General features: G+C 66.6%; 202 protein-coding genes, 4 tRNA genes and 2 riboswitches (2 of these 208 cut by a window edge). Of the genes, 105 read left to right on the top strand and 101 right to left on the bottom strand.

What is annotated here, in order from left to right; all coding sequences use genetic code 11:
* From CQW49_RS13630 to CQW49_RS13615, 3 genes are all read left to right on the top strand, one after another.
* Positions 1-1028, top strand: partial view of a sensor histidine kinase gene (locus CQW49_RS13630; RefSeq protein ID WP_003613620.1) — the 3' portion only. Its footprint begins 340 nt before the window's first position; the window shows 1028 of its 1368 coding nt (coding positions 341-1368); its start codon lies beyond the left edge, outside the window; it ends in the stop codon at positions 1026-1028.
* Positions 1029-1442: 414 nt separating this feature from the next.
* Positions 1443-12266 (top strand): non-ribosomal peptide synthetase, encoded by a 10824-nt coding sequence (locus CQW49_RS13625; RefSeq protein ID WP_081735699.1) that lies wholly within the window; start codon positions 1443-1445, stop codon positions 12264-12266.
* Positions 12267-12585: 319 nt separating this feature from the next.
* Positions 12586-13821: a TCR/Tet family MFS transporter gene (locus CQW49_RS13615; protein WP_003615235.1), complete on the top strand. Its 1236-nt coding sequence runs from the start codon at positions 12586-12588 to the stop codon at positions 13819-13821.
* Positions 13822-14040: 219 nt separating this feature from the next.
* Here CQW49_RS13615 and CQW49_RS13610 read toward each other — a convergent pair whose 3' ends face one another.
* Both CQW49_RS13610 and CQW49_RS13605 read right to left on the bottom strand, forming a co-directional pair.
* Complete coding sequence (locus CQW49_RS13610; protein WP_003615237.1) at positions 14041-15417, bottom strand: sensor histidine kinase; 1377 nt, start codon at positions 15415-15417, stop codon at positions 14041-14043.
* Positions 15414-16106: a response regulator transcription factor gene (locus CQW49_RS13605; RefSeq protein WP_003615238.1), complete on the bottom strand. Its 693-nt coding sequence runs from the start codon at positions 16104-16106 to the stop codon at positions 15414-15416. Before CQW49_RS13605 ends, CQW49_RS13610 begins: the two co-directional genes overlap by 4 nt.
* 246 nt (positions 16107-16352) lie before the next feature.
* Here CQW49_RS13605 and CQW49_RS13600 point away from each other — a divergent pair, with 246 nt between their 5' ends.
* Together CQW49_RS13600 and CQW49_RS13595 are read left to right on the top strand one after the other, a co-directional pair.
* Positions 16353-16766 (top strand): hypothetical protein, encoded by a 414-nt coding sequence (locus tag CQW49_RS13600; protein WP_003615241.1) that lies wholly within the window; start codon positions 16353-16355, stop codon positions 16764-16766.
* Between the two features lie 77 nt (positions 16767-16843).
* The gene (locus CQW49_RS13595; protein WP_003615243.1) at positions 16844-19081 is read left to right on the top strand and encodes a TonB-dependent siderophore receptor; all 2238 of its coding nucleotides are present in this window, start codon (positions 16844-16846) and stop codon (positions 19079-19081) included.
* Between the two features lie 45 nt (positions 19082-19126).
* Here the strand turns inward: CQW49_RS13595 and CQW49_RS13590 are convergent, their stop codons facing one another.
* The 4 genes from CQW49_RS13590 to CQW49_RS13575 are packed head-to-tail and all read right to left on the bottom strand — an operon-like array spanning position 19127 to position 22865.
* The gene (locus CQW49_RS13590) at positions 19127-19816 is read right to left on the bottom strand and encodes a hypothetical protein (protein ID WP_003615245.1); all 690 of its coding nucleotides are present in this window, start codon (positions 19814-19816) and stop codon (positions 19127-19129) included.
* Positions 19817-19853: 37 nt separating this feature from the next.
* Complete coding sequence (locus tag CQW49_RS13585) at positions 19854-21287, bottom strand: cryptochrome/photolyase family protein (protein ID WP_003615246.1); 1434 nt, start codon at positions 21285-21287, stop codon at positions 19854-19856.
* 16 nt (positions 21288-21303) lie between these two features.
* Entirely contained in the window at positions 21304-22122 is an 819-nt protein-coding gene (locus CQW49_RS13580) for an ABC transporter permease (RefSeq protein WP_003615248.1), read from the bottom strand.
* Positions 22119-22865 (bottom strand): ABC transporter ATP-binding protein, encoded by a 747-nt coding sequence (locus CQW49_RS13575; RefSeq protein WP_003615250.1) that lies wholly within the window; start codon positions 22863-22865, stop codon positions 22119-22121. The genes CQW49_RS13580 and CQW49_RS13575 overlap by 4 nt, the downstream gene beginning before the upstream one ends.
* Positions 22866-23016: 151 nt before the next feature.
* Between CQW49_RS13575 and CQW49_RS13570 the strand changes: the two genes are divergently transcribed.
* Positions 23017-23805: a uracil-DNA glycosylase gene (locus CQW49_RS13570; protein ID WP_024749702.1), complete on the top strand. Its 789-nt coding sequence runs from the start codon at positions 23017-23019 to the stop codon at positions 23803-23805.
* 3 nt (positions 23806-23808) lie between these two features.
* On the opposite strand, the gene hemH is transcribed toward CQW49_RS13570, so the two are convergent.
* The 4 genes from hemH to CQW49_RS13555 all read right to left on the bottom strand — a co-directional run bounded on the left by hemH (position 23809) and on the right by CQW49_RS13555 (position 26534).
* Complete coding sequence (hemH, locus tag CQW49_RS13565) at positions 23809-24795, bottom strand: ferrochelatase (protein ID WP_003608940.1); 987 nt, start codon at positions 24793-24795, stop codon at positions 23809-23811.
* Positions 24792-25604, bottom strand: coding sequence for a 3-methyl-2-oxobutanoate hydroxymethyltransferase (gene panB / locus CQW49_RS13560; protein ID WP_003608942.1), 813 nt, complete (start codon positions 25602-25604; stop codon positions 24792-24794). The genes hemH and panB overlap by 4 nt, the downstream gene beginning before the upstream one ends.
* A gap of 34 nt (positions 25605-25638) precedes the next feature.
* On the bottom strand, positions 25639-25764 hold the full coding sequence (locus tag CQW49_RS26090) for a hypothetical protein (protein WP_274541221.1): 126 nt from the start codon (positions 25762-25764) through the stop codon (positions 25639-25641).
* 197 nt (positions 25765-25961) lie between these two features.
* Entirely contained in the window at positions 25962-26534 is a 573-nt protein-coding gene (locus CQW49_RS13555; protein ID WP_003608944.1) for a L,D-transpeptidase, read from the bottom strand.
* A 157-nt stretch (positions 26535-26691) separates the two neighbouring features.
* On the opposite strand from CQW49_RS13555, the gene CQW49_RS13550 reads away from it, so the two are divergent.
* From CQW49_RS13550 to CQW49_RS13540, 3 genes are all read left to right on the top strand, one after another.
* Positions 26692-27915 (top strand): alpha/beta hydrolase family protein, encoded by a 1224-nt coding sequence (locus tag CQW49_RS13550; RefSeq protein ID WP_003608946.1) that lies wholly within the window; start codon positions 26692-26694, stop codon positions 27913-27915.
* Between the two features lie 152 nt (positions 27916-28067).
* The gene (locus CQW49_RS13545) at positions 28068-28343 is read left to right on the top strand and encodes a type II toxin-antitoxin system TacA family antitoxin (RefSeq protein ID WP_003608948.1); all 276 of its coding nucleotides are present in this window, start codon (positions 28068-28070) and stop codon (positions 28341-28343) included.
* Positions 28340-28864 (top strand): GNAT family N-acetyltransferase, encoded by a 525-nt coding sequence (locus CQW49_RS13540; RefSeq protein WP_003608950.1) that lies wholly within the window; start codon positions 28340-28342, stop codon positions 28862-28864. The genes CQW49_RS13545 and CQW49_RS13540 overlap by 4 nt, the downstream gene beginning before the upstream one ends.
* Before the next feature lie 702 nt (positions 28865-29566).
* On the opposite strand, the gene CQW49_RS13535 is transcribed toward CQW49_RS13540, so the two are convergent.
* Positions 29567-30052 carry a hypothetical protein gene (locus CQW49_RS13535; RefSeq protein ID WP_155931266.1) on the bottom strand — a complete coding sequence of 162 codons (486 nt, stop codon included), beginning with the start codon at positions 30050-30052 and terminating at the stop codon, positions 29567-29569.
* A 516-nt stretch (positions 30053-30568) separates the two neighbouring features.
* Between CQW49_RS13535 and mch the strand changes: the two genes are divergently transcribed.
* From mch to fae (CQW49_RS13510), 5 genes are all read left to right on the top strand, one after another.
* Positions 30569-31546 (top strand): methenyltetrahydromethanopterin cyclohydrolase, encoded by a 978-nt coding sequence (gene mch, locus CQW49_RS13530; RefSeq protein WP_003608953.1) that lies wholly within the window; start codon positions 30569-30571, stop codon positions 31544-31546.
* Complete coding sequence (locus CQW49_RS13525; protein ID WP_003608955.1) at positions 31500-32465, top strand: RimK family alpha-L-glutamate ligase; 966 nt, start codon at positions 31500-31502, stop codon at positions 32463-32465. Before mch ends, CQW49_RS13525 begins: the two co-directional genes overlap by 47 nt.
* On the top strand, positions 32458-33321 hold the full coding sequence (locus CQW49_RS13520) for a triphosphoribosyl-dephospho-CoA synthase (RefSeq protein WP_003608957.1): 864 nt from the start codon (positions 32458-32460) through the stop codon (positions 33319-33321). The genes CQW49_RS13525 and CQW49_RS13520 overlap by 8 nt, the downstream gene beginning before the upstream one ends.
* A 138-nt stretch (positions 33322-33459) precedes the next feature.
* Complete coding sequence (fae, locus tag CQW49_RS13515; RefSeq protein WP_003608959.1) at positions 33460-33966, top strand: formaldehyde-activating enzyme; 507 nt, start codon at positions 33460-33462, stop codon at positions 33964-33966.
* A gap of 257 nt (positions 33967-34223) precedes the next feature.
* The gene (gene fae / locus CQW49_RS13510; protein WP_003608961.1) at positions 34224-34787 is read left to right on the top strand and encodes a formaldehyde-activating enzyme; all 564 of its coding nucleotides are present in this window, start codon (positions 34224-34226) and stop codon (positions 34785-34787) included.
* 63 nt (positions 34788-34850) lie between these two features.
* Here fae (CQW49_RS13510) and CQW49_RS13505 read toward each other — a convergent pair whose 3' ends face one another.
* A complete protein-coding gene (locus CQW49_RS13505) occupies positions 34851-35540 on the bottom strand; it encodes a HisA/HisF-related TIM barrel protein (RefSeq protein ID WP_024749706.1) in 690 nt (229 codons plus the stop codon).
* Between the two features lie 199 nt (positions 35541-35739).
* Between CQW49_RS13505 and CQW49_RS13500 the strand changes: the two genes are divergently transcribed.
* The 3 genes from CQW49_RS13500 to CQW49_RS13490 all read left to right on the top strand — a co-directional run bounded on the left by CQW49_RS13500 (position 35740) and on the right by CQW49_RS13490 (position 38988).
* A complete protein-coding gene (locus CQW49_RS13500) occupies positions 35740-36609 on the top strand; it encodes a right-handed parallel beta-helix repeat-containing protein (RefSeq protein ID WP_003608966.1) in 870 nt (289 codons plus the stop codon).
* A 130-nt stretch (positions 36610-36739) separates the two neighbouring features.
* Positions 36740-37498, top strand: a complete 759-nt coding sequence (locus CQW49_RS13495) for an ATP-binding cassette domain-containing protein (protein ID WP_003608968.1) — start codon at positions 36740-36742, stop codon at positions 37496-37498.
* 65 nt (positions 37499-37563) lie between these two features.
* Positions 37564-38988: an ABC transporter permease/substrate-binding protein gene (locus CQW49_RS13490; RefSeq protein WP_244441305.1), complete on the top strand. Its 1425-nt coding sequence runs from the start codon at positions 37564-37566 to the stop codon at positions 38986-38988.
* Between the two features lie 90 nt (positions 38989-39078).
* On the opposite strand, the gene era is transcribed toward CQW49_RS13490, so the two are convergent.
* From era to rpoZ, 7 genes are all read right to left on the bottom strand, one after another.
* Positions 39079-40017 (bottom strand): GTPase Era, encoded by a 939-nt coding sequence (era, locus tag CQW49_RS13485; RefSeq protein WP_003608971.1) that lies wholly within the window; start codon positions 40015-40017, stop codon positions 39079-39081.
* Positions 40017-40718: a ribonuclease III gene (gene rnc / locus CQW49_RS13480; RefSeq protein WP_003608973.1), complete on the bottom strand. Its 702-nt coding sequence runs from the start codon at positions 40716-40718 to the stop codon at positions 40017-40019. The genes era and rnc overlap by 1 nt, the downstream gene beginning before the upstream one ends.
* Before the next feature lie 12 nt (positions 40719-40730).
* Positions 40731-41522, bottom strand: coding sequence for a signal peptidase I (lepB, locus tag CQW49_RS13475; RefSeq protein ID WP_003608975.1), 792 nt, complete (start codon positions 41520-41522; stop codon positions 40731-40733).
* Between the two features lie 88 nt (positions 41523-41610).
* Entirely contained in the window at positions 41611-42006 is a 396-nt protein-coding gene (acpS, locus tag CQW49_RS13470; protein WP_003608977.1) for a holo-ACP synthase, read from the bottom strand.
* Positions 42003-42752 carry a pyridoxine 5'-phosphate synthase gene (locus CQW49_RS13465; protein ID WP_003608979.1) on the bottom strand — a complete coding sequence of 250 codons (750 nt, stop codon included), beginning with the start codon at positions 42750-42752 and terminating at the stop codon, positions 42003-42005. Before CQW49_RS13465 ends, acpS begins: the two co-directional genes overlap by 4 nt.
* Positions 42753-42761: 9 nt before the next feature.
* Positions 42762-44975 carry a RelA/SpoT family protein gene (locus tag CQW49_RS13460; protein WP_003608981.1) on the bottom strand — a complete coding sequence of 738 codons (2214 nt, stop codon included), beginning with the start codon at positions 44973-44975 and terminating at the stop codon, positions 42762-42764.
* A gap of 197 nt (positions 44976-45172) precedes the next feature.
* Complete coding sequence (rpoZ, locus tag CQW49_RS13455) at positions 45173-45559, bottom strand: DNA-directed RNA polymerase subunit omega (RefSeq protein ID WP_003608983.1); 387 nt, start codon at positions 45557-45559, stop codon at positions 45173-45175.
* A gap of 424 nt (positions 45560-45983) precedes the next feature.
* On the opposite strand from rpoZ, the gene CQW49_RS13450 reads away from it, so the two are divergent.
* On the top strand, positions 45984-46592 hold the full coding sequence (locus tag CQW49_RS13450; protein ID WP_003608985.1) for a LabA-like NYN domain-containing protein: 609 nt from the start codon (positions 45984-45986) through the stop codon (positions 46590-46592).
* On the top strand, positions 46582-47274 hold the full coding sequence (locus CQW49_RS13445; RefSeq protein WP_040566449.1) for a uracil-DNA glycosylase: 693 nt from the start codon (positions 46582-46584) through the stop codon (positions 47272-47274). The genes CQW49_RS13450 and CQW49_RS13445 overlap by 11 nt, the downstream gene beginning before the upstream one ends.
* A 38-nt stretch (positions 47275-47312) precedes the next feature.
* Here CQW49_RS13445 and smpB read toward each other — a convergent pair whose 3' ends face one another.
* A complete protein-coding gene (smpB, locus tag CQW49_RS13440) occupies positions 47313-47789 on the bottom strand; it encodes an SsrA-binding protein SmpB (protein ID WP_003608989.1) in 477 nt (158 codons plus the stop codon).
* A gap of 19 nt (positions 47790-47808) precedes the next feature.
* Positions 47809-48699 (bottom strand): 4-hydroxy-tetrahydrodipicolinate synthase, encoded by an 891-nt coding sequence (gene dapA, locus CQW49_RS13435; protein ID WP_003608991.1) that lies wholly within the window; start codon positions 48697-48699, stop codon positions 47809-47811.
* 406 nt (positions 48700-49105) lie between these two features.
* On the opposite strand from dapA, the gene CQW49_RS13430 reads away from it, so the two are divergent.
* A complete protein-coding gene (locus tag CQW49_RS13430; RefSeq protein WP_003608995.1) occupies positions 49106-51277 on the top strand; it encodes a lytic transglycosylase domain-containing protein in 2172 nt (723 codons plus the stop codon).
* Between the two features lie 78 nt (positions 51278-51355).
* On the opposite strand, the gene CQW49_RS13425 is transcribed toward CQW49_RS13430, so the two are convergent.
* From CQW49_RS13425 to CQW49_RS13405, 5 genes are all read right to left on the bottom strand, one after another.
* Positions 51356-51760, bottom strand: a complete 405-nt coding sequence (locus CQW49_RS13425; protein WP_003608998.1) for a type II toxin-antitoxin system VapC family toxin — start codon at positions 51758-51760, stop codon at positions 51356-51358.
* Entirely contained in the window at positions 51757-52023 is a 267-nt protein-coding gene (locus CQW49_RS13420) for a hypothetical protein (RefSeq protein WP_003609000.1), read from the bottom strand. The genes CQW49_RS13425 and CQW49_RS13420 overlap by 4 nt, the downstream gene beginning before the upstream one ends.
* A gap of 63 nt (positions 52024-52086) precedes the next feature.
* Positions 52087-53709, bottom strand: a complete 1623-nt coding sequence (locus CQW49_RS13415; protein WP_003609003.1) for an ABC-F family ATP-binding cassette domain-containing protein — start codon at positions 53707-53709, stop codon at positions 52087-52089.
* 125 nt (positions 53710-53834) lie between these two features.
* Positions 53835-54374 (bottom strand): hypothetical protein, encoded by a 540-nt coding sequence (locus tag CQW49_RS13410; protein WP_003609006.1) that lies wholly within the window; start codon positions 54372-54374, stop codon positions 53835-53837.
* 174 nt (positions 54375-54548) lie between these two features.
* A complete protein-coding gene (locus CQW49_RS13405) occupies positions 54549-54737 on the bottom strand; it encodes a hypothetical protein (RefSeq protein WP_003609008.1) in 189 nt (62 codons plus the stop codon).
* 146 nt (positions 54738-54883) lie between these two features.
* Positions 54884-54970: riboswitch (glycine riboswitch) on the top strand.
* Between the two features lie 4 nt (positions 54971-54974).
* Positions 54975-55068, top strand: a riboswitch (glycine riboswitch).
* 44 nt (positions 55069-55112) lie between these two features.
* On the opposite strand from CQW49_RS13405, the gene gcvT reads away from it, so the two are divergent.
* The 4 genes from gcvT to gcvPB all read left to right on the top strand — a co-directional run bounded on the left by gcvT (position 55113) and on the right by gcvPB (position 59578).
* Positions 55113-56261 (top strand): glycine cleavage system aminomethyltransferase GcvT, encoded by a 1149-nt coding sequence (gene gcvT / locus CQW49_RS13400; protein ID WP_003609010.1) that lies wholly within the window; start codon positions 55113-55115, stop codon positions 56259-56261.
* On the top strand, positions 56258-56632 hold the full coding sequence (gene gcvH / locus CQW49_RS13395; RefSeq protein WP_003609011.1) for a glycine cleavage system protein GcvH: 375 nt from the start codon (positions 56258-56260) through the stop codon (positions 56630-56632). The genes gcvT and gcvH overlap by 4 nt, the downstream gene beginning before the upstream one ends.
* Positions 56633-56732: 100 nt before the next feature.
* A complete protein-coding gene (gene gcvPA, locus CQW49_RS13390) occupies positions 56733-58067 on the top strand; it encodes an aminomethyl-transferring glycine dehydrogenase subunit GcvPA (RefSeq protein WP_003609014.1) in 1335 nt (444 codons plus the stop codon).
* The gene (gcvPB, locus tag CQW49_RS13385; RefSeq protein ID WP_003609016.1) at positions 58067-59578 is read left to right on the top strand and encodes an aminomethyl-transferring glycine dehydrogenase subunit GcvPB; all 1512 of its coding nucleotides are present in this window, start codon (positions 58067-58069) and stop codon (positions 59576-59578) included. Before gcvPA ends, gcvPB begins: the two co-directional genes overlap by 1 nt.
* A gap of 136 nt (positions 59579-59714) precedes the next feature.
* On the opposite strand, the gene CQW49_RS13380 is transcribed toward gcvPB, so the two are convergent.
* Positions 59715-60905 carry a PQQ-dependent sugar dehydrogenase gene (locus CQW49_RS13380; protein WP_003609018.1) on the bottom strand — a complete coding sequence of 397 codons (1191 nt, stop codon included), beginning with the start codon at positions 60903-60905 and terminating at the stop codon, positions 59715-59717.
* Positions 60906-61109: 204 nt separating this feature from the next.
* Here CQW49_RS13380 and CQW49_RS13375 point away from each other — a divergent pair, with 204 nt between their 5' ends.
* Both CQW49_RS13375 and CQW49_RS13370 read left to right on the top strand, forming a co-directional pair.
* Positions 61110-61736 carry a TetR/AcrR family transcriptional regulator gene (locus tag CQW49_RS13375; RefSeq protein ID WP_003609020.1) on the top strand — a complete coding sequence of 209 codons (627 nt, stop codon included), beginning with the start codon at positions 61110-61112 and terminating at the stop codon, positions 61734-61736.
* Positions 61737-61869: 133 nt separating this feature from the next.
* Positions 61870-63006 (top strand): methyltransferase, encoded by a 1137-nt coding sequence (locus tag CQW49_RS13370; RefSeq protein ID WP_003609021.1) that lies wholly within the window; start codon positions 61870-61872, stop codon positions 63004-63006.
* A 154-nt stretch (positions 63007-63160) separates the two neighbouring features.
* Here the strand turns inward: CQW49_RS13370 and CQW49_RS13365 are convergent, their stop codons facing one another.
* Positions 63161-64342 carry a glycosyltransferase family 2 protein gene (locus tag CQW49_RS13365; RefSeq protein WP_003609022.1) on the bottom strand — a complete coding sequence of 394 codons (1182 nt, stop codon included), beginning with the start codon at positions 64340-64342 and terminating at the stop codon, positions 63161-63163.
* Positions 64343-64489: 147 nt separating this feature from the next.
* On the bottom strand, positions 64490-65521 hold the full coding sequence (locus tag CQW49_RS13360) for a radical SAM family protein (RefSeq protein ID WP_065083581.1): 1032 nt from the start codon (positions 65519-65521) through the stop codon (positions 64490-64492).
* Positions 65522-65866: 345 nt separating this feature from the next.
* Between CQW49_RS13360 and CQW49_RS13355 the strand changes: the two genes are divergently transcribed.
* Positions 65867-66595, top strand: coding sequence for a S1 family peptidase (locus tag CQW49_RS13355; RefSeq protein ID WP_003609024.1), 729 nt, complete (start codon positions 65867-65869; stop codon positions 66593-66595).
* Here the strand turns inward: CQW49_RS13355 and CQW49_RS13350 are convergent.
* The 5 genes from CQW49_RS13350 to CQW49_RS13330 form a co-directional block, all read right to left on the bottom strand.
* Complete coding sequence (locus tag CQW49_RS13350) at positions 66546-67025, bottom strand: iron-sulfur cluster assembly scaffold protein (RefSeq protein ID WP_003609025.1); 480 nt, start codon at positions 67023-67025, stop codon at positions 66546-66548. The two genes, CQW49_RS13355 and CQW49_RS13350, sit on opposite strands and share 50 nt — an antisense overlap.
* Complete coding sequence (locus CQW49_RS13345) at positions 67022-67429, bottom strand: DUF1641 domain-containing protein (protein WP_003609026.1); 408 nt, start codon at positions 67427-67429, stop codon at positions 67022-67024. The genes CQW49_RS13350 and CQW49_RS13345 overlap by 4 nt, the downstream gene beginning before the upstream one ends.
* 24 nt (positions 67430-67453) lie before the next feature.
* Positions 67454-68644, bottom strand: a complete 1191-nt coding sequence (locus tag CQW49_RS13340; protein ID WP_003609027.1) for an NAD(P)/FAD-dependent oxidoreductase — start codon at positions 68642-68644, stop codon at positions 67454-67456.
* A 127-nt stretch (positions 68645-68771) separates the two neighbouring features.
* Complete coding sequence (locus CQW49_RS13335) at positions 68772-69365, bottom strand: TetR/AcrR family transcriptional regulator (protein WP_003609028.1); 594 nt, start codon at positions 69363-69365, stop codon at positions 68772-68774.
* Positions 69366-69421: 56 nt separating this feature from the next.
* The gene (locus CQW49_RS13330; RefSeq protein ID WP_244441306.1) at positions 69422-70681 is read right to left on the bottom strand and encodes an RCC1 domain-containing protein; all 1260 of its coding nucleotides are present in this window, start codon (positions 70679-70681) and stop codon (positions 69422-69424) included.
* Positions 70682-71055: 374 nt separating this feature from the next.
* Between CQW49_RS13330 and leuD the strand changes: the two genes are divergently transcribed.
* The 5 genes from leuD to ptsN all read left to right on the top strand — a co-directional run bounded on the left by leuD (position 71056) and on the right by ptsN (position 76193).
* The gene (leuD, locus tag CQW49_RS13325) at positions 71056-71661 is read left to right on the top strand and encodes a 3-isopropylmalate dehydratase small subunit (RefSeq protein WP_003609031.1); all 606 of its coding nucleotides are present in this window, start codon (positions 71056-71058) and stop codon (positions 71659-71661) included.
* A gap of 234 nt (positions 71662-71895) precedes the next feature.
* On the top strand, positions 71896-72768 hold the full coding sequence (gene lptB, locus CQW49_RS13320) for an LPS export ABC transporter ATP-binding protein (protein WP_420845621.1): 873 nt from the start codon (positions 71896-71898) through the stop codon (positions 72766-72768).
* A 165-nt stretch (positions 72769-72933) separates the two neighbouring features.
* Positions 72934-74520: an RNA polymerase factor sigma-54 gene (gene rpoN, locus CQW49_RS13315; RefSeq protein ID WP_003609036.1), complete on the top strand. Its 1587-nt coding sequence runs from the start codon at positions 72934-72936 to the stop codon at positions 74518-74520.
* A 376-nt stretch (positions 74521-74896) separates the two neighbouring features.
* Entirely contained in the window at positions 74897-75475 is a 579-nt protein-coding gene (gene hpf, locus CQW49_RS13310; RefSeq protein ID WP_003609038.1) for a ribosome hibernation-promoting factor, HPF/YfiA family, read from the top strand.
* 253 nt (positions 75476-75728) lie between these two features.
* Positions 75729-76193: a PTS IIA-like nitrogen regulatory protein PtsN gene (gene ptsN / locus CQW49_RS13305; RefSeq protein ID WP_003609039.1), complete on the top strand. Its 465-nt coding sequence runs from the start codon at positions 75729-75731 to the stop codon at positions 76191-76193.
* A gap of 57 nt (positions 76194-76250) precedes the next feature.
* Here the strand turns inward: ptsN and CQW49_RS13300 are convergent, their stop codons facing one another.
* Both CQW49_RS13300 and CQW49_RS13295 read right to left on the bottom strand, forming a co-directional pair.
* The gene (locus tag CQW49_RS13300; RefSeq protein WP_040567183.1) at positions 76251-76520 is read right to left on the bottom strand and encodes a con-10 family general stress protein; all 270 of its coding nucleotides are present in this window, start codon (positions 76518-76520) and stop codon (positions 76251-76253) included.
* Positions 76521-76683: 163 nt separating this feature from the next.
* Positions 76684-77499 carry a response regulator gene (locus CQW49_RS13295; RefSeq protein ID WP_003609042.1) on the bottom strand — a complete coding sequence of 272 codons (816 nt, stop codon included), beginning with the start codon at positions 77497-77499 and terminating at the stop codon, positions 76684-76686.
* 188 nt (positions 77500-77687) lie between these two features.
* On the opposite strand from CQW49_RS13295, the gene CQW49_RS13290 reads away from it, so the two are divergent.
* The 3 genes from CQW49_RS13290 (at position 77688) to fumC (ending at position 80086) form a co-directional block, all read left to right on the top strand.
* Positions 77688-78047 carry a NepR family anti-sigma factor gene (locus tag CQW49_RS13290; protein WP_003609044.1) on the top strand — a complete coding sequence of 120 codons (360 nt, stop codon included), beginning with the start codon at positions 77688-77690 and terminating at the stop codon, positions 78045-78047.
* A complete protein-coding gene (locus tag CQW49_RS13285; RefSeq protein WP_003609046.1) occupies positions 78047-78625 on the top strand; it encodes a sigma-70 family RNA polymerase sigma factor in 579 nt (192 codons plus the stop codon). The genes CQW49_RS13290 and CQW49_RS13285 overlap by 1 nt, the downstream gene beginning before the upstream one ends.
* A gap of 63 nt (positions 78626-78688) precedes the next feature.
* Complete coding sequence (gene fumC / locus CQW49_RS13280) at positions 78689-80086, top strand: class II fumarate hydratase (protein ID WP_003609048.1); 1398 nt, start codon at positions 78689-78691, stop codon at positions 80084-80086.
* Positions 80087-80162: 76 nt separating this feature from the next.
* Here fumC and CQW49_RS13275 read toward each other — a convergent pair whose 3' ends face one another.
* Positions 80163-82424, bottom strand: a complete 2262-nt coding sequence (locus CQW49_RS13275) for a transglycosylase domain-containing protein (protein WP_003609050.1) — start codon at positions 82422-82424, stop codon at positions 80163-80165.
* Between the two features lie 65 nt (positions 82425-82489).
* Here CQW49_RS13275 and CQW49_RS13270 point away from each other — a divergent pair, with 65 nt between their 5' ends.
* Both CQW49_RS13270 and CQW49_RS13265 read left to right on the top strand, forming a co-directional pair.
* Positions 82490-83434 carry a metallophosphoesterase gene (locus CQW49_RS13270; protein WP_003609052.1) on the top strand — a complete coding sequence of 315 codons (945 nt, stop codon included), beginning with the start codon at positions 82490-82492 and terminating at the stop codon, positions 83432-83434.
* An 83-nt stretch (positions 83435-83517) separates the two neighbouring features.
* Positions 83518-83593, top strand: a tRNA-Lys gene (locus CQW49_RS13265).
* A gap of 295 nt (positions 83594-83888) precedes the next feature.
* Here the strand turns inward: CQW49_RS13265 and CQW49_RS24640 are convergent.
* Positions 83889-84056, bottom strand: coding sequence for a hypothetical protein (locus tag CQW49_RS24640; RefSeq protein WP_003609053.1), 168 nt, complete (start codon positions 84054-84056; stop codon positions 83889-83891).
* Between CQW49_RS24640 and CQW49_RS24635 the strand changes: the two genes are divergently transcribed.
* Entirely contained in the window at positions 84055-84540 is a 486-nt protein-coding gene (locus CQW49_RS24635) for a hypothetical protein (RefSeq protein WP_155931268.1), read from the top strand. The two genes, CQW49_RS24640 and CQW49_RS24635, sit on opposite strands and share 2 nt — an antisense overlap.
* 48 nt (positions 84541-84588) lie before the next feature.
* A complete protein-coding gene (locus CQW49_RS24630) occupies positions 84589-84996 on the top strand; it encodes a hypothetical protein (protein WP_003609055.1) in 408 nt (135 codons plus the stop codon).
* A gap of 203 nt (positions 84997-85199) precedes the next feature.
* Here the strand turns inward: CQW49_RS24630 and CQW49_RS24625 are convergent, their stop codons facing one another.
* From CQW49_RS24625 to CQW49_RS26085, 10 genes are all read right to left on the bottom strand, one after another.
* The gene (locus CQW49_RS24625; RefSeq protein WP_003609057.1) at positions 85200-85397 is read right to left on the bottom strand and encodes a hypothetical protein; all 198 of its coding nucleotides are present in this window, start codon (positions 85395-85397) and stop codon (positions 85200-85202) included.
* Positions 85394-85558: a hypothetical protein gene (locus CQW49_RS24620; RefSeq protein WP_003609059.1), complete on the bottom strand. Its 165-nt coding sequence runs from the start codon at positions 85556-85558 to the stop codon at positions 85394-85396. Before CQW49_RS24620 ends, CQW49_RS24625 begins: the two co-directional genes overlap by 4 nt.
* Entirely contained in the window at positions 85555-85998 is a 444-nt protein-coding gene (locus CQW49_RS13250) for a DUF5681 domain-containing protein (RefSeq protein ID WP_003609061.1), read from the bottom strand. The genes CQW49_RS24620 and CQW49_RS13250 overlap by 4 nt, the downstream gene beginning before the upstream one ends.
* Positions 85995-86357 carry a hypothetical protein gene (locus CQW49_RS13245; protein WP_003609062.1) on the bottom strand — a complete coding sequence of 121 codons (363 nt, stop codon included), beginning with the start codon at positions 86355-86357 and terminating at the stop codon, positions 85995-85997. The genes CQW49_RS13250 and CQW49_RS13245 overlap by 4 nt, the downstream gene beginning before the upstream one ends.
* Positions 86358-86359: 2 nt before the next feature.
* On the bottom strand, positions 86360-88486 hold the full coding sequence (locus CQW49_RS13240; protein ID WP_244441307.1) for a DUF3987 domain-containing protein: 2127 nt from the start codon (positions 88484-88486) through the stop codon (positions 86360-86362).
* Positions 88487-88766: 280 nt separating this feature from the next.
* The gene (locus CQW49_RS13235; RefSeq protein ID WP_003609066.1) at positions 88767-89369 is read right to left on the bottom strand and encodes a hypothetical protein; all 603 of its coding nucleotides are present in this window, start codon (positions 89367-89369) and stop codon (positions 88767-88769) included.
* Positions 89366-89578, bottom strand: a complete 213-nt coding sequence (locus tag CQW49_RS24615) for a hypothetical protein (RefSeq protein WP_155931269.1) — start codon at positions 89576-89578, stop codon at positions 89366-89368. The genes CQW49_RS13235 and CQW49_RS24615 overlap by 4 nt, the downstream gene beginning before the upstream one ends.
* Positions 89579-89582: 4 nt before the next feature.
* Positions 89583-89852: a helix-turn-helix domain-containing protein gene (locus tag CQW49_RS13230; protein ID WP_003609067.1), complete on the bottom strand. Its 270-nt coding sequence runs from the start codon at positions 89850-89852 to the stop codon at positions 89583-89585.
* 256 nt (positions 89853-90108) lie between these two features.
* The gene (locus CQW49_RS13225; protein ID WP_003609069.1) at positions 90109-91401 is read right to left on the bottom strand and encodes a site-specific integrase; all 1293 of its coding nucleotides are present in this window, start codon (positions 91399-91401) and stop codon (positions 90109-90111) included.
* A gap of 653 nt (positions 91402-92054) precedes the next feature.
* A complete protein-coding gene (locus tag CQW49_RS26085) occupies positions 92055-92690 on the bottom strand; it encodes a TetR/AcrR family transcriptional regulator (protein WP_274541220.1) in 636 nt (211 codons plus the stop codon).
* A gap of 180 nt (positions 92691-92870) precedes the next feature.
* Here CQW49_RS26085 and CQW49_RS13210 point away from each other — a divergent pair, with 180 nt between their 5' ends.
* Both CQW49_RS13210 and CQW49_RS13205 read left to right on the top strand, forming a co-directional pair.
* Complete coding sequence (locus tag CQW49_RS13210) at positions 92871-93167, top strand: hypothetical protein (protein ID WP_003609075.1); 297 nt, start codon at positions 92871-92873, stop codon at positions 93165-93167.
* A gap of 23 nt (positions 93168-93190) precedes the next feature.
* Positions 93191-94435, top strand: coding sequence for a M24 family metallopeptidase (locus CQW49_RS13205; protein WP_003609077.1), 1245 nt, complete (start codon positions 93191-93193; stop codon positions 94433-94435).
* Between the two features lie 334 nt (positions 94436-94769).
* Here the strand turns inward: CQW49_RS13205 and CQW49_RS13200 are convergent.
* Positions 94770-94859: transfer RNA gene (locus tag CQW49_RS13200), tRNA-Ser, on the bottom strand.
* Between the two features lie 192 nt (positions 94860-95051).
* Here CQW49_RS13200 and CQW49_RS13195 point away from each other — a divergent pair.
* Both CQW49_RS13195 and msrA read left to right on the top strand, forming a co-directional pair.
* The gene (locus tag CQW49_RS13195; protein ID WP_003609078.1) at positions 95052-95360 is read left to right on the top strand and encodes a hypothetical protein; all 309 of its coding nucleotides are present in this window, start codon (positions 95052-95054) and stop codon (positions 95358-95360) included.
* 30 nt (positions 95361-95390) lie between these two features.
* Positions 95391-96017 (top strand): peptide-methionine (S)-S-oxide reductase MsrA, encoded by a 627-nt coding sequence (msrA, locus tag CQW49_RS13190; RefSeq protein WP_051418712.1) that lies wholly within the window; start codon positions 95391-95393, stop codon positions 96015-96017.
* 52 nt (positions 96018-96069) lie between these two features.
* Here msrA and mepA read toward each other — a convergent pair whose 3' ends face one another.
* The gene (gene mepA / locus CQW49_RS13185; protein WP_244441308.1) at positions 96070-96957 is read right to left on the bottom strand and encodes a penicillin-insensitive murein endopeptidase; all 888 of its coding nucleotides are present in this window, start codon (positions 96955-96957) and stop codon (positions 96070-96072) included.
* Positions 96958-97301: 344 nt separating this feature from the next.
* On the opposite strand from mepA, the gene CQW49_RS13180 reads away from it, so the two are divergent.
* Complete coding sequence (locus tag CQW49_RS13180) at positions 97302-97919, top strand: L,D-transpeptidase (protein WP_003609083.1); 618 nt, start codon at positions 97302-97304, stop codon at positions 97917-97919.
* On the opposite strand, the gene CQW49_RS13175 is transcribed toward CQW49_RS13180, so the two are convergent.
* From CQW49_RS13175 to CQW49_RS13160, 4 genes are all read right to left on the bottom strand, one after another.
* Entirely contained in the window at positions 97913-98794 is an 882-nt protein-coding gene (locus CQW49_RS13175) for a LysR substrate-binding domain-containing protein (protein ID WP_003609085.1), read from the bottom strand. The genes CQW49_RS13180 and CQW49_RS13175 overlap by 7 nt on opposite strands.
* A 201-nt stretch (positions 98795-98995) precedes the next feature.
* Positions 98996-101722, bottom strand: coding sequence for an aconitate hydratase AcnA (gene acnA / locus CQW49_RS13170; RefSeq protein WP_003609088.1), 2727 nt, complete (start codon positions 101720-101722; stop codon positions 98996-98998).
* A 227-nt stretch (positions 101723-101949) separates the two neighbouring features.
* Positions 101950-103518, bottom strand: coding sequence for a 2-isopropylmalate synthase (locus CQW49_RS13165; protein ID WP_003609089.1), 1569 nt, complete (start codon positions 103516-103518; stop codon positions 101950-101952).
* Between the two features lie 303 nt (positions 103519-103821).
* Positions 103822-104337, bottom strand: a complete 516-nt coding sequence (locus CQW49_RS13160; protein WP_003609091.1) for a hypothetical protein — start codon at positions 104335-104337, stop codon at positions 103822-103824.
* Between the two features lie 237 nt (positions 104338-104574).
* On the opposite strand from CQW49_RS13160, the gene CQW49_RS24610 reads away from it, so the two are divergent.
* From CQW49_RS24610 to CQW49_RS13135, 5 genes are all read left to right on the top strand, one after another.
* Complete coding sequence (locus CQW49_RS24610; protein WP_003609093.1) at positions 104575-105036, top strand: AraC family transcriptional regulator; 462 nt, start codon at positions 104575-104577, stop codon at positions 105034-105036.
* A gap of 65 nt (positions 105037-105101) precedes the next feature.
* Positions 105102-106115, top strand: a complete 1014-nt coding sequence (locus tag CQW49_RS13150) for a WD40 repeat domain-containing protein (RefSeq protein ID WP_003609095.1) — start codon at positions 105102-105104, stop codon at positions 106113-106115.
* Positions 106116-106134: 19 nt separating this feature from the next.
* Positions 106135-106941, top strand: coding sequence for a bifunctional hydroxymethylpyrimidine kinase/phosphomethylpyrimidine kinase (thiD, locus tag CQW49_RS13145; protein ID WP_003609097.1), 807 nt, complete (start codon positions 106135-106137; stop codon positions 106939-106941).
* A gap of 114 nt (positions 106942-107055) precedes the next feature.
* A complete protein-coding gene (lspA, locus tag CQW49_RS13140; RefSeq protein WP_003609099.1) occupies positions 107056-107583 on the top strand; it encodes a signal peptidase II in 528 nt (175 codons plus the stop codon).
* A 573-nt stretch (positions 107584-108156) separates the two neighbouring features.
* Entirely contained in the window at positions 108157-111105 is a 2949-nt protein-coding gene (locus tag CQW49_RS13135; RefSeq protein ID WP_003609100.1) for an Rne/Rng family ribonuclease, read from the top strand.
* A gap of 35 nt (positions 111106-111140) precedes the next feature.
* On the opposite strand, the gene CQW49_RS13130 is transcribed toward CQW49_RS13135, so the two are convergent.
* Positions 111141-111596 carry a VOC family protein gene (locus CQW49_RS13130; RefSeq protein ID WP_003609102.1) on the bottom strand — a complete coding sequence of 152 codons (456 nt, stop codon included), beginning with the start codon at positions 111594-111596 and terminating at the stop codon, positions 111141-111143.
* Between the two features lie 77 nt (positions 111597-111673).
* Positions 111674-112693: a patatin-like phospholipase family protein gene (locus tag CQW49_RS13125; protein WP_024749716.1), complete on the bottom strand. Its 1020-nt coding sequence runs from the start codon at positions 112691-112693 to the stop codon at positions 111674-111676.
* A 195-nt stretch (positions 112694-112888) separates the two neighbouring features.
* Here CQW49_RS13125 and CQW49_RS13120 point away from each other — a divergent pair, with 195 nt between their 5' ends.
* The 4 genes from CQW49_RS13120 to CQW49_RS13105 all read left to right on the top strand — a co-directional run bounded on the left by CQW49_RS13120 (position 112889) and on the right by CQW49_RS13105 (position 116186).
* On the top strand, positions 112889-113032 hold the full coding sequence (locus tag CQW49_RS13120; protein ID WP_003609106.1) for an aa3-type cytochrome c oxidase subunit IV: 144 nt from the start codon (positions 112889-112891) through the stop codon (positions 113030-113032).
* 102 nt (positions 113033-113134) lie between these two features.
* Entirely contained in the window at positions 113135-114271 is a 1137-nt protein-coding gene (locus CQW49_RS13115; protein ID WP_003609108.1) for a Re/Si-specific NAD(P)(+) transhydrogenase subunit alpha, read from the top strand.
* Between the two features lie 61 nt (positions 114272-114332).
* The gene (locus CQW49_RS13110) at positions 114333-114782 is read left to right on the top strand and encodes an NAD(P) transhydrogenase subunit alpha part 2 (protein ID WP_003609110.1); all 450 of its coding nucleotides are present in this window, start codon (positions 114333-114335) and stop codon (positions 114780-114782) included.
* A 6-nt stretch (positions 114783-114788) separates the two neighbouring features.
* On the top strand, positions 114789-116186 hold the full coding sequence (locus tag CQW49_RS13105; protein ID WP_003609114.1) for an NAD(P)(+) transhydrogenase (Re/Si-specific) subunit beta: 1398 nt from the start codon (positions 114789-114791) through the stop codon (positions 116184-116186).
* A 152-nt stretch (positions 116187-116338) separates the two neighbouring features.
* Here CQW49_RS13105 and CQW49_RS13100 read toward each other — a convergent pair whose 3' ends face one another.
* Complete coding sequence (locus tag CQW49_RS13100) at positions 116339-116896, bottom strand: GcrA family cell cycle regulator (protein ID WP_003609116.1); 558 nt, start codon at positions 116894-116896, stop codon at positions 116339-116341.
* Positions 116897-117362: 466 nt separating this feature from the next.
* Here CQW49_RS13100 and CQW49_RS13095 point away from each other — a divergent pair, with 466 nt between their 5' ends.
* Genes CQW49_RS13095 through CQW49_RS13085 form a run of 3 tightly spaced genes read left to right on the top strand, consistent with a single transcriptional unit; the run spans position 117363 to position 120459 of the window.
* On the top strand, positions 117363-118559 hold the full coding sequence (locus CQW49_RS13095) for an aspartate aminotransferase family protein (protein ID WP_003609117.1): 1197 nt from the start codon (positions 117363-117365) through the stop codon (positions 118557-118559).
* Entirely contained in the window at positions 118556-119506 is a 951-nt protein-coding gene (gene argF, locus CQW49_RS13090; RefSeq protein ID WP_003609119.1) for an ornithine carbamoyltransferase, read from the top strand. The genes CQW49_RS13095 and argF overlap by 4 nt, the downstream gene beginning before the upstream one ends.
* Positions 119503-120459, top strand: coding sequence for an Hsp33 family molecular chaperone (locus tag CQW49_RS13085; RefSeq protein ID WP_003609121.1), 957 nt, complete (start codon positions 119503-119505; stop codon positions 120457-120459). Before argF ends, CQW49_RS13085 begins: the two co-directional genes overlap by 4 nt.
* Positions 120460-120696: 237 nt before the next feature.
* Here CQW49_RS13085 and hisS read toward each other — a convergent pair whose 3' ends face one another.
* Together hisS and CQW49_RS13075 are read right to left on the bottom strand one after the other, a co-directional pair.
* Positions 120697-122190, bottom strand: coding sequence for a histidine--tRNA ligase (gene hisS, locus CQW49_RS13080; RefSeq protein WP_003609123.1), 1494 nt, complete (start codon positions 122188-122190; stop codon positions 120697-120699).
* A 28-nt stretch (positions 122191-122218) separates the two neighbouring features.
* Positions 122219-122638, bottom strand: coding sequence for a GIY-YIG nuclease family protein (locus tag CQW49_RS13075; RefSeq protein ID WP_003609125.1), 420 nt, complete (start codon positions 122636-122638; stop codon positions 122219-122221).
* Between the two features lie 315 nt (positions 122639-122953).
* Between CQW49_RS13075 and CQW49_RS13070 the strand changes: the two genes are divergently transcribed.
* The 5 genes from CQW49_RS13070 (at position 122954) to typA (ending at position 128668) form a co-directional block, all read left to right on the top strand.
* Positions 122954-124258: a TIGR03808 family TAT-translocated repetitive protein gene (locus tag CQW49_RS13070; RefSeq protein WP_003609127.1), complete on the top strand. Its 1305-nt coding sequence runs from the start codon at positions 122954-122956 to the stop codon at positions 124256-124258.
* 52 nt (positions 124259-124310) lie between these two features.
* Positions 124311-125111: a DUF1217 domain-containing protein gene (locus CQW49_RS13065; protein ID WP_003609129.1), complete on the top strand. Its 801-nt coding sequence runs from the start codon at positions 124311-124313 to the stop codon at positions 125109-125111.
* Between the two features lie 101 nt (positions 125112-125212).
* Positions 125213-126448, top strand: a complete 1236-nt coding sequence (locus CQW49_RS13060) for a radical SAM protein (RefSeq protein ID WP_003609132.1) — start codon at positions 125213-125215, stop codon at positions 126446-126448.
* 119 nt (positions 126449-126567) lie between these two features.
* A tRNA-Leu gene (locus tag CQW49_RS13055) sits at positions 126568-126652 on the top strand.
* Positions 126653-126847: 195 nt separating this feature from the next.
* A complete protein-coding gene (gene typA, locus CQW49_RS13050; RefSeq protein WP_003609134.1) occupies positions 126848-128668 on the top strand; it encodes a translational GTPase TypA in 1821 nt (606 codons plus the stop codon).
* A gap of 188 nt (positions 128669-128856) precedes the next feature.
* Here the strand turns inward: typA and CQW49_RS13045 are convergent, their stop codons facing one another.
* Genes CQW49_RS13045 through CQW49_RS13035 form a run of 3 tightly spaced genes read right to left on the bottom strand, consistent with a single transcriptional unit; the run spans position 128857 to position 132346 of the window.
* On the bottom strand, positions 128857-129180 hold the full coding sequence (locus CQW49_RS13045; protein ID WP_003609135.1) for a hypothetical protein: 324 nt from the start codon (positions 129178-129180) through the stop codon (positions 128857-128859).
* A complete protein-coding gene (ctaD, locus tag CQW49_RS13040) occupies positions 129177-131660 on the bottom strand; it encodes a cytochrome c oxidase subunit I (RefSeq protein ID WP_003609138.1) in 2484 nt (827 codons plus the stop codon). Before ctaD ends, CQW49_RS13045 begins: the two co-directional genes overlap by 4 nt.
* Positions 131657-132346, bottom strand: a complete 690-nt coding sequence (locus tag CQW49_RS13035) for a cytochrome c oxidase subunit II (RefSeq protein WP_040567199.1) — start codon at positions 132344-132346, stop codon at positions 131657-131659. Before CQW49_RS13035 ends, ctaD begins: the two co-directional genes overlap by 4 nt.
* Between CQW49_RS13035 and CQW49_RS13030 the strand changes: the two genes are divergently transcribed.
* The gene (locus tag CQW49_RS13030) at positions 132338-132853 is read left to right on the top strand and encodes a DUF2231 domain-containing protein (RefSeq protein ID WP_003609142.1); all 516 of its coding nucleotides are present in this window, start codon (positions 132338-132340) and stop codon (positions 132851-132853) included. The two genes, CQW49_RS13035 and CQW49_RS13030, sit on opposite strands and share 9 nt — an antisense overlap.
* On the opposite strand, the gene CQW49_RS13025 is transcribed toward CQW49_RS13030, so the two are convergent.
* From CQW49_RS13025 to otsB, 5 genes are all read right to left on the bottom strand, one after another.
* Complete coding sequence (locus CQW49_RS13025) at positions 132823-133332, bottom strand: CopD family protein (RefSeq protein WP_003609143.1); 510 nt, start codon at positions 133330-133332, stop codon at positions 132823-132825. The two genes, CQW49_RS13030 and CQW49_RS13025, sit on opposite strands and share 31 nt — an antisense overlap.
* A complete protein-coding gene (locus CQW49_RS13020) occupies positions 133329-134027 on the bottom strand; it encodes a cytochrome c oxidase assembly protein (RefSeq protein ID WP_003609145.1) in 699 nt (232 codons plus the stop codon). The genes CQW49_RS13025 and CQW49_RS13020 overlap by 4 nt, the downstream gene beginning before the upstream one ends.
* Before the next feature lie 69 nt (positions 134028-134096).
* The gene (locus tag CQW49_RS13015) at positions 134097-135485 is read right to left on the bottom strand and encodes an alpha,alpha-trehalose-phosphate synthase (UDP-forming) (RefSeq protein WP_003609146.1); all 1389 of its coding nucleotides are present in this window, start codon (positions 135483-135485) and stop codon (positions 134097-134099) included.
* Complete coding sequence (locus CQW49_RS13010) at positions 135482-137281, bottom strand: glycoside hydrolase family 15 protein (RefSeq protein WP_003609147.1); 1800 nt, start codon at positions 137279-137281, stop codon at positions 135482-135484. The genes CQW49_RS13015 and CQW49_RS13010 overlap by 4 nt, the downstream gene beginning before the upstream one ends.
* Positions 137278-138030 (bottom strand): trehalose-phosphatase, encoded by a 753-nt coding sequence (gene otsB, locus CQW49_RS13005; protein ID WP_003609148.1) that lies wholly within the window; start codon positions 138028-138030, stop codon positions 137278-137280. Before otsB ends, CQW49_RS13010 begins: the two co-directional genes overlap by 4 nt.
* A gap of 151 nt (positions 138031-138181) precedes the next feature.
* Here otsB and CQW49_RS13000 point away from each other — a divergent pair, with 151 nt between their 5' ends.
* From CQW49_RS13000 to CQW49_RS12960, 9 genes are all read left to right on the top strand, one after another.
* Positions 138182-141175, top strand: a complete 2994-nt coding sequence (locus CQW49_RS13000; RefSeq protein WP_003609149.1) for an L-glutamate gamma-semialdehyde dehydrogenase — start codon at positions 138182-138184, stop codon at positions 141173-141175.
* 98 nt (positions 141176-141273) lie between these two features.
* Complete coding sequence (locus CQW49_RS12995) at positions 141274-142446, top strand: isovaleryl-CoA dehydrogenase (RefSeq protein WP_003609150.1); 1173 nt, start codon at positions 141274-141276, stop codon at positions 142444-142446.
* 31 nt (positions 142447-142477) lie between these two features.
* Positions 142478-144085 carry a carboxyl transferase domain-containing protein gene (locus CQW49_RS12990; protein ID WP_003609151.1) on the top strand — a complete coding sequence of 536 codons (1608 nt, stop codon included), beginning with the start codon at positions 142478-142480 and terminating at the stop codon, positions 144083-144085.
* Positions 144086-144091: 6 nt separating this feature from the next.
* Entirely contained in the window at positions 144092-144913 is an 822-nt protein-coding gene (locus CQW49_RS12985) for an enoyl-CoA hydratase-related protein (protein ID WP_003609152.1), read from the top strand.
* Positions 144903-146891: an acetyl/propionyl/methylcrotonyl-CoA carboxylase subunit alpha gene (locus tag CQW49_RS12980; protein WP_003609153.1), complete on the top strand. Its 1989-nt coding sequence runs from the start codon at positions 144903-144905 to the stop codon at positions 146889-146891. The genes CQW49_RS12985 and CQW49_RS12980 overlap by 11 nt, the downstream gene beginning before the upstream one ends.
* A complete protein-coding gene (locus CQW49_RS12975) occupies positions 146888-147811 on the top strand; it encodes a hydroxymethylglutaryl-CoA lyase (RefSeq protein ID WP_003609154.1) in 924 nt (307 codons plus the stop codon). The genes CQW49_RS12980 and CQW49_RS12975 overlap by 4 nt, the downstream gene beginning before the upstream one ends.
* A complete protein-coding gene (locus CQW49_RS12970) occupies positions 147808-148857 on the top strand; it encodes an enoyl-CoA hydratase/isomerase family protein (protein ID WP_003609156.1) in 1050 nt (349 codons plus the stop codon). The genes CQW49_RS12975 and CQW49_RS12970 overlap by 4 nt, the downstream gene beginning before the upstream one ends.
* Positions 148854-150044 carry an acetyl-CoA C-acyltransferase gene (locus tag CQW49_RS12965; protein ID WP_003609159.1) on the top strand — a complete coding sequence of 397 codons (1191 nt, stop codon included), beginning with the start codon at positions 148854-148856 and terminating at the stop codon, positions 150042-150044. Before CQW49_RS12970 ends, CQW49_RS12965 begins: the two co-directional genes overlap by 4 nt.
* Before the next feature lie 66 nt (positions 150045-150110).
* A complete protein-coding gene (locus tag CQW49_RS12960) occupies positions 150111-151712 on the top strand; it encodes a cyclic peptide export ABC transporter (RefSeq protein WP_003609160.1) in 1602 nt (533 codons plus the stop codon).
* Positions 151713-151963: 251 nt separating this feature from the next.
* Here the strand turns inward: CQW49_RS12960 and CQW49_RS12955 are convergent, their stop codons facing one another.
* The 4 genes from CQW49_RS12955 to pdxH all read right to left on the bottom strand — a co-directional run bounded on the left by CQW49_RS12955 (position 151964) and on the right by pdxH (position 153984).
* The gene (locus CQW49_RS12955; protein WP_244593382.1) at positions 151964-152377 is read right to left on the bottom strand and encodes a hypothetical protein; all 414 of its coding nucleotides are present in this window, start codon (positions 152375-152377) and stop codon (positions 151964-151966) included.
* 86 nt (positions 152378-152463) lie between these two features.
* A complete protein-coding gene (locus CQW49_RS12950) occupies positions 152464-152721 on the bottom strand; it encodes a hypothetical protein (protein ID WP_003609164.1) in 258 nt (85 codons plus the stop codon).
* Positions 152722-152808: 87 nt separating this feature from the next.
* On the bottom strand, positions 152809-153360 hold the full coding sequence (locus tag CQW49_RS12945) for a TIGR02301 family protein (RefSeq protein WP_003609165.1): 552 nt from the start codon (positions 153358-153360) through the stop codon (positions 152809-152811).
* A gap of 15 nt (positions 153361-153375) precedes the next feature.
* Positions 153376-153984: a pyridoxamine 5'-phosphate oxidase gene (gene pdxH / locus CQW49_RS12940; RefSeq protein WP_003609167.1), complete on the bottom strand. Its 609-nt coding sequence runs from the start codon at positions 153982-153984 to the stop codon at positions 153376-153378.
* Positions 153985-154132: 148 nt separating this feature from the next.
* Between pdxH and CQW49_RS12935 the strand changes: the two genes are divergently transcribed.
* Positions 154133-154546 carry an RT0821/Lpp0805 family surface protein gene (locus CQW49_RS12935; protein ID WP_244441309.1) on the top strand — a complete coding sequence of 138 codons (414 nt, stop codon included), beginning with the start codon at positions 154133-154135 and terminating at the stop codon, positions 154544-154546.
* A gap of 127 nt (positions 154547-154673) precedes the next feature.
* The gene (locus CQW49_RS12930; RefSeq protein WP_003609169.1) at positions 154674-155615 is read left to right on the top strand and encodes a DnaJ C-terminal domain-containing protein; all 942 of its coding nucleotides are present in this window, start codon (positions 154674-154676) and stop codon (positions 155613-155615) included.
* 63 nt (positions 155616-155678) lie between these two features.
* On the opposite strand, the gene CQW49_RS12925 is transcribed toward CQW49_RS12930, so the two are convergent.
* From CQW49_RS12925 to CQW49_RS12910, 4 genes are all read right to left on the bottom strand, one after another.
* Entirely contained in the window at positions 155679-156656 is a 978-nt protein-coding gene (locus CQW49_RS12925; RefSeq protein ID WP_003609170.1) for an endonuclease/exonuclease/phosphatase family protein, read from the bottom strand.
* Between the two features lie 60 nt (positions 156657-156716).
* Positions 156717-157238, bottom strand: a complete 522-nt coding sequence (locus CQW49_RS12920; protein WP_003609172.1) for an Hsp20/alpha crystallin family protein — start codon at positions 157236-157238, stop codon at positions 156717-156719.
* 230 nt (positions 157239-157468) lie between these two features.
* Complete coding sequence (locus CQW49_RS12915; RefSeq protein ID WP_024749719.1) at positions 157469-163264, bottom strand: alpha-2-macroglobulin; 5796 nt, start codon at positions 163262-163264, stop codon at positions 157469-157471.
* A 146-nt stretch (positions 163265-163410) separates the two neighbouring features.
* Positions 163411-168483, bottom strand: a complete 5073-nt coding sequence (locus tag CQW49_RS12910; protein ID WP_024749720.1) for a hypothetical protein — start codon at positions 168481-168483, stop codon at positions 163411-163413.
* Between the two features lie 295 nt (positions 168484-168778).
* On the opposite strand from CQW49_RS12910, the gene CQW49_RS12905 reads away from it, so the two are divergent.
* Positions 168779-169117 (top strand): SH3 domain-containing protein, encoded by a 339-nt coding sequence (locus CQW49_RS12905; RefSeq protein WP_003609194.1) that lies wholly within the window; start codon positions 168779-168781, stop codon positions 169115-169117.
* A 133-nt stretch (positions 169118-169250) separates the two neighbouring features.
* The gene (locus tag CQW49_RS12900; protein ID WP_003609196.1) at positions 169251-169658 is read left to right on the top strand and encodes a hypothetical protein; all 408 of its coding nucleotides are present in this window, start codon (positions 169251-169253) and stop codon (positions 169656-169658) included.
* Between the two features lie 19 nt (positions 169659-169677).
* Here CQW49_RS12900 and CQW49_RS12895 read toward each other — a convergent pair whose 3' ends face one another.
* Positions 169678-170355 carry a hypothetical protein gene (locus CQW49_RS12895; RefSeq protein ID WP_003609198.1) on the bottom strand — a complete coding sequence of 226 codons (678 nt, stop codon included), beginning with the start codon at positions 170353-170355 and terminating at the stop codon, positions 169678-169680.
* 194 nt (positions 170356-170549) lie between these two features.
* Here CQW49_RS12895 and CQW49_RS24605 point away from each other — a divergent pair, with 194 nt between their 5' ends.
* A complete protein-coding gene (locus CQW49_RS24605; RefSeq protein WP_003609200.1) occupies positions 170550-170711 on the top strand; it encodes a hypothetical protein in 162 nt (53 codons plus the stop codon).
* 91 nt (positions 170712-170802) lie between these two features.
* On the opposite strand, the gene CQW49_RS12890 is transcribed toward CQW49_RS24605, so the two are convergent.
* From CQW49_RS12890 to CQW49_RS12880, 3 genes are read right to left on the bottom strand one after another with little or no spacing between them, the layout of a single operon-like run.
* The gene (locus CQW49_RS12890) at positions 170803-171279 is read right to left on the bottom strand and encodes a MaoC family dehydratase (protein WP_003609203.1); all 477 of its coding nucleotides are present in this window, start codon (positions 171277-171279) and stop codon (positions 170803-170805) included.
* A 55-nt stretch (positions 171280-171334) separates the two neighbouring features.
* On the bottom strand, positions 171335-172243 hold the full coding sequence (locus CQW49_RS12885) for a TIGR01459 family HAD-type hydrolase (protein WP_003609205.1): 909 nt from the start codon (positions 172241-172243) through the stop codon (positions 171335-171337).
* Positions 172244-172258: 15 nt separating this feature from the next.
* A complete protein-coding gene (locus tag CQW49_RS12880) occupies positions 172259-172978 on the bottom strand; it encodes a carbonic anhydrase (RefSeq protein WP_003609207.1) in 720 nt (239 codons plus the stop codon).
* A 98-nt stretch (positions 172979-173076) separates the two neighbouring features.
* Between CQW49_RS12880 and CQW49_RS12875 the strand changes: the two genes are divergently transcribed.
* The 3 genes from CQW49_RS12875 (at position 173077) to CQW49_RS12865 (ending at position 176925) form a co-directional block, all read left to right on the top strand.
* Positions 173077-173940, top strand: coding sequence for an HpcH/HpaI aldolase/citrate lyase family protein (locus CQW49_RS12875; protein WP_003609208.1), 864 nt, complete (start codon positions 173077-173079; stop codon positions 173938-173940).
* 115 nt (positions 173941-174055) lie between these two features.
* Positions 174056-175510, top strand: a complete 1455-nt coding sequence (locus tag CQW49_RS12870) for a COG4223 family protein (RefSeq protein WP_003609211.1) — start codon at positions 174056-174058, stop codon at positions 175508-175510.
* A gap of 14 nt (positions 175511-175524) precedes the next feature.
* Complete coding sequence (locus CQW49_RS12865; RefSeq protein WP_003609214.1) at positions 175525-176925, top strand: heme biosynthesis protein HemY; 1401 nt, start codon at positions 175525-175527, stop codon at positions 176923-176925.
* A gap of 331 nt (positions 176926-177256) precedes the next feature.
* Here CQW49_RS12865 and CQW49_RS12860 read toward each other — a convergent pair whose 3' ends face one another.
* The 3 genes from CQW49_RS12860 to CQW49_RS12850 are packed head-to-tail and all read right to left on the bottom strand — an operon-like array spanning position 177257 to position 179648.
* Positions 177257-177856 (bottom strand): Smr/MutS family protein, encoded by a 600-nt coding sequence (locus tag CQW49_RS12860; RefSeq protein WP_003609215.1) that lies wholly within the window; start codon positions 177854-177856, stop codon positions 177257-177259.
* Entirely contained in the window at positions 177853-178950 is a 1098-nt protein-coding gene (gene mltA / locus CQW49_RS12855; protein ID WP_003609217.1) for a murein transglycosylase A, read from the bottom strand. The genes CQW49_RS12860 and mltA overlap by 4 nt, the downstream gene beginning before the upstream one ends.
* An 8-nt stretch (positions 178951-178958) precedes the next feature.
* Positions 178959-179648, bottom strand: a complete 690-nt coding sequence (locus tag CQW49_RS12850; protein ID WP_003609218.1) for a Tim44/TimA family putative adaptor protein — start codon at positions 179646-179648, stop codon at positions 178959-178961.
* A gap of 225 nt (positions 179649-179873) precedes the next feature.
* Between CQW49_RS12850 and CQW49_RS12845 the strand changes: the two genes are divergently transcribed.
* The gene (locus CQW49_RS12845; protein ID WP_003609220.1) at positions 179874-180347 is read left to right on the top strand and encodes an FxsA family protein; all 474 of its coding nucleotides are present in this window, start codon (positions 179874-179876) and stop codon (positions 180345-180347) included.
* Positions 180348-180491: 144 nt separating this feature from the next.
* Complete coding sequence (secB, locus tag CQW49_RS12840; protein ID WP_003609223.1) at positions 180492-180986, top strand: protein-export chaperone SecB; 495 nt, start codon at positions 180492-180494, stop codon at positions 180984-180986.
* Positions 180987-181005: 19 nt separating this feature from the next.
* Here secB and dnaQ read toward each other — a convergent pair whose 3' ends face one another.
* The 3 genes from dnaQ to CQW49_RS12825 are packed head-to-tail and all read right to left on the bottom strand — an operon-like array spanning position 181006 to position 183014.
* On the bottom strand, positions 181006-181734 hold the full coding sequence (gene dnaQ / locus CQW49_RS12835; protein ID WP_003609224.1) for a DNA polymerase III subunit epsilon: 729 nt from the start codon (positions 181732-181734) through the stop codon (positions 181006-181008).
* A gap of 22 nt (positions 181735-181756) precedes the next feature.
* Positions 181757-182356, bottom strand: a complete 600-nt coding sequence (gene coaE / locus CQW49_RS12830; protein WP_003609225.1) for a dephospho-CoA kinase — start codon at positions 182354-182356, stop codon at positions 181757-181759.
* Between the two features lie 25 nt (positions 182357-182381).
* Complete coding sequence (locus tag CQW49_RS12825; protein ID WP_003609226.1) at positions 182382-183014, bottom strand: Maf family protein; 633 nt, start codon at positions 183012-183014, stop codon at positions 182382-182384.
* Between the two features lie 461 nt (positions 183015-183475).
* On the opposite strand from CQW49_RS12825, the gene hemE reads away from it, so the two are divergent.
* The 8 genes from hemE to CQW49_RS12785 all read left to right on the top strand — a co-directional run bounded on the left by hemE (position 183476) and on the right by CQW49_RS12785 (position 192239).
* On the top strand, positions 183476-184510 hold the full coding sequence (hemE, locus tag CQW49_RS12820; RefSeq protein WP_003609227.1) for a uroporphyrinogen decarboxylase: 1035 nt from the start codon (positions 183476-183478) through the stop codon (positions 184508-184510).
* Between the two features lie 4 nt (positions 184511-184514).
* Positions 184515-184934, top strand: coding sequence for a protoporphyrinogen oxidase HemJ (hemJ, locus tag CQW49_RS12815; RefSeq protein WP_003609228.1), 420 nt, complete (start codon positions 184515-184517; stop codon positions 184932-184934).
* A gap of 259 nt (positions 184935-185193) precedes the next feature.
* Positions 185194-186462, top strand: coding sequence for a transcription termination factor Rho (rho, locus tag CQW49_RS12810; protein WP_003609229.1), 1269 nt, complete (start codon positions 185194-185196; stop codon positions 186460-186462).
* A 92-nt stretch (positions 186463-186554) separates the two neighbouring features.
* The gene (gene mnmE, locus CQW49_RS12805; protein ID WP_003609231.1) at positions 186555-187862 is read left to right on the top strand and encodes a tRNA uridine-5-carboxymethylaminomethyl(34) synthesis GTPase MnmE; all 1308 of its coding nucleotides are present in this window, start codon (positions 186555-186557) and stop codon (positions 187860-187862) included.
* 144 nt (positions 187863-188006) lie between these two features.
* Positions 188007-189854: a tRNA uridine-5-carboxymethylaminomethyl(34) synthesis enzyme MnmG gene (gene mnmG / locus CQW49_RS12800; RefSeq protein ID WP_003609233.1), complete on the top strand. Its 1848-nt coding sequence runs from the start codon at positions 188007-188009 to the stop codon at positions 189852-189854.
* Entirely contained in the window at positions 189851-190516 is a 666-nt protein-coding gene (gene rsmG, locus CQW49_RS12795; protein WP_003609235.1) for a 16S rRNA (guanine(527)-N(7))-methyltransferase RsmG, read from the top strand. Before mnmG ends, rsmG begins: the two co-directional genes overlap by 4 nt.
* A gap of 34 nt (positions 190517-190550) precedes the next feature.
* Positions 190551-191336, top strand: coding sequence for a ParA family protein (locus CQW49_RS12790; RefSeq protein ID WP_040566455.1), 786 nt, complete (start codon positions 190551-190553; stop codon positions 191334-191336).
* A 33-nt stretch (positions 191337-191369) separates the two neighbouring features.
* Complete coding sequence (locus tag CQW49_RS12785) at positions 191370-192239, top strand: ParB/RepB/Spo0J family partition protein (RefSeq protein WP_099831791.1); 870 nt, start codon at positions 191370-191372, stop codon at positions 192237-192239.
* 236 nt (positions 192240-192475) lie between these two features.
* Here CQW49_RS12785 and CQW49_RS12780 read toward each other — a convergent pair whose 3' ends face one another.
* Positions 192476-193192, bottom strand: a complete 717-nt coding sequence (locus CQW49_RS12780) for an MgtC/SapB family protein (RefSeq protein WP_003609240.1) — start codon at positions 193190-193192, stop codon at positions 192476-192478.
* 154 nt (positions 193193-193346) lie between these two features.
* Between CQW49_RS12780 and CQW49_RS12775 the strand changes: the two genes are divergently transcribed.
* The 3 genes from CQW49_RS12775 (at position 193347) to CQW49_RS12765 (ending at position 197578) form a co-directional block, all read left to right on the top strand.
* The gene (locus CQW49_RS12775; protein ID WP_003609243.1) at positions 193347-193787 is read left to right on the top strand and encodes a four-helix bundle copper-binding protein; all 441 of its coding nucleotides are present in this window, start codon (positions 193347-193349) and stop codon (positions 193785-193787) included.
* Positions 193788-193963: 176 nt separating this feature from the next.
* Positions 193964-194521 carry a hypothetical protein gene (locus CQW49_RS12770; protein WP_003609246.1) on the top strand — a complete coding sequence of 186 codons (558 nt, stop codon included), beginning with the start codon at positions 193964-193966 and terminating at the stop codon, positions 194519-194521.
* A gap of 114 nt (positions 194522-194635) precedes the next feature.
* A complete protein-coding gene (locus CQW49_RS12765) occupies positions 194636-197578 on the top strand; it encodes a bifunctional [glutamine synthetase] adenylyltransferase/[glutamine synthetase]-adenylyl-L-tyrosine phosphorylase (RefSeq protein WP_003609248.1) in 2943 nt (980 codons plus the stop codon).
* A gap of 14 nt (positions 197579-197592) precedes the next feature.
* Here the strand turns inward: CQW49_RS12765 and CQW49_RS12760 are convergent, their stop codons facing one another.
* Positions 197593-198894, bottom strand: a complete 1302-nt coding sequence (locus tag CQW49_RS12760) for an MFS transporter (protein WP_003609250.1) — start codon at positions 198892-198894, stop codon at positions 197593-197595.
* A 291-nt stretch (positions 198895-199185) separates the two neighbouring features.
* Here CQW49_RS12760 and CQW49_RS12755 point away from each other — a divergent pair, with 291 nt between their 5' ends.
* Together CQW49_RS12755 and argJ are read left to right on the top strand one after the other, a co-directional pair.
* Positions 199186-200070: a peptidylprolyl isomerase gene (locus tag CQW49_RS12755; RefSeq protein WP_003609252.1), complete on the top strand. Its 885-nt coding sequence runs from the start codon at positions 199186-199188 to the stop codon at positions 200068-200070.
* 106 nt (positions 200071-200176) lie between these two features.
* Positions 200177-201424 carry a bifunctional glutamate N-acetyltransferase/amino-acid acetyltransferase ArgJ gene (argJ, locus tag CQW49_RS12750; RefSeq protein WP_003609254.1) on the top strand — a complete coding sequence of 416 codons (1248 nt, stop codon included), beginning with the start codon at positions 200177-200179 and terminating at the stop codon, positions 201422-201424.
* 120 nt (positions 201425-201544) lie between these two features.
* Here argJ and obgE read toward each other — a convergent pair whose 3' ends face one another.
* The 9 genes from obgE to hemP form a co-directional block, all read right to left on the bottom strand.
* Positions 201545-202606 (bottom strand): GTPase ObgE, encoded by a 1062-nt coding sequence (obgE, locus tag CQW49_RS12745; protein ID WP_003609256.1) that lies wholly within the window; start codon positions 202604-202606, stop codon positions 201545-201547.
* A 10-nt stretch (positions 202607-202616) separates the two neighbouring features.
* The gene (locus CQW49_RS12740) at positions 202617-203219 is read right to left on the bottom strand and encodes a GNAT family N-acetyltransferase (RefSeq protein WP_003609258.1); all 603 of its coding nucleotides are present in this window, start codon (positions 203217-203219) and stop codon (positions 202617-202619) included.
* Positions 203220-203391: 172 nt separating this feature from the next.
* On the bottom strand, positions 203392-203661 hold the full coding sequence (gene rpmA / locus CQW49_RS12735) for a 50S ribosomal protein L27 (protein WP_003609259.1): 270 nt from the start codon (positions 203659-203661) through the stop codon (positions 203392-203394).
* A gap of 133 nt (positions 203662-203794) precedes the next feature.
* Complete coding sequence (gene rplU / locus CQW49_RS12730; RefSeq protein WP_003609261.1) at positions 203795-204112, bottom strand: 50S ribosomal protein L21; 318 nt, start codon at positions 204110-204112, stop codon at positions 203795-203797.
* A 277-nt stretch (positions 204113-204389) separates the two neighbouring features.
* Positions 204390-204926, bottom strand: a complete 537-nt coding sequence (locus tag CQW49_RS12725) for a DUF4142 domain-containing protein (protein ID WP_003609263.1) — start codon at positions 204924-204926, stop codon at positions 204390-204392.
* A 99-nt stretch (positions 204927-205025) separates the two neighbouring features.
* Complete coding sequence (locus CQW49_RS12720) at positions 205026-205874, bottom strand: heme ABC transporter ATP-binding protein (protein ID WP_003609266.1); 849 nt, start codon at positions 205872-205874, stop codon at positions 205026-205028.
* Positions 205871-206968: a FecCD family ABC transporter permease gene (locus tag CQW49_RS12715; RefSeq protein ID WP_003609268.1), complete on the bottom strand. Its 1098-nt coding sequence runs from the start codon at positions 206966-206968 to the stop codon at positions 205871-205873. The genes CQW49_RS12720 and CQW49_RS12715 overlap by 4 nt, the downstream gene beginning before the upstream one ends.
* A complete protein-coding gene (locus CQW49_RS12710) occupies positions 206965-207852 on the bottom strand; it encodes a heme/hemin ABC transporter substrate-binding protein (protein ID WP_003609269.1) in 888 nt (295 codons plus the stop codon). Before CQW49_RS12710 ends, CQW49_RS12715 begins: the two co-directional genes overlap by 4 nt.
* 7 nt (positions 207853-207859) lie before the next feature.
* Positions 207860-208036: a hemin uptake protein HemP gene (hemP, locus tag CQW49_RS12705; RefSeq protein ID WP_003609270.1), complete on the bottom strand. Its 177-nt coding sequence runs from the start codon at positions 208034-208036 to the stop codon at positions 207860-207862.
* 360 nt (positions 208037-208396) lie between these two features.
* Here hemP and CQW49_RS12700 point away from each other — a divergent pair, with 360 nt between their 5' ends.
* From CQW49_RS12700 to CQW49_RS12685, 4 genes are all read left to right on the top strand, one after another.
* Positions 208397-210391 carry a TonB-dependent hemoglobin/transferrin/lactoferrin family receptor gene (locus CQW49_RS12700; RefSeq protein WP_244441310.1) on the top strand — a complete coding sequence of 665 codons (1995 nt, stop codon included), beginning with the start codon at positions 208397-208399 and terminating at the stop codon, positions 210389-210391.
* Between the two features lie 25 nt (positions 210392-210416).
* On the top strand, positions 210417-211262 hold the full coding sequence (locus CQW49_RS12695) for an energy transducer TonB (RefSeq protein ID WP_003609276.1): 846 nt from the start codon (positions 210417-210419) through the stop codon (positions 211260-211262).
* A 40-nt stretch (positions 211263-211302) separates the two neighbouring features.
* The gene (hmuQ, locus tag CQW49_RS12690; RefSeq protein WP_003609277.1) at positions 211303-211641 is read left to right on the top strand and encodes a heme-degrading protein HmuQ; all 339 of its coding nucleotides are present in this window, start codon (positions 211303-211305) and stop codon (positions 211639-211641) included.
* A 179-nt stretch (positions 211642-211820) separates the two neighbouring features.
* The gene (locus CQW49_RS12685) at positions 211821-213014 is read left to right on the top strand and encodes a GGDEF domain-containing protein (protein WP_003609279.1); all 1194 of its coding nucleotides are present in this window, start codon (positions 211821-211823) and stop codon (positions 213012-213014) included.
* A gap of 41 nt (positions 213015-213055) precedes the next feature.
* On the opposite strand, the gene CQW49_RS12680 is transcribed toward CQW49_RS12685, so the two are convergent.
* Entirely contained in the window at positions 213056-213412 is a 357-nt protein-coding gene (locus tag CQW49_RS12680; protein WP_003609281.1) for an ArsR/SmtB family transcription factor, read from the bottom strand.
* Positions 213413-213493: 81 nt separating this feature from the next.
* Between CQW49_RS12680 and CQW49_RS12675 the strand changes: the two genes are divergently transcribed.
* The 4 genes from CQW49_RS12675 (at position 213494) to CQW49_RS12660 (ending at position 221125) form a co-directional block, all read left to right on the top strand.
* Positions 213494-214243 (top strand): glucose 1-dehydrogenase, encoded by a 750-nt coding sequence (locus tag CQW49_RS12675; RefSeq protein ID WP_003609283.1) that lies wholly within the window; start codon positions 213494-213496, stop codon positions 214241-214243.
* Positions 214244-214426: 183 nt separating this feature from the next.
* Complete coding sequence (locus CQW49_RS12670; RefSeq protein ID WP_003609284.1) at positions 214427-217723, top strand: transglutaminase family protein; 3297 nt, start codon at positions 214427-214429, stop codon at positions 217721-217723.
* A complete protein-coding gene (locus tag CQW49_RS12665) occupies positions 217713-220229 on the top strand; it encodes a circularly permuted type 2 ATP-grasp protein (protein WP_003609286.1) in 2517 nt (838 codons plus the stop codon). The genes CQW49_RS12670 and CQW49_RS12665 overlap by 11 nt, the downstream gene beginning before the upstream one ends.
* Entirely contained in the window at positions 220226-221125 is a 900-nt protein-coding gene (locus CQW49_RS12660; RefSeq protein ID WP_003609288.1) for a transglutaminase family protein, read from the top strand. Before CQW49_RS12665 ends, CQW49_RS12660 begins: the two co-directional genes overlap by 4 nt.
* 139 nt (positions 221126-221264) lie before the next feature.
* Here CQW49_RS12660 and CQW49_RS12655 read toward each other — a convergent pair whose 3' ends face one another.
* Positions 221265-221618, bottom strand: a complete 354-nt coding sequence (locus CQW49_RS12655) for a hypothetical protein (protein WP_003609290.1) — start codon at positions 221616-221618, stop codon at positions 221265-221267.
* Positions 221619-221888: 270 nt separating this feature from the next.
* On the opposite strand from CQW49_RS12655, the gene CQW49_RS12650 reads away from it, so the two are divergent.
* Positions 221889-222479: an RNA polymerase sigma factor gene (locus CQW49_RS12650; RefSeq protein ID WP_003609293.1), complete on the top strand. Its 591-nt coding sequence runs from the start codon at positions 221889-221891 to the stop codon at positions 222477-222479.
* Between the two features lie 139 nt (positions 222480-222618).
* On the top strand, positions 222619-223596 hold the full coding sequence (locus tag CQW49_RS12645; protein ID WP_003609295.1) for a bifunctional riboflavin kinase/FAD synthetase: 978 nt from the start codon (positions 222619-222621) through the stop codon (positions 223594-223596).
* A gap of 6 nt (positions 223597-223602) precedes the next feature.
* Here the strand turns inward: CQW49_RS12645 and CQW49_RS12640 are convergent, their stop codons facing one another.
* The 3 genes from CQW49_RS12640 to CQW49_RS12630 form a co-directional block, all read right to left on the bottom strand.
* Complete coding sequence (locus tag CQW49_RS12640) at positions 223603-223890, bottom strand: hypothetical protein (RefSeq protein WP_003609297.1); 288 nt, start codon at positions 223888-223890, stop codon at positions 223603-223605.
* Between the two features lie 194 nt (positions 223891-224084).
* Positions 224085-224159 (bottom strand) — tRNA-Thr (locus tag CQW49_RS12635).
* 81 nt (positions 224160-224240) lie between these two features.
* Positions 224241-224600, bottom strand: coding sequence for an Hpt domain-containing protein (locus tag CQW49_RS12630; RefSeq protein WP_003609298.1), 360 nt, complete (start codon positions 224598-224600; stop codon positions 224241-224243).
* 392 nt (positions 224601-224992) lie between these two features.
* Here CQW49_RS12630 and CQW49_RS12625 point away from each other — a divergent pair, with 392 nt between their 5' ends.
* On the top strand, positions 224993-226932 hold the 5' end (the start) of the coding sequence (locus CQW49_RS12625) for an apolipoprotein A-IV repeat region-like domain-containing protein (RefSeq protein WP_244441311.1). The gene runs 5674 nt beyond the window's last position; the window shows 1940 of its 7614 coding nt (coding positions 1-1940); it begins with the start codon at positions 224993-224995; its stop codon lies beyond the right edge, outside the window.

Raw genomic sequence — 226932 nt, 5'->3', positions numbered from 1 at the left:
ATTTCGCGATCGACTCGCCGGCCGGCGTCGAAACACGCGGTCGCTTCGACATCAGGCGAACGCCGCTCGGACAAATGTATATCGCCGTCAGCGACGCGAAGTTCGAGTGGGCGCATGACCTCTATGTGCTTTTCGTGGAGGATATCACCTGGACCGCCATTTTCTTCGTGACCTCCTTCCTCTCCTCGGCGATCGTCGGCTGGATCGTCGTTCACAGCGGCCTCGCGCCGATACATCGCGCGGTCCTCGAAGCGGAACGCATCGATATCGACTCGCTCGGCGCCGGCATAAGAACCGCCGGCGTCCCGGTCGAGATCAGGCCGCTCATCGACGCGATCAACCGCGCATTGGCCCGTCTCGATGCGAGCGCTGCGCGAATGCGGCGCTACACCGCGAACGCCGCTCATGAATTGCGAACGCCGATAGCCATCTTGCGAGCGCGGCTGCAAAGTCCGGACGAGCCGACCTTCAAGAGCGATCTCGAGCGAGACACATGTCAGCTGCAGGCCATCGTCGAGCAGATGCTCATCGCCGCGAGATTGAACGAAAACCAAGCCCCGTTCCATGAAAAGATCGATCTCGTAGAAGCCGTTCGCAATGTCGTGGCCGCTCATATGCCCGTCGTGATCCGATGTGGGCGACATGTCGAGGTGGAGGTCGTCGGTACGGTCCCGAGCCTGCGCGGAAACGCCTATGCGCTCGAATGCATCATCACGAATCTCATCGACAACGCGATGCGGGCCGAGCCGGAAGGAGGAACCATTCTCGTTCGCGTCGAGGAGGGTCCGGAGATCGCGGTGATCGACCACGGAGAGGGCGTCGCGGAAAGCGATCGCGAAATGATCTTCGAGCCATTTTGGCATAAGAGCGAAACGGGCGCGGGCCTCGGTCTCGCCATCGCGAGGGAGCTCGTGGAGAAGCACGGAGGCCGCATCTGGGTCGAGGAAACTCCAAGCGGCGGCGCCACATTCAAGCTGTCATTCAAGAACGCGAGAAGAGACGATGCGCCGCCAGCCAGCGAGCGTTAGAGCGCTCTCGTTCGATCGAACCAGAATTCGCTGCAATTAAAAATCGCTAGAGCGCGATCGGTGATTGCCGGAGGTCTCGCGCCGGACGAGGCGACAGCGGACGGATGAAGGCTTTCAATTTTTCCTGGCGCGAATTTCGTCGACGGCTCGTCTCACGTTGAACAGAACCAATTTCGCATCAGCCGACACGAAACCTACGAAAGGTCACGCCATGGCGGAAAGAGCGCGCACGCCGCGCGCCGGCGACTCCGCTCATCCGCCGCTCCGGCTTTTTTTATCGACCGAATTCTGATCGATCGAATGCCTCCATTCGATCGGGAAGCGCTTCGGGCCGCGTCCCGAAACGACATCGAGAAAGCTCGCCGACCGCAGCGGACTCTATTCCGATTCACCCGCATATGAGGTCTTGGACCTATGAGACTCTCCGAACTCCTGCGCGAGCTGAAAAGCCGGAACATCCACCTATATGTGGAAGAAGCACAACTCCGCTGCGAGGCTCCACGGGGCGCGTTGAGTGAAGATCTACGCGCTGCGATCGCGCGGCACAGGGAAGAAATATTCAGCATCCTTTCGCCACAGAATCGAATTTCTCGGAATATCGAGCGGGTCGCGCGAGATCGGCGCCACCCTTTATCCTTCGCCCAGCAGCGTTTGTGGTTCGTCCATCAACTCGATCCGGGCGGAAGCGATTACAACATCCCTGCCGCCATCCGCCTGAAAGGCGATCTCGATATTGAAGCGCTCCACCGCAGCCTGATTGAAATTGTCAGACGGCATGAGATATTACGCACCACATATCGGATGGATAAGAATACGCCCGTCCAATATATTTCCGATAACCCCTATATTCCGATGCATATCGAGGATCTACGCTCTCAGCCGACGACGAATTGCTTCGATATCGTTCGTCAACGCGCATTCGCGCAAGCTCGACAGCCATTCGATCTCGCGAACGGCCCTGTCATTCGCGTTCAGCTGCTGATACTCCCGTCTGTGGACGCGACCGCGGATCATGTCCTGATCATTGTTTTCCATCATATCGTGACCGACGACTGGTCGTCGGCCCTATTCTTCAACGAGCTCGCGACCATTTATCCTGCGTTCGCGAGCGGAAGACCGTCTCCCCTGCCAGAACCCGAGCTCCAATATGTCGATTTTGCCGTTGCTCAACGCAAATGGCTCGACGGAGATACGCTCGAGAGACATTTAGCCTATTGGCGTGAAAAGCTCGCTGGCGGCTCTCCCTCGATCGATCTCCCAACGCGACGCGATGGCGACGCCGGATTGCAGAAGACCGGTGGCGAGGTCCATTTCGAGATCGCTGAAAAGGTCAAACGCCAATTAACTCGGTTGAGCGAGCAGAGTAGTTATACGCGTTTTGTCATATTCATGTCTGCGTTCTACGTATTTCTGTTCCGCTACACACACCAGACCGACATCTGCGTCGGGGCGCCGATCGCCAACCGCAACCTGCGAGAAGTGGAAGATATCCAGGGATTCTTCGTCAACACGCTCGTATTGCGCGCAAAATTGAGCGGCGATCAGCGATTCTCCGCATTGCTCGAGCAGGTGCAAACCCTTGCTCTGGAGGCGCAGACACATCAAGATCTACCCTTCGAGCGGCTCGTCGAGGCGCTGGGCCCACAAATTCGCACATTCGGGATCAATCCGCTTTTCCGAGTGGCGTTCGTATTTCACAATATCGGTTTTGAAGACCCCAAAATACCGGGATTCGATGTTGAAATAGTACAGGGCGTCAGACGAAACGCCGTCTTCGATCTCGTCTTGCACATTGCCGAAAACGAAAAGGGGCTGAGAGGCTGGTTCGAATACGATATGGGTTTGTTCGAGGACGCAACTGTCGAACGGATGGCGCGGCACTTTCAGAATCTTCTGGAGAGCGCCTCGAGCAAAAGCGACTCGCGGATATCAGAGCTCTCTCTTTTGGACGAGACGGAGCGCCATCGGCTTCTTGTCGACTGGAACGACACAGCCGCCGCCTATCCGCAGGACCGCTGCATTCATCAGCTGTTCGAGGCGCAGGCGAGCGAGACGCCCGACGCTGTCGCGGTGGCGTTCGAGGAGCAAAGCCTGACCTATGCCCAATTGAACGCCAGAGCCAATCGGCTGGCGCATCATCTGCGTCGTCTCGGAGTGGGCCCCGAGACGCTGGTCGGCCTCTGCGTCGAGCGCTCGCTCGAGATGATCGTCGGGCCGCTCGGCATAATGAAGGCCGGCGGCGCCTATCTGCCGCTCGATCCCGATTATCCGCTCGAGCGCCTCGCCTATATGCTCGCCGACGCGCGGCCGCTGGCGATCCTCACGCAAGAGCGGCTGCGCCAGCGTCTGCCGGACGATGTCGAGACGCTGAGCCTCGACGCCGACTGGCCGTCCATCGCCGAAAGCCGCGCGGACAATCCCGACAATCTCGCGCATCCCCAAAACCTCGCCTATGTCATCTACACCTCGGGATCGACAGGCAAGCCGAAGGGCGTCGGGGTCACGCACCAAAATGTTCGCCGGCTCTTTGCAGCCGCCGAAGAGGCGTTTGATTTTTCCTGCGATGATGTCTGGACGCTGTTCCACTCGTTTGCGTTCGACTTTTCTGTCTGGGAGATATGGGGCGCGCTCCTCTATGGCGGAAGGCTGATCATCCCGTCTTACTGGGTGACACGATCGCCGGAAGCATTTTATGACCTATTGTGCTCACAGTCCGTCACGGTTCTGAATCAGACGCCTTCGAGCTTCTATCAACTATCGATTGTCGATGCGGCCCGCAAAGGAAGCGAATTAGAGCGCTTTCCGATCGAACGGAATCGTTCGATCGATCAGAATTCGCTCAAACGAAAGAATTCTAGAGGGCTATCCGATCCAATCGGATCGGATAGCCCTCTATCCTCGTTGAGGCTCGTTATTTTCGGTGGGGAAGCTCTGGAAACCGGGCGGCTGAAGGAGTGGTTCAGCCGACATGGCGATAAACAGCCTCAACTCGTCAACATGTATGGCATCACGGAAACCACGGTGCATGTCACATTAGGGCCGCTGCAGCGCGACAGCGCAGGCGGAGTCGGGCGTCCTCTCGACGATCTCCAAGCGCTCATACTCGACCGGAGCTCGAGTCTTCTGCCCATCGGGGTTTCCGGAGAGCTCTACATCGGCGGGGCGGGGCTCGCGCGAGGTTATCTGGGCCGAGCGGATCTCACGGCGGAAAGATTCGTCCCCAATCCGTTCGGAGAGCCTGGGGAGCGTCTTTATCGCACCGGCGATCTGGCGCGTTATAGGGCGGACGGAAACATCGAGTATCTCGGCCGCGCCGATCATCAGGTGAAAATCCGGGGCTTCCGGATCGAGCTCGGCGAGATCGAGGCGGCGCTGGGGCGTCTGGAGACAGTGCGCGAAGCGGCAGCGCTGGCGCGGGAAGACGCGCCGGGCGATAAGCGCATCGTCGCTTATGTCGTCTGCGAGGATGGGGCGGAAGCGAATGTCGCGCAGCTGCGCGCCTCGCTCGCGAGCGATCTGCCCGACTATATGATCCCCTCGGCTTTCGTTTTCCTCGATAGCTTGCCGCTGACGCAAAATGGCAAGATCGACCGCAAGGCCTTGCCCGAGCCCGATCTCGACGCGCAGGCCGCGCGCGCCTATGTCGCGCCGCGAACGCCGGTCGAGGAAACGCTCTGTCTGATCTGGGCCGAAGCGCTCGGCGTCGAGCGCGTCGGCGTCGACGATAATTTCTTCGAGCTCGGCGGCCATTCGCTGCTGGCGATGACGCTGATCGAGACGATGCGTCGCAGTGATTTGCAAACCGATGTGCGGTCGCTGTTTTCTCATCCGACTCCGGCGAGTCTGGCCGCTGTCATCGGACATGAGAGCGCGATCGTCGTTCCGCCCAATCTCATTCCCCCGGGCTGCGACGCGATCACGCCCGAGATGCTGCCGCTGGCGCGACTGACGCAGGCGGAGATCGACAGGGTCGTGGCCGCGGTTCCGGGCGGCGCGACGAATGTGCAGGACATTTATCCACTGGCGCCGCTGCAGGAGGGCATTCTCTTCCATCACCTCATGGCGCAAAAAGGCGACCCCTACGTGCTCCTCGTCCTGCTCGCGTTCGACACGAAGACGCGGCTCGAAGGATTCTGCCGGGCGCTGCAATCCGCGATCGCCCGGCACGATATTCTGCGCACGGCGGTGATGTGGGAAGGCTTGGCGGAGCCGGTTCAGGTGGTGCTGCGCGAGGCTTTGCTGATTGCGGAGGAAGTCCCGCTCGATCCGGCGGGCGATAGCGCTCGACAGCTGCTCGAGCGCTTCGATCCGCGGCGGTTCCGGCTCGACGTCCGGCAGGCGCCGATGATCCGGCTGTTCTGGGCCTTCGACCCGCAAAGCGACCGCTGCATTGCGGCGTTTTTTATCCATCACTTGATCGATGACGCAACGTCTCTCCGACTTCTCGGCGAAGAGATTCTCGCACAATTGTCCGGCATCGGCGATCGACCGAGGTCGCCGCCCTATCGCAATTTTGTCGCGCAAGCGCGTCTTGGCGTGAGCCCAGCGGAACATGAGGCGTTTTTCACGGAAATGCTCGGCGACGTGACGGAGCCGACGGCGCCCTTCGGCCTATCGGATGTGCAAGGCGACGGCTCTAACGTCGAGGAAGCGCGGCTCGATGTCGATGCGGCGCTGGCGCGGCGCACGCGCGCGGCGGCGCGTTCGCTCGGGCTGAGCGTCGCGAGCCTGTGGCATCTGGCGTTTGCGCAAGCGCTCGCGCGCGTGTCGGGACGCATCGACGTGGTGTTCGGCACGGTGCTGTTCGGCCGCATGCATGGCGGCGTCGGCGCGGACCGCGCCATCGGCTTGTTCATCAACACGCTGCCGATCCGCGTGCGGGTCGGACGGCAGAGCGTCGCGGATAGCGCGCGCCTCGTGCATGATCGTCTGACGCGGCTGCTGCGGCACGAACATGCTCCCCTGGCGCTGGCGCAACGTTGCAGCGGCATCGCAGCGACGATCCCCTTGTTCTCGGCCTTGCTGAACTATCGCCACAGCGCGCCGGAGACCGAATCGGCGGCGGCCTTCGAAGGCGTGACCGAACTCCACGCGCAGGAACGCACCAACTATCCCTTGACGCTCTCGATCGACGACTTCGGAAATGGTTTCCGTCTGGAAGCGCAGACGCGACATCCGCTCGATCCGAAGATCATCTGCGGTTACTTACAGACCGCGCTCGAAGGCCTCGTCACGGCTCTCGAAACGGCGCCCGGGACGCCGGTTCTGACCATCGATGTGCTGAGCGAAGCGGAGCGCCATCGGCTTCTCGTCGACTGGAACGACACAGCCGCCGCCTATCCGCAGGACCGCTGCATTCATCAGCTGTTCGAGGCGCAGGCGAGCGAGACGCCCGACGCTGTCGCGGTGGCGTTCGAGGAGCAAAGCCTGACCTATGCCCAATTGAACGCCAGAGCCAATCGGCTGGCGCATCATCTGCGTCGTCTCGGAGTAGGCCCCGAGACGCTGGTCGGCCTCTGCGTCGAGCGCTCGCTCGAGATGATCGTCGGGCTGCTCGGCATAATGAAGGCCGGCGGCGCCTATCTGCCGCTCGACCCCGATTATCCGGCAGATCGGCTTGCTTTCATGCTCGCCGACGCGCGGCCGCTCTTGATCCTGACGCAAGAGCGTCTGCGCCAGCGCCTGCCGAAGGACGCCGCGACGCTGAGCCTGGATGTAGAGGCCGACTGGCCGTCCATCGCCGAAAGCCGCGAGGACAATCCCGAGAATCTCGCGCACCCCCAAAACCTCGCCTATGTCATCTACACCTCCGGATCGACAGGCAAGCCAAAAGGCGTCGGGGTCGCGCATGACGGTCTCGTCAATCGCATCGACTGGATGCAGAAGCATTATCGCCTGACCGATGACGACGTCGTGCTACAGAAGACGCCATTCAGCTTCGACGTATCGGTATGGGAGTTTTTCTGGCCTCTTCTGACCGGCGCCCGTCTCGTCCTCGCCGCGCCGGGCGATCATCGTGAGCCGGGCCGCTTGGCGAAGCTCATCGAAAGCCGCGCGGTCACGACCCTGCATTTCGTGCCGACCATGTTGACGGCGTTCTTGAACGCTGTCGAAGGGAAGCGGATGCGCTCGCTTCGCCGAGTGATCTGCAGCGGCGAAGAGCTTTCCGATAGCGCCGTCTCGAAGTTCCATGAGATGGCGTATCGTGAAAATATGGCGTCCTGTGAGCTTCACAACCTCTATGGCCCAACCGAAGCCTCTATCGACGTCACGGCCTATTGCTGCGTCGATGACGGCGGCATCGACAGGGTTCCGATCGGCCGCCCGATCGCGAACACGAAAATCTATCTTCTCGACAAGGCTCTCCAGCCGGTTCCGATAGGGGTTTCGGGCGAGCTCTACATTGGCGGGGTCGGCCTGGCGCGAGGCTATCTGAACCGCCCCGACCTCACGGCGGAAAGATTTGTTCCAAGCCCGTTCGGGGCTCCCGGGGAACGTCTCTATCGGACGGGCGATCTCGCGCGCTATCGTCGGGATGGGAACATCCAATATCTCGGCCGCGCCGATCATCAGGTGAAGATCCGCGGGTTTCGCATCGAGCTCGGCGAGATCGAGGCGGCGCTGGGGCGTCTGGAGACAGTGCGCGAAGCGGCAGCGCTGGCGCGGGAGGACGAGTCGGGCGATAAGCGCATCGTCGCTTATGTCGTCTGCGAGGATGGGGCGGAAGCGAATGTCGCGCAGCTGCGCGCCTCGCTGGCGAAGGATCTGCCCGACTATATGATCCCCTCGGCTTTCGTTTTCCTCGACAGCTTGCCGCTGACGCAAAATGGCAAGATCGACCGCAAGGCCTTGCCCGCCCCCGACGCGGCGGCCAGCGCCGCGCGCGCCTATGTCGCGCCGCGAACGCCGGTCGAGGAAACGCTCTGTCTGATCTGGACCGAAGCGCTCGGCGTCGAGCGCGTCGGCGTCGACGATAATTTCTTCGAGCTCGGCGGCCATTCTCTTCTGGCGATGACGCTGATCGAGACGATGCGTCGCAGTGATTTGCGAACCGATGTGCGGTCGCTGTTTTCTCATCCGACTCCGGCGAGTCTGGCCGCTGTGGTCGGACATGAAAACGCGATCGTCGTTCCGCCCAATCTCATTCCGCCGGGCTGCGACGCGATCACGCCCGAGATGCTGCCGCTGGCGCGACTGACGCAGGCGGAGATCGACAGGGTCGTGGCCGCGGTTCCGGGCGGCGCAACGAATGTGCAGGACATTTATCCATTGGCGCCGCTGCAGGAAGGCATTCTCTTCCATCACCTCATGGCGCAAAAAGGCGATCCTTATATACTCCCGGTCCTTCTCGCGTTCGACACGAAGACGCGGCTCGAAGGGTTCTGTCGGGCGCTGCAATCCGCGATCGCCCGGCACGACATTCTGCGCACGGCGGTGATGTGGGAAGGCTTGGCGGAGCCGGTTCAGGTGGTGCTGCGCGAGGCTTCGCTGATTGCGGAGGAAGTCCCGCTCGATCCGGCGGGCGATAGCGCTCGACAGCTGCTCGAGCGCTTTGATCCGCGTCGGTTCCGGCTCGACGTCCGGCAGGCGCCGATGATCCGGCTGTTCTGGGCCTTCGACCCGCAAAGCGACCGCTGGACGCTGATGCTGTTGGCGCATCACCTCATTTTTGATCATTCGACTCTGGAAGTCTTGCTGGAGGAAGCGGCGGTCCGGCTTTCCGGGCGATGCGACGCCTGGCCTTCGCCAATCCCCTATCGCAATTTTGTCGCGCAAGCGCGTCTCGGCGTGAGCCGGGCGGAGCATGAAGCGTTTTTCACGGAAATGCTCGGCGACGTGACGGAGCCGACGGCGCCCTTCGGCCTATCGGATGTGCAAGGCGACGGCTCTAACGTCGAGGAAGCGCGGCTCGATGTCGATGCGGCGCTGGCGCGGCGCACGCGCGCGGCGGCGCGTTCGCTCGGGCTGAGCGTCGCGAGCCTGTGGCATCTGGCGTTTGCGCAAGCGCTCGCGCGCGTGTCGGGACGCATCGACGTGGTGTTCGGCACGGTGCTGTTCGGCCGCATGCATGGCGGCGTCGGCGCGGACCGCGCTATCGGCTTGTTCATCAACACGCTGCCGATCCGCGTGCGGGTCGGACAGCAGAGCGTCGCGGACAGCGCGCGCCTCGTGCATGATCGTCTGACGCGGCTGCTGCGGCACGAACATGCTCCCCTGGCGCTGGCGCAACGTTGCAGCGGCATCGCAGCGACGATCCCCTTGTTCTCGGCCTTGCTGAACTATCGCCACAGCGCGCCGGAGACCGAATCGGCGGCGGCCTTCGAAGGCGTGACCGAACTCCACGCGCAGGAACGCACCAACTATCCCTTGACGCTCTCGATCGACGACTTCGGAAATGGTTTCCGTCTGGAAGCGCAGACGCGACATCCGCTCGATCCGAAGATCATCTGCGGTTACTTACAGACCGCGCTCGAAGGCCTCGTCACGGCTCTCGAAACGGCGCCCGGGACGCCGGTTCTGACCATCGATGTGCTGAGCGAAGCGGAGCGCCATCGGCTTCTCGTCGACTGGAACGACACAGCCGCCGCCTATCCGCAGGACCGCTGCATTCATCAGCTGTTCGAGGCGCAGGCGAGCGAGACGCCCGACGCTGTCGCGGTGGCGTTCGAGGAGCAAAGCCTGACCTATGCCCAATTGAACGCCAGAGCCAATCGGCTGGCGCATCATCTGCGTCGTCTCGGAGTAGGCCCCGAGACGCTGGTCGGCCTCTGCGTCGAGCGCTCGCTCGAGATGATCGTCGGGCTGCTCGGCATAATGAAGGCCGGCGGCGCCTATCTGCCGCTCGACCCCGATTATCCGCTCGAGCGCCTCGCCTATATGCTCGCCGACGCGCGGCCGCTGGCGATCCTCACGCAAGAGCGGCTGCGCCAGCGTCTGCCGGACGATGTCGAGACGCTGAGCCTCGACGCCGACTGGCCGTCCATCGCCGAAAGCCGCGAGCACAATCCCGAGAATCTCGCGCATCCCCAAAACCTCGCCTATGTCATCTACACCTCGGGATCGACAGGCAAGCCGAAGGGCGTCGGGGTCACGCACCAAAATGTTCGCCGGCTCTTTGCAGCCGCCGAAGAGGCGTTTGATTTTTCCTGCGATGATGTCTGGACGCTGTTCCACTCGTTTGCGTTCGACTTTTCTGTCTGGGAGATATGGGGCGCGCTCCTCTATGGCGGAAGACTTATTATCGTACCCTATTGGGTTTCGCGATCTCCCGAGGCGTTCTACGAGCTTTTACGCGCGCAATCCGTCACGGTTCTCAATCAAACGCCATCCAACTTCTACAATCTCGACTCTGTCGATTCGATTCACCTCGCCGGGTTGTCGTCGCTGAAGCTGGTCATTTTTGGCGGCGAAGCCCTCGAAGTCGAGAGGTTGAAGGGGTGGTTCGAACGGCACGGCCACACGCGGCCTCGACTCTGCAACATGTACGGCATCACCGAAACCACTGTGCATGTGACACGGCAATTGATTCGCCCTGATGAAACAGAGGGCGTCGGGCGTCCTCTCAGGGATCTGCAAGTCTATATTCGGGGCTCAAATCTACATCTTTTGCCGATTGGCATGTCGGGCGAGCTCTACATTGGCGGGGCCGGCCTCGCGCGCGGCTATCTGAACCGCCCCGACCTCACGGCGGAGAGATTTGTTCCAAGCCCGTTCGGGGCTCCCGGAGAGCGCCTCTATCGGACGGGCGATCTGGCGCGCTATCATCGGGACGGGAACATCCAATATCTCGGCCGCGCCGATCATCAGGTGAAGATCCGCGGGTTTCGCATCGAGCTCGGCGAGATCGAGGCGGCGCTGGGGCGTCTGGAGACAGTGCGAGAAGCGGCAGCGCTGGCGCGGGAAGACGAGCCGGGCGACAAGCGCATCATCGCTTATGTCGTCTGCGAGGATGGGGCGGAAGCGAATGTCGCGCAGCTGCGCGCCTCGCTGGCGAAGGATCTGCCCGACTATATGATCCCTTCGGCTTTCGTTTTCCTCGATAGCTTGCCGCTGACGCAAAATGGCAAGATCGACCGCAAGGCCTTGCCCGAGCCCGATCTCGACGCGCAGGCCGCGCGCGCCTATGTCCTGCCGCGCACAGCGACGGAATGGCTGCTCCTGAAGGAGTTCAAGGATATTCTTTGTCGGCGGTCGATCGGAATCGACGACAACTTTTTCGAGCTCGGCGGACATTCGCTGACCGCCATAAAGCTGATCGATAGGATTCGGCGCGAGATCCGTGGAGACTTGCCGACCATGGCGATATTTCAGGCCCCGACGGCGAGGCGGCTCGCTGAAATGATCTCCGGCTCTCGAGAGGACGATCGATCTCTTATCGTTCCGCTGTGCAGGGGCGGAGAAAATCCACCGATCTATTGCATTCACCCTGCAGGAGGATCGCCCATTCGCTATTCTGCATTCGCAGATTCGCTCCAGGGAGCAGCGCCGGTTTATGGCGTTCAATCGCGCCGGATCTTCGATGATCGACACATCGACGCGTCGGTCGAGGAAATGGCGGAATGCTACATCGGTCAGATCCGCGAGCATCAGCCTCATGGTCCCTATTTTCTGTTGGGCTGGAGCAGCGCGGGCGTGACGGCTGCCGCGATGGCGGAAAAGCTGGAGGCGATCGGCGAAGATGTCGCTTTCATAGGGATTATCGATTCGATGCTCGACGTCGAGAGCATCGGCGCCGATGTCGATCCTTCCGACCGCCCATCGATCGCGTTGGAAAGCTTTCGAGAGCTCGCGTTGCTGGAAGGCAAGAATCCGAACGATCTCTTAACAGATGACGATCGTAAGCATTTGCAGGACATTTCGGCTCGACTAACGGCCGAGGAGCAGGTCCGATATGCTGCGATCTGGGGCCAGGACCGTGGCTTTTGGCAGGGCGTGTCGAATGAGCTGATCGATTTCCTACATGCGGACAGCAAGAACGCGATCCGGATGGTTCGCGAGCATCACATAAAAAAAATCCACGCGCCCATTCACTATTGGGCCGCGCGTCAATCGCTCACCGCGAACGCCGCGCCGAGATCCGATTGGTCTCGCGTCACGCGGGGTGGTCTGACGTTCCAGATCGTCGACGGAGATCATGACAGCATTGTCGTCGATCCGATCGTGCATGAGCAGATCAAGGACGTATTGACTGCTGTTTGGCTCGAAGGCGCCGAGCGAAAATCGGCGCGGAGCCGATGACCTCATGCGCGGGGGCCGGCCGGCGTCCACGGGACATCAGCGATCACTGCTGCACAGCCGCCGTGATTCACCAAAAAAGGACGCGAAAGCCTTGTCCGCTCCGATCGGAAACGGCTCTCGCGGCTGCTTGTGGTCGCGCGGAGTCTTGGAGGTCGGTCGATATCGAGAGCATGGTCCAAGGCGTGGAGCCGCGCGCGAGGGCGGCGAAAGAGCGGCCGCCGCGGCCCGCCAGGCCCGTCTTCTGTCTCGTTTTCTTGCACAAGGGCGTCGATTTGCGCTATTGGCGAAGCCACGAGAGCTTCAGGATCAACGCGCCCCCATGTCATCTTTGTTCAAGCGTCCGGGCAAGGCGGCCTTCGCCTTCGTCCTCGTCACAGTCGCGCTCGACATGCTCGCCCTCGGCGTCATGGTGCCGGTGCTTCCAAAGCTCATCGTCGAGTTCGAGGGCGGCGACCTGCAGCGCGCCGCCTCGATCGCCGGCGTCTTCAGCTTCGCCTGGGCGTTCATGCAATTCCTGTTTCAGCCCGTCCTCGGCGCGCTGTCCGATCGTTTCGGCCGGCGGCCGGTGGTGCTGCTCTCCAATCTCGGGATGGGGCTCGACTATATCTTCATGGCGCTCGCCCCGTCGCTGCCTTTCCTGTTCGCCGGCCGGCTGATCTCGGGCGTCACCGCGGCGAGCCTGTCGACGGCGACCGCCTATATCGCCGACGTCACGCCGGCGGAGCAGCGCGCCGGCCGCTTCGGCCTCATCGGCGCCGCCTTCGGCGTCGGCTTCATTCTGGGTCCGGCGATCGGCGGCCTGCTCGGAGCGCATGATCTGCGCTATCCCTTCTGGGTCGCGGCCGGCCTCAGCCTGCTCAACGCCGCCTATGGCTATTTCATCCTGCCGGAATCGCTCGCGCCGGAAAGCCGCACCGCCACCGTGCTGTGGCGCAGCGCCAATGTGATCGGCTCGCTCGATTTCCTGCGCCGGGATCGCGCTCTCGCTCTGCTCGCCGTGGCGATCTTCCTCTCCTTTCTCGCCCATGAATCGCTGCCGAGCCTGTTCGTGCTCTACACGCAATATCGCTATCATTGGGATGCGGCGACGACGGGATGGGCGCTGGCCATTGTCGGCGTGTCTCAGACGATCGTGTCCGGCGGCCTGGTGCGGCCGGCGGTGAAGCGTTTCGGCGAGAGCGCGACTCTGGTCGCCGCGCTCGGCTTCGGCGCGGCCGGCTTCGCGGTCTACGGCCTCGCGCCCACCGGCGGGATCTTCATGGCGGCGCCGCCGCTGATCGCGCTCTGGGCCATGGCCAATCCCTCCTTCCAGGGAATCGCGACACGGGTCGCCGGCGCCTCGGAACAGGGCCGGCTGCAGGGCGCGCTGGCGAGCCTGCGCGGCGTCTCCGGCATGGTCGGCCCGCTGTTCTTCTCCCAGATTCTGGCGGCATCCATCGCAGCGGACGCCTTTTCGGGAGCCGGCTATCTGATCGCGGCGCTCCTGCTCGGCGCGAGCCTCGTCATCGCGCAGCGGGCCCTGCGCGGCCGCTCCCCGGAAGGCGCAAAGGCGTGAGGTGGGAATAGCATTCATTCGACTGCGTCACCACGATGTGAGCAGCTGTCTCTGCGTGAGCCGACGGAAGTCGGGCCGTCATTGCGAGCGGAGCGAAGCAATCCAGAGCCGCAGGGCGGCCCCTTTGTTGTTACGTCGCTTCGCTCCTCATAAGACGCCGCCCAATCGTTGCGGCTACTCGTGACGCATCGGCGCACGAAAAGCGAACGCGAAATAGCCTCAGCGCGCCGACAACGCGACCGGAAACCAAATTTTGAACGTCGCTCCGCCGCCCGGCGTCGTCTCCACGAGGATACGGCCGTGATGCGCCTCCATCAGCTCTCTCGCGATGGACAAGCCGAGCCCGGTGCCGGGCGTCGCCTCGCTCTTGCGCCAGAACGGCTCGAAGATCAGCTCGCGATCGCTCTCGGCGACGCCGGCGCCGTGATCGATCACCTCTATGCCTGCGTCCGCGAGAACGCGTGCGATGACGGTTCCGCCGGCGGGCTCGGCGCGCAACGCATTGTCGATGAGATTGGCGACGATCGATTCGATGGCGCGCCGGTTGCCGCGCACGATGACGGGCGCGCCGCTTTCCTCGAAATCTATGAAGCGGTCGACGTCCATGGCGAGCGGCAGCATATTGGTGACCACCTCGCGCGTCGTCGCGCAAAGATCGACGTCCTCGTCCAGCGAAACCTGGCCTTCGGCGATCCGCGCCGCCATCAGCATCTGCTCGACGATGGAGCGCAATTGGCTGGCGTCGACGAGCAGCTCGTTGTTGAGCGCGGTCTCGCGCGCATTCTCGAGCCGCGCGCGCATGATGGCGAGCGGCGTGCGCAATTCATGCGCGGCGTTGGCGGTGAAGCGCCGCTGCCGCGCGACGCCCGCCGCGAGCCGGCTGAGCGCCTCGTTGACGGCGTCGACGAGCGGCGTGATCTCGATCGGAACATTATTGGTCGCGAGGCGCTGGTCGAGCGAGTTCATGTCGATTCGCGCGGCCTCTTCCATCGTGGCGCGCAGCGGCTGCAAGCCGCGCCTCACGGCGATGAAGGCGGCCAGGACCGATGTCGCCATAGCGGCGCCGACATAACTCCAATACCATTCGAAATTGGCGATCGACTGCAGCAGCGCGTCGATCGGGCGCACCTGCAGGCAATAATGCGCGATATGCATCTTGCCGTAGCGCGTCCAGCTCGTCGCCATGAAGCCGAGCGCCGGCGAGCGCGGATCGCCCGGTAGAACGAAATGCGCATGCTCGGAGCTGATGTCGATGATCTTCGCGAGCGTCGCGACGAGCTCTGGAGACGAGCCCGGAATCGGCGCTCCAGTGACGAAATCGAACACGGCGTATTTGAAGCGAGGGTTTCGGCGCGCCTCCTCGGCGAGCCCCGGCGCCGGGTCGATCCTGACGATGTCGTCGGAACCGCGCACCAGAGATGATTGGATCAGCATTTCCGCGCGCGCGCTGGCCAGCTCGTCGTAGGAGATCGCGTATTGGCCAATGTCGAGCAATCCGAGCAGGATCGGAACGCCCCAGCCGATGAGATAGGCGAGGAGCTGCGAAAGAACCAAATAGCCGACGGTGCGACGAACGAGGGACGGCGCGGTCGTCACACGTCGTCCTCGGCGCTGCGCGCCTCCTTGATGCGATAGCCGAGCGCGCGCGCCGAACGGATTTCCACGCCGGCGTCTAGCTCGGCGAGACGGGCGCGCAGCCGCGAGACCAGCGAGGTCAACGCATGTTCCTGCACCTCCATGCCGCGCCCGTAGAGATGCGCATAGAGCGTCTCGCGCGAGACGATGCGATTGGCGCTGCGCACCAGCGCCTCGAGCAACAGCAGCTCCTGGCGCGCCAGCACCACATCCTCGCCGCGCACCGTGACGACGCGCTGATCGAGATCGAAGGACAACCCCCCGATCCTCACCGGGCGCAAGGCGGTCTGCCCGCGACCGCGCAGCTGCACGCGGATGCGCGCGATCAATTCGTCGAGGTTGAACGGCTTGGTCAGATAATCGTCGGCGCCGGCCTCCAGCGCGTCGATGCGCTCGTCGACGGCGTCGAGCGCCGTCAGCATCATGATGCGAATCTGCGGCTGCTTCTCGCGAATGCGCGGAATGATCGAGATGGCGTCGCCGTCCGGCAGGCGCCGATCGAGCAGGGCGACCGAATAGACGCAGTCGTCGAGCGCCAGCATCGCGCCCTCGATCGCGCCGACCGTGTCGACGCCATAGCCGGCGCGCTCGATCTTCGACGCCACCTCCTTCGCCAGAGGCGCATGATCCTCGACCAGCAAAATGCGCATGGGCGCCGCTCCCTGCTCCGTTCCCCCGGACTCGGCCGGGCGCGCGCTCTTCTCACGAAGCCCGGGCCCTTGGCCAGCCCCGGCTCGACCTGTGGCTATTCTGCAACATACGGAGCTTCTGTGGGCTTTTTTGATTGCTTATGAGGTTTTCACGACTTTCGCCACGTAGCGTCCTCTTTGTCGGCACAGGCCTTCCACATGAGGCGTGCGGGCGTTCGACGATGGCGTTGAGGTCACGGAACACTCATGACGATCGCGCGCAGCTCCCATTTCCGACGCTCCGGCGTGTGGCGGGCCTCGCTCGTCCTCGCCCTCGTCGCGATTCTGGCTCTGCTGCCGTCGCTGCTCTCCACCGCCGCAGCCCGCGTCTTCGCCGACCCCGGCGCGCATGTCGGCGAGGCGCTCGCGGGCTGCCGTGTCGCGAGCCTCGACAAGCTTCCGCTCCACGGGGGCGGGGATCATTCCGACGCCTGCCGCTTCTGCCTCGGCTCGCCCTGCGCCGGGCAGGCTTTGGTCCCGAATGGCGGGGTGTCCGTCACCTTCACCTGCATCGCGCATGGGCGCGCCATCGACCCGGCGCGCGCAGTTCCTGTCGCGATCGAAGCGACCAGCGGCTGGGGCAGTTCCTGGACCGCACAAGCTCCTCCCGCGTTCGACTGACATCGAAACGATCGCCGCCTCGAGCGGCCCGCTTCTCGTCCCGAACGCTGCGGCAGACGCCGCCTCAGGAGATATTCATGCGACCCTTCGACCTGCCGCGAGGCGCCTCCGCCTGCGCGCTGATGATCTCGCTTTGTTCCGCTCATGCCTCGGCGCAGGAGGCTCTGCCCGCCATCGACGTCGCCGGCTCCGGCGCCCCGTCCAGCGGCAAGCAGAGCCTCAGCGGCTCGCCCGCGGACACGGAAACCGGCTATCGCCGCACCACCGCCTTCGGCGCCACCAAGACCAACACGCCGCTCTTGAACACGCCTGTCGCCGTGCAGATTGTCCCGCGCGAGGTGATCGTCGACAAGCAAGTCCTCGACACGATGGAGGCGGTCAAGAACGTCTCCGGCGTGCAGGCGTCGACCGGGACCTTCTACGATCAATATCTGATCCGCGGCTTCACCAGCGGGTATGGCATGACCTGGCGCAATGGGCTGAAGCTCGAAGGACTCATCGGCGGCGAGGAGATCGCCTTCACCGAGCGCGTCGAGATCGTCAAAGGCCCCGGCTCGGTCCTCTATGGGCGCATCGAGCCCGGCGGCTTCGTCAATGTGGTCACGAAGCGTCCACAAGAAGAATTCAAGGCGGAGCTCAACCAGCAAGTCGGCAATTGGGGGCTCGCCCGCACCACCGTCGACATCACCGGCGCCGTGGACAAAGAGAAGACGGCGCTGTTCCGATTGATGGGCGCCTATGACCGTTCCGACTCCTTCACCGATTTCGATCATCGCGACAATGGCGCGGCGGCGCTGTTCCTCACCTTCCGCCCGACGGAGCAATTCGAGTTCAACGCGCAGTTCGAGCATTATCAGAAGAAGCAGACGACGCCGGACGGATCCGGCACGATCCCCGTCAATATCGTCCCCGGGATCGTCAATTATCCGATCAATCTGCCGCGCCACTTCTCGGTCAGCGATCCGGCGCTCTGGGGCAATTTCCCCTATGTCGTCCATCGCACGCTCTATGGCTACGACTGGACATATAAATTCGACGAGGATTGGAAGCTGCGCAATCGCTTCCATTATGTGGACCACGAGGAAAACCAGACCGGCCTCGCCAATTGGGGCGGGTGGGACGGCTCCACCGGCGACATCACGCGGACCTTCGTTCATAATCCGCTGAAGCGCAGCATGCTCTCGACCAATCTCGATCTGACCGGCGAGATCATCACCGGCCCGCTCCGCCACAAGACCCTGGTCGGCCTCGACTGGTATAAATATCAGGACGATTGGGTCGGGGATTACGGCTTCACCCTGCCGACGGCGCCGCTCAACATCTATTCGCCGGTTTATGGCAATCTCACCGGCATCCTGCACCAGCTCGCCGATTCCGCGCGCAGCAATGTTCTGTGGCGCACTCGCCGGCAGGATTTCGGCGTCTATGCGCAGGATCAGATCTCATTGTTCGACGATCGCCTGCAAATCCTGCTCGGCGGCCGCTGGGATAAGGCCTCCGCGGCCGTGGCGAGCGTCTATGGCGGCGACTGGGAAAGCTGCTTTCCGAGCTGCACGGGCTATCCGCTCAACACTTATTCCGACAAGCCGAAACTCTCGCCGCGCGCCGCCGTGCTCTACAGACTGACCGACAATATTTCTGTGTTCGGCGGCTATGTGCGTTCGTTCGGCGCCAACAACGGCGCTTCGGCGAGCGGCCAAGTCTACGCGCCGGAAGAGGCCTATCAATGGGAGGCGGGCGCGAAATCCGTCTGGCTCGACGGCGATGTGACAGCGAGCGTCACTTTGTTCGACCTCACCAAGAAGAACATATTGAAGGCGGATCCGCTCAATCCGGGCCTCAGCCTGCCGGTCGGCGTCGTCAACAGCCGCGGCGTCGAGCTCGACATCGCCGGCAAGGTCACCGAAAATCTGAGCGTCATCGGCAGCTACACCTTCGACGTCGCCAAGATCGTCGACGACAACAACAACGGTTTCGCCGGCCATCGCTTCAACAGCGTCGCGCCGCATGTCGGCAATATCTGGGCGAAATGGGATACAGCGCCGAACCAGCCGGAGGGCTGGGAGCTCGGCTTCGGCGCCTATGCCTCCGACGAGCGCTGGGGCGCCGACGACAATACATGGAAGATGCCCGCCTATGTGAAGTTCGACTCGATGGCGGCTTGGCGCACGCTGATCGAGGACCACAAGGTGACCTTCCGCTTCAATGTGAAGAACCTCTCCGACACCAAATATTTCGAGCGCAGCGACGGCTGGATGTTCGCCTATTACGGCGCGCCGCGCACCTTCATCGGCTCGGTGAACTTCCAGTTCTGACGAGCTGCGCCGACCGAGGCGACAAGCCTCGGTCGGCGCAGCCTTTCAGAGCCGCGTCCAGCTTCTCGCGGTGCCCAGCATCGCCGCATTGAACGTGCTGCCGGTCAGGATGATCGTCACCGCGAGCGTCAGCAGAGCGATCAGATCGAACAGAAGATCGTTCGAATTATTGCCGAGCACCGCGAGCATGCCGAGCACGATGGCGGTCAAGCCGCCGAGCGCCTGAAGATTGGCGGAGCCGCAGGCCAATTCGCCCGCCATCGCCTCTCTGGCGCTGCGGTTGCCCGTCTTCGCGGCCATTCGGCTCAGCGCATGCATGCGCCGGGCGGAGGCGGCGGCGAGCAGCAGAGCGGCGCCGAAGGCGATCACCGCGGCCGGAGCGAGCACGCCCGAATCGACCCCGAGCAGCGCCAGCACGCCGAGCACGGCGCCGGCCGCGCCCGCGAGAAAGATTCCGGTGAAGGCGCCGCCGCCGTCGCCGGCCAAGTTCTCCTTGCCGCCCTCCTCGCTCGGGTCGATCATCTGCTGCGCATAGCGCGCGCGCAGCGACGCGCTGTGGATCAGCAGCGCCGCGCCGAAGACGATCGTCGCGATCACCGCCATCAGCGGCGGATTGACCCCGGCGAGGCCGCAGATGGTGAGCACCAATGTGGCGACGCCGCCGATCGCGTCCGCGGCGCCGCCATAGGCGTAGCCGCTATCTATCGAGGCGGTTTCTCTGATCGTCAGTGACATGGGAATCTCCTCGGGCTTTGAAACCTTCGCTCGGGAACTAGTCGCGCCGCGCGCGGCGACAAGAGTCGAAAGCGTCGAGCGCGCGCCGGCGCGCCGCCGCAAGGTCGATGATCGCAAGCGGATAGGTCTCGCCGAGCCGAACGCCCGCCTCGCGCAGCTTTTGCTCCGGCGCGGTCCAGGGGCGATGAATATAATGCGCGTCGAGCCGCGCCAGCTCCGGGACGAAGCGGCGCACGAAGGCGCCGTCCGCATCATATTTCTCGCCCTGCAGCACGGGATTGAAGATGCGGAAATAGGGCGCAGCGTCGGCGCCGCAGCCCGCCGCCCATTGCCAGTTGAAGGCGTTGCTCGAAAGATCGGCGTCGACCAGAGTGTCGAAGAACCAGCGCTCGCCTTCGCGCCAGTCCAGCAGCAGATGCTTGACCAGAAAGGAGGCGACGATCATGCGCAGGCGATTATGCATCCAGCCGGTCAGCCACAGCTGGCGCATGCCGGCGTCGACGAATGGATAGCCGGTCGCTCCGCGCGCCCAGGCGCGAAAGAGCGTTCCGTCGTCCTGCGCCCAGGGAAAGCGCGCGAAATCCGGATCGAGCGGCGCCTCGGGCAGGCTCGGATGATCGAGAAGAATGTGATGGCAGAATTCGCGCCAGCCGAGCTCGCGCAGAAAGGCGGCGATGTCGGCGCGCGGCGCATCGGCCCCCTCGATCGCGCGCCAGACTTGCCGCGGGCCGATCTCGCCCCAATGGAGATGCGGCGAGAGCCGCGAGACATTGTCCTTCGCCGGAAAATCGCGCGCCGCCGCATAATCACGGACCCCGTCTTCCACGAAGGCGTCGAGCCGCGCTCTCGCGCCGCTCTCGCCCGGCCGCCAGGCGTCGCGCAGGCCGCCGGCCCAATCCGGCTCGCGCGGCGTCAATCCCCAATCCTCGAGCCGCTCGCTCCTCGGCGCCGGCGCCGCGCGCAGCCGTGTCGGCGCCGGCTTCGGCGCGCCCGGCGCGACGATCGCCTGCGCGGCGCGCCAGAATGGCGCGAAGACGCGAAAGGCGCGGCCCTGCGCCGATCGGATCTCTCCGGGCTCGAACAGCAGCGCGCCGGAAAAGCTCTGCGCCTCGACGCCGCTTGCGCGCAGCATCGTCTCGATCTCGCCGTCGCGCCGCAGCGCCGCGGGCTCATAGACGCGGCTCCAGAACACCGCGCGCGCCCCCGTTTCTGGCACGAGGCGCGTGAGGCTCGCGGCCGACGGCCCGCGCCGCAGCGTCAGCGACAGGCCGCGCTCGCGCAGATCATGAGTGAGCGAGACGAGGCTGTGATGCAGCCACCAGCGCGCGGCGCCGCCGAGCGGGGGATCATCGTCCTCGTCCAGAATGAACAGAGCGACGAGCGGCGCGCCCGTCGTGGCCGCCGCCGCGAGCGCGAGATTGTCCGTGAGCCGCAGATCGCGGCGGAACCAGAGAATGAGCGGCGCGGTCATCGCAGCGCCGCCTCGCTCATTCGCCCGTCTGCAGCAGGCTCCCGGCCTCGCGCGCGCTTCTCAGCAGGCGCGTGAACGACCATGCGGCGAGCGTGAACAGAACGGCGTCGAGCGCGAGCCCCGCCGCCATCAGATCGACGCGCAGCGCATGATCGATGAGCACGCCGCGCAGCCCCTCGAACACATAAGTCGGCGGCAGCATCCAGCAGATCGGCTGCAGCCATGAGGGCAGCACGGCGACCGGATAATAGACGCAGCCGAGCGGCTGGATGACGAACATCAGCGACCAGACCAGATTCTCCGCGCCGAGGCCGTAGCGCAGCAGGAGGCCGGCGACGAACAATCCGACGCTCCAGGCGAACAGGATCAATATGGCGAAGAAACCCGCGAAGGCGAGGCCGAGCGCCCACAGATTGAAGCCGAAGAACCAGATCGCCAGCAGCGTCACCGGAACCATGCCGATGAAGAGCCGCATCAGGCTCATCGCCATCATGGCGGCGACGAACTCCGCCGGCCGCAGCGGGCTCATGAACAGATTGGGCAGATTGCGCGCCCACATCTCCTCGAGGAAGGAGAAGGAAAAACCCTGCTGGCCGCGCAGCAGAATGTCCCACAGCAGCACCGCGCCGACGAGCGAGCCCGCGCCGATCGCGGAAGGCTCCGCGCCGGCGAGCCCGCCGGGCCGGCCGACGAGATAGATCTGCAGAAAGCCCCAGGTGAGCATCTGCACCAGCGGCCAATAGATCATCTCCAGCATGCGCGGATAGGACGAGCGCAGGAGATAGGAATAGCGCAGCGTCATCGCGCCGACGCGCTGAAAGGAAAAGGTCGTCATGCGGCGCCCGCCCGTCCGCGCGCGACATCGAGGAACACCTCTTCGAGATTGTTGCGGCCATAGCGGGCGAGCAATTGCGCGGGCGCGGCGTCGTCGACGAGCCGACCGGCTTTCAGCATCAGCACGCGGTCGCAGAGGCGCTCGACCTCGGCCATATTGTGCGAGGCGAGCAGGATCGTGCAGTTGCGCCTGCGTCGATGCTCCTCGAGGCGCGAGCGCACCCAGTCCGCCGTGTCGGGATCGAGCGAGGCGGTCGGCTCGTCGAGCAGCAGCAGCTCGGGATCATTGATCAGCGCCTTGGCGAGCGCGACGCGCGTCTTCTGCCCGGCGGAGAGCCGTCCGCTCGGCCGATCGAGAAATTCAGTGAGCGCCAGGCTCGCCGCCAGCTCGGCGATCTTGGCCTTCGGATCGGCGACGCCATAGAGCCGCGCGAACACGTCGAGATTCTGCCGCACGGTGAGACGATGCGGCATGTCCACATAAGGACTCTCGAAATTCATGCGCCCGAGCGCAGCGTAGCGATCCTGCAAGAAATCGCGCCCGAAGATCTCGATGGAGCCGGCGGTGGGCGCGATGAGGCCCATGATCATGCCGATCGTGGTGCTCTTGCCGGCGCCATTGCCGCCGAGCAGCCCCGTCACCGAGCCCGGGCGAAGCGCGAAGCTCGCCGGATGCACGGCCACGGTCGCGCCATAGGATTTCGAGAGGCCCGTGACGCGCAGGGCGGGAGTGGATGACGCCATGGAAGGACCTCGCCGTGGGGCGCACCCTTATGCGAAAGCGGGTGGAGAAATGCAATCTTCGGCGCCCACTTCATGGGCTCCCACCCGATTGCCCCGCTATTGGGACGCCCGTCCGCTTGACACCGCCCGCCCCCTCGCCACACTCGCGGCCATGGACAGGGAGTACCTCTCAGCGCTGCTCGACTGGTATGTCGCGATCGGCGTCGACATCGCCGTCGACGACGCGCCGCACGACCGTTTCGCCGAGAGCGCCGCGCCGCCGCCCGCGGCCGATCCGCCGCCGCGCCGCGAGCCCGCGGCCGCGCCGGGGCCCGCGCGGCGCGGCGGCGCCCCCATGTTCCCGGACGAGGCGGCGCGCGACGCCCGCGAGGCCGCCGAGAGCGCCGGCGACCTCGAGACGCTGCGCGCGCGGCTCGCGGCCTTCGACGGCTGCGCGCAGCTGAAGGCCGCGGCGGCGCATTTCCTCTACGCCGCCGGCGCCCCCGGCGCGCCGCTGATGGTGCTCGACTTCGCCCCCGGCGAGGAGGACGAGCGCTCCGGCGAGGCTTTCGTCGGCGCGGAGGCGCGGCTCCTCGACAAGATGCTGAAGGCGATCGGGCAGAAGCGCGAGAGCGCCTATCTCGCTTATGCAACGCCCTGGCGCCCGCCCGGCGCGCGCGAGCTCAACGCCGGCGAGGTGACGGCGCTGCAGCCGTTCCTGCGCCGGCACGTGGAGCTCGCCGCCCCGAAAATCCTGCTGATCCTCGGCGATTACGCCGCTCGCGCCGCGCTCGGCGCGACCGATGTGGCGAAGCTGCGCGGGCAGTGGTTCGATTATGACGCGGGCGCCAGCCGCCCGCGCGCGCTGCTCGCCTCATCGCTCGACAATCTCTTGAAGACGCCGGCGCTGAAGCGCCGCGCCTGGCGCGATCTGCGCGCCCTCGCCGCGGCGCTCGGCTGAAACCTACCAGCCCGCCAGCTCGCGGCGCAAAATCGTCTCCAGCGCGCGCACCCCGTCCTCGCTGTCATTGAGACAATCGAGCCGCGCGAAGCTCTCGCCGCCCGCCGAAAGAAACCCATGGCGCAGCTCTATGCCGATCTCCTCCAAGGTCTCGAGGCAATCGGCGACGAAGCCCGGCGTCAGCAGCGCGATGCGCTTCACGCCGCTCGCCGCCAGCTCCTGGACGACGCTCGTCGTATAGGGCCCCGTCCATTGCGCGCGGCCGAAGCGCGATTGAAAGGTGAGGCGCATGCGCTCCGGCGGGACGTCGAGCTTGGCGCGCAACAGATCGAATGTCGTCTCGCAATGGCGCCGATAGGGATCGCCGCGATCGATCTGCGCCTGCGGCAGCCCGTGGAACGAGGCGACCAGAACCTCGGGCTCGAAGTCGAGCGCCGCCAGTCCCGCGCGCGCCGACGCCGCCAGCGCGTCGATATAGGCGGGATCGTCATAGAAGGGCGCGGCGATGCGCAGCGCCGGCTGCGCCCGCATCGTCATCAGGGTGCGAAAGGCTTCGTCGGCGACCGAGGCGTTGGTCGAGGCCGCATATTGCGGATAGGCCGGCAGCACGACGATGCGCTCGCAGCCCTGCGCGCACAAGGACCGCAGCCGCTCGCCGATCGACGGCCCGGCGTAGCGCATGGCGAAATCGACGATGACGCCCTCGCCGGCGAAGCGTGCAGCCAGTTTTTCCGCCTGCGCGCGCGTGATCGTCTTCAGCGGGCCTTCGTCGCGCTCCTCGTTCCACACGGAGCGATAGGCGCGCGCCGAGCGCAGCGGGCGAAAGGTCAGCACCAGCGCTTCCAGCAGCGGCCGCCACAGCAGCGGCGGCAGATCGACGACGCGGCGATCCGACAGAAACTCGCGCAGATAGCGCCGCACCGACCAATAATCGGCGCCGCGCGGCGTGCCGAGATTGACCAGCAGCGCGCCGATCGGAGTATCGCTCATGAGAGCCCCTTCTCGAAGGCGGCGAGCTCGTCGGGCGCCAGCGAGAAGCCGTGCTCCTCGGCCGGAAAGCGCCCCTCGCGCACATCGCGGGCATAAGCGGCGACGGCGCCGCGCAGCGCTGCGCCGATCTCGCCATAGCGGCGATTATGCTTGAAGTCGCGCGTTCCGAGCGCCGCGAGATCATGCACCACCAGCACCTGCCCGTCGCATTGCGCGCCCGCGCCGATGCCGATGGTCGACGCGCGCAGCGCTTGGGTGATGCGGGCGGCAAGCTCGCGCGGGATCAGCTCCAGCACGATGAAATCCTGTCCCGCTTCATCGAGCGCCAGCGCGTCGGCGAGGAGCCGCGCGGCGGCGGCGGCGGTCTGGCCCTGCCGGCGCTTGCCCGCCTGATGCTGCGATTCGAGCCCGATATGGCAGCAGACGTCATGCCCCGCGTCTTTCAGCGCCCGCACGATCTGAGGCCGCGCGCCTTCGAATTTCACGCAATCGGCGCCGGCGGCGGCGAGCCGCGCGGCGCTCTCTCGCGCCTCTCCCGCCGTCTCATAGGTCGCGAAGGGAAGATCGCCGATGATATAGGCGCCGGGCGCGCCGCGGCGCACGGCGGCGATGTGATGCGCCATATCGGCGAGCGTCACCTCGCGCTCGCTGGCGTAGCCGAGCACATTGGTGCCGACGCTGTCGCCGACCATGATGATGTCGACGCCGGCCTCGACCTCGGCGCGCGCGGTCGGCGCGTCATAGGCGGTGAGCACGACGAGCTTTTCGCCGCGCGCTTTCATCAGACGGAATTCATCGGCTCTGGACATGGGCTTCCATGGCGTCTGCGCGCCCGGGCCGCCGTCAGCGCGAGCAGGCGTGCGGCGGCATGGGCAGGCGGATGTCCTGAAGCTCATAGCTGCATTTGTCGCAGCCGGAAAGCAGCGCAAAAGCCGCGGCCAAGACCGCCGGAACAAGGATCTTACGCAAGACGCACCCCCCGCGACGCCGCCGCGGGCATTATAGCGGGAGACCGTCGACGACGCGAGACGGGGAGTCACCCGATCCCCCGCTCGCGCCGAGTGCTCCGACGCCTTCAAAAAAAGCCCCGTCATTGCGAGCGAAGCGAAGCGATCCAGAGCCGCGGGGCAGAGTCTTTGTCGCCTCGCAGCCCTTCGAGGCGCCCCTCACGGCAGCACGAACACCCGCGTCCCGACCTTCACCCGATCATAGAGGTCCACCACATCGGCGTTGGTCATGCGGATGCAGCCGGAGGAGACGGCGGCGCCCATCGTGTCCGGCTCATTGGAGCCGTGAATGCGATATTGGCTCGACCCCAGATACATCGCGCGGGCCCCGAGCGGATTGTCCATGCCGCCCTCCATATGGCGCGGCAAGTCCGGCCGGCGTTTCAGCATGGCCTCGGGCGGGCGCCAGTCGGGCCATTCGCGCTTGGCGGTGATGGTCTTCACCCCCGCCCATTCGAACCCCTCGCGCCCGACGCCGACGCCATATTCGACCGCCCGATTGCGGCTCACCACATAATAGAGCCGCCGCTCCTTTGTGGAGACCACCACCGAGCCCCTGGGATATTGCGGATGCTTCCACACCACCGTCTGCCTCGGGATGGATTGGATGCGGAACTGATTGATGAAATCGGCGACCGGTCCGCGATCGAAAGGGCTCGCGGCGGCGGGGGCGGCGAGGGCGAGGGCGAGGAGAAAGGCGAGGGCGATGCGCGGTGGCAGGAACGAAGTCATGAGGCCCCTCGAGAACGGAAGGAGCGGTTGTCGGAGGGGAATGCGGCCGAAGTGGGATCACCTATTCGAGCTTCGTTTACGGGGCCTCGGCTAAGCATCGGAGCCGACGCCGTAAACCCTGGCGCGCCGCTCCGCGCCCGCTCTGGAAAGCCCGCCGATGACGAACCCGCTCCGCGCCCTGGCGCTCGCCGCTTCCCTGTTCCTCTTGCCGGCGGGGCTCGCCTCGCCGGGCGCAGCCGCGCCGCGCAACGGCCCGGTTCGCCTCTCCTCCGGCGTGAGCTATGAGCTCATCGCACATTGGGACGTGAAGCGGCTCGATCATATTCTCGACGCCGACACGCCGAAATTCGCCGGCGTGAAGGTGAGCTACACGCCGGCGCGCAACGCCGTGTCGCTCTATCGCATCACCTATTCCTCGGTCATTCCGGAGAAGGGCAATCAGCCGACCATCGCCTCCGGCCTGCTCGCCGTGCCCGACACGAAAGCGACGAGCCTGCCGCTTCTGTCCTATCAGCACGGCACCATCTACGGGCGCCACGAGGTCCCCTCCTTCCCCGAGGAGTCGCCCGAGACGCAGCTGATGATCGCGCAATTCGCCGGCCAGGGCTATGCGGTGATCGGCGCCGATTACTTCGGCCTCGGCGTCTCGCAGGAGCCGGAAGGTTATCTGGTGAAGGCGAGCCATCAGCAGGCCTGCTATGATCTGCTCGTCGCCAGCCGCAGCGTGCTCGAGCATCTGAAGCTGAACAGTGAAAAGCTGTTCCTCTCCGGCTGGTCGCAGGGCGGCTTCGTCACCATGGCCTTTCTGGAGAAGCTCGAGAGCGCCGGCGTTCCCGTCGCGGCGGCGGCGACGGCCAGCGCGCCGCTCGATCTCTTCGCCGCCATGGAAGGCTTTCTCGTCTACCCGCGCCCGAACGACGCCGTCTGGCTGAACAGCATCTTCATCCTCTCGGCCTTCTCCTACGAGAACTACTATGGCGTTCCGGGCCTCGCCCGCTCGCTGTTCGCCGAGGACTCTTACGACATTGCGCAAAAGGCCTATGAGCGTCAGCCGATCGATCCCGCGGCGGTTCCGACCGATCTGCGCAAATTGATCCGCCCGGCCTATTTCGACCCGCATTATTTCGCCGCCTCCTCCTTCGGCCGGCTGATCGCCGCGACGCAGGCCTATCGATGGGTGATCAAGTCGCCCGTGCGCAATTATTACGGCGAGGCCGACGAAGCCATTACCCAAGGCGTCGGCCGCATGGCGATGACCTATGCGCAGGCGATGGGGCGCGGAAACCCGCTGGTCGAAGCGGTGTCGACCGGCCCGACCAGCCATCGCGGCACATTCGCGACGGCGACGCCGCGCTGGAAGGAGTGGTTCGACGGGAAGTGAGGGGGAGTGTCGCGCAATCGCGGCGAAGCCCGGTCGGGCGGAAAGCGAGCCCGAAGGCTCGCTCTTTTATTCATTCAATCCGGATGACGCACGCTTATCGCGGCGCTTGTTCTGTACGGATTGAATCCGTATAATAAGCAATGAGGTGAGCCATGCCCCGCGAACATGCCGAAACTGGCCGGGTCGAGCTGCGGCTGAAGCCGGAGGACAAGGCTGTGCTGGCGCGCGCGGCCGCGCTCGAGCGGCTCGATCTGACCAGCTTCATCCTGCGCGCCGCGCTGCCGCGCGCGCAGGATGTCATCGCGCAGTCCGAGAGGCTGAAGCTGTCCGAGCGCGATTCCCTGCGCGTGCTCGACCTCTTGGAAAACCCCCCGGCCCCCACGGAGCGACTGACGCGCGCGGCGAAGGGCGGCTTCGTGCTCGAATGACGGCGCTGGAGTGGGAAGAAGTTTCGCTCGGCAAGATCCACGACCGCAACGCATTCCACTGCGGCGAGGATCATCTCGATACCTATTTGAAACGCTACGCGCGCCAAAACCATGAAAGCGGCGGCGCGAAATGCTTCGTTGCGGCGGCGCGCGACGCCCCCACGCGCGTTCTCGGCTTCTATACACTGAGCCCCGCGTCGATCGAATTTGCGCGCGCCCCTGCCGTTGCGACGCGCGGCCTCGGTCGCTACGAGGTCCCGGTGTATCGGCTCGGCCGCTTGGCCGTCGATCGCAGCGTGCAAGGCCGGGGGCTCGGCGGCCGCCTGCTGCTGCGCGCCGCGGAACGCTGCATGGCCGTCGCGCAGCAAGTCGGCGGCGTGGCTCTGCTGATCGACGCCAAGACCGAAATGGTCGCGGAATGGTACGAAAACTACGGGGCACTACGTCTCCTCGATGCGCCGCGCTCGCTCATCCTGCCCTTCGCCGTGGTGGCCGAAGCGGTGAGGCAAGGGGAGCGATGATGCTTTCGAACGTAACTTATGCACGGCGTATGCGCCCGTTTTTTCTGATACAGGTGGAGGTGGACTATTCAGAAGTCTTAATTTAAGCACCGGCTCGATTCCGAAGTTACAACAGCTGCGATGCGCGCCAAAGTATAAAGGGAGGCTCACATGGGAATCTACCGCGTGATCCGTTCGGTTTTTTCGTGTCGCATAACCGCCCAATCTGGGACCACGCCACGTCGGTTTACGCCCCCTTGACAATCACGGACTAAATTCCTATTCTCCTCCCCGCTTCCGCCGCATGGGGCGCCATCCGAAGGGTCGGGCGGCGTCGGCGGGGCGCGGTTCGCGGGGACGGGAGGCGACCCTCTCTCGAAACCTCGCGACGTCACGTCGCCGGCGCTGGTCTTCCTTCGTGCGGAAGCCTCGCGAAAGCGAGGCGCGGACCGGGCCGAATATCCGAGGGTGGCGCGGGGATAGACTACCCGAAAGGGGAAAACAACCCTGGCCCCGGAGGCGGCGAACAGGTGAAAAGGCAACCGTGGTCCGGAACGCTCCGGCTCCGACGCTCTCTTCTATTTCCGCGGCCGAATGCGGCGCCGCGGCGTTCCGGACCTCCCATCTCCCGCGCCGGGGCAACGGCGGCGGGGCGCCGGCGCGCGCGTGGAGGACCTTTGCGCGAATGCGGCGGAGGCGGCGAGGGACGACGGCCGATTTCGCTCATCCGCCCAACGCCATCGCGCTTTTTTCTTCCGATTTGCGCGTGGCCGCCCCGAGCCTCGCAAACAACGCCTTGTCGTAGAAACGAAATTCTTCGACCGTCCGGGTGGCGTTTATCCCGAATTGTCTAATGGACCCCCGCCTTCCATTTTCAACATATTCTTTACGTATAGACTCGCAGATCCGCGCGAGCCTCCCCGTGTCGACACAGTGGTTTTTGGCAAAAAACCGTATAACATCGGAAATAAGATATACGCCTCGCTCCGATGTGAGGTCTTCGTAGCGCAATATGAGCCGCTCGCGCGGCCGCTTCGTTCCAAACACCCATTTCGCCAGGAATTTATTATAAATACGAGCCTCTTTTGTCGCAAACTTCTCGAAACTTGTGAATGTATCCGGCTGTCCCTGTTCGATGAACAATTCGAATGCCGAGACGACGGACGGCAGGAACGAGCGATATTGGATGAAGTGAGGATAATCGACCACGATCGGCATCTTCAATAAAAAATCATGATTTTTGCTCAGTTTGATATATTCTCGCCTCGCACATGGCGCCGATTTACAACAATCGCTCGGCGTGTAGAACTCACAATAAGCAAATTCGTTCTCGAAATATTCGTGTAGAACATTCACAACAAGGTGATGCCCGCTTCGCGGCCAGCTGACTCCAACAACATATCTGCATATCGAGTCGCGTCTTGCATCTCCCATTTAAGCCTGCATTGGTCGTGCGCCCGCCGAAGATGTCGAAGGCGTGACGCGATTGGTTTTTTTTCGAGCTAGCAGATTGTCATGAGAGGATCATCGCCAAATTGTTTCTGTCGTTTCTACACAGAATAACATCGTCCGCTCCCTCGTCCGGGCGCTGAAGCGCCGGCGCGAGGACGCGCGATCTCACCCTTCCCGCGCTTTCGCCGGGCCCGAAACCTTAGTAATGTCGCCGCCGACAAGCATGGCCGGCGCGGCGGCGGCCCCAGGCAACGCAACAGAGGAACGGGAAACGTGACGGGAACTCTCGATAAGACCGGCCGGGCGACGGCCAGCGTCAATCTGCTGGCGGGCGAGATCGTCGATCGGCTCGCCGCCGGCGCCGAGCGCTATCGGGTCGCCGTCTCGCGCGGCAGCCTCGGCGAACTGCTCATCGACGCCGGCGCCAAGGTCGCAGGCGGCGTCGACGCCGGCCTTCTGCTCACGGAGATCTGCCTCGGCGGCCTCGGCAAGGTCACGCTCGCTCCCGCTCCGGGCCAAACCAACTGGCCGTTCTGGCTCACCGTCACCAGCAACGATCCGGTCGTGGCGTGTCTCGCCAGCCAATATGCCGGCTGGAGCCTCTCCCACGAAAAATTCTTCGCGCTCGGCTCCGGCCCCGGCCGCTCGCTCGCCCGCAAGGAGCCGCTGTTCCAGGAGCTGCCTTACGAAGATTCCGCGAGCCGCGCGACCATCGTGCTCGAGGCCGGCGCCCCGCCGCCGGAGCCCGTCGTCGCCAAGGTCGCCGAGAGCTGCGGCGTGTCGCCGGACAAGCTCGCTTTTATCTATGCGCCGACGCAGAGCCTCGCCGGCAGCGTGCAGGTGGTCGGCCGCGTGCTCGAGGTGGCGCTGCACAAGGCGCATGAGCTGAAGTTTCCGCTCGAGCATATCGTCGACGGCATCGCCACGGCGCCTTTGTCGCCGCCGCATCCCGATTTCGTTACGGCCATGGGCCGCACCAATGACGCGATCATCTATTCCGGCCGCGCTCATCTCTTCGTGCGCGGCTCGGCCGAGGCGGCGAAGGCGCTCGCGGAAAAGCTGCCGAGCTCCAACTCGCGGGATTATGGTCGGCCTTTCGCGGAGATTTTCAAAGCGTATAAGGGCGACTTCTACAAGATCGACCCGAGCCTGTTCTCGCCCGCCGAGGCGATCGTGACGGCGGTCGAGACAGGCGAGACGTTCCGTGCCGGCGCCATTGACGAAAAACTGCTCGACGCCTCTTTCGGCTGACCCCGCGCGCCCCACTGCGGGCGCGCCGCATATCGCGATCTTCACCGACGAGCTCGACTGGCATGTCGAGCGCTTGCGCAAGGGTTTCGCGCGCCATGGCGCGCGCGCGACGCCGGTGCGTCTCTCGTCCTGCAAGATCGACACGACGCGCGCGCACGGCCTCGCCATTCCGGGCTTCCACGGGAGGCTGCCGGACGCCGCCGTCGTGCGCGCGATCGGCGACGGCTCGCTGGAGGCGATCACGTTGCGGCTCGGCGTGCTGCATGCGCTCGGCGCGCTCGGCGTTCCGCTCGTCAACAGCGCGCGCGCCATCGAGCGCTGCACCGATAAATCCACCGCGAGCTTCCTGCTCGCGCAGGCGCGCATTCCGACGCCCGCGACCTTCGTCGCCGGCTCGCGCGCGGAAGCGCTGCGCATCATGCGCAATGAGGCGCCGCGTGGGCCGCTGGTGGTCAAGCCGCTGTTCGGCGCGCAGGGCTGGGGCCTGAAGCTGCTGCATCGCGAGGAGGATCTGCCGACGGAGGAGGAAGCGCGCGGCGTGTTCTATCTGCAGCGCTTCGTGCCGCCGCGCGATGTCTGGTACGAGGACATGCGCATTCTCGTCTCGCATGGCGAGGCGATCGGCGCGATGCGGCGACGTTCGCGGCGCTGGATCACCAATGTGCGCCAGGGCGCGAAGCCGATGGCCTGCGAGCCGACGCCGCGCGAGCGCGAGCTCGCTCTGCGCGCCTCCGCCGCGCTCGGCGCCGATTTTTCCGGCGTCGACATCATCAGCGGCGCCGATGGTCTGCCGATGGTGCTCGAGGTCAACAGCATGGCGGGCTGGAGCGGTTTGCAGAGCGTCACGCCCTTCCCCATCGCCGAGCGCGTCGCCGGCGATATTTTGAGGGCGATCACGGCGCGCCGTGCGCATGGTTGACGCTGCGCAGGTCGGCCGGGCCTTCGTCGCAGCCTGCGAGGCCGAGCTCGCGGCGCCCAAGCCTGGCAATGTCCATATATATGCGGACGGCCATGGCATGGAGGCGCGGCATTTCATCGACAGCGCCCAGGCGGCCGCGCCGCATCTTTGCGCGGAGGGGGCGAGCGTCGGCCGCCGCATCTTCGCCGCCATCGAAGCGACATGGGCGCGCGTCCACTGCAACACCAATCTCGGCATTATACTCTTATGCGCGCCGCTCGCTCATGCGGCGCAGCGCTCAGGACCCGGCGGCTTGCGCGAGAAGCTCGGCGCGACGCTGGCCGCGCTCGATCGAGACGACGCCGATCTCGCCTTTCGCGCCATTGCGCTGGCGTCTCCCGCCGGGCTCGGCGCGAGCGCGGAGCATGATGTGCGGGCGCCGGCGATGGTCGGACTCGGCGAGGCGATGGCGCTCGCCGCGCCGCGCGACCGTGTCGCGCATCAATATGTCACCGGCTACGCCGACATTTTCGAGCTCGGGCAGGAGACGATCGCACGCGCGCGCGCGCGCGGCGATGACGGTCCGATGACGACTCTGCGATTGTTCATGGCCTTCGCGAGTCGATTTCCCGACAGCCATATCGCGCGCAAATTCGGCGTCGACGCTGCGCGCTTCGTCATGGAGCGGATGGCGGAGACAGCCTCGCGTCTCGAGACGATCGATGAAAGAGACGCGGCGTTCGCGCTGGCGCTGGAATTCGATCGTGTTTTAAAAAAAATCGAGTATAATCCAGGAACCAGCGCCGATCTCACAGTCGCGGCGCTTTTTGCCGATTCTCTTCTCTCCATCTTGCCGAACGTTCACAAAAATGGTTGAGTTCGCGCCGCGCGAGATGGTCTCGCGACCGGCTCGACCGGCTCGGCCTCGTTTTGGCCTGACGCTCGTCGAGAATTGGGGAGGCGCCCGCGCCGGCAGCCGCGTGGGCGAATATCGAGTTTATCGAAAGGAAGAACCATGGCCCTGATCAACAAGCTCCTGGTCGGCGAGTCGCTCGTCGGCGAAGGCAACGAAGTCGCCCACATCGACCTGCTGATGGGACCGCGCGGCAGCGCCGCCGAGACGGCTTTCGCCAACGCCCTCGTCAACAACAAGGACGGCTTCACGACCCTGCTCGCGGTCGTGGCCCCGAACCTGCCCTGCAAGCCGAACACGATCCTGTTCAACAAGGTGACGATCAAGAACGCCAAGCAGGCCGTTCAGATGTTCGGCCCGGCGCAGGCCGGCGTCGCCAAGGCCGTCGCCGATTCGGTCGCCGAGGGCGTGATCCCGCTCGCCGAGGCCGACGACATCTTCATCTGCGTCGGCGTGTTCATCCACTGGGAAGCCAACGACGACAAGAAGATCCAGGAATTCAACTATACGGCGACGAAGGAGTCGATCGCGCGCGCCATCAAGGGCGAGCCGAAGGCCGCCGAGGTCGTCGAGAAGCGCAACGAAGTGAAGCATCCTTTCGGCGCCTGAGCCGGCTTTCCGTCGCGGCGAAACGTCGGCGCAATAGCGCCGGCGCGTCGCCGTGCGAGAGCGCGACGCGTCGCGTTGTTTCGGGAAGCCGCTCGCCGGCTTCCCGTCGTCGACCAGACTGCGGACGGTTCGAAACCGGGTCGGCGTCATTCCAGTCGGCTTCCTGACGGGAAGTTGCAGCGAGACAGGGGAGGCCTCGCGCAGGCCGCGAGAAGCGCCGCGAAGGCGTCAACAAGAGAACCGAAAGGAAATCGAATATGGCCTCGATACTGGACAAGATTCTCGGCGCCTTGTTTCCCAAGGCCGCGGGCGCGGCCACGCCGAAGGTGATGGTCGGCGAGTCGCTGGTCGGCGAGGGCAATGAGGTCGCGCATATCGATCTGCTGATGGGTCCGCGCGGCAGCTCGGCCGAGACCGCATTCGCCAACGCCCTCGTCAACAACAAGGACGGCTTCACCACCCTGCTCGCCGTCGTCGCGCCGAACCTGCTCGTGAAGCCCTACACGATCCTGTTCAACAAGGTGACGATCAAGAACGCCAAGCAGGCGGTGCAGATGTTCGGCCCGGCGCAGTACGGCGTCGCCAAGGCCGTCGCCGACAGCGTCGCGGAAGGCGTGATCCCGATGGCGCAGGCCGACGACCTCTTCATCTCGGTCGGCGTGTTCATTCATTGGGAAGCCAATGACGACCAGAAGATTCAGGACTTCAACTATCGCGCGACGAAGGAAGCGATCGCCCGCGCGATGGCCGGCGATCCGACCGCCTCTCGCGTGCTCTCCGAGCGCGTCACGGCCAAGCATCCCTTCGCCGCCGCCGACTGAGCGAATCGTTTCATCGCTTCGACCAAAGAGGAGCCGCCCGCTGTGCGGCTCCTTTTCTATTGATCAAAGCCCGGCAAAACGGCGCAAATCCGCAACCGACAAACGCCCGTCGTGCAGCGCCGAAGCGACGAGAGCGCCCGCGGCGCCGGCCTCGGCGAGCCGGTCGAGATCATACGCATCGCGCACGCCGCCCGCCGCGAAGAGACGGCGCCCCTCCGCCACGCGCGACAAGCGCGAGATCAGCTCGACATCGGGGCCTTCGAAAGAGCCGACGCGCGCCAGAGTCATGGCGATGACATCACGCGGCCACAGGCGCACATCGTCCAATAGCGCGGGCGGCCCGAGAAAGCGGCCGCCGCGGAAATCGAGCGAGAGAACGGCCTCCGCATCGATGCGCGGCGCGTCGCCCGCGGGAAGACTCTCGCTGCCGATCACCGGCCGGACGCCCGCCGCGCACAGCGCCGCGATTCGATTCGCATCTGCGGAGCCGTCGTCGACCCACAAGGCGATCTGCGGAAAAGCGTGCGCGAGCGCTGCGAGCGTCTCGCCATGGCCGGGGCGGCCCTCGATCGCGTCGAGATCGGCGACATAGAGAATCGGAAAATCGAACAGGCGGAAAAATCCTGCGACGACATCCCGCGCCGCGCTCGAGGCGGCGAGTGGCGAGACGATGGGCGCATAGTCGGCGCGCTCGCCGCGAACAGCGCGCACCACGCGTCCGCCCTTCAGATCGATGACCGGAATGATCTGCATGAGGCGCCATATAGCGGCGCCCGCGTGCGGAAGGAAAGGCGCGTCGAACCGCCCACGACGCGCATTCCATTCGCGCCCATGCATTCCCGGCCTTCCGCCGGCGCGTGCTGAGCCGCACATTTTTCACGAGCGACTCCAACTAGATCTCCGCCATCGACGACGCGGCGCCGGCCGCTCCAAAAGACAACAGGAGACAAAAATGCTCGCTTCCTTCGCTTCCAAGAACCTCCGCTCCGCTCTGCTCGCGATCCTGCCCTGCGCCATCGCGGCTCCCGCTCTCGCGGCTTCGCCCGTCACCTATGTCTCGGCGAGTGGCTCCGACTCCGGCGGCTGCGCGACCGCCGCCTCCGCTTGCCGCACCTTCGCTTATGCGATCGGCCAGACCTCCGCGGGTGGCGACATGAAGGCGATCGACGCCGGCGACTTCGGCCCCTTCACCATCAACAAGGCGATCTCCGTCACCGGCGCGCCCGGCGCCAGCGCCGGCCAGAGCGGCCCCTTCGACGTGATCACCGTCGCCGCCGCCGTGACCGACTCCGTCAACATCAGCGGCCTCGTCATCCAGGGCCTGAACAACACCGGCTACATCGGCGTGAAGGTCAACTCCGCTGGCCTCGTGACGATCAAGAACTGCCATCTGCGCAATCTCAAGGGCAATGGCGTCTTCATCCAGGCGTCCGGCGCCGTCGGCGGCAAGGTGCGCTATCTGATCGAGGACACGACGATCGCCAAGGTGGCCGGCCACGGCATCTCGCTCAGCGCCATCAACAATGTGGCCGACGGCGTCATCAATCGCGTGTCGATCTCGGGCGCCGGATCCGCCGGCATCGCCTCGGAGAAGTTCAGCTATGGCGACGTGACCGACACGACCGTCGTTAACAGCGGCGTCGGCTTCAAGGCCGGATCCGACGGCTGGATCCAGCTCGCCCGCTCCACCGCCACGGCGAACAACACCGGCCTCCTCATCGATCCGAACGCCTATGGGGTGTTCAGCTTCGGCAATAATCTCATCTACCACAACGGCTCGAACATCTCCGGCGGCGTCCCCACCGTGCTGCAACTCAAGTGAACCGAGGCATTCGGACGAGGCTCGGCGTCACGCCGGATCGCGCTGCAATCCCTTCCCCGGCGACGCGCCCCTTGGCGCGTCGCCCATTCGCTCCAGATAGACGGCACGCCACAATGAGGCGGCCGCCGCGATGATCCGATTGGACGAGGTCAGCAAATCCTATGGCGGCGCCCTCGCTGTCGATCGGGTCACGCTGACCTTCGAAGCCGGCCGCACGACGGCGCTGATAGGCTCCTCGGGATCGGGCAAATCCACGCTGCTGTCGCTCATCGTCGGGCTCGAGCCGCCGGACGCCGGAACCATCGAGATCGAGAGCCATCTGCTCTCGCAGAAATCGGCGCCGCATCTGCGCCGGCTGATGGGCTATGTGATCCAGGACGGCGGTCTGTTCCCGCATCTCACCGCGCGGCGCAATATCGAGCTGATGGCGCGCGAGGACGGCTGGTCGGCCGAGCGCCGCGCGGCGCGGCTCGACGAGCTCTGCCGGCTCACGCGTCTTTGCGGCGTCGCGCTCGATCGCTACCCGGCCGAGCTCTCCGGCGGCCAGCGCCAGCGCGTCTCCCTGATGCGCGCGCTGATGCTCGATCCCGACATTCTGCTGATGGACGAGCCTCTGGGCGCGCTCGATCCGCTGATTCGCGCCGATCTGCAGGACGATCTCGCCGCCATCTTCGAGCGGCTGCGCAAGACCGTCGTCATCGTCACGCATGACCTGTCCGAAGCCGCCTTCTTCGCCGAGCGAATCGTGCTGATGAATCACGGCCGCATCGTGCAGACGGGCCGCTTCGCCGATCTCGTCGAGCGGCCGGCGGATGCGTTTGTGACGCGCTTCGTGCGCGCGAGCACGCGGCGGCTCACCGCTACGCCGAGCGATGCGGGGCCGTCGTGAGGAGCGCCTTCGCTGTTGTCGCGGCCCTTGCCCTGCTCTGCGCCTGCGCGCGCGAATCGTTCGATGTGCGAATCGGCTCCAAGACCTTCGTCGAATCGGCGATCGTCGCCGAGATCGCCGCCGATCTCGCCGTGGCCTCCGGCGCCGATGTCGAGCGACGCCTCGGGCTCGGCGGCACGCGCCTGTTGTGGAACGCGCTCATCGCCGGCGAGATCGACGTCTATCCCGAATATACGGGCACGCTGAAGCAGGAGATTCTCGCCGATCAGAACGTCTCGACCGCCGCCGAGATCGAGAACGCTCTCGCCACGCATGGAATCAGGGCGAGCCTGCCGCTCGGCTTCGGCAACAGCTATGCGCTCGGCATGCGCCGCGATCGCGCCGAAGCCTTGCGCATCGCGTCTATTTCGGATCTCGCGCGCCGCACGGAATTGAGCTTCGGCCTCAGTCAGGAGTTTCTGGCCCGCGCCGACGGCTGGCCCGCATTGGCCCTGGCCTATGGGCTCGATCCCGACACGGTGCGCGGGCTCGATCATCACCTCGCCTATAAGGGTCTGATCGACGGCTCCATCGATGTGATGGACCTCTATACGACCGATCCCGAATTCGCCGATCGGCGCATTCTCGTGCTCGACGACGACCGGCGCTTCTTCATCGAGAATCGCGCCGTTCTGCTCTATCGCGCCGATCTCGCGCAGCGCGCGCCGAAAGCGCTCGCGGCCATGCTGCGGCTCGAAGGGCGCATCGAGACTTCGGCCATGATCGCGATGAATGTCGCCGTGAAGACGGGGCTGCGCAGCGAGCGCGAGGCGGCGGCGAATTTCGTCGCGAAACAGTTCGGCGTCATTGCGTCCCTGCCCTCGCGCGGCCTCGCCGAGCGCGTGTGGCGGCGCACGCTGGAGCATATCTTTCTCGTCGGCGTCTCGCTCGCCGCAGCCGCCGCCGTCGCTCTGCCGCTCGGCGTGATGGCGGCGCGGCGCCCGCGGCTCGGACGCATCACGCTCGCCGCGGCGGGGCTGCTGCAGACGATTCCGTCATTGGCGCTGCTCGTCTTCATGATCCCGCTGCTCGGCCTCGGCGCGGCGCCGGCGATCGTCGCGCTGTTCCTCTACAGCCTGCTGCCGATCCTGCGGAACGTCGCGACAGGCGTTTCCGGCATTCCCGCCTCGATCCGCAATTCGGCGATCGTCCTCGGACTCTCGCCCTGGCGCCGACTGCTGCTGGTCGAGCTGCCCATGGCCTCGCGCGCCATTCTCGCCGGCCTCGAGACCGCGGCGATCATCAATATCGGCACGGCGACGCTCGGCGCGCTGATCGGCGCCGGCGGCTATGGCGAGCCGATCTTCACCGGCGTGCGGCTCGACAATATGGGGCTCATTCTGGAGGGCGCCGTTCCGGCGGCGCTGATGGCGCTCGCGGCGCAGGGAGTTTTCGCGCTGGCGGAGGCGTGGCTCGTGCCGCGGGGGCTGCGATTAAGGACAGGCGGTTGAAGCGCCGTCATCATGAGGAGCGCAGCGACGAAGCAATCCAGGATTACGCTTGAAAGATTGCTCCGCCTTCGGTTCGCAGCGTCGTAGGCGTCACTCCTTCGGAAAATCCAGCCGCATCTCCCGGTATCGCTCTGGATCGTCCGCCCAGTTCTCGCGCACTTTCACGAACAGGAAGAGATGCACCTTCTGCTCGGCGGCCTCCTGGATCTCGTGGCGCGCCGCTTGGCCGATCGCCTTGATCGTGCGGCCGCCCTCGCCGATCACGATCTTCTTCTGCCCGTCGCGCGTGACATAGATCGTCTGCTCGATGCGCGCCGAGCCGTCCTTCTGATTTTGCCAGGACTCGGTCTCGACCGTCGATTGATAGGGCAATTCGTCGTGCAGCCGCTCGAAGATTTTTTCGCGCGTGATCTCGGCGGCGAGGAGACGAAGCGGCGCGTCGGAGAGCTGATCTTCCGGATAGAGCCAGGGCGACGGCTTCATCATCGACGCGAGCTTGGCGAGGAGATCCGGCACGCCGTCGCCATTGAGCGCGGAGATCATATAGGTCTCGGCGAAATCCGCCTGTCGCGTCACCGCCGCCGTCAAGCCCAGCAGCGATTCTCGCGGCACGACGTCGACCTTGTTGAGCACGAGAATCTTCGGCGCCGAGAGCTCGTTCAGCTTGGCGATGATTTCTTCCACTTCCGCGTCGAGGCCGCGACGCGCGTCGATCAGCAGCACCACCGCATCGGCGTCGCCGGCGCCCGAGAGCGCGCTCGCCACCATCGCCCGCTCCAGCCGGCGCTTGGGCGCGAAAATGCCCGGCGTGTCGACGAGGATGATCTGCGATTCGCCGGAGATGGCGATGCCGCGCACGAGGGCGCGCGTCGTCTGCGCCTTGCGTGAGACGATCGACACTTTGGCGCCGACGAGCTGATTGAGCAGCGTCGATTTTCCGGCGTTGGGCGCGCCGACCAGCGCGACGAAGCCGCAGCGGGTGTCGCTCGCTCCAGAGGGCGAGTCGTGAGGGAGTTGTTCCGATGTCATCACGTCCCTTCCCGTTCTATGCCTTCGCGATCGAGAAAGGCCTGCGCCGCCGATTGCTCGGCGACGCGCTTGGAGGCGCCGCCGCCTTCGGCCGGAACGAAGCCTTCGACCACCACCTCGACCTTGAAGAAGGGCGCGTGGTCGGGTCCGCTGCGCGATGTCATCCTGTAGCACGGCGTCGGCAGGCGCCGCGCCTGCGCCCATTCCTGCAGCGAGGTCTTGGCGTCGCGCAAGCGCCGGCCCTGCGTCTGCATGCGGGCGCCGAAGGCCTCGCGCACCACGGCCTCGGCCGCCGCCGCGCCGCCGTCGAGATAGACCGCGCCGATGATCGCCTCACACATATCGCCCAATATGGCGCGCTTCTTCCGTCCGCCGGTCTGCGCCTCGCCGTCGCCGAGCCGCATGAACGGGCCGACGCCCCAGCGCTCCGCCACCTCGGCGCAGGACTCCTTGCGCACGAGATCGGCGAGGCGCCGCGACAATTCGCCTTCGCTCTCCGCTGGAAAGGTCTCGTAGAGCAAATGGGCGACAACGACGCCGAGCACGCGGTCGCCCAGAAATTCGAGACGTTCGTAAGACTCCGTCCGCGCCGTCGAGCCGCTGACATGGGTGAGCGCATGCTCGAGCAGGCCGCGGTTCACGAAACCGTGACCGACGCTCGCCTCCAGCGCTTCGAGATCCTTGCGGCCGGACGACCCCATCTTTCCGGCGCGTCAATGCGCCGGCTGGAACAGCCGGCTCCACCGCACCGACCAGGGCCAGCGCCAGAAGGCGAGCGCATATTCGTCCTTGTGCACCGAGAAGAAGATGATCTCGGCGCGGCCGACCAGATTCTCGAACGGCACATAGCCGACGCCGCCTTCATCGGCCGCGAAGCGCGAGTCGGTGGAGTTGTCGCGATTGTCGCCCATCATGAAATAATGATTCGGCGGCACGACGAAGAGCTCGGTGTTGTCCTTGTAGCCGTGGTCGCCCTCGATCTCGATGATCGTATGGACGACGCCGCCCGGCAGCGTCTCGGTATAGGTCGGCACCTCGACCTCGCGCCCGTCGCGACCCTCCTGGCGCTCCTTGGCCTTGGGCTCGCGCGGCACGATCTCGCCATTGATGTAGAGGCGGCCGTCGATCATCTGGATGCGGTCGCCGGGCAGGCCGATGACGCGCTTGATGTAATCGGTCTCGTTGTCGCGTGGCAGCTTGAACACGACGACGTCGCCGCGCTTGGGCTCCGAGCCCATCACGCGGCCGGAGACGAGATCGAGCCGCCAGTCGACGACCGGAACCGAGGGCAGCGAGAAATTGGAATAGCCATAGGCGTATTTGGAGACGAACACATAATCGCCGATCAAGAGCGTCGGGATCATCGAGCCCGAGGGAATGTTGAAGGGCTGGAAGAGCAGAGTGCGAATGACCAGCGCGATGATCAGCGCCTGGACGATCACCTTGATCGTCTCGAGCAAACCCCCTTCGTCGCGCCGTTCCGCGACCGAGACGTTCCTGGTCAAGCTGCGTCACTCCCTCTTGGCCGAAGGCCGCTCGTTCGGTCGTGTTGATTGAAGGGCGAACCTGAAGGGCCCGCCGTCTCCCGCTCTATCACGTCACCGCCTCGATGAGAACCTGGGCCTGCGCGAGCGGATATTCGTCGGTCAGAGTCAAATGAATGACGATTTTCGCGCCCTGCGGCGCGAGCTCGGCGAGGCGCTCGGCGGCGCCGCCGGTCAGCTCCACGGTCGGCTTGCCGGAGGGCAGATTGACGACGCCCATCGTCTTCCAGCCGACGCCGTCCTTTATGCCGGTGCCGAGCGCCTTGGCGCAAGCCTCCTTGGCGGCGAAGCGCTTGGCGTAGGAGGCCGCGCGCGACGCCCGCCCATCGGATTTGGCGCGCTCGACATCGGTGAAGCAGCGGCGCGTGAAGCGCTCGCCATAGCGCTCCAGCGCCTCCTCGATGCGGCGGATGTCGCAGAGATCGCTGCCGAAGCCGATGATCATGAAGCGGCCGTGCCTTCGTCGATCGCCCGGCGCATCTGCCGGATCGAATCGGAAAGGCCGACGAACACCGCCTCGCCGATGAGGAAATGGCCGATGTTGAGCTCCACGATCTGCGGCAGGCCGGCGATGCGCCGCGCCGTCGCATAATCGAGCCCATGGCCGGCGTGGCATTCTATGCCGCGTTCCGCCGTATGCGCCGCGGCGGCGACGATGCGCGCATATTCGCGCTCGGCCAGCGCCGCGTCGCCGATCTCGACCGCATGGCACCAGGCGCCCGTGTGCAGCTCGACCACGGGGGCGCGGATCGAGGCGGCGGCGTCGATGGCGGCGGGATTGGGCTCGATGAACAGAGAGACGCGAATATGGGCGCGGTTCAGCTCGTCGACGAAGGGAACGAGATGGTCGTGGCCGCCGAAGACGTCGAGCCCGCCCTCGGTGGTGCGCTCGGTGCGCCGCTCGGGCACGAGGCAGACCGCGTGCGGCTGCGTCTTCAACGCGATGTCGAGCATCTGCTCGGTCGCCGCCATCTCGAAATTGAGCGGCTTGGAGATGCTCGCCTTCAGCCGCGCCATGTCCTCGTCGCGAATATGACGGCGATCCTCACGCAGATGCGCGGTGATGCCGTCGGCGCCGGCCTCGATGGCGAGCAGCGCCGCGCGAATGGGATCGGGCGCAAGACCGCCGCGCGCATTGCGGATGGTGGCGACATGGTCGACGTTCACGCCGAGGCGAATGTGACGTGTCATCTCGAGGGCTCACCCATTGACGCGCTCGACCTTGCTGACCAGAGCGCTGGCGCGAAGGCGGGCGATGATGTCGTTCAAATGCTTGAGGTCGGCGACCTCGAGGTCGAATCGCATCTCGCGGAAGTCGGGAGAATGGACGCTGAACGAGACATTGTCGATATTGGCGCCCGCCTCGCCGATCACCGTGGCGAGCGCTCCGAGCGTGCCGGGCTCGTTGATCGCAGTGACGAGAAGCGTGGCGGGGAACAGCTCGCGGCTCTCGGGATCGATGTCCCAGCGCACATCGAGCCAGCGGTCGGGCTGATCGTCGAAGGCGGTGAGCGCCGGCGATTGAATGGGATAGATGGTGATGCCCTCGCCGGGCGTCAGAATGCCGACGATGCGGTCGCCCGGCACGGCGCCGCCCTCGGGCGCGAAGCGCACCGGCACGTCGCCGCGCAGGCCGCGAATCGGTATGGCGCTCGTCTCGTCGGCGCCGCCCGGCGCCTTGAACACGACATTGACATTCGACTTCATGCCGAACCAGCCCGGCTCGCCGGGCTCGAGCCGCGTCAACGGCGCCGGCTGCTTGCGCTCCTCGGTGAAATCCGGATGCACGGCCTTCACCACATCGCCCGAATAGATCTCGCCGCGGCCCACAGCGGCGAAGGCGTCGTCGAGCGAGGGGCGCGCGAGCCGCGGCAGCGCCGCCTTCAGCTTGTCGTCGGAATAGGGCCGCCCGGCGCGCTCGAAAGCGCGCGCGACGATCTGCCGGCCGAGCCCCGCATATTGCCGGCGCACAGCCTCGCGCGTCGCGCGGCGGATCGCCGCCCGCGCCTTGCCGGTGACGACGAGCGATTCCCAGGCGGCCGGCGGCACATGGCCTTCGGCGCGGATGATCTCGACCTCGTCGCCGTTCTGCAGTTGCGACAGCACCGGCGAGATGCGTCCGTTGAGCTTGCAGCCGACCGCCGAATTGCCGACGAGCGTATGCACGGCATAGGCGAAATCGATCGGCGTCGCGCCGCGCGGCAGAGCGATGAGCCCGCCCTTGGGCGTGAAGCAGAACACCTGATCCTGGAACAATTCGAGCCGCGTATGCTCGAGGAACTCGTCCGGACTATCGCCATGGGCGAGCAGGTCGAGCGTGTCCTGCAGCCATTTGAAGGCGCGGCTCTCCTTGGCCAGCTCCTCCTTGCCCTCGACGCTGGCGCTGTCCTTGTAGAGCGCATGGGCGGCGATGCCGAAACGGGCGATCTCGTGCATTTCGGCGGTGCGGATCTGCAATTCGACGCGCTGATGCCCAGGACCGATCACCGTCGTGTGGATCGAACGATAGTCGTTCTGCTTGGGCGTCGAGATATAATCCTTGAACCGTCCCGGCACGCTCGGCCATTTCGTATGGACGATGCCGAGCGCGCGATAGCAGTCCTCGACCTCGTCGACGATGATGCGAAAGCCGAAAATGTCGGAGAGCTGCTCGAAGGCGATGGATTTGCGCTCCATCTTGCGCCAGATCGAGAATGGCGCCTTCTGCCGCCCGGTGACCGCGGCGTGAATGCCGCGCTTGGAAAACTCCTCGGTCAGCTCCTTCTCGATGCGCTTGATGATGCGGCCGTTCTTGGCGCGCAATTCATGCAGGCGCGTCTCGATGGCGAGATAGGCCTCGGGCGTCAGATGGCGGAAGGCGAGGCCCTCCAATTCCTCACGCAGGCGCTGCATGCCCATGCGGCCGGCGAGCGGCGCATAGATGTCGAGCGTCTCCTGCGCGATGCGGGCGCGCTTCTCCAGCGGCACGAAATGCAGCGTGCGCATATTGTGCAGCCGATCGGCGAGCTTCACCAGCAGCACGCGCACATCCTCGGAGACGGCGAGCAGCAGCTTGCGGAAATTCTCGCCCTGCGCCGCCTTCTTCGAGACGAGGTCGAGCTTCTCGATCTTGGTGAGGCCGTCGACCAGCTTGCGAATCTGCGGGCCGAACAGGCGCTCGATCTCGTCGAGCGTCGAGCTCGTGTCCTCGACGGTGTCGTGCAGCACGGCGGCGACGATGGTCGCGTCGTCGAGCTTCAGATCGGTGAGGATCGCCGCGACCTCGAGCGGATGCGAGAAATAGGGATCGCCCGAGGCGCGGGTCTGCTGTCCATGCGCCTTCATGGCGTAGACATAGGCTCGGTTGAGCAGGTCCTCGTCGACCTTGGGATTATATTTGCGAACCCGTTCGACGAGCTCGTACTGGCGCATCATCGGCGTCGACCAACGATCATATCTGTCGGACCGTCGGCGGCCTGTCGGAACTCTCGAGAATGGAGGGGAAGCGAGCAAGGCGCCGAGCCGGCCCGGGGCCGCGTTCGCCTTCAATCTAGACCAGCTCGCTCGCCGTCTCCAGCGCCATATGCGCCGGAACGCCAGAAATCAGGGACGAGCGCGGATAGGACCCGGCGTTACTCGCCTTCGTCCTCGACCTCGGCCGGCGGCACCAGGCCTTCGAGGCCGCGCAGCAGATCTTCTTCCGTCATGCGGTCGAATTGCGCGTCGCCCTCCGGCAGATCGGCGCCGCTCGCCGACAGCGGCGGCGCCGCCTCGGTCTCGGGCTCGTCCACCTCGACATGACGCTGCAGCGAGTGGATGAAATCTTCCTTGAGATCGTCCGGCGCGAGCGCGGTCTCGGCGATCTCGCGCAGAGCCACCACCGGGTTCTTGTCCTTGTCGCGCTCGACGAGAATCGATTGGCCCGAGGAGATCAGCCGGGCGCGATGCGCCGCCAGCAGCACGAGATCGAATCGGTTCTCGATCTTGTCGATGCAGTCCTCGACGGTTACGCGCGCCATTTCGACGACTCCCGATTGATCCCAGCTCGGCGGCTGCTACACCAAATTCCGCGTCGATGCAACGCGGCAACGCCCCGAGCACGCGGAAAACGCGCAAGTCTCAATGTCGCCACAACTGTGGCTGATATTGCTCAATCTTTTCTCGATGAAATTTGTATTGCCCTCTTGACGCGTGACGTTTCATGACCGATTTACAGCCGACAGGGACGTGTAAGTCCGTAGGCGCGAGCGTCTGCGAGTCGCGATGAAGAACTACGCCGGGACGGAGCGCAGGCAAATCATCGGGGCCCAGCGTAACATTCATCGCGCGAGGGGCGAAGGACGAAAAACCGTGCGAAGCGCTGCCGTTCGGAGGGTTTCACAGCGCATTCGTCGAGCCGCGATCCTCCCGATGGCCGGAACCCGATGAGCGAGAACGAGACAGATGGCAGACCCGGAACGCATTGCTCTATTCATTGATGGCGCCAACCTCTACGCGACAGCCAAATCGCTCGGCTTCGACATCGACTACAAGCGCCTCCTGCGTGAGTTCCAGTCCAGGGGACGCCTGATCCGCGCCTTCTATTACACCGCTCTGATCGAGGATCAGGAATATTCCTCGATCCGTCCGCTGATCGATTGGCTGGACTACAACGGCTACGCCGTCGTCACCAAGCCGACGAAGGAGTTCGTCGATTCGCTCGGCCGCCGCAAGGTCAAGGGCAATATGGACATCGAGCTCGCCGTCGACGCTATGGAGATGGCCGAGCATATCGATCATCTGGTACTGTTCTCCGGAGACGGCGATTTCCGCTCGCTGGTCGAAGCCGTGCAGCGCAAGGGCGTGCGCGTTTCGGTGATCTCGACGATCACCACTCAGCCGCCGATGATCGCCGACGAGCTGCGCCGCCAGTCGGACGAGTTCGTCGATCTCATTCATCTCGTCGGCAAGATCGGCCGCGATCCGGGCGAGCGCGCCGAGCGCATGCAGCGCTTCCAAGAGCGTCGTCCGCAGCCGGTGACCCAGGGCGCGCCCGAAGACGATCACGAGTGACGAGGCGTCTCGCTCCTCTGCGGGCGAGCCGCCTTCGGACTGTCCGCTCTGTCCGCGACTCGTCGCCCTCCGGCGCGAGCTGCGCGGACGTGAGCCCGTATGGCATAATGCGCCCGTTCTCGATCTCGGGCCGCGCTCGGCGAGGCTGCTGATCGTCGGGCTGGCTCCGGGAATGCGCGGAGCCAATCGCACCGGCCGAGCCTTCACCGGAGACGACGCCGGTCGGCTTCTGTTCGCCACTCTCGCGCAATATGGCTTCTCGCGCGGCCTCTATGACGCGCGAGCGGACGATGGCGTCGAATTGATCGACTGCCTCATCGCCAATGTCGTGCGTTGCGTTCCGCCGGGCAACCGGCCGCTGCCGGCCGAGCTCGCCGCCTGCCGACCCTTCTTCGTCGCGACTATCGAGAAAATGTCAGAGCTTCGCGTGATCGTCGCGCTCGGCCGCGTCGCCCATGAGGGCGTGCTGCGCGCGCTGTCGGCGAAGCTGCGCGATCATCCTTTCGCTCATGGGCGCGAGCATATTCTCACGTCGAATATGCTGAAGCATGACGTATTGCTTATCGACAGCTATCATTGCTCGCGGCTGAACACGAATACCGGCGCGCTCACCCCCGAAATGTTTCGCGCGATTTTTGCGCGCGCACACGCGTTGCTGGAGGGCGGAACGATGCGAGCCTGAAAGGCTCGCGGTCCATCCGTCACCCGACACGCCCCGCCTCAGCCGCGGTCGCGCAGCAGCCGGCTCTTCTCGCGGCCCCAGTCGCGCTTCTTCTCGACCTCGCGCTTGTCGTGCAGCTTCTTGCCGCGTCCGAGCGCGATCTGCAATTTGGCGCGGCCGCGCTCGTTGAAATAGAGCTTGAGCGGCACGATGGTCATGCCCTCGCGCTCGACGCCCTGCGCCAGCTTGGCGAGCTCGCGCTGCTTCAGCAGCAGCTTACGTAATCGCTTGGGCTCGTGGTTGAAGCGATTGCCGGAGAGATATTCCGGAATCGTCGCGTTGACGAGCCAGGCTTCGCCATGCCGATCGACATGAGCGTAGCTCTCGGCGATCGTCGCCTTGCCGGTGCGCAGCGACTTCACCTCCGTGCCGGTCAGAGCGAGGCCGGCCTCGAAGCTCTCGCCGATCTCATAATCGAAGCGCGCGCGTCGATTATCGGAGACGACCTTGAAATTGGGCGTTTGCTTCTCGGCCACGACTTCGTCCCGGGCCCTTCTAGCCGATCAAGCCGGCATGGACCATCGCTGCGCGGATCGCGGCCTTGGTCGCCTCGCTCGAGGGCACGAGCGGCAGCCGCACATCTTCGCTCGAGCGGCCGAGCAGCGACAGCCCATATTTGGCTCCCGTCACGCCCGCCTCGAGGAAAACCGCCTGCTGCAGCGCCGTCAGCCGATCCTGAATGGCGAGCGCCGCGGAAAAGTCACCCGATAGCGCGGCGTTCTGCATGTCCGCGCAAAGACGCGGCGCGATGTTGGAGACCACCGAGATCACGCCGATCGCGCCGACCGCGACGCTCGCGAGAGCGAGAATGTCATCGCCACAGAATTGGACGAACTGCGGCCCGATGGCGGCGCGCTGCTGCAGGATGCGCCCGACATTGCCGGTCGCGTCCTTGACGCCGACGATGTTCTGAAGCTGCGCGAGGCGCGCCAGAGTGTCGACGCTCATGTCGACGACCGAGCGCGGCGGAATGTTGTAGACGATGATCGGCAGCGAGATCGCCTCGCTCACCGCCTTGAAATGCTCGTAGAGGCCGAGCTGATTGGGCTTGTTATAATAGGGCGTGACCACGAGAACGCCGTCGGCGCCCGCCTCCTCGGCGTGGCGGCACAGTTCCACCGCCTCGCGCGTGTTGTTGGAGCCGGCGCCGGCGATGACGGGAACGCGGCCGGCCGCCTGCCGGATCACCGTCTCGACGACTTTTTTGTGTTCCTCATGGCTCAAAGTGGGGCTCTCGCCCGTCGTGCCGACGGGGACGAGTCCATGCGTGCCGCTGTCGATCTGCCAGTCGACCAGCGCGCGCAGAGCGGCGTAATCCACCGCGCCATCGGCGAAGGGGGTGATGAGAGCGGTATAGGATCCGCGAAAGACTGCCTTGTCCTGCATATGCCGTCGCCTTCACTGCGCCTTGCCGGCGCCGCAATCGCCGGCTCAGATTATTTTGGACTGTCTCGGAGAAGGAAGGGCCGCATCCTCGCCGGGCGAGCCCGCGCGCCTACGGAGGGAGCGGCCGCTCCGCCGGCTCCGAGCCGTCGCTCCGCCTCGAAAGGCGCGCTCACTCGTTCTCATAGCCTCTGGGCGATGAGGAGGAAAGGGCCGGAACCGACGCGGCGGCGCCGAATTGATCAAAAATATCATCGGACCGTGGCGGCCGCGGACGCGGCAATACGCGCCCAGAGCAGGACAGTGAACAAAAACTCTCTTCGCATTCGAGACTTTCACTCGTGGTTGAGGTTTCGGAAACGAAATGGTCGCAGGCTGACGGTTCGTAAAGGTTCGGAGCGTAACGCCCATGTCGAAGCGCTTTGGAGGCGCCGCGCGTCTCTTTTTCTGCCTGTCCGCGCTGGGCGCGGCGGCGTCCGTCTATAGCTTCTCGACTCGCCGGGCGCCGGAGCGCCCCGGCGACGCGGCCGAGCCCACGACGCCGCGAGCCGCAGGCTCCGCGCGCGAGGCGCTCGGCGGGTTCGCTGCGCCGCGCGCAGACTCCCGCGAGAGCCCCGCGACGCTGGCCTATGCGCCGCCGGACGGCGGACTGGCTGCAGAGCCGCCGGCGCCCGACCCGGCCGCCCTGCTCGGAGCCGATCTCGACGCGTTCAACAGCGCGCTCGCGGCCTATAAGGCGGGAGATTTTGCCGGCGGCGACGCGGCGCTCGCCGCAGTCGAGGCGCCGCTCGCCCGCATGACGGCGCAATGGGCGGGCCTGCGGCTGCATCCGCGCGAGGCCGGCTTCGCGCGGCTGTCGCGCTTCCTCGCCGAGCATCCCTCCTGGCCGGCGGCCGACTGGCTGCGCCAGCGCGTCGAGGAGGCGCTCTATGGCGACCGCCATCCGGACAGCCTGATCGACGATTATTTCGCCGCCCGCCCGCCGCGCACGCCGGCCGGCAAGCTGGCGCTGGCCCGCCTGCGGGCGCGCCAGAACCAGCCGCTCGAGGTCGCCGCGCTGATCAAGCCGCTGTGGCGCGACGATGACTTCAACGAGGCGCTGGAGACGACCGCGCGCAAGGAGTTCTCGCAATATCTCGACGCCGCCGACCACAAATATCGCGCCGACCGGCTGCTCTACGCGGGCAAGACCTCGGCGGCGCTGCGCATCGCCGCCCATGCCGGCGCCGATGTGCTCGACCTCGCCCGCGCCCGCGCGCTGGCGGCGAACGGAGCCGCGACGGAGAAGAGCTTCGCCGCCGTGCCCGCGGCGCTGCAGCGCGATCCCGGCCTCGTGTTCGCGCGCGTCTACACGCTGCGCCATCAAAAGAAGTTCGTCGAGGCGGCGACGCTGCTGCGCGCCGCGCCGCGCGATCCGGCCGCCGTCGTCGACGGCGACGCCTGGTGGGTGGAGCGCCGGCTGCTCGCCCGCAAGATGCTCGATCTCGGCCGCCCCGCCGAGGCCTATGAGCTCTGCGCCGGCCATGCGGCGCGCGCGCTCACCAATCGCGTCGAGGCCGAGTTCCACGCCGGCTGGATCGCGCTGCGGTTCCTCGACAATCCGGGCGAGGCGGAGCAGCGATTCGAGACGATTGTGCGCGTCGCCGAGACGCCGCTGCAGAAATCCCGCGGCGCCTATTGGCTCGGCCGCGCGCGCGAGGCCAAGGGAACGCCAGAGGCGGTGGCGGCGGCGCGCGCCGCCTTCGAGATCGCCGCGCTGCAATCCACCACCTTCTATGGCCAGCTGGCGCGCGAACGCCTCGGCCTCGCCGATTCGCCGCTGCGCCCCGCTCCGGCGCCGGCGGTCGGCGAAGCGCGCGACGAAGCGGTGCGCGCCGTCGAATTGCTGTTCGCGCTCGACGAGCGCGCGCTCGCGGCCCCTCTCGCCTCAGACGCGGCGAAAACGCTGACGAGCGACGCGCAAGTGGCGGCGCTGGCGGCGGTCGCCGAGCGCCGGCGCGACGCCAAAGTGTCGCTGACGCTGGGCAAGCTCGCCTCCTATCGCGGCTTCACCATCGACGACGCCGCCTTTCCGGCCTTCGGCATTCCGGCCTTCACGGCGCTGCCGGGCTCGGCCTCGCGCTCGATCGTCTACGCCATCGCGCGGCAGGAGAGCGCCTTCGATCCGAAGGCGGTGTCGAGCGCCGGCGCCATGGGGCTGATGCAGATGATCGAGTCGACCGCGCGGCAGACGGCGCGGCAGACCGGCGTCGGCTTCGATGTGAAGCGCATGATCGCCGAGCCGGCCTTCAACGCCCGCCTCGGCGCCGCGCATCTCGGCCTGCTGCTCGGCGAGCACAAGGGCTCCTATATCCTGACCTTCGCCGCCTATAACGCCGGCGGCAAACGTGTGAAGGAATGGATCGACGCCTATGGCGATCCGCGTCGCAAGGATGTCGATCCGGTCGATTGGGTGGAGCGCATTCCGATCACCGAGACCCGCAATTATGTGCAGCGCGTGATGGAGAATCTGGTCGTCTATCGCGCGAAGTTCGACGACCGCGACCTGCGCTCGCCGCAGAGCGAATTGGCGCGCATGTAGGAGGCGCCCGCGCGCTGGACCGCGCGCCTCGCAATGACGCCGTCCGGAGCGCGGCCCTGAACGCGCCACCTATCGAGCTCACCGTTCCGACATGTAGATTTGCACATCGGTCTCCGGAAAATCATTGCCTTTGAACAGAAGCGGAGCGTTCAGAGAAACGGCGAGCGCATAGGCTGCGCAACCGGCGAGATTCAGTCGCGCCTTTGAATGAACGCCTTTGCCGAATCGGTCGAAAGCGTCGATCGCCACACGCATTTGCGCTTCATCGAAAGATGCGATCTCGATCTCGCAGACGGCCAAGAGCCGCCAAAGGCGAGAAAGGGCCGCCGCGCCGTGCCGAGCGCGCAGAACACATGCGGTCTCATGCACATTGACGGCCGACATGACACAGCGCTCTTCGCTGGTCAGAATAGTCGTGAAAGCCCGTCCTTCCGGCTCGTCGAATAGAATGGCGATCAAAGCCGAGCTGTCGACGACGATCATAGGGCGTCGAGATCATCCGCGATGACATGCGGATCGCGCCGGTCGAGGAGCGGCATTACGGAGAGCTCCGCGACGATCCGCTCCACTTCCGCGACACTCGCGGCGACCACGGCGGGGGAGCGATCCCGGGACCGCTCGCGCGAGACGCCCGGCTCGCTCGCCATCGCCTGCAGCGCCTGACGTATGGCGTCGTCCACGGAAACGCTGCGCGCGGCGGCGATCCGCTTCGCCAGAGCTTCGGTTTCTCGGGAGAGATCGATCATGGCGGCAATATAGCATGACGAGAGGGCGTCGGCGAGGTCACGCGGAGAGCCTCCGCCGCCCCCTCACCCATGCACCCCCGGCGCCTCCCGCCCGGTGCGCTCGACATATTCCACATAGCCGCCGCCATATTGATGCACGCCCTCCGGCGTCAGCTCCAGCACGCGGTTGGACAGCGCCGCCAGAAAGCGGCGGTCGTGGGAGACGAACAGCATCGCGCCCTCGTAGGACGCCAGCGCCGCCACCAGCATTTCCTTGGTGCCGAGGTCGAGATGGTTGGTGGGCTCGTCCAGCACCAGAAAATTCGGCGGGTCGTAGAGCATTTTCGCCATGACGAGACGCGCCTTCTCGCCGCCCGAGAGCACGCGGCATTTCTTCTCCACATCGTCGCCGGAAAAGCCGAAGCAGCCGGCGAGGCTGCGCAGCGAGCCCTGGCCCGCCTGCGGAAAGGAATCCTCGAGGCTCTCGAACACGCTGCGGTCGCCCTCGAGAACCTCCATGGCGTGCTGGGCGAAATAGCCCATCTTCACATTGGCGCCGAGGCTCGCCTGACCTTCGTCCGGCGCCACCGCGCCGGCGATCAGCTTCAGCAGCGTCGATTTGCCGGCGCCGTTGACGCCCATCACGCACCAGCGCTCCTTGCGCCGCACCTGGAAATCCAGCCCCTCATAGATGCTGCGCGAGCCATAGCGCTTATGCACGCGCGCCAGCGTCGCCACCTCCTCGCCCGAACGCGGCGCCGGCGCGAATTCGAAGGTCACCTGCTTGCGCCGGCGCGGCGGCTCGACGCGGTCGATCTTGTCGAGCTTCTTCACCCGGCTCTGCACCTGCGCGGCGTGCGAGGCGCGCGCCTTGAAGCGCTCGATGAATTTGATCTCCTTGGCGAGCATCGCCTGCTGGCGCTCGAACTGCGCCTGCTGCTGCTCCTCGTTCTGCGCGCGCTGGCGCTCGTAGAATTCGTAATCGCCGGAGAAGGTGGTGAGCGAGCCGCCGTCGATCTCGATGATCTTGCCGACGATGCGGTTCATGAACTCGCGGTCGTGCGAGGTCATCAGCAGCGCGCCGCCATAGCCCTTCAAAAAGCTCTCGAGCCAGATGAGGCTCTCGATGTCGAGATGGTTGCTCGGCTCGTCGAGCAGCATTACATCGGGCCGCATCAGCAGAATGCGCGCCAGCGCGACGCGCATCTTCCAGCCGCCGGAGAGGCCGCCGACGTCGCCGTCCATCATCTCTTCCGAGAAGCCGAGGCCCGCCAGCGCCTCGCGCGCGCGGCCCTCGAGCGCATAGCCGTCCAGCTCCTCGAAGCGCGCCTGCGCCTCGCCATAGCGCTCGAGGATGTCGTCGAAATTCTCCGCCTGATCGGGATCGCCCATGGCGGCCTCGAGCCGCGCCAGCTCGGCGGCGACCGCGCTCGCGGGGCCGGCTCCGTCCATCGTCGCGGCGACGGCGCTGAGCCCGGCCATCTCGCCGACATTCTGGTCGAAATAGCCGATGGTGATCCCGCGATCGACCGACACCTGCCCTTCGTCGGGCCGCTCCTCGCCGGCGATCATGCGGAACAGAGTGGTCTTGCCGGCGCCATTGGGGCCGACGAGCCCGACCTTCTCGCCGGGAAGGAGCGCCGCCGAGGCTTCGACGAAGAGGAGCTGCTGGCCGTTCTGCTTGCTGATGTTCTCGAGGCGTATCATCGCTTGGGCTTTCAGGGTCGTTTGGCGCGGCCCTTATGCCATGCGGCGCGGTATTTCAGAAATCGCAGGCTCGACGCCCGACCCCGAAAGCCCGAGCATCGATTGGGCCGACGAGCTTCCCGACCTCAGCGACCCCAGCCCTCGAAGCTCGACGTATGCTTGGCCCGCTCCAGCTCGTCGGCTTGGCCGTTGAGCTGAATATGGCGGCGCTCGGCGACGTCGCGCTCGAGCCCGTCCTTCATAATCGCGATCTTCAGCTGCTCCGTCGCCTGACGGCTGAGCGCATTGATCCAGCGGTTGATGTTCATGACGACGACGTCCTTGCGGGCGAGGTCCGCCTCCTTGCCGGCCTCCGGGCTCTCGAGCACGGCGAGCTCCTTGACCGCCGCCGCCTTCTGCTTGTCGAGATCGGCGATCTTGGCGGTCAGCGCCGCGTCCTCGGGCGTCTTGTCGAGCTGCGCCTGCGTCTCGGCATGCGCCTTGTCGATCGCCTTCACGCCGTCCTTCAGCCAAGAGGTCTGCTGCTCGAGCAGATCGGCTTTGCTCTTCTCGAAATAATTGGGCAAAGGAAAAAACGGACTGATCTCCACGGCCGGGGAAGGCGTGGCCATGAGGAGCGGCGCGCAGACGGCGGCGAGGCCGAGCGCGGCGGATTTGAACGTCATGTCTCTCTCCCATGCTGCGGGTCGTTCGCGCCTTGCGAAGGCCGCCGGCCGTTTCGGCCGGGTTCCGCCCGCTTCGAGCGGCTCAACATGGGCCATGCCTCGGACGCTGGCAAGACGCTTCGCGCCCGTGAGCAAGACGTTCGCGCCCGTGAGAGAGAGCCGCGCCGCCGGCCGTCAGCTCTGATGCGGACCGAGCGTCTCCTTGATGATCTCCTCGATCCGCCGCCAAGTCAGCGCGTCCTCGCGCCGGCCCTGCTCCTCGAGAGCGCGCGCCTTCTGCGCGGCTTCGGCCACGGCCTTGTCGCCGTGAGCGTCGTAGAGCCGCCGCGCGTAGTCCTGAAGATCGACATTGCTCGTGCTCATGATTCCCCTCCTCGGGTGATGCGCCTCGCGACATGGCGCGGCGCTCCGCCTTTTCAACGATGCGCCCGCGGCGCGACAATATGCGCGCGAAATCCGTGGCGGCGCGTCTTGACGCTCGATGGCTTCGCTCTCACATTCCTCGGCAGTCGATCTTCGCGGGAGAGACCGGCACAGCCGGAGCCGAAGGCGCAACCGCCCCGGAAACGCTCAGGCAAAAGGACCGCGAAGGCGAGTAAGCTCTGGAAAGCGGCGCGCATCCTCGTGAGGCGCGCCCACCGACGGGGGTAACCTGCGGCGACGCGGGGAAATCTCTCAGGTCCTCGAGACAGAGGGGGCGACAGGCGGGACGGCTGCGTCCCGCGCATGGAGCGCCCCGTGGACGAGCACGCCCTTCCTTCCCCCGCCGACGCTCGCGCCGTGACGCCGCTCGATGCGCTGCATCACAGGCTCGGCGCGCGCATGGCGCCTTTCGCCGGCTATTCGCTGCCTCTGAGCTATCCGAGCGGCGCCATCGCCGAGCATCTGCACACGCGCGCAAAGGCGAGCCTGTTCGACGTCTCGCATATGGGCCAGGCGATCCTCACCGGCCGCGGCGCCGCGCGTCTGCTCGAGACTCTGGTTCCCGCCGATCTCGACGGGCTGGAGCCGCAGCGCACGCGCTACACGCAATTGCTGGCCGAGGATGGCGGCATTCTCGACGATCTGATGGCGACGCGCCTTCCCGGCCGCGAGGAGCGGCTGCTGCTCGTCGTCAACGCCGCCGGCAAGGAGCAGGACTTCACGCTGCTGCGCCAGGAGCTGCCGCAGCTCCAGCTCTCCGTGCTCTCCGGCCGCGCGCTGCTGGCGCTGCAGGGCCCGCGCGCGGCGGCGACGTTATCGACGATCCTGCCGGGCGTCGAGGACGCGCCCTTCATGGGCTGGCTCCCGGCGGAATATGAGGGCGCCTCGGTTTTCGTCTCGCGCTCCGGCTACACCGGCGAGGATGGCTTCGAGATTTCCGCTCCCGCATATCTCGCGACGCGGCTCGCCGAGCGCCTGCTCGCGAATGAGGATGTCGCGCCGGCGGGCCTCGCCGCGCGTGATTCGCTGCGGCTCGAGGCGGGGCTCTGCCTCTATGGCCATGACATAGACGCGACGACCGATCCGGTCGAGGCGGGCCTCATCTGGTCGATCGGCAAGCGCCGCCGCGAGCAGGGCGGCTTTCCCGGTTTCGCGCGCATTCGCGCCGCGATCGACAATGGCCCGGCGCGCCGTCGCGTCGGCCTGCTGCCGCAGAGCAAGGCGCCGCTGCGCGATGGCGCGACGCTGACGGCGCCGGATGGACGCATCGTCGGCCGCATCACCTCGGGCGGCTATTCGCCGAGCCTCGCGCGCCCCATCGCAATGGGCATGGTCGAAAGCGCTTTCGCCACGCCGGGCATCCGGCTCGCGAGCGAGCTGCGCGGCAAGCCGATCGAGGTCGAGGTCGCGACATTGCCCTTTGTCCCGCATCGATATGCGTCTCGAGGAAAGGACCGAGCATGAGCGGCGAACGATACACCAAGGATCACGAATATGTGCGCCTAGAAGGCGAGATCGCCGTGGTCGGCGTCACCGACTATGCGCAAACGCAGCTCGGCGACATCGTCTTCATCGAATTGCCCGAGCCGGGCGCGCGCCTCGACAAGGGCGGCCAATTGGCGACGATCGAGAGCGTGAAAGCGGCGAGCGAGGTCTATTCGCCGATCTCGGGCGAGGTCGTCGCAGCCAATGACGCGCTCGACGACGAACCGGCGAGCGTCAATGAGGATCCGCTCGGCAAAGGCTGGCTGGCGAAGCTGCGCATCGCCGACGCGGCCGAGCTCGAAGGCCTGATGGACGAGGACGCCTATCGCGCTTTCGTCGAAAGTCTGTAGCTCCAAGAGCGAGCCTCTAAGGCTCGCGGTCCATAGAGCGCCACCTGGACCGCGAGCCTTCAGGCTCGCATTCGAGACGCTCGCGACACGTGAGGGCGACATGCGCTACCTGCCTTTGACCGAGGACGATCGCGCGCAGATGCGCGAGGCGATCGGCGTTCCGACTGCCGAAGCTCTCTATGCAGATGTGCCGAAAGATGTGCTGCTGACGCGGCCGCTCGATCTGCCGCGCGGCCGCGGCGAGATGGAGGTCGAACGTCATCTCGCCGCGCTCGCGCGAAACAATGTCGCCGCCTCGCGCTCTTTCCTCGGCGCCGGAGCCTACCGGCATCATATTCCCGCGAGCGTCGATCATCTGATCCAGCGCTCGGAATTCCTCACCAGCTACACGCCCTATCAGCCGGAGATTTCGCAGGGCACGCTGCAAGTCCTGTTCGAGTTCCAGACGCAGGTCGCCGCCTTGACAGGCATGGAGATCGCCAACGCCTCGATGTATGACGGCTCGACCGCCTGCGCCGAAGCGGCGCTGATGGCGCATCGCGTCACCAAGCGACGCAAGGCCGTGCTCTCGGGCGGGCTGCATCCGCATTACGCCGAGGTCGTGCGCACCCTCTCGCGCTTCGCCGGCGACGAGGTCGACACATTGGCTCCGGATGTCTTCGCGCGCGAGGACATCACCGCGCAGATCGACGACGATGTGTCCTGCGTCATCGTGCAGACGCCGGACGTGTTCGGCAATCTGCGCGATCTTTCACCGATCGCGCGCGCCTGCCATGCGAAAGGCGCGCTGCTCGTCGCCGTCGTCACCGAGGCCGTCTCGCTCGGCCTGGTGACGCCGCCCGGGGATTTTGGGGCCGATATCGTCGTCGGCGAGGGGCAGTCGCTCGGCAATCCGCTCTCTTTCGGCGGACCCTATGTCGGCCTCTTCGCAACGAAGCAGGAGCATCTGCGGCAAATGCCCGGGCGGCTCTGCGGCGAGACCGTCGACGCCGATGGGCGACGCTCCTTCGTGCTGACGCTGTCCGCGCGCGAGCAGCATATTCGCCGCGACAAGGCGACATCGAACATCTGCACCAATTCGGGCCTCTGCGCGCTGGCCTTCAGCATTCATCTCACTCTGCTCGGCGAGGCGGGACTGCGCCGTCTTGCGCGCGCCAATCATGCGAGCGCCGTGCGTCTCGCGGAGAGGCTCGCGCGCGTCCACGGCGTCGAGGTGCTGAACGAGACCTTCTTCAACGAATTCACCTTGCGCGTCTCGAGCGATGCGGCGCGCCTCGTCGAGCGATTGGCGGAACGAGGCGTGCTCGCCGGCGTGCCGGTGTCTCGCCTTCTGCCCGGCGCCGGGCTCGACGATCTTCTGCTCGTCACCAGCACGGAGGTGGCGACGAACGAGGATCATGAGGCCTTCATCGCCGCACTCGAAGGAGCGCTGTAATGCTCGATCATCCCAATCATCCGTCCGAGACATTCAGCGGCGATCGCGGGCTCGATCAGGAAGAGCCGCTGCTGTTCGAGATCGGTCGCGCCGATGTGACCGGCGTCGACATCGACGAGCCGGAACCGTTCACGCCGCGACTCGGCGCGCTCGAGCGCACAGCGCCGATCGGCCTGCCGGGCCTCTCCGAGCCGGAGACGATGCGTCATTATGTGCGGCTGTCCCGCAAGAATTATTCGATCGACGCCGGGCTCTATCCGCTCGGCTCCTGCACGATGAAGCATAATTCGCGGCTGGCTGAGAAAATGGCGCGGCTCGAAGGCTTCGCGAATATTCATCCGCTGCAGCCGCAAGCGACCGCGCGAGGAGCGCTCGCGCTGATGGAGGAGCTGTCGCGCTTCCTGCTCGAGCTCACCAATATGAGCGCGGTGGCGCTCTCGCCCAAGGCCGGCGCCCATGGCGAATTGTGCGGGCTGATGACCATAGAGGCGGCGCTGCGCGCGCGTGGGCAAGCGCAAACGCGCCGCACCGTGCTGATTCCGCAATCCGCGCATGGCACCAATCCGGCGAGCGCCGCTCTGCTCGGCTTCACCGTGCGCGCCATTCCGGCGGGCGAGGATGGAATCGTCCATGCCGACGCGGTTGCGGCCGCGCTCGGGCCGGATGTCGCCGCGATCATGCTGACCAATCCCAACACTTGCGGATTATTCGAGCGCGAGGTCGTGGAGATCGCGCGGCTCGTGCATGAGTCGGGCGGCTATTTTTATTGCGACGGCGCTAATTTCAACGCCATCGCCGGCGTCGCGCGGCCGGGAGACATGGGCGTCGACGCCATGCATCTCAATCTGCACAAGACCTTCTCGACGCCGCATGGCGGCGGCGGTCCGGGCGCCGGGCCCGTCGTGCTGTCGGCGCGGCTCGCGCCTTTCGCCCCGGTTCCTTTCCTCCTGCGCGACGGCGACTCTCTGCGGCTCGTCGAGCATGCGGAGGGGACGCAGAGCTTCGGCCGGCTGACCGCCTTTCATGGCCAGATGGGCATGTTCGTGCGCGCGCTCTCCTATCTGCTCTCGCATGGCGGCGACGGCGTCGCGCAGGCGTCGCGCGACGCCGTGCTCGCCGCCAATTATCTGCGCGCGCGCTTGCGCGACGTGATGACGCAGCCCTTCGGCGATCGCCTGTGCATGCACGAGGTTCTGTTCGACGACGCCTTTCTGAAAGGGACGGGCGTGACGACGCTCGATTTCGCCAAGGCGATGATCGATGAAGGCTATCATCCGATGACGGTCTATTTCCCGCTCGTCGTCCACGGCGCCATGCTGATCGAGCCGACGGAATCGGAATCGAAGCGCTCGCTCGATCGCTTCGTCGCGACATTGCGCGCGCTCGCCGAGAGCGCGCAGCGCGGCGAGACCGAGCGGTTCGCCGAGGCGCCGCGCCATGCGCCGCGCCGACGGCCGGACGAGACTGCGGCGGCGCGGAGGCCGGTGTTGAGGTGGGGCAGCAGGCAGTAAACAGTCGCTAGGACGTCATTGCGAGGAGCGTAGCGACGAAGCGATCCAGAGTCACAGGCGGCGGCTCTGGATTGCTTCGCTGCGCTCGCAATGACGGCCCAAAGAGACTGTAGAATGCCCGCCTACTGCCTACTCCCTACCGCCCCCCATACGAAATCCGGTACACCGCCTCGTTCTGATCATCGGTCACGAGCAGCGAGCCGTCGGGCAGTTGCGCGACATCGACAGGGCGGCCGAGATAATGCGGATCGGTGGTGTTCCACCCTTCGGCGAAGGGCTCGCTCGCGGACGCCTTGCGATCGGCGCCGACGGGTGTAAACATCACCCTCGCGCCGACCGGCATGGCGCGGTCCCAGGAGCCGTGCTGCGCCGAGAAAATCCCGCCGCGATAACGCTCGGGAAACATCGCGCCTGTGTAGAAGATCATGCCGAGATCGGCGGCGTGCGGCGCCTCCTCCACCTCGGGAAAGACGACGTCCGCGGGCGGCGTCTCATGCGCATATTCTTGTGTGCGCACATGGCCGCCGCCATACCAGGGAAAGCCGAAGTGAAGGCCGGCGCGCGGCGCGCGATCGATCTCGCCCGGCGGCGTGTCGTCGCCCATGCGGTCGACCTGATTGTCGGTGAACCACAGGACGCCGTCGCTCGGATCGAAGTCCATGCCGACCGAGTTCCGTATGCCGCGAGCAAAAACCTCGCGGCTGGAGCCGTCGCGATTCATGCGGATGATTCCGCCCATGCCGATGCGGTCGTAGAGCGCGAGCTTGTCGCGCGGCGCGACATTGTGCGGCTGGCCGAGCGAGATGTAGAGCTTCTCGTCGGGACCGATGCGGCACATGCGCGTCGAGTGAATGGCGCTCTGCTCTGACACTGGTATCAGCGCGCCTTTGGCGACGAGAACGCGCGCATCGGCGGCGCGCAGCCGGCCGCGATCCACTGCCGCCTGCGCGAAGCTCGACACGCGATTCTGCTCGACGACATACAGGGTCCCGTCCTTGTCGAAGCAGAGGCCGTGCGGCATGACGAAATCGGCGCCCGGCGCGAAAGACTCGACCGCCGCCGCGCGCGCTCCGCCCGGCGTCAGCGCGAAGATGCGGCGCTCATCCGTGCCGACGAAGATCGCCTCGCCGCCCGGAGCGACAGCGAGGCTGCGCGCATGCGGAACGAGCGCATAGAGCGAGATGGAGAAGCCGTCCGGCAGGCGAATGCGGCGCAGCGTCGCCTCGATCTCCGCCGCGCGGCGCAAAGGTTCGGCGCGCCCCTGCGCCGAGAGCGCGAGCAGCGCGAGAGCGAGAATTGCGACGAGCTTGCAAAAGGCTTGGTTCATGGAATGCTCCCGGCTTGACGCCATAGGCGCAAATAGGCGCGCGCCGCGCCTCGATCAGGGGCCGCCGCCGACGCGGTCTTCCCTTCGTGACGAGACTATGCGACGGCTCGGGCTCCTGTCTCGCCCGCCACCCAGCTCGCGCCCGAAGTCCTCGCGCCCGAAGTCCTCGCGCCCGAAGTCCTCGCGTCCAAAGTCCTCGCGCCCATGTCGATGAAGCGAAAATATCACCACGGCGCCCTCAAGGAAGCGCTGATCGAGGCGGCGTTGGAGCTGCTGGCCGAAGGCGGGCCGGCGGCGCTCAGCCTCAGCGAGGCGGCCAAGCGCGTCGGCGTCACCGCCGCCGCGCCCTATCGCCATTTCGCCAGCCGCGACGAGCTGCTGAACGAAGTCGCGCGGCGCGGCTTCCTGTCCTTCGCCGCAGCGCTGGAAAAGGGCTGGGACGAGGGCCGGCCGGATGCGGCGACCGCCATGTGGCGGATGTCGGCCGCCTATCTCGCCTTCGCCCGCGCCGAGCCCGGCCTCTATGCGGCGATGTTCGGCTCGGCGGCGTCGCTCGCGGCCGAGGCCTCGGCCGACGCCGCCGATCACGCGCTCGAAATCCTGTGGCGCTCGGTCGTCGCTTTTCTGCAGCTGCGCGGCGTCTCCGCGCAGGGCGCGCGCAAGCTGGCGTTGCAGGTGTGGGCGCTCGCCCATGGCGTCGCCATGCTGGCGGTCTCCGGCCATCTCGACGCGGCCAAGGGACTCGATCCGGACCCGGTGCTCGACACGGCGATCCGCAATCTGATGGAGGCCGCGGTCCGCCGCGCCGAGTCGGCGGCGGGCCCCCGGTAAATTCGACGTTTCTCCGCCGGCGCTTTTCCGCTAGACCGGCATCCGTTTGGAGCGAATTCTGATCGCTCGAACGATTCCGTTCGAGCGGAAAGCGCTTCTCGGAGCGCCTCATCTTCTCGCGGCGGAGGTCGCCATGGGTCAGTTCTGGCGGGACAGGCTGCGGCGCATTCGCGATCGCTTGGCGTCGAGCCCGCGCTTTCAGCGGCTCGCGGCGAAGCATCCGCTCACCCGCAAGGCGGCGCGGCGCCGAGCGCGGGCCGCGCTCGATCTCTGCGCGGGCTTCGTCTATTCGCAGGTTCTGCTCGCCTGCGTGCGGCTGAAGCTGCTCGATCTCCTGCTCGAATCGCCCAAGAGCCTCGCGCAGATCGCCGAGAAGACCGAGCTGTCGCCCGATGCGGCCTCGCGTCTCCTCGACGCCGCCGCCTCGCTCGGCCTCGTCGACCGCCGCGGCAAGGACCGCTACGGATTGGGCGACATCGGCGCGGCGCTCGTCGGCAACAAGGCGGCGCTGGCGCTGGTCGAGCATCAGCCCATGCTCTACGCCGATCTCGCCGATCCGGTCGCCCTGCTGCGCGGCGCCGAGGAGGCCGAACCGAAGCTAGCCGATTACTGGCCCTATTCGGCGGCGGAGCGTCCGACCGAGCTGACGCCCGAGGAGGTCGCGCCCTATAGCGCGCTGATGGCGCAATCGCAGCCGCTGGTCGCGCAGGAGGTCGTCGGCGCCTATAATTTCCGCCGCCATCGCCGGATCATGGACGTTGGCGGCGGCGAAGGCGCCTTCCTCGAGGCCGTCGCCGCCAGCGCGCCGCGGCTCGAGCTGATGCTGTTCGATCTACCCGCCGTGGTCGAGCGCGCGCGCACACGGCTGGAGGCGGCGGGGCTCGCCAAGCGCGCGCGCTTCTTCTCCGGCAGCTTCCTCACCGATCCGCTGCCGGTCGGCGCCGATGTGATCACTCTGGTGCGCATCGTCCACGATCACGACGACGCCACGGCGCTGGAACTGCTGCGCAACGTCCGCCGCGCTCTGCCGCGCGACGGCGTGCTGCTCATCGTCGAGGCCATGTCGGGGATCGAGGGCGCCGAGCCGCTCGACGCCTATTACGGCTTCTACACTCTGGCCATGGGCCGCGGCGAGCCGCGCACGGTCGCCGAGCTGCAGCGCATCGCCAAGAAGGCCGGCTTCGGCCGTTTCCGTCTGCTGCGCAATGCGATGCCGATCGTCGCCGGCATTCTTGTGGCGCGGCCGGACCCGGATTATCACGGTCCGTGAGGTGACGCGCTCATCCCCTCGAAGAGGCTGGGGAAGCGTCGGGTTCGAGAGCAGACTCTGACCCGAACAGATCGGGAAACTGCTCCAGCTCCTCCTTCTGAGCGAACTCAGACCGCTCGAACGATTCCGTTCGAGCGGCAAGCGTTCTCGGTCGTCACGAGAGGCGCCTGATCGCGCGATTCCACACTTCGTCGCCACGCGTCGAACCGATCGAGCAGAGGAACTTTGCGATTTCCAGCTCAACCCTCGGCGGCAGCACGCCGAGAAAGCCGAACGCGCCATGCGCGCCCTTCGATTTCTTGAGCCATAGCGCCGCTTCAGCGTGACCGAGCGCCCCGACGATCTCATCGAAATGCCCACTGAGCAGATCGCTCAACGTGGGCCTGTCCTTCTCTCCATTCGCGGCGGATTGATCGACGAGCTCGCAGAGCCCGCGCAAATGCTCGGCGTTGTCCAGGATGGCGTGGAAATATCTGAAATTTTCAATGAGATGGTCGAGCAGAATTTGATCGGCGCGATAATCGAAGACGAGGCCGGCGTGTCCCGGCCGCATATGATTGAGCGAGGCGCGCGCAGCGAAGCTGTTGGAGCCGTGGATGCGATAGATCATCATCGGCAGCTCCATGATGACGCTGCCAGTCAGCCGATTCACCGCCCAAGCCAGAAAACAGTCGGTGCCGACGCGCAATTGCACGAAACCTTTCGCGCCCGTCACCAGATCGAGCGCGTCACGGCGAAACATCATCGCGGACATCGATGACCACGGCCACCGATTCTCGTTCCATGGGATCAGACGCAGAGCCTCGAAATCGATCTCCGGCGGCTCGAAGCCCGCTTCCCGCAGCAGATCGAAGCCCCCGCGATGGACGAGCGTGGGATCCGCAGGTCGGCTCGCGAAATGGCCCGCGAGATAGCGTGAGGTCGAACAGATGAGCCGCTCGTCCCGCAGGGTGAAACAATCACAACAGGTCATTCCTACTGGCGTGCGCAAGCAGAAATGCGCCGCGAGATGAGCGGCGACGAACTCCTCGGTGATCAGGTCGTCTGCGTCGAGAAAGACGATGTATTGGCCACTGGCGCGCGCGAGGCCCGCTAGACAAGACGCAGATTGGCCGCCATTCGTCTGCTGGCGGATGACGATCAGCTCGGGCCACTCGCGAACCGCTGTATCGAGAGCCTCGTGGCTGCAGTCGGTGGAGCAATCGTCGACAACGATGCATTCCAAATGCGGATAGGTCTGTTGCCGGACGGCGTTCAATGCCTGAGGGAGAAACCGCCCGTAATTGTAATTGGTCACGATGATGGAAACGATCGGCAGACGGTAGGCTGCAGTCATCGGCCTCTTCCGGAGCTTGATGTGATAAGGCGGCGCTCGGCCGAGATTTCGACGGGACCCGACACGGCTACTGCCGAAATCTTCTGAGACGACGAGCCGGCCTCTCGCGTCGGCGCGCCGCCGCAAGAGTCCGGCTCGAAGAAACGGTTATTTTCGGGACTTGGCCGTGTTCCACAATCGTGTGCCTGCTCGGGTGAGGCCGATCGTACAGAGAAATTTGGCGAACTCGAGCTCGACATTGGGCCGCGCGAAAAGGGGTCGGCTCGGCTTCCGCGGCGCTGCTTCAGGAGTCTCGACCGGCGCCGACCGCTTCACGACGCCCGTGGCGGAGCCATTCCCCTCGGCGCGAAGCATGGGAGAATATTCGGTCACCCTTTGTCGGCCGAGGAAATGTGCGTCGTCCTGGTCCAGTGCGATGATCGAGCGTTTCTTGCGCAGCGAACTCTCCGCTATGTCGGCGTTGCTCACAGTAAAAGTGTCGATCTCCTCGCAATCCATATGGCCGACGACCTTGGCCGGCACGCCGCAGCCCGGGCAGAAGCGCGCAACCTGATCGGCGAAAGTGGAAATGTCGCGACGCCACCAGCCGGGCGTCACTTCGACACCAAAATCGGTTCCCCGCGCGAGATCGAAAGAGGCGGCGACCTCACAGAAATAAGCCTTGAGCCGCCCTCTGTTCTCGACGATCGACGCCGACCACTCATGGTTGATGTCGCAGCGCCCGATTCGTCGCCACATCTCCTCGTCGTCGAAGAGATCTTTCAGCGCCGTCAGCAGTGGCGCGTGGGACGAATGGCCGCCATGATACCAAGCGCCATCGCGCAAAGGCTCGAGCGATTTGATCCCACGCTCGACGCCATGCGGATTGAGATTGAAGACGCCGAAAGTCTTTTTCGCGAGATCGGCGAAGCTGAAGATATTGTTGGTCCAGAGTCCGCGTCGCTCCTTCTGCGGAATCTCCTCGACGAAAATGGCGCAGATCTCTTCGAAGCTCCGGTGCATCGCCGGATTGCCGCCGATGACCGCGATGATTCCAGGATAATCGGCGAGACTGCGCACGGCGAGGCGAAAGTTCTCGAGCGACATGTCCCAGAACCGGTCCTGATTGACGAGCAGCCGCGTGCAGTTCGAGCAGGCGAGATCGCATTTGTTGGTGATATCGATGCAGATTATCCCCATTTCATGGGGACTTCGCATATTCGCCATTGCATTCTGGCGGAGAACTTCGGTAGATGCTCTCATACGCCGCACGCTCCGTTCGTTATCCGCCGAGATTATCGCGTTCGAACGTTGTCGAAGAAGATCATTTGATGAAAATGATCGAGCGCAGAGGCGCCGCAACATCGAACAGTTAACATTGATCCGTCGTTCGACCCGAGCCGGGACGCGCCTATTTATAGATGGCGCCGGCTCTCTACCGCAGACCGTAACGCAAATCAAGGCGTAGCTCGCGGTCTGTCGCAGCGAGCGGCCTGCCGAGCCGCGCGCGAGCGGCAAGTTCTTCGGGGAGAGAGGAAACCGCCGATGATCGAACCGCTGCTGCTCACCACCGCCCGGCTCTGCACCTTCGACGGACAGGCGCCGCTGACCAATGCGAGCAGCTTCTTCTTCGAGCGCGACGAGCGTCTGTTCCTGGTGACGAGCCGCCATGTGCTGAAGGATGCGGCGAGCGGGCACCAGCCCGACCGAATCGAGATCGAGCTGCATGTCGACGCCGAGAATATGGCCAAGTCGACGGGCTTCTCCATTCCGCTCTATGAGGACGGCAAGAGCGTCTGGCGTCAGGCCGTCGACGCCGCCGGCGAGGTCGATGTCGCGGCGATCGAGATCGAGCGGGGAAAGCTGCCGGAGCCGACCGTCTATCGCGCCTTCACGCCCGCGCATCTGCCGGGCGGCTTCGATCAGGTCGAGATCGGCTCCTCGCTGCTGATCGTCGGCTTTCCGCTCGGCTTTCACGACACGCTGCATCACATGCCGGTGGCGCGCCAGGGCGTCGTCGCCTCCTCCTTCGGCCTGCGCTTCCAGGGCCAGGGCTATTTCCTCAGCGATGCGCGCACCCATCGCGGCGCCAGCGGCGCGCCGGTGGTGGCGCGCATTCCGGCTCTGGAGAGCTGCCAGGGCGATCTGCCGTGGACGCTGCTCGGCGTCCATTCGGCGCGGCTCGACGTCGGCCGCGACCTGCAGCAGGACGAGGCGCTCGGCCTCAACTGCGCGTGGTATGCGGATATTCTGCTGACATTGACGGAAGGCTGAGCCGCGCCGCGGCCTCCGTGAGCGCGTGAAAGGGCAGCAGGATCGAGCCGTGGCGGGACGGGAAGCCGCGCGCCGCGACGAACATGTCGAGCGCGCGCCATCGCTCTTCGAAACGCGCGTCCTCGCCGGCGAGCAGCGCGGCGAGCGCGCGCCCGGCCGCGAGCGCGTCCTCGAAGCGCTCGCCGACGGCCTGCGCCGCCACCACGGCTGTCGACGCCATGCCCAGAGTGCAGGCGCGCGCCCGATAGCCGAGCGCAGCGATGCGATCTCGCTCTCGCCTCACGTCGAGTGTCAGCGTGCTGCCACAGGCCGGGCTCGTTCGGCTGACGGTGAGATCGGCGGGCGCGAGCCGAACATCGTCGCGCACCCGCCTCGCCCAGCCGCGCACGCGCTCCTCATAGAGCGCCTGCAGCGCGCGATCGTCGGTCATGCCTCGGCGTCGTCGCGCTGTCCGCGCCCCAGCGCGGCGAGGAAGAGCAGCGCGAAATGCAGGCCGCGGCGCACATCCTCGTCGCCGGCCGTCCGCAGCAGGCCGATCAGCGAAGGCGTCGGCTTCGTCGCCGCTTCATTGGCGGCGAAACGCGCGGCGTTGCCGAGCGTCCAGGCGGCGCCGATCGCCTCCTCATAGGCCTTCATCAGCTTTTCGATCATGGCGTCGTCGGCCATATCGACCCCGTCCGAGACGAGGGAGAGAAGATCGACGATATTGTGGAAGCGCCGTCCCTGCAGAAGCGGCGACGCCTTTTCGAGAAGCTCGGACACGCCGCGCGCGGTTTCGTCCGACATGCGGGTTGCGCGCTCGACCGGCGCAGCTTGAAGATTGGTCGCGTTCATTGCTCATCCCTCCGATCGATTGCTTCAGATCACGCCGCGGGCGACGGACCAGTAGATTCCGCGGTTGAACGCCTTGCGCAGCAGGCCGCCGAGCTTCGTCGGCGGGGTCGGATGAACGTCCTCGTCATAGTCGTACCAGAGCGGCATCCCCATCTCGAGGCCCATTTGCGCGACCGCCTGAACCTTGCCGTGATAGGCGTCGACGGTGCGGCCGAGGCGAATGTCGCCGGCGATGTTGTTGGCGATGACCGGGCATTGGTTGTGGCAGGAGCCGCCGGCCTTGCTGATCGGCAGATCGACCGTGTCGCCCATCACATAGACGTTGGGATGGCCTTCGAGCTGCAGCGTGCGGCGGTTCGTCGGCAGCCAGCCTTCGCCATTGACCGCCTGCGACGCGCCGCTGGCGATCACCGCATCGACCGCGCGGATCGGCGGCGTGCACATCAGCAGGTCGAAACCTTCCTCGCGTCCTTCCTCGGAGCGTGCGACCTTGCGGTCCGCGTCCACGGATTCGAGCGTGAAGCCGCGCTGGAACTTGATTCCCTTGCTCTCGAACACCGAAGGCAGGACCTCGCAGACCTCCTGTTGCAGGAAGAGGCAATTGCGCAAGAGCTGCGAGACGGTCGGATAGGTGTAGACGATCTCCACCGCGTCGCGCACGCCCTTGCGGCGCAGATATTCGTCGAGCATCAGCGTCGTCTCGATCGGCGCGATGCCGCACTGATGCGGGACATTCGGAGTCTTGGGGAAGTTGACCGTGATGAAGATGCGGCCCTTCTCGAAGCCGCGCAATTTGTCGGCGAGGCGGCGCGCCGGCTCGTATTGGTAGAAATAATCGCCCGTCTCCTTCAGCCCGGGAATGCGCTCGGGCGCCGGCAGGCAGCCGGTGGAGACGACGATATAATCATAGCCGATCTTGCGGCCGCTGCGCGTCGTCACGCTCGATCCGGCGAAATCGAAACGCTCGACCTTGTCGACGAGGAACTCGATCTCGGGACGCAGCAGCGAGCGCTGCTTGCGGCGCAGCTCGCCCTCGAAGAACATGTCGAAGGCGACATACATGAAAGCCGGCTTGTAATAATGCCAGGGCGAGTCCGACAGCATCGTCACCCGGACCGCGCCGCGCGCGATCTCCGGATAGAGCTTGGCGACGATGCTGTTGACGGTCATGGTTCCGCCGACGCCGCCGCCGACGACGAGTATGTGCTTCGTCATTGCTTCCTCCCTTGTCCGCGCAGCTTCGCGCGCGCGGTTTTGCGTTCGCCGAGCCATTGGTCGGCGTTGGTCGTCTCGTGCTCGGCCTCGCGTTAAATGACCGGTCGTCTCGTTTGGGGGTAAAAAATCACGCGCGGAAATAGCCGTCGAGCAGCATGTCGCGGAACTGGACGAGCGGGCGAACCGACCGCTCGATCTTCATGCGCAGAAGCGCCCCCTGCCAGGAGTCGACGAGCACATCGGCCATCTCCTTGGCGTCGAGATCCTTGCGGAAGCGCCCTTCCTCCTGGCCCCGCGCCAGGCCCTCGCGCAGCTTGTCGCGATAGCGGCGCACCGCCTCGCGCAAGGAGGTCTGGCAGAGGTCGCTGGTCTCGCCGATCTCGCCCATGAGATTGCCGAGAAGGCAGCCGCCTTTGAAGTCGCGCCGCTCCGTCTCGGCAATGAGATCGTCGAAATAGGCGCGGAGCGCGGCGTCGGCGGAACGACCCGCCTGCCCGAGATGCGCGTCGAGCCGCTGGATGAACGGCTCGATATAATGCGCGACGACCTCGGCGCTGAAGGCTTCCTTGCTCGGGAAGTAATTGTAGAACGAGCCTTTCGGCACGCCGACGGCCTGCACCAGCTCGGTGAGGCCGGTGCCGTGATAGCCCTGCTCCATCAGCAGGGCGACCCCCTGATCGAGCAGCTTGCGCCTGATGTCGTTGACGTCTCTTCGGCTCATGCTCTTTTTATACGACCGATCGTCTTAAACCGCAAGCAGGCGTCATTCGGCTCCGCTCATTTGAGCCGCATCGGCAGCGGAGTGGATTGCGAAGGCGCATGAGCCGCGTCGCCGAGATAGTTCGCGCGCAGAGCATGGAGCCCGTTTCCGAGCGTCGATGTGGTGAGCCGGGCGCGGGTGCGCAGCAGGGCGGAGAGGCCCTTCGCCGGGACGGGGAGAGGCTGGTTCGTCACGCCGCCGTCGCCAATCTCGCCGACCTCGTTATAACCCCAGCATTTCACCGCCCGCGTCGACAGCAGCGCGCAGGAAAAGTCGAAGCCGGCGGCGATCGCGACCGCGGCGGCGCCGAGGTTCAGGACGGGCGTCGGGATCGTGCGATCTGTGGTCGTTCCGTCGCCGAGCTGGCCATATTGGTTATAGCCCCAGCAGCGCACGCCGCCGTCGCGCAGCAGCGCGCAATCATGCCCGCTTCCAGACGAGATTGCGACGACGCCGCTCGACAGGCCAGCGACCGGCGTCGGGGCGCCGGCGTTCCATGCCGGCCCCCAGCATTGGACGGCGCCGGCCTTGGTGAGAGCGCAGTCATGATAGGAGCCCGCCGTCAATGCGACGACCCCGCTGCCGAGCTTGGCGACCGGCGTGGGAACCTTGCCGAACCCCTGGCCCCAGCACAGCACCGCGCCCGCATTCGTCAGGCCGCAGCTGTGAGAAGCGCCGCCCGCCACATCCGTATAGATTTCGGCAGGGCCGCCAACCCGCGTCGGCGGAGCGAATGTTTCCAAGTCGACGCCGTTGCCGATCTGGCCCTCGACGTTGCGGCCCCAGCAGAAAATCGCGCCGGCCTCGGTCACAGCGCAGCTGTGATATGATCCGGATGCGATCGCGATGACGCCGCTCGAAAGGCCGGGAACCGGAGTGGGAGCAGGCTGCGCCCGGTCCGGCGTAGGGCCTCCGAGCTGACCGAGCGAGTTTTCGCCCCAGCAGATCACGGCTCCCTCGACCGTCAGCGCGCAGCTATGGACCCCGCCGACCGCCAGCGCGACCACTCTTTTGGTGAGGCCTGTGACAGGGGCCGGAAGATGGTCGGTCGTCGCGCCGTCGCCGAGCTGACCGTATTTGTTCCAGCCCCAGCATTCGACTCCCGAGGGACTGGCGAGCGCGCAGGCGTGGGCGAGCCCGAGCGACAGACTCGTCTGCGCGCCGCCGAGCGCGTTCACGAGAGCCGATCCCACGATCCTCTCGCCGTCGGTGAAGGAGACGCGTCCAGTAGCGCCGCCGACGCCGGCCGGCGCGTCCACCTCCGCCGTCAACGTCACAGGGCTTCCGGCAGGAGAAGGGCTGACGGCGATGAGCCTCGTGCGGGTCGAATTCGCGGCGACGGCCGGGGCGGCCGGCAGAGCGATCGATACGCAAAGAAGCAAACGAGAAATATTTTGGAAATACAAGACAAGCCTCCTAAAGTGATGCGCGATAGAGGCGATCGTAAGCGTGGCCTTGTCAGCAATCAAACTCGGAAAGAAGTTAAGATTAATAGCGCTGGCCGCTGGTTTTGCGGCTGGTGTAGTCGATGAGGCGCCGGTCCCGAGCTCCTCGACCGCCCGAGCGGCCGCGCAGCCCCTCGCTTTGCGAAACGGCCGCGATCTGTTAGAGGCGGATCGAGACACGCAACCTTGCGCGAGGCCTTCCGAGCATGGAAAAATTCGTCAGACTGACCGGCGTCGCCGCGCCCTTGCCGATCATGAACATCGACACCGACATGATCATCCCCAAGCAATATCTGAAGACGATCGCCCGCACCGGTCTCGGCAAGGGCCTGTTCTCGGAGTTGCGCTATCGTGAGGACGGCTCGGAGAATCCCGATTTCGTGCTGAACAAGCCCGCCTATCGGGAGGCGCAGATCCTCGTCGCCGGGGATAATTTCGGCTGCGGCTCCTCGCGCGAACATGCGCCCTGGGCGCTGCTCGACTTCGGCGTCCGCGCGGTGATCTCGACCAGCTTCGCCGACATCTTCTACAATAATTGCTTCAAGAACGGCATTCTTCCGATCAAGGTCGGGCAGGCGGAACTCGAGAAACTGATGGACGACGCCGAGCGCGGCGCCAACGCCACGCTGACGATCGATCTCGAGCCGCAGGAAATCCGCGGACCGGACGGCGGCGTTATCCGCTTCGACATCGATCCTTTCCGCAAGCAGTGCCTGCTCGAGGGCCTCGACGAGATCGGCCTCACTCTGCAGAAAGCGGCGACGATCGACAGCTTCGAGGCGAAATCCGCCGCCGCGCGCCCTTGGGCCTGAGCTGCTGGGCCTGAACCGCTCGGCCCGAGCTTCGGCGACGCGCCTCGCGGCGAATACGGGATTGCAAAATCGTAACGTGGGTTTTGCCTTCCGAAGCTGTACACTTTGCGGCGGCGCAGCCCCGGGCCGCGCCGCTTCCGCTCATCCGGGGACGTCTCAGACTTGCGCTCGAATGCCTATCCATCGGTGAGCGAGACCGGGCGCGGCGGGTTCTTCAACCGCCTCGTGGAGCGGTTGCTCGCCCCGAAGACGGCGGGTCCGCAGGTCGCGGCGCGGGAAATCGACGAGCCGCGCGAGGAGGGCGCCCAAAATTCAGGCGCCGAATTCGGCGCCCACGCCGGCGATGCGGACGACGCCGAGCGCGAGGCCCCCGGCGCGGACCAGCAGGGCGTCCTCTCCATCCGCCATCTGGCCAAATCCTATAAGCAGCGCCGGGTGGTCGAGGATGTGAGCCTGCATGTGGCGCGGGGCGAGGCGGTCGGCCTGCTCGGCCCCAACGGCGCCGGCAAGACCACGGTTTTCTATATGATCACCGGGCTGGTGAAGCCCGACAAGGGCGTCATCGCGCTCGACGGCTATGACGTCACCGGCCTGCCCATGTATCGGCGGGCGCGGCTCGGCATCGGCTATCTGCCGCAGGAGGCCTCGATCTTCCGCGGCCTCAGCGTCGAGGACAATATCCGCGCCGTGCTGGAGATCACCCAGCCCGACCGGCGCGAACGCGAGCGCGAGCTCGACGCTCTGCTCGAGGAGTTCAAGCTCGAGCGGCTGCGGCAGTCTCCGGCCATCGCGCTCTCGGGCGGCGAGCGCCGGCGCTGCGAGATCGCCCGCGCCCTCGCCGGGCGGCCCTCCTTCATGCTGCTCGACGAACCCTTCGCCGGCATCGATCCGATCGCCGTCGGCGGCATTCAGGACCTCGTGCGGCACCTGAAGAAGCGCGGCATCGGCGTGCTCATCACGGACCATAGCGTGCGGGAAACGCTGGGCCTCACCGACCGCGCCTATATCATCTACAATGGCCATGTGCTGACCGAGGGCGCGCCGGAGGAGATCGTCGCCGATCCGGACGTTCGCCGCATCTATCTCGGAGAGGATTTCCGCATGTGAGGCGAGGCGGCAAAAGTCTCGCGATTAACTGCTAGGCGCTTTTTCGGGGAGGCGCCGAATAATTGACCCTGCGAAGGACGCCACACCGTGCTATAAGCAAGAAACAGGCCGAGAACGCCGTCGCCCATGCGGACGATGCGCGGCAGAGGTTTCGAGTAGCGGATCATGGCGATTTCCACCAAACTGATGATGCGTCAGGGCCAGGCCCTGGTGATGACGCCTCAGCTGCTGCAGGCGATCAAGCTCCTCCAATTCTCCAATCTCGAGCTGTCCGCCTTTCTCCATGAAGAGCTCGAGCGCAATCCGCTGCTCGAGGCGGTGGACGCCAATGATTTCTCCGATGCGCAGCAGGAGTCGCATGGCGGCGACGCAGTCGCGGCGAGCGAGGCGGGAAGCGCCGAAAGTCACGGCGAGCCGGCCGAGGGCGATTGGGCGCGCGACAGCCTCGCCGTCGACGCGACGCAGCTCGCGGCCGAGCTCGGCACCGAGATCGGCAACGCCTTCGAGCTGGACAATGCGCGCAGCCCGGCCGATTCGATGGGCGCGCTCGAGGGCGCCGGCCTTTCGGCCAGCTCCTGGAACGGCGCCGGCGGCGCGCCCGCCGACGGCGAGGCTCCCAATCTCGAAGCCTATGTCGCCTCTCAGGCGAGCCTTCACGATTATCTCGGCGAGCAGCTGGCGCTCGCCTGCGCCGATCCGATCGATCGCATCATCGGCCAGGCGATCATCGACGCCATCGACGAGGTCGGCTATCTGCGCGAGGACGTCGCCGAGATCGCGGCGCGGCTCGACGCCGATCCGGCTCGCGTCGCAGCCGTGCTGGCGATCATTCAGCGCTTCGACCCCTCCGGCGTCGGGGCCCGCGATCTCTCAGAATGCCTCGCTCTGCAGCTGCGCGAGCGCGACCGGCTCGATCCGGCGATGCAGATCTTCATCGCCAATCTGCCGCTCCTCGCCAAGCGCGACTTCGCCCAGCTCGCGCGCCTCTGCGGCGTCGACGACGAGGACATCGCCGATATGGCGGCCGAGGTGCGTCGGCTCGATCCCAAGCCGGGCCGCGCCTTCGGCGGCGCGCCGCTCCAGCCGCTCGTCGCCGATGTGATCGTGCGGCCGGCCGCCGACGGCTCCTGGATCGTCGAATTGAACTCGGATGCGCTGCCGCGCGTGCTGGTCAATCACTCCTATGCAGCGCAGGTGAGCGCCGGCGCCAAGCGCGACGGCGACAAGACCTTCATCTCGAGCTGCCTGCAGAACGCCAACTGGCTGACCAAGAGCCTCGAGCAGCGCTCGCGCACCATTCTCAAGGTCGCCTCCGAGATCGTGCGCCTGCAGGACGCTTTTCTCGCCAGGGGCGTCGAGCATCTGCGGCCGCTCAATCTGCGCACCATCGCCGACGCCATAGGCATGCACGAATCCACAGTCTCGCGCGTCACCTCGAACAAATATATGATGACCCCGCGGGGAATTTTCGAGCTGAAATATTTCTTCTCCGCCTCCATCGCCACCACCAGTGGCGGCGAGGCCCATTCGGCCGAGGCGGTGCGCTACAAGATCAAGCAGATGATCGACAAGGAGAGCCCCTTCGACGTGCTGTCGGACGACGCCATCGTCGCGAGGCTCAAGCAGATCGATATCGACATCGCCCGGCGCACTGTCGCCAAATATCGCGACAGCCTGCGCATTCCGTCATCGGTGGACCGCCGCAGGGCCAAGCAGAGCCAGCTGCGCGAGACCGTTCAACCGGCTCTCTAGAGCGCTTTCCGATCGAACGGAATCGTTCGATCGATCAGAATTCGCTCAAACGAAAGAATTCTAGAGCGCTTTCCGTTCGACGCGTCGTTCGGTCGATCGGAACTCGCTCAAAAGAAGGAATGCTGGAGCAGGCCTCGGCGCTCGATCGGCCATTGACTTCGAGCGCCCAGCAACTTAACGCTTCCGATCAATGGTTGGGCAGGCGCCCGAATTTCCGCCATGTTCGCGCGGCAGAAGGACGAGTTGAGGGGCGAGCGTCATTCGGGCGGAGCGGGCTGCCCGGGCGCGAATGGCGAAGAGCCCGCATTCAGGACATTTCCGTCAGCGGCGCGCGCCCTCGCGGCGCGAGCGCGCGGCTCGATGAGGTGGAGCAAGCATGTCTTTGCGGGTGTCCGGAAAGAATATCGATATCGGCGAGTCCCTGCGGGCCCATGTCGCCGAACGGCTCGGCGCCGCGGCCTCCAAATATTTCGACGGCGAGATCAGCGGCCATGTGACGATCGCGCCGGAAGGATCGGGCTATCGCGCCGATTGCAGCCTGCATTTGACCTCCGGCATCGTGCTGCAGGCCGATGGCCGCGCTCAAGAGCCCTACGCCTGTTTCGACCTCGCGGCCGACCGCATCGAGAAACGGCTGCGCCGCTACAAGAGCCGGCTGAAGGAGCATCGCGCCGAGCACGCCGCGGCCGGCCCCGACCTCGGCGAGGTCGCCGCCAGCTATGTGCTCGAGGCGCCCGATCAGGAGGTCGAGGCGCCCAAGGAATTCGCGCCGACGATCGTCGCCGAGTCGACCGCGCGCCTGCGCCGGCTCACCGTGTCGGCGGCGGTGCTCGATCTCGACCTGACCGGCGCGCCCGTGGTCGTGTTCCGGCACGCGGATACCGGCCGCCTCAATGTTGTCTACCGGCGCAGCGACGACCATATCGGATGGATCGACGCGCCCGGCGGAGAATAGGCGGCATATATTTTGCCATAGAACGGGGCGGCCCATGGAATGGGAAGCGGCGGCGATGAGAATGCGGAAGCTCCAGTGGCGCCATATCATGCGGCGCAGAGTCGTTCAGCGCGACGGCCACGGAGTTTCCGCGACGCAAACCTCGTCGCCTCGCGCCGGCGTTCAGGCGAATAGCTTCGAATGAGCCTTCACCGGACCCCGGCGACGGCGCGTTCTCATGCCGAAATCAGATCGTGAATGGGATTGACGCCTCATGCGGCTCGCTGATCTGCTCACATCGGAAGCGATTATTCCGACGCTCAAGTCCAACACCAAGAAGCAGGCGCTTCAGGAGCTGAGCGAGAAGGCTGCGGAAATTTGCGGCCTGCCGGCCCGCGAAATCTTCGACGCACTGTTGCAGCGCGAGCGTCTCGGCTCGACCGGCATCGGCAATGGCATCGCCATTCCGCACGGCAAGCTGGCGCGCGTCAAATCGATCTTCGGGATTTTCGCGCGGCTCGAGCGCCCGATCGATTTCGACGCGCTGGACGGCGCGCCGGTCGATCTGGTTTTTCTGCTGATCGCCCCCGAATCATCGGGGGCCGATCATTTGAAAGCGCTCGCTTGCGCCGCCCGCATGCTGCGCGATCCGGCCGTGGTCGCGACCATTCGCACGACCCGCGATCCGTCGGCTCTCTATTCCATCATCGCGCAAACCACCAAGCCACACGCCGCCTGAGGCGCTCGGCGCTCTCGCGCCGAATCGCTTCCGAAGGCGCGCGCGGGCGGCCGCGGATTACTCCGCGGCTGTTCTCGGCTTGGAATGGGACGCGTGACCGCCCTTCCGCCCGGCTTCGGACGCGAGGGTATGGTCGCGGGAGAAGCTGCGCTTGGTCGGATCGACGCTCTGCCCCCCTTTGCGCCCGGCTTTCGCCGCCAGTTCCGGATTCTGAGAGAAGCTGCGCTTCTCGTCGGGGACGTTCTGGCCGCCCTTGCGGGCGATGGCGCGCTGCTTCTCGGGGTCCATCGACGCAAAGCCCCGGTTCGACTTCTTGGGTTCCTGCATAGCGGTCATTTGATCTGCCTTCTCCTGTCCCCCGGGAGTCAACGCCCGAGTGAAGACAAGGTTGCGCTCTCTTGGCGCAGGATAGAAGTTTTTTTTGGCCAAACTTGACCTGTGGTCTATACGTACGAAAACAAACGACTACTTAAGCTATCGCTTTATACGATCAGTTGTGCTTATCATTGCCTTTGACATGGGAGCGTCTGTCGAAAAATAAAGCTTGGCTGATGATCGCCTTGAGGCTGTCTACGCTGAATGGCTTGGCGATCAGAAAAGCGGGCTCCGGCGGCTCGCCTTTGAGGAAGCGTTCCGGATAGGCGGTGACGAAGATCACCGGCGTCGACACCGAGCCGAGGATTTCGTTAACCGCTTCCAGACCTGAGCTGTTGTCGGCCAGCTGGATGTCGGCCAGGATCAAACCGGGCGGCGTCTTGGCGATCGCGGCCACGGCTTCTTTATGTGTGCGGGCCACGGCGACGACGCGATGGCCGAGCTCCTCGACGAGCGCGCGCAGATCGAGCGCGATCAGCGGCTCGTCCTCGATGATGAGCACATCGGTCGCCAATTGGCCGGCGATCTCGGCGCTGGCCGCGTCGATCAGCGCAGCGGCGCGCGCTTCCGGCAGGCCGAGAGCGCTGGCGATCTCGGGGAGCGAGAAGCCCTCGAGCGCATGGAGGAGAAAAGCGATGCGCGGCTGCAGCGATATGGCTTCGAGATTGCGCTTGGCTCCCTCCTCCTCGGCCGGAGCGAGGCCCGAATGGTCGGTATGCGCGTTGATCGGGCTCGACGTCCAGATGTCGAGGAACAGCCGATACAGCGCGACGCGCAGATCCTCGTCCGCCTCGACGCGGTCCGGATCGGCCACCAGTGTTTCGAGAGTGGCGAGGACATAGGCGTCGCCGCCCTCGCGGCTGCCGGAGAGGGCGCGGGCGAAACGCCTGAGATAAGGGAGGTGCCTTAGAATAGCCTGAGATAGGGACATCATGTGTCCTCGCTTTGCCGCAGTGCGAAATTCACACCGGCGGTCACGCTCATCGCTGCGTCAAATCGTCGCCGCGCCCCAGGGAACCTTTTGGTAAAATTAGCGTTGTCGTTGCGTCGGCGCAATGCAGTATAGCGCGGTCGCGTCAACTCGCCAGGGCATGGATTTTTGCAATTCTCGAGGAGCCGATGGGAAAGAGCAGCCGCAGAACCAATGCCGCCGCCGCGCTCAGCAAAACCGACAGCCGAGGAGACCGGGAGGAGACGCCGTTTGATCCAGTGGTCACGCAAGAGGATGTGCATTCCGCGGCCGATCACGAAGGATTGGTGGTCTTGAACTCGCGTCGCCCGCAGGAGCGGAGCCCGCGCTCGTCATCTAGGCGCGATGCCGACAGGAACAAGATCGGCGAGCAAATCGGCGACCAGCTGCGCGATCTGTATAATGACGTGCTCGAGCAGCCCGTGCCCGAGCGTTTCCTGGAGCTCTTGAACCAGCTCGAGGCGGACACGATATCCTCGGCGAGCACGAAAGCGCCCGGGGAGGGATAGTGCCGGAGAACGAGTCGGCGAAAGCCGGGGGCAAAGGATCGAAAGCCGATCTCGTATCGGCCATACCGAACCTGCGCGCCTTTGCGGTCTCGCTCTGCGGCAACGCCGACCGCGCCGACGACCTCGTCCAGGAGACGCTGGTCAAGGCCTGGAGCAGCCTCGCCTCCTTCACCGAAGGCACGAACCTCACCGCTTGGCTGTTCACTATTCTCCGCAACATCCACTACAGCGATTATCGCAAGCGTCGCCGAGAGACGCCCGATCCGGACGGGCTCATCGCCGCGCGTCTCGTGTCGCTGCCGGCGCAGAACGCGCATATGGATTTTCTCGATTTCCGCGCGGCGCTGCAGAAGCTGCCGCTCGATCAGCGCGAGGCGCTGATCCTCGTCGCCGCCTCGGGCCTCTCCTATGAAGAAGCCGCAGCGATCTGCAATTGCGCGCCCGGCACGATGAAGAGCCGCGTCAATCGCGCCCGCAACCGCCTCGCCGACGTGCTGTCGCTGTCGAGCGGCGCCGATATCGGCGACGCTTTCTTCATCGGCGAGGCCACGGCCCTGCCGCGCGCCGGCAATGATTGATAGACGGGCCGAAATGCCGCATAGGGAAGCTTCAGCCTTTCCTTCGTCTGCGAGCGTCCACCGATGACCGACCAATTCCGTATCGAGCGTGATTCCTTCGGCGACATAGAGGTTCCGGCCTCCGCCTATTGGGGCGCGCAGACGGAGCGCTCGCGCCGCAATTTCCCCATCGGGGTCGGCCGCATGCCGATCGAGGTCGTTCATGCGCTGGCGCGGGTGAAGCTCGCAGCGGCCGAGGCCAATGTCGAGAAGGGCCTGCTGCCGCCGGAGGTCGCCGCCGCCATCGCCGCGGCGGCGCGCGAAGTGATCGCGGGCAAGCTCGACGAGCATTTCCCGCTGGTCGTCTGGCAGACCGGCTCGGGCACGCAGTCCAACATGAATGTCAACGAGGTGATCGCCAATCGCGCCAATGAGGCGCTCGGCGCCGGCCGCGGGGCCAAGTCCCCGGTTCACCCGAACGATCACGTCAATCTCGGCCAGTCCTCCAACGACAGCTTTCCGACCGCTATTCATGTCGCCGGCGCCATCGCCATCTCGCAGCGCCTGCTGCCGGCGGTGGAGCGGCTGCACGCGGCGTTCGCAGCGAAGGCGAAGGCGTTCGACCATATTGTGAAGATCGGCCGCACGCATTTGCAGGATGCGACGCCGGTCACGCTCGGCCAGGAATTTTCCGGCTACGCCGCCCAGGCCGAGTTCGGCGCGCGGCGCATTCGCGAAGGGCTCGCCGATCTCTTCCTGCTCGCCCAGGGCGGCACCGCCGTCGGCACCGGCGTCAACACCTATAAGGGCTTCGCCGAGACCGTCGCGGCGAAGATCGCGGCGCAGACCGGCCTGCCCTTCGTCACGGCGCCGAATAAATTCGAGGCGCTCGCCGCCCATGACGCCGCGGTCTTCGCCCATGGCGCGCTGAACGCGCTCGCCGCCGGCCTCTATAAGATCGCCTGCGACATTCGCCTCATGGGCTGCGGTCCGCGCGCCGGCCTCGCCGAGCTGAAGCTGCCGGAGAACGAGCCGGGCTCGTCGATCATGCCGGGCAAGGTCAATCCGACGCAAGTCGAATCGATGACCATGGTGTGCACGCGCGTCTTCGGCAATCATGCGACGATCACCTTCGCCGCGTCACAGGGCCATCTCGAGCTCAATGTGATGAAGCCGGTGATCGCGCTCGCTCTGCTCGAATCGACGATCCTGCTCGCCGACGGCATCGACAGCTTCGTCACCCGCTGCATCGACGGCGTCGAGCCGGACGAAACCAACATCAAGAACTTCCTCGAGCGTTCGCTGATGCTGGTGACGGCGCTCGCGCCCAAGATCGGCTATGACGCCGCCTCCAAGATCGCCCGCGCCGCGCATCACAATGGAAAGACGCTGCGCGAGGAGGCGCTGAAGTCCGGCAAGGTGACAGAGGCCGAGTTCGACGAATTGGTGCGGCCGGAGAAGATGCTCGCGCCGAATGATTGAGCGGACAAAGATGCGAGCCTGAAGGCTCGCGGTCCAGGTGGCGCGGATTGGACCGCGAGCCTTCAGGCTCGCTCTTTCATTCCACCGTGATCTCGACCACGCGCGACCCTTCCTGCCGCATCGGCAGACGCGCCTGAATGCGATGCGTCCCCGGGCGCATCGGCCAATAGACCGTCGCGTCGGCCTCGGCGAGCGCGAAGGGTTCGCCATCGACATACCAGAGGATCTGCTGCGCAGACGGCGTCGCCGTCGCTTTCAGCGCGAGGCGGTTCAGCGTCTCCGGCTGCTCGGGATTGCGCCAGATATGCGTGCGATGCTCGGGCGTCGTGATCGCCAGCGCCACGGGCCCGACCGCAGCCGCGAACGGAGCGGGCGCCGCGAGCGCGGCCGCCGGGCGCTCGTTCGGCTTCACCCACTCCATCAAGGTCTCGCTGCAGGCGCCGCCATTGGCGCCGCCCGAGAGGCACATCTCCACCGGGACGCGCCCGTCCGGCGCCGGAAACGAATCTTCGGCGAGATCGCCGGGCTTCGCGCCATGCACATGAGCGAGCACGGCATGGGCCAACCGCGCGGCGGAGGCGGCGCCGCTCAGCCGGTTCATCGCGCCGGCGTCGCCGCGCCCGAGCCACACGCCGACGATCGCCTTGCGTGAAAAAGCGATGGTCCAGGCGTCGCGATAGCCCTGCGACGTCCCCGTCTTCACCGCTACCGCGAAGGGATATTCCAGCGGCCCATAGCGCGGAAAGCTCGGCAGGCGCGCCAGCGGATCGGCGAGCATGGAGGTGACGAGCCGCGCCGTGTCGCTCGACATCACGCGGATGGAACGCCGCCGCCTCTGCTCGCGCGCGAAGACGAGATCGGACAGAACGCCGTCCTCGGCGAGCGCGCCATAGGCGGCGACGAGCCGCTCGAGCCGCGTCGGCAGCGCGCCGATGGCCATGGCGACGCCGAAGGATTCGGCCGGCGCCTCGACATCATGCAGGCGAAGATCGTGCAGAAAGCGGAAATTGGCCTCGAGCCCGACGCGGCGCAGCAGATTGGTCGCCGGCACATTGCGCGAATTGGCGAGCGCCTGGCGCGGCGGCATGGGACCGAGGAACAGGCCGTCGGCGTTGTCGACGCCGGAGGCGCCCTCGGGAATATCGGAGAGGATGTCGGTCGCCCGCAGCGCGCCGCGCTCGAAGGCGAGCGCATAGACGAAAGGCTTCAGCGTCGAGCCGGGCGAGCGCTGCACGCGAGTGAAGTCGAAAGCGCCGTCGCGCGAATCGCGATAGTCGGATGAGCCGACATCGGCGAGCACCGCGCCGGTTCCGCGCTCGACCGCCAAGACCGCCGCCTGCCGCGCGCCGGCGCCGCGCCACAGCGAGAGATAACGCCGCGTGAGGCTCGCGACTTGTTCTTGCAGCGCGAGGTCGACGCTCGCATGAATGCGCGGGTCCTGCGGCGACGCCGGCGCGATCGCGCCCTCGCGGATCAGCGCGTCATAGCGCAAGGCGAGATGCAGCGCGTCCAGACGCCGCGCGGCGCCGACTGGACGCAGCGTCGCCAGCTGGCGCTCGGCGAGCGCGACCTGCGTCGTGTCGACGAGACCATGTTCCCGCAAATAGGCGAGCGCCTGTTTCGCCCGTGTCCGCGCCGAAGCGAGCCCACGCTCGCGGAACAGATTCATTCGCCCCGGCGCTTGCGGCACCGCGGCGAGCAGCGCAATCTCCGCGAGCGAGAGATCTTCGGCCGGCTTGTCGAAGTAAAAGCGCGCCGCATGGGCGACGCCATGGCTGCCATTGCCATAGGGCGCGAGGCGCAGATAATGCGCGAGCACGGCCTCATGGCCGTGGCGCGCGATCAGCGCCAGCGCGGTCGCGGCTTCGAGGATCTTGGCGGCGAAGCTGCGCGGCGCCCGCGTTTGCATGTGCGCGACTTGCATGGCGATGGTGGAGGCGCCTTCACGTCGTCCTCGGCCGAAGAGATTGCGCCAGGCGGCGCGCAGCACGGCGCGCGGATCGACGCCGGGATGGGAGAAGAAGCGCCGATCCTCGAGCGCCAGCGTCGCGAGGGCGACGCGCTCGGGAACAGCGCGCAGCGGCCAATAGCCATAATCCGCGTGAGCGCCGATCTGGGTGACGAAGGCGCCGTTGCGATCATAAACGATCGGCGTCGGCTCCGGCGCGACGAGCGCGGCGGGGATGCAGCGAATAGAAACGCCGAGCCCGAGAACGACGAAGAAAAAGCAGAACAGGCGACGCGCAGTCCTTCTCCCGCTCGCGGGAGAAGGTGGCCCGGCGCAGCCGGGTCGGATGAGGGCCCAGGCCGCATTCGTCGACATCGGGCCGCGAACCATCTTCATCTCGCACGACCGGATGTGCGAAGCTCGCATCGGGGCGAGCACAGGAGATCTTCCGCACGATGACCGAGGATGACATTCCGCCCTGGCTCGAGGCGCGGCTCGGGCCACAGCGCGCTCGCGAGCGTCTCGCCGTCGAGCGTGAGCATGAGGCGCAAGCGTTCGGGCAGGGCCTCAATTTCTTCCATATCGAGAATGTCGCCTATTCTCCGCGCGTCATCCGCGCCGCGCTGACCGTCGTCGGACTCTATCGGCGCGGCCTCGCCAACGCCGAGAAAATCGCGCTGAGAGAGAATCTCGTCGTCTCGTCCCGGCTGCCGGCCGCCTTCGACGGTTTCACAATTCTACATCTCAGCGATCTGCATGTCGACATGTGCCCCGGCGCGATGGCGCGCGTCGGCGCGCTGCTGCAGGGACTGCGCTACGACCTCTGCGTACTGACCGGCGATTATCGCGGCGCCACCACGGGCCCCTTCGCGCCCGCGCTCGCCGGCCTCGCGCGGCTGCGCGCGGCGATCGACGCGCCCATCCTCGCCGTGCTGGGCAATCACGACACGATCCGCATGGCGCCGGGGCTCGAGGCGATGGCGATGACCGTGCTGCTCAACGAACGCGAGGCGATCGAGCGCGGCGGCGCGCGCATCCATGTCGCCGGCGTCGACGAGCCGCATTATTTCCGCGCCGACGACCTCGGCCGCGCGCTCGCCGGCGCGCCGCGCGAGGACTTCTCGATCCTGCTGTCGCATACGCCGGAGATTTACGCCCGCGCGGCGGGGGCGGGCGTCGATCTGCTGCTCGCCGGCCACACCCATGGCGGCCAGATTTGCCTGCCCGGCGGAACGCCGGTCACTCTCGACTCGGTGCTGCCGCGCGCGCTCGGCGCGGGCGCCTGGCGCCATGGCGAGATGCAGGGCTACACCTCGGTCGGGGCCGGCTCCTCGGTCCTGCCGGTCCGCTTCAATTGCCCGCCCGAGATCACGCTGCATCGGCTGCGCAAAGCGAGCTGACGACCGAGACGAAATTTTTCCGCTCGAAGCTGGACACGGCCACATCGATTTGATATCCCCGCCCAACGTTCGCAAGAGCGGACGGGCGCATAGCTCAGTTGGTAGAGCAGCTGACTCTTAATCAGCGGGTCCAAGGTTCGAGCCCTTGTGCGCCCACCAATAAAATCAAGACGTTGCGAAACGTTTCGGGCGAGAAAGCCGCCGGGCTGAAAGCCGTGTCGCCACCATGTCGCCACGGCGCGGAAAGTCGCCGGAACGTCGAGTAAGCGCGCGAGCCATTGGTTGCTGCGCCATGATCCGAACCGCGAAGGCACTGGCCTTCGCGAAGCGCCCGAGGCCATGGCTTGCGCCTTCACCGCCTCGCTGGCACCTTCGCGGGCATTCGCGTTCCGCGCCATGCCGGAGACGTGGATCGGCAAAGGGGAGCCCCGAACAGGCTCCCCTCATTCCGTCGTCAGGGCTTCAGCCATGGCGCGATTTCTCGCGCCATGTTGACCAGCAGACTCGCCGCGCGAAGAAGCAGCATCGCGAGGGCGTCGCGCTGGCGGTAGAAGGCGGGAAGGCCGCGAGGAGAACGGCGCCAGGGCAGGCGAGAGGCGGGAATAGTCGGGTATCGGTTCATGAGAGACCTCGTTTTTTCACGGCCTCAAAAGAGCACGGGAGCCGAGGGAAAAATCCATTTTTTCAAGGGAAAACTCCGCTTTTTCGAGGACGCGCCCGAGTGGTTGGCGCTCCGGAACTCCACGGACTTTGCCGTAGCCGTGTTGCGTGTTCCGCTCGCATTCGGTCAAGCGCCGGGGGAGTCGATGAAAATCAAGCATGCAGCCGCGCTCTTGGCTATCGTCGCCGTGAGCGCGTGCAAGTCCGCCGCTGAGCGAGCGCAAGAAGCGGCAGAAGAACGCGCGAAAGTCATCGCCGGCGCAAAAGACGTTTGCGCCAATTTCGGGCATGTGCCGGGAACGCCAGCTTTCTCGACGTGCGTCGAACGCACGTTTTTCGAAGTCGTCCAAGCCGAACAACAAGAGATGAACCGCGCTGTCGCCATCGCCAACGCAAACCGGTCCGTCATGTGCAATCGGATCGGCTCGACGACAATTTGCAATTGAGGCTTCGCACCCTGTCATTGATGACGAGCCATTCGCAGGAATTTTCAGATGTTCATCGCAATCCAAGCCGGTCTTGCGGCGGTCACAATCGCAGGAATTGGCGTAGCAATCTGGGGAGCCGGAGGTTTCGGGCCTGCATTCCGGCAAATCGCTTGGTTTTCTGTCCAAATTTCACTCGCCGGCGTATCCGGCTATGCGCTCATGGAATTGTGCAAGGCGCTCGGCTTCGGCCCTGACTACATGAATGCGCCGGCTTTCGGGAAGGTCTGCTTCGCGCTCGGCGTCTTCTTCGTCTCGCTGCCGTTCACCCTCGCGGTGAACCATTACGCGCCGATCCTGAAGGAAAAGCAGCGCGCGGCGCGGCGGCGGCGAGTTGAGCAAGACTTCGCGGACCATGTGCGAGAGCGTGGTCTTATTCTCGCGGCCCGCCATCAGTTGCCGCGAGGAAGGGATTGAACGCCGCGCCCTCGCGGCTCTCAATCGTCGGCGCGTATCGATCCGGGAGCCTTCCTTTTATTTTGTTGCTAGTCGGGCGGTTTTGATTTTTTTTGATTAAAATCAAGAATTCAAGTGAATGCTCAGCTCCGCCCGCTCATTTCCACTCATTCGCGCAGCGCCGTGAAATGTCGTCATTTCCTGTCATCCGCCGGCCGAGCGCTTCATTTCCGTTCATTCCCTCTCTTGCCGGCGATCAATTCAAGTTCGTCGTCGCTCATGGCCTCGACTTCCTCGGGCGAAATCCCCAATTCATCGGCAATGCCCTCATTCAATTGCGCGTCGCTCAATTGCCGTAGGTCGCGAAGGCGCGAGCGATGCGTTTCGAGCTTGCGCAGTCTCGCTGAATTGATCCGCGTCATTGTCGATCCTCCCCGCAATGCCGCGCCTGCCACTCGTCGATCGTCAGCTCGCGCTCTGGCGTGGCCTCTTCGCCCGGCAGCGTCGGCAGGATAACGTAGGGGTTTTCCGCTTCTCTCTCGCGCTCCAAGCGGGCGAGGCGCTTTTCGATCGCTGTCGTCATAGTCCGGTCCTTTCCTCGAGGCGCTTCAGCCGCTCTTCAAGCTCCGTCGTCTCGACGATCTTGACGTGTTCGGCGAGCAGCCGAAGCACGCGCTCAGCTTCGTCGGGCGTGAGATCGCCTTGCGCGACGGCCGCGAGGATGGCGGCGCTTGCTGCGACCGCATCGGCCGGGCGCTCGATGTTCGGCAGCGGAAATCCTACCGGGCGATCTTTGCGAGGCGGAGCGATGCGTTCCAAGCACAAGCGCAACGCCACGCCGTCGCCGTCGAGTGCCAGCTCGATCGCCTTCCGCGTCAGCTTCTCGGCTTCGCCGTCGAGCAACGCCTCGGCGAGGATCGTCGCGCGATGGCGCGCGCCCTTGGGCTTGCCGCGAGGGTTGCCGGACTGGCCTTTCTGAAATCGGCCGCCGCCCTGCTTTTTGTCTGAATTATCAGTGCTCATCGGCCCGCGCTCCCTCGAGGAAGATGAATGGTGACGCTCTCGCCCGTCGCGACGGAACGGATGGTGATCCTGCCCGATCCATGCTCCGGCTCCGGCTTCGTCCACCAATCGCGTCGAGCGGCGTTCTCCGCCGCCATGGCGTCGAGCAGCTTGGCGACGGCGATATCGGGCGGCTCGGCCGGCGACGGATCGGGAGTGCGCGCAGCGAAATTTTTCGCACAAGCGTCGGGACCCGAGCCTTCAAAACCTTCAGAACCTACGGCGCGCGAGGTTTCGAGGGTTTTGAGGGTGCCGCCCAAGGGCGCTTTCAGAATTTTTTCGCTCGCGTCGGCGCGGGCGAGCGCAAGCCATCGCCCCATGGTCAATCCTCCGTCCCGAGAGCGGGATTCCACGCATATGCGATGGTCGGACGGCCGCCGGCTGTGGAAGTCGAAACGGGAACTTCACGGCAATATCCGCTCTCGATCAACAGGTCGATCGCAGTTCCCACTGCGTCGCGATCGGCAAGACCCGCCCATGCTTTTTGATGGACGTGACGCGCTGTGAACGGCTGCGGCAACTGCGCCCGCCGCTCGACGATCAGCTTTGCGCCGTTCTCCGCCGCAGCGGCTCCGGCGGAATAGAGCCGGTTCGCATGGCTGCGCAGATAGTCGGCGAAGTCGAGCGCTCGGGCCGTCGCCTCGGCGCTGATCGCGCCCCGCCCGTTGTCCGCGAGGTGGAAGATCAGCGCCAGGGACGCGACCGTCTTCGGCATTTTGAGCAGATGGCTCTCCATAACCGAAGGCAGCTTCCCGGCGCGGGCCTCGAGTTGAATTTCCGTCACCCATTGACGGAACATATTCTGCGCCTCGGGCGAGAAGTTGAAGACGGCCGGCTCGGTCAACTCCTTCGCCATCTCGTGAAGATCGCGGAACGCATCATCGAAGCGCTTGCGCGCCAAAGCGTCCGGGCTGCGATCCGACCAAGCCCAAGAGCCGATATCGTCGGGCCAAACCGCAAGCTGAAGCCTTTGGATCAAGCCGTCATCGCGCTCGCCCGTCATAGCGCCTTTGACGAGCGGGGAAATGCGCGACGGTTGAATGCCGCCGATAATGGACAGCGTGCAATTTTCTATGTGGATTGTCCCTCGGCCAATTCGATCGTAGGTGAATTGGCTGTCGCCGTTGAACGCTTCGAGATAGAAAGCGCGCTCGGACTGGTATTCCTCGGCCTCCATTCGCGCGAGGAAGCCGTGCAATTCGTCGCGGATCAGCAATAGGCCGCGCGGATTTTCGTTCATTAGCTCGCCGAGCTTTTCGACCGTCGCATCATTGACGATCAAGCGGGGGCAAGGTGCTTCATCTTCGCCGTCTCTGGCATGTTCGGCGAGAACGCGTCTCGCTTCTTCGCGGTCGCCGCCCTTCAGCGCCTTCGCCGCACGCTTGCCGGCTTCCTTCGCGTCGAGGCTCGACAATGCGCCTTCGATATCGGCAGCGCGCTGCGCTGTCTCCCATTCCTTGCGTAGCGCATCCTGCAACGCATATGCCGGCGCGAGCGCCGCGCGCATCATAGGAGACTTCATCGCGCTCGGCCTCCCGACGATCGCGCCCCATAGGGTCGGAACAACCTCCCAATCGTCATATTGCTTCGGTCGGATGCGCGCGATGTTGCCGACGATCGAAGCGAGGCCGCACAGCGCCGCGATGGCGCCGAAGTCGGGCGGCGCTTGCTGGCGATCAGCGACATCGAACACGTAGTCTCGGATCGCCTCCGGCAACAGCTCCGGCGCGAGCGGCGAGACGGGCGGGAGTGACGATCCGAGAGGCTTCATCTCAGGCCAGGCGCTCGCCCGCGCTTCTTCCGGTTTCGTGTCGGCGCTCGCCTTCGCCTCGCCCCTCTCCGGCGGCGTGTAGAGCGTCGCGTCGGCGATGAACTCCGCCGCAGCATCCGGCGCGCCGCCAAGCTCCTCGAAATCGGCGGCGTCCGCGCCTTTCGGCGAGGCCTCGGGGAGATCGACAATTGCGACGCTTGTCGCGCCGGCCGCGAGGGAGAGAGCGGCGACCGCATCGGCGTATCGCGCGCCCTTCTCGTCTGCGTCCGGCCATATGACCACGCGCCGGCCGCGTAGCGCGCTCCAATCGGCCTTGCCGGCGTTATCCGCGCCGTTCATGCTCGTCACCGCCACATAGTCCGGCAGCAGACGGCCGGCCGCGTCGGCGCTCTTCTCGCCCTCACACACGATGACGGGCGCATCTGGACGCGCGGCGAGCCTGTCCCCCCCATAGAGGGGGCGCGGTTCCGGCACGCCCTTCCAGCGCCATTCGAGCGCTCCGCGCGGCGTGCGCCAGAGCGTCAAGGGCTGAAAGACCTTGCCCTTGCCGGCCGGATCGAAACGCAACTGTTCGAATAGCAGATCGCCGTTTGCGTCGCGATAGCCCCAACGTCCGCTCGGCCTCCCAAGGCTCGAATGCGTCGCTGGCGCCGGCGGAGCGTCGGACGGGACAGGCATGACGATTTCGGAACCGTCGCCCTGGGGTTTCGCCTCTCGCGGCCTTTCCGCACGCGGCTCGCGCGCGCCGTTCGCCGCGAGGGGAGTGAGGCCGAGCGCCGCGCTCACGTGGTCGCGGCACAGTGCGAAGTCGTCGCCAGCGTGCGAATTCACGATGAAAGAGCCGTCCGGGCTGAATCGAACCGCGAGACTGCGATCGGACATCGAATGGTTCGGGCCCGGACATAGAACTTGCCCGCCCGAAACCTCGCCGCCGAGAAGGCGCGCCGCTTGTTGAAGGTCAAACATGGCGCGCCTCCCGCTTTTTCCTGTCTCTCGCAATCCAATTGTCAGAACGTGCGCACTGAATTGCTCTGTCTCGTGAAATCGGTTTGATATCGATCGCCAAGAGACAATTGTGCGGATGAACTTCAGCGTTAATTTCGAACGGCTGATTTTTGCGCGCCCAAAGCAGGACCTCGCCGAGCGCGCCGATGGCAACGAGATGTTGTGATTTGTTCTCGCCGTCTGAAAAGACCTTGAAGCCGCGGCTGACTTGCCGCTTGCCGTCGCGCTCGTCGGCGCGCGCATAGCCGTCGACAACGCCGCGAACTCGGCGGCGCAACTGGCGCAGCGACGCGACTTCGTATCGCCGCGTCGAGAGGACCAGCTCGCCGTGGCCCGAGGCGAACGCCTCGTCTGCGATCTGGTCGAGCGCGAGCATGGCCTCCTCTTCAGGCGTTCGTCCGAGGATGACGAGTGGCCTGTCCTCGTAACGCCGCAGCGCGCGAACAACGCCACCTTCAGCGTTCGGCATCCATTCGAGCGCGCCTGAGAACTCGACGCGCGGGCCGCTGCCTCGGGCGAGCGCCTCCGTCAGAGGCCGAGATTGAACCGCGCTCATTGCCGCGCCTCCCCGTAGCAGAGGGAGACGACGACGGCCGCAAGCGTCTCAGAAATTCGAAAGCGTCGCGCGACCAATTGCGCGCGGCGGTTTTCAATTGAAACCGAAGGCTGAATTGCAGTATTGAGAAACCCGTCAGCTTTGCCGCATGACAAATTTCTCAGGGCCTGCCGCGTCGCCAGCGCGGCGGGCCTTTTCGTTTCGGCCATGGCGTTATGCGGCCTCCGTGTCGGAGGTCGACGACATCGGCCGCGAGAGGCGAGCCTGCGCCCAGCGGTCGAGCGCATCGCGCTCATAGACGACCGCGCGACCGATCCGACGAAATGCAGGCCCGCCGCCAATGCAGCGCAGCTTCACGAGCGTGCGCGGCGTGGAAATCCGGTAGGTCGAGTAGAGGTAAGCCGACGCTTCAGGCGTCTTCAAAAGGGCGTGGGAGGAGGAGCGTGCGACGCCATCCCCGCACGCAACAGCTTCGCTGTGCATGTGCGATCCTCGGGATTCGGTTGCTCGCTGTATCGTCGCGATTCGACGAGGCCGCTCGAATGCGGCGCGCCCATTTTACGGCCGTGCGAAGCCGACCCGCCATGTCGCCGCGGTCGCGAAACGCCTCTTTAAAGTCGGTGCGACGACCCCCGCCGTATCGTGGCAGTGACGAAACGCCCCTGTATCGCCGGGAACGAACGCGAGACTCAAGTATGCTCGATTCTCGCTATGTGCGCAAGGCAGCTTTCTGGGTATATCAAGTAACATCGCGCTTCTTTGTGAACGGCACAACCTCGCCACCCGGCTTCCCGCCGTCCATTGCCGCGGCGATCGTCGCGCCGATCGTGTCGACGGCCCTTCGCAGCGGATCGGCGTCGAGATGCGCGTAGCGCGCCGTCGTCGCGGCCTGCGTATGGCCGAGAAGCTTGCCGATGATCGGCAGGCCGAGCGACGCGCCAGCGCCGACGCTGGCGAAGGAATGCCGCAGGTCGTGAAGCCGCACCCCCTCGAGGCCGGCCGCGCGCTTCACCGCGCTCCAGGGCTTCTTGAGGTCCGCGCGCGGCTCGCCATCCTTGGCGCCGGCGATGACGTGCGGGTTGCCTTCGATCTTCGGCAGGTTCGCCAGCACGGCTTGCGCAGCGGCGCTCAGATAGATCGACTTGCGGCCCGTCTTGCTGTCCGACAGGAATAGAATGCCGCGCTCGCTGTCGACTTGCGACCATTGCGCATCGAGGATTTCCCGCAGCCTCGCGCCCGTGAGGATCAGGAGCCGGATTGCGCCGGCCGCTAAGGGGTCGAGCTTGACGCGCCGATTCTCCAGCTTCGGCGCATGTTTGGCTTTCGGCTTCGATTCGTCGACCTCATAGACGAGGCCGCTCGTCTCGCCCTCCCGCAGAGCGTCGCCGAGCCGCGCCAGTTCCTCGGATGTGAGGAAACGCTCGCGCTTATCCTCTTTGTAGCGGTCGATTTCCCGCGCCGGATTATCGCCCTTCGGAACGAGGCCGCGCTTCATTCCCCAAGCGAACATCTTCGACCATGTGGCGAGCGCCCGATTGGCCGCATAGCGCGTCGCGCGCATCTTTGCGTGCAGGGCCGCGACCTGTCCGCGCGTGAGCGCTTCGGCCTTCAGCGAGCCATGCGCACCCTTCAGAGCGTCCAGCCCGGCGCGATAGGATCGGCCCGTCGAGTCCTTCAGCTTGCCGGCGACGTGCTCGGCCTCGAACGCCTCTATCAGGCCCGCGACCGTGAGCGCTTCCCGATGGCTCGCCTTTTCGGCGGCAGGATCAGCGCCGAGCCGCACCTGCGCCAGCATGTCAGCCGCCGCCCGGCGAGCTTGCTCCGGCGTCAATTGCGTCGTCTTGCCGAGGGTGACCCGCCGCTTGGCGACGCTGCGCCCGCCGCCGTGCGGGCGATACTCGACCACGAAAGATTTGACGCCGCTCGGCATGACGCGAACGCCGAAGCCGGCGATGTCGGCGTCGAATTCGATGAATGCCCGCTCCCTCGCGGCGAGGCCGTCGACAGCTCGTTTCGTCAGCTTGATCGGCATTGTGCAATCCCGTGTCGCCACCGTGTCGCCACCGCGAACGGCATTCAAAGTAAACTCAGGGAATCGAAATGCAATGAAAATCGCATCTATTCATGCGGTTGGGAATGCTTAGGGAGCGTCGATAAATCCGTCGAAATGCCGAACCGTGAGACTCTTAATCAGCGGGTCCAAGGTTCGAGCCCTTGTGCGCCCACCAATATTCTAAGCGGCAAAATCAGCGCGGGAGCGGCGACTCTCTTCGCGCCGAGGCCGGACAGGTCCCGCGCGTCTTCATGACCGGAATGATCGTCCATCGCTCGGCGCCGGGAATGGCGCCATCCGATAGCGGGCTGTCCACCGGTCAACGACCCGCTCGGTGTGATAGCCGCCGATCTCGCGCATGGATGTGTCGAACATCGGCGCGCGCGCCGATCCTTTTCGCTTGCTCGTGGATTGGCCGGCTCTCTGGATGCAGTGAGAATTTGTCTGATGAATTGACCGAACATCGATTCACCCTGGAACGCGCCACGGCGACCATCGCCGCGCGGCGCTGTCATCGACGCGCCGTCCGATCTCAGATCCAGATGAGAACTACGTCTACGCTGTTGCATTCGAAAGCCGCATAAACGGCGCTCGAGTTGAATGAAGACCAACAGATGGAACCGAAAGCTCGATCAGCCATTGCGCCCAAGCGCTTTTTCGAGAAGATCGAGATGCGCTTCCAGAAATCGCTTTGGCTCGATCGGATCGAGGCGGTCGAAAGTCGTGTTCCAGACGATGGCCATGACCACGGGGCCAATCAGCACTTCAGGCGTCGCGCTGAGCGGCGACGGCGACAACTCACCGCGCGCCAGACCGCGCTCGATGATCCGACGAAGAATATCGCGGCCTTTGCCGATCAGAATCCGGTGGTAGAGCTCGGCGACAGCGGGGAAACGATGTCCTTCGCTGATGATGATCCGGGCGAGGAGTTCGACCTCTGGGAGGAACAAGGTTTCATAGAGTCGGACGACCAATAGGCGGAGAAGGTCGAAAGTCGAGCCGTCGTGGTCAGCGACGATGTCCGGCAGCGATTCGAAAGCAGGGCCGACGCCCGATGACAGAGCCGCCTCGAAGAGCGTCTCCTTGCTATCGAAATAGCGGTAAATCGTCCCTTTGACGACGCCGGCGCGAGCGGCGACATCCTCGAGCCGGGTCGCCGCGAAACCGCGTTCGGCGAATTCCGCCAGCCCTGCGGCAATGATCTCCTGCGGCCGCGCCTCCTTGCGGCGCCGTCTCGGTTTGTCGATCGGTTCAGATGGAGGCTCCACCGGCGGTTCTTCCCCTTGGTCAACCATAGACGCTCACGCTTACACGCCAGATTTTTTTGTACGGCATCGCCAGAGTTTTCGGGCGACGATTAATGACTGTTTGGTCATTAATTGATTGACGCCTATCGCTCCGAGAGATAATGACCAATAGGTCACCATCTCTATGCGAGGTGCAACGTCATGCCTGTTCCGGGAACCTACAAGATCACTGTCAAGACACCGGTCGGACCACAGGAAGCCGAGCTGGTATTGAATGTCGAGGGCGCAACCCTCTCGGGCTTCATCAAAAACGTCAAGGGACGATCCGACTTCTCCGGCGGCGCCGTCGCCGGCGACGAGGTTCGTTTCTCCGCCAGGATCAGCACGCCGATCGGACGTATTCGCGCCGAGATCGTCGGCCGAGTCGACGGCGACCGCTTCATCGCCGCCGCGAAGTTGCCGCTCGGCAAGGCCGAGATCGAAGGCATCCGCATCTAAAGCCCCGAAAAAGGACCGCGCTCATGTCTAGCACCATCCCGACTTATTCGGTTGCCGAACGTGATCGACGCTGGGGGCTGGCGAACCGGCTCATGGAAGAACGTGGCCTCGACGCGCTCATCGTCTACGGCGACCGGGAAGGAGCTTACCCGGCGTTTTACGCGCCCGATGCTTGGTTCACCAACGAGCGGCCGGGTTCGATCGTCATCTTCCCAAAGGGCGAGGAGCCGATCGTCGTCGTCTTCATCTCCACGGTCATCGAAGACCACATTCAGGCCGGCTACACCGGTCACCGGAGCTGGATCAGTCCGGAGAACATGTATGTCGGCAAGATGGGGACCAACGTCGTCGAGATCATCGAAGATCGCGGCCTCGACAGCTGCACTTTCGGCATCGTCGGGCTCGAACCCTACCCGCCCTATTTTTTCGACGGCGTCATTCCCTACAACACCTGGAAGGCGATCCTCGACGACCTGCCGAAGGCCCGCTTCGAGCCGGTCGGCGCCGACTTCTTGAACCGCATCGCCGCCAAGAGCGACGAGGAGATCGCTGTTCTGAAATGGTCGGCGGAGATCGGCGAGAAAATGTGCGAGGCGATGCGCGCTGCCGCCCGTCCCGGCGCCGGCGAGCACGAGATCTACGCCGTCGCCCTCGATACCGCCGCACGCAATGTCGGCTACACCGGCCAAATCCTGCTCGGCTCGGGTCCGGAGTTCGTCGGCTGGGGGCCGCCGGCTTGGCTCTATCGGCCCGAGGCGCCGCCTATCATTCAGGAGGGCGATGTCGTTCTTTCCGAGGTGTTCGCGTCCTTCGGTTTGCTGGAAACCCAGCACCAGCCCGCGATCGGCGTCGGCAATATTCATTCGGACTTCGAAGATGCGGCGGCGCTTGCGCGCGCTTCTTACGAGGCTGGCGTCAAGGCCCTCAAGGCCGGCGCCGTGTTCGGCGACGTCGTTGAGGCGATGCGCGCCCCGATACGCGAAGCCGCCTGCTGGCAAGTGCACCCGCTCGTCCACTCACTGACGCCTTACACCATGATCGGCGCTGGCGAGCATGTCGTCGACTTGCCGGAAGTGGCCCGCTACGGCAAGGTGCTGCCGCTCCCGACCATGGGCGTCGACCGCGTGCTCGAATCCGGCATGGTGTTCGCGCTCGAACCCAACTGCGGCATCGGCAGGCGAATGGTCAATCTCGGCGGCACCGTGCTGGTCGGCGAGAGCGGCGGTATCGAGCTCAACAGCAACTCGACGCGGCTGATGCGCGCATAGAACTCTGCGATGCAACGCGTGCTCGAATGGAACTATCGTGTGGGGATGGGCTCTTCCGCACCCGCACGTTCCTGAAAGGACATGATTGCCCCGCTCCAGCCGGGTCGCCTGATGGAGCGGCTCGGCTCGCCGCCGCCCGTTGGGGCCGGCCAGCGGGCGAACGAATCCAGAACCTGACAATAGGAGCGACCTAATGGACAGCCGCCCGCTCCTCATTCTCCGCGATCTTGTCTCGAGCTGGGCAACGCCTCTGACGCGACCAGAAACTCCACAGTAGCGTGGCTCGCAGTCGGCTCGAGGAGCACGCGCGCCCGAAGCGTGTTCCAGCGTAGGATGGCGGAGGAGGCGGGATTCGAACCCGCGATACGGTTTCCCGCATACACACTTTCCAGGCGTGCGCCTTCAACCACTCGGCCACCCCTCCGCGCTCGCCGCCGGCAAATCGCCGGGTGCGATGGCGGCGCACTATATGCGGGCGCGAGCAGAGCGCAAATCCTATCTACGTCCCCGGCCGCGCTTTTTGCGCTTTTTCTGGTCCGCGGCCTTCCCCCGTGGACAGAGGCCGCCACGCGTTCTATTCCTGTGGGGACTCGCAGCGCCGCCTCGAGACGATCCCATGCTCCGATTGCTCATCCGATTCGCCGGCCTTCTCCTGCTCGCCGGGGGATTCGCCGCCCTTATCGTCGACGGCACGCGCTCGCTGGCCGGCGGGGATCTGCGCATTGTCCCGCTCGGCGTCGCCACCATCGAGCTGTTCCCGCTGCAGACGAAGGCCTGGCAGGCCGCCGCCGAGCGGTCGCTGTGGGGCCCTCTTTTCGAGCTGCTTCTGCGCGCGCCGCTCAGCCTCACGCTCACCGGTCTCGGCGCGCTGCTCATCGCCGCGAGCCGCAAGCGCCGCCGACCGATCGATTTTCCGGCGCGCTGACGGCGCAGCCCTTCCGCCGGCGGCGGAGCGATCCCATATTGGCGCAAACGCAGCGGCAGCCGGAAAGGCGCGACCGATATGGACCATTTCGTCAATCATCATCCCTTGCATGGCCCCTTCCCGCAAGGGCTCGAACAAATCGTCCTCGGCATGGGCTGCTTCTGGGGCGCGGAACGGCGCTTCTGGCGGCTCGGCGAGGGCGTCTTCGTCACCGCCGTCGGCTATGCGGGCGGGGCGACCGAAAATCCGAGCTACGAGCAGGTCTGCTCGGGCCGCACCGGCCATGCCGAGGTGGTGCTGGTGGCGTTCGATCCGGCGCTGATCTCCTGCGAGACGCTGCTGCGAACCTTCTGGGAGAGTCATGATCCGACTCAGGGCGACCGGCAGGGCAATGATATCGGCACGCAATATCGCTCGGTGATCTTCTGCTCGTCGGACGAGCAGCTGCGCCTCGCCGAAGCGTCGCGGCGAGCCTATGGCGCGGCGCTCGCCGCCAAGGGCCTCGGCCCGATCACGACGCAGATCGCGCCCGCCCCGCCTTTCTATTATGCGGAAGACTATCACCAGCAGTATCTCGCCAAGAACCCGGACGGCTATTGCGGGCTCGGCGGAACCGGCGTCGCCTGCCCGACAGGGCTGGGCGCGGAGCCGGCCTGACCGCGGGGGACGCGCTGATCGATCGAACGATCCCGTTCGATCGGAAGGCGCTCTATCGCGCCGTCAGCACCTGCCGGCACTCGGCCGGCAGGCCGGCCATGGTCATCGGCGGCCAGGTCTTGGTCGATTTCTTCGGGTGCAGCGCCTCCTCGGTGAACCACCAGGAGAGCGAGGCGTCACAGCCGTCGCCCGGCGGCACGCCGTCCTGATCCTTGCAGCTCTCGGCGCCGCGCGGGCAGAACAGCCGCACGTGGAAGTGGTAATCATGCCCGAACATCGGGCGGACCTTGGCGAGCCAGCGGCGGTCGCCGGTCGCCTGGCGGCAGAGCGCGCGCTTGATCGCGGCGTTGACGAAGATGCGCTGCACCTGCGGCGATTGCGCGGCCGTGCGCAGAACGGCCATATGCCCCTCGGTCCAGATTTCCGGGTCGACGTCGAGCCGATCCTCCCGCACGACATTGGTCGCCGACATCTCCTCGCGCTCGGCGCGAGAGAGCTCGCGGCCGGGCATGGGGGTCAACCAGATATCCGCGTCGAGGCCGATCTGATGCGAGGCGTGGCCTGTGAGCATAGGGCCGCCGCGCGGCTGTGAAATATCCCCGATCAGGAGGCCCGGCCAGCCGGCGGCCTGCGCCGCCGGCGGCGCCAGCCGCTCGAGGAAGGCGATCAAATCCGGATGGCCCCAATAGCGGCCGCGCGAGAGGCGCATGACCTGCCAGCTCGGGCCATTGGCCGGCAGCGCCTGCGCGCCGGCGAGGCAGCCGTGCGAGTAAAAGCCGATCGGCTCGGGTTCGAGCGCCGCCGGACCGGGCGCGCGGCCGAACAGCTCCTTGGCCGGGGTCTTGGGATCGCCGGGATGAGCGAGAGGCGGCAATGGCCTGGGGTCGAGCGTGCCCCGATCCTGAGCCTGCGCGGCGGCGCAGACGAGGAGCGAAAGCATCAAAATCGTCGGTCGCAGAGAAACCATGTGAGCGACTTTCGCGGGTTCGGCCTCCAGAGCCTCCGTGCGATCCGCATGCGCTCTCGCGCTCTCGAGGAGACGACTCGTGGCGGCCATGCGGCGCCGACGTCGGTTCAATCGCGGCAATCGGGCGAAATTCTGGCCGGAATCAGTCGCCTGACAGAAAAATGACAGTCGGCGCGCCGCGCCGGCGGCCTTTGCGGCCAAAATTTCGGCTTTGGCGTCAACCTTACCGTCGGATATAGATTGCCCTTACGTAGAGGCCACGGTTCTATGCCGCGCTAGCTGAGCGGCATGTGTCTCGAGTTCGTGGGAGTATAGTCATGCGTTTCTTGAAAGTTCTCGCGCTCGTCGCGTCCGCGCTGTTCGCGTCGATCGGCGCGGCTTCGGCCACCGTGCAAATTCATGTCGACCTCTCGACCCAGCGGATGCATGTCGAATCGTCCAAAGGGTCCTACAGCTGGCCGGTCTCCACGGCGCGCTCCGGCTATGTGACGCCGCGCGGCACTTATGCCCCCACCGGGCTGCAGAAAATGCATTATTCGCGCAAATATCACATGTCGCCGATGCCGCATTCGATCTTCTTCAACGGCGGCTACGCCATCCACGGCACTTATTCGACCGGCGCGCTCGGCCGTCCGGCCTCGCACGGCTGCGTGCGCCTCGCCCCCGGCAACGCCGCGGCGCTCTACAAGATGGTGCAGGAAGAGGGCGCGCAGATCTCGATCACCGGCTCCGCTCCGACCTCGCATCGCTACGCCGCGCATAGCGGCCAGAAGCGTCATGTCGCAGGCCTGCATCGGCCGCATCGCTCCAACGCCGTCGCCTATGCCGGCCATCGCTCGCGCGCCATGGCCTATGGGCCGTCCCAGCGCTATCGCGGCTCCGCCAGCGTGAAGTCGTGGCAGTCGGCGCCGATGAGCTATCCGTTCGGCTATTGATCCGCGCCGCGCGGCGTGTCCACGAGCTCGGCGAGCAGCCAATCTCTCAGAACGGCGACCGCCGGCTGGTCTTGCGCGCCGTGGGAATGGACGAGATGATATGAGGGGCCGTCGAGATGCGGGCCGAAGGGCTGCGCCAGCGCCTCGGACCGCAGCTCCCGAGCGACGAGCGGCAGTCGCGCCAGCGCGACGCCGCGACCGGCGACCGCGGCGCGAATGAGGGCGGCCTCGTCCTCGAAGCGCAGGCCGGACTCCGGGTCGAAACGGCCTTTGCCGCGCGCCTCGAGCCATTGACGCCAACTCGGCGTCGAGGGGCAGTGGAGCAGCGTCGCCGTCGCGAGATGGCGGGGACGGCGCACGCCGAGCGTGGGACTGCAGACAGGCGCGAAGCGTTGCGGCGGCAGCGGCGTCGCGGCGAAGCGGGATTGCGCCTCCAGAGGGCCGCAGCGGATCACGACATCGGTCGCGCCATCGCGCGGCTCGTCCGCATCGTCGCAGATCCTCAGCCGCAGGTCCCAGCCCGGACAGCGCGCGCGAAAGTCGTCTATGCGCGGCAGCAGCAGACGCTCGGCGAGCGCCGCAGGCGCGGCGAGGGCGGCGATTCGCCGGCGCTCGCGCGTGCGCTCGACCGCCTCGGCGATAGCGTCGAAGGCGCGCCGCAGATCGATGAAGAGGGCGCGCCCCTCCGGCGTGACCGCGATCCCGCGCGGCCGCCGCGTGAACAGGCTGACGCCCAGCTCCGCCTCCAGCTGCTTGATCTGATGGCTGACGGCGGTCGGCGTGACGCCGAGGTCGGCGGCGGCCAGCTTGAAGCTCTGCCGCCATGCGGCGGCCTCGAAGGCTTTCAATGCGACGAGCGAAGGGAGATGGCGCATGCCGACCCCATGGATGAATTTATTTCATCCTGTGACGCCGAGCTGTAGCTCGTCAACACGTTCTGCGCTCGAGAACGAATTAAATTCACCGAGTCTCGACGCGCGCTCCTCTCCCGCTTGCGAGAGAGGAGCGCGCCCGCGTCGGCCGGCGATCTGGGAGCGCTGCTCAGATGAGATCAGTTCATCCGTATCTCGGCCGTGTCACCCGGCGAGCTGCCTCAGCACGTAAGGCAGAATACCGCCGTTCTTGAAATATTCGAGCTCGTCGAGCGTGTCGATGCGCGCCAGCAGCGGCACATTCGCGGTCTTGCCGTCGGGATAGACGATCTCCGCCTGCAGCGTCTGCCGGGGCGTCAGCGTGTCGCCGGCGAGACCGCGGATCGTCACCGTCTCCGCGCCGGTGAGACCGAGCGACGCCCAGCTCGTCCCCGGCTCGAAGGTCAGCGGCAGAATGCCCATGCCGACGAGATTGGAGCGATGGATGCGCTCGAAGCTCTGCGCGATGACAGCGCGCACGCCGAGCAGCATGGTCCCCTTCGCCGCCCAGTCGCGCGACGAGCCATTGCCATATTCGGCGCCGGCGAAGACGACCAGCGGCGCGCCCTCGGCGGCGTATTTCGCCGCGGCGTCATAGATGGAGAGCGTCTCGCCGTCCGGGAAATGCTTCGTGTTCCCGCCCTCCGGCGCATTGCCGGCGTCGTCGCGCAGAATATGGTTCTTGATGCGGATATTGGCGAAAGTGCCGCGCATCATCACCTCGTGATTGCCGCGGCGCGTGCCATATTGGTTGAAGTCCGCCTGCGCGACCTGGCGCTCCATCAGCCAGCGCCCGGCCGGCGAGGCGGCCTTGATCGAGCCCGCCGGCGAGATATGGTCGGTGGTGATCTTGTCGCCGAAGAGCGCGAGAATATGCGCCCCGACGATGTCCGCGACGGGCTTCGGCTCCTTGGTCAGCCCCTCGAAATAGGGCGGATTGCGCACATAGGTCGAATCCGTCCATTTATAGGTTTCGCCCGAGGGCGCGTCGACCTTGCGCCAGTGCTTGTCGCCCTCGAACACGTCCTCGTAAGTGTCGCGGAACAGAGAGCGCGTCACATTCTTGCGGATGAATTTCTGGATTTCCGCATTGCTCGGCCAGATGTCGCGCAGGAATACCGGCTCGCCCTGCTTGTCGGTCCCGAGCGGCTCTTTGGTGAGGTCCTTGGTCACCGAGCCGGCGAGCGCGAAAGCGACGACGAGCGGCGGCGAGGCGAGATAATTGGCCTGCACATCCGGATTGACGCGCCCCTCGAAATTGCGATTGCCCGAGAGCACCGCCGCCGCGACGAGATCATGATCGTTGATCGATTTCGACACCGGCGCCGGCAGCGGGCCGGAATTGCCGATGCAGGTGGTGCAGCCGAAGCCGACGAGATTGAAGCCGAGCTTGTCGAGGTCCTTCTGCAGCCCGGCCTTATCGAGATATTCGGCGACGACGCGGCTTCCCGGCGCGAGCGAGGTCTTCACCCAGGGTTTTGCCTTCAGCCCGCGCTCATGGGCGTTGCGCGCGAGGAGTCCGGCGCCGATCAGCACGCTCGGATTGGACGTGTTGGTGCAGGAGGTGATGGCGGCGATCACCACATCGCCATGGCCGAGATCGTAATTCGTTCCCTCGACCGCAAAGCGCTGCGCGATATCGCCGGTCTTCTTATATTCGCTCGCGAGCGCGCTCGCGAAAGCCGTTCCCACATCCTCGAGCGCGACGCGGCCTTCGGGGCGCTTCGGCCCGGCGAGCGAGGGAACGACCGATGCGAGGTCGAGCGAGATCGTGTCGGTGAATTCGGGATCGGGCGTGTCGGCCTCGCGGAACAGCCCTTGCGCCTTGGCGTAGGCCTCGACGAGATCGATGCGCGAATTGGAGCGGCCGGACATTTTGAGATAGTCGAGCGTCTCCGCGTCGACCGGGAAGAAGCCGCAGGTCGCGCCATATTCCGGCGCCATATTGGCGATGGTGGCGCGATCGGCGAGCGAGAGATGCGCGAGGCCCTTGCCGAAGAACTCGACGAATTTGCCGACGACGCCCTTCTTGCGCAGCATTTGCGTGACGGTCAGCACGATGTCGGTGGCGGTCACGCCCTCTTTGGGTTCGCCCGTCAGCTCGAAGCCGACGACCTCCGGAATCAGCATCGACAGCGGCTGGCCGAGCATGGCCGCTTCCGCCTCGATGCCGCCGACGCCCCAGCCCAGCACGGCGAGGCCGTTCACCATTGTGGTGTGCGAATCGGTGCCGACCAGAGTGTCGGGATAAGCGTATTCGATCGTCTCCTTCTTGCCGTCGGCGTTGCGGGTCTTCTCCTTCTTCGTCCAGACCGTCTGGGCGAGAAATTCGAGATTGACCTGATGGCAAATGCCCGTGCCGGGCGGCACCACGCGGAAATTGTCGAAGGAGGATTGGCCCCATTTCAGAAAGCGATAGCGCTCGCCATTGCGCTCATATTCGAGCTCGACATTGGCGTCGAGCGCTTTTCTAGTGCCGAACTCGTCGACGATGACGGAGTGGTCGATGACGAGATCGACCGGCACGAGCGGATTGATCTTCTGCGGATCGCCGCCGAGCGCGACGAAAGCGTCGCGCATCGCCGCGAGATCGACGACGGCCGGCACGCCGGTGAAATCCTGCATCAGCACGCGCGCGGGGCGGAAGGCGATCTCGCGCTCGGCCTTGCCCTTCTCGGTCAGCCATTTGGAGAAACCTTCGATATGTTCTTTCGTGACCGAGCGGCCGTCCTCGTTGCGCAGCAGATTCTCGAGCAGCACGCGCAGCGAATAGGGGAGACGCGCGACGCCGGTGAGGCCGTTGGCCTCCGCGGCCTTCAGCGAGAAATAATGATAAGCGTCGTCTCCGACCTTTAGCGTGTCGAGGGCTTTGAAACTGTCGAGCGACGGCATTTCGCGCTTCCTTCGATTGGAGTCGATGACGGGCGACCGCGGGGCGTCATTGCGAGCGAAGCGAAGCAATCCAGAGCCGTGGGGCGCGGCTCTGGATTGCTTCGTCGCTTCGCTCCTCGCAATGACGGCGTGTCTTGCGCCGACCTTCTAGAGAATTTCGGGCCATTCGGCAAAATGAAAGGGGGCGCGTCGCCGCGCCCCCCACAAAAACACGGATCAGGCGACGCTCAGCCCGCCTTCATCGCCTCGGGCTTCGTCTTGGCGCGCTTCACCATCAGCCGGTTCAGCGCCGCCACATAGGCGCGGGCCGAGGCGACCAGAGTATCCGGATCGGCGCCGCGGCCGGTGACCGATTTGCCGTCTTCCGAAAGACGCACGGAGACTTCCGCTTGGGCATCGGTGCCTTCGGTGACGGCATGCACCTGGAACAATTCGAGCTTGGCGTCATGCGGCGCCAGCGCCTTGATGGCGTTGAAGATGGCGTCGACCGGGCCGTTGCCGGTCGCCTGATGCGTCTTCTTCTCGCCGTCTATGTCGAGCGTCAGCGCCGCGCTCTGCGGGCCATTGGTGCCGGCGATGACGGTGAGCGCGGCGACCTTGATATGGTCGTTGGCGGTCACGATCTCGTCGTCGACCAGAGCGACGATGTCCTCGTCATAGACCAGCTTCTTGCGGTCGGCCAAATCCTTGAAGCGCTTGAACGCGTCCTCCAGCGCATTCTCGCCGAGCTCATAGCCCAGCTCCTTCAGCTTCTCCTTGAAGGCGTGACGGCCGGAGTGCTTGCCCATCACCAGCGACGTCTTGGTGACGCCGACGCTCTCCGGCGTCATGATTTCATACGTATGCGCATTTTTCAGCATGCCGTCCTGATGGATGCCGCTCTCATGCGCGAAGGCGTTCCGGCCGACGATCGCCTTATTGTATTGCACCGGGAAGGAGGTCACCGCCGAGACCAGCTTCGACGCGCGGGTCAGCATCTTGGCGTCGATGCCGGTGTGGAACGGCAGCGCGTCGGGACGCGTGCGCATCGCCATCACCACCTCTTCCAGCGCGGCGTTGCCGGCGCGCTCGCCGATGCCGTTGATCGTGCATTCGATCTGCCGCGCGCCGCCGCGCACGCCGGCCAGCGAGTTGGCGACGGCGAGGCCGAGATCGTCGTGGCAATGGACCGAGAAGATCGCTCTGTCCGAATTGGGCACGCGCTCGCGCACCATGCGGAACAGCGCCTCATATTCCTGCGGCGTCGAATAGCCGACAGTGTCCGGAATATTGATCGTCGTCGCGCCGGCGGCGATCGCCGTCTCGACGCAGCGGCAGAGGAAATCATGCTCGGTGCGGGTGCCGTCCTCGGCCGACCATTCGACGTCGGCGACATGATTGCGCGCGCGAGAGACGGATGACGCGATCATCTCCAGCACTTTTTCCGGCTCCATCTGGAGCTTGTATTTCATATGGACCGGCGAGGTGGAGATGAAGGTGTGGATGCGCGCGTTGCGGGCGGGGCGCAGCGCCTCGCCGCAGCGGTCGATGTCCTTGGCGCTGGCGCGGGCGAGACCGGCGATGGTGGCGTTCTTCGCGCGCTTGGCGATCTCGAACACAGAGTCGAAATCGCCCTGGCTGGCGATCGGGAAGCCGGCCTCGATAATGTCGACGCCCAGAGCGTCCAGAACATCGGCGACCTCGAGCTTCTCCTCGAAGGTCATGGAGGCGCCGGGCGACTGCTCGCCGTCGCGCAGAGTGGTGTCGAAAATGACGACGCGATCGGCGTCGGTCGCGGGAGTGACGGATTGGGTCATGATCTCGGGTCCTGAACTGCTGCGTCCGGCGGCTAGGCCGGCTGTCGATTGGAAGTTCCCGTCTCGATCCCCTGAACGCCTGGGCGCATGGCCCTGCAGGCTCTCAGGGGCGACTAAGAAGCAGCAGGCCGGGAAGCAGACGCGCGATCTTGCGCGCCGAGGAGCGCGTCGCGTCGATCTCTCTGGTGGCGGGAATCGCCAAAGCTTCAGTCCTCGGTCATTCGGCCAGAGGCCGAGTCGACGGCCAAGATAGCCGCCTTGCGGCGGTCTTGCAAGAAAATGTCGCGCTGGTGGGTTGCGTCCCTAACGCAGCTTGAACGCCGAATGGCAGGCGGCGCAATTCTCGGTCACGGTCGCGAGGGCGGCGAGAGCGGGTCTCAAATCGCCGGTCTCGCGCGCCTTGGCCGCCACGGCGGCGAAGGCGCTCGCCGAGCTGTGCATGGCCATGCCCATCTCGCGCATTTCCGGCGGCATATGCGCGCCCATCATGGCCGCCATCGGATCATCGCCTTTCGCAGATGGATCGCAGGCCGCGGCTCCCGGCGCGCCGAGCCCGAGCCGCTTGTCGGCGATGTCGCCGGCCTTGCCCGGATCGCCGGCGCCGAGCGCGGCCAATATGGCCTGCAGCGCCTCGAGATGAGCGCGCATCTGCGACAGCATATGCTGGCGCATCGGCGGCGGAAAATCGAGCTCGCTGCGCATGTCCTTCTGCGTCATGTGCATATGGCCGTGCGCGGCTTTCTCCTGCGCGAGGGCGCCCGCGGCGGTGAGACAGGCCGAAAAAACGATGACGCGCGCGCATCCGAACATCGGCTTCATTCGAGGAACTCCTTTTCGATCATCGCTCGATCCTCTCTCGCATCGGCGCGGCGCGAGAACAAGACCGCGCGCCGATTGTCGCATCGACCCCAGTACAGAAAAAAAAGCGGAACTCCTGCAATGCGCCGCGCGCGGCGCTCGTCTATTCGTAGCGTCATGAAACGCGCCGCACACCCCGTCGCGCCGCGAGACTTCAGCTTTCCGGCGCCAGTCATCCTCGAGAGAAAGGACCCGTCCATGAATGTCGAAATCATCGAGCAGGCGGCGATCCGCGCTCACGCTCTGGCGCATGAGGGAGCTGTCGCCACCATTCCAGAGACATGGGCGCGGCTGTGGCGCTGGCACGAGCGGGCCGGCCTCGCCGGCAGTCCTCTCTGTCCGATCGGCGTAAGCTATGACGATCCGGAGGCCGAATGCGGCTTTCGTTATTATGCCGGCCTCTTCTTTCCCGCGGGCTTCGAAGGCGCCGGCGACCTGCGCATCCTCGACATTCCCGGCGGCCGCTACGCCTCCTATCGGCATGTCGGCCCCTATTCCGACATCGCCGGCGCCTTTCAAAACCTCTATGGCGAGTGGCTTCCGTCGAGCGGCCATGAGCCGGACGATCGGCCAGCGCTCGAGATCTATCGCAACACGCCTTGCGACACTCCGGCGGAAAGGCTTGTCACTGATCTCCTCGTTCCGGTGAGGGAGGGATAATTGTCGCCGCGCCCGCATTTCGGTCTATAGAGGCCCGGCATCGAACGCGACAGACGAGCAGAGACGTGACCGCCGCACCGACCTCCCTGACCGAATCTTTCACGCCGATCTCCGCCGGAGCCGGCGTCGTCGACGCCGGCTTTCTCGGCGACGCCCCGGTCTTCGCCCTGGCCGACGGGCGCGTGCTGATCTGCGGCGCCAGCGAGCCGCGCGCCGTCGCGGCGCATGAGGACGGCGCGATTCTGGTCGCGGCGACCGATGGCCGGCGCCTCATCACCGGCGGCGACGACGGTCGCGTGGTCGCCACCGACGCCGCGGGCGTGAGCGAGATCGTCGCCGACCAAAAAGGCCGCTGGATCGACGCTCTCGCCGCGCGCGCCGATGGGACCATCGCCTGGTCGGCGGGGCGCGAGCTGCGCGTCCGCTCGCCCAAGGGCGAGGTCAAGACGCTGGAGCTGCCCTCGACCTCGCGCGGGATCGCCTTCTTCCCCAAGGGCTATCGGCTCGCCATCGCGCATTATAATGGGGCGAGCCTATGGTTCCCCAACGCCGCCGCCGCGCCGGAGACGCTCGAATGGAAAGGCTCGCATCTCGACGCGGCGGTCTCGCCGGACGGCAAATTCGTGCTGACCTCGATGCAGGAGAACATGCTGCACGGCTGGCGCGTCGCCGACGGCAAGAATCTGCGCATGGCCGGCTATCCGGCGAAGACCCGCTCTTTGTCCTGGTCGGCGGACGGCAAATGGCTCGCCACTTCCGGAGCCGACGCCTGCATCGTCTGGCCGTTCCAGGGCAAGGACGGGCCGATGGGCCAGTCGCCGCGCGAATGCGGCGTGCGCTCGCAGATCAAAGTGTCGCGCGTCGCCTTTCATCCGACCGCCCTCGTCGTCGCCGTCGGCTATGAGGACGGCATGGTGCTGTTGTGCCGGCTGACCGACGGCGCCGAGCTGCTGGCGCGGCGGCAAGGCGAGGGGAGCGCGCAGCGCGTCTCGACGCTCGTCTGGGACGCGAAAGGCGCCCGCCTCGTCGTCGGCGACGAGGCGGGCGGCGCCGGCGTGCTGACGCTGCCGCGCGGCTGACAACTCACGGGAGGCCGGCATGGCGCCGCCAATTCCCAAGGTCCTCTCGATCGCCGGCTCCGATCCGAGCGGCGGCGCCGGCGTGCAGGCCGACATCAAGACCATTTCCGCGCTGCGCTGCTACGCCATGGCCGCGGTGACCTCGCTCACCGCGCAGAACACGCGCGGCGTCGGCCTCGTTCACGCCCTTGCTCCAGCCGTCGTCACGGCGCAGATCGACGCGATCTTCGCCGACATCGCCGTCGATGCGGTGAAGATCGGCATGGTGGCGGAGCCGGACATCGCCGCGGCGGTCGCCGATGCGCTGACCCGCGGCGGAGCGAGCGTCATCGTCCTCGATCCCGTGCTGGTCTCGACCCATGGCGACGCCCTCGGCGGCCCTGGCCTCGTCGCAGCGGCGCGGTCGCAGCTGCTGCCGCTGGCGAGGCTGGTCACGCCCAATCTCGGCGAGGCGGCGGCGCTGCTCGGCGGCGAGGCGGCGCGCGATCCGCGGCAGATGGCCGAGCAAGCGCGGGCGCTCGTCGGGCTCGGAGCGCAGGCGGCGCTCGTGAAGGGCGGGCATCTCGAGGGCGAACCGGTCGATATCCTCTTCGACGGCGCGCATATCCACGAATTCCACGGACGGCGCGTCGCGACGCGCAACACCCATGGCACCGGCTGCGCGCTCTCCGCCGCGATCGCCGCGCGCCTCGCTTATGGCGACGCACTCGCCGAAGCCGTGGCCGCGGCGAAGGCCTGGCTCGAGGACGCGTTGGCCGCGGCCGACGATCTCGCGCTCGGAGGCGGCGCCGGACCGCCGCATCATTTCTTCGCGGTCTGGCGATGAACCCGCCCGGCGCTCGCTCTTCGTATCGTCCCCCTTTTTGCCGACACGCCGGTCTCGCTCTATGTAGAGCTCGGGCGTCCGCCGATCGCCGCCGTCCGAAAAGAGGAGGCATTCTTGTTTCTCACCTTCTCCCCACCCTCGCCGCGCGCCCTCGGCGCCGTGGCCGCGTTCATCGCGCTCACGCTCGATCAGGCGCATAAATTTTTCATGCTGAATGTATTCGACATCGCCCAGCGGCAGCCGGTTCGACTCACGTCCTTTCTCGACGTCGTGCTCTCCTGGAACAAGGGCGTCTCTTATTCTCTGCTCGCCTCGCAGACGGCGGGGACGCGATTGCTGCTGATTCTGTTCCAGGCCTCGGTGGTCGGCTGCCTCGTCTTCTGGCTGTGGCGCGCGCCGCGGCGGCTGACGGCGGCGGCGCTCGGCTTCGTCGTGGGCGGCGCGCTCGGCAATGTCGCGGATCGGCTGCGATTCGGCGCCGTCGCCGATTTCTTCTTCTTTCACACGGCCTTGCCGGTCGGACCGCTGGCCAATTACGTGTTCAATGTGGCCGATGCGGCGATTTTCCTCGGCGTGGTTCTGCTGCTGCTCGAAGGGGTCTCAGCCGGTCCGACGGCGCGGCCGAGCGCGGCGGAAAGGTGACCATTGTCCGTCGCCGCCCGGACGCGCGAGCCCAAACTTGCGATTCTGTCGTCCAGACATTATGTAGGAAATGTTCCGTGGAGGGGCCGGCGCGTCCTGCGCCCGGGCCCCGAACGACAGCAGGTCGCGGAACCGCTCCGGTGAACGGGGCGGCGCAGACTGCGGCGCCAAAAGCTCGGGTCGCGCTTCTTGCGAGCGCAGATCGGGACAGACGGGCGCAGCCGAAGCGCCGCGAAACAGGTTTTTGTAACGAGCTCATGGCGACGTCCATGACATGCCGCGCATCGACCCCTCGCTTCGCGCTCCGCGCGCGAGCGGAGGACGCGTCGGCGCGCGCCGCCTTCCATGGACGTCTCACCGACGGCTCCAGATCCGGCTCGCCGGATTTGCTCCTCGTTTTGTCCGCCGGCCGCAGGGCCGGCTCGCGTTCCCGAAGTTTCGCGATTCACTCCTCTCCCTCGAAAACACGCGTCGGATCGCCGACGCTTCGCCGGATTCCGGTCGCATCGTCCCCACCCGGACCTTCGTTCCGACCGCCGGCGTCGCCTCGCGTCACGCGGCAAAGAGTTTCTCATGGCCAACAAAATGCTCATCGACGCATCCCACCCGGAAGAGACCCGGGTGGTGGTGCTGCGCGGTAACCGCGTCCAGGAATTCGACTTCGAAGCCGCCGACAAGAAGCCGTTGCGCGGCAACATCTATCTCGCCAAGGTCACGCGCGTGGAGCCGTCGCTGCAGGCGGCCTTCGTCGACTACGGCGGCAATCGTCACGGCTTCCTCGCCTTCGCCGAGATCCATCCCGACTATTACCAAATCCCGGTCGCCGACCGCATCGCCCTCCTCGAGGAGGAGAGCCGCGCGCATCAGCAGGAGGACGAGGAGCCGCGCGCCCATGGCGGCCGCCGCCGCTCCCGGCGCCGCCATGACAGCGCCGAGAAGCGCGCCGCCTCGGGCGACAGCGTCACGTCCGAAAACGCTCCCGCGGACGAGGAAGCAGGAGAGGCGCCAGAATCGATCGAGGCGCTCGCGCCCATCGAATCCTCCGCGGCCGAGTCCGAGCCCGCGGACCAGGGCGACGCCCTCGCCGCTGCGACCGCGAGCGAGAAAGCGCCGTCGGAGACCGTGGCCGTCGAGCCGGCCGAAGCCCCGCATGGCGAGGCGGCCGAGCCGATCTCGGTCGATCCGGAAGGCTTCAGCGTCGTCGAGAGCGGCCATGTCGAGGAGCCGCCGGTCGATCTCGAGCGCGACCACGAGCTGAAGGCCCGCCGTCAGGACGAGCGCGACGAGGAGCACGAGCACGAGCGCGGGGAAGCTCGCCGCCGCGTGGGCGACGAGGAGCGCGAGGACGAAGAAGAGCACGAAGACGAAGAAGAGCATGTCGAGCATATCGGCGGCGACGCCATGGACGAGGCGCCCTACCGCGCCACACGTCCGCGCCGGCAGTACAAGATTCAAGAGGTCATCAAGCGCCGCCAGGTGCTGCTCGTGCAGGTCGTCAAGGAGGAGCGCGGCAACAAGGGCGCGGCGCTCACCACTTATCTCTCGCTCGCCGGCCGCTATTCGGTGCTGATGCCCAACACCGCCCGCGGCGGCGGCATCTCCCGCAAGATCACCGACGGAGCCGACCGCAAGCGCCTCAAGGAGATCGTGCAGGAGCTCGAGGTGCCGGAGGGCATGGGCGTCATCCTGCGCACCGCCGGCGCGACGCGCACCAAGGCCGAGGTCAAGCGCGACTTCGAATATCTGCTGCGCATGTGGGAGAGCGTGCGCGAGCTGACGCTGCGCTCCAGCGCCGCGACGCTCGTCTATGAGGAAGGCTCGCTGATCAAGCGCGCCATTCGCGACCTCTATGGCCGCGACGTCGAGGAGGTGATCGTCTCGGGGGAGGAGTCCTATCGCGAGGCCAAGGACTTCATGCGCATGCTCATTCCGAGCCATGCGAAGAATGTCCGGCTCTATCGCGAGCCGACGCCGATCTTCGCCTCGGCCGGCGCCGAGTCGCAGCTCGATGCGCTGTTCTCCAATCAGGTGACGCTGAAGTCGGGCGGCTATCTCGTCATCAATCAGACCGAGGCGCTGGTCGCCATCGATGTGAACTCGGGCCGCTCCACGCGCGAGCACAATATCGAGGACACGGCGCTGCGCACCAATCTGGAGGCGGCCGACGAGGTCGCCCGCCAGCTGCGCCTGCGCGATCTCGCCGGCCTCATCGTCGTCGATTTCATCGACATGGAGGAGGGCCGCAACAATCGCGCCGTCGAGCGCCGGCTGAAGGACGCGCTGAAGAACGACCGCGCCCGCATCCAGGTCGGCCGCATCTCGCATTTCGGCCTGCTTGAAATGTCGCGCCAGCGCATCCGCGCCGGCGTTCTCGAAGGCTCGACGGTGCCGTGTCCGCATTGCGCCGGCGCCGGCACGGTGCGCTCCACCGCCTCGATCGCGCTGCATGTGCTGCGCGTGCTCGAGGACGCACTCATCAAGAGCGCGGCGCATGACATCATCCTGCGCACCCGCACGGTGGTGGCGCTCTACATCCTCAATCAGAAGCGCACGCATCTGCAGGGGCTGGAGCGGCGCTTCGGCGTCGCCATCACGGTCTCGGCGGACGACAGCCTGACCGGCACATCCTATCACGCGCTGGAGCGCGGCGAGCCGGCGAGCGGCGTGCGCGAGCTGCCGGCGGCGCAGCAGCCGCTGCGCGCCGGCGCGCCGCCGGTCGATCTCGAGGACGAGATCGAGGAGATCGACGAGGTGGAGACGACCGAGCTCGAGGCGCGCGAGCGCGAGGAGCGTCCGGTCGCCGCCCAGCGACCGCCGCAGCTCGGCGACGACGACGCCGACAGCCAGCAGCGCTCGCGCCGCCGCCGTCGCCGCCGGGGTCGCGGCAATGGGCTCGGAGGCGGCGACGGCGTGGCCGCCCAGCCGGGCGCCGAGCAGCCTTCCGACGAAGGGCTGGCGATGGTCGCCGAGATCGACGGCGTTCCGACGCAGACGGGCGAAGGCTCGCGGCCGAACGAGCGGGGCAGCCGCGGCGGCCGTCGCCGCGCCGGTCGTTGGACGCGCTCCACGCCGCTGGGGCAGGAATATCGCGACCAGGGCCTGCCGCTCGAGGGCGAAGCCGCCGACGCCGCAAATGGAGCGGATGCGGAGGCCATAGCGCTCGCTCCAGTCGAGCCGACGCCCGAGCCGACGCCCGAGGCTCCGGCGCCTGTGAGCGCCGCGGAGCCGGCCGCTCCGCCGGCGGCCGACACGCCGATCGAGGCGCCGAGGCGAGAAGTTTCGACGCAAGAGGCTTCGAGTGACGAGGCGCCGGCCCGTGAGGCCCCGAGCGCCGAAGCGCCGCCGGCCGCCGCGGCCGAGACGCGAGCGCCAGAGCCTGCGCCGGAGCCGATCCATGAGGCCGCCGCGCCGCCGCCCCCGCGCGAGCCGACCGAAACCGTCATCACCCAGGCCGATCCTGACCGGCCGAAGAAGGGCGGCTGGTGGCAGCGCGCCAAGGCCTCGCTGGGCGGCGATCAATAATCCGAAGGGCGCGGCGGGCGAACCGCCGCGCCTTCTCACCAGACGCCGGTGTTGGCCATGGAGGCCCAGGGCTCGGCCGGCGCCAGGCGCTCGCCGGCTTGGAGCAGCTCGACCGAAATGCCGTCCGGCGTGCGCACAAAGGCCATGTTGCCGTCGCGCGGCGGGCGGTTGATCGTCACCCCGGCCGCCATCAGCCGCGCGCATGTGGCGTAGATATCCTCGACCTCATAGGCGAGATGGCCGAAATTGCGGCCGCCCTCGTATCTCTCCGGCTCGACGCCCTCCGTCGGCCAATTATAGGTGAGCTCGACCTCCGAACCCGGCCGGCCGCCGCTCTCCCTCGCATCCTCCGGCGCCGCCAGAAAGATCAGCGTGAAGCGCCCGGCCGGATTCTCCATCCGCCGCGTCTCCTTCAGGCCCAGCAGCTCGAAGAAGCGAATCGTCGCCTCGGGATCGCCGACGCGGATCATCGTGTGCAGATATCTCGTCATTTCATCGCCCCTTGCTCGGCGTCTCGAGACCAGTCGCCGTCCGATCCGCATTATAGGACGCGGAGCCGCGGCGCGGCTCAGACATTTCGCAGCAGAGCGTCGAGATCGAAGCTTGAGCGCCGGCCGAGATCACCGGCGCTCGATTCGAGGAACTGCTCCGCCCGGCGCCGTCCTTCCTCACGGAGCATGGAGAGAAACTCCCATTCGGCGATTAACTTCGATGAGGCGCCGAGCTGCGCCGCCATGTCGGCGGCGATGGCGTGGATGCGCATCGCCGCCCAGCGCGCGCCCTCGCAATGGCCGGGATCGGCGACCTCGCGCAGCAGCGCGATCATGCGCAATTCTTTCAGCAGCGGCGAGTTGAAGGCGATCTCGTTGAGGCGGTTGGAGATGTCGATCGCCGAGCGCGGCGCGCCGCGGCGCTCGACCGGATTGATCTGAATGAGGATCGTATCCTGCGACGCGCATTCGCGCACCAGCGGCGTTATGGTCGGATTGCCGGAATAGCCGCCGTCCCAATAGGCTTCGCCGTCGATCTCCACCGCCCGGAACAGGGTCGGCAGACAGGCCGAGGCGAGCAGCGCCTCCGCCGTGAGATCGGCGTTGCGGAACACGCGCGCCTGCCCGGTCGCGACATTGGTCGCGGTGACGAAGAGCTTGATCGGCGCGCGAGCGAGACGCTCGAAATCGATGGTCTCGCGCAAGATGTCGCGCAGCGGATTGGAGCCGATAGGGTCGAGGTCATAGGGCGAGAGGAAGCGTGAGGCGACGTCCATCGCCAGAAAGGCCGGGGAATTATCGAGCGTCCAGCGTCCGAGCAGCACGTCGAGCGGGCTGCGCTGCAACGGGCTGAAACGCGCGGCCTCGGCGACGCGGCGCCAGAAGCGCTCCATCGCGGCGCAGGCGCCCTCGACGCCGCCCGCGCACAAGCCGTCGATCAGCACAGCGGCGTTCATTGCTCCGGCCGACGTGCCGGAGACGCCGTCGATGCGCAGCCATGGCTCCTCGATGAGACGCTCGAGCACGCCCCAGGTGAAAGCCCCATGCGCGCCGCCGCCCTGCAGCGCGAGATCGATGAGAAGCGTGTCGCGAGCCATTGACCCCAGCCGATCCCGTCCCGTCATGCGGAGAGATAGAGCGGCGCCTCGAAAGAGCGACGGCGATCCGCGCGTTCGGGTCTCGAGAAGCGAATCTGCGACGCGCGTGCGGTTGCAGGATCGGCCGCGCTCGTCTAGCATGACGCGCGCCTCGTCCCTCGACGGACGATGGCGAAATCGGAAAGGGGGAGAGACATGGGCGAGCATCACAAGGTCGCGTCCAGCGCGGAATTCGCCGAGCACGAGGCCACCTACAAGGGCTTTTTGACGCTGCTGAAGGTTTCGACCGCCGCTTGTGTCGTCACGCTGCTGCTCCTCTTCTTCTTCGTGGCCCACTGAGCTCACGAAATTTTCTTCAGACAGCCTCGAGACAAACGCCGACCCGCGAGGCGCTTCGCCCGATAAAAGGGTGTGCGAGCGCCTGCGAACAAGGAGTTCGTCATGCGCATTGCTGTTCCCGCCGAGTCCGACAAGAATGAGACGCGCGTCGCTGCGACGCCAGAGACCGTAAAAAAATTCAAAGCCCTCGGCGCCGAGGTGATCGTCCAGTCCGGAGCCGGAACGGCCTCCGGTTTCGCCGACGCCGATTACGTCGCCGCCGGCGCGAGCATCGCCGAGAGCGCCGCCGGCGCCGTCGACAATGCGGAAATCGTGCTGCGCGTGCGCCGGCCCTCCGCGGCCGAGGTGGCGGGCGCCGCGAGAGGCGCCGCCGTCGTCGCCATCGTAGACCCCTTCGGACATGAGAAGGAGCTCCAGCAGCTCGCGGCGTCGGGGGTCGCCGCCTTCGCCATGGAGCTCATGCCGCGCATCACGCGCGCGCAGGCGATGGACGTTCTGTCCTCCCAGGCCAATATCGCGGGCTATCGCGCGGTCATAGACGCGGCGGCCGAATATGGCCGGGCCATTCCGATGATGATGACGGCGGCGGGAACCGTTCCCGCCGCCAAATTTTTTGTGATGGGCGTCGGCGTCGCCGGATTGCAGGCGATCGCCACCGCGAGGCGGCTCGGCGCCATCGTCTCGGCGACCGATGTGCGGCCGGCGACCAAGGAGCAGGTCGAATCGCTCGGCGCGAAATTCATCGCCGTCGAGAACGACGAGTTCCGCCAGGCCGAGACCGGCGGCGGCTACGCCAAGGAGATGTCGCCCGAATACCAGGCCGCGCAGGCGGAACTGGTCTCGGCGCATATCGCCAAGCAGGATATCGTCGTCACCACCGCGCTCATTCCCGGCCGGCCGGCGCCGAAGCTGATCTCGGCGGCGATGGCGCGCTCGATGCGGGCCGGCTCGGTGATCGTCGATCTCGCGGCCGAGCGCGGCGGCAATTGCGAATTGACCAAGCCCGGCGAAATTGTGATCGACTCCGGGGTGAAAATCGTCGGCGCCGTCAATCTCGCGGGCCGCCTGCCCGCGACGGCCTCCAGCCTCTACGCCAAGAACCTGCTCGCCTTCGTCGAGACCTTGATCTCCAAGGAGACCAAGACGCTGGCGATCGACTGGCAGGACGAGCTGGTGAAGGCGACCGCGCTCACCCGCGACGGCGCCGTGATCGACCCGCGCTTCGCGCCCAAGGCGTGAGCGGCAGGAGCGCCGCGAGACGCGGCGTTCTCTGGTTCAGCGAGAGAAAGGGCGTTTTGACATGGCAAGCGACACGACCCAGCAATTGCTCGATTCGGCTCGTCAAGCGGCGGAGGCGACGCGCCATCTGGCCGAGCAGGCGCAGACCTATTCCGATCAGCTCGCGCAAGTGGCCGCGGCGGCTTCCTCGCACGGGCTCGCCGGCGCCGTCGACCCGGTGGTGTTTCGGCTGGCGATCTTCGCCCTCGCGGTGTTCGTCGGCTATTATGTGGTGTGGTCGGTGACGCCGGCGCTGCACACGCCGCTGATGTCGGTGACCAACGCCATTTCCTCGGTGATCGTCGTCGGCGCGCTGCTCTCGGTCGGCGTCGATGCGGCGGCCGACGCCGGCGGCGGCTCCTCGGTCGCGCGCTGGCTCGGCTTTATCGCGCTCGCCCTCGTCAGCGTGAACATATTCGGCGGCTTCCTCGTCACCGAGCGAATGCTGTCGATGTACAAGAAGAAGGGGTGATCCGCGATGAGCGCCAATCTCGCCGTCCTTCTCTATCTCGCCGCCGGCATATTGTTCATCCTGGCGCTGCGCGGCCTCTCCTCGCCGGCGACCTCGCGGCAGGGCAATCTCTACGGCATGATCGGCATGGGCGTCGCCGTCGCGACGACGCTGCTGCTGCGCCTGCCGACGCTCGGCGGTCTGATCCTGATCGTGATCGGCGCGGGAGCCGGCGGCGGCGTCGGCGCCTATGTGGCGAAGCATGTCGAGATGACGAAGATGCCGCAGCTCGTGGCCTTCTTCCATTCGCTCGTCGGCCTCGCCGCCGTGCTCGTCGCCGGTAGCGCCTTCTTCGCGCCGCAGGCCTTCGGCATCGGCATGCCGGGACATATCGAAGCCGGCAGCCTGTTCGAAATGTCGATCGGCGCCGCCATCGGCGCCATCACCTTCACCGGCTCGGTGATCGCCTTCTTGAAGCTCGACGAGCGCATGACCGGCAAGCCGATCCTGCTGCCCGAGCGTCACACGATCAACATATTGCTCGGCGTCGCGCTCGTCGGCTTCATCATCTTGTTCGCGATGAGCGAGAGCGGCTTCTGGCTGTTTCTCATCATCCTCGTGTCGCTCGCTCTCGGCGTGACGCTGATCATCCCGATCGGCGGGGCCGACATGCCGGTCGTCGTGTCGATGCTCAATTCCTATTCGGGATGGGCGGCGGCCGGCATCGGCTTCACGCTGGGCAATCTCGCGCTCATCATCACCGGCGCGCTGGTCGGCTCCTCGGGCGCGATCCTCTCCTACATCATGTGCAAGGGGATGAACCGCTCCTTCGTCTCCGTCATTCTCGGCGGCTTCGGCGGCGAGCAGGCGGCGGCCGCGGGCGCGGTGGAGAAGCGCCCCGTGAAGCAGGGCTCGGCCGAGGACGCCGCCTATATCATGCAGAACGCCGGCAAGGTGATCGTGGCGCCCGGCTATGGCATGGCGGTGGCGCAGGCGCAGCACGCGCTGCGCGAGATGGCGGACCTGCTGAAGAAGGAGGGCGTCGAGATCAAATACGCCATTCATCCGGTGGCCGGCCGCATGCCCGGCCATATGAATGTGCTGCTCGCCGAAGCCAATGTGCCCTATGACGAGGTGTTCGAGCTCGAGGACATTAATTCGGAATTCGCCCAGGCCGATGTCGCCTTCGTCATCGGCGCCAATGACGTCACCAATCCGTCCGCCAAGACCGATCCGCAATCGCCGATCTATGGCATGCCGATCCTCGATGTGGAGAAGGCGAAGACGGTGCTGTTTTTAAAGCGCGGCATGGGCTCGGGCTATGCCGGCGTCGAGAACGAGTTGTTCTTCCGTCCGAACACGATGATGCTGTTCGGCGACGCCAAGAAGACCGTCGAGTCGATCGTCAAGGCGCTGGCGCATTGAGTCTTCGGATGAAGCGCTCGTCACGAAAAGCCGCCACACGTCATTGCGAGAAGCGAAGCGACAAAGCAATCCAGGGGCCGCCCCAGGGCTGAAGGATTGCTTCGCTCCGCTCGCAATGACGGCCCGAGCTGTCGTTGCTCACACTCTATGAGTCAGGCGATGCGCGCGGTCTTCATGTCGTCGCGCGCCCGGCGACGATCCTGGGCCGGCTGATAGGCGACCTGAGCGTGGAAGCCGCAATAGGGCCCGCCGGCGCCGCCGGGGGTGCGCGCGCCGCAGAAGCGGAACTCCGGCGAGGTGGGATCGCCGATCGGCCAACGGCACATTGATTCGCGCAGCTCCATGATGGTCACGCGCTCGGTGAGCGGAATCACGACTTCCTCCTGTGGCCGGGCGTCGGCCTGTGGCAATGCGCAGGGCGTCAGCGCCAGCGCGACATTGCCCATGACGACGCTCGGCGCATTCACGGTCGTCGCGCGAACCGCGACGCCGACGCCCTGCTGCTGTTGCTGCAGGCGCGGCGGCTTGGCGGCGCGGGGCCGCGCCGCGACGGGCGTCTTGGCGCGTTGCGAGAGGCCGAGCCGATGGATCTTGCCGATGACGGCGTTGCGCGTGATGCCCGCGCCGATCTCCGCCGCCACCTGGCTGGCGCTGAGCCCTTCATTCCAGAGCTTGCGCAGCAGCTCGACGCGCTCGTCGGTCCAGGACATGAGGATCTCCTCGTCTAACCTTGGTTCCTGCCGCAAGAATCGGCGAACGCTCGCGCAACCGGCCGGGCCGGAGTCGATACGACGCACTCGCACTCGGTTGAAAAGCGCCACACGGGATGTCGTGGGCGACGACGCAGACGCTACTCTACGAGTTGAATCACGCGCAAGAGTCCCTGGCAAGGGGCGTGGACGTTCCCCACAACGTAATGCCTCAATATTGCCTGCCGACGTTGCGCGAAGGATGCGTCGGCGCGCGCGCGGCCCATTTTCGCGACGGCGCGGTATCCTTGCGCGTCCGCTGCGCGCGACCCTGCGAGCGGCGCGCCTCTCGAAACAGATTTGACCGCTGTCGGGCGAGACCCTAGAATAATGGCGCGTGAGAGATGCCGCCCCTCGGGGCGGCACTTTGATTTTTCGCCCCTGCTGCGCGTTCCCAGGCCGACGCGCCGTCGAATGGAGTCGCCCTTTGGTCTCGGCGCTGTTTCCGACCTATCCGCGTGCCGATCTCTCCTTCGAGACGGGCGAAGGCGCCTGGCTCGTCGCGAGCGACGGCGAGCGCTATCTCGACTTCGGCTCCGGAGTCGCGGTCAACTCGCTCGGCCATGCGCATCCGCATCTCGTCGGAACCTTGAGCGCCGCCGCGGCCTCGCCCTGGCACGTCTCCAATCTGTTCCGCATTCCCGCCGCCGAGCGGCTGGCCGAGCGGCTGGCGCAGGCGAGCTTCGCCGATCTTGTCTTCTTCACCAATTCCGGCGCCGAGGCGGTCGAATGCGCGATCAAGACCGCGCGTAAATATCATGCGGCGAACGGACGGCCGGAACGCTATCGGCTGATCACCTTCGAGGGCGCCTTCCACGGCCGCACGCTGGCGACCATCGCCGCCGGCGGCAATCCCAAATATCTCGACGGCTTCGGTCCGCCGGTCGACGGTTTCGATCAGGCGCCTTTCGGCGATCTCGACGCCGTGCGCGCGCTGATCTCGCCGCAGACCGCCGGCGTGCTGCTGGAGCCGATCCAGGGCGAAGGCGGCGTGCGCGTCGCGCCGCCCGGCTTCCTTCCCGGCCTGCGCGCGCTCTGCGACGAGCATGGCCTGCTGCTCGTCGTCGATGAGGTGCAGACCGGCGTCGGCCGCACCGGACGTTTTCTCGCCATCGAGCATTCCGGCGTCGCGCCGGACATCGCCGCGCTCGCCAAGGGCGTCGGCGGCGGCTTTCCGCTCGGAGCCTGCCTCGCCACGGCCGAGGCGGCCAAAGGCATGACGCTCGGCGCCCATGGCTCGACCTATGGCGGCAATCCGCTCGCCACGGCGGTCGGCAACGCCGTGCTGGACATCGTGCTGGAGCCGGGCTTTCTGGAGCGCGTCGCGCAGCTCGGCGGTCTGTTCCGCCAGAAGCTCGCCGCGCTCGAGGATCGCTATCCGCAGGTGATCGAAGAGGTGCGCGGCGAAGGGCTGATGTTCGGCGTCAAGACGCGCGTTCCCAATATGGCTTTCGCCGCGGCGGCCCGCGCCGCGGGACTCTTGACCATTCCGGCGAGCGACAATGTCGTGCGCCTGCTGCCGCCGCTGATCGTCACGGAGAGCGAGATCGCCGAAGGCGTGGCGCGGCTCGAGACCGCCTGCGCCTCGCTCGCGCAGGAGAAGCGAGCGGGAGCTCAAGGATGACCGCCCATGCGCAGGTGACGGGCGCCCGTCATTTCCTCGATCTTTCGCAGATTCCGGCGACCGAGCTGCGCCGCATTCTGGACAATGCGGCGGCGATCAAGGCGAGACGCGTGAAGGGCGCGCCCTCCGCCTTCCGGCCGCTCGCCGGCAAGGCGCTGGCGATGATCTTCGACAAGCCGTCGACGCGCACGCGCGTCTCCTTCGATCTCGCCATGCGCGAGCTCGGCGGCGACACCATCATGCTCACCGGCCAGGAGATGCAGCTCGGCCGCGGCGAGACCATCGCCGACACGGCGCGCGTGCTGTCGCGCTTCGTCGACGCCATCGTCATCCGCATTCTGGAGCACGACCAGCTCACCGAGCTCGCGCGCTTTTCCACCGTGCCGGTGATCAACGGGCTCACCAAGCTCTCGCATCCCTGCCAGGTGATGGCCGATGTGCTGACCTTTGAGGAGCATCGCGGGCCGATCGCCGGCCGCACCGTGGCCTGGACCGGCGACGCCAATAATGTGCTGGCGAGCTGGGTTCATGCGGCGGAGCGCTTCTCCTTCAAGATCAATGTGGCGACCCCGCCCGAGCTCGCGCCCTCCGGCGCCCTCGTCGATTTCGCCCGCGCCAATGGTGTCGCGCTGAACCTGACCGCCGATCCTTACGAGGCGGTGGCGGGCGCCGATGCGGTGATTTCCGACTGCTGGGTGTCGATGGGCGACGAGGAGGAGGAGGCGCGCCGCCATGCGCTGCTGTTCCCCTTCCAGGTGAACGCGAAGCTGATGGCCGCCGCGGATAAGCACGCGATCTTCATGCATTGCCTGCCCGCCCACCGTGGCGAGGAGGTCACCGACGAGGTGATCGACGGGCCGCAATCAGTGGTGTTCGACGAGGCGGAGAACCGCCTTCACGCGCAAAAGGGCGTGCTCGCCTGGTGCTTCGGAGCCGAGGCGCCGTGACGCGCGACAGCGACGCGATCGGCCGGCCCGCCTCGCCTATCGCCGAGGACGACAGCGTTCTGCCCTTCGCGGTCGATGCGCTCGATCTGCGCGGGCGACTCGTGCGGCTCGGGCCGGCGGCGCATTCGATTCTGACGCATTATGAGTATCCGCCGCCGGTGGCGCGGCTCCTCGGCGAGGCGATCGCGCTCGCAGCGCTGCTCGGCTCCATGCTCGAGGCGCATGGCCGCTTTCAGCTGCAGACGCGCAGCGACGGGCCGGTCGACATGCTGGTCGTCGATTGCGACGCGCCCGGCCGCCTGCGCGGCTTCGCCCGTTTCGACGCGGACCGTGTCGCCGAGGGCGCGGCGCAGGGCGCGCTGCTCGGCCATGGCCATATGGCGCTCACCGTGGAGCGTCCGGGCGACGCCGCGCGCTATCAGGGCGTGGTGGCGCTCGAAGGCGACAGCCTCACCGAGGCGGCGCATCGCTATTTCCGCCAATCGGAGCAGATTCCGAGCTTCGTGAAGCTCACCGTGGCCGAGAGCGTGACGCCGGCGGGCCGCAGCTGGCGGGCCGGCGGCCTGCTGCTGCAATATCTGCCGACAACGCAGCGCCCGCGCGATCTCGATCCCGGCGACGCGCCGGAAGGCGCCGAGGCCGAGGCGGCGGAGGACGACGCCTGGATCGAGGGTCTCTCGCTCGCTTCGACGACGCAGGATCACGAGCTGGTCGACCCGGGGCTCTCGGGCGAGCGGCTGCTCTATTCGCTGTTCCACGAGCGCGGCGTGATGGTGTTTCCACCGACGCAGCTGATCGAAGCCTGCCGCTGCTCGACCGAGAAGGTCGCCGATCTCTTACGCAGCTTCCCGCTGGAGGATCGGCGCGACATGGTCGGCGACGACGGGAAGATCGGCGTCACCTGCGAATTCTGCCGGACGCACCGGGTTTTCGACCCCGCGGATTTCGAGTGAGTGGCGAAGCGGTCGAGGAAGGGCGCGCTCTCTCTTCTCCCGCTCCGCGGGAGAAGGTGGCCCCGCGAAGCGGGGTCGGATGAGGGCGCCTCGGACTTCGCGCGCGTCCTATAAACTTCCGCTCTTCAACTTATTTCTATCCAGGAGCCGGATCGCCCTCATCCGACCCGGCTTCGCCGGGCCACCTTCTCCCACAAGTGGGAGAAGGAAAGCAGATTCGTCATTCCGCTCGAAAAGTCAGCCGCGCTGTCTCGCCAGCAGCGCCTTGATCTCCGTCACCAGCTCGCTCTCGGGCGTCGAGAATTGCGCAGGACGGGCGGCTTTCCATTCCTCATTGGTGGCGATGGCGGCACTGGCGCGTTCGCCCTCGATCAGATCCTTGATCTGCACCTCGCCCTTGGCGCGCTCGTCCGAGCCTTGGATCACCACCGCCGGCGCATTGCGCTTGTCGGCGTATTTCATCTGCGCCTTCATGCCCGAGGCGCCGAGATAGAGCTCGGCCGCCACCCCGCCGTTGCGCAGAGCGGCGACCATGCGCTGATAATCGGCGATGCGATCGCGGTCGAGCGCCAGCACCACCACCGGCCCCATGCGCTGCGAGGCGGCGACGATGGGGCTGCCGACCAGCTTCAGCGCCGCATAGAGCCGCGAGACGCCGATGGAAAATCCGGTCGCCGGCGTGTTCTCGGAGCGGAAGCGGCCGATCAGCCCGTCATAGCGGCCGCCGCCGCCGACCGAGCCGAAGCGGACGGGATGGCCCTTCTCGTCCTTGGTCTCGAAGGTCAAATCCGCCTCGAACACCGGGCCAGTGTAATATTCGAGCCCGCGCACGATAGAAGGATCGATGCGGATGCGCTCGGGCCCGAAGCCGGCGTCGCGGACGAGATCCTCGATTTCGAGCAGTTCCTCCGCGCCTTCCGCTCCGACATTGCTGCGGCCGAGCAGCTCGAACAGGCCGAAGCGCGGCTCGCCGTCCTTATATTGTCCGCCGAGCGTGAAGGAGAGAATGGTGTCGACCGCGTCGTCGGCGAGGCCGGCGCCGCGGGTGAAATCCCCGCTCTCGTCCTTGCGGCCGGCGCCGAGCAGCAGCTTGACGCCCTCCGGCCCGAGCCGGTCCATCTTGTCGATGGCGCGCAGCACGGTGAGGCGGCGGCCAGCGTTCTCGTCGCCCTCGAGGCCGATCGCCTTCATCACTCCGTCCAGCACCTTGCGGCTGTTGATCTTGATGACGTAATCGCCGCGGGCGATCCCGAGCCGCTCCAGCGTATCCGCCGCCATCATGCAGATTTCGGCGTCGGCCGCCGGCGAAGCGGCGCCCACCGTATCGGCGTCGAACTGCATGAATTGGCGGAAGCGGCCGGGACCGGGCTTCTCATTGCGATAGACATTGCCGAAGCGATAGCTGCGAAAGGGTTTCGGCAGCCGGTCGAAATTCTGCGCGACATAGCGGGCGAGCGGCGCCGTCAGATCGTAGCGCAGCGACAGCCATTGCTCGTCGTCGTCCTGGAAGGAGAACACGCCTTCGTTCGGGCGGTCCTGATCGGGCAGGAATTTGCCGAGCGCATCGGTGTATTCGATCGCCGGGGTCTCCAGCGCCTCGAATCCGTAGAGCTCATAGACGGAGCGGATGACGTCCAGCATTCTGCCGGTCGCCGCGAGCTCCGCGGCGTCGCGGTCGGCGAGGCCGCGCGGGGAACGCGCCTCGATCTTGGGTTTTTTCTGTTCAGACATTGAGCCGGGCCTTTGGTCGGCGCCCTTCCTAGCATTTTTGCGCGGGGAGGAAAGCAGCGGCTGCGCCCTGAGGCCAATGCAGCAGATGCGAGCGGCAGCGCGGGCAGTCGGAGCTGCCGAAGCCTTCGAGCGGAATCGGCAGCGCCGCGAGCGCTGTGACGAGCGCGCATTCGTCGCCGCCGGGCGCAATCCAGGCGCCGAGGACGCGGCCCGCCTCCGTGAGCTGGTCGATATGCCAGCGCCTCGCCTTGCCGCGGCGCATATGGCGGCCGAGCCGGGCGCGCAGGCCGCCCGGCCCGCGGGCGGAGCCGCAATAAATATAGCGTCCCGCCGCCAGAACGGCCGAGCGGCGGCCGGCCTTGGCGAGGAGCGGCGCGTCCAGCGCGACGATCATCGCATAGGCGCCGGGCGCTGCCGGCGCCGCAGCGGCCGCGGCGATGAATTCCATCCGGCAAATGTAAGCAAAAAAATCCTCCCTGTCTTCGCCGGGGCGAGGACAGGGAGGCGCTGTGGACACCGTGAGAACCATGCCGCAAAGAAGCGCCCGACCCCCGACGGAAAGGGGTCGTGCCGAGGGAAGCAAAAGCAGCCGCCTCCTCGCGCATCGCGCTGTCGCGACACGAAACACGACGAGGCGGAGCCTTGGCTTTCTTTGCAAGACGTTGCCATTGGGCATAATGTTTATGCCCGGACTCGTTATGTAACACAACTACATATTTTAGGCGCGCTCAGCGGGCAGGCTGCGCCTTTCGTAGGCAACGCGATGCGATTCAGCCGACGCGATCTCCTCCGCCTTCCTTTGGCGGGCGCCATTGCACCCGCGCAGGCGGCGCCCGACGCGACGCAATGGCTGCGCGAGCGCCTGCGCGACGCGGCGCGAACCGGCGCCGCCTTGCGGCTGCCGCGCGGCGTCCTCCACACCGCGACGCTCGATGTCGAGGCGCCGGCGATCCTCATCGGCGCGGGCTCCACGCTGCGGCTCGTCGGCACTGGGCCGCTGCTGCGCGCGCATGGCGGCGCGACCCTCACGCTCGAGGGAATCATCTTCGACGGCGGCGGCGCGGCCTTCGCCGATCGCAAGACCGGCCTCGTCGATCTCGCCGATATTCCGCGGCTTTCCATCCACGGCTGCACATTTCGGCGCTCGGCCGGGCGCGGCGTGTCGCTGCAGCGCTGCGGCGGGCGCTTCGCGCAGAACATCATCGAGGATGTGCGCGACGCCGGCTATTTCTCGCTCGACGGGCTCGGCGTCGACCTGGACGGCAACAAGCTGCGCCGCTGCGGCGACAATGGCGTGCAGATCTGGACCTCGGCGGCCGGCCGCTACGAAGGCTCGCGCGTGCGCAACAATGAGATCGCCGATATTCACAATCTCTCGGGCGGCGACGGCCCCTATGGCAATGGAATCGCCATCTGGGGCGCCGGCTTCCTGCGCATCGAGAACAATGTGATTCGCCGCTGCGCCTATACGGCGGTTCGCAACAACGCCGGCCATGACGTCGAGGTGATCGGCAATGATTGCGAAGGCTGCGGCGAGCGCGCCATGTATGCCGAATTCGGCGCCAAGCGCGCCACCTTCCGCGACAATCGCATCGACGACGCCGGCGCCGGCATCGCGCTCGCCAACGCCGAGCGCGGCACCGATATCGGCGTCGTGACCGGCAATGTGATCACCGGCCTGCGCGAAACGCATCCGGACAATGAGTTCGGGCCACAGATGAGCTGGCTGACCGGCGTCGAGGCCGAGAGCAATGTCCTCGTCGCCGGCAACAGAATCGTCGGCGGCTGGATGGGCGTGCGCTGCGGCGGCTATCGGCAGAACATTCGCGTCGAGGACAATCATCTGATCGACAATGATTATGGCGTGACCTTCCAGATCGGCGAGGGCGTCGGCCGCGCGGTGATCGCGCGCAACGAGATCAGCGGGGCGAGAAAGGCCGCCATAGCGGCGATCGCAGGACAGGACATTCAGCCCGGCGACGTCTCGAGGCCCGAGATCGCCGCCGAATATGCCGGCGTCGTGATCGAAACCGGCGCGCCGCGTCAATTGTTAACGCCGCGTCAATAGACGAACGGCATGATGTGCGACGCCCGAGCCCAGGGCCGATCGGGACCACGCCATGACGACGCTCTCCACTTACCTGCAGATCGCCAACAACCAGTCGCTATGGCAGTCGATGACCGCCAAGCAGCCGGACGTCGCGACGCAGACCCAATATTTCGAGGACAATATCGGCAAGGTCCAATCGGTCGACGACTTCATGAAGAACGACCGACTCTTCAACTACGCCATGACCGCCTTCGGCCTCGGCGACATGACCTACGCCAAGGGCATGATGCAAAAGGTGCTGGAGCAGGGCGTCTCGGACAACAGCGCGCTCGCCAACACGCTCAACAATGCGAACATCAAGGCCTTCGCCACGGCCTTCGATTTCGCCGACAATGGGGCGAGCACGACCTCGTCCTCGACGCTCGTCGACAATGTCGTCAGCCGCTATGCGGAGCAGTCGCTCGAGGACAATCAGGGCCAGCAGAATCCGGGCGTCCAGCTCGCGCTCTATTTCCAGCGCAATGCGCCGAGCATTACCAGTGTCTACGGCATTCTCGCCGACTCCAAGATTTTATCCGTGGTTCAGACCGCGCTCGGCATTTCGACGCAGACCACGTCGCAGTCGATCGATTCGCAGGCGGCGATGCTGACGTCGAAGCTCGATATCACAGATTTTCAAGACCCGAAGAAGCTGCAGCAATTCATCTCGCGCTTCGCGGCGATGTACGATTACAACAACAGCGGCAGCGACGCCAATTCCCAGAGCTCGCTGCTGTCGACGCTGTTCGACAGCTCCTCCTCCGACTCGAGCTTCGGCCTCGATTCGAGCCTGCTTCTCAGCGTGCAGGGCGTCAGGTTCAACTCGTTCTGACGGACCTCGCGCGCACCCCGCCCGATTTGCCAAGGTCGCTGGACCTGTGTAGTCTAGCGCGCTGCTCTTCCTGAATAGGCGCAGCGGAACCAGACCCGTCCATGACGAAAGACCTCTTTCCTCTCTACGCCGCCGGCCCCGGACGCGCGCCTGTCGGAGCTTTGTGGAAGAAAACATTGCGCAGGAAAGCCGATCTCGACGAGTGGATCGAGAGGAATATTCGCGCAAAGATCCGCCGCACCCGCGAACGTCGCGCCGAGCGCGCGCTCGAGGACGCCGAGACCACACGTTATCTGCGCGAGAGCTTTTGCGAGAAGCCTTTCCAGAAGCTGGAGACGACGCCGAACGGTCTGGCCTATGTCTGCTGTCCGGCATGGCTGCCGACGCCGATCGGCGATCTGCGATCCGGCGCGGAGAAAATCTGGTTCGGCCGCACGGCGCGGGCGCTGCGCAAATCGATCGCCGACGGCTCCTATCGCTATTGCAGCCGCATCAAATGCGCCGATATCGCCAATCGCAATCTCATGCGCCGCGATTCGCCGGAGGCGCAAAAGATCATCACCGAGTTCGACAGCGCGACGCCGCCGCTGCCGAAACGGCTCTATCTCTCGCATGATCGCTCCTGCAATTTGTCCTGTCCCTCCTGCCGCAAGGAGAACATCGTCGCCGACAAGGCCGAGCAGGCGCGGCTCGACGACATGACCGAGCGCGTGCTAATTCCGCTCCTGCGCGGCGCCGAGCGCGTGCTCGTCACCGGCTCGGGCGATCCGTTCTTCAGCAATCACTTCCGCCGCCTCATCAAGCGAATCGACGGCGACGAGTTCCGCCATCTGCGCCTCGATCTGCACACCAACGCGCAGCTGTTCGACGAGCGCGGCTGGAATGATCTGCGGCTGCGCGGCCGGATTCGCCAGGTGGAGATTTCCATCGACGCGGCGACGCCCGAGACCTACGCCATCGTGCGGCGCGGCGGCTCTTTCGAGCGGCTGCTGCAGAATCTCGCCTTCATCAAAGGCCTACGGGACTCCGGCGAGATCGAGATCCTCTATTTCTCCATGGTGGTGCAGCGGCTGAACTTCCGCGAGATGCCGGATTTCGTCCGCCTCGCGCAGCGTTTCTCGGCCGACTGGGCGTCCTTCAACATGATCTGGAACTGGGGCACCTTCACGCCCGGGGAATTCGCGCGCGAATATGTCGGCGCGGCGAGCCATCCCGATTTCGAAGAGCTGCGCGACGTGCTGCGGGACCCGCTGCTGCAGCCGCCCTATGCGCAGCTCGGCAGCGTTCCCGGCCATATCGAACGCGCGCTGCGGGGCGAGGCGGCCGTCGAGGGGTGAGACCCGGCGGGAGCGGCGCCGTCCTCGCGAATATCCCACGATCCAGCGAGCATCTTGCTTGCCAGCGGCGAGCCGATTTGTTAGACGGGCCGCCTGCCGACGCTAGAGCGTCGGCGACTGCGGTCGTGGCGGAATTGGTAGACGCGCTAGCTTGAGGTGCTAGTTGGGCAACCAGTGGAGGTTCGAGTCCTCTCGACCGCACCATATTGACGGAATCGGCGGCCTGCGCTGAGGCGCGCCGCCCGAGGGCGCCGGAAGCCGGCCAAAATCCCATGCCCGGCTTCCCAAGCCGGCCGCCCTCCTGTATGAGATGCCGCACTGCAACACATCCGCGGTCCGCGCGCGCCCCTCGAAGGAGCGCCGCGCCGCGGCTCGTCCGCGAACCGATCGGCCCTATCCATGAAGCTGCGCAACATCGCCATCATCGCCCACGTCGACCACGGCAAGACGACGCTCGTCGACCGGCTGCTCCAGCAGTCGGGCGCCTTTCGTGAGAATCAGCGCGTCGCCGAACGGGTGATGGACAGCAACGATCTGGAAAAAGAGCGCGGCATCACCATCATGGCCAAGGCGACCTCCATCGCCTGGAAGGACACGCGCATCAATATCGTGGACACCCCCGGCCACGCCGATTTCGGCGGCGAGGTGGAGCGCATCCTGTCCATGGTCGACGGCGCCATCGTGCTGGTCGACGCGGCCGAGGGCCCGATGCCGCAGACCAAATTCGTGGTCGGCAAGGCGCTGAAGATCGGCCTGAAGCCGATCGTCGCCATCAATAAGGTCGACAAGCCCGACGCCCGCATCACCGAGGTGGTGAACGAGGTGTTCGACCTGTTCGCCGCGCTCGACGCCACCGACGAGCAGCTCGACTTCCCGATCATCTACGGCTCGGCAAAGCAGGGCTGGATGGCCGAGGAGCCGACGGGCCCGCAGGACGGCATGGCGCCGCTGTTCGATCTCGTCATCAAGCATGTGCCCGAGCCCAAGATCGAGGAAGGCGGCTTCCGCATGCTCGGCACGCTGCTCGAGGCCAACCCCTATCTCGGCCGCATCATCACCGGCCGCGTCTTCGCCGGCAGCGTGAAGCCCAATCAGGCGGTGAAGGTGCTGGACCGCACCGGAAAGATCGTCGAGCAGGGCCGCGTCTCGAAGATTCTCGCCTTCCGCGGCATCGAGCGCCAGCCGATCGACGAGGCCGAGGCGGGCGACATCGTCGCCATCGCCGGTCTCGAGAAATACAATGTCGCCGACACGCTCTGCGCGCTCGAGGTGGCGGAGCCGCTGCAGGCGCAGCCGATCGACCCGCCGACTTTGTCCATGACCTTCCTCGTCAATGATTCGCCGCTCGCCGGCACCGAGGGCGACAAGGTCACGAGCCGCATGATCCGCGCCCGCCTGTTCAAGGAGGCCGAAGGCAATGTCGCGCTGCGCGTGGAGGATTCGCCCGGCGGCGAGAGCTTCATCGTCTCCGGCCGCGGCGAATTGCAGCTCGCCATCCTCATCGAGACCATGCGTCGCGAAGGCTTCGAGCTCGGCGTCTCGCGCCCCAAGGTCGTGTTCCAGAAGGACGAGGCCGGCGATCTGCTGGAGCCGATCGAGGAGGTCGTCATCGACGTCGACGAGGAGCATTCCGGCGTCGTCGTGCAGAAAATGTCCGAACGCAAGGCCGAGATGATCGAGATGCGCCCGTCGGGCGGCAATCGCCTGCGTCTCGTGTTCCATGCGCCGACGCGCGGCCTCATCGGCTATCAGGGCGAGCTGTTGACCGACACGCGCGGCACGGCGATCATGAACCGCCTGTTCCACGAATATGCGCCGCACAAGGGCGAGATCACCGGCCGCCGCAATGGCGTGCTGATCTCCAACGAGCAGGGCGAGGCCGTCGCCTACGCCATGTGGAAGCTCGAGGATCGCGGCCCGATGATGATCGAGCCTGGCTGGAAGGTCTATCGCGGCATGATCGTCGGCGAGCATACGCGCGACAACGATCTCGAGATCAATGTGCTGAAGGGCAAGCAGCTCACCAATATCCGCGCCGCCGGCAAGGACGAGGCGGTGCGCCTCACCCCGCCGATCAAGATGACGCTGGAGAAGGCGCTCGCCTATATCGAGGACGACGAGCTCGTCGAGGTGACGCCGAAGTCGATCCGCCTGCGCAAGACCTTCCTCGATCCGAACGAGCGCAAGCGCGCGCGCGGCAAATCGGCCGTGGTGGCCTGAGACGACGCTCGTTCGCGAGCCCGAGTTCAACGCGCCGCGAAAAGCCGCAACGATTGGGCGGCGTCATTGCGAGAAGCGACGAAACAACCCAGGAGCCGCCCCGCGGCCCTGGATTGCTTCGCTTCGCTCGCAATGACGACCCGGGCTTCGGTGGTTCGCAGCACGATAGCTGTTTTGAATTTCATTCACTACAGGCACGCAGACAAAACCGCCGTCGGGAACAGCGACCAGATTCCCGCGACGAGAGCGGCCACGGCCAGCGCCACGCTCACATAGGACACGAAGGGCGACGCCGCGCCGAAGCGGGCTGTGCGCAGCGCCAGCAGCAGGCCGAGCTGCGCCAGCAACGCCACTCCCCAGGCGCCGACCAGCGCCAGCCGAAACAGCGACGCCTCGCCGATTGGCGCCGCCGGCCAGTCATAGGCGCAGGCGATTCCATGCAGGCCGTAGACGCCGCTGAAGGCCGCGAGCCATAAGAACAGGGCGATGGTGATGCGCAGGACATCGGTCATGCCGCAAGGCCCGGCAGCGATGTGACGGCGAGAGCGAGCGCGGCGACGAAAGCGCCGTAATCGGTCCAAAGACGCAGGATCGCAAAGCCGGACCTCCGCGCCGGCGACGTATAGCCGCGCCGAACCCTGGCGATGAGAAATGAGGTCATCAGGATGACGAGCGCGACATGCGCCAGCGCATAGGCGCCGATCACAAAGATCGTCGCGCCATAGGCGTGGTCGAGCAGCGTCAGAGTCCGAGCGACCAGAATCGCCAACGCCGCGAGCATCGCAACGGCGCCGAGGAGAGAAAGGACGAGCCCACCGGAGGACGACGCGCCGCGCCGATTGGCGCGCGCCGCAAATCGGATTCCCGTAAAGCTCGCAGCGACGCCGATGGCGCCGAGCAGAAGACCGAGGATCGACGGCGACAGCCAGCGCGGCGGCGGCCAGCCGGGCGCGATGGTCCATAGAAAGGCGTAGCCGAACAGAAGCGAGCCGAAGAACACCGCATCGGCGGAGAGCAGGAACACCGAGCCCCACCAGCCGGGCGAATGATCGATCTCGGCGGAGCGGGGCAGCGACGCTCCGCACCCGACCTCCTGCGGCCCGAGATCGGCGCGCTCGCCGAGCGATGAGCTCCAGCGCAGCGCCAGCGCCGTCATCGCGACGAGCGCGATGGGCACGAGCCAATAGGCCTTGATCAGCACGCCGAGAAACGCCGCCCCGGTGGCGACGGCGAGCAGAAAAGGCAGCATCGTGTTGCCCGGAAAGATCACCAGCGCTTCCGGTCGTCCGCTGCTGGCGTCGACCATCAATGTCTCGCGCAGATTGTGGCGCGGCTCGCCGAGATAAAATTCGCCGCGCGCGATGGCGACCGCGAGTCGGGGATCGGCGGCGAGCGGCTCGCGCGAGCGCACCTGCGGAATGCTGGCGAAATTATAGGCGGCCGGCGGCGTCGGCATCGCCCATTCGAGCGTTCCCGCCTTCCACGGGTTGCGCGATCCGCGAATGGCGAGCAGCACATGCAGGACCACATCGATGAGAACCATGGCGAAGCCGATCGATAGAATGAAGCCGCAGATCGAGGAGAAGAGATTGATCGGCCCGAAGCCGGTATCCTCGGCGTAAGTGTCGATGCGGCGCCTTTGGCCGAGCAGCCCGACCCAATGCATCGCCAGAAAAGTTCCGTTGAAGCCGATGAAAATGAGCCAGAACGCCATTTCGCCGATGCGGAAGAACCGCTTGCGGCCGGTGAAATGCGGCAGCCAGTAATAAAGGCCCGCGAGCATCGGCAGCACGAAGCCGCCCATGAGCACATAATGCAGATGCGCGGTCACGAAGGCGGTGTCATGCGCCTGCCAGTCGAAGGGGACAATGGCGACCATGACGCCGGTGAGCCCGCCGATGACGAAGGTGAAGAAGAAGCCCAGAATATAGAGCATGGGCAGGGTGAGCCGCGGCCGTCCGTTCCACAAGGTTCCGATCCAGGCGAAGATCTGCACCGCCGTCGGCACGGCCACCAGCGTCGAGGCGGCGGCGAAGAAGCCGAGCGCCATGAAGGGAATGCCGGTCGCGAACATGTGGTGCACCCACAGCCCGAAGCTCAGAAAGGCGAGAGCGAACACCGCCGCGACGACAGCGCGATAGCCGAGCAAAGTCGTGCGCGCCATCGCCGGCAGCACGGTCGAGACGACGCCGGCCGCGGGGAGGAAGATGATGTAGACCTCCGGATGGCCGAACAGCCAGAACAAATGCTGCCACAGCAGCGGATCGCCGCCGAGGCCGGGCTCGAAGAAGGGCAGGCCGAACGCCCGCTCCAGCTCGAGCAGGATGGAGCCGAGGATCAGCGGCGGAAAGCCCATGATCATCATCAGCGCCGTCGCCAGCGCATACCAGGCGAAGATCGGCATGCGATCGAGCGACATGCCGGGCGCGCGAAACTTCAGCACCGAGACGGCGATCTCCACCGCCGCCGCAATGGCCGAAATTTCCACGAAAGTGACGCCGACGAGCCAGAAATCCGAATTGACGCCGGGCGAATGCGCGATCGAGGAGAGCGGCGGATACATGAACCAGCCGCTGTTCGGCGCGAGGCCGGCGAGCAGGGCGAAGACCAGCATCGCGGCGCCGAGCACATAGCACCAGAAGCCATAGGCCGAGAGGCGCGGAAAGGCGAGATCGCGGGTCCCGAGCAGCTTGGGCAGCAGATAGACGGCCGCGCCCTCGAACAGCGGGATCGCGAACAGGAACATCATCAGCGTTCCATGCATCGTGAAAATCTGGTCGTAGACGCCGGGGCGAAGAAAGGCCGAATGCGCCGTGGCGAGCTGAGCGCGAATGAGCATGGCGAGCACGCCGGCGACGAGAAAGAAGCACACCGCGACGACGAGGAACATGCGTCCGAGGTCGCTGTGGTTCACGGTCGTGAAGAAACCTCTCCATCCGGGCTCCGAAGCCCAGATGAGCGTGAGCGCGCGGTGTCGCGCCAGCGACTTCATCGGCGCGCGCTTTCGAGAAAGGCGGTCCAGCCGGCGCCGTCATGGGCGATCACGGTGAAGGCGTCGCTTGAATAGCCCGGCCCGCTGAACTCGGCGCCGACGCCGTGATATTCCCCCGGCGCGAACGCTTCGATGCGCAGCACATTCACCTGGCCCGGAATCGCATCGAGCTTGCCGGCGAGGCGCGGAACCCAGAAGCTGTGGATCACATCGACCGAGGTGATCTCGACATCGACGGGCCGCCCCGCCGGAATATGCAGCACGCCCTGCGTGCGCAGCGCCGCATCCGCATAGCCGAAGCTCCAGGACCATTGCCGCGCCTGCGCGCGAACCGTCACGACATCGCCGCCGCGACGCGGCAGCAGCGCTTCGCCGATCACCAATCCGTAGATCAGCAGAGCCGCGAGCACGCAGAGCGGAAAAACGACGCCGAGCCCGTGAATCCAGACCCGCTCGTCCTCGCGCGGCGCGGATGGAGCTTTCAGAAACGCCGCCGCCAGCAGCGCCATCACCAATGCGAGAATCGCCGCCGATCCGACCAGCATGGCCCACCACAGCGTGGCGATGCGCGCCGCCGCGGGCCCCGCCGGATCGACCGTCGAGAGCGCTCCCGCGCAACCAGCGAGCGCGAGCGGCGTTGATGAGAGCGCTATCAAACGAACGAAGGGCCGGAGCCGATGACGCATGAACCGATGGACGCGCGCGAAAACATTCTGATCGATCCGATCCAGCAGCATCCGGAATTTCACGAGACGGAGTCGCGCGTCGCCGTGCTCGGACATCCGATCCATGCGATGTCGGTCGCCTTTCCGATCGCGCTGACCTTCATATTGATGGGCGATGATCTGCTCTATTGGTGGACCGGCGATCCCTTCTGGGCGCGCGCCGCGCTGTGGTCGGCCGGCGGCGGATTCCTGCTCGGGCTCGTCGCCGGCGCCTCCGGCCTCGCCGAGCTCCTGCTCGTGCCGGGCATTCGAGCGCGCGACGCCGCCTGGACGCATTTCATTCTCGCAGTGCTGCTTCTCGCCCTGCTCGGCGCAAACTGGGGCTATCGTCTCACCGGCTATGAGAGCGCGGTGCTGCCCTATGGAGCGCTGCTGTCGGCGCTGTGCGTGGTTGTCGTCTCGGCGGCGGGCTGGCATGGCGGCAAGCTCGTGTTCGACTATCGACTGGGAACGGCGAAAGGCAGCTGACCGCCGACCGGCTCGGTCAGCCAGGATGGAAAGCCGAAGCGAAGGTCTGGCTTGGCGAGCACGAGAAAAAGGATCGCCAGCGCGGTGAGCAGCGTCACGATCGCCGGCGTCGCCGGATGCGCGGGCCGGAATCGGCCCGCCGTCTCGGAGACGCGCAGAATTTGATGGCCGACGAACCCATGCGTCGCCACCAGCACTGCGACGAGCACGAATTTCGTGAACATCCAGGGCGTGAAGACATCGCGCAGGAAGATGAGCATCGTCCCGGTCGCCACCGTCACCACGGCGGCCGGCGTCACGCCGAAAGCATAGGCGTAATGCGTGTAATGGCGAATGCGCGCATAATCCGCCTGTCCGATCGCCGGATCATGATGCGCGAGCATCAACGGCAGCGCGATCACTCCGGCGCACCAGATCGCCAGCGCCGACACATGCGCCGCCTTGATGTGCGGAACGATCGGCTCGAGCCAGCCGATCATGGCTCGGCGCTTTCGGCCTGCGCCCAGAAGCGCTCGAGCAGCATCGCCGCGACAATGGCGAAAGGAACGCCGCCGGGCGCCCACATCAGCAGGCCGCCGAGCTGCTGATCGCCGAGCGGCGTGAGGCCGAAGGCCAGGGGAGCCGTGGCGTGCGCCGCATAGAGCGGCGTCGGCGCGAATGTCAGCACAGCGCCGAGCAGTCCCATCTGGCCATAGGCCGCGACGATGAGCGGCCCCTCGGTGACGACGCTCGCCGCCGGCGCGAGCATCTGCCGCCAGAACCACACTGCGCCGCCGAGCAGCGACAGCTGCATGAGCCAATAGGCGCCCTTGTGCGACAGCGCGAGATCATAGGCCGCGGGCGCGTGCCAAGCCCAGAGCGTCAGCGCGAACGCCGCGAGGGCGGGAGCCGCCGCACGCGCGGCGCGCGCCGGGCAGGCCGTCGCGATGAGCGGCGCCGCGACCGCAACGAGAAGAAGATGATGCGCCGCGCGCGCCGAGAACAGCGCCGAGGAGAGCGCGCAGAGCGGCGACACCGAAGCGATGAACAGAACCCCGACCGCCGCGAGGCCGGCGCGGCTGCGCCGAAAGAACAATGCGCAAGCCGCGAGCGCGAGCAGAAGAAGGGGATCGAGGTTCCAGCGCAGAAAAAGATCCGCCGGAAGCGGCGCGGGCCCGCAATAGATTCCATCCATGAATGGCCCCGGTGGCGGCTCGAGCGCTCGAGCAACAGCAAAACGCCGCCGCGCGCTCCGAGGTTCCCGTCACGCCGCCATCGGCACGCGACAACCCGCGAGCGCGCGCAAAAATCCGTCCATCCAATGATAGGCGTCGCGCTCGCGCACGCGCTCGAGCAACGCCGCATGGCGCTCCTTGCGCTCGGCGAACGGCATCTGAATCGCCTTCTGCATCGCATTCGCCACTTCGTCGGCGTCATAAGGATTGACGATCAGCGCCTCCTGCAAATCCTCGGCCGCGCCGGCGAAGCGCGAGAGCACCAGCACGCCGGGATTGTTCGCGTCCTGCGCGACGACATATTCCTTGGCGACGAGATTCATGCCGTCACGCAATGGCGTCACCAGCCCCACCTGGCTGCCGCGATAGAGCGCCGCGAGCGTGTCGCGATCGACGCGGCGGTGAAGATAGCGCACCGGCGTCCAGTCGAAATCGCCGAACTGGCCGTTGATCTCGCCTGACAGCGCCTCCAATTCATGCCGGATGTCGGCATAGGCCTGCACATCCTCGCGCGTCGGCGGCGCGATCTGCATCAAGGTCACCGCCTTGCAGTTTTGTGGATAGAGCTCGAGCAGACGCTTGAAGGAGCGCAGCCGGTCGGGCAGTCCTTTCGTATAATCGAGACGATCGACGCCGATCACATTTATGCGCGGCTCGCCGGCGCGATGCAGCCGCTCGATGCGCTTGGCCGCGCTCGGACTCTCGGCCATGGCCGCGAACGAATCGACATCGATGCCGACCGGAAACACCGAGGCCGTCACCTCGCGCGCGCCGATGCGCAGCACATCCGGCCCGATCATTTCGCCGCCCATGAAATCGCACATGAAGCGGCAGAAATTGGCTTGATCCGTACGCGTCTGAAAGCCGATGAGATCATAGTCGACGAGCGCCGACATCAGCCATTCATGCTCCGGCATGGCGACGAGCACATCCGGCGGCGGAAAGGGAATATGCAGGAAGAAACCGATGCGATTGCGCACGCCACGCGCGCGCAGTCCGGCGCCGAGCGGAATGAGATGATAATCATGCGCCCAGACGAGATCGTTCGGCTTCAGCATGGGCGCGAGCGTCTCGGCGAAGCGGTCGTTGACGCGCCGATAGCCGTCGATCGCCTCTTGGGCGAAGCGCGCGAGATCGAGCCGGTAATGATGCACGGGCCACAGCGCGGCATTGGCGAAGCCGAGATAATAGTCGCGATATTCCCGCTCGGTCAGCGGCGTCGTCGCGAAAGTGAGATCGTCGAAGGTGACGCTCGTCGTCTCGGGCTCGGCCTCGTCCGGAACGATCTCGCCGTTCCACCCGAACCACAGACCGCCGCGCTTGCGCAGCGCATCGAGGATGCACACGGCGAGCCCGCCGAGCGCTTGAGCGCAGCCGGGATCGGCCACGCGATTGGAGACGACGACGAGGCGCTTCATATGGCCTTCTCCCAGGAGCGCGACAGCCGCATCGCGCAATTGATGATTCCGACCATCGAATAGGTCTGCGGATAGTTCCCCCAAGCTTCGCCGGTCTCGACGTCGATGTCCTCCGACATCAGGCCGAGCCGGTTGCGCTGCGCCAGCAGCGCCTCGAAATAATCGCGCGCCTCCTCGCGCCGCCCCATGCGGGCCAGCGCGTCGATCCGCCAGAATGAGCAAGTCGTGAAAGCGGTCTTTGGTTCACCGAAATCGTCGGCGGCCTCGTAGCGCATCATATGCGGCCCGCGGCCGAGCACGGCCTCGACCTGACGCAGCGTGGACACCATGCGCGGATCGTCGGGCGCGAGGAAGCCGACCTCGGCCATCAGCAGAACGCCGGCGTCGAGATATTCGCCATCCAGCGATTCGACGAAAGCGCCGCGCTTTTCCGACCAGGCCCGCTCGAGAATCACCTGCCTGATCTTGTCCGCCTCGACGCGCCAGTCGCGCGCGCGCTCCGGCTCGCCGATGTGATCGGCGATGCGCGCGAGCCGGTCCGCCGCCGCCCAGCACATGAGGCTCGAGGTGGTGTGGACGCGCGCGCGCGAGCGCAGCTCCCACATGCCCGCGTCGGGCTTGTCGTAGCAGGAGAGCGCCTGTCGGCCGATGTCCTCGAGGCGCAGGAAATCCATGCGCGTCGGCGGCGACAGCAGCCGCTTGTCGAGAAAAGCCTGAGCGACGCCGAGAATCACATTGCCGTAGGAATCATGCTGGAAATGCTGATAGGCCTGATTGCCGACGCGCACCGGGCCGATGCCGCGATAGCCGGGCAGGCTCGTGACGATGCGCTCGGTGAGCTCGGCCTCGAGCCCGACGCCATAGACCGGCTGAATATGCGCGCCCGAGGCCGAGGCCACGACATTCATCAGCCAATCGAAATAATCCTCCATCTTATGCATCGCCGCGAGACGATTGAGCGCGCGCACGACGAAATAGGCGTCGCGCACCCAGCAATAGCGATAATCCCAATTGCGCTGCGTGCCCGGCGCTTCGGGAATGCTGGTCGTGAGCGCCGCGACGATGGCGCCGGTCGTCTCATAGGTGCAGAGCTTCAAAGTGATCGCCGCGCGAATGACCGCGCTCTGCCATTCGAAGGGAATGGCCAGACGATGCACCCAATGGCGCCAATAATCGCGCGTGCGCTCCTCGAAGGAGCGCGCCGTCTGCGCGATGCCCTCGCTCAACGTCTCGTCGGGGCCGAGCACGAAATCCACGGGACGACTGAGATTGAACACGGTTTCGTCGCGCACATAATCGATCGGCGCATTGGTGGTCAGCCGCAGGATCGTATGCGGGCCGACGAAACGAATGTGATGCGAGCCGAAGGTGAGGCTCGGCATGGTCGAGCCATAGTCGAAGCGCGGTCGCACGCGAATGCGAATGCGCGGCGTGCCGGAGACGGGCGTCAGCCGCCGCACGATCATCTGCGGATGATAGAGCCGATCGCGCCAGAAGAAGCGCGGCGCGAAATCGGTGACGCGCACCGAGCCCTGCTTGCCGTGCAGAACCGTCTCGAGAATCGCGGTGTTGCCGCAATATTTCTGCTCGCTATGGACCTGATCCTCGAGCTCGACGGCGAAAAACCCGCCATCCTCCATCTCCTTCGGCGCGCCGAGCAGGCTGTGGAACACGGGATCGCCGTCATAGCGCGGCAGGCAGCACCAGACGATGCTCGCATCGCGATCGATCAGCGCGGCGAAAGTGCAATTGCCGATGACGCCGAGCTCGAGATCGCTCACCCGCGACCCATTCATCCGATCCGCTCCTCTCTGCCCGCGCGCGCGAGCTCGCCGAGCCAACCATGCAGCTCACGCAAATTCGCGGCGCGATAGCGCGCCAGCGTCGTCGCACACGCTCCCACCTTGATCGAGACCCCACCGCGCGCATTGACGAGCGCGAAGCCGACCTCGTCGGTGGCGTCGTCGCCAGCGAACACCGGCCGGCGTCCCGAGAAAGGCGCCTCCTTCAGATAGGCCTCGATGACATCGCCCTTATCGGCGCCCTCCGTTCGAATTTCGAAAACCATCTTTCCCGGCAGCAGCTCCACGTCGGAACGGCCGCGCACCGCATGCTCGGCGATGTCGCGGCAAAGATTCTGACACTCCGGCCGCTGGCGATAATGCAGCGCCACGGCGCCGGTCTTCGGCTCCACCAGCAGACCGGGCTCGGCGCCGACCGCCGCGCGCAGGGCCGCGACGATCGGCGTCATATCGACCGGCTCGACCGCCGCGCTGTGCATGGCGCCGGCGGCGTCGCGTCGTTGCAACCCATGCACGCCGGCGACCGGCAGCACCAGCGGATGCAGCAGCCGATCAACGACGGCTATATCTCGACCGGAGATGATGGCGAGAGCGTGACCACAGCTTCCTCGCAGACTGTCAAGCAGCTCGATCGTCTCCGGCGCCACCACGACGGCCTCCGGCCGCTCCGCCAATTCGGCGAGCGTGCCGTCGAGATCGAGAAACATCGCGAAGGGACCAATCTCGGCGACTTCCGGCAACATGAACGGCTCCAGCTTCCGCCTCGCTATGGTCGAGAGTCGAATCGCGAGTGCGACGCGCACATTCCCGCCCTCGCTTGCGGAGACAACTATGGACGATCGCGCGCTTTTCAATGACCATCGTGAGAGCGAAGCGACGTCGGGAGATGAGCACATGACCGGAGCAGAGCCGTTCCGCGCCCCCTATCATCCTGCGGACGAAGACATTGCCGCGCGTCTCCTCGCCGAGCCGCGCGACGAGCGGCTCGAGGCGCGCGCGAACGCGCTCGGACGCCGTCTGCTGGCGGCGCTTCGCTCGCCGCGCGTGCAGAGCGGCGTCGAAAGCCTGCTGCAGGAATATTCTCTGTCGACGCGCGAAGGGCTCGCGCTGATGGCGCTCGCCGAATCGCTGCTGCGCGTGCCGGACGATTCGACGCTCGATCGCCTGATCGTGGACAAGCTCGCGGCGGGCGCCTTCGACCGCCATGCGCCGGCCTCGGACGCTCTGCTGGCGCAGGCTTGCGCTTTCGCGCTCGGCGTGTCGACGCGTCTGTTCGCGCCGAGCGAGACGCCGCGAAGCGTCGTCGCCGATCTCGCGCGCCGCCTCGGCATGCCGGCGCTGCGGGTCGCCGCGCGGCAGGCGATGAAAGTGATGGGCGGCCATTTCGTGCTCGGCGAGACGATCGAGGACGCGCTCACGCAGGCCGCGTCCGCCGAGGCGCGGCGCTGGCGCTATTCTTTCGACATGCTCGGCGAAGGCGCGCGCACGATGCGCGACGCCGAGCGCTATTTCGACAGCTATGCGCTTGCGATCACGACAATCGGCGCGCGCGGCCGCGGCGCCTCGCTCGTCGAGCGGCCCGGGGTTTCGGTCAAGCTGTCGGCGCTGCACCCGCGTTATGAGCCTATATCGCGCGAGCGCATTCTCGCCGAGCTTGCGCCGCGCCTGCTCGAGCTCGCCCGTCTCGCCAAAGCACGCGACATCTCGCTCACCGTCGACGCGGAAGAAGCCGACAGGCTCGAGCTATCGCTCGATGTGATCGGCGCTGTCCTCTCCGATCCGTCGCTCGCGGGCTGGGACGGCTTCGGCCTCGCCGTGCAGGCCTATCAAAAGCGCGCCCTCGCCGTCATCGGTCATGTGGAAGCGCTCGCCGAAGGCTTGGATCGCCGCGTCATGCTGCGACTCGTCAAGGGCGCCTATTGGGATACGGAGATCAAGCGCGCGCAGGAACGCGGGCTCGACGACTATCCCGTGTTCACGCGCAAGGCGATGACCGATCTGAGCTACATCGCCTGCGCCGATCGCCTGTTCGCCGCGCCGCGCTTGTTTCCGCAATTCGCCACCCATAATGCGCTCACGGTCGCGACCATCGTCGAACGCGCCGGCGCGTCGCAGCAATATGAGTTTCAACGCCTGCACGGCATGGGCGAAGCGCTCTATGACGCGCTGCGCGAGGAGCGGCCGGACATCCCCTGCCGGCTCTATGCGCCGGTCGGGCCGCATCGCGATCTGCTCGCCTATCTCGTGCGTCGGCTGATCGAGAACGGCGCCAATTCCTCCTTCGTCGCCCGCGCCGCCGACGCGGCGACTCCCGAAGGCGAGCTGCTGCAGCCGCCGGCCGACCTCATCGGCGACCCCTCCCACGCGCGCCACTCGCATCTGCCGCTTCCGCGCGACCTCTTCGCGCCTCGAAAAAACTCCCGAGGCGTCGAATTCGGCGATCGCGAAGCGCTCGCGTCTCTGCTCGAGGAAACGCGCGAGCACGCCCCTCGCTGCGACGACGCGATCGCCATTGCGACGCGCGAGTCCGCGCGCGTCGCAATGGCCGCCGCCGCAGGCGCCTTCCCCGCCTGGGAGCGCACGGACGTCGAGACGCGCGCCGCGATCATCGAGCGCGCCGCCGATCTCGTGGAGACGAAGCGCGGCGAGCTCATCGCTCTGCTGCAGGACGAAGCCGGCAAGACCCTCGACGACGCTCTCGCGGAAGTGCGCGAAGCCGCCGACCTCTGCCGCTATTATGCGAGCGAGGCGCGACTTCTCTTTCGCGAGCGGCCTCTGCCCGGCCCGACCGGCGAGGACAATCGCCTGATCCGGCGCGGGCGCGGCGTGTTCGTCTGCATCTCGCCATGGAATTTTCCGCTGGCGATCTTCACCGGCCAAGTCGCCGCGGCTCTCGTCTGCGGCAATAGCGTCGCGGCCAAGCCCGCCGCGCAGACGCCGCTCGTCGCGCGAGCGGCGATCACGTTGCTGCACGAGGCCGGCGTTCCGCGGAATGCGCTGCAATTTGTTCCTGGCGGCGCCGATATCGGCGCCGCGCTCGTCGTCGATGCGCAGACCGCCGGCGTCGTCTTCACCGGCTCGAGCGAGACCGCGCGCGCCATTCACCGCGCGCTCGCCGCCTCCGACGGGCCGATCGTGCCGTTCGTCGCCGAAACCGGCGGCGTCAATGCGATGATCGTCGATTCCACCGCTCTGCTCGAGCAGGTGATCGATGACGTTCTCGCCTCCGCCTTTCGCTCCGCCGGCCAACGCTGCTCGGCGCTGCGCCTGCTCTGCCTGCAGGAGGAGATTTACGACGACGCGCTCGCCATGCTGATCGGCGCGGCGCGCGAGCTGCGCGTCGGCGACCCGCGCGATCTTTCGACCCATGTCGGCCCGGTGATCGACGCTGAGGCCAAAGCCGCTCTCGACGCCTATCTCTCCCGTCGCCGCGCCGAAGGAAGCGTGCTGTTCGCCGCGCAGGCGCCGCAGAGCGGAAGCTTTGTCGCGCCGCATATCGTCGCGCTCACGCGCGCCGGCGAGCTGCGCGAGGAAATCTTCGGCCCCGTGCTGCATGTCGCGCGCTGGCGCGCCGGAGAGAACGGCTTCGCTCGCCTCGTCGAGGAGATCGCGGCTTCGGGCTTCGGCCTGACGATGGGGCTGCATTCGCGCATAGAGACGCGCATAAGCGAATTGGCCGAGCTGACGCCGTCCGGAAATCTCTACGTTAATCGCAACATGATCGGCGCCGTCGTCGGCAGCCAGCCCTTCGGCGGCTGGCGCGCCAGCGGCACCGGACCCAAGGCCGGGGGACCGGATTATCTGCGGCGCTTCCTGCGCGAGGTGACGCTCACGGTGAACACCGCGTCTTTCGGCGGCGACGCGCGGCTGCTGTCGATGAAGGAATGAGCAAAGCGGGCGTAATTCCGCGCGTCGATACTTGAAACCGCGCGCGAGGGCCATAGCTGAAGTGAGGGCGTCGTCTTTCAGGCCGGAGCGTCCATCCCATGCGCCACTGGATTCCCTCGCTCGACTTCGCGCTCGGCGTGACATGCGACATGTTGCGCGATCAGGTCGAGGCGTTCGCCGCGCGCGAGATCGCGCCGCGCGCCGGCGACATCGATCGCGACAACGCCTTTCCGGTCGATCTCTGGCCCAAGATGGGCGCGCTCGGTCTGCTCGGCGTCACTGTCGAGGAAGATTACGGCGGCGCCGGGCTCGGCTATCTCGAGCATGTCGTCGTGATGGAGGAGCTGAGCCGCGCCTCCGCCTCGGTCGGCCTCTCCTATGGCGCTCATTCCAATCTCTGCGTCAATCAGCTGCGCCGCAACGGCAGCTGCGAGCAGAAGCGCCGCTATCTTCCCGGCCTCGTTTCCGGCGATGTCGTCGGCGCCCTGGCGATGTCGGAGCCCGGCGCCGGCTCGGACGTCGTGAACATGTCGATGCGCGCCGAGAAGCGTGGCGACCGCTATATTCTGAACGGCGAAAAAATGTGGGTGACCAACGGCCCGATCGCAGACGTCGTCATCGTCTACGCCAAGACCGAGCCCGCGGCGGGCGCGCATGGCATCACCGCCTTCATCGTCGAGAAGCGCTTCAAAGGCGTTGCCGCCGCGCGCAAGCTCGACAAGCTCGGAATGCGCGGCTCCGACACTTGTGAATTATTCCTCACCGATTGCGAGGTTCCCGAAGAGAATGTGCTCGGCGTCGCCGAGCGCGGCGTCAATGTGCTGATGAGCGGTCTCGACTATGAGCGCTGCGTGCTCGCCGGCGGCCCGATCGGCATCATGCGCGCCTGCCTCGACATCGTCGTCCCCTATGTCCACGACCGCAAGCAGTTCGGCCAGCCGATCGGCGAGTTCCAGATCATGCAGGCCAAGCTCGCCGATATGTACACGACATTGAATGCGGCGCGCGCCTATGTCTATGCGGTCGCAAAAGCCTGCGATCGGGGCCGCACCACGCGCAAGGACGCCGCCGGCGCCATTCTCTTCGCCGCAGAACATGCGACGCGCATGGCGCTGGAGGCCATTCAGTGCCTCGGCGGCAATGGCTATATCAATGATTATCCCACGGGGCGGCTGCTGCGCGACGCCAAGCTCTATGAGATCGGCGCCGGCACCAGCGAGATTCGCCGCATGCTGATCGGACGAGAGCTTTTCACAGAGACAGCCGCCTGAGCATTGCGCCGGCGTCGCGGGGCCCTGAGACATGTCTGTTCTCGAGACGCGCCTGGACACGGGCTCCGCCGAATTCGCCGCCAATGCGCGAGCCATGCGCGCGCTCGTCGACGATTTGCGGGAAAAGGCCGCGCATATTCGCGAGGGCGGGGGCGCAGCGGCGCGCGAGCGGCATCTCGCGCGCGGAAAGCTCACCGCGCGCGAGCGCATCGATCTGCTGCTCGATCCGCTCTCGCCCTTTCTCGAGATCGGCCAATTCGCCGCCCTCGACCTCTATGGCGGCGAGGTTCCCTGCGCCGGAGTCATCGCCGGAATCGGCCGCGTGCAGGGCCGCGCGTGCATGATCCTCGCCAATGACGCGACGGTGAAGGGCGGAACCTATTTTCCGCTCACCGTGAAGAAGCATCTGCGCGCGCAAGAGATCGCGCTCGAGAACCGCCTGCCCTGCGTCTATCTCGTCGACTCGGGGGGCGCCCATCTGCCGAGCCAGGACGAGGTGTTCCCCGATCGCGATCATTTCGGGCGCATCTTCTACAATCAGGCGCAAATGTCCTCGCGCGGAATCGCGCAGATCGCCGTCGTCATGGGCTCCTGCACGGCGGGCGGCGCCTATGTGCCGGCGATGGCCGACGAGACCATCATCGTGCGCGACACGGGAACAATTTTTCTCGCCGGCCCACCGCTGGTGCGCGCCGCCACCGGCGAGGTGGTGAGCGCGCAAGAGCTCGGCGGCGCTCTCGTGCATGCGCGCCAGTCCGGCGTCGCCGATTATTTCGCCGAGACTGACGCTCATGCGCTGGCGCTCGCGCGCGCCGTCGTCGGCAATCTCGGCGTCGCGCCGACGCCCACGCTGCCGATGCGCGCGCCGGCTCCGCCAAAATATGATCCGGGCGAGATCTATGGCGTCGCGCCCGCTGATCCGCGCCGCCAATATGACGTGCGCGAGCTGCTGGCGCGATTGATCGACGCGGGCGAATTCGACGAGTTCAAGCAATGCTACGCGGAGACTCTGATCGCCGGCTTCGCCCATATCGGCGGCTATCTCGTCGGCGTCCTCGCCAATAATGGCGTGTTGTTCGGCGAGAGCGCGCTCAAGGGCGCGCATTTCGTCGAGCTCAGCGCGCAGCGCGGCATACCACTGCTGTTTCTCCAGAACGTCACCGGCTTCATGGTCGGTCGAGATTATGAAGCGCGGGGCATCGCCAAGGACGGCGCCAAAATGGTGACGGCGGTCGCGACCGCCGCCGTGCCGAAGATCACCGTGATCGTCGGCGGCAGCTTCGGCGCCGGCAATTATGCGATGTGCGGCCGCGCCTATGGTCCGCGTTTCCTGTGGAGCTGGCCCAACGCCCGCATATCGGTGATGGGCGGCGAGCAGGCCGCCGAGGTGCTGACGCGCGTGCGCGCCGAGAGCGACGCGGCCAAGGGGCGCACGCGCAGCGAGGAGGACCAGCAAGCCTATCGGGCGCAGATCCGCGACCAATATGAACGGCAGGGTCATCCCTATCATGCGAGCGCGCGGCTGTGGGACGACGGCGTCATCGACCCTGCCGACACGCGCCGCGTGCTTGCGCTCAGCCTCGCCGCAGCGTCCAATGCGCCGATCGAAGAGACGCGCTTCGGTCTCTTCCGCATGTGAGGCGCCATGTCCGATGTAATCAAGCCCATTCTTCTCGAATCCGTCGACGCGCGAGGCGTCGCCAGCCTGACCTTCAACCGCCCCGGGCGCCGCAACGCCCTCGATCCGGCGCTCGTCGTCGAGACGACCGCCGCCCTTCGCCGGCTCGAAGCGCGCGCGGATGTGCGCATCGTCACGCTCGCCGGCGCCGGCGGCAATTTCTGCGCGGGCGGCGATATCGAATCGATGAAGCGCATGGCGACCGAAAGCTTCGAGGAGAACGAGCGCGACGCGCTGCTGCTCGCCGAGCTGATGGAAACGCTCGACCGTCTCGGCAAGCCGACCCTCGCCCTCGTGCAAGGCGCGGTCTATGGCGGCGGCGTCGGCCTCGTCGCCTGCTGCGATATCGTGCTCGCGGCGGATAATGCGAGGTTCTGCCTCAGCGAGGTGAAGATCGGTCTGACGCCCTCTGTGATCGGCCCTTACGTTCATCGCGCCATAGGCCCGCGGCAGGCGCGGCGCTATTTTCTCTCGGCCGAGGTCATTCCCGCGACCAGCGCATGCGAGATCGGCCTCGCGCATGTGGTCGCGCCACAGCAAGAGCTCGGCGCCGCCGGGGCGCGGATCATCGACGCGCTGCTCGCCGCGGCGCCCGGCGCTGTGCGAGAGGCGAAAGAGTCCTGCTTTTTGTTTGCGCGACATCCGATCGACGAAGATCTGACCAAAGAGATGGCGAAGCGGATCGCGCTTCGCCGCACCTCGCCCGAGGGACGGGAAGGCTTCGCCGCATTTTTGGAGAAGCGCTCGCCCGCTTGGCGAATCGCCACGAAGGGACGCGATGTTTCATAGGCTGCTGATCGCCAATCGCGGAGAGATCGCCTGCCGCGTCATCGCGACGGCGAAACGTCTCGGCGTTGCGACCATCGCCGTCTATTCCGACGCCGACGCTCATGCGCTGCATGTCGAGCGCGCGGACGAAGCGTTTCCACTCGGCGCCTCGCCCCCGCGCGAGAGCTATCTGTCGATCGACAAGCTCCTCGAGGTCGCGCGCGCCGCCAAAGCCGAAGCCGTGCATCCAGGCTATGGCTTTCTCTCGGAGAACGCCGATTTCGCGGAACGCTGCGCCTCCGCCGGCCTCGTCTTCGTCGGTCCGTCGCCGCGCGCGATGCGTCTCATGGGCTCGAAGGCGGAAGCCAAGGCGCTGATGGAAGCCTCCGGCGCGCCGGTCGTTCCCGGCTTTCACGGCGCGCAAGACATCGAAGCGCTGACGCAGGCCGCCGAGCGCATCGGCTTCCCGCTGCTGGTGAAAGCGTCCGCCGGCGGCGGCGGCAAGGGCATGCGTCTCGTGACCGAGCCGGCGACGCTGCGCGAAGCGATCGACAGCGCAAAGCGCGAAGCGCTGGCCGCCTTCGGCGACGATCGCGTGCTCATCGAAAAGCATCTCGAACGGCCGCGCCACATCGAGGTGCAGATCTTCGGCGATTCTCATGGCGGCTGCGTCGCCTTCCCCGAGCGCGACTGCTCGATCCAGCGCCGGCACCAGAAGATCATCGAGGAAACGCCGGCTCCGCTGCTTTCTGCCTCTCTTCGCGACCGGCTGCGCGAGGCGGCGCTCGCCGCGGGGCGAGCGGTCGGCTATTTTGGCGCCGGCACGGTGGAGTTTCTGGTCGAGAATGACGAGTTCTATTTTCTCGAGATGAACACGCGGCTGCAGGTCGAGCACCCGATCACCGAAATGATCGCCGGCGAAGATCTCGTCGAATGGCAATTGCGCATCGCCGCCGGCGAACGGCTTCCCAAATCGCAAGCGCAGATTGCGGCGCGCGGACATGCGATCGAGGCGCGTCTCTATGCCGAGCAGCCGGCTCGAGGCTTTCTGCCGTCGATCGGGACGCTCGCGCATTTGCGTGAGCCGCGCGCGGAGGCCTCGCTGCGGATCGAAACCGGCGTGCGCGAAGGCGATGCGATCACGCCCTATTATGATCCGATGATCGCGAAGATCGTCGCCTTCGGAGAAGATCGAGACGGAGCCTGCGCACGCCTCTCCGGCGCGCTGCGCGACTATGAGATCATCGGCGTCGAGACCAATCTGGGTTTGCTGACCGGCATTCTCGACGACGCCGATTTTCTCGCGGCGGCGATCGACACCGAGTTTGTTCCCCGCCACAGCCGGCTGGTCGAAGCGAACGACGACGCGCTCGATGAAGCGGATCGCATGTTCGTTCTGGCGGCGGCGGCCGCTGCATGGGTCGCGCGGCTGCGGGCGCAAACGAGTATCGAGTCGCCTTTCGACAGTCTCGACGGTTGGCGCATGAATGCGCCGGCGTCTCATTCGCTCGCCTTCCGTCTCGATGGCGAGACGCACGAGCTTCGGCTCACCCCGCAGAGCGACACGCAATTCCGCCTCGTCGCCGACGGCTGCTCCTTACTCGTCGAAAGAGACGCGGACGACCGCCGGATGAGCCTGCGCGTCGATGGCGTGCGCCGCGCTCTCATCGTCGTCGCGAAGGAGAACGGCTTCATCGTCCGGCTCGGACCACGCAGCCACAGTCTGAAGCTCATCGATCCTCTGGCGGCGCCTCGGCACGGCGCGCATGAAGCTGAAGCGCTACGCGCCCCGCTGCCGGCGCGCGTCACGCATGTGCTCGCACGAGCGGGCGACGAGGTGAAGAAAGGCGCGACGCTCATTATGCTGGAGGCGATGAAGATGGAAATCGCGCTCGCCGCGCCACGCGACGCGCGCATTGCCGAAATTCGTCCCGCTCTCGGCGACATGGTGCGACAAGGCGAGACGTTGGTGGTCTTCGTCGAAGGAGAGGCCGTATGAATTTGCCCGAGCGCGTGCGCATCGTCGAGGTCGGCCCACGTGACGGGCTACAGAACGAGACGGCGATCATCTCGGTCTCGACCAAGGTCGAGCTGATCGAGCGGCTCGCAGCGGCGGGGCTCAGCGAGATCGAAGCGGGCAGCTTCGTTTCGCATGTGCGCGTGCCGCAAATGGCCAGCACACGAAAAGTCATCGATGCGCTGGCGCCTTCGCTGCGCGGGCGGCTCGACGTGTTGACCCCCAATCTGCGCGGGCTCGAGGACGCGCTCGCCTGCGGCGTCGGCGGCGTCGCGGTGTTCGCCGCGGCGTCGCAGAGCTTTTCGCTCGCCAATATCGGCTGCTCGATCGAGGAGAGTCTCGAACGCTTCAGGCCTGTCGTCGCGGCCGCGCTCGGCGCCCGCCTGCGCGTGCGCGGCTATATCTCCTGCGCGCTCGGCTGTCCTTATGAGGGCGATGTCGCCCCGCGCAAGGTCGCCGATCTCGCGCGCGATCTCGCCGCGCTCGGCTGCGAGGAGATTTCGCTCGGCGACACGATCGGAGTCGGCGCGCCTGTTCCGGCGCGACGTCTCGTCGAGGAGGTCGCGCGCGACGTGCCGCTCGGACGACTCGCCGTGCATTTTCATGACACCTATGGACAGGCTCTCGCCAATATCTTCGCCTGTCTCGAGCTCGGCGTCGCTGCGGTCGACAGCTCCATCGCCGGCTTGGGCGGCTGTCCTTTCGCGCCGGGCGCGACGGGAAATGTCGCGACCGAAGATGTGATCTATATGCTGGAGCGATCCGGCGTCGATACCGGCGTCGATCTTTCCACCGCGATCGCGGCGGGAGATTTCATCTCCGAGCGGCTCGGGCGCGCCAATCGCGCCAAAGCCGCGCGCGCGCTGCAGTCGAAGCGCAGGCGAGAGGACAACGCCGCATGAGCAATATCATCGTCTCGCGCTCGCGGCATACGGCGTCGATCTCGCTCGATCGACCGCAGGCGCTGAACAGCCTGACGCTGGAGATGGTGCGGGATTTTGCGCGCGCGCTCGATGAATTCGGCGCGGATCGCGACGTCGTCGCGGTGATCGTCACCGGAGAAGGCGGCCGCGCCTTCTGCGCCGGCGGCGACATTCGCGCGCTCTATGAGGCCGCGCCGCAGGAGCGCAGCGGCTATGCGAAATTCTGGCGCGAGGAATATCAGCTCAATTCGCGCATCGCGGCGTTTCCCAAGCCCTATGTCGCGGTGATGGACGGGATCGTCATGGGCGGCGGCGTCGGCCTGGCGTCGCACGGAAGCTTTCGCATCGTCACCGAACGCACGCGGCTCGCCATGCCGGAGACCGGCATCGGCTTCATTCCCGATGTCGGCGGCACATGGCTGCTGACTCGCAATGGTGGCGTCGGACTCTATATGGCGCTCGCCGGCGACAGCGTCGGCGCGCAGGACGCCATCAGCGCCGGCCTCGCCGATGTGTTCATCGATTCGTCGTCTCTGCCCGAGCTTCTCGGCGAGCTGCGCGAGGTCGCGACCATGGACGATGTGCGGCCATTGCTCGCGCGCTATGCGCGCCATACGGGCCTCGGTCCGCTCGCGCAGCACGAGGCGCTGCTGCGCCGAACGATGGCCCATGAGAGCGTCGCCGAAATGATCGCCGCTCTGAGAGCCGATGGCTCCGAATTCGCGCGCAAGGCCGCGGACACGATTGCCATGCGCTCCCCGACGAGCTTGAAGCTGACAGCGCTATTGCTGAAGCGCGCCGCCAATGCGCAACGGCTCGAGGACTGTCTCCTCGCCGAATATCGCGCCGCCTGCAATCTGCTGCGCTCGCACGATCTCTTCGAAGGAATCCGCGCCGCGGTGATCGACAAGGACCGCAGGCCGCGCTGGTCGCCGGCGACGCTGGACGAGGTCGACGATTCTGCGGTCGCGGCGTTGCTCGAGAGTTGCGACGAGCCGGAGCCGAATTTCAGGGCCTGGACATGAGCGCTGTCGATCCCATCGTCATCGTGGGCGCCGCGCGCACGCCGATCGGCGCTCTGCTCGGCGAGCTGAAGAACGCCACAGCGCCGCAGCTCGGCGCAGCTGCAATCCGCGCCGCGACAGAGCGCGCAGGTCTTGCGCCGGAGCGCGTGGATGATGTGCTGATGGGCTGCGTTCTCTCGGCCGGCCTCGGCCAGGCGCCGGCGCGGCAGGCGGCGCTCGGCGCCGGACTCGCCGACACCACCGGATGCGTGACCATCAACAAGATGTGCGGCTCGGGCATGAAGGCGTTGATGCTCGCGCATGATCAGCTGCTCGCCGGCTCCTCGCGCGCGATCGTGGCCGGCGGCATGGAGAGCATGAGCAATGCGCCCTATCTCCTCGGCCGCGCCCGCGTCGGCTATCGCATGGGCCATGGTCGGCTGATCGATCATATGTTTCTCGACGGGCTCGAGGACGCCTATGACGAAGGCAAGCTCATGGGCGCCTTCGCCGAGGATTGCGCGACGACGCATCAATTCACGCGCGAGAAGCAGGATGATTATGCGACAGCGTCGCTGCGCCGCGCGCAGCAGGCGGCGGCAAGCGGCGCTTTCGATTGGGAGACGACGCCGGTTGCGACACATGATCGCAAGACCAGTGCGACGGTCACGCGCGATGAATTGCCGGCGAGTGCGAAAATCGAGAATATCGCGTCACTGAAGCCCGCCTTTCGCGATGGCGGCACGGTGACCGCGGCCAATTCCAGCGCCATCTCCGACGGCGCCGCGGCGCTGGCGCTGATGCGCCGCAGCGAGGCCGAGCGCGCAAGTCTCGCGCCGCTCGCCATTGTTCGCGCTCATGCGACTCATGCGGGGCCTCCGCATCTGTTTCCGATCGCCCCCATCGGCGCCATCGCCAAGCTCTGCGAACGCGCGGGCTGGCCGCTCACGAGCGTCGACCTCTTCGAGATCAACGAGGCTTTCGCGGTCGTCGTGCTGGCGGCGATGCGCGAGCTCTATCTGCCGCATGAAAAGGTGAATGTGCATGGCGGCGCCTGCGCGCTCGGTCATCCGATCGGCGCCTCGGGGGCTCGCATCGTCGTGACGCTGCTGGCGGCGCTGCGCAAATATGATCTGCGCCGCGGCGTCGCGGCGCTGTGCATCGGCGGCGGCGAGGCGACGGCGATGGCGATCGAGACGATCGTCTAGATGTGCGGCGACGCTGGCGCTTATCGCGCGAGCCGCGTAAACTGCCCTTGAACCAAGGGCTTTTAGATGCGGAATTTGAATCTCGGCCGGGTCGCGGCGGGCCTGCTGCGTCCCTATTGGCGGCTCGCGCTCGCGGCGGTCGCGCTCGGCGGTCTCGGCAGCCTCGCCACCGTCGGCATTCTCGCACTCATCGACGACGCGCTGAAGAGCGGCTCCTCGCCTATGAGAGCGCTCGGCTTCGTGCTGCTGTGTCCGTTCATGATCGCGGCGCAATATGGATCGTTTCGCGCGAACAGCTGGATCGTGCAGAATGTGATGGCGGATCTGCGCAAGTCGCTCGTGGACGACATTCTGAAGGCTCCCGTCGCGACGATCGAACGTATGCAGAAGCACCGCGTGATCGTCGCTCTCAATCACGACGTGGAGCAATTGACGGTCTTCGTGCGCGGACTGCCGTTTCTGCTCGTTTCGGTTCTGACGGCGTGCGGATGCGTCGCCTATCTCTTCTCCATCTCCTGGCGGCTGGCGGGCGTCGCAGCGCTGGCGGGCGTGGCGCGCGTGCTTGTCGTTCGGCGCATGCTCGATTCGGCGTATAAAATCTTCTTCGTCGAGCGTGAGGCCCGCGAAAATCTGCAGCAGGATTTCGACCTGCTGGTGGAGGGCTGCAAGGAGCTGCGGCTCAATCAGCCTCGCCGCTCCGGCTTTCGCGAGCGCCGGCTGCGCGCCAAGATCGACGAGGTGCGCGACCTCACCCATGACAATTTTGTCCAGTTCACGGCGATCGAGGCGATCGAATCGGCGTCGGCCTTCATTATCATCGGCGCTCTGCTGGCGATGCAGCAGACATTGGGCGAGCCGAAGGAGACGCTCGGCGCCTTCGTCGTGGCGATGCTTTTTCTGCGTGAGCCGATCAATGCTATTGTCGGCTATATTCCGATGTATGGACACGCCGAGGCGTCGTTCCGGCAGATCGTGAAGCTGCGTGAGGACTTCGCCAATACGGAGAGCTGGTCGAGCAACGGCGGCAACGCGGCGTTCTCGACGATTGCGCTCGTCGGCGTCACCTATGCCTATCCCGGCGAAGGGGAACAACCGCCTTTCACCTTGGGGCCGATCGATCTCGAGCTGCGGCGCGGCGAAACTCTGTTCATCGTCGGCGAGAATGGCAGCGGCAAGACGACGCTGGTGAAGCTGCTGCTCGGTCTCTATCCGCCGACCACAGGCGCCATCCTCGTCGACGGCGCGCCCGTCGGCGACGCCGATCGCGACGCCTATCGCCAGCGCTTCTCCGCCGTCTTCTTCGATTATTGCCTGTTCGACGACGTCGCCATGGAGGCGGGCGATGCGGACGCCGCGAATGATTATCTGACGCGCATGGAGCTCTCGACCAAGACGGCGATCGTCGACGGCGTCTTCTCCACCACCGCTCTCTCGGCCGGCCAGCGCAAGCGCCTCGCGCTGGTCTCGGCTTTTGCGGAAGGACGACCCGTATTGGTGCTCGACGAATGGGCCGCCGAGCAGGACCCGACGTTTCGACGCGCCTTCTACAGCGAGATCCTTCCCGATCTGAAGCGCCGCGGCAAGACGCTGATCTGCGTCTCGCACGACGATCGCTATTTCGACGCGGCAGATCGGGTGATTCATATCAAGGACGGGAAGATCGTTTGAGCGACGCGCTCGGTCATCGTCCTGCTGCGTCATCGCGAGCGCAGCGAAGCGATCCAGAGCGGCGGGGCGGCTCTGGATCGCTTCGTCGCTTTGCTCCTCGCAATGACGGAAGCATGCGGGCGAGAGCAGTTATGGCAGCCCTGCGTTACTCGATTCGAGGTATTCGAGAGCGAGCCTGAAGGCTCGCGGTCCAGGTCCGTGCTTGGACCGCGAGCCTTCAGGCTCGCTCTTTGGAACTGCGCTTCCCGACATCACCCGACATTCCAGAAATAATGCCACACGCCGTCGGCCGCGATCGCGAGGCGCGTCACATGCAGGCGGCCCTCTTCGTTCGAGCGCGCGAGATCGGCGAAGCGCACGCAGCGCCATAGCGCGCGCGCCGCGTCTTCGTCGGCGGGCCGCGCAGGGTGGCGGGCGTAGGCGGGCCATTCGTACAGCGTCACCGGGCCGCGCGTGATTTTCACGAAAGGCTGCGCCAGCACCGCGCTCGCGAGCGCCAGGCTCTCGCGGCCCTTGCGATCGAAGGAGAGCGCCTTCAGCGTCTCGATCGGATCGGCGGGCGCGCCGCTTTTCTGAAACATCGGCCGCAGCTCGTTCCAATCGATCGGAATGCGCAGCGCTTCGATGTCGCGGGTCTCGCAAGCGGCGAGGATCTTCTCGCGCATCGCTTGCGTCGCGGCGGGCAGAAGGGAGAGGTCGAACAGCGGCTCGGAGATCGTCTCGGCCGCCGGCGCGGTTTTGCGCGCGCGCGTCAGTGTCGCGCGCCGGTCGAAAATTCGCCGTTGCGCAGCCGCTTCGGCAGACGCTCGACGAAGAGGGCGACCTCCTCCTCGCCGAAGGTCGAGACTAGCTCGTGCAGCGCCGCCGACAGCGCGGCATGGGCGAAGGAATCGCTCTCGATTCCCGCCAGCATCGCCTCGGCGAAGGCTTCGGCGACATAGGAGAGAGCGGCCTGCCGCTGGTCATAGCCGCCGGCGTCGTCCACTGCGGAGGAAGGAAAGCGCGTCATGCAGCTCACTTTAGACAAGCGCGGCGAAACGCGCGAGACGGGTCCTTGCCGGACGGTTAACGGCCTTCGTACGAATACGCATACACATCAGGACGCGCCATAGCGATAGGCGATGTCATGGGCGATCTTTCCGCCTTCGTCGAGATAGCGCGAGATCGCCGAGCGCGCATTGGCGGTGCAGCTGCGATAGGTCGTCTCATAGCCGTGGAAGCCGCGGTTGAAGGCGCCCGTGAGCTTGGCGCGCCTTTGCCCGGCTCGCGCTTCCGCATCGAGCAGCGAGGACATTTTGGCGCGCCATTCCTCGCCGTCCTCGTCTCCGCACAGATCGCGCAGGAAGGACAAGGCGCCGAGGATTTCCGAGAGGCGCAGCAATTGCGGCTCATAGGGCGGCGGCGGTCCCTCCTGCTGCGGCGTGGGCGCCGGCGCGCCGAGGAGCGCCGGCGACGGCGTTTTCGCCGTTTTCTTCGACTTCTTCGGCTTCGCCTTCGCGTCGCGGCGTCCCGCCGCCGCGGGCAGGGGCGGCGCCGCATGCGGCCGCTCCCAACCGCCGAAGAGATTGGACAAGAAATCCTGCGCGCGCGCCGGCGCGCCGGCGCAGGCGACGCATATCGCGAGGACGCAAATCGAAGCGCGCTTCATCTCTCGCTCTCTCGCTCAAGGATAGAGACGTTCGGTTGTCCAGCCCGCCGCGGCGCGGGTGAAGCGCAAACGGTCGTGCAGCCGAAACGGCCGATCGGCCCAGAATTCGATCGCCTGCGGAACAATCCGGTAGCCGCGCCAATAGGGCGGGCGCGGCACCTCGCCGAAACCGAACCGCGCCGCCTCCAGCGCCACCGCCTTCTCCAGCGCGAAGCGGCTCTCGAGCGGCCGCGACTGGCGGCTGGCCCAAGCGCCGATGCGGCTGTCGCGCGGCCGGCTGGCGAAATAGGCGTCGGATTCGGCGTCGGAGACGGGCTCCACCGGGCCGCGCAGCCGCACCTGCCGGCGCAGGGATTTCCAGTGGAAAAGCGCGGCGGCCTTCATCGTGGCCGCGAGCTGGCGCCCCTTGGCGCTCTCGGCGTTGCTATAGAAGACGAAGCCCGCTTCGCCCCATTCCTTCAGCAGCACCATGCGGGCGTCCGGCATTCCGGTCTCGTCCACAGTCGAAAGAGCCATCGCCTCGGGCACATCCGGCTCCCGTTGCTTCGCTTCCTCGAACCAGGAGCGGAACAGCGCATAGGGCTCGCCCGCATCGGAGAAGTCACCCTGTATTAACGCTTCCACGAGAAAATCCTCAGCTGCCGCCGGGCGATCCGCGCACGGCGATCTTCAGTGTCAGGGTGGCGCTTTGCACAATCGGCGACTCATATCTAACGCCGCCGCGGCCGCTTCTCAAACGTCGATTCGCGCCATTCGCTGGCTCGGCGCGAGCGTGACGGCGCTTTCGCTCGCCTCCTGCTCCTTCGCCATTCCGGGCGGCGAGCCGGTCTCCTGGAGCGGCAATGTGAGCGACGAGGTCACCGGCTCGATCCGCCCCAAGGCGCCGGAGCTGTCGCATCTGCTCGACCAGGAGGATAAGCGCCGCGCCGGCGCGGCGCTCGCCGTCGCGCTCGATCCGCAGGGCGCCGGCGCGAGCGTGAATTGGGATAATCCGCAAACGCAGGCCAAGGGCTCCTTCACCCCGGCCGGACCGCCCTATCCGAGCGAGGGCAAGGTCTGCCGCGGCTTCCGCGCCGACATCGAAGTCAAAGAAGCACGTGAGCGCCTGCAGGGCGCCGCCTGCCGCGAGCGGACGGCCGATTGGGAGCTGATCGAGGTGAAGCCGGGGCGCAAGGCGGGCGTCTGAGCCGGGATCTGCGGCGCAGGAACTGTGACGCATCCTTGCGCTGCGACAATTCTTCTCCCAAATAGAGGGTAGACACGAGCGTCCGCGCCGCTCTCGTGGCGGACGCGCCGATGGGCTTTCGAAGAAAATGCGCGATCCATATGACGTCCTCAGCGTCGCCAAGACGGCGAGCGCGAGCGAGATCAAGAAGGCGTTCCGCCATCTCGCCAAAAAATATCACCCCGACCACAACAAGAACGACCCCAAGGCGAAGGAGAAATTCGCCGAGGCCAACTCCGCCTATGAGATTCTCGGCGACGAGAAGAAGAAGGCGCAGTTCGACCGCGGCGAGATCGACGCCGAGGGCAAGCCGCGTTTCACCGGCTTCGAGGGCTTCGGCGCCGGGCCGGGTCCGGGCGGTTTTTCGCGCGCGCAGCGCGGACCCGGAGGGGCCGAGCATTTCGAGTTCCATTACGGCGGCGGGCCGGGCGGATTCGACCCTTCCGACATTTTCGCCGATCTCTTCGGCGCCGGCGGGCGACGCGCCCGCGCGCCGCGGCGCGGCGACGATGTCGCGCTGCAGGCGACCATCTCGCTCGCCGAGGCGGTGAAGGGCGGCCATACACGGGTGCTGATGCCGAGCGGCCGCACGCTCGAGGTGACGATTCCCGCCGGCATCGAGGACGGCAAGCAGATCCGGCTGCGCGGCCAGGGCCAGGCCGCCCCGCCCGGAGGCGAGCCCGGCGACGCCATCGTCACCGTGAAAGTGGCGCTGCATCCGCTATTCGCCATCTCCGGCCGCGATCTGAAGCTCGATCTGCCCATCACCTTCTACGAGGCCGTGCTCGGGGCCAAGGTCGCGGCGCCGACGCTCGGCGGCAAGGTCGAGCTCACCGTGCCGGCCGGCTCCAATGGCGGCCGCGTGCTGCGCCTGCGCGGCAAGGGCCTGCCGGCGGCGGACGGCAAGGCCGCCGGCGACCTCTATGTGACGCTGAGGGTCGTGCTGCCGGACGGCGCCGATCCGGAGCTCGAGGCCTTCGCGCAGAAGTTTCGCGGCGCCAAGCCCTATGATCCGCGCAAGGGGATGTGAGAGAGAGAAGAGAAGCGAGCCTCTAAGGCTCGCGGTCCGAGCGCGTCCCTGGACCGCGAGCCTTCAGGCTCGCTTCTCCACGCAGCCAGCTCGACGAAAGCTCGCCATAATCGGCGCATGCAGCGAGCCGAGAATCGGATCGGGCGCCGTCGCTTCATCGGCAAGGCCTTCATTCATGATCTCGACGCGCGCACAGCGCGCAGCGAGCGCGCGCGAGACCAGTATGTGGTCGAGCAGCGTCCGACGCCCGGCATGAATGACGCTGTAGCGTGCGCTCTCGGCCAAGCGCTCGGCGAGCGCGGTCAGCGCGAAGGGCGCCTCGGCGTCCTCCTCCGCGGCGCCGCGCAGGATGCGCGCCGGCGCGTCATGGCTCTCGGAATTGAAATCGCCGCAGACGGCGATCGACGCGTCCTTGTCGTCGTCGAACAGCGCATCGACGAAGAGCCGCGTCTCCAGCGCCTGACCCTCGCGCTTCTGCGCGGCGAGAAACTGCCCTTCCGCGAAGACCGGGCCGGAGCGCGCGCCGCTCGTTCCGGGCAGCGGCACGGCGCGCGGCGCGCGCAGATGCAAATTCAGCACATGCAACTCGGGGCCGTGCGGCGGCGCGATGCGCGCATAGAGCGCCGGACGATCGAAGACGATCTCGATCGGCGCCGCCACGCCGCGGCCGGCAGGCGGCGTCCAGCGCCAAGGCGCGACGATGTCGTGATGGAGCTGGCGCGTCGCGACGATCGGCCAACGGCTCAGGATCGCGAGATTATGGACATCGGCCGGCGCGTCGGTTCCCGGACGCCGGCTCGTCGCGCGCGCGAACCCCTCATAGGCCGTGCCGGCGACGAGCCGGTCGAGCGCGATGAAGCGCCGCGGCGCATGTGGCGTCGGGCGCTGCGCGTCCACCTCCTGAAGGCATAGAATATCGGCGGCGACGGCCGCGAGCAGCGGGCGCAGCACCGAGAGCCGCCGCTTGAACCTGAGCTCGCCGGCGGGCGACCAGTCGAGATTCTCGGTGTTGAAGCTCACCAGCCGAAACGGCGCGGACATGCGGTCCCCCTCGCGCCCCTCTCCCGCGACGCACGGGAGAGGAAGCGATTCACCGCCGACTCACGCCGCCTTGACGGAGATCACCTTCTCGGGCTTTTGCGCCGTGGCCGATTTCGGCAGGCGCACCGTCAGCACGCCTTTGGCGAAGGTCGCGGCGATCTTCTCCTTATCGACATCCTCCGGCAGGCGGAAGGCGCGGCGGAACGAGCCGAAGCGGCGCTCGGACAGGAAATAGCCCTTGTCCTTGTCCTTCTCCTCGCGCTCCTCCTTCTTCTCGCCGCTGATGACGAGCGAGCCATTTTGGAGCTTCACCTCGACATTCTTCTCGTCGAGCCCGGGCAGCTCGGCCGTCACCTGATACTCCTTGTCCTTCTCGATGAGATCGACCGCCGGCGTCGACGCCCAGCCGAGCGAGAAGCGCCCGAACGGCTCGAGCTCGCTCGGCGCGTTGCGCGGGAACGGCGCATCCTCGAACAAGCGATCGATCTGTCGGCGCAGCGTCTCGAAGGGATGCCAGTCGAAAAGCGCAGGCGCAGTGTCCTTGGACTGCCGCACGGGGACTTTGCTTTCGGCTTCCGCCATTTTCGCCTCCTCGTCTCAAAAAGGATCGGCGCGCCGGCTTCGCGCAGGACAAAGCGCCGCGCCGAATGGGACGCCTCAGACGTAGGGGCGCAGGCGCGAAAGGCAATGCGGCGAAACGCTCCGCGGCAGCGCTCGGAGGCTGGCCCGGCAGAGCGAGCCTGAAGGCTCGCGGTCCGATCCCGCGCCTTGGACCGCGAGCCTTCAGGCTCGCTCTTCCGACGCGTAACCTGTCACTTGGCGATCACGACCCGCCGGCCGGCGCTCCGCGCCTGCAGGCCCTTTTTATACATCGTCTCGACGACGCCCGGCGGCTCGGTGAAGGCGCCCGCAGTCTGCGCCTTGGCGCGGAAGGCGAAGCGGTAATTGCCCTTGGGCAGCACATCATAGGCGTAGAACACGCGATCGTCGCCGAAGGACACGCTGGTCGGCGCGAGAGTGGGCGCGAAGGAAGGCTGCGCCGCGGCGGGCGCCGTCGCCAGCGCCGGATTGAGCGGCTCGAAGCCGGCCGGCAGCGGCAGCGAGATCGCCACATGGGTGCGATCCTGCGGATTGACCAGCTCCGCCGTCTCCTCGATCACATCGCCCACCGCCAGCTTCACGACGCCGTCTTCCGCGGCGATCTTCTCGAGCGGCGCATGTCCCTCGCGCACGCGTGCGACATCGCGCGTCAACGCGAAACCTTCGCTCACCGGCGCCGCTTTCGCGCCACTCTCCTTCGGCTCGTAGCGCGTCTCGATCAGCGCGACGATCGGCGCCGTCCCGCGATTGGCGATCGTCAGCGCGGTAACGGAGTCGCTCGTCTTGCGCAGGATCGGCGCATTGGCGTCGAGCGTGATCGTCTCCGGCGCGGCGCCCTCCTGCGCCAGCGCGATCTGCAACGGCGATTGCGGGCGCCGCCACACTTCCGCGAGCGCGTCGATCGCCGCGGCGTCGGCGTTGGTCGAGCCCCAGCCGTCGCCCTCGCCCAATCGCAGCAGCGCGTCGCGCAGCAACAGCGCGCGAGCGTCGGAAGGCGAGGCGATCGCCGTCGCCCGCACCATCTCGGCGAGCGCGCGCGTCTCGGAGGGCAGGATCGTCGCATCGCCGCCATCCGCCGCCTGGCCTGCATAATATTGCGCGCCATTGCGCGAGAGGATTTTCACGCGGCTCCACATGAACTCGAGCAGCGCGTCGACGATGCGGCGATCGCCGGCGCTGGAGCGCGCAGCGGCGCGCGTCAGCTCCGCGACGCTGGCGTTGGGCATCACATCGGCATGGCGCGCCAGCTCGGCGACATAAGACTCGTCGAGCCTGCCGCCGTCGGCGAGTGCGATCAGCGCCTCGACGCGCTCGCGCAATTCCTCGCCCGCGAGCAGGCGCGGATAATCCGAGCGCAGCGACAATTTCAGCACATTGCCGAGACGCTCGGCGAGCGCCTTGTCGATCGGCTCGCCGGCGCGCTCGGCGCCGACGAGGAAGGAATAGGCCCAAGCAGTGAGCGAGACATTTCCGCGCGCGCGCGGCCAGAAGGCGACGAGGCCGTCGCCGTCGACGGATTGGTCGATCGCGCGGATCGTGTTGCGCACATCGGCGCCGATGCGGCCTTCGAGCCCCGTCGCCGCGAGGATCGGGGCGAAGCTCTTCAGCGCCAGCGACGCGCGGGCGAGCGAGAGGCGTTGCTCGGTGCAGCCGTAAGGATATTCGACGAGCGCGTTCAGTCCCGCGACGAGCTTGACCAGCGCCGGATCTCCGGCGAGCGTCACATCGCGGCGGAACGAGCCGGCGCGCGCGTCATCGGGCGCCGCGGCCAGCGCCTTCGTCGCGCCAGGCGCGATCTCGACGATCTCATAGCGGCGCATGGGGAGACGATCCGGCTTCACCGGCAATTCGATCTGCACCGCGTCGCGCGCATGGTCGGCGTCACGCTCGATACGGAAATCGAGCGTCACGCTCTCCTTGCCGGCGTCAGGAACGGTCGCGGCGACGTCTATGCGCGCCGGCCTGTTGGCGACCCAGGAAAACGCCTGCGGCGCATTGCTCGCGAGCGTCAGACCGTCGGCTGTGATCGACGCTTTGCCGGAACCGCCCGGCCCTTCGACGACGCGCGCGATCAGCGACGCGTCGAGCGCATCGCCCGGCCGCAGGAAGCGCGGCAACGCCGGCTGCGCGACCAGCTCCTGGCGAATGAGCATCTCGCCCGTCGCATAGCCGAAACGATCGGCGCCGCTCACCGCTTTGGCGCGCAGCTTGAACACGGTGAGCGTGTCGGGCAGCTTCACCTTGATTTTCGCAATGCCGTCGGCGCCGATCTTCACGCTCGGCAGATAAACGGGAACGGGCGTGAAATTCTTGCGCACGCTGACATTGGTTTCGGCGCCCCATTCGTCGAGACCGGCGTCGCCGCCCGGAATCTCCTCGAGCGGAATCTTGCCGAAGGCGAGATTGCGCGTGTCGCGCGCGGCGAGCTTCGTCTCGCGCTCGACGATGAAATCCGGCAGCGGGTCGAGCGGCCGTTCCTTCGCCAGCGACAACACCGCCTGATCCACCATCCAGAAGGTCGCCTCGCCGGCGAGCGGCTTGCCGAGATCATCGGAGAGGCGCAGCGTCGCCTCGACCTCCTGCCCGGGCCGCGCCTTCGCCGGATAGTCGAGCTTCACGGTCGCGATATTCTTCACCGGCGTCACCTCGACCCATTTGGTCGCGGCGATCGTCACCGGCTTGCCCTGATCCAGGCTCGCCGCGGGCGCCGGCGCGCTGTCCTTCAAGCGCCCGCGCATGATGAGAAAATGCACGGCGAGCTTGGGCGTCTGCTCCTTCTTCAACGTCAGCGCAAAACGCCCGAAGCCGTTGGCGATGTCGACGAATTGATAATCGAACACGCCGTTCGGCTGCTCCACGACGGCGAGCGCCTGCGCGTTCTGAAACGGCGATTGAACGATCAGCGTCGCCGTCTCGCCCGGCGCATAGGACGGCTTATCGGTCGCGATCGTCGCGGTGGAGGCGGGCGGGCGCTGGAAAGTCACCGGCGTATTGCCGCCGACGAAGAAATCGACGCTCACCTGCTGGCGCCGGCCGATGCGGTCATAGGCCTCCAATTGCACGACATAGACGCCCGCCTCGCGCACCTCCAGCTCTATCCGCTGCGCCTCCTTCGCGCTCGTCAGCTTGCGCTCGAGGATCACATCCTCGATCACCTGCGTCACATATTTGGCCGCGCCCTGCGCGAAATCCGAAGCCTGCAGAGTCGACGCCCAATTGCGCTTGATGAAGCGCAGGGTGACGGGGAGATTGTCGACCGCCTCGCCCTTGCCGTCGAGCGCGATGAATTCCGGCGCGACGGCGCCGGGGCGTTCGACATAGCGCGGGATTTTGAGACCGAGCATGAAGGGCGGCACGGCGATCACATTCTGCACATTGCGCACTTCCAAGCCGTCCTCGCCGGTCACCGTCGCCTCGATCGAATAGCGGCGCGGCTGCGCGGTCGGCTCGATCATCGTGTCGAAGCTCATGCGCGAGGCGCCGCCGGCGTCGGTGCGCGCGTCGCGCTCCAGCACCGGCGAGGATTTGAATTTTCCCTCGCCCGAGAAGCGCGCGTCGGTGGAGAACAGAAAGCCTTCGCGTCCCGGCGGCTGGAACAGATGCGGGAATTGCACGGCCCGCCATTTCACCGGACGCTCGGCGACGAGGCCGCCGGCGAAATAGCGCGCGAGCAGATCGACATTGAACTCGCCGTCGAGCGGAACCATTTGCGGCGCATTGAGCACGACCTCGAAGGTCGGCAGGCGATAGGCCTCCTTCTTGAACGGGAATTGTCCGCAGGAGACTGTCTGCGCTTCGCTCTCCTCGCCTTCGCTCGCTTCCCTCTTCGTCGCCTTGGCGCCGTCGGGCTCGAAACGCAGCGCATAGTCGCCGGTCGCCGGCGTCTGCGCGTCGAATTTGTGATAGAAGCTCCCCGAAGCGTCGAGCTTCACCGGAATGCGCCATTCCTGATTGCCGGGGCCGGAGACGACGAGCGTTCCGCCGGCCTTGGCGATCGTCAATCCGCCATCGCGATAGGAGCGCACGAAGCCTTTCACATGCACCGGCTCCTCCGGCCGGTAGATCGGCCGCTCGGCGAACACATGGCAGAGGATGCGCGGCTCTTCCTTGCGCGGCGCATCGGGCTCCGTCGTCCAGGCGAGCCAGGCGCCTTCGGGCCTCGTCCAATTCTCGCGCGCATATTCGGACGGCGCGTCATTGGCGTCGATGACGAGCGTGTCGAGACCCTTGCTCACGACGACGCGGCGCAGCTCCGCTTCCGCGCGCTTGCCGGGATCATAGGAGAAGAAGCCGGTGGCGTCGCTGAGCCCATGCGCGAGCGTGACGAATTTGTCGTCCTTCACGCCCTCGAGCCGGATCTCGGCGCCGGCGACGGGCTTGGCGGTCGCGAGCGATGTGACCGCGAAGCGCACACGCGCGCGCTCCTCTATGGCGCTGAGCGAAAGATCGGTCACTTGCGCGCGCAGCCAATGGCGTTTCTTCTCATCCACTGCGCGCAGGCCGACGAGATAGGCTCCCGGCTGCGCGGCGCCGGTGATCTTGGCGAATTCATTGGAAAGGTCGAGGCCGAATTTGGCGTCGGCGCCATTGCGCCGGATCGGCAGATCGAACAGCGTCGAGACTGCGGGCGAGCCCAGCGCCTTTATGCGTTCGGCGATGGCGGATGCTTGCGGCGCGGCGTTGGCGCTCCAATGCGCCGGCTCATTGCCGGGCAGCGGCGGCGGCGCGGAATCCTCCGTCTCGACGCCATTCTTGGGAAAGGGCCAGAAGTCGCGCGCGAGCGGATCGATCGCATGGATACGGATGTCCGCGCGGTCATAGCCGCGTCCCCGCAGTGGCAGCAATTGCGGGCCGAAGCGCTCGACGAGCCCTTGCGTCGCATCCCATGCGAGCGACGGCTTGTCACGATCGAAAGCGAAGCGCTGCGAGAAGCGCGCGGCGAGCGCGCGCTTGCGAATGTCGGTCAAGGCGCCCGGCGCCACCGAGATCTCATAGACGCGATCGGACAGAAACTTTCCATAGATGTCGAGACGCTTGTGGTCGATCTCGACCGCAAGATCGTCGACCGGCGGCGTGACCCGCAACGCCTCGCGCGCGCGCAAAATGTCGAGCGCGTCGGGCTGCTCGGTGAAGGTGAGCGTGAGGCGGCGGCGATTGGCCGGCCGATAGGCGGGCGCGGCCTCCTCCTCCTCGCCTTCCGACGACGCAGAGCCGGCGAGCGAATAGCCGAAGGCGCAGCGCAGAACGCCGTCCTGCTTCTCATCGCTCCAACCGCGGCCGCAGCTCGCCTCCGTCACCGAAAAAGGCGCGGCGGAGCGGGCGCGCAATTCGAAAATCTCGTCATCGAGCCCCGGCTCGTCGGCGAGCTTCAGGCGCAGAATGGCGACGCGTCCGTCGCGCACCGGCTCGCGCAGTCGTATGGCGACGCGCTGCTCGGCGCTGCGTTCGGCGCGCTCCACCGCGCGAATGTCATAGTCCTTCTCGCTCAGCCTCTGTCCGCCGAGCGGCGAGAGTCCGGGCGCGGAACGTAGTTCGATCGTCAGCAGCCGCGACAGAGCGGCGATGTCGACCGGCTCGGGAAAAATGAGCGTGATGCGCTCGAGATCGGCGAGCGGCTCGGCGCCGTCGCCGGGCTCGGTCGAGGTCGGCGTCGGCAGCAGCGCAGCGAGGCGCGTCGCGACGCCGGCCGTCTCGACGCTCACGCGCTCCAGCGGCTTCCACGGCTCGGCGGGCCGAAACTGCAACGCGCGGGCGCCGATCCAGCGCCATTCGCCGGCCGGCTCGGGCGAGAGCTTTACGAATTTCTCATGCGCATCCTCCGGCCCGCCGGCCTTGGGCCCGGAGTCGCGATCGAAGAAGATGGTGATCGGATCGAAGCTGCGCAGGAATTTTTCCGGCACGACGCGCGCCCCGTCGGCGCGGCGCAGCTGATCGAAGGCCTGCGGCTCGGCGCGCAGCGGCATGATGCTGGAAAAAAGCGCGAGCAGAACGAGCGCGACGAAACGCATCGAATATCCTTTGCTATAGGGCGTCGTCGCGAGGAGCGCAGCGGCGCAGCGGCAGAGGGGCCGCCCCGCGGCTCTGGATCGCTTCGCTGTGCTCGCGATGACGGCGGGGAGAGCGGGGAACAGAAAGGCAAAACGGTTCATCGCGCTCATTTCCCGACTCTCTTTCCGGCCTTCTCCGCGAACTCCGCCACCACCTCCGGCGGTGGGCCGGAAGGCGGCGGGGCGAGACCGCGCAGGGCGAGGCGCAACGTCGTCACCGGAGCGTCGAGAGGCGTGCGCGCCTCCGCGAAATAACGGCCGGGCTCGAGACGGATGATCTGCGCCGCGCCGTCTCGAAGAGTCTTGCCCGAGACGTCGAAGAGGCGCAGCTCGGCGCGATCCGGCTCGGCGCGCAGGCCGAGGCCGATCTCGCCTGCCGTCTTCACCTCGAAGGTGAACAGGGCCGACCCGCCGGGGCCGAGCGCAACGGGCGCGTTGACGCCCTCCGCCGCGGCGACGACCGGCGTGGTCGATAGCGTCAGCGAGCCGGAGAGGGGACCGTCCTGCGGCGAGACGATCTCGACGAGCACGCGGCCCGGCGCCGCATAGCGATGCAGCTCGACGCCGGCCGGGAAGGTCGAGACCTCCCGCGCGCCATTCTGCGTCACCGCGACGATCGCCGGGGCGCTCGTGCGAATGTCGAGAACGGCGGGCGCGATCACATCGAGCGCGAAGGCCTGCGCCTCGCCGCCGAGCGCCGCGGCGTAAGGCGCGGTCACGGGCGTCGGCGTCGTCGCCGGCCAGGGCGAATGGCCGGCGCGCTCGATCCAGGCGGCGACGAGGCCCGGACCAAAAGCGATCACGACCTCCCCGGGCCCGTCGAGCCGCAGCGAGCGCCCACGCGCCACCCGCCCGTCGGCGCCGACGAAGGTCGCGTCGCCGCCGGCGACGACCAGCCTATCGCCGGCTATCGCCTCCACCCGATGGGCGATCTCGCCCGCCGCGCCGAAAAAGCGCTTGGCGACGCGTTCCGCCGTCAGCGGCTCGTAACGCTCGGCCGCGACAGCGAGGCGCGCGGGCGCCGGATGGTCGGTCGGATTGACGAGCCAGATGTCGCGCGCCGCGTCGATGCGGCGCGAAAGCGGCGCGGCGTCAGCGAAAGCGGCGAAGACGCGCGACTCGTTCGGCGCCGAAAAGGCGGCGAGGCCGCTCGAAAGGTCCAGCGCCAGCGCGCCGCCTGGGCGGTCCAGCGTCACCGGCTGCGCGGTGAAGGGCGGCACGACCCCGGAAAAGAGCGCCTCGGCGCGCAGCGGCGGGGCGATGGCGACGTCGATCGGCTGCGCGGTGAGGCGCAGCGGCTCGGCGCCCGCGGCGTTCCAGAGCTGCGGCGGCGTGTCGCCGGCGAGCGCCAGCGCCGCCCCCGGCGCGACGGCGAAACCGCGGCCGGCGGAAACACCCGGCTGGCCGAAGGCCGAGCGCGCGAGCCACAGCCGCGCCTTGCCGGCCGGCGGCGGCGCGGCCGGCAGCATGGCGCGCTCCCCGGCGCCGAGCGTCAGCGCGATCTCGGCTCCGCTCGGCGCCAGCGCCGCGACGCGCGCGGTGGGGCAGTCGTCGCCGCGAGCGAGCAGCCAGAGCGCGTCCGACTGCGGCGCCAACGCGCCGGCGTCAGCCGGCTCCAGCGGCTTGCCAGGGGTCGAGCCGGCGGAAAGGCCGGCCGGCGCCGGGCCGATGGCGACCAGCGCGGCGCCGGGCGTGCGGACGAGGCCGAGGCACAGCCGACTCTCCAGCCCTTCGATCGGCGCCGGCTCCAGCGTCACATTGCCGAGCGGACCCGCTGGGCGCGCAAAACTGCGGGCGGCGAGCGACATCGGCGCCTCGGCGCCGCCGATGGTCCAGACGACGGCGCGCCATTCGCCCGCAGCGGCCGGCCAGGCGGCGACCGGCGCGACCCCGCACTCGCGGGCGAGGACGCTCCAACGCCCGTCGGCGCCGCGCTTTTCGATCGACAGAGCGATCACGCGGGAGGATTGCGCGGCGACCGCCATCAACCGCCCGTCCGAGGCGACCGGCAGAGCCAGCTCATGCGCGCCGGCGCCGGCGAGCGTGCGCAGGCCGGAGAAGCTCAGCGCCTCGGCGGGCGCCGACGCCGGCAGAGCGAGACGAATTTCGACGCCCGCAGGATCGGCGGCGTCGCTCGCCGCCTCCGCGCTCGGCTCGCCTTCCGCTTCGTCCTCGGAAGCTTCGCTCTTGTTCTTCGTCGCGTCGAGCCGCAGGCGATAGGCGCCCGCCGGCAGACGGCGCGACAACGACATATTCCAGTTGTCGGCGCGGCCCTCCAGCCGCTCGATCACCGCGCCATTCTCGTCCTCGAGCGCGCCGATCATCTCTTCGTCGCCAAAGCTCGTCACATCGACGATGCGGTCCTCGGCAATGGCGAACGGCAAGCGCGTCGGCAGCTGCACGAAGCGCGGGGCGCCGGGCTGCAATTGCACGGAGGAGAGGGCGATCTGGTAATCGAGCCGATCGTCATGGGCGAGGCTGCGCGCCTCGACACGATAGGCGCCAGCGGCGAGCTTCTTCGCGAATTTGCGGCCAAGGGCGAATTTGCCGACGCTTTCGGCGCCGCGGAACAGCTCGGCGATCATGCCCTCGCCGATGTCGATCTCGACATCGGATTCGCCGGCCAGCGAGAAGGTCCAGACATCCGGATCGCGCGGGGCGCCCTTCACCGCGGGCTCGCGCCATTGCAGCCTTTGCGGCGCGTCGAAGGCGAGCGCATGGGGCCCATGTCCCGCGAGCGGCGCCGGCGTCACGATCTTGCGCAGACGGGCGACGAAACGACCCTCGACATCTTCCGGCAGCACGACGAGCCGATAGCTCCCCGGCTCGAAGCGGCGGATGAGGCGGGCGATCGGACCCGGCGTCGTCAGCGGCCAGCCGTCCGCCTCCTCGAGCCGCGCCCGCCACTCTTTGCCGAGCCCCTGGAGATCGAGCCTGTAATTCCCCGCCTCGGCGATCTCGATCGGAACGACCGCGCCGCGCCCGCCGTCGAGCGCGGCGCTCGCGGAGCCGTCGCCGAGGATGGGCGCCGTCGTCGCCACGGCGACCGGCTTCACCGAGAGGCCGAGATGGCCGGCCGATTCGCGCGCGGTGACGGCGGCGCGATAGGCGCCGGCGCGCAGATAGGCGGTGACCAGCGCATTATGGCCGGGGCCATTGTTCTCCCCTTCGCCGAGACGCGGGCTGACCGCCGCGCCGAGCGCGAGCCGCGTCTGCAGCCGCCCGAGCGTCTCGACGCGATAGAGGCCGCCCTCCGGCGCCTCGAAGCGAAACTCGCGGCGCTCGTCGCGGGCGAGATCGAACCAGGCGGGTTTCGCCGCGGCGATGGTCACGGCCGGCGTCTCCTTCGCCGCCACGCCCGTCGCGGCCTCCGGCTCCGGCGCATGGAATATTCCTACCGCCTGCGGACGGACGCTCGCGGCAAGACGAACGACCGCGAGACGAACATCCTTGTCGATCCTCTCCTCGACGATCTCGGCGGGACGACTCGCGCCTTCCTCATCGACGACGAGGATTTTTCCGGCGCGCGGCGCGCGGACCGGCAACGACTCTTCACCCGCCACCCCGCGCCAGAGCGCCGCCGAGCCTTTCTCGAGATCGGCCGGCAGAGCGGTTACGCGGGGCCCGGCGACGAGGCCGGGCGCGCTGTTGACGAGAAGAAAATAGGAGCCGGCCTTGTCGAGATCCTGGCGGCCGAAGGAGATGGCGGAGCGGGCGGGCGGCGGCGGCCCGAGCGGCGGGACGAGGCCGGGAGGCCCGAGCGTCAGATCGAGAACGCCGGCCGCGCCCTCGACCGGCTCCAGCGACAGCGAATAAAAGCCCGCCTGCAAGTCGTATCGCTGCGGCAGGCGCCCGTCGGCGCGCGGCGCCGCGGCGGCGAAGGCCGGCTCGATGACGGCGCGCACGCGCGGGCCTTTGAAATCGATCGCCACCGGGCCAGTGTCGGTCGCCTCGAACAGCAGCGTCGTCGGCCCGCGCAGATTGAATTTCGCGCGATAGGCGCGGCCGCCGCCGACTCTCGGCAGATCGGCGGCGAGCACACGAGCGCCGCCGGTCTCGGCGCGCGCCAGCAGCGCCGTGGCGGGGACCTCGTCCGCGCCCTCGCCGGCGACGTCGAGCGCGACGAGATGCGGGCCGGACCCCTCGATCGCGGCACGGCTCGCCCGCTTCAGCGCCCGCAGCGTGAACGCCTGCCCCTCTAAGCCGGCGATCTCGACGCGGGCCGAAGTCTTGCCGTCGGCGGCGAGCGAGACGAGCGCGACCGGCTCGCGGCTCCTCTTGTCGAGGACGGCGACGCTCGGCGCGCCGGCGCCGCGGCGCGCCTCGAGCCGCGCGGCGATGGGCTGCGCCAGCTCGAGACGAAACGTGTCATAGCCCGCCGGCGCCTCGAAACGCGCCGAGCCGAACGGGCCGAGCGTCCCCCGGACGAGACCGGCCGCCAGCGATCCCTCCTCGATCCGGCGCAACAGAAACGGCTGCGCGCCGTCGCCCTCCGGCCACACCAGCGGCTCGCCGCCATAGGCGGTGAGGACGTAGCGGCCGGGCTCGATCGTTCCCTCGAGCCGCAGGCGCGTCATCGGTCGGCCGGCGCGCGGCTCGACGGCGTCGCGCGCGGGCGCGAGATCGACCAGCTCGCCGCTTTCGCGCCACAGCCGCACATCGCGCAGGGCGCGCCCCAACGCCTCCACGGCGACGCGCCCCGAGGGGCCGACCTCGAGCGCATAGGAGCGCTGCGCGAGATCGCCGAGCTCTGCGGCGATGGTCCGGCCCGGCGCCAGCGTCTCGCTCGTCTTCTGCTGCTCGACGAAGGGCGCGGCGGCGAGCGCGATCTTGCCGCCCGCGCCCTTCGCGCCGAAGACGCGCAGCTTGTAGACGCCCTTGTCGAGCAGCGCGTCGAGGCGGCCGTCGCGCAGGCCCGCGGCGCCGGCGACCTCGCCGGGACCGGCGATCATGTCGACGAGCTGCAGAGCCGCGCCCGTCGCGCTGCGCGCCGTGATCGCATAGCGGCCCGGCCGCGGAATGGTCAGCAGCGCAGAGCCGTCGCGATCGGCCGGCAGATCATTGGCCGAGAACCGGCCGGCGGCGGAACGCGGCGCCTCCTCAGCGGCGCAAGGCGCGAGGACGGCGAGACAAGCGCAGGCCGCCGCAACGGCGAGATCGCGAAAATTCGATCGTCTCATTCAACTTCTCCGCCGCGTGAGCGCTCGCCGGCCGAACGCGAGCCTAATGCGGCGAGCCTTCGCGAGTCGAGCGCGCCTTCGGGCGTTTCATAGGGATTGGCGGAGTCGAGCGATGCGCGGGCGCACAGACATCGCGCGCGAGAGAGGCGCCGAGCAAGATTCGCGGCGCTCGCGCGTTAACCTCGTCGCTCAGGGAATTTGCGCCGCTCCCATGTTCGAGCGTCCCGCGTGCGCTACTTGCGCCGCCGTGAGGCAACATGATTGCCGAAAGGCAAGCCTTTCCTGGAGGTCTTGAATGAAGTCCAAACTCGCAACTCTCGTCGCCGTCGCGCTGCTCGCCGGAGCGGGCTCCGCCATCGCCGGTCCGCGCATCGTCACCGATCTGGCCGCCTTCCGCTCGGGTCCGGGCGTGACCTTCATGCCGATCCTCGCCATTCCGCCCAAGACCGTGGTCGAGGTGCGGGGACATATCGGCGGCTGGTCCCGCGTGGTCTATGCCGGCAATGTCGGCTTCGTGGCCAGCTCGCTGCTGGCGCGTCCCGCCATCGTCGCGCCGGTCGTGGCCGTGCCTGCGCCGGTCGTCGCCGTCCCGGCGGCGATCGTCACGGCTCCCGCCCCGGCCCCGCTGTTCTGAGCCGGCCGGCAAGACCGCAGCGCGCGAAATTTCGCGCGCTGCTCCTCTCGCGGGGCCGGTCCGCCCCGATAGGCGAGAAAATCGTTTCGTGATAGCGTTCGATCGGTCGGTTCGACTGTCGACGAGGCCAAATATGCGATCCGCGATGCTCGCGTTCATTCTGACGACCACCGCTTTATCGGCGCCGGCGACAGGCGCCTCGGCGCAATCCTCCGAAGGCGCCGCGTCCGAAGCTCCCGAGGTCCGTGAGGTCCGAACTCCGCCGCGCCGCTGTCCGCCGGCGCGCGGCCGCACGCACTGCGCCCGGGCGAAGGTCGCGGCGCTCGCGCCGGCGACGGCGCCCATGCTGCCGCCGCTCGGCGGCCGCGTCTGGCTGCATGAGGACCCGCCGCTGTTCGATCCTTACGAATCCGCCGGCCCGTACTACAAGCCTTGGGTTCATGCCGGCACGCAAGTCGTGCAATGGCGCTATGGCTTTCCCGGCGGCCATGTCGACTGGTATCGCGGGCTCGGCTGGCGACCGGGATTCGGCTGGTTCTGACGTTCACTGGTTCTGACGTTCACTTGCGGCCGCGGTCGCAGGCGTAGAAGCCATGCGCGCCCCAGCACTCGCCCGTCTTGTAGACATTGCCGAAGTCGCGGTCCTTGAGACGCGCCGTCCAGACGCGGCCCTGTCGCTGGTCGATGGTGAGCGGCCCGTCCTCGATCTCGAAGACGACGCTCTTGCCGCCGTCGCGCAGGATGCGGCAGCTGTTCGAGACAACCACCTTCCCGTCGATCTTCACGAAGCAGCGCGCCTCATATTCGTCCATCGCGCCCGTCGCTTCCGGCGCCGCGCGCACGGCCGGCGGCGGAGCCTCGGGCGGGCTCGCGGGAGCGGGTTGCGGGGCCGGCGGTTCCGCAGGCGGCGCCGCTGGGGGCATGATCGCGGGCGCAGCGGCCCCGGCCGCGAGCGGCGGCGCCGTCTCGAAGCTCGGCCGGTTCTTCTCGGCGAACTCGCCGAGCGCCGAGGCGGGAAAGCCGAGCTCGCCGGCGCCGGCGCCGAAGGCGAGGCTGACGCCGATCACCGCTCCGGCGACGCTCGCGCCGCGAGCGGCGGAGAGCGGCCGCCGTCGATACAGCGCCTCCTGGCGTTTCGCGGAGACGCCCCAGCGCGGGAGGAGCAAATGCCGGACGAAGAGCGACCCCGCCACATCGTCGGCTATCGGCGGGGTTTCGAGCGCTTGCGGGCTATCCACTGACCAAGTTCCTGATGGATGGGACGGAGGCGTTCGGGCGGAAGCGAAGCGTGACGAGAGAAAAAGGCGCTTGTTCGGCGCACGCACGGCCAGCGCATGTCACGATTACTTAATAAGCGGCGCGGGCGAGACGACCGACGACGACGAGCTACGCTCGACGCAAGTTCGCAATGACTCGGGGAAAAGGACACGGGATGACGTCGCTCGCCATCGCGACCAAGACCCACTTGAAAAAGCTGGCGGGAGAGCTGCGCAAGGAAATGGCCAATCTGAAAGTCGATATTCTGAGGCGGCTGTTCGTAACGCAAATCGCGCTCGCCGGCGTGATTCTCGCCGCGGTCGCATTCATGAACTGATTCGCGCCGAAAGAGCGAGCCTGAAGGCTCGCGATCCAGTCGCGGCCTCTGAACCGCGAGCCTTCGGGCTCGTTCTTCGAAACCGGGGGCGCTACACCGGCGCCGCGGGCTTTGCCAGCTGCGCGGCGCGGGTCGCCTGCTCGCGACTCGGCACCATGACCCAGGCTTCGCCGTCCAGCACCACCTTGCCGTCGACGAGGCATTCGCAATGCAGCCGCGCCCGGCGGCCCTTCTCGATCAGCTCGACGATCTCGACCACCACATGGATCACGTCGCCGATCTTGACCGGAGCGCGGAAGTTCAGCGTCTGCGACAGATAGACCGCGCCCGGTCCCGGCAGATACATGCCGATCACCGTGGAGATCAGCGACGCCGTGTAGAGGCCGTGGACGATGCGCTCGCCGAAGCGCGTCTTGCTGGCGAAATGATCCGAGAGATGAATCGGATTGCGATCGCCCGAGAGGTCTGCGAAGGCGATGACGTCGTCGTCCATGACCGCCTTCATCAAGGTCTCGCGCATCCCCAGGCTGAGGTCTTCGAAATAATAGGTCTTGAAGGGGGTCGACATCGTCGTTCACCGGCCGGGGTTGTCGCAGAAGGGGTTTCGCCGCGCTGACCTCCTTCTACCACACCAGAATAGAGGTCATTGCAACCGGTTTGACATGGGCCCGTGCAAAAAGCTCGCCGAGCGCCGCGTGGTCGAGCCGCCCTTCGGGGCCCGGAAACAGCTCCTCCCGGTGGACGCCGTCCAGCAGAAAGAGGCTGTCGAGTCCCGCTCGGGCGGCGCCGACGAGATCGGTCGCGACCCCGTCCCCGACCGCCAGGACGCGCGAGCGGTCGACCGCGCCGCCGGCAAGACGAGCGAGGCTCTCGAAGGCGGCCGTATAAATCTCCGGATGCGGCTTGCCGGCCATCGCCACTTTTCCGCCCAGCGCCGCATAGCGCTCGGCGAGGGCGCCGGCGCACCAGACCAGCTCGCCGCCGACGCCGACGACGATATCGGGATTGGCGCAGAGCATGGTGAGATCGCGCGCCTTCATGGCGGCGAGCGTCGGCCCGTAATCGTCCGGCGTCTCGCGCCGCTCGTCGACGAGCCCGGTGCAGACGACATAATCGGCCTCCTCCAGCGGAACGAGGCGCAGCTCGCCGCCCATCAGCCGCCGCGCCGCCTCGAACAGGCCGTTGTCGCGCGGCGGGCCGAGCTGGAAACAGGTCTGGCCCGGGCGGCTGACCATGCCGAGCATGGTCAGCTCTCCGGCGCTCACGAGATCGTCATAGGCGGCGCGCGGGAGACCCAGCCGATCGAGCTGGCCGCGCACCTCCTGGCTCGGACGCGAGGCGTTGGTGATCAGCACGACCTTGCCGCCTTCGGCGCGATAGCGCTCGAGCGCGGCGGCGGCGGCGGGAAAATGTGAGCGGCCGTCGATCAGCACGCCCCAGACGTCGCAGAAGAGCGCGTCATAGCGTGGAGCCAGCGCGGCAAGGCCCGAGATCTGCGGTACCGGCGCCGTATCGGCGGCAGGGCTCGTCACTCCTCGGCTCCTCTCTCACATCCGCGGGTCGGCGAAGGCCGACTCATGCGCCCCGGGCGCGACCTGGCGATATTGGCCCGAGTCCTCGTCCAACGCCAGAAGGCGCCCGTCCATCACACGGAAGTAGGCGCCGTGGAGCCGCAGATAGCCGCGCTGCTCGAGCGTCTGCACCATCGGAAACCCGCGCAGATTCGCGAGACCCTGCTTTATCGATTCGAGGGCCAGCCGCTCGACATAGGCGGAGGTGAGCGGCTCCGGAGCAGCGCCGGCGCGCTCGGCCGCGGGGGCGAGGAGCTCGGTCCAGCGGCCGATGAAATCGCCGGTCGAGAGCGGCCGCGTGTAAGGATCGGCCCGGTTCTCGGCATAGGCGCGCACACCGCCGCAGAGGGCGTGGCCGAGCACGACGATATGCTGAACCTTGAGCGCCATCACCGCATATTCGAGCGCCGCCGAGGTGCCGTGATATCGATCGTCCGGCGCATAGGGCGGCACCAGATTGCCGACATTGCGGATGACGAACAAGTCTCCGGGGCCGGCGTCGAATATCGCCTCGGGAGCGACACGCGAATCGCAGCAGCCGATGACCATGGTCTTCGGACGCTGGCCCTGCTCGGCGAGCTCGAGAAATCGCTGCCGCTCGTCGCGGAACCGGCCGGAGAGGAACGTCTCATAGCCCTCGGAAAGATGCCTCGGCAACAGCTCCGCGGGCGCCGCGGCGGCGCCGGTGTCGTCCATTCTCGATCCTGACTTCGCGCCCGAGGGCGATGGCGCGCCGGCCTTCGCTCCTTTATTGTGGAGGCCAACCGACGAAGCAAGGGGAGAATGACGGCGCCATGATGTCACGACTGCGACGCAGCATGCTGGCCATGCCCGGATCGAACGCGCGCGCGCTGGAGAAGGGCAAGACGCTCGCAGCCGATGTGCTGATGTTCGAGCTCGAGGACGGGGTGGCCGAGAGCGCCAAGGACGCCGCGCGCGAGCAGGTCGTCGCGGCGGTGCGCGGCGGCGGCTATGGCGCGCGCGAGATCGTCGTGCGCGTCAATGTCTTCGATTCGCCCTGGTATGCGGCCGACATCGCCGCCGTGGCGGCGGCCGGGCCCGACGCGATCGTGATCCCCAAGGCCAACAGCCGCGAGGATATTCTGCGCGCCGCGCGCGACATCGCCGCCGCCGGCGCGCCGGCCCATACGGCGCTCTACGCCATGATCGAGACGCCGCGCGCCCTTTTCGACATAGAGAAGATCGCCTCCGCCGCCGCCGAGGCGCCGCTGGCGGCGATGGTGCTCGGACCCAATGACATCGCCAAATCGACGCGCGCGCGGCTGACGCCCGGCCGGCCGGCGCTGCTCTCCTGGCTCTCCTCCGCCGTGCTCGCCGCGCGGCTGCACGATGTCGACATCATCGACGGCATCTACAATGATTTCAACGACGCCGAAGGGCTGCGCCGCGAGGCGGAGCAGGGCCGTGACCTCGGCATGGACGGCAAGATGCTGATCCATCCGTCGCAGATCGCCGTCGTCAACGAGGTGTTCGCGCCCTCGCCGGCGGAGATCGCCTTCGCCCGCCGGATCGTCGAGATTTTCGACGCGCCCGAGAACGCCGCCGTCGGCGTCGCGCAAGTCGACGGGCGCATGGTGGAGCGGCTGCATCTCGACGGAGCCCGCCGCACGCTGGCGCTCGCGGGCGCTGCAGATTGAGGAGCCCGAGCGCGGCGCTGCGGCGCGGCTCGGCGCTCTCTATGTTTCGCCTTCCGCCGGGCTCGTCTATAAGGACGGGCTCGTCTATAAGAAAGCGCGGCGAGGAGCCCCCGAAATGGCGCAAGACGAGAAAGACCCCGAAACGCGTGGTTCCGGAGCCTTGGACGCGGCCGCCGCCGACCGCCCCTCGGTCGAGCCCGCCGATTCGGTCGAGGCGCAGCCTGCTCTGCAAGCAACTCCGGCGCCGATGGAGGCCGCGCCCCCGACGCGCCGCAAGAACCGGCTGCTCATGACCTCGGCCGTGGCGATTCTCGGCCTCGCAGCGACCGCCGGAGCGATCGCGGCCTATCGCTTTCGCGACAAGCACGAGAAGCTCGCCGCTTTCGCCGCTCTCGTCGACGACTATTCCGCCCGGCCCGAGAAGCTCGTCGCCTCGCTGCGCGAAACGAGCGTGAAATGGCTCGGCGACGCCGCGCGGCCGAGCAAGAAGCCGCCGAGCCCTGCGCCCGAGCCGCGCCCGCCGCTGCACGCCGAAATCAAGCCGACCGAATCGAAGCCGGCCGAGTCGAAGCCAGCGTCGCCGAGCGACGACGGAGAGCGAATCACCTGGTCCGCGCCGCCGCCGATCGATGCGCCGACGCCGCCGCCGCGGCCCGTTCTCGAAGCGCCGCCCGCTCCCGCTCATGAACCGCCGCCGGTCGTCGCCGCCCTCCCCGAGCTGGACAGCGAGGCTCGCGCGGAGATCGACGCGCTGACGAAGCGCCTCGGCGAGCTGGAGCAGATCGCGCGCTCCGCGCTGAACCTCGCCGAGCAGGCGCGCGACGCCGCCGCGAACGCCCCGACCCCCACGCCGAGCGCGCCGGCGGCGAGCGCCGCGACGCCGGAGTTTCGCGACCTCAACGACAATGTCAGCGGGCTCGAAGGCCGGATCGACGAGCTCGGAGACGAGATGAAGGCGCTGCGCGAGCGGCTCGATTCGCCGAAGGATGAAAGTCGCCTGCCGAAAGAGGCGATGATCGAGCCGCCGCAAAAGCCCGCGGAGGACGAGCCCAATCCCGCCGCCGTCGTCGTGATCGCCCATTCGCTGCAAAAAGCGCTGGAGCGCGGCGCGCCCTTCTCGACCGAGTTCGCCGCGCTCGCCGCCCAGGGCGCCGACAAGGAGGCGCTGGAGCGTCTCGCCGCTTCGGCGGAGACCGGCGCGCCGACGCCCCATACGCTGAAGACGGCGTTCCATCCGCTCGTCAAGCGCATGGAGACGGCGGCCGAGCCGCACGCCGAGGAGTCGCTCTCCGACCGACTGATCCACGGCGCCTCCAAGCTGGTCAAGATGCGGGCGCCGGGCGAGGCGACCAAGATCGAGATCGCCGAGATCACGACGAAGATCGAAGCGGCGCTCGGCCATGAGGATATCGGCGCCGCGCTCGCCGCTTTCGCCGATCTGCCGGAAGACGCCCGGGCGCTGGCGCGGGAGTGGGAGGAGTCGGCGCGGCGCCGGCTCGAGGCCGACAGCGCCGCCGCGACCATTCTCTCGAGCGCGATCGCGGCGCTCGGCAAAAAGGGCAAGAGCTGAGGGACCGACCGATCATGCTTCTGCTGCTCATCTTTCTCGCGGCTCTCGCCGCCCTCTCCCTCGGCCTCCACTGGATGCTCGAGCATCCCGGCTCCATCACGCTGGATTGGGGCGGCTATCATATCGAGACCTCGCTGCTCGTCGCGATCGCCGCGACGCTCGGCCTCATCGCCCTCGTCATCATCGCCTGGGCGATCCTCGTCTCGTTTTTTCAAGCGCCGACGCGGCTCGCCCAGAGCTCCCGATCGAGACGCCGCGAAAAAGGATTTCAGGCGCTCTCGCGCGGCATCATCGCCGCCGGCGCCGGCCATGTCGGCGCTGCGAAGAAGGCGTCGAAAGAGGCCGAGAAATGTCTCGCCAAGGAGCCGCTCACCTTTTTGCTGAAGGCGCAGGTCGCCCAGCTCGAGGGCGACCGCGTCGGCGCGGAGACGGCGTTCCACGAGATGACGCTGCTCTCCGAGACGCGCCTGCTCGGCCTGCGCGGCCTGCATATCGAGGCCAAGCGCCGCAATGACGCCGAGGCGGCGCATCTCTTCGCCGATCAGGCGCATCAGCTCGCGCCCGTGCCCTGGGCCGGCCATGCGCTGCTGGAGCATCACGGCTCCAACGCCGATTGGGAGGAGGCGCGCGTCGCCATCGAGGCCAATCTCAAGGCCAAGGCGATCGATCTGCCGACCGCCCAACGCCTGCGGGCGGTGGTGGAAACGGCGCTCGCGATGGAGAAGCAAGTCGATTCGCCGAGCGAGGCGCTGCATCTCGCCCGCCAGGCGGTGAAGCGCGCGCCGACGCTGGTGCCGGCGATCGCGCTGATCGGCCGGCTGCTGGCGCGCCATGGCGATAGCGCCAAGGCGCTGAAGCTGCTGGAAAAAGCCTATGCGGAAAATCCGCATCCCGACATCGTCGCCGCTTATCTCGACGCTTCGCCGAGCGAATCCAACGCCGAGCGGCTGGCGCGGGTGAAGAAGCTCGCTTTGGCCGCCCCCAAGGCGCCCGAGAGCGGCGTCATCGTCGCGCGCGCGGCGCTGGCGGCGCGCGACTTCGCCATGGCGCGGCGGGCGCTCGCTCCGCTCGTCGCCGAGGGCCAGGCGCCGACGGCGCAAATCTGCCTGCTGATGGCCGAGGTGGAGGACGCGGAGAACGGGCCGAGCGGGCCGGTGCGCGAATGGCTGGCGCGCGGCTCGCGCGCGCCGCGCGATCCGGCCTGGATCGCCGACGGCGTCATCTCGCGCAGCTGGGCGCCGGCGTCGCCGGTGACCGGCAAGCTCGACGCTTTCGTGTGGACCACCCCGCCGGAGCCGATCCGCGGCCCGGCCGAGGACGCCCGCGCCGGCATTCCCGCCGCCTTCCTGACAACCCGGCAAGAGCGCCTGCTGGAGGCGGCGGAGATCGACGCCGACAGCGGCGCGGCGGAGTAACCAGCTCCCTCGCCCATCTCGCCTTCTGGAGCCTCCTTCCAGGGGACCGAACCTTAGGCAACACGGCGAAATAACAGCTTCATTCCGACTCTCGACGCGCGTCCCTTCTCCCACTTGTGGGAGAAGGCGGCCCTCGCTTCAGCGAGGGTCGGATGAGGGCGCTTCCGGCTCGCCAACAGCGCTTCGCTTTTGAATTCGAAACAGTTTTTCCGGGAGGGCCCTCATCCGACCCCGCTTCGCGGGGCCACCTTCTCCCGCCCTGCGGGAGAAGGGAGAGCGCCCTATTCGACAACGGAATGGATAAGCGGTTCATTTATTTCGCCGTATCGCCTTACCCCGGCTTGCCGCGCCCGGCGCGGCGGATCTGCACATAGAGCGCGCCTTCGCCGCCGTGATGGCGCGCCGCCTCGCCGAAGCTCACCACCAGATCGCGCATTTGCGCGCCTTGCAGCCACAGCGGCACGAGCCGGCGCAGCACGCCGCCTTCCTCGCTGCGCGCTCCCTTTCCCGTGACCACGATCGCCATGCGCGCGCCGCTCGCCTGCGCCCGGCGCAGGAAGGTGACGAGCGCGTCCTGCGCCTCCGCCTGCCGCAAGCCATGCAGATCGAGCCGGGCCTCGACCTCGAGCGTGCCGCGCCGCAGCTTGGTGCGGGTGCGGTGATCGAGATCAGCCGGCGCCGGCGCCTGGCGCGGGGGCGGCGGCGGCTTCTTCGGCGGCGCCGTCGCAGCTGCAGGCGGGCGATCGGCGGCGGCGCTCTTCGTCGCCGCCGGCTCCCCGACCGCTTCGGACGAGGGCGCGCGGCGGCGCGAGCGGCCCAGAGCTGGCCGGACATCAGCCGTCACCTTGCGCCAAAGATCGACCTCTTCGGGAGTGAGAAAGCGCGCGCGGCCGCGGCGAGGTGGGTCCCGGCGCGGCGGCTCGTCGCTCACGGGTCGCCCTCCGCGGCGCGCGGCAGCAGGACGACGAAATCGGCGGGATGGCGAATGCGGCCGGCGCGCGCGCCGGCCTCGTCGCCGGCGCCGAAAAAGAGATCGGCGCGCGCGGCGCCGAGGATCGCCGAGCCGGTGTCCTGCGCGATCGTCAGCCGCGCGAATGTCGCCTCCGGCAGCGCCGCCGAAATCCAGAAAAGCGTCGCATAGGGCCAGATGGAGCGATCGATCGCGATGGAGCGCAGCGGCGTGAGCGGAACGCCGGCGCCGCCGATCGGCCCGATCCGTCGCTGCGGCGACTCGTCGGCGCAAAAGAACACGAAGGAGCGGTTCTCCTGCATCAGCCGCGCGCCGGCCTCGCCCGGCCCCGCGCCCATCGCCCGAATCGCCGCTTTCAGCGCGTCGAGCGACATCACATCGGCGGCGACGATCCCTCGCTCGATCAGCACCCGGCCGATCGACGTATAAGGCCGGCCGTTGCGACCGTCATAAGTGACCGGCAGCTCGCTTCCATCGGCGAAGCGCAGCCGGCCGGAGCCCTGCACCTGCAGCAGAAACAGCTCGACGCGATCGCGCAGGAAGGCGATCGGCCGCAGCGTCGCCGCCTCCGGACCGTCCTCGAGCGCGCGCCGGTCGGGGTAGGGCTCGAGGCCGCCATCGCCGCGTCGCCGCGCGCTGGTGAGAGGCTCGCCATTCTCGCCGGCGATCGGCGCGTCATTGAGGGTGACGAGATCGGCCGGACGCGCCGGAACCGGGACGGCGAATTCGGCGTCCGGCGATCGGCGCGCGGCGATGACCGGCTCGTAATAAGCAGTGACGAAGCCGTTGCCGCGCAGCCTGTGCGGACGAAATGTCTGCTCGAAGAAGCGTCGCGCCGCGTCTTGCGCGCTCGCCGCCTCGGCGTCGGCGAGCGCGGCGCGGCAGACGCGCAGCAGCGCCGCATCGGGCCCGACGCCGGGCCGCAGAACCGCGACCTTGCCGACGAGCGCCTCCGCCGATCGGCGGAACACACGAAACGCCTCGCAGAGATCATCCTCGGCGAAGCCGGCGAGCACGTCGAAAGCGATCGGCTCGAGATCGACGGGCAGGCCCACGCGCGGCTCTAGTGAATGGTTTCGGTCGCGACCAGCTTCCAATTCGGGTCGCGCGAGGAGATGTCACGCGCGAATGTCCACAGATCGGTGATGTCGATCGGGCGTTCGACGTCGCCCTCGATCACCTCTCCCGCGCTGTCGCGGCGCGCCGAGATCAGCTTCACGACGAAACGTATGGCGACCTGCGCCCGGCCGCGCTCGACCTGGGCGTCCTCGACGCTGGCCGTCTCGATCGCGACGACCCGGGCTTCGGCGCTCTCGCCGCGCTGCTCCCGCGCCGCTATGGCCTTGGCGAAGCTGTCATAGACATCATTGGCGAGGAGATTGCGCAACATCTCCCGGTCGCCCTTGGCGAAGGATTCGACCACGAGCTCATAGGCCTTCTTCGCGCCTTCGAGAAAATTCTTCGCGTCGAAACCGCGGTCGGCGGCGGCGAGGGCGTCGAGCCCCGCCCAGCCCTTGCTTCCCGGCTCCGCGAGACCGTCCCAACGGCTCTGATCCTGGGGCGGAGCGGCGAAACCCGTGCTCGCGGGCGGCGGAACGACGCCGAAGCGCCGACCGGGACTCGGAACGCGACCCGCGGCGGAGTTCTCGCGATCGGTTCGGACGCCGAGCACGGACCATAATTTCCATACGACGAAAGCCGCTAGCGCGGCGAGAACGAGGATCGAGGGATCGAAAGCTTCATTGGCCGGCAAAGGGCGTCTCCCGGTCGGAAGGATTGTCGCGTATCATGTCGCAACCCAAATGTCACGAATCAAGCCCCTGCGATCAGGCCGCAAGCTCGCAGGAATCGCATTTTCCTCATCCCCGCGAGGACGGCTCGAGCGCCCTCGACACTCTATCGGGTCGCTCGCCGCGCCCCTCGGGACAGCCGGGCTTCTCGGTCGAACTCGGCCGATCCGCCGAAACGGAGGACGATCGTGAACAAGTCGAAGCTCGTCGCTTACGTGCTGGCGGCCTGGCTCGCCATCGAGATCATCGCTTTCGTCTTCGTCGTGCAGGTGCTCGGCGTCATTGCCGCCGTCATGCTCGGCGTCGGCACGACGCTGCTCGGCCTCGCCGATGTGAAGCGCCTGTTCGTCTATCTGCGCCAGCGCCTCGCGCAGCCGCAAGCGGAGACGGGACGCGGCGCCAATCTGCTCGAGGGCGGCATAGAGGCTTTCGGCAGCCTGCTGCTCATTCTGCCCGGCTTCGCCTCCGATCTCGTCGGCCTCGCTCTGAAGGCGCCCTCTGTGCGCGCGCGCCTCGCCGACCGCCTGCGCGGCAAGGTCGAGGCGACCAAGGGACCGAGAACCATCGATCTTTCGCCGAATGAATGGAAGGCCGTCACCGAGGAAAAGCCGCGCAAGCGCCGGGCTCCGGCGCGCCGCGCGCCGCCGGCCGGAGCGGCGTAGAGGGTTTTCCGTTCGATCGGAGCGCGTTCTCTCCGCGCGCCGATTCCCGTTGTCGCTCGAAAGGAGGCATGTTACGCGGGCGCCGTGGCGAGGGACGATCGGGTTCGCGCCGTTCGGGAGCCGAAATCGGCAAGGAGCTCAACGATGACCGACACGAATGGAAGCGGCGCCGGCGCCGGCCAGGCGGAAGGGCCCGCGCTCAATGTGCTGGTGCAATATGTGAAGGACCTCTCCTTCGAAAACCCCAATGCGCCGCGTTCCCTCGGCCCGCGCGAAGCGGCGCCCGACATCGGCATTCAGGTCAATGTGAACGCCCGCCAGCTCGCGCCCACGGATTTCGAGGTGTCGGTGACGCTCGAGGCCTCGGCCGGCCAGGGCCCCGATCTGATGTTCAAATTCGAGCTCGATTATTGCGGCGTGTTCCGCCTCTTGAACATTCCGCAGGAGCAGATTCATCCCATCGTGATGATCGAATGCCCGCGGCTGCTGTTCCCCTTCCTGCGCCAGATCGTCGCCGACGCGACGCGCAACGGCGGCTTTCCGCCGCTCTACATCGACCCCATCGACTTCATGGCGCTGTATCAGCAGCGCGCCGCGCAATTCGCGGAGCAGCAGCAGCCCCCCGCCAACGCCAATTGAGCGGCGGCGGCCGCGAGCGTCACGCGCCGACGGCGCGAGACGCCTCGGCCTCCGGCTCGGGCGTGAGATAGCGGCTCCAGATCGGCGCCTTGCCGAGCGTCGCGGCGAAGCGCTCATGCGCCGCGATCTCCTCCTCTGCGAGACGCGGCGCGAGCGGCGCGGGGCGGCTGCGCAAGAGATCGGCGCCGAGATCCTGCGCCGCTGCGGCGACCGAGGTCTGCAGCACGAGAGCGGATTGGCGCCCGCCCATCAGCTCGGCATAGACCTCCGCCAGCAGATAGGAATCGAGCAGAGCGCCGTGCTTGTCGCGGCGAGAGGAATCGACGCCATAACGCTGGCACAGCGCGTCCAGCGAATTGGCGGCGCCGGGATGAAGCCGGCGGGCGATCGTCAGAGTGTCGACGACGCGATCAGCCGCGATCGCCTCGAGGCCGAGCATTGCGAGCTCGGCGTTGACGAAGCGCATATCGAATTCGGCGTTATGGGCGACGAGCTGCGCATCGGCGACGAATTCGAGAAAAGCCTCGGCGATCTCGCGAAATTTTTTCTGTCCCGTGAGGAAGGCGGTCGACAGCCCATGCACGCGAAACGCCTCTTCCGGCATGTCGCGCTCGGGATCGAGATAAAAGTGAAAGGTGCGGCCGGTCGGGATCAGATTGGAAATCTCGACGGCGCCGATCTCGACGATGCGATGGCCCTTGGCCGGATCGAGGCCGGTCGTCTCCGTATCGAAGACGATCTCGCGCATGAATGCCTCCTCATCGAAAAAATCACCGCGCCTTCGGCTCGCGCGATTTCAGCTCGCGTAGAATTAGCCGAACCTGCTCGCGAGCGGAATCGACTCCACGATCGGTATGAACAATGAAATCGGCGCGGCGGCGTTTTTCCGCGTCCGGCGTCTGCTTGGCGCGGATGGCGGCGAATTTCTCCTCCGTCATGCCCGGGCGCGCCAGCACCCTCTCGCGCTGAACCTCCTCGGGCGCGGTGACGACGACGACGACATCGACATCGGCGTCGCCGCCGGTCTCGAAGAGAAGCGGAATATCGAACAGCACGAGCGCATCATCGGCGCGGCGGCGCTCCTCGACAAAGGCCGCGCGCTTCTCCAGCACGAGGGGATGCACGATCGCCTCGAGCCGCCGCAGAGCCTGCGCATCGCCGAGCACGCGAGCGGCGAGCGCGGCGCGGTCGACGACGCCGTCGACGAGGATCCCGGGAAACAGCGCTTCGATACGTGCGGCGTCGGGGCCGCTGTAGATCTCATGGACGGCGCGATCCGAATCATAGACGGGGACGCCCTCGGCGCGAAACATGTCGGCGGTGGTGGATTTGCCCATGCCGATGGAGCCGGTGAGGCCGATGGTCAGCATGACGCCTCGCCGAAATCGCGCGCGCTCATGAGAGGAGCGCGCCTTCGCGCCGCAGCGCCTCGAGCAGCGGAGGCAAAGGCAGGCCGAGAATGGTCGAATGGTCGCCTTCGATCCGCTCGAAGAGATGAACGCCGAGACCTTCGATCTGATAGGCGCCGGCGCTCGTCGTGACGCGCGCGCCGACGCTGTCGAGATAGTGACTCAAGAACGTGTCCGAAAACGCGCGCATGGTCAGATCGGCGTGCGCCACCGTCTCGAACAGCAGCGCGCCATCGCGGGCGAGCGCTACCGCCGAATGGAGGCGATGCGTGCGGCCAGCCAGATAGCGCAATTGCGCCGCGGCGGCCTCCCTGTCGGCTGGCTTGCCGAAGCGCCGCCCCTCGCAGCTCGCCAGCTGATCGGCGCCGATGACCAGCGCGCCGGGACGGCGGGCGGAGACGGCCAGCGCCTTCTCGCGCGCGAGCCGCGCCGCGATCTCGTCCGGTCCCCCGCCCTCGGCCGCCACTCGGGCCTCGATGGCGCGCTCGTCGACATCCGCCGGGTCGACGACGAAGACCGCGCCCGTTTGCTGCAAGAGCAGCCGGCGGCCGGCGCTCTGCGACGCGAGCGCCAGCGGCGCGCCCCGGCGCCAAAGAGAGTCCCCGGGCTCGATGGTCACGCGCGCTCCTCGCCGAAAAGGATTCACAGGGCCGAAGGAAAACCCGGCATTGCGGGGATAAGATCGCCCATGGCGCCGGCGGCCTGTGAATAGCTGCGCATATCGATCGCGATCGATCAACAGGCGAGTCGGCAGGGGCGGAAAGAGCCGCCTTGGTCGTGAATGGACGAAACTCTCTGCTATCCTCTCGCCATCCGCAGGGTGGTTCTCGTACAACACGTTGATAATTAAATTTGTTCATGGAATTTTGCACAGGGGTGGACATCCTGCCTACAGCCATGGTCACGGTACGTAGGGTGTGGACAAAAGGTTGATGAAAATTAACCTTCGTGAAGCGAGTGTTAATAAAATCAAAAAAATCTCTTAAAGATTGAATTTTCTTTTTGTGTCGATTTGAGATAGCTCCTCTTTCCGGGATGCGAGGCGCATGCCGAGAGCCCTCGAAACGGAGGCCGAACGACATGGGTGAGGAGAAGCCGCTGATCGCCGTCCTGCGTGGCGAGGCGCTTCCGGTTCCGCCGGTCTGGCTGATGCGCCAGGCGGGACGGTTTCTGCCGGAATATCGCGAGCTGCGCGCCCATGCGGGGAGCTTTCTCGACACCTGCTACAATCCCGAGATCGCGGCGCGGATCACTCTGCAGCCGATCGAGCGCTTCGGCTTCGACGCGGCGATCCTGTTCAGCGACATTCTCGTCGTTCCCGACGCGCTCGGGCAGAAAGTCTCGTTCGAATCCGGCCATGGTCCGAAGCTCGAGCCGATCGGCGAACCGAAGGATCTCGAACGTCTGGCGCCGGTTTTCGACGCCGATCGGCTCGCTCCCGTCTATGAGACTATCGCCCGGGTGAAGCGCGAGCTGCCGGAACGTGTGGCCTTCATCGGCTTTTGCGGCGCGCCCTGGACCGTCGCGAGCTATATGATCGCCGGCGAAGGCACCCCGGATCAGGCGCCGGCGCGGCTCTTCGCCTATCGCCATCCGGAGGCGTTCGGCCGGCTGATCGATCGTCTGGTCGATGCGTCCATCGCCTATCTCACGCGCCAGATCGACGCCGGCGTGGAGGCGCTGCAGATTTTCGACAGCTGGGCCGGCGTGCTGCCGCCGCAGGAATTCGAGCGCTGGGTCGTCTCGCCGTTGCAGCGGATCATCGCCGAGCTGAAGCAGCGCCGCCCCGCTGTTCCGATCATCGCTTTCGTGCGCGGCGCCGGACCGCATCTTCCCGATCTCGCGCAACGGCTCGGCGCCGACGCGCTCGGGCTCGACACTTTTGTCCCGCCGCAATGGGCCGCGCGCGAGGTCTCCGGCGGCGTGGCGTTGCAGGGCAATCTCGATCCGCTCGCGCTCGTCGCCGGCGGTGAGGCGCTCGATCGGCAGACCGACGCCATCCTCGAGGCTTTCGCCGGACGGCCGCATATTTTCAATCTCGGCCATGGCGTGCTGCCGGAAACGCCGCTCGACCATGTCGCCCGTCTGGTCGATCGCATTCGCAACAGGGGATAAGGCGATGTTCTTGTGGATCAAGGCGCTTCATGTGATCGCCATCATCGCCTGGATGGCGGCGCTCCTCTATCTGCCGCGGCTGTTCGTCTATCACGCCGAGGTCGGGACCGGCGCGCAGGCGGAGCTGTTCAAGAAGATGGAGCGGCGGCTCGCACGCTACATCATGGCGCCCGCCATGGGCGTCGCCTGGCTCGCCGGGCTGGCGCTCATTTATTTGGGGGAGTTTCACGGCGCCGGTTGGTTCCACGCCAAGCTCGCTCTGGTCGTGCTGCTCACCGGCGCGCATTTTTATCTCGGCTATCTGACCCGCGTCTTCGCGCGCGACGGCAACACGCGACCGGCGGGTTTCTATCGCGCGATCAACGAGGTGCCGACCGTGCTGATGATCGGGATCGTGATTCTCGTCATCGTGAAGCCCTTCTGAGCGAGCTCCGGCAGGCCGCGCGCTCGCGCGGCCGAAGCTATTGACTTTTTTAATGATTCACAAATTCGTCACGACGCGTTCCCATTCGTGTTGCGTTCTTCGGCGAAACGGATTAATTGCTTGAATCGCTCACCACAGGCAGATCGTCTTCCAGACGACCGCCGGAACTGACCGGCGCTTCGGGACCTTGCTTCCCGCCCTCACCTGCCGCGTCCCACAGCCCCACCTACCGTGAAAATTTCGTCGAGGATTGTCCCACATGGGGGAAATCAAGCTTCAAGACCTGAAGTCAAAATCCGCTGCCGAGCTGCTCGCTTTCGCCGAGGAGCATGAAGTCGAAAATGCTTCGCTCATGCGTCGGCAAGAGCTGCTGTTCGCGATTCTGAAACAATTCGCCGGTCGCGAGGTCGAGATCGTCGGCGAGGGCGTCGTCGAGGTGCTGCAGGACGGCTTCGGCTTCCTGCGCTCGCCGGACGCCAATTATCTTGCCGGGCCGGACGACATCTATGTCTCGCCCTCGCAGATTCGTCGCTTCGGCCTGCGCACCGGCGACACCGTCGAAGGCATGATTCGCAGCCCCAAGGAGGGCGAGCGCTATTTCGCTCTGCTGAAGGTCAACTCGATCAATTTCGAGGACCCGGAGAAGATCCGGCACAAGGTCCCCTTCGACAATCTGACGCCGCTCTATCCGGACGAGCGCCTAAAGCTCGAGATCGAGGATCCGACCCGCAGGGATCTCTCCGCCCGCGTCATCGATCTCGTGGCGCCGATCGGCAAGGGCCAGCGCGCGCTGGTCGTCGCGCCGCCGCGCACCGGCAAGACCGTGCTGCTGCAGAATATCGCGCAGTCGATCACCACCAATCATCCGGAATGTTATCTGATCGTTCTGCTCATCGACGAGCGTCCGGAGGAAGTGACCGACATGCAGCGTTCGGTGAAGGGCGAGGTCGTCTCCTCGACCTTCGACGAGCCGGCCGTGCGCCATGTGCAGGTTGCGGAAATGGTGATCGAGAAGGCCAAGCGCCTCGTCGAGCATCGTCGCGACGTGGTGATCCTTCTCGACTCCATCACCCGTCTCGGCCGCGCCTACAACACCGTGGTTCCCTCCTCCGGCAAGGTGCTGACCGGCGGCGTCGACGCCAATGCGTTGCAGCGGCCGAAGCGCTTCTTCGGCGCCGCGCGCAATATCGAGGAGGGCGGCTCGCTGACCATCATCGCCACGGCGCTGATCGACACCGGCTCGCGCATGGATGAGGTGATCTTCGAGGAGTTCAAGGGCACGGGCAATTCGGAGATTATTCTCGACCGCAAAGTGTCCGACAAGCGCGTGTTCCCGGCGATCGACATCACCCGCTCCGGCACGCGCAAGGAAGAACTGCTGGTGCCGCCGGACATCCTCAAGAAGATGTATGTGCTGCGCCGCATCCTCAATCCGATGGGCACGGTCGATGCGATCGAGTTCCTGCTCGGCAAGCTGCGCGAGACGCCGAAGGGCAACGCCGCTTTCTTCGATTCGATGAACACCTGAGGCGCGGCGTCGGGACGGACTCGGAAATTCTTTCGGTCGGTGGCGAAACTCGGTAGAGCGACGCGGAACGAAACGTTTTTCCGGGACCAACGATGTCGAGCGACACGATCTTTGCTCTGGCGAGTGGAGCCGGCCGTGCGGCGATCGCCGTGATTCGGCTGTCGGGGCCTTTGGTCTCGCCGCTCGTGGAGGCGGTGGCCGGGCTCACGCCGACGCCTCGCTTTGCTCATTACGTGCGCTTGCGCGACCCGCGGTCGGGGGAGACGATCGATCGCGGGCTGCTGCTGTTTTTTCCTGTCGAGAGCTCGCCGACCGGCGAAGATTACGCCGAGTTGCAGATTCATGGCGGTCGCGCCGTGATTGACGGATTCTTGACTCTTTTTTCCGAGACTCCGGGGCTGCGCCTCGCGGAACCGGGCGAATTCGCGCGGCGCAGCTTCGCCAATGGCCGCATGGACTTGTCGCAGGTCGAAGGCCTCGCCGATCTGATCGATGCGGAGACGGCGAGTCAGCGTCGTCAAGCGCTGCAGGCGCTCGGCGGCGGATTGCGCCGTCGCGTCGAGGGCTGGCGCGAGGCGGTGATTTGCGGCGCCGCCCTCGTAGAGGCCGAGCTGGATTTTTCCGACGAGGGCGATGTGCGCGACCCGGCGGAGCAGCTGCGGCCCTTGCTCGAGCCTCAGGCGCGAGACATGGAAGAGATGGCGCGACAGGCGCCGGCGGCGGAACGGCTCCGCGATGGCTTTCTGGTTCTGCTGCTCGGGCCGCCCAATTCGGGAAAGTCGACGCTGTTGAATGCTTTGGCGCGTCGCGATGTGGCGATCGTCTCGGCCATTCCCGGCACGACGCGCGATATGATCGAAGTTCATCTCGATCTCGGCGGCTTGCCGGTGACCTTGGTCGATACGGCTGGCCTGCGCGAGGCCGAGGATGAGATCGAGCGGCTGGGCGTCGCGCGGACGCGGGCGCGGATCGGAGAGGCCGATCTCTTGCTATGGCTCTCCGAGGGCGGTGAGACACTGGTGGGGGAAGAGATCGTGGCCGGCGCCGCGGACAGCCTTCGCCTCGCCACCAAAACCGATATTCGTGCGGCGGGAGCGTGCGATCTTGCAATTTCGGCGCAGACGGGGCTTGGATTGGAGGCCTTGATCGCCGAAATTCGGTGGCGCGCCCAGCGGCGCCTCGGCGACGGGTCGAGCGCTGTGCTGACGCGTGAGCGGCACCGGCGGCTGGTGGAAGAAGCGGCCGCCGCGCTTCGCGTGTGCCTGGAGCCAGGCAAGCCGCTGGAGATCGTCGCCGAGGACTTACGCGCCGCTAATCGGGCGCTCGGTCGGATCGTCGGGTCTGTGGATGTGGAGGATGTGCTGGATGCAGTCTTCGCGCAATTCTGCATCGGCAAATAGGGGCTGTTTCACGTGAAACAGGCGTCGACTGGGCCGTCATTGTGAGCGAAGCGAAGCAATCCAGCGCCACAGCGCGGCGTCTGGTTTTCTTCGCCGCTTCGCCATGACGACAATATTGGCGGATGAATTCTCGGATTGGAGAGCATGACCCGTTCATCCTATGACGTGATCGTGATCGGCGGCGGACATGCAGGCTGCGAAGCTGCAGCTGCTTCCGCCCGGCTCGGCGCGCGCACGGTTCTGGTCACGCATTCGCGTGACACCATCGGCGCCATGTCCTGCAATCCGGCGATCGGGGGATTGGGCAAGGGCCAGCTCGTTCGCGAAATCGATGCGCTCGACGGACTCATGGGGCGCGTCGCCGACGCCGCCGGCATTCAATTCCGTCTCCTCAACCGCTCCAAGGGGCCCGCGGTGCGCGGCCCGCGCGCGCAGGCGGATCGAAAGCTCTATCGCGCCGCCATGCAGGCCGCGATCGCTGCAATTCCGGGACTGGACGTCGTCGAAGGCGCGGTAGAACGGCTCGTCGTCGCGGATGGGCGCGTCTGCGGGGTCGAGATCGGCTGCATGGTTGTGCGCGCCGGCGCTGTCGTCTTGACCACTGGCACCTTCCTGAATGGCGTCATCCATATCGGCGAGAAACGAATTCCGGCCGGCCGCATGGGCGAGCAGCCGGCGATCGGCCTCGCCGAAGATTTGCGCCGGATCGGCTTTGCGACGCGGCGGCTGAAGACCGGCACGCCGCCGCGGCTCGATGGCAGGACCATCGCCTGGGAGAAGCTCGAGCGGCAGAGCGGCGACGAGACGCCGGAACCTTTCTCCTTTCTGACGACCCGTATCGGCAATCCGCAGATCGACTGTCACATCACCCGCACCAACGCCGCGGCGCATAAAGTCATTCTGGACAATCTCGATCGTTCGCCTTTGCGCAGCGGCGCAATTTCCGGTCCCGGCCCGCGCTATTGTCCCTCGATCGAGGATAAGGTGACGCGTTTCGGCGACCGCGAGGCGCATCAGATTTTTCTGGAGCCGGAGGGGCTCGACGACGATACTGTCTATCCGAATGGCGTTTCCACCTCGCTGCCGGAGGAGGTTCAGCATCATTTCATTCGTAGCATAGAGGGGCTGGAGCAGGCGCACATTCTGCGGCCGGGCTATGCGATCGAATATGATTTCGTCGATCCCCGCGAGCTCGGCGCAAACCTCGAGACGAAGAAGATCGAGGGACTGTTCTTCGCCGGCCAGTTGAACGGCACGACCGGCTATGAGGAAGCGGCGGCGCAGGGTCTCGTCGCCGGGCTCAACGCCGCGGTGCGCGCCAGCGGCGGCGCGCCAATCCTGTTCGATCGCGCCGAGGCCTATATCGGCGTGATGATCGACGATCTTGTCACCCGCGGCGTCAGCGAACCCTATCGCATGTTCACCTCGCGCGCCGAATACCGCTTGTCGCTGCGCGCCGACAATGCCGATGAGCGGCTCACGCCGCGCGGTCTCGCGATCGGATGTGTGGGCGCCGAGCGCGCCGCCGCGTTCGGCGAGCGAAGGACGCGGCTCGATAACGCGCGCGCGTTGTTGGACGGACTGACGCTGACCACCGCGGCTGCGGCGCGGCATGGCCTGCCGATCAATCAGGATGGACAGCGGCGTAGCGCCTTCGCGCTTCTGTCCTATCCGGGAATCGATCTCGTCCGTCTTCGCGACATCTGGCCGCAGCTGTGCTCGATCGACGACGAGACGGCGGCGCGAGTCGAGACCGACGCGCGCTATGCCGTCTATCTCGAGCGCCAGACCGCGGACATCGACGCCTATCGGCGCGACGAACAATTGACCCTGCCGGAGACGATCGATTATCGCCAGATCGGCGGCCTGTCGGCGGAGCTGCGCGCGAAGCTCGCCTTTTTGCGCCCGCGCACGCTTGGTCAGGCGCAGAGGATCGAAGGGATCACGCCGGCCGCTCTGACCCTTCTCGCCGCACGGGCGCGACGCGGGTGAGTCGAGATCGTGACGCCGCACGCGATCGCGACGAGGCGCTGGCGCTGGCGCCGGCCTTGCGCAGCCATATTCGCGAATTCGAGACCTATGAGGCTCTGCTGCGCAAATGGCAGAAGTCGACCAATCTCGTCGCCGCCGGAACGCTCCCGCATCTCTGGACACGGCATTTTGCCGATTCGGCGCAAATCCTCGACGCCTTTCCCAATATCGACGCTGTTTCCAAAATCGAGACTTGGGCCGATCTCGGCGCCGGCGCCGGCTTTCCGGGAATGGTGCTGGCCATTTGCCTGAAGGATCGTCCCGGCGCTCGCGTTCATTTGATCGAGAGCGATCAGCGCAAGGTTTCCTTCCTGCGCGCCGTTTCACGTGAAACAGGGGCCGCGGCCGAGATTCATCTCGGTCGAATCGAATCTATTCTGCCCTCGCTCGAAGACCGCGTCGTCGGCGTCACCGCCCGCGCGCTGGCTCCCCTGTCTCAACTCGTCGACTGGTCGCGCGAACTCTTGTTGAAAAACGCTGTCGGCGTGTTTTTGAAAGGCGAAGATTGGGCCGCCGAATTGACCGACTCACGGGCGGCAGATAGTTTCGACATCAGAACTTTCGCGAGCCGCACGCATTCGTCCGGACGCATCATCGCCATCGCGCGGGATTTTGGAGTCTGACGTGACCGGAGTTCCTCGGCCCCGCATATTGGTGATGGCCAATCAGAAGGGCGGCGTCGGCAAGACGACCACCGCCATCAATCTCGGCACCGCGCTCGCCGCTGTGGGCGAGACCGTTCTGGTGATCGATCTCGATCCGCAAGGCAATGCCTCGACCGGCCTCGGCGTCGATCGCAAGGCGCGCAAAATCTCCACCTATGACGTGCTGCTCGGCGAGAGCAGCCTCGCCGATGCGATCGTCGCCACCGCCGTTCCGCGCCTCTCGATCGCTCCCTCCACGCTCGATCTGCTCGGCGTCGAATTGCAGATCGCCGGCGACAAGGATCGCGCCTTTCGCCTGAAGCGCGCCGTCGCCGAGCTGATGGCCGCCGAGCGTCACGAGCAGATTCCGGCTTTCACCTATGTTCTGGTCGACTGCCCGCCCTCGCTCAATCTGCTGACGATCAATGCGCTGGCCAGCGCCGATTCGGTCGTCGTGCCGCTACAATGCGAATTCTTCGCGCTCGAAGGTCTGTCGCAGCTATTGTCGACGGTCGATCAGGTCAGGAAGACGCTGAATTCTCGGCTGACGATTCACGGCATCGTGCTGACCATGTTCGATCCGCGCAATAATCTCGCGACCCAGGTGGTCGCCGATGTGCGGCGCTTCATGGGCGATAAGGTCTATGAGACGGTGATTCCGCGCAATGTGCGCGTGTCCGAGGCTCCATCCTATGGCAAGCCGGTGCTGCTCTATGATCTCAAATGCAGCGGCAGCCAGGCCTATCTGAAGCTCGCGACCGAAGTGATCCAGCGCGAGAAGCAGCTGCGCGCGGCCTGACGCGCGGCCGGATTTGAAAGAGGCGATAACGACATGGCCGAGGAAGTTCGCACGCGATTGGGGCGCGGCCTCGCCGCCCTCATCGGAGAGGCTGGCGATGAGACGCCGGCGGTGGAGCGGGCGCGCGGCCAGCGCAAGGTTCCGATCGAATTTTTGCGTCCCAATCCGCGCAATCCGCGCGTCGCCTTCGGCGAGGATGATCTCGCCGATCTCGCCGCCTCGATCCGCGAGAAGGGGATCATTCAGCCGATCCTGGTGCGCACCGTTCCCGGCGTCGCCGACGCCTATGAGATCATCACCGGCGAGCGCCGCTGGCGCGCCGCTCAGCTCGCCAATCTGTCGGATGTGCCGGTGCTGGTGCATGAGGCCGACGACCGCGAGGCGCTGGAGCTCGCCATCATCGAGAATGTCCAGCGCGCCGATCTCAATGCCATCGAGGAGGCGCGCGGCTATGAGCGGCTGAGCGGCGAGTTCGGCTATTCGCAGACTGAGCTGGCCCGCATTATCGGCAAGAGCCGCTCGCATGTCGCCAATACGATTCGCTTGCTCAATCTGCCGGAGGCGACGCGGCGCCTCGTCAGCGATGGCGCAATTTCGGCGGGCCATGCGCGCGCGCTGCTGGCGGTCGAGGACCCGGACGCCGTCGCGCGCAAGGTGGTGGCCGATGGGCTGAGCGTGCGCGACGTCGAGCAGCTGGCGCAGCGCGAATCCGGCGCGACCGAGGCGAAGCCGCGCAAGTCGCGTGTCGAGAAGGACGCTGATACGATCGCGATCGAGAAAATGCTGACCGACGCGCTCGGCCTCAATGTGAGCATTCAGCACCGAGGGGAGTCAGGCGATCTGCGCATTCGCTATACGACGCTCGAGCAGCTGGACGGGCTGTGCCGGAGACTGACGGGCTGAAAGACGAATAATGTGGGCTCGCCCTTCTCCCGCGTGTGACCGCGTGTGGGAGAAGATGGCCTCGCGAAGCGAGGTCGGATGAGGGCGCCTCAGAAAAAGGCGCTGTTCGGCTGCCGGACCTCGCACGCCTATCGAATCGACGCGAGCCTGAAGGACTCTCATCCGACCCGGCTTCGCCGGGCCAACTTCTCCCGCCTTGCGAGAGAAGGGGTGCAGCGTCGAGAGCCTGCTTATTTTCACTCGCTCGTCTGCGCGGTCCAGCTCACATGCTCGACGCCGGAGATCTTGCCGAGATCGGCGGCCACGGCGTCGAGTTCCTTCGGATCGACGCTGGTCGAGGTCAGAATGGCGATGAGCTCGACCTCTTCGTCACCGCGCTCCAGCTCCTCTATGTCTCGGACCGGATAATTCGCCGCTTCGAGCTTTTCCACCATCAGATCGCGCAGCGCGTCGCGCCGCGTCTGGGTGACCGTCACATGCAGGCGGTAGATCGCCTCGGTCGCGCGCTCGTCCAGCGGCGCGCGCTCGATGCGATGCACCAGCGGACGCAGGAACATGTTGCCGATAAGGGTGAAGACCGCCATCAGCGCCGCCTCGGCCTCATGGTCGGCGCCGGCGAAGGCGCCCGTCACCGCCGAGCACCAGATCGTCGCCGCCGTATTGATGCCTGTGATATTGGCGCCGTCCTTGATGATGACGCCGGCGCCGAGAAAGCCGACGCCAGAGGCGATATAGGCCAGCACTTGGGTCGCGCCGACCTGACCGTTGAGCCGCAGGCCGAGATCGACGAAAGCGGCGGCGCCGAGTGCGACCAGAGCATTGGTGCGCAAACCCGCCGTGCGCTGCCGATATTGTCGCTCGGCGCCGATCAGCGTGCCGAGCAGAAGCGCAACACTCAATGAAATCAAAGTATTCAAGAATTCAGCCGGATTGAAGCTCAAAAACGCCGCCATGATTTCTCTCCGCTTCGGCCGGCCCGTCAGTCCCGTATGCGCGACAATGGCACGAATTTGAGACAATTTCTCATTTATGCGCGCGATAGCAGATTGATTCTTCTCGTCGATTGTTTAGGTTGCGTCCGTCGTTTCCAAAATTCAGGGGGAATTCATGGAACGTCGTGACTTTGTTACCGCTTTCGGCGCGCTTGCCGCCGCTGCCGCCGCCTCCTCCGCTTTCGCGGGAGAGGATCCTCATGCCGGCCACAAAATGTCTCATGGCGCGAAATATAAGGCCTTGCTCGATTCGAGCAGCCATTGCGTCGCCGTGGGCGAAGACTGCCTGCGTCATTGCTTCGAGATGCTGGCGATGAACGACGCCAGCATGGGCGCCTGCACCAAGGCGACCTATGACCTCGTCGCCGCCTGCGGCGCCCTGGCCAAGCTCGCCGGCACCAATTCCGCTTTCACGCCGGCCTTCGCCAAGGTCGTCGCGGATGTGTGCGCGGCCTGCAAGAAGGAATGCGACAAGTTCCCGTCGATCGCCGAATGCAAGGCCTGCGGCGAAGCTTGCCAGGCTTGTGCGGAAGAGTGCCATAAGGTCGCCGCCTGAGTTCTCCGACATTGTCGAGACGCGCCCGCGCGTCTCGATTCCGGTCCCGCGCCTCCTATCTATTCTGTGGCGGAACGGCGAAGTCGGCGAACTTCGGAACATGACGGCACAGCGCGCCGATCGTCCTTCGCCTCATCTTCGGAACGGCTGAAGCCGTCACTGCGGAGTGAGCGTCCATGATCGATCACGCGCGAAACGTCGTCGCGCCGCCGGCGCGGCTCGATAGTCATTCCTCCTTCCTTCTTCGTCAGTGGCCCTATTTCGTCATGTTGGCGTTGGCGCTGTTCGGGGTCGCCTACACCAGCGTCACGCGCCAGGGCATGACCACCTATTGGGTGTTGCTGGCTCCGATCTTCGGCGCCATCAGCGTCGCCGCCGGCTGGCGTGAGGCCGATGACGCCGAGGCCAAATGGCGTCTGCTGCGCACGCAGGCCCTGCATTGGGGCGCCGTGCTGGCGGCTATGCTGCTCGTGTTCATCGGCGATGTGAGCCGAATGATGAATACGGACGCGAGCGCGCTGACCGTGCTGACGGTTCTGGCCCTCGGCTCCTTCACCGCCGGCGTTCACGCCGACGCTTGGCGCGTGTCGCTGGTCGGCGTCATTCTGGCGCTCGGCGTGCCGGCCATCGCCTGGCTCGAGGAATCCACGCTGATGATCCTGCTGGTCGTCGTCGTGCTGCTGGCGATCGCCGCTATGGTGTTTCTCCGGGATCGGCGACCCCAGCCCGGCTGACACTCTACCCCGACGGGGTGGGCTTGACCGGACTCGACCTTCCGCGCGAGCATGAGGCGAGAGCGCAAAGCTGCGGATTCGCGGCTAAAATCGCGCCGGGAGGAATGGGAGCCCATGACGCCGAACGAGGCGCCCGAGTCGGGCGCGCTTCTCGCGCGCGCGCGCAGGATCGTCGATCCGGTCGACCGCGTTCAGGCGCAGGCGGCTCTCGCCCGTGTGCTCGAATGTGACAAGAATGGCGCGCTCGCCGCATTGCTCGCCGAACGGCCCGAGGCGGTTGCTCTCCTCGAGGGGGGCTTCGGCTCCTCGTCCTATCTCACCGATCTTTCCGCACGCGACCCGGCCCGGCTCGCGCGGCTGCTCGCGGCCGATCCGGCGCGGAGCATGGCTCGCATCGTCGACGCGATGAAAGCCGGTCGACAGAGCGAAGCCGAGTTGATGCGGGCGCTGAGGCTCGCCAAGCAGGAGGCGGCGCTGCTCATCGGCCTTGCCGATCTCGCCAAGGCGTGGACGACGCTGGAGGCCACCGCGGCGCTGACGCGGCTCGCCGACGCCGCGCTTTCGGCCGCCGCCGTCTTCGCCTTGCGCGAGGCCGCGGCGGCGGGCTGGCTCGAGCTCTATGACCAGCGCATGCCGGAACGCGGCTGCGGTTGGATTTTCCTGGCGATGGGCAAACAGGGCGCCCATGAGCTGAATTATTCCTCCGACATCGATCTCATCGTTCTGTTCGACCGCCGCCGCGCCCGGCTCACGCGGCCCGACGAAGACGTCGATCTCTTCGTCAGGCTGACCAAGCGCGTCGTGCGGATCGTCAGTGAAATCACGCCCGACGGCTATGTGTTCCGCACCGATCTGCGCCTTCGGCCCGATCCCGGCGCGACGCCGATCGCCATACCGCTCGAGGCGGCCTTTTCCTATTACGAGAGCATGGGCCAGAATTGGGAGCGCGCCGCCTTCATCAAAGCGCGCGCCGCCGCCGGCGATCGTCTCGCTGGTGAAGAATTTCTCGCCGAGCTCGCGCCCTTCGTCTGGCGCAAGAATTTCGACTTCGCCGCCATCGCCGATGTGCATTCGATCAAGCGGCAGATTCACGCCTTCAAGGGGCATGGCGAGATCGCCGTGCTCGGCCATGACGTGAAACTCGGCCGCGGCGGCATTCGCGAGATCGAATTCTTCGTCCAGACGCAGCAGCTCATCACCGGGGGCCGCAATCCCGATCTGCGTGGCCGCGCCACTCTGCCTGTGCTGGACGCGCTCGTCGCCGCCGGCTGGATCGAGGCGTCGGTGCGCGACGATCTTTCCGACGCCTATCTGTTCCTGCGCGATGTCGAGCATCGCATCCAAATGGTCGCCGATCGCCAGACTCATGCGCTGCCGAGCGACGAGACCGAGGCGCTGCGCATCGCCCGTATGATGGGCTTCGCGACTCTGGACGAATTTTCTGCGGCTCTGCTCCAGCGCCTGACGAAAGTGCAGGGGCATTACGCGCGCCTGTTCGAGAGCGCGCCTCAGCTCTCCTCCGCTCTCGGCAATCTCGTCTTCACCGGCGGCGAGGACGATCCGGATACGCTGGAGACCCTTGCGCAGCTCGGCTTCGCGCGGCCGAAGACGGTGACCGAGACCATTCGCGGCTGGCATTTCGGCCGCTACGCTGCGACGCGCTCCACAAAGGCGCGCGAACGGCTGACCGAGCTGACCCCGGCGCTGCTGGAAGCTCTCGCCTCGACCGACAATCCCGATCAGGCCTTCCTCGCCTTCGATCGGCTGCTCGCCGGATTGCCGGCCGGCGTGCAGCTGTTCGCGGTTCTGGTGTCGCAGCCGCGGCTGCTGCATCTGCTCACCGCGATCCTCGGCACGGCGCCCAAGCTCGCCGCCGCCATTTCGCGACGCCCGCGCGTGCTCGACGCGCTGCTGGAGCCGGCCTTTTTCGACCATCTGCCCGATGAGGCGGAGCTCGCGGCGGCGTTGGAGCGAAGCCTGCGCGACGCGCGCTCCTATGAGGAGACGCTGGACCGCGCGCGCATCTTCGGACAGGAGCAGAAATTCCTCGTCGGCGTGCGAATATTGACTGGAGCGCTGTCGGTCGCCGAGGCCGGCGCCGCTTATGCGCGGCTCGCCGAGGCTTTGATCGCGGCGCTGATGGCGCGCGTCTCGGCCGAGTTCGCGCAGGCGCATGGCGAGATCGAGGGCGGGGGCGTCGCCGTGGTCGCGCTGGGCAAGCTCGGCGGGCGCGAGATGACGGCGGCGTCGGATCTCGATCTGATGCTGCTCTATGACGCCGACCAGAACGCCGAGTCGAATGGCGAGCGGCCGCTCGCCGCGCCCTCTTATTATGCGCGGCTGACGCAGCGGCTCATCGCGGCTTTGTCGGCGCCGATGGCGCAGGGGCTGCTCTATGAGGTCGACTTCCGGCTGCGCCCTTCCGGCAGCAAGGGGCCGCTGGCGGTGAGTCTGCGCGCTTTCGAGGAGTATCACGCCGAGGAGGCCTGGACCTGGGAGCATATGGCTTTGACGCGTGCGCGCGTCGTCGCGGGTGAGCGCTCGTTTTCCGCGCGCGTCGAGGCGGCGATCGGCGTGGCGCTGACGCGTGCGCGCGACCCCGAGAAGCTGCGCGCCGATGTGCTCGACATGCGCAAGCGCCTCGAGCGGGAGAAGCCGGCGAAGAGCGTCTGGGATTTGAAGCAGGCGCTGGGTGGGCTGATCGACGTCGAGTTCATCACGCAATATCTGCTGCTGCGCCATGCGGAGGCGCATCCGGACTGTCTCGCGACGACGACTGGGCTCGCGCTCGAGCGCCTCACGCGTCTCGGCCTGATCGAGCCGGATGCGGCGGAGACTTTGATCGCCGCCGTTCGCCTCTATCAGGGCCTCATCCAGTCGTTGCGTCTCGCCATCGACCAGGATTTCGATCCGCGTCAGGCGCCGCGCGGCCTGTTCGATCTGCTGCTGCGCGCCGGCGAAGCGCCGGACATGAAACATCTCGAAGCGCATCTCGTGGAGACGCAGACGCGCGTGCGCGAGATTTTTGCGCAGATCGTCGGAGGGGAGCGAGCCTGAAGGCTCGCTCGGCGTCAGCGGTCGGCGAGCCGCCGCGGCACGCAGGCGATCACGAGCACGCCGCTGAGCGCCAGAAAGGCGGCGAGCGCATAGGTCGCGACATCTGCGCCATGCGGCAGCTCCTTCAGATAGCCGACCATATAGGGGCTGGCGAAGCCGGCGAGATTGCCGAGCGAATTGATGAGCGCTATGCCGCCGGCCGCCGCCGCGCCGCGCAGAAAGGCCGTCGGAAGGCTCCAGAACAGCGGCAGCGCCGACAGAATTCCGGCGCTCGCCACGGTCAGGGCGAGCAGCGCCGGAATCGTCTGAGCGGCGTAGACCGCGCTGAGAACGAGTCCGACGGCGCCGAAGGCGCAAGGCAGCGTGATGTGCCAGCGCCTTTCGCCCCACCGGTCCGCGCTGAAGCCGACGAGCACCATGGCGACGCTCGCCGCCGCATAGGGCGCCGCGGATAAGACGCCGATGTGCAAAGGGCTCTTCACGCCGGTCGCGGCGACCAGGGTCGGCAGCCAGAAGCCGACGCCATAGAGCCCCATGGCGAGGCCGAAATAGACGAGGCTCAATATCCACACCAGTGGCCGTCCGACTGCGTCGCGCAGCGAATGAGAGGCGGCGGGCTCCGGGTCGGCGGCGAGCCGCGCGCTCAGCAACGCCTTCTCGCTCTGCGTCAACCAGGACGCTTTCGCTATGCTGTCGTCGAGCGCCAGCAGCACGAGAACGCCGGCGAGAATGGAGGGCAGGCCCTCGAGCAGGAACAGCCATTGCCAGCCGGCGAGGCCGTGGACGCCCGCAAAGCGCTCCAGAACCCAGCCCGACACGGGGCTGCCGACCACGCCGGCGATCGGCACGGCGGTCATGAACAGGGCGGTGATGCGGCCGCGGCGGGCGGCCGGATACCAGCGCGTGAGATAATAAATGACGCCGGGGAAGAATCCGGCCTCCGCCGCGCCGAGCAGAAAGCGCATGACATAGAACATCGTCGGCGTGGTCACGAACAGCGTCGCGGCCGAGACGAGGCCCCAGGAGATCATGATCCGCGCGATCCACAGCCGCGCGCCGACGCGGTGCAGGATCAGATTGCTCGGAACCTCGAGCAGGAAATAGCCGAGGAAGAACACGCCGGCGCCGAGCCCATAGACCGCATCGCCGAATTGGAGGTCGCCGAGCATCTGCAGCTTGGCGAAGCTCACATTCACGCGGTCGAGATAGGCCAGCACATAGCAGAGAAAGAGCAGCGGCAGAACGCGCCGCGTGACCTTGGCGTAGGCGCGCGCCTCGTCGGCGTCTTCGGAGCGGATCGCTGTGGTTACGTTCATTGTCGTCTATCGGTCCCTTTTGCGGCGAGCGTCTCGAAAAAGCCTTAGTGAGCGGTGATGCGAGGCTCGGCGCAGCTTCCGCAGCGGCGCCGCTCGCGCCTCGGCCGCTCGCTTGCGCCAAAATGACTACGACTCGAACGTTGCAATATGTTCAACCGACGACCCTATAGAGCCGTCGGCGATCGTCCGCGCCGCTTCGTCAAAATCCATGTTCCACTTTCCGCGGACTTGTTCTAGTGGAACGCCGTCGCGACAGGCCCTTCGGCCTGTCGCTCTTTGTTGGAGACCAATATGCCTCACCTCGAGACCAAGCGTCTTCGCGGCCGGGGGGCCGTCGTCGCGCTCGGCGTCAGCGTTCTGCTCACGGCCGTCGCGCTTCCGGCGCAGGCCAAGGTTCTCGCTAAAGTCAATGGCGTCGAGATCTCGGACGACGATGTGAAAACAGCGCTCGACGATCTCGGCTCCGGCCTGCCGCGGCAATTGGAGGGCAAGGCCCGCGAGAATTATGTTCTGGATTTTCTGATCGACGAGCAGCTCGTGGTGCAGAAGGCGCAACGCGACAAGCTCGGCGAATCGCCGGATTTCGCCAAGAAGCTCGCCTATCTGCGCGACAAGGCGCTCATGGAATCGCTGCTCGGCAAGATCGCCAAGGATGCGGTGACCGAGGACGCGATCAAGAAGACCTATGACGAGGCCGCCAAGAACCAGAAGCCCGAGACCGAGGTCCACGCCCATCACATTCTGGTGCCGACCGAGGACGAGGCCAAGGCCGCGCTGAAGCGTGTGAAGGGCGGCGAGGATTTCGGCAAGGTCGCGGACGAGGTTTCCAAGGACCCGGGCGCGCGCGGCGGCGATCTCGGCTGGTTCACCAAGGACCGCATGGTGCCGGAGTTCGCCGAGGCGGCTTACAAGCTCGAGCCGGGACAGATTTCCGATCCGGTGAAGACGCAGTTCGGCTGGCACGTCATCAAGCTCGACGAGAAGCGTCCGAAGGTGTTCCCGCCGCTCGACCAGGTGCGCGAGCAGGTTTCCCGCTATGTGGCGCAGAAGGCCCAGTCGGACCTCATCGTCCAGCTGCGCGAGGGCGCCAAGATCGAGCGCACTGAAGCGCCGGCCGAGGAGAAGCCCGCCGAGAAGAAGCCGGAAGAGAAGAAGCCGGCCGAGAAGAAGAAGTAAGAGCGGCAGTCGGCGTTTGGGCGATCGGCAGTCGGATGCGGCTGCCGACGCCCGATCGCCGAAGGCCGATTGCTCTCGCGCATTGCACAGGGACCATTATTCCGCCATGGCCAAGGCCGCTCCCGTCTCGCCGCTCGCTCCCAAGACCTATCCCGAGATTCCGCCCATCGAGGGCGTTCGCTTCGCCGTCGGGCAGGCGGGCGTGCGCTACGCCGACCGCACCGATGTGATGCTCGCTCTCTTCGATCCGGGCACGCAGGTCGCCGGCGTGTTCACGCGCTCGAAATGCCCCTCGGCGCCGGTCGACTGGTGCCGCTCTCGCCTTGAGGGCGGCAAGGCGCGGGCGCTGCTGGTCAATTCCGGCAACGCCAACGCCTTCACCGGCAAGGCCGGCAAGGAGGCGGTGAAAGCCTCCGCCAAGCTCGTCGCGGCGGCCGTGGGAGCGCCCGAGAAGCATGTGTTTCTCGCTTCGACCGGCGTCATCGGCGAGCCGCTCGACGCATCGAAATTCGATGGCGTGATGGACAGGCTCGTGACAAGCGCGCGGCCGGACGGCTGGCGCGAGGCGGCCTCCGCCATCATGACCACCGACACCTATCCCAAGCTGTCGACGCGCGTGGCGCGGCTCGGCGAGGTCGAGGTGCGCATCGCCGGAATCGCCAAGGGCGCCGGCATGATCGCGCCGGACATGGCGACCATGCTGTCCTTCGTCTTCACCGATGCGCCGATCGCCGCCGAGGTTCTGCAGACACTGCTGTCGCGCTCGGTGCGCGGCTCTTTCAACAGCATCACCGTCGACAGCGACACCTCCACTTCCGACACGCTGCTGCTGTTCGCCACCGGCGCGGCGGAAAAGCGCGGCGCGCCCTGGATAGAGAAGGCCAGCGATCGCGCGCTCGCCGATTTCCGCCGGGCGCTCGACGAGGTGCTGCTCGATCTCGCGCAGCAGGTGGTGAAGGACGGCGAAGGCGCGCGCAAATTCGTCGAGATCACCGTGGACGGCGCCGAGAACGCCGCCGCAGCCAAGCGCATCGCCCTCTCCATCGCCAATTCGCCGCTGGTGAAGACGGCGATCGCCGGCGAGGACGCCAATTGGGGCCGCGTGGTGATGGCGGTGGGCAAGGCGGGCGAGGCCGCCGATCGCGACAAGCTCGCCATCTGGTTCGGCGGCGTGCGCGTCGCCCACAAGGGCCAACGCGATCCGGACTATGACGAGGCGCAGGTCTCGGAGATCATGAAGCGCGACGAGATCGCGCTGCGCGTCGACCTTGGCCTCGGCAAAGGCTCGGCGCGCGTCTGGACCTGTGATCTCACCAAGGAATATGTCGCCATCAACGGCGACTATAGGAGCTGAAAGGGGCGCGACATCGCCCCGCGGCTCTGCCGAAAAGGGCGCTCCCTTCGCCCGCAGGGCGAGAGAAGGTGGTCCCGCGAAGCGGGGTCCGTTATTCGAGCGTCGTCAGCGCTGCAAGCCTCACGGCGTCCAGGCGGGCGCCGGCTCGACGGGCGCTTCGGCCCGCTCGGCCGCTTCGCGCGCCGCCGCGAGTCCGCGCAGCGCCTCGGTCACGCCCATGCTGGTGGCGGCCGATAGCAAGAGAAGCGGCCGCTTCTCCTGGCCCTCGGGGCCCCAGCTGGTCATGGCGCGCTTCAGCCGCTCTTTCTGCTTCTTCAAATGCTCTGGATCGACGGCGTCGATTTTGGACAGAGCGACGATCTCGGTCTTCTCGTCCAGCCCCGCGCCATAGGCGGCGAGCTCGAGCCGCACGGTCTTGTAATCGCGGCCCGCATGTTCGCCGGTCGCGTCGACGAGATGCAGCAACGCCCGGCAGCGCTCCACATGGCCGAGGAAGCGGTCGCCGAGCCCATGGCCCTCATGCGCGCCCTCGATCAGCCCGGGAATATCGGCGAGCACGAATTCGCGATCGTCGATGCGCACCACGCCGAGGCCCGGATAGAGCGTGGTGAAAGGATAATCGGCGATCTTCGGCCTGGCCGCGGAGACGCTCGCCAGAAAGGTCGATTTGCCGGCGTTGGGCAGGCCGATGAGGCCGGCGTCGGCGATCAGTTTCAGCCGCAGAACGATATTGCGCTCGATCCCTTCCTGGCCGGGATTGGCGCGGCGCGGCGCGCGATTGGTCGAGGTGGTGAAATGGAGATTGCCGAAGCCGCCATTGCCGCCGCGCGCGATCACCGCGGTCTGCCCGACCTCGGTGAGATCGGCGATCAGCGTCTCCTCGTCCTCCTCGAAAATCTGCGTGCCGACCGGGACCTTCAGCACCGCGTCCGCGCCCTTGGCGCCGGCGCGGTTCTTGCCCATGCCATGGGTGCCGGTCCGCGCCTTGAAATGCTGCTGATAGCGATAGTCGATCAGCGTGTTGAGCCCGTCGACGCAGATGGCGACGACATCGCCGCCACGGCCGCCGTCTCCGCCGTCCGGTCCCCCGAACTCGATGAATTTCTCGCGCCGGAAGGAGACGCATCCCGCCCCGCCGTCGCCGGAGCGCACGTAGATTTTCGCTTGATCCAGAAACTTCATTATGTCGCGCTCACGTCGATTTGAGCCGGGGACGCCTCGAGGCGAAAGTGGTGGGGATCGCGCCGCGGCGCAACTCCAGCATTTCGACTTCCACCTCGCCGCCGCGGGCCGGCGCCGGGAACAGCCCGCGTCCGGTATGGATGAATCCCATCGCCTCATGCACACGCAGCGAGGCGGCGTTGGACGGCAGCACCGAGGAAACGATCCGCTCGATGCTGGTGAGGCCGAAGGCGAGGTCGACGAAAGCGCCGACGGCCTCGCTCATCAGGCCCTGTCCCCAATAGGGCCGGCCGAGCCAGAAGCCGAGCATCGCAGGCGCGCGCGGCGCCGAGCCGTGCAAGCCGATCACGCCGATCGCCTCATTGGGCTGCCGCTTCAGCGTCAGCGCGAGGCAGAGCCCCGAGCCGCTCCCATTCTCGGCGCGCGCGGCGCGGATGAAGGCCTCGGCGTCGCTCGGCTCATAGGGATGAGGAATGCGGGCGGTGCTGGTGGCGACCTCGGGATCGCCGGCGAGCAGGCAGAACGCTTCCACATCGGCGGTGCGCGGCCAGCGCAGCCACAGCCGTTCGGTCTCCAGCCGAAAGATGTCGTCGCGCGCAATTTCCGGAAACATGAAACGCTCCTCGGGGCCCGAAAAGACAAAAGGGGAGCGGCTCCCCGCTCCCCCTATCGGCCCTTTACGGCCTTTTTCCGGACTTTCCGCTGGAGCTCGGCCATTTGCCGAAAGACGAGCGTCGATCCGCCGGGAGTGGAGGCCGGCGGAGGCTCGCTGCTCGATCCTCCGCCTATTCGGCGGCCGCAACCGCGGCCGGGGCCACACATACATAAGCGCGGCCGCTGGTCGTCTTGAATTCGACCGTGCCCTCGACGAGGGCGAACAGCGTGTGGTCCTTGCCCATGCCGACATTGCGGCCGGGATGCCATTTCGTGCCGCGTTGGCGGATGATGATGTTGCCGCTCACCACCTGCTCGCCGCCGAACTTCTTCACGCCGAGACGGCGGCCGTCCGAATCGCGCCCGTTGCGCGAGGAGCCGCCCGCTTTCTTATGAGCCATTGTCCTTGCTCTCGTCTCTTGCCGCCGGTCGGCCGGTTTTCGGCCTGAGGCGGGGAAATTCCGATCGCGTCCCGTAGAAAGACGCCGTGTGAAGTCTATACCGCGTCTGGCGCTCGCGCGCCACGTCCGCGGATCAGGCCCCCGCCTCGATGGCGGTGATGCGCACCAGGGTCAGGTCCTGGCGATGGCCGCGCTTGCGCTTGGAGTTCTGGCGGCGGCGCTTCTTGAAGGAGATCGTCTTGGGGCTGCGCGCCTGCTCGGCGATTTCGCCGGCGACGCTCGCGCCTTCGACGCGCGGCGCGCCGATCTTGGTCGCGCCCTCGGCTTCGACGAACAGTACCTCGTCGAACACCACCTTGTCGCCCGCAACGCCATCCAGCGCCATGACGGTGATCGTATCTCCGGCGGACACGCTATATTGCTTGCCGCCGGTTCTGATGACTGCGAACATCTCGTTAGTCCCGTGTTCGTCCCGGCTCTGGCGAAGGTTCGCCGGCCGGCTTTTTTACAGTTGGACCGGTTGGGAGCTTCGGTCGCCGCCGCTCGCGCGGACAAACGAAAAGCGCGGCGAAACCGCCGCGCCGAAGCGAACCTAGCCGATAAAGCCGTGCGCCTGGATTGTCAACGGTTTCCGATTCGCGCTCAAGGCTCCGAATCCGGGTTTGCCGCGTTTCTCGCGGCCCTCCACGCCGTGACGGAGCCTGGATTCGGGGCGAAGAGCCGCCGAGCTACATCATTGAACGCAGCCGCTTGATGTCTTCGAGATGCCCTTCGACGACAGGGGCGGCTTCGGCGGCGAAGGACCTCAGCTGCGCGTGATCGCCGCTGTCCCTGTAGGTTTGCATCAGCGTGACCGTCTCTTCATGCGCCATCAGCTGCTGGTCGAGATAGGTCGAATCGAAGGAATCGTCCGGCGCCTCCTCGAGGTGATCGACCATGGATTGCCGACGGCTGTCGAGCGTCTGCGGCGGCCGCGCGACGTCGCGCGCCTCGCTCGTCGAGAGCTTGTTCTGAAGGCGACGGGTGTTCTCGGTGTGATCCTCGATCATCTTCTCGGCGATCGCGCGGACAGGCTCGGAGCGCGACCGCTTCAGCGCGATCTTCGCGGCCGTGATCTCGTACATATCGCCGATCGCCGCATTCTCGACGAAGCTGTCCGCGTTCGTCGACATGGAGGCGCCCATTCGACCGACCATGCCGCCGATCGTATCGGTCACTTTGCCGACGAAGTGCTTCAGCGTTCCGCCTTGCTGTTGGTTCGCCATGGCTCGAGCTCCCAGTCGCGCCTCCGAAAGGAGGGCGCCGCGTGTCGCCATACAACGGTGAGCCGGCGCGCGGGTTCCCTTGTCGCCGTAGCGCGGCCGTCAATTTCCCATCGGCTCGCGAAATCTCGTCCGCGACCAATCGCGTCGGCGCGCATAGCCGTGGGGAAGCAGAAACGGCAGGCTGCTGGGCGGAACAGCGCTCAATTGCAGATCGACGCCGAAAACCGAGGCGACGAGACTGTCGGACAATATTTCGCCGGGCCGGCCCGCGGCCATGATGCGGCCCCCGGACATCACGACGAGCTCATCCGCATAGGCCGCCGCAATGTTGAGATCGTGCAGCACGACGAATACCGCGGCGCCCGCGTCGGCGATGTCGCGCGCGGCGTCCATCAGCGCCAGCTGATGGCGCAAGTCCAGGCTCGCGATCGGCTCGTCGAGCAGCAGCGCCTGGCGCGCGTCGACGCTGCGGCCGGCGAAGAGCTGGCAGAGCGCGCGTGCGAATTGCACGCGCTGCTGCTCGCCGCCGGACAGGCCGGAATATTCGCGTTCGCAAAGATGCAGCGCATCGGCGGCGGCGAGGCTGCGCGCCACTATGTCCCGCCGCTGCTGGCGCGACGAGGCGCGGCCGACGATGTCGAGCCCGAGGCTCGCGACCTCATGGACCGTGAAGGGAAAGGCGAGGCGGGCGCTCTGCGTCATCACTGCGCGGCGGTTGGCGATGCGCCAAGGCGGCAGACGGTCGAGCCTCTCGCCGCAATAGGAGATCTCGCCGGCATGCGCCGTCGCGGCGCCGGCGAGCAATGACAGCAAGGTCGATTTGCCGGCGCCGTTGGGGCCGATCACAATGGTGAGCCGGCCCGATTCGAGTCGTAGATCCGCTTGGTCGACCAGCGCTCGGCCGTCGACGCGGAAGGTGACGCCGCGGGCTTCGATTATCGCGCTCATGACCACACGCTCCTGTTCCGCCGCAACAGCAGCCATAAGAAGAACGGCGAGCCGATCGTCGCCGTGAGCACGCCGAGCGGCAGCTCCGCCGGCGCGGCGAGCACGCGTGCGAAAGCGTCCGCCGCGACGAGCAATGCGCCGCCGAGCATCATGGCGAGCGGCAGCAGGCGGCGATGATCGGGACCGGTCGCGAGCCGAACGATATGCGGCGCGACGACGCCGACGAAACCGACGACGCCGGCCGCCGCCACGCTGGCGCCGACGGCGAGCGCAACGAGCAGAATCGTGGCGGCCTTGATGCGCTGGACGCGGATGCCGAGATGAAACGCCTCGGCCTCGCCGAGCGCCAGCGCATTGAGCGCGCGGCCGAGCAGCGGCGCGGCGAGCAGCAGGGGCGTGACGATCGCGGCGACGATCGCTGTCTTGTTCCAGCTCGCGCCATTGAGGCTGCCGAGCGACCAGAAGGTCAGATCGCGCAGCTGGCGATCGTCGGACAGAAATGCGAGCAGGCTCGTCGCGGCGCCGGCGAAGGCGCTGAGCGCGACGCCGGCGAGCAGCATGGTCGCCATCGACGTCCGGCCCGCGCGCGTGGCGATGGCGTAGATGAGCAGCGTCGTGATGAGGCCGCCGCAGAAGGCGCCGATGGGGAGAAGCGCGAAAGGAACAGCCTCGCCGGCGCCGGCGAGCAGCCGGTCGCCGAGCACGATGGTCGCGGCGGCGGCGAGCGCGGCGCCGCTCGACACGCCGATCAATCCGGGATCGGCGAGCGGATTGCGGAACAGCCCCTGCATCAGCGCGCCCGAGGCGGCGAGCGCTGCGCCCACTTCGAGGCCGAGCAGAACGCGCGGCAGACGCAGATCGAGCAGCACGAGCGCGTCGCGATCGCCAGCGAGCGCGGCGTGGTCGACAATGGCGCCGATGAGAATGTGGAGCGTCTTGCCCGGCGGGATGGCGACGGCGCCATTCGCGAGCGCCAATACGAATGTGATGACGCAGATTGCGGCGAGACCAGAGGCGACGATGAGAAAGCGTCGACGCCGGCGCTCGACGAAACGCGCGATCGCCGTCGTATCGGGCTCGACGACGGCGGTCATCTGTCGCCGTCCAGCGGCGAAGAAAGAACTGGCGCGTCGGGATAGAAGGCCGCCATCAGCTCGCGCGCGGCCTGCGGCGCCCGCGGGCCGAAGCCGATGAGATAGAGCCCGTCGCGGATGAACAGCGAACGCGTCTGCGCCGCGGGAACGCCGGAGAAGCCGGGCAGAGAGAACACGTCCGGCGGCGGCGCGTCCGTCCCCATCATCACGATGGTCTCCGGCGCCGTGGCGGCGACCGCCTCGAGCGTCATCGGCTTATAGCCTTCGATGTCGGCGGCGACATTCTCACCCCCGGCGAGCGTGATGATCGCATCCGCCGCGGTGCCGCGTCCGCCGACCAGCGGACGTCCGTTCTGCAAAGAGAGCACGAACAGCGCGCGACGCTTCGTCGTGATCCTGGAGCGCAGAGCCGCGAGCTCGTCGAAGCGCGCGCGCACATCGGCGGCGAGCCGCGCTGCGGCGTCATTCGCATCCGCTGCGCGGCCGACGGCTTCGATCTTGGCGACGACGCCTTGCGCAGAGGGCGAGTCGGGAATCGTCGCGACGCGCACGCCCGCGTCGATCAGCGATTGGATCGCCGGCGGCGGACCGGCGCCCTGCAGAGCGAGAACGAGCGACGGGCGCGTCGATAGAACGCCTTCCGCCGAGAGCGCGCGGAAATAGCCGACATTGGCTTTCTCCTTCAGCGCCTGCGGCGGATAGAGGCTCGTCGTGTCGATGGCGACGAGCCGATCCTGACGTTCGAGCGCATAGAAGATCTCGGTGATCGCGCCGCCGACGGCGACGATGCGATCGGTCTCGGCGCCATGAGCGCGCGTTGCGATCAGCGCGACGGCCGTCAGCAGCGCGCGCAGGCATCGGAGTGCGGAACGTTGCGTGCTCACGGCTCTCTCACTTCGTCAGGATCAGCTTGTTGTTCGCGGTGATGCGCAGGCGATAGCGCTCGCCCGCGTGAAGGATCAGCGCTTCTCTGGCTTCGCCGAGCAGCTCTCCGATGGGAATTTCGCGCGGCTTGCGCGGCGCGTCGAAGGGCGGATCGGAAGCGGGAGCAGTGTGGTCTTTTTGCATGATCATCTCTCGCGATCATGAAGCATCGATAGGAGAGGCGCCCGCGTCAATCGCGCTCGACCTTTATTGGAAGGCTTGCAGACACAGCATCTGGAAGTCTTGTAAAGATGATTGGCCCCGATCGACCTTGAACAGGGCCGCCACTTGCGCGAAGCTACGTAAGCGTCTTCACGGGCGCCGAACAGCCAGCCAGCGGGGCCGTCGCGCCGAGCCAGCCAGCCAGACGAAAAGATTGCGTCCGGAGGGCTCATGCATCGCTCGTATCACCGCGCTCGGGCAAGCGCGGCTCTGGTTTTCTCTTCGACATTCGCGCTCGCGGCTCCGGCGCATGCCCAGTCTCCGCGCGCGGATTTCGAAGGATTGGAGACGATCAATGTCACGGCGACGAAGACGCAGGAGGCGCCTGTCGAGTCGATGACCGCGTCGAGCGTCGTCACGCGGAAGGAGATCGAGCGCTTTCAGCCTTCGACGCTCGCAGACATTCTGCGCAACGTTCCCGGCGTCGCGACGCAGGAGAGCCAGAACGATCCGGCGCAATCGATCAATATTCGCGGCTTGCAGGATTTCGGCCGCGTGAATGTCCTCATCGACGGCGCGCGGCAGAATTTTCAGATTTCCGGCCACAACGCCAATGGGACGTTCTATCTCGAGCCCGAATTTCTTTCGCAGGCGGATGTCGTGCGCGGTCCCGTCTCCAACATCTATGGCTCTGGAGCGATCGGCGGCGTCGTCTCGTTCCGCACGCGCGGCGCCGACGATGTGCTCGCGCCGGGCGAAAGATATGGAATCATCCAGAAGCTCGGCTCCGGAACCAATGGACAAGGCCTGCTCGAGAGCACGTCGCTCGCGACGCGGCCGACCGATTGGGCCGATGCGTTCGGGCAATTCGTCTATCGTCGGCGCACGCCCTATGAGGATGGCGAGGGAAAGACGGTCGCCGACACCGGCAGCGAATTGGTCGGCGGGCTGATGAAGCTCGCGGTCCGTCCCGACGAGGGTCATGCGATCACCGCGACAGCGCTGATGCAGAATTATCGTTTCGCCAACAATGGCACGAGCGGCTCGGGCACGCGCTTTTCCGACGATGTCGACGCCAACACATTCACGCTCGGCTATCATTTCGCCAAGCCCGACGTTCCGCTGCTCGATCTCGACGCGAAAGTCTACTACACGGAGACGCGCAATCGGCAGACGGTCCTGTCGCCGACCGCGACCTATCGCGCGCTCGGCGTCTCCGCCGGCGCCGGGCTCGAGGATCACATCGGCACATGGGGCCTCGACGTCCACAACACCGCGCGCTTCTCGACCGCGATGATCGATCATGCGTTGACCTTCGGCGGCGACAACGCCGAGGATCATGTGACGACCATCGACAACGCCGGCAAATTCGTCTCGGCGCTGACGCCCTCTGGCGATCGGCGTCTCTCCGGCGCCTTCGTGCAGGACGAGGCGCGCTATGGATCATGGCTGCGCGTGCTCGGCGCCCTGCGCTTTGACGATTACGCGCTCTCGGGCGGCGCCTATGGGTCGAGCGGCAGCCGATTGTCGCCGAAGATTACCGTCGGCGTGACGCCGCTTGCGGGCGTCGAGATCTATGGGACCTATGCCGAGGGCTATCGGGCGCCGTCGATCACAGAGACGCTGATCTCGGGGACGCATCCGTTCCCGGCGTTCAACATCCTGCCCAATCCCTATCTGAAGCCGGAGGTCGCGCATGACGTCGAGGTCGGCGTCAATGTCAAATATGAGGACGTGCTGAAGCCGGGCGACAAGATCAGAGGCAAGCTCAACCTCTTTCAGAACAGGATCGACAATTTCATCGATTTCCAGACGGTGGGGGGCTCCTATCTCGTGCCCTTCATCCCCGGCATGTCGACCGTCGTCTGCAACTTCGCGTCCTATCTCTGCTTCCCGATCACGTCCTACCAATATCTCAATGTGGCGAGGGCGGAGATTCGCGGCGTCGAGGGCGAAGGGGTCTATGATTGGGGCGGCGGCTTTCTCTCGGTCGCCGGCTCCCTCAACAGCGGCAAGGATCTCTCGACCAATGCGCCGCTCTACAGCGTGGCGCCGGGACGTATCACGACCAGTTTGGCGTTCCGCTTCCTCGACGCCGCGCTGACCGTCGGCGGCCGCTACACGGCGGTCGATCGCAGCCCCACCACGGTCACGACGCCGACGAAATCCTACGACTACATCGATCTCTTCGCCAATTACGCCGTGAATGACGCAGTGACGGCCAATCTGCTGCTGTCGAATGTGACGAACCGCAAATACACGCAATATCTCAACTCGCTGCCGAGCGCCGGCTTCACCGTGAAATTCGCGGTCGCCGTGAAATTCGCCTCGAATTGACGCGCGGCCTCGTGGAGACGTCGAGATGACCATGGTTTTTGCGAGCGGCGAAGCCGACGCCGCGCAGCCGATGGCGCGGCGAGCGCTCGCGCCGCCGACCCTGCGCCGTGATCGCGAGTCTTTCGTCTCGACCGTGTTGTCGCTGGCCGGTCATGGCGTCGTCCTCGCGATCTTCACGCTGACTGCGAGCCAGAGGCTCGCGGCGCCCAAGGGGGGCGAGCGGGCGCTCGAGGTGCAGATCGTCGCCGGCGCGCAGGAGAGCGTGGCGGCGCGGACGGCGGCGAATTTCGGGGAGGCGTCGGCGACGGAGCCGATCGCCGAAGCGCCGGACGAGACGCCGCTCGCATCCGCGCCTCTCGTCGAAACGGCGCCCGACGCGATCGTCGCGCCGCGGCGGGCGCCGGCGGCGCAAAAGCTCGAGCGGCGCGAGAGGCGGCCACGCGCCCATGCGCGCGTTCTGCCGAAAGGCGCGCCGCAGGCGCGTCGTCGCGAGCCTTCGGCGGACGACGGCGACGGACGGGAGCGCCTGCGCAGCCGCGCCGAGACTCGCGGCGGCGAGGCCGGCGGCTCGACCTTCGCCGGAACTGCGAGCAGCGCCAGCTATCGGGCGACGGCGCTCGCGCATCTCGCGCGCTTCAAGCGCTATCCGAACGAGGCGCGCGACCGTAATATCGTCGGCGTCGCGGTGGTGCGCTTCATCTTGTCGCCGGGCGGCGCCGTTCTCGCGGTGGCGCTGGCGCGATCGTCCGGCGCGCCGTTGCTGGACGAGGCGACGCTCGCCATGGTGCGGCGCGCGGCGCCCTTTCCGCCGATGTCGGACGGGGCGTCGAGCATGAGCATCACGGCCGGCGTCGATTATAATCTCAGATGACACCGATCGCCGCCGGCGATCCGCAGACGAGGAAAACAGCATGTTTATCGCGATGAATCGATTCAAGATCGTCAAGGGCGAGGAAACGGCCTTCGAGGCGATCTGGGCTTCGCGCCGCTCGCGGCTCGACGAGATGGAGGGCTTTCTCGCCTTTCATCTGCTGCGCGGCCCGGAGCGCGAGGATCACACGCTCTATGCGTCGCATACGATGTGGCGCGACAAGGAGAGCTTCCTCGCCTGGACGACCTCCGAGCAGTTCCGCGACGCCCATAAGGACGCCGGCAAGAACAAGCCGCTCTATCTCGGTCATCCGGAGTTCGAAGGCTTCGACAGCGTGCTCGAGCAGACCAATCCGGGGATCGCCGCGGCGGCCGAATGACTGGATCGCGGCGCGCGACAGTCGCCCCGCGTCGCGTCCTCGAACGTCGCCATTGCGCAGGGCGGCGGAGCAGAAAATTCGGCGCCGTCACGACCAGCCCCTATCTTAGGAGGGTTAACCGATCCGATCGGATCCGATAACGTTCCCGACGACAGAGGCGAAAGACGACAGGGCGGCGAATGTGGCGGCGCTTCGAAACCTCGACCGCGGCGGCGGGTCCCCTCCCCGACGCGGCCTATGTCGAGCTCATCGACATGCTGATGCGGCCGATCCTGCCTCCAGCCTTCATGGGCGCGACGTTGACCGCGGTCGGCCTGCTGCTCGCCTCACGCAAGCATGATGCGCTCATCCTCGTTCTGACCCTGCTGGCCGCGCTCGTCTGCGTCGCCTGCGTCGGCTTCGTTCTCGCTTATCGGAGGCGCGCGGCGGCCGGGCCGATCACGCGGGCCGAGGCGCGGCGATGGGAGCGCCTCTATGACGCGGCCGTCTACGCCTATGCGGTGATGCTCGGCGCCATCAACGCGCATGCGCTCACCATGGGCCACCCGCCCGATTCGGCGCTGGTGCCGATGCTGGCCTGCACTCTCGCTTTCGTCTTCGGCAGCGGCGCGACCTCCAATGTCGGCTTCGGTCCCAGGCTGTGCAGAAACGCCCTCGCCCTTTCGACCGGACCGACGGTCGCCGGCTTTCTCTATCGCGCCACCGGCGCCGCCGACCCCCATATCGTCGCCGCCTTCCTTCTCGAAGCGGTTCTGCTGACCGGATTCGCCTGCGCGGTGGTGCAATGGGCGTCGCGCAATCATGTGACAGCCCGCCGCCAGCTGATGACGAAGCTGGATCAGGCGGCGCTGGCGAGGCGCGACGCTCTGACCGGCCTCGCCAATCGCGTCCATCTGCGTGAGCGTTTCGAGGATAGCGTCGCAGCGCTCGGCGCAGAGGACGGCGCGCTGGCGATCCATTGTCTCGATCTCGATCGGTTCAAGGCCGTCAACGACCTGCACGGCCATCTCGTCGGCGACGCCTTGCTGCGCATGGCGACCGAGCGCCTCGTCGGGACGCTGCGGAGCGAGGACACGGCGGCGCGCCTCGGCGGCGACGAATTCGTCATCGTGCAAACCGGCATTCGCCACGAGGACGAAGCGCGGCTGCTCGCGCATCGCATCATTCGCGTTCTCTCCGCGCCTTATGAGATCGATGGGCGGGAGATTCGCATCGGCGCCAGCATCGGCGTCGCTCTCGCGCCGCGCGACGGTCTGGCGCTGGAGATATTGTGCGAGCGCGCCGACGCGGCGCTCTATCGGGCCAAGCGCGATAATCGGGGCGGCGTGGCGCTCTGCGGCGATGCGCCGCCGTCCTCCCTCGCGATTTCCTGACCTTCGGATCGTCGTCCGATCCGGACGGCCGCTCTGGCGCTCTAGCCGGGCGGCGTGTCGTGTCTCGGGCTCTGCTTCTGCCGCTCATAGGCGTCCACGATCGCGCGCAGCATCGGGCCGAAGCGGTCGGCGAGCTCGGCGCAACGCGTGGAGCTGATCATCTCGACGCCGCGGCGCTCGCTGCGGATCAAGCCGGCCTCTCGCAGCACGCGAAAATGCTGAGACAGCGTCGATTTGGGCAGGCGGCAGTCCTGGACCTCGAGAAAGGTCGAGCAGTTGCGCCCGCATTCGGACGCCGCCAGCCGGGCGAATATTTCCACGCGCACCGGGTCGGCCAAGGCGTAGAGAATTCCCTCGACCGTGATCTCGTCGAGGCGCGGATGGTGGAGCGTCCTCATGACCCGGCACTAGCACGATTTGACAGATCGCGCTTTAGTTCGTAAAAACCGAACTATTGAATTAACAGAAGGGCCGAGAACATGGGCAAGCTCCAAGGAAAGATCGCGGTCGTCACTGGCGGAAGCAGCGGAATCGGGCTCGCCACGGCGAAGCTCTTCGCGGCGGAAGGCGCGAAGGTCGTCATCACCGGGCGACGAAAGCCGGAGCTCGAGGCCGCGGTGGCCGAGATCGGCTCCAACGCCTTCGGCGTGCAAGGAGACGTCGCCAAGCTCGACGATCTCGACCGTCTCTACGCGGAGGTGAAGGCTCGGCATGGGCGCATCGACATTTTGTTCGCCAACGCCGGCCTGGCGCGGCTCGCGCCGCTCGAAGCCGTCGACGAAGCGCATTTCGATCTTTTGTTCGGCGTGAATGTCAAAGGCCTGCTGTTCACCGTGCAGAAGGCGCTCCCCTTGTTCTCCGCCGGCGGCGCGATCGTCCTCAACTCGTCGGTCGCGAATACCAAGGGAATGCCGGCCTTCGGCGTCTACTCGGCCACCAAGGCCGCCGTGCGCTCCTTCGTGCGCAGCTGGACCTCGGAGCTGAAGGATCGCGGCATCCGGGTCAATGCGATCAGCCCCGGTCCGATCGAGACGCCGATCTTCGACACGCTGGGATTGCCAGCCGAGCAGGTCGCCGAGTTCGGCGCGAATATTTCGCAGAGCGTGCCGCTCGGCCGCTTCGGCCGGCCGGAAGAGATCGCCGCGGCCGTGCTGTTTCTGGCCTCCGACGCGGCGAGCTATGTCGCAGGCGTCGATCTCTACGCCGACGGCGGCATGGTCGCCGTGTAATCGCGCGATCGCGCTTCGCAGAGGCGGCGCCGCATTCGTCGGCGCCGCCCGCCACGGGCCAATGCGCGCTGCGGCAATTTCCGGCAAAGCGCGACGCGCGCCGGCCGCCGCGATTGACACGCCGCGCCGGCCATTAGCTAATCGCCTCCTGCCGCAATGGCGTCCTCACGAGGCGAAGATTCCGTGTCGATCAAGGTCGCGCTCCACCATGTCACTCATTATAAGTATGATCGGCCGGTCGCGCTCGGGCCGCAAGTGGTGCGTCTGCGCCCGGCGCCGCATTGCCGCACACGGGTGCCGAGCTATTCGCTGAAGATCCTGCCGACGGGCCATTTCATCAATTGGCAGCAGGACCCGCATGGCAACTGGCTGGCGCGGCTGGTGTTTCCGGAGAAGGCGGAAGAATTCCGCATCGAGGTCGATCTCCATGCCGAGATCGCCGTCTACAATCCCTTCGACTTTTTCATCGAGCCCTTCGCCGAGCAATTCCCCTTCGCCTATCCGCAGGAGCTCGAGGCCGAGCTCGCCTCCTCGCGCGAGGTCGAGGAGCTGGGCCCGCTCGCGCTCGCCTTCGTCGAGAGCGTGCGGCCGAGCGCGCCGGCCCGAACGGTCGACTATCTCGTCGAGCTGAACGCGCGCCTGCAGCGCGACATTCGCTATGTGATCCGCATGGAGCCCGGCGTGCAGGCGCCGGACGAGACGCTGGCGCTCGGCACGGGCTCCTGCCGCGACTCGGCCTGGCTGCTGGTGCAGGTTCTGCGCAGCCTCGGCCTCGCGGCGCGCTTCGTCTCCGGCTATCTCATCCAGCTGAAGGCCGACGTCGATCCGATCGAGGGGCCGACGGGAACCGATCACGACTTCACGGATCTGCACGCCTGGGCGGAGGTCTATATTCCCGGCGCCGGCTGGATCGGGCTCGACGCCACCTCCGGCCTCTTCTGCGGCGAGGGGCATCTGCCCTTGTGCAGCGCGCCGCATTATCGCTCCTGCGCGCCGATCACCGGAATCGTCGAGCCGGCGGAAGTGGAGTTCGGCTTCGAGATGCGCGTCGAGCGCATTCGCGAGGCGCCGCGGATCACCGCGCCCTTCTCGGACGAGTCGTGGGCGCGGCTCGACGCGCTCGGCGAACGGGTCGACGCCGATCTCGCCGCGCAGGATGTGCGGCTCACCATGGGCGGCGAGCCGACCTTCGTGTCGATCGACGATTTCCAGTCGGCCGAGTGGAACACCGCCGCCGTCGGCCCCACCAAGCGCGCGCGCGCCGACGATCTGGTGCGGCGGCTGCAGCAGCGCTTCGCCCGCGGCGGCTTCCTGCATTATGGCCAGGGCAAATGGTATCCGGGCGAGAGCCTGCCGCGCTGGGCCTTCGCGCTCTATTGGCGCAAGGACGGCCAGCCCGTCTGGCGCGATCCCGATCTCGTCACCCGCATCGGCGCGCCCAGCGTCCCCACCGCCGAGGACGGCGAGCGTTTCGTCAATGATCTCTCCGAACGTCTGGGCCTCGGCCCGCGCTATGTGATCCCGGCCTATGAGGACCCGGCGCACTGGCTGCTGAAGGAGGGCTCGCTGCCGATCAATGTCGATCCGCTCGATTCGAAGATCGACGACGCCGAGGAGCGGGCGCGCATGTTGCGCGCCTTCGAGCGCGGCCTGTCGCGCCCGACCGGTTTCGTGCTGCCGGTGCAGCGCTGGAACGCGCTCGCGGAGCGGCGCTGGGTGTCGGAGCGCTGGCCGCTGCGGCGCGGCAAGCTGTTCCTCATGCCCGGCGATTCGCCGATCGGCCTGCGCCTGCCGATCAATTCGCTGCCGTGGATTCCGGCGGCCTCCTATCCCTATTCCTGGCAGCAGGACCCGACCGAGATTCGCCGGCCGCTGCCGGATCCCTTCCATCTGCAGCAAATCTACGAAACCAACGCGCTCGCCGCGCCGCCGGACGTCAGCCCGCAGTTGGAGGTCGAAGGCGCGGTGCGCACCGCGCTCGCCGTCGAGCCGCGCAATGGCGCGCTCTGCGTGTTCATGCCGCCGGTCCCCACGCTCGAGGATTATCTCGAGCTGCTGACGGCGGTCGAGACCACCGCCAAGGCGCTAGGACTGCCCATTCACATCGAAGGCTATCCGCCGCCGGTCGATCCGCGTCTCGAGGTGATCAAGGTGACGCCCGACCCCGGCGTCATCGAGGTCAATGTCCATCCCGCCGATTCCTGGCGCGACGCCGTGGCGACGACGACCGGCCTCTATGAGGACGCGCGCAACGCGCGGCTCACCGCCGATAAATTCATGGTCGACGGCCGCCAGACCGGTTCGGGCGGCGGCAATCATGTCGTGCTCGGCGGCCGCACGCCCTTCGACTCGCCCTTCCTGCGCCGTCCGGACCTCTTGAAGAGCCTGATCCTCTATTGGCAGAGGCATCCCGCGCTCTCTTATCTCTTTTCCGGCCTCTTCATCGGCCCGACCAGCCAGTCGCCGCGCGTCGACGAGGCGCGCCATGACTCGCTCTATGAGCTCGAGATCGCCATCTCCAATGTGCCGGAGGCGGGGACGACCGGCTTCCCGCCCTGGCTCGTCGACCGCCTGTTCCGCAATCTGCTCGTCGACGTCACCGGCAACACGCATCGCGCCGAAATCTGCATCGACAAGCTCTATTCGCCGGACGGGCCGACCGGCCGGCTCGGCCTCGTCGAGTTTCGCGGCTTCGAGATGCCGCCGGATGCGCGCATGAGCCTCGCGCAGCAATTGCTGCTGCGCGCGCTCGTTGCCTGGTTCTGGCGCGAGCCGCAGCAGGGCGCGCTCATTCGCTGGGGCACGGCGCTGCACGACCGCTTCATGCTGCCGCATTTCGTCTGGCGCGATTTCCTCGACGTCCTCGGCGATCTGCAGCGCGCCGGCTATGCGTTCGAGCCGGAATGGTTCGAGGCGCAGCGCGAGTTCCGCTTCCCGCTCGCCGGCCGCGTCGAGCATGGCGGCGTGCAGCTGGAGGTACGGCAGGCGCTGGAGCCCTGGCACGTGATGGGCGAGGAGGGCGCGGCCGGCGGCACGGTTCGCTTCGTCGATTCGTCGGTGGAGCGCGTCGAGGTGAAGGCCGACGGCTTCGTGCCGGGCCGGCATGTGATCGCCTGCAACGGCCGCCGCGTGCCGATGTCGAGCGCCGGAGCCTCCGGCCTCGCGGTCGGCGGCGTGCGCTACAAGGCGTGGCAGCCGGCCTCGGGGCTGCACCCGAACATAGCGGCCCATTCGCCGCTCACCTTCGACATTATAGATTCATGGAGCGAGCGCTCGCTCGGTGGCTGCGTCTATCACACGGCGCATCCGGGCGGTCGCAACTATGATACGTTTCCGGTAAATTCACATGAGGCGGAGGCCCGCAGGCTCTCGCGGTTCCAGGATCACGGCCACACGCCCGGCCGGGTGCGGCCGCCGCGCGAGGAGCCGGCGGGAGAATTTCCGCTGACCTTGGACTTGCGGAGGAGCTGTGCCGGCTGAACGTCCGATCGACCCGAACGGGGAGGCGTCGCGTCGCGTCGCCTCCTGGCTCGAGCGCTATGCGCCGCCGGCCGGCGTGCCGGACGAGCTGGTCGGGCTGGACGGGCGCGTGCGCGCGCATTGGAGGCGGCTGCTCGACACTCTGGCCGGCCTCGGCCGCGACGACATCGACGATCGCTTCGCCGCCGCCGGCCGGCGCATTCGCGACATGGGCGTCTCCTATCGCGTGCTCGGCGAGAGCAAGGAGCGCAGCTGGCCGCTGAGCCGGTTGCCGCTGCTGCTGCCGCAGGCCGAATGGCGCGAGATCGAGGCCGGCGTCGCCCAGCGCGCCGAGCTGCTCGATCGCGTGCTGCGCGACGTCTATGGCGAAGGGCGCCTCGTGAAGGAGGGCGCGCTGCCCGCCGCCGTCGTCGCCGGCTCGCCCGAATATATCCGCCCCATGGCCGGCGTCGCGCCGCCGGGCGGGCGCTGGCTGCGCTTCTACGCCGCCGACATCGGCCGTGGGCCGGACGGGCGCTGGTGGGTGCTCGGCGATCGCGCCCAGGCGCCGTCCGGCGCCGGCTATGCGCTGGAGAACCGGCTCGTCCTCGCCCGCACCTTCCCGCGCCTCTATCGCGACATGAAGGTGCAGCGGCTCGCGCCCTTCTTCCGCGATTTCCGCGCCGGCCTCTCCAAGGCGGCGCAGCAGAAGGACCCGCGCATCTGCCTGCTGACGCCGGGACCGTTCAGCGAAACCTATTCCGAGCAGGTCAATCTCGCCCGCTATCTCGGCCTGCTGCTGGTCGAGGGCGCCGATCTCGTCACCAGCGAGCGCAAGCTGCATGTGCGCACCATCGCCGGGCTGAAGCGCGTCGACGTCGTTTGGCGGCGCGTCGACGCCGACTGGTGCGATCCGCTGGAGCTGAACGCGGCCTCGCAGCTCGGCGTGCCGGGCCTCCTCGACGCCATCCGCGACGGCAATGTCACGCTCGCCAACATGCCCGGCGCCGGCCTCGTGGAATCGCGGGCGCTGCTCGGCTTTTTGCCGGCCCTCGCGCGCCGCCTGCTCGGCGAGGATCTGCGGCTCGCCAATATCGCCACCTGGTGGTGCGGGCAGGACGCCGCGCGCGACGAGGTGATCGCCTCGCTCGAGGAGCGGGCCGTCGCCCCCGCCTTCGGCGAAAATCTCGCCGGCTTTCCGGGCCGGCGCGTCGCTTTGGGCGGAGAGTTCGACGCGTCCGAGCGCGCGCGCCTCGTCGATCTCATGCACGCGCGCGGCATGGATTATGTCGGCCAGGAGGTCGTGCAATTGTCGACGACGCCGGTGTGGCGCGAGGATGGTCTCGCGCCGCGCCCTTTTGCGCTGCGCGTCTTCGCCGCCGCGACGGCGGACGGCTGGCGGGTGATGCCCGGCGGCTTCTGCCGCGTGTCGGACCGGCTCGACGTGCGCGCCATCACCATGGGCGCGGGCGCGCAATCGGCGGATGTCTGGGTGCTGGCCGACCGGCCGATCGACAACGCCTCCCTGCTGCCGACCAGCGACGACATAGAGATCGTGCGCATGGTCGGCGATCTGCCGAGCCGCGCCGCCGATAATCTCTTCTGGATGGGCCGCTATATCGAGCGCGCCGAGGCGACCTTGCGGCTCGTGCGCTGCCTCTGCAATCGCCTCACCGAGGCGGATGCGCCCAATTACAGCGGCCGCCAGCCGATCGAGCGGCTGGAGCGCATCCTGCTCGCCTGGGGCGCCGCGCCCGCCAAGACTCCGCGGCTCGCGGCGGCGGAGTTGGCGCAGGCGGCGGCCGCCGGCTCGGAGGCGCCGGGATCGGCGCTCAGCGTCGCCCGTTCCGCGCGTCAGGCCGCGTCCATCATCCGCGAGCGTCTCTCGCAGGACATTTGGCAGCTGATCAATCGGCTCGAAAGCCGGCTGCAGGAGCTCGGGTCCGGCCTCTGCTCGGAGCCGGAGCTGCTCGAGACGGCCGAGCAGTCGCTGCATATCGTCGCCGCGCTCTCCGGCCTCATCGACGAGAATGTCAATCGCGTCGCCGGCTGGTCCTTTCTCGATCTCGGCAAGCGCGTCGAGCGCGCCATCAACGCCTGCCGCTTCGCCCGGGCCTTCGCCGACGAGGGCGCCACCATCGACAGCCTCGACACGCTGCTCGAGCTCATCGATTCGCAGATTACCTATCGCTCGCGCTATCTCGCCGGCGCGGCGCTGGCGCCGGCGCTCGACATGGCTTTGCTCGATCCCTACAACCCGCGCTCGGTGTGCTTCCAGGTGACGCGCATCGACGAGCATCTCGCGGCTCTGCCGACGCTGCGTCACGACGGCTTGCTGGAGCAGCCGCGGCGGCTCTCGGTCAAATTGCGCGCCGAGATCGAGGTGGAGGACGCCGTCATGCTCGACGCGACGCGCATCTTCGCCATCGAGCAGCGCCTCATGAGCCTTGCGGACGCTCTCGCCGGCCGTTACTTCCTGCAAGGCTCCAACGCCGCGCATTTCGAAGAGCCTGTCCGTCTCGCGTGATCTACGACATCACCCATGTGACCACCTACAGCTATGAGGCGCCCGTCGCCTCGGCGCGCTGTGCTTTGCGGCTGCTGCCGCGCAGCGACGGCGGCCAGAGCGTGCTGTCCGGCCGCATCGATGTGACGCCGGCGCCGCACGATTGGCGCGAGCGCGTCGACTTCTATGGCAACCGGGTTGCCGAGGCGCGTATCGACGCGCCGCATGTGAAGCTCGGAATCGCTATGCGCTCGCGCGTGCGCGTCGAGCGGCCGGCGCCGCCGGCCGAGGCGGCGACGCTCTCCTGGGAGCGCGTGCGCGCCGATGCGATCGGCGCCGCCTCGCTCGACTCTCATGCGCCGGCCCATTGGCTCTATCCGAGCCGGCTGGCGCCGCTCTACGAACCCGCCACGACCTATGCGCGCGCGAGCTTTCCGCCCGGCCGGCCGATTCTCGAGGGCGCGGCGGAGCTGATGCGGCGCATAAAATCCGATTTCGTCTATGACCCGAGCGCGACCCACGTCGCCATGCCGCTCGCCCGCGCCTTTCAGATGCGCAGCGGCGTCTGCCAGGATTTCACCCACATCATGATCGCCGGCCTGCGCGGCCTCGGCCTGCCGGCCGCCTATGTCAGCGGCTATATTCGCACCATCCCGCCGCCGGGCGGCGCGCCGCTCGAAGGCGCGGACGCCTCGCACGCCTGGATGTCGCTGTGGTGCGGCGAGACCGACGGCTGGATCGACCTCGATCCGACCAACGCCATTCTGGTCGAGAACGACCATGTCGTCATCGCGATCGGCCGCGACTATGCCGATGTCTCGCCGATCGACGGGGTGATTTTTTCCGCGGGCCGCCAGAAGCTTGACGTGAGCGTCAGCGTCACGCCGGTCGAGGCCGCGGCCGCCGCCGCAGGCTAGAATTCTTCGCTCGAGCGAACGGCCTCCCCTCGACGTCCCTTCTCGGGACGCGTGTCTGCTCTCGCAAATTGCGTCGCGTCTACAATTTATGCGCGAGATAATTGCCAACTGTCACGAATAAGTTTAATTTATATGCAACTCATAGTTGAGTGATTGCAGCAGGCGGCGTCCCGACATGCGTCCTCGCGTCCTTTTTGCGCTCATCCTGTGTCTGTCGCTGCTCGCGCAGGCCTTTCCGGCCAGCGCCCTGTCCTCCGCCGTTCTCGATCAGCGTCTCGCAGCGCGTGTTTGCGCCAACGACAGTCACGATGACCCGGCTCGCGACGATCGGCGCCAGCGCTGCGATCATTGCCTCCTCTGCGAATCGTCCTCCGATCATCCATTCCTGCTCGAGCCGGCGCGCTGCGCCGCCGCGCATGAACCTGGTCCGCGCGTCCTGCCTGCGCGGCCCGACGCCGATCGCGACGTCCCGGAGCGCCTGCTCGATTCCCACAGGGCCCGCGCTCCACCCGCCTGAGCGTTCTTCTTCCTTTCCGTTCCGATCCTGAAGAGCCGTCCGTCCCTCGCCGTCGCTCATTGCGCGGCGAGACGGCCGGGCTCGTCCCAGACGCCGGCCGCAATGGCCGTGGGAGACGCTCATGTCCAACGAATTTGTTTCCGCTCGAGCGACGCGCCGCTCACCCGCTTGCGTAGCTGTCGCGCGCAACACGGCGCCGGCGCGAAGCTCCGACACGATGACGGCTTGCCGGGGAGGGCGCCGCTGATGCGCTTCTCGCCCGCCGCCATCGATCAGCTCTATCGTCGACACAACCGTGCATTGCAGGGGCTCGCGCGCCGCCAGGTCGGGCGGGAGGACGCCGAGGATGTGGTGCAGGAGGCCTATCTCCGCCTGCTCGAGCTCGAGAACGCCAATCGCATCGTCGACGCCCGCGGCTATCTCTATCGCATCGCCGCCAATGTGGCGCTGGACCTCCTGCGCAAGCGCAAGACGCGCTCCGCCTGCGTCGTCGAGGATGTGGAGTACGAGGCCGTTTCCGGCTCCGATTCGCCTTTCACCACGGCGGCTGAAGAGGCCGTTCTCCTGCGCAATCTGCAGGCCTCGCTGGCGCAGCTGCCGAGCGCCTGCTGCGAGACCTTCCTGCTCAGCCGGCTCTATGGCATGACCTTTCCGGAGATCGCCCGCCGTCTCGGCATCTCGCTGCGCACCGTCAACCGCCATATGAGCCGCACCGTCGATCATTTGCAGACGGCGCTCGACGGAGGGGCGGGGAGGTCGGCCGAGGCCGAGCCCGAGGCGCGCGCCGCTCGAGCGCGGTCGCGACCGCGCGCCGAGCTGCGGCCGTCGGTCGCATAGAGTAGAAAGCGGAACGAATCCGAGGAGCCCCGGGGCTCCTCGCTCTCGCGTCTCTGGACTCGGCCGGGGTCTTTGCCCAAACTGCGCAGGCTCTCGCGTGCGCGCCCTTCGGCGCCCCGACCCGATTGGACGCTCAGAATTGGACGCCCCCTTGCCGCTCGCGCATCCCTTCATCGTCGCCCGCGATCCGCAGGCGCCGCCGGCCGGCCTCGCGGGCGCGGTGGTCGCGATCGGCAATTTCGACGGTCTGCACCGCGGCCATAGGGGCGTCATCGCCCATGCGCAGGCGCTCGCCCGCTCGCTCGGCAAGCCCTGCGCGCTTCTGACCTTCGAGCCGCATCCGGCCGACGTCTTCGCCGGACGCTCGGTGATCTTCCGGCTGACGCCGCCGGACGCCAAGGCGGCGCTGCTCGCTCGTCTCGGCCTCGACGGCATGGTCATTCTGACCTTCGACAAAGATTTCGCGGCGCGCCCGCCGCGGGAATTCACCGAGGAGATTCTCGCGCGCCGGCTCGGCGTCTCGGCGGCCGTCGCCGGCTATGATTTCTGCTTCGGCGCCAAGCGCGCCGGCAATCCGGATTTCTTGCGCGCGGAGGGGGAGCGGCTCGGTTTTGCGGTGGAGATCGTGCCGCGCGTGACGCAGGACGAGGCGGGCAGCCTCGAGGCGGTCTCCTCGACGGCGACGCGCGAGGCGCTGCAGTCCGGCGACGTCGAGCTCGCCGCGCGGCTGCTCGGCCATCCTTATTTCGTCGAGGGCGTGGTGCAGGAGGGGCGCAAGCTCGGCCGCACGCTCGGCTTTCCGACCGCCAATATCGCGCTCGATCCCTCGAGCCGGCTGCGCCACGGCATTTATGCGGTGACGCTCGAGGCGGGCGGGGTCGTCCGCGAGGGCGTCGCCAATTTCGGCCGGCGCCCGACGGTGGAGGAGCAGGGCGCGCCGCTGCTCGAGGTCTTCGTCTTCGATTTCGACGGCGATCTCTATGGCGAGACGGTCGAGGTCGCCTTCATCGGCTTCATTCGCGGCGAGGCCAAATTCCCCTCGCTCGACGCGCTCACCGCGCAGATGCGCGACGACGCGCAAAAGGCGCGCGAGATTCTGGCCCGCCATCCGCGCTGACTTCTGTCAAGGTCCGAGCAACGCGCCGAGAATTTCGCCGAACTCCTCCGCGAGCGTCCCTCGCGCCGGCGCACGGCCGGCGCGGGCATACCAATAGCCGGCGTTGCCGAGATCGCCTTCCTTGCGATGCAGATAGGCGTGCGCCCACATGGAGAGCGCATCGTCGCGCGTATCGACGCATTTGTGCGCGAGGTCCCACTCGCCCCGCGCGTCGCGCCAGAGCGCGAGCAGCGCCGGCTGGAGCGCCGGCGGCGTCGCGGCGCCGAGCGAGGCTTCGAATTCTTCCCGGGTCATTTTGGGCCTCCGGTCGACCGATCAACTCGTCGAAGTCTGGGTCGATGGCTGCTTCATGAACGAATTCAAGGATCCCGGCCAGACGCGCCGCTACGAAGAGGTCGTCACCTCCGCGAGCAGGAAGACCCATCTCGCGCAAGCTTCGCTAGGGGATTTGCGTCGCGCGCGCCGCTCGGCGTCGCCGAATGGAGAAATGGTGCTGCAAGAGAGGATTGAACTCTCGACCTCTCCCTTACCAAGGGAGTGCTCTACCACTGAGCTACTGCAGCATCCGTCCGCGTGGCGAAGCGGGTTCGCCCGACGCGTCTTCTCGGCCTTGTGCCACAGGGCCATCGCATAGGCAAGACGCCCTATGCGTCTCGCTGTTCGAGATCGGCGATCGCCGGCAGCGTGTCGGCCACGGCGCGGCGCAGCGCGTCGAGCGGCGCGTCCGCCTGCTGGCCGGCGGCCAGAGCCGCCTCGCAGGCGTCCGCCGCCCGCGCCACGGCCACGGCGCCGATGGCGGCGGCCGAGCCTTTCAGCGTATGGACGAGCTCGCGCCGCTCGCGATCCGGCGGCGCGCCCTCGAGACGGCGGACGATGTCGCGGGCCTGACCCACGAACAAGGCCAGCAGCTCCCTCGCGAGCTCCTCGTCCCCCGCCGTCGCCTCCTCGAGATGGGCGAGTTCCATGAGGCCCGAGGCGTCGCCCGGCTGCGTCCATAGAGTCATGCCTGCTCCTCTCGTCGCGGCGGCGCCTCGCAGCACATTTTTTTGTGGATGGACCGCGCGCTGGCGGCTCGCCTCGTCTCGCCGCCCGTGCATTGGCGACGTATTCTTAATCGAATCAAATTTGTGTGCAAAGTCCTGGCTTTCCATGCAAAGTCCCGGATGTCGCGCGAGCGGCTACGACGAGCCTCGGCGCGGCGCTCTCTGCGCGCAGGCCGAGCTGGTCCGGTCGCGGCCGCGTTAACGACGATTCCGAATCACACCCGTCGCGCTGGTTTCATTTGCCTGCGGTCGGTTGTAATATTTGGTTAATCTTTTCCGCTCGATGTGAGCGGGATCGAGGGTGAGCGGCGTGATCGCGACGCAAGTCCGCTCGGAGAAACGGAAAAATGGCGATGTCGGGCAAGACCCAAGACGCGGCGACCGCTGCGCTGTCGGCGATCGAGGAGGCGTTGAATTTGGGCGACGAGCCCGAGGCGGCGGCCAAGGTCGGCGCCGCGCCCGCCGATTCCAAGGGCTCCGAAAAAGCCGAGGCGGCCGAATTCGAGAAGATCGTCGAGGCGACCCGAGCGGTGGCCGAGAAGCGGCGCACGCAGGGGTTCGCGCTGCCGACCCGCCGCCCGCCGGAATCGCCGCGCGAACCCGCCCCGCCGCGCCGGGCCGAGACGCCGCCGACCCCCGCCGCCTCGCCGCGCAATCCCGCTTCCTCGCCCGCGCCTGCGCAAAAGTCCGCCGCGGTCGCGCCGGCCGGCGCGCCGGCCAATGACGACCGCCAGACGGTCGGCCGCCTGCGGCAGGCGCTGCAGGCGCGTCCGAGCAACGCCATCCTCGCCTACACCTTCGCCTCTATCGTCGCCTGGGCGCTGCTCTGGACATTGTTCGTCTATTTCAACCAGGGCGAGATCATCGACGCCGAGCGCGGCTCCTTCCTCGCGCCCAAGCCCGTGCTCGCCCTGCTGGCGCTGGCCGGGCCCATCGTCTTCATCTTCGTCACCGGGGTGATGGCGCGCCGCGCCCATGAGATGAAGCAGGTCGCCAATTCCATGGCGGAGGTGGCGATCCGCCTCATCGAGCCGGAGACCATCGCCACCGAGCAGGTGGTGACGCTCTCTCAGGCGATCCGCCGCGAGGCCGCGTCCATGGGCGACGGAATCGAACGGGCGCTCGCCCGCGCCAGCGAGCTCGAGATCATCGTGCGCACCGAGGTCTCCAATCTCGAGCGCTCCTATTCGGAGAACGAGCGGCGCATCCGCCTGCTCATCGACGAGCTCACCCGCGAGCGCGAGGCGATCCTCGTCAACGCCGACAACGCCCGCACCGCTCTGCTCGGCGCGCGCGAATCGCTGTCGCAGGAGCTGCAGTCGACCTCGACCCATCTCGCCGAGACGGTCAGCGACGCCGGCGGCCGCGTGACCGCGGCGCTCGGCTCCAAGGGCGAGGAGATCCGCCTCGCGCTGGAGCGCGTCGGCGACGGCTTCAATACGACGCTGTCGAGCCGCGGCGAGGATATGGTGAAGCGGCTCGCCGCCGCCGGAGAGTCCATCACCAGCGGCCTCGGCGACGCGACCGAGGATGTGACGCGTCGCTTCGCGGATGGCGTGTCGGAGGCCGACCGCCGGCTGAAGGAGCGCGGCGAGACGCTCGCCGCCGATCTCGCGCAGCGCAGCGCCTCGATCGTCGAGCGGCTGGACGAGCTCGGAACCGCCCTCGCCAATAATGTCGGCGAGCGCGGCGACAGCCTGGTCGAGCGGCTGGCCGAGACCGGGTCGCGCGTCGACGATGCGATCGTGACGCATGGCGGAGCGCTGGAGCGCGCTCTGGCCGAGGCGACGGACACGCTCGCCGCCGAGATGGCCGCCAAGGCCGCGGCGACCGAGGCCGCCTTCGGCGCCGCCGGCGACCGCATCGCCGCTCTGCTCGAGGAGACGCGCAAGCGCGCGGCGAGCGATTTCGAGGCGCATGGCGAGGCGTTGCATGCGCGTTTCGTGGAGAATCTCGCCGAGAGCGCCGGGGCGCTCTCGGCGCAGACCGACTCTCTGCAGGAGCGCTTCGCCGCGCTGGCCGGCGAGGCGGTCGCCGCCATCGCCATGCATGGCGACCGCGTCGGCGAGACCCTCGCCGAGCGCCTCGCGGCCTTCGAGGAGAGCGTCGCCCGCCATGGCGGCGCGGCCGCCGCGCGCGTCGCCGAGGACAGCGCGCGCCTCGGCGAGACCGTGACGAAGAGCCTCGCCGAATTCGAGGCCCGGGTGGCGGCGCAGGGCGAGGAGACCGAGCAGCGTCTCGGCGCCCATGGCGAGAAGCTCGGCGCGGTCATGACGCAGGGCGTGCAGCAGTT

It is taken from the genome of Methylosinus trichosporium OB3b, assembly GCF_002752655.1.
GTDB classification, from domain to species: Bacteria; Pseudomonadota; Alphaproteobacteria; order Rhizobiales; family Beijerinckiaceae; genus Methylosinus; species Methylosinus trichosporium.
Note: the sequence above shows the minus strand (reverse complement) of the source record. Positions and strands in the feature narration are given on the sequence as shown.

Excerpts from the sequence above, each read along its gene's own strand:
- CQW49_RS13625 (WP_081735699.1), top strand. The coding sequence starts at position 1,443 with ATGAGACTCTCCGAACTCCTGCGCGAGCTGAAAAGCCGGAACATCCAC.
- CQW49_RS13615 (WP_003615235.1), top strand. The coding sequence starts at position 12,586 with ATGTCATCTTTGTTCAAGCGTCCGGGCAAGGCGGCCTTCGCCTTCGTC.
- CQW49_RS13605 (WP_003615238.1), bottom strand. The coding sequence starts at position 16,106 with ATGCGCATTTTGCTGGTCGAGGATCATGCGCCTCTGGCGAAGGAGGTG.
- CQW49_RS13600 (WP_003615241.1), top strand. The coding sequence starts at position 16,353 with ATGACGATCGCGCGCAGCTCCCATTTCCGACGCTCCGGCGTGTGGCGG.
- CQW49_RS13595 (WP_003615243.1), top strand. The coding sequence starts at position 16,844 with ATGCGACCCTTCGACCTGCCGCGAGGCGCCTCCGCCTGCGCGCTGATG.
- CQW49_RS13590 (WP_003615245.1), bottom strand. The coding sequence starts at position 19,816 with ATGTCACTGACGATCAGAGAAACCGCCTCGATAGATAGCGGCTACGCC.
- CQW49_RS13585 (WP_003615246.1), bottom strand. The coding sequence starts at position 21,287 with ATGACCGCGCCGCTCATTCTCTGGTTCCGCCGCGATCTGCGGCTCACG.
- CQW49_RS13580 (WP_003615248.1), bottom strand. The coding sequence starts at position 22,122 with ATGACGACCTTTTCCTTTCAGCGCGTCGGCGCGATGACGCTGCGCTAT.
- CQW49_RS13575 (WP_003615250.1), bottom strand. The coding sequence starts at position 22,865 with ATGGCGTCATCCACTCCCGCCCTGCGCGTCACGGGCCTCTCGAAATCC.
- CQW49_RS13570 (WP_024749702.1), top strand. The coding sequence starts at position 23,017 with ATGGACAGGGAGTACCTCTCAGCGCTGCTCGACTGGTATGTCGCGATC.
- hemH (WP_003608940.1), bottom strand. The coding sequence starts at position 24,795 with ATGAGCGATACTCCGATCGGCGCGCTGCTGGTCAATCTCGGCACGCCG.
- panB (WP_003608942.1), bottom strand. The coding sequence starts at position 25,604 with ATGTCCAGAGCCGATGAATTCCGTCTGATGAAAGCGCGCGGCGAAAAG.
- CQW49_RS13555 (WP_003608944.1), bottom strand. The coding sequence starts at position 26,534 with ATGACTTCGTTCCTGCCACCGCGCATCGCCCTCGCCTTTCTCCTCGCC.
- CQW49_RS13550 (WP_003608946.1), top strand. The coding sequence starts at position 26,692 with ATGACGAACCCGCTCCGCGCCCTGGCGCTCGCCGCTTCCCTGTTCCTC.
- CQW49_RS13545 (WP_003608948.1), top strand. The coding sequence starts at position 28,068 with ATGCCCCGCGAACATGCCGAAACTGGCCGGGTCGAGCTGCGGCTGAAG.
- CQW49_RS13540 (WP_003608950.1), top strand. The coding sequence starts at position 28,340 with ATGACGGCGCTGGAGTGGGAAGAAGTTTCGCTCGGCAAGATCCACGAC.
- CQW49_RS13520 (WP_003608957.1), top strand. The coding sequence starts at position 32,458 with ATGGTTGACGCTGCGCAGGTCGGCCGGGCCTTCGTCGCAGCCTGCGAG.
- fae (WP_003608959.1), top strand. The coding sequence starts at position 33,460 with ATGGCCCTGATCAACAAGCTCCTGGTCGGCGAGTCGCTCGTCGGCGAA.
- fae (WP_003608961.1), top strand. The coding sequence starts at position 34,224 with ATGGCCTCGATACTGGACAAGATTCTCGGCGCCTTGTTTCCCAAGGCC.
- CQW49_RS13505 (WP_024749706.1), bottom strand. The coding sequence starts at position 35,540 with ATGCAGATCATTCCGGTCATCGATCTGAAGGGCGGACGCGTGGTGCGC.
- CQW49_RS13500 (WP_003608966.1), top strand. The coding sequence starts at position 35,740 with ATGCTCGCTTCCTTCGCTTCCAAGAACCTCCGCTCCGCTCTGCTCGCG.
- CQW49_RS13495 (WP_003608968.1), top strand. The coding sequence starts at position 36,740 with ATGATCCGATTGGACGAGGTCAGCAAATCCTATGGCGGCGCCCTCGCT.
- era (WP_003608971.1), bottom strand. The coding sequence starts at position 40,017 with ATGACATCGGAACAACTCCCTCACGACTCGCCCTCTGGAGCGAGCGAC.
- rnc (WP_003608973.1), bottom strand. The coding sequence starts at position 40,718 with ATGGGGTCGTCCGGCCGCAAGGATCTCGAAGCGCTGGAGGCGAGCGTC.
- acpS (WP_003608977.1), bottom strand. The coding sequence starts at position 42,006 with ATGATCATCGGCTTCGGCAGCGATCTCTGCGACATCCGCCGCATCGAG.
- CQW49_RS13465 (WP_003608979.1), bottom strand. The coding sequence starts at position 42,752 with ATGACACGTCACATTCGCCTCGGCGTGAACGTCGACCATGTCGCCACC.
- CQW49_RS13460 (WP_003608981.1), bottom strand. The coding sequence starts at position 44,975 with ATGATGCGCCAGTACGAGCTCGTCGAACGGGTTCGCAAATATAATCCC.
- rpoZ (WP_003608983.1), bottom strand. The coding sequence starts at position 45,559 with ATGGCGCGCGTAACCGTCGAGGACTGCATCGACAAGATCGAGAACCGA.
- CQW49_RS13450 (WP_003608985.1), top strand. The coding sequence starts at position 45,984 with ATGGCAGACCCGGAACGCATTGCTCTATTCATTGATGGCGCCAACCTC.
- dapA (WP_003608991.1), bottom strand. The coding sequence starts at position 48,699 with ATGCAGGACAAGGCAGTCTTTCGCGGATCCTATACCGCTCTCATCACC.
- CQW49_RS13430 (WP_003608995.1), top strand. The coding sequence starts at position 49,106 with ATGTCGAAGCGCTTTGGAGGCGCCGCGCGTCTCTTTTTCTGCCTGTCC.
- CQW49_RS13425 (WP_003608998.1), bottom strand. The coding sequence starts at position 51,760 with ATGATCGTCGTCGACAGCTCGGCTTTGATCGCCATTCTATTCGACGAG.
- CQW49_RS13420 (WP_003609000.1), bottom strand. The coding sequence starts at position 52,023 with ATGATCGATCTCTCCCGAGAAACCGAAGCTCTGGCGAAGCGGATCGCC.
- CQW49_RS13415 (WP_003609003.1), bottom strand. The coding sequence starts at position 53,709 with ATGATACGCCTCGAGAACATCAGCAAGCAGAACGGCCAGCAGCTCCTC.
- CQW49_RS13410 (WP_003609006.1), bottom strand. The coding sequence starts at position 54,374 with ATGACGTTCAAATCCGCCGCGCTCGGCCTCGCCGCCGTCTGCGCGCCG.
- CQW49_RS13405 (WP_003609008.1), bottom strand. The coding sequence starts at position 54,737 with ATGAGCACGAGCAATGTCGATCTTCAGGACTACGCGCGGCGGCTCTAC.
- gcvH (WP_003609011.1), top strand. The coding sequence starts at position 56,258 with ATGAGCGGCGAACGATACACCAAGGATCACGAATATGTGCGCCTAGAA.
- gcvPA (WP_003609014.1), top strand. The coding sequence starts at position 56,733 with ATGCGCTACCTGCCTTTGACCGAGGACGATCGCGCGCAGATGCGCGAG.
- gcvPB (WP_003609016.1), top strand. The coding sequence starts at position 58,067 with ATGCTCGATCATCCCAATCATCCGTCCGAGACATTCAGCGGCGATCGC.
- CQW49_RS13380 (WP_003609018.1), bottom strand. The coding sequence starts at position 60,905 with ATGAACCAAGCCTTTTGCAAGCTCGTCGCAATTCTCGCTCTCGCGCTG.
- CQW49_RS13375 (WP_003609020.1), top strand. The coding sequence starts at position 61,110 with ATGTCGATGAAGCGAAAATATCACCACGGCGCCCTCAAGGAAGCGCTG.
- CQW49_RS13370 (WP_003609021.1), top strand. The coding sequence starts at position 61,870 with ATGGGTCAGTTCTGGCGGGACAGGCTGCGGCGCATTCGCGATCGCTTG.
- CQW49_RS13365 (WP_003609022.1), bottom strand. The coding sequence starts at position 64,342 with ATGACTGCAGCCTACCGTCTGCCGATCGTTTCCATCATCGTGACCAAT.
- CQW49_RS13360 (WP_065083581.1), bottom strand. The coding sequence starts at position 65,521 with ATGGGGATAATCTGCATCGATATCACCAACAAATGCGATCTCGCCTGC.
- CQW49_RS13355 (WP_003609024.1), top strand. The coding sequence starts at position 65,867 with ATGATCGAACCGCTGCTGCTCACCACCGCCCGGCTCTGCACCTTCGAC.
- CQW49_RS13350 (WP_003609025.1), bottom strand. The coding sequence starts at position 67,025 with ATGACCGACGATCGCGCGCTGCAGGCGCTCTATGAGGAGCGCGTGCGC.
- CQW49_RS13345 (WP_003609026.1), bottom strand. The coding sequence starts at position 67,429 with ATGAACGCGACCAATCTTCAAGCTGCGCCGGTCGAGCGCGCAACCCGC.
- CQW49_RS13340 (WP_003609027.1), bottom strand. The coding sequence starts at position 68,644 with ATGACGAAGCACATACTCGTCGTCGGCGGCGGCGTCGGCGGAACCATG.
- CQW49_RS13335 (WP_003609028.1), bottom strand. The coding sequence starts at position 69,365 with ATGAGCCGAAGAGACGTCAACGACATCAGGCGCAAGCTGCTCGATCAG.
- leuD (WP_003609031.1), top strand. The coding sequence starts at position 71,056 with ATGGAAAAATTCGTCAGACTGACCGGCGTCGCCGCGCCCTTGCCGATC.
- rpoN (WP_003609036.1), top strand. The coding sequence starts at position 72,934 with ATGGCGATTTCCACCAAACTGATGATGCGTCAGGGCCAGGCCCTGGTG.
- hpf (WP_003609038.1), top strand. The coding sequence starts at position 74,897 with ATGTCTTTGCGGGTGTCCGGAAAGAATATCGATATCGGCGAGTCCCTG.
- ptsN (WP_003609039.1), top strand. The coding sequence starts at position 75,729 with ATGCGGCTCGCTGATCTGCTCACATCGGAAGCGATTATTCCGACGCTC.
- CQW49_RS13300 (WP_040567183.1), bottom strand. The coding sequence starts at position 76,520 with ATGCAGGAACCCAAGAAGTCGAACCGGGGCTTTGCGTCGATGGACCCC.
- CQW49_RS13295 (WP_003609042.1), bottom strand. The coding sequence starts at position 77,499 with ATGTCCCTATCTCAGGCTATTCTAAGGCACCTCCCTTATCTCAGGCGT.
- CQW49_RS13290 (WP_003609044.1), top strand. The coding sequence starts at position 77,688 with ATGGGAAAGAGCAGCCGCAGAACCAATGCCGCCGCCGCGCTCAGCAAA.
- fumC (WP_003609048.1), top strand. The coding sequence starts at position 78,689 with ATGACCGACCAATTCCGTATCGAGCGTGATTCCTTCGGCGACATAGAG.
- CQW49_RS13275 (WP_003609050.1), bottom strand. The coding sequence starts at position 82,424 with ATGGTTCGCGGCCCGATGTCGACGAATGCGGCCTGGGCCCTCATCCGA.
- CQW49_RS13270 (WP_003609052.1), top strand. The coding sequence starts at position 82,490 with ATGACCGAGGATGACATTCCGCCCTGGCTCGAGGCGCGGCTCGGGCCA.
- CQW49_RS24635 (WP_155931268.1), top strand. The coding sequence starts at position 84,055 with ATGAGAGACCTCGTTTTTTCACGGCCTCAAAAGAGCACGGGAGCCGAG.
- CQW49_RS24640 (WP_003609053.1), bottom strand. The coding sequence starts at position 84,056 with ATGAACCGATACCCGACTATTCCCGCCTCTCGCCTGCCCTGGCGCCGT.
- CQW49_RS24630 (WP_003609055.1), top strand. The coding sequence starts at position 84,589 with ATGTTCATCGCAATCCAAGCCGGTCTTGCGGCGGTCACAATCGCAGGA.
- CQW49_RS24625 (WP_003609057.1), bottom strand. The coding sequence starts at position 85,397 with ATGACGCGGATCAATTCAGCGAGACTGCGCAAGCTCGAAACGCATCGC.
- CQW49_RS24620 (WP_003609059.1), bottom strand. The coding sequence starts at position 85,558 with ATGACGACAGCGATCGAAAAGCGCCTCGCCCGCTTGGAGCGCGAGAGA.
- CQW49_RS13250 (WP_003609061.1), bottom strand. The coding sequence starts at position 85,998 with ATGAGCACTGATAATTCAGACAAAAAGCAGGGCGGCGGCCGATTTCAG.
- CQW49_RS13245 (WP_003609062.1), bottom strand. The coding sequence starts at position 86,357 with ATGGGGCGATGGCTTGCGCTCGCCCGCGCCGACGCGAGCGAAAAAATT.
- CQW49_RS13240 (WP_244441307.1), bottom strand. The coding sequence starts at position 88,486 with ATGCCTGTCCCGTCCGACGCTCCGCCGGCGCCAGCGACGCATTCGAGC.
- CQW49_RS13235 (WP_003609066.1), bottom strand. The coding sequence starts at position 89,369 with ATGAGCGCGGTTCAATCTCGGCCTCTGACGGAGGCGCTCGCCCGAGGC.
- CQW49_RS24615 (WP_155931269.1), bottom strand. The coding sequence starts at position 89,578 with ATGGCCGAAACGAAAAGGCCCGCCGCGCTGGCGACGCGGCAGGCCCTG.
- CQW49_RS13230 (WP_003609067.1), bottom strand. The coding sequence starts at position 89,852 with ATGCACAGCGAAGCTGTTGCGTGCGGGGATGGCGTCGCACGCTCCTCC.
- CQW49_RS13225 (WP_003609069.1), bottom strand. The coding sequence starts at position 91,401 with ATGCCGATCAAGCTGACGAAACGAGCTGTCGACGGCCTCGCCGCGAGG.
- CQW49_RS13210 (WP_003609075.1), top strand. The coding sequence starts at position 92,871 with ATGCCTGTTCCGGGAACCTACAAGATCACTGTCAAGACACCGGTCGGA.
- CQW49_RS13205 (WP_003609077.1), top strand. The coding sequence starts at position 93,191 with ATGTCTAGCACCATCCCGACTTATTCGGTTGCCGAACGTGATCGACGC.
- CQW49_RS13195 (WP_003609078.1), top strand. The coding sequence starts at position 95,052 with ATGCTCCGATTGCTCATCCGATTCGCCGGCCTTCTCCTGCTCGCCGGG.
- mepA (WP_244441308.1), bottom strand. The coding sequence starts at position 96,957 with ATGCTTTCGCTCCTCGTCTGCGCCGCCGCGCAGGCTCAGGATCGGGGC.
- CQW49_RS13180 (WP_003609083.1), top strand. The coding sequence starts at position 97,302 with ATGCGTTTCTTGAAAGTTCTCGCGCTCGTCGCGTCCGCGCTGTTCGCG.
- CQW49_RS13175 (WP_003609085.1), bottom strand. The coding sequence starts at position 98,794 with ATGCGCCATCTCCCTTCGCTCGTCGCATTGAAAGCCTTCGAGGCCGCC.
- acnA (WP_003609088.1), bottom strand. The coding sequence starts at position 101,722 with ATGCCGTCGCTCGACAGTTTCAAAGCCCTCGACACGCTAAAGGTCGGA.
- CQW49_RS13165 (WP_003609089.1), bottom strand. The coding sequence starts at position 103,518 with ATGACCCAATCCGTCACTCCCGCGACCGACGCCGATCGCGTCGTCATT.
- CQW49_RS13160 (WP_003609091.1), bottom strand. The coding sequence starts at position 104,337 with ATGAAGCCGATGTTCGGATGCGCGCGCGTCATCGTTTTTTCGGCCTGT.
- CQW49_RS24610 (WP_003609093.1), top strand. The coding sequence starts at position 104,575 with ATGAATGTCGAAATCATCGAGCAGGCGGCGATCCGCGCTCACGCTCTG.
- thiD (WP_003609097.1), top strand. The coding sequence starts at position 106,135 with ATGGCGCCGCCAATTCCCAAGGTCCTCTCGATCGCCGGCTCCGATCCG.
- CQW49_RS13135 (WP_003609100.1), top strand. The coding sequence starts at position 108,157 with ATGGCCAACAAAATGCTCATCGACGCATCCCACCCGGAAGAGACCCGG.
- CQW49_RS13130 (WP_003609102.1), bottom strand. The coding sequence starts at position 111,596 with ATGACGAGATATCTGCACACGATGATCCGCGTCGGCGATCCCGAGGCG.
- CQW49_RS13125 (WP_024749716.1), bottom strand. The coding sequence starts at position 112,693 with ATGGCTCGCGACACGCTTCTCATCGATCTCGCGCTGCAGGGCGGCGGC.
- CQW49_RS13120 (WP_003609106.1), top strand. The coding sequence starts at position 112,889 with ATGGGCGAGCATCACAAGGTCGCGTCCAGCGCGGAATTCGCCGAGCAC.
- CQW49_RS13115 (WP_003609108.1), top strand. The coding sequence starts at position 113,135 with ATGCGCATTGCTGTTCCCGCCGAGTCCGACAAGAATGAGACGCGCGTC.
- CQW49_RS13110 (WP_003609110.1), top strand. The coding sequence starts at position 114,333 with ATGGCAAGCGACACGACCCAGCAATTGCTCGATTCGGCTCGTCAAGCG.
- CQW49_RS13105 (WP_003609114.1), top strand. The coding sequence starts at position 114,789 with ATGAGCGCCAATCTCGCCGTCCTTCTCTATCTCGCCGCCGGCATATTG.
- CQW49_RS13100 (WP_003609116.1), bottom strand. The coding sequence starts at position 116,896 with ATGTCCTGGACCGACGAGCGCGTCGAGCTGCTGCGCAAGCTCTGGAAT.
- argF (WP_003609119.1), top strand. The coding sequence starts at position 118,556 with ATGACCGCCCATGCGCAGGTGACGGGCGCCCGTCATTTCCTCGATCTT.
- hisS (WP_003609123.1), bottom strand. The coding sequence starts at position 122,190 with ATGTCTGAACAGAAAAAACCCAAGATCGAGGCGCGTTCCCCGCGCGGC.
- CQW49_RS13075 (WP_003609125.1), bottom strand. The coding sequence starts at position 122,638 with ATGGAATTCATCGCCGCGGCCGCTGCGGCGCCGGCAGCGCCCGGCGCC.
- CQW49_RS13070 (WP_003609127.1), top strand. The coding sequence starts at position 122,954 with ATGCGATTCAGCCGACGCGATCTCCTCCGCCTTCCTTTGGCGGGCGCC.
- CQW49_RS13065 (WP_003609129.1), top strand. The coding sequence starts at position 124,311 with ATGACGACGCTCTCCACTTACCTGCAGATCGCCAACAACCAGTCGCTA.
- CQW49_RS13060 (WP_003609132.1), top strand. The coding sequence starts at position 125,213 with ATGACGAAAGACCTCTTTCCTCTCTACGCCGCCGGCCCCGGACGCGCG.
- typA (WP_003609134.1), top strand. The coding sequence starts at position 126,848 with ATGAAGCTGCGCAACATCGCCATCATCGCCCACGTCGACCACGGCAAG.
- CQW49_RS13045 (WP_003609135.1), bottom strand. The coding sequence starts at position 129,180 with ATGACCGATGTCCTGCGCATCACCATCGCCCTGTTCTTATGGCTCGCG.
- ctaD (WP_003609138.1), bottom strand. The coding sequence starts at position 131,660 with ATGAAGTCGCTGGCGCGACACCGCGCGCTCACGCTCATCTGGGCTTCG.
- CQW49_RS13030 (WP_003609142.1), top strand. The coding sequence starts at position 132,338 with ATGACGCATGAACCGATGGACGCGCGCGAAAACATTCTGATCGATCCG.
- CQW49_RS13035 (WP_040567199.1), bottom strand. The coding sequence starts at position 132,346 with ATGCGTCATCGGCTCCGGCCCTTCGTTCGTTTGATAGCGCTCTCATCA.
- CQW49_RS13025 (WP_003609143.1), bottom strand. The coding sequence starts at position 133,332 with ATGATCGGCTGGCTCGAGCCGATCGTTCCGCACATCAAGGCGGCGCAT.
- CQW49_RS13020 (WP_003609145.1), bottom strand. The coding sequence starts at position 134,027 with ATGGATGGAATCTATTGCGGGCCCGCGCCGCTTCCGGCGGATCTTTTT.
- CQW49_RS13015 (WP_003609146.1), bottom strand. The coding sequence starts at position 135,485 with ATGAAGCGCCTCGTCGTCGTCTCCAATCGCGTGGCCGATCCCGGCTGC.
- CQW49_RS13010 (WP_003609147.1), bottom strand. The coding sequence starts at position 137,281 with ATGAATGGGTCGCGGGTGAGCGATCTCGAGCTCGGCGTCATCGGCAAT.
- otsB (WP_003609148.1), bottom strand. The coding sequence starts at position 138,030 with ATGTTGCCGGAAGTCGCCGAGATTGGTCCCTTCGCGATGTTTCTCGAT.
- CQW49_RS13000 (WP_003609149.1), top strand. The coding sequence starts at position 138,182 with ATGACCGGAGCAGAGCCGTTCCGCGCCCCCTATCATCCTGCGGACGAA.
- CQW49_RS12995 (WP_003609150.1), top strand. The coding sequence starts at position 141,274 with ATGCGCCACTGGATTCCCTCGCTCGACTTCGCGCTCGGCGTGACATGC.
- CQW49_RS12990 (WP_003609151.1), top strand. The coding sequence starts at position 142,478 with ATGTCTGTTCTCGAGACGCGCCTGGACACGGGCTCCGCCGAATTCGCC.
- CQW49_RS12985 (WP_003609152.1), top strand. The coding sequence starts at position 144,092 with ATGTCCGATGTAATCAAGCCCATTCTTCTCGAATCCGTCGACGCGCGA.
- CQW49_RS12980 (WP_003609153.1), top strand. The coding sequence starts at position 144,903 with ATGTTTCATAGGCTGCTGATCGCCAATCGCGGAGAGATCGCCTGCCGC.
- CQW49_RS12975 (WP_003609154.1), top strand. The coding sequence starts at position 146,888 with ATGAATTTGCCCGAGCGCGTGCGCATCGTCGAGGTCGGCCCACGTGAC.
- CQW49_RS12970 (WP_003609156.1), top strand. The coding sequence starts at position 147,808 with ATGAGCAATATCATCGTCTCGCGCTCGCGGCATACGGCGTCGATCTCG.
- CQW49_RS12965 (WP_003609159.1), top strand. The coding sequence starts at position 148,854 with ATGAGCGCTGTCGATCCCATCGTCATCGTGGGCGCCGCGCGCACGCCG.
- CQW49_RS12960 (WP_003609160.1), top strand. The coding sequence starts at position 150,111 with ATGCGGAATTTGAATCTCGGCCGGGTCGCGGCGGGCCTGCTGCGTCCC.
- CQW49_RS12955 (WP_244593382.1), bottom strand. The coding sequence starts at position 152,377 with ATGCGCGAGAAGATCCTCGCCGCTTGCGAGACCCGCGACATCGAAGCG.
- CQW49_RS12950 (WP_003609164.1), bottom strand. The coding sequence starts at position 152,721 with ATGACGCGCTTTCCTTCCTCCGCAGTGGACGACGCCGGCGGCTATGAC.
- CQW49_RS12945 (WP_003609165.1), bottom strand. The coding sequence starts at position 153,360 with ATGAAGCGCGCTTCGATTTGCGTCCTCGCGATATGCGTCGCCTGCGCC.
- CQW49_RS12930 (WP_003609169.1), top strand. The coding sequence starts at position 154,674 with ATGCGCGATCCATATGACGTCCTCAGCGTCGCCAAGACGGCGAGCGCG.
- CQW49_RS12925 (WP_003609170.1), bottom strand. The coding sequence starts at position 156,656 with ATGTCCGCGCCGTTTCGGCTGGTGAGCTTCAACACCGAGAATCTCGAC.
- CQW49_RS12920 (WP_003609172.1), bottom strand. The coding sequence starts at position 157,238 with ATGGCGGAAGCCGAAAGCAAAGTCCCCGTGCGGCAGTCCAAGGACACT.
- CQW49_RS12915 (WP_024749719.1), bottom strand. The coding sequence starts at position 163,264 with ATGCGTTTCGTCGCGCTCGTTCTGCTCGCGCTTTTTTCCAGCATCATG.
- CQW49_RS12910 (WP_024749720.1), bottom strand. The coding sequence starts at position 168,483 with ATGAGACGATCGAATTTTCGCGATCTCGCCGTTGCGGCGGCCTGCGCT.
- CQW49_RS12905 (WP_003609194.1), top strand. The coding sequence starts at position 168,779 with ATGAAGTCCAAACTCGCAACTCTCGTCGCCGTCGCGCTGCTCGCCGGA.
- CQW49_RS12900 (WP_003609196.1), top strand. The coding sequence starts at position 169,251 with ATGCGATCCGCGATGCTCGCGTTCATTCTGACGACCACCGCTTTATCG.
- CQW49_RS24605 (WP_003609200.1), top strand. The coding sequence starts at position 170,550 with ATGACGTCGCTCGCCATCGCGACCAAGACCCACTTGAAAAAGCTGGCG.
- CQW49_RS12890 (WP_003609203.1), bottom strand. The coding sequence starts at position 171,279 with ATGTCGACCCCCTTCAAGACCTATTATTTCGAAGACCTCAGCCTGGGG.
- CQW49_RS12880 (WP_003609207.1), bottom strand. The coding sequence starts at position 172,978 with ATGGACGACACCGGCGCCGCCGCGGCGCCCGCGGAGCTGTTGCCGAGG.
- CQW49_RS12875 (WP_003609208.1), top strand. The coding sequence starts at position 173,077 with ATGATGTCACGACTGCGACGCAGCATGCTGGCCATGCCCGGATCGAAC.
- CQW49_RS12870 (WP_003609211.1), top strand. The coding sequence starts at position 174,056 with ATGGCGCAAGACGAGAAAGACCCCGAAACGCGTGGTTCCGGAGCCTTG.
- CQW49_RS12865 (WP_003609214.1), top strand. The coding sequence starts at position 175,525 with ATGCTTCTGCTGCTCATCTTTCTCGCGGCTCTCGCCGCCCTCTCCCTC.
- secB (WP_003609223.1), top strand. The coding sequence starts at position 180,492 with ATGACCGACACGAATGGAAGCGGCGCCGGCGCCGGCCAGGCGGAAGGG.
- dnaQ (WP_003609224.1), bottom strand. The coding sequence starts at position 181,734 with ATGCGCGAGATCGTCTTCGATACGGAGACGACCGGCCTCGATCCGGCC.
- coaE (WP_003609225.1), bottom strand. The coding sequence starts at position 182,356 with ATGCTGACCATCGGCCTCACCGGCTCCATCGGCATGGGCAAATCCACC.
- hemE (WP_003609227.1), top strand. The coding sequence starts at position 183,476 with ATGGGTGAGGAGAAGCCGCTGATCGCCGTCCTGCGTGGCGAGGCGCTT.
- hemJ (WP_003609228.1), top strand. The coding sequence starts at position 184,515 with ATGTTCTTGTGGATCAAGGCGCTTCATGTGATCGCCATCATCGCCTGG.
- rho (WP_003609229.1), top strand. The coding sequence starts at position 185,194 with ATGGGGGAAATCAAGCTTCAAGACCTGAAGTCAAAATCCGCTGCCGAG.
- mnmE (WP_003609231.1), top strand. The coding sequence starts at position 186,555 with ATGTCGAGCGACACGATCTTTGCTCTGGCGAGTGGAGCCGGCCGTGCG.
- mnmG (WP_003609233.1), top strand. The coding sequence starts at position 188,007 with ATGACCCGTTCATCCTATGACGTGATCGTGATCGGCGGCGGACATGCA.
- CQW49_RS12790 (WP_040566455.1), top strand. The coding sequence starts at position 190,551 with ATGGCCAATCAGAAGGGCGGCGTCGGCAAGACGACCACCGCCATCAAT.
- CQW49_RS12785 (WP_099831791.1), top strand. The coding sequence starts at position 191,370 with ATGGCCGAGGAAGTTCGCACGCGATTGGGGCGCGGCCTCGCCGCCCTC.
- CQW49_RS12780 (WP_003609240.1), bottom strand. The coding sequence starts at position 193,192 with ATGGCGGCGTTTTTGAGCTTCAATCCGGCTGAATTCTTGAATACTTTG.
- CQW49_RS12775 (WP_003609243.1), top strand. The coding sequence starts at position 193,347 with ATGGAACGTCGTGACTTTGTTACCGCTTTCGGCGCGCTTGCCGCCGCT.
- CQW49_RS12770 (WP_003609246.1), top strand. The coding sequence starts at position 193,964 with ATGATCGATCACGCGCGAAACGTCGTCGCGCCGCCGGCGCGGCTCGAT.
- CQW49_RS12765 (WP_003609248.1), top strand. The coding sequence starts at position 194,636 with ATGACGCCGAACGAGGCGCCCGAGTCGGGCGCGCTTCTCGCGCGCGCG.
- CQW49_RS12760 (WP_003609250.1), bottom strand. The coding sequence starts at position 198,894 with ATGAACGTAACCACAGCGATCCGCTCCGAAGACGCCGACGAGGCGCGC.
- CQW49_RS12755 (WP_003609252.1), top strand. The coding sequence starts at position 199,186 with ATGCCTCACCTCGAGACCAAGCGTCTTCGCGGCCGGGGGGCCGTCGTC.
- argJ (WP_003609254.1), top strand. The coding sequence starts at position 200,177 with ATGGCCAAGGCCGCTCCCGTCTCGCCGCTCGCTCCCAAGACCTATCCC.
- obgE (WP_003609256.1), bottom strand. The coding sequence starts at position 202,606 with ATGAAGTTTCTGGATCAAGCGAAAATCTACGTGCGCTCCGGCGACGGC.
- CQW49_RS12740 (WP_003609258.1), bottom strand. The coding sequence starts at position 203,219 with ATGTTTCCGGAAATTGCGCGCGACGACATCTTTCGGCTGGAGACCGAA.
- rpmA (WP_003609259.1), bottom strand. The coding sequence starts at position 203,661 with ATGGCTCATAAGAAAGCGGGCGGCTCCTCGCGCAACGGGCGCGATTCG.
- rplU (WP_003609261.1), bottom strand. The coding sequence starts at position 204,112 with ATGTTCGCAGTCATCAGAACCGGCGGCAAGCAATATAGCGTGTCCGCC.
- CQW49_RS12725 (WP_003609263.1), bottom strand. The coding sequence starts at position 204,926 with ATGGCGAACCAACAGCAAGGCGGAACGCTGAAGCACTTCGTCGGCAAA.
- CQW49_RS12720 (WP_003609266.1), bottom strand. The coding sequence starts at position 205,874 with ATGAGCGCGATAATCGAAGCCCGCGGCGTCACCTTCCGCGTCGACGGC.
- CQW49_RS12715 (WP_003609268.1), bottom strand. The coding sequence starts at position 206,968 with ATGACCGCCGTCGTCGAGCCCGATACGACGGCGATCGCGCGTTTCGTC.
- hemP (WP_003609270.1), bottom strand. The coding sequence starts at position 208,036 with ATGCAAAAAGACCACACTGCTCCCGCTTCCGATCCGCCCTTCGACGCG.
- CQW49_RS12695 (WP_003609276.1), top strand. The coding sequence starts at position 210,417 with ATGACCATGGTTTTTGCGAGCGGCGAAGCCGACGCCGCGCAGCCGATG.
- hmuQ (WP_003609277.1), top strand. The coding sequence starts at position 211,303 with ATGTTTATCGCGATGAATCGATTCAAGATCGTCAAGGGCGAGGAAACG.
- CQW49_RS12685 (WP_003609279.1), top strand. The coding sequence starts at position 211,821 with ATGTGGCGGCGCTTCGAAACCTCGACCGCGGCGGCGGGTCCCCTCCCC.
- CQW49_RS12680 (WP_003609281.1), bottom strand. The coding sequence starts at position 213,412 with ATGAGGACGCTCCACCATCCGCGCCTCGACGAGATCACGGTCGAGGGA.
- CQW49_RS12675 (WP_003609283.1), top strand. The coding sequence starts at position 213,494 with ATGGGCAAGCTCCAAGGAAAGATCGCGGTCGTCACTGGCGGAAGCAGC.
- CQW49_RS12650 (WP_003609293.1), top strand. The coding sequence starts at position 221,889 with ATGCGCTTCTCGCCCGCCGCCATCGATCAGCTCTATCGTCGACACAAC.
- CQW49_RS12640 (WP_003609297.1), bottom strand. The coding sequence starts at position 223,890 with ATGACCCGGGAAGAATTCGAAGCCTCGCTCGGCGCCGCGACGCCGCCG.
- CQW49_RS12630 (WP_003609298.1), bottom strand. The coding sequence starts at position 224,600 with ATGACTCTATGGACGCAGCCGGGCGACGCCTCGGGCCTCATGGAACTC.